At 69.6% G+C, this 223301-nt stretch carries 209 protein-coding genes and 1 tRNA gene (2 of these 210 running past the window's edge); 107 read left to right on the top strand and 103 right to left on the bottom strand.

Annotated elements, in window-relative coordinates; genetic code table 11:
• Positions 1–537 carry the start of an ATP-binding protein gene (locus JUB11_RS01280; RefSeq protein ID WP_207455464.1) on the bottom strand. It extends 1017 nt beyond the left edge of the window, so only the first 537 of its 1554 coding nucleotides appear in the window; its start codon is at positions 535–537; its stop codon lies off the left edge, out of view.
• 244 nt (positions 538–781) lie between these two features.
• Between JUB11_RS01280 and JUB11_RS01275 the strand changes: the two genes are divergently transcribed.
• The gene (locus JUB11_RS01275) at positions 782–2608 is read left to right on the top strand and encodes a GGDEF domain-containing protein (protein WP_247886759.1); all 1827 of its coding nucleotides are present in this window, start codon (positions 782–784) and stop codon (positions 2606–2608) included.
• 7 nt (positions 2609–2615) lie between these two features.
• Here JUB11_RS01275 and JUB11_RS01270 read toward each other — a convergent pair whose 3' ends face one another.
• The 5 genes from JUB11_RS01270 to JUB11_RS01250 all read right to left on the bottom strand — a co-directional run bounded on the left by JUB11_RS01270 (position 2616) and on the right by JUB11_RS01250 (position 8074).
• On the bottom strand, positions 2616–3395 hold the full coding sequence (locus JUB11_RS01270; protein WP_247886758.1) for an ABC transporter ATP-binding protein: 780 nt from the start codon (positions 3393–3395) through the stop codon (positions 2616–2618).
• A complete protein-coding gene (locus tag JUB11_RS01265) occupies positions 3392–4264 on the bottom strand; it encodes an ABC transporter ATP-binding protein (RefSeq protein ID WP_207455460.1) in 873 nt (290 codons plus the stop codon). Before JUB11_RS01265 ends, JUB11_RS01270 begins: the two co-directional genes overlap by 4 nt.
• Positions 4261–5175, bottom strand: coding sequence for a nickel transporter permease (nikC, locus tag JUB11_RS01260; protein ID WP_207455458.1), 915 nt, complete (start codon positions 5173–5175; stop codon positions 4261–4263). The genes JUB11_RS01265 and nikC overlap by 4 nt, the downstream gene beginning before the upstream one ends.
• Entirely contained in the window at positions 5172–6185 is a 1014-nt protein-coding gene (locus JUB11_RS01255) for an ABC transporter permease (RefSeq protein WP_207455457.1), read from the bottom strand. Before JUB11_RS01255 ends, nikC begins: the two co-directional genes overlap by 4 nt.
• Positions 6186–6469: 284 nt before the next feature.
• The gene (locus JUB11_RS01250; RefSeq protein ID WP_207455456.1) at positions 6470–8074 is read right to left on the bottom strand and encodes an ABC transporter substrate-binding protein; all 1605 of its coding nucleotides are present in this window, start codon (positions 8072–8074) and stop codon (positions 6470–6472) included.
• Between the two features lie 221 nt (positions 8075–8295).
• Here JUB11_RS01250 and JUB11_RS01245 point away from each other — a divergent pair, with 221 nt between their 5' ends.
• The 3 genes from JUB11_RS01245 to JUB11_RS01235 all read left to right on the top strand — a co-directional run bounded on the left by JUB11_RS01245 (position 8296) and on the right by JUB11_RS01235 (position 10821).
• The gene (locus JUB11_RS01245; protein ID WP_207455455.1) at positions 8296–8517 is read left to right on the top strand and encodes a hypothetical protein; all 222 of its coding nucleotides are present in this window, start codon (positions 8296–8298) and stop codon (positions 8515–8517) included.
• 140 nt (positions 8518–8657) lie between these two features.
• Positions 8658–9548, top strand: a complete 891-nt coding sequence (locus JUB11_RS01240) for an EamA family transporter (protein WP_207455454.1) — start codon at positions 8658–8660, stop codon at positions 9546–9548.
• A 97-nt stretch (positions 9549–9645) separates the two neighbouring features.
• A complete protein-coding gene (locus tag JUB11_RS01235) occupies positions 9646–10821 on the top strand; it encodes a Fic family protein (protein ID WP_207455452.1) in 1176 nt (391 codons plus the stop codon).
• Between the two features lie 26 nt (positions 10822–10847).
• On the opposite strand, the gene JUB11_RS01230 is transcribed toward JUB11_RS01235, so the two are convergent.
• The 4 genes from JUB11_RS01230 to JUB11_RS01215 form a co-directional block, all read right to left on the bottom strand.
• The gene (locus JUB11_RS01230; RefSeq protein WP_207455449.1) at positions 10848–12464 is read right to left on the bottom strand and encodes a diguanylate cyclase; all 1617 of its coding nucleotides are present in this window, start codon (positions 12462–12464) and stop codon (positions 10848–10850) included.
• A 14-nt stretch (positions 12465–12478) separates the two neighbouring features.
• Positions 12479–14173, bottom strand: coding sequence for a HAMP domain-containing sensor histidine kinase (locus JUB11_RS01225; RefSeq protein ID WP_207455447.1), 1695 nt, complete (start codon positions 14171–14173; stop codon positions 12479–12481).
• Positions 14174–14392: 219 nt separating this feature from the next.
• Positions 14393–15112, bottom strand: a complete 720-nt coding sequence (locus JUB11_RS01220) for a metallophosphoesterase (RefSeq protein WP_207455445.1) — start codon at positions 15110–15112, stop codon at positions 14393–14395.
• Positions 15113–15148: 36 nt separating this feature from the next.
• Positions 15149–15940, bottom strand: coding sequence for a nucleotidyltransferase family protein (locus tag JUB11_RS01215; RefSeq protein ID WP_207455443.1), 792 nt, complete (start codon positions 15938–15940; stop codon positions 15149–15151).
• Between the two features lie 273 nt (positions 15941–16213).
• Between JUB11_RS01215 and JUB11_RS01210 the strand changes: the two genes are divergently transcribed.
• The 3 genes from JUB11_RS01210 to JUB11_RS01200 all read left to right on the top strand — a co-directional run bounded on the left by JUB11_RS01210 (position 16214) and on the right by JUB11_RS01200 (position 17956).
• On the top strand, positions 16214–16801 hold the full coding sequence (locus tag JUB11_RS01210; RefSeq protein ID WP_207455441.1) for a hypothetical protein: 588 nt from the start codon (positions 16214–16216) through the stop codon (positions 16799–16801).
• Entirely contained in the window at positions 16801–17013 is a 213-nt protein-coding gene (locus JUB11_RS01205; protein WP_207455439.1) for a hypothetical protein, read from the top strand. The genes JUB11_RS01210 and JUB11_RS01205 overlap by 1 nt, the downstream gene beginning before the upstream one ends.
• Positions 17014–17188: 175 nt before the next feature.
• Positions 17189–17956: a cold-shock protein gene (locus JUB11_RS01200; RefSeq protein ID WP_207455438.1), complete on the top strand. Its 768-nt coding sequence runs from the start codon at positions 17189–17191 to the stop codon at positions 17954–17956.
• Positions 17957–18064: 108 nt separating this feature from the next.
• Here JUB11_RS01200 and JUB11_RS01195 read toward each other — a convergent pair whose 3' ends face one another.
• The gene (locus tag JUB11_RS01195) at positions 18065–18235 is read right to left on the bottom strand and encodes a hypothetical protein (protein ID WP_207455437.1); all 171 of its coding nucleotides are present in this window, start codon (positions 18233–18235) and stop codon (positions 18065–18067) included.
• 96 nt (positions 18236–18331) lie between these two features.
• Here JUB11_RS01195 and JUB11_RS01190 point away from each other — a divergent pair, with 96 nt between their 5' ends.
• From JUB11_RS01190 to JUB11_RS01180, 3 genes are read left to right on the top strand one after another with little or no spacing between them, the layout of a single operon-like run.
• A complete protein-coding gene (locus JUB11_RS01190) occupies positions 18332–18925 on the top strand; it encodes an ATP-binding protein (protein ID WP_207455436.1) in 594 nt (197 codons plus the stop codon).
• A 41-nt stretch (positions 18926–18966) separates the two neighbouring features.
• Positions 18967–19542, top strand: coding sequence for a DUF4398 domain-containing protein (locus JUB11_RS01185; protein WP_247886757.1), 576 nt, complete (start codon positions 18967–18969; stop codon positions 19540–19542).
• Positions 19539–20309, top strand: a complete 771-nt coding sequence (locus JUB11_RS01180) for an OmpA family protein (RefSeq protein ID WP_207455435.1) — start codon at positions 19539–19541, stop codon at positions 20307–20309. Before JUB11_RS01185 ends, JUB11_RS01180 begins: the two co-directional genes overlap by 4 nt.
• Positions 20310–20384: 75 nt before the next feature.
• Here JUB11_RS01180 and JUB11_RS01175 read toward each other — a convergent pair whose 3' ends face one another.
• The 4 genes from JUB11_RS01175 to JUB11_RS01160 form a co-directional block, all read right to left on the bottom strand.
• Positions 20385–22199, bottom strand: a complete 1815-nt coding sequence (locus tag JUB11_RS01175; protein ID WP_207455434.1) for an ABC transporter ATP-binding protein — start codon at positions 22197–22199, stop codon at positions 20385–20387.
• 372 nt (positions 22200–22571) lie between these two features.
• Positions 22572–24314, bottom strand: coding sequence for a phospholipase D-like domain-containing protein (locus JUB11_RS01170; protein WP_207455433.1), 1743 nt, complete (start codon positions 24312–24314; stop codon positions 22572–22574).
• Positions 24315–24398: 84 nt separating this feature from the next.
• Positions 24399–25103 carry a gamma-glutamyl-gamma-aminobutyrate hydrolase family protein gene (locus tag JUB11_RS01165; protein ID WP_207455432.1) on the bottom strand — a complete coding sequence of 235 codons (705 nt, stop codon included), beginning with the start codon at positions 25101–25103 and terminating at the stop codon, positions 24399–24401.
• A 4-nt stretch (positions 25104–25107) separates the two neighbouring features.
• A complete protein-coding gene (locus JUB11_RS01160) occupies positions 25108–26115 on the bottom strand; it encodes an amidoligase family protein (protein ID WP_207455430.1) in 1008 nt (335 codons plus the stop codon).
• A 320-nt stretch (positions 26116–26435) separates the two neighbouring features.
• Between JUB11_RS01160 and JUB11_RS01155 the strand changes: the two genes are divergently transcribed.
• On the top strand, positions 26436–29153 hold the full coding sequence (locus tag JUB11_RS01155) for an ATP-binding protein (RefSeq protein ID WP_207455429.1): 2718 nt from the start codon (positions 26436–26438) through the stop codon (positions 29151–29153).
• A 136-nt stretch (positions 29154–29289) separates the two neighbouring features.
• Here JUB11_RS01155 and JUB11_RS01150 read toward each other — a convergent pair whose 3' ends face one another.
• Positions 29290–29490, bottom strand: a complete 201-nt coding sequence (locus JUB11_RS01150) for a hypothetical protein (protein WP_207455427.1) — start codon at positions 29488–29490, stop codon at positions 29290–29292.
• A 304-nt stretch (positions 29491–29794) separates the two neighbouring features.
• On the opposite strand from JUB11_RS01150, the gene JUB11_RS01145 reads away from it, so the two are divergent.
• Positions 29795–30016, top strand: a complete 222-nt coding sequence (locus tag JUB11_RS01145) for a YMGG-like glycine zipper-containing protein (protein WP_207455425.1) — start codon at positions 29795–29797, stop codon at positions 30014–30016.
• Here JUB11_RS01145 and JUB11_RS01140 read toward each other — a convergent pair.
• The 9 genes from JUB11_RS01140 to JUB11_RS01100 form a co-directional block, all read right to left on the bottom strand.
• Positions 30010–30882, bottom strand: coding sequence for a hypothetical protein (locus JUB11_RS01140; protein WP_207455423.1), 873 nt, complete (start codon positions 30880–30882; stop codon positions 30010–30012). The two genes, JUB11_RS01145 and JUB11_RS01140, sit on opposite strands and share 7 nt — an antisense overlap.
• 8 nt (positions 30883–30890) lie before the next feature.
• Positions 30891–31976 (bottom strand): Do family serine endopeptidase, encoded by a 1086-nt coding sequence (locus JUB11_RS01135; protein ID WP_207455421.1) that lies wholly within the window; start codon positions 31974–31976, stop codon positions 30891–30893.
• Between the two features lie 125 nt (positions 31977–32101).
• Positions 32102–32863 (bottom strand): hypothetical protein, encoded by a 762-nt coding sequence (locus JUB11_RS01130; RefSeq protein WP_207455420.1) that lies wholly within the window; start codon positions 32861–32863, stop codon positions 32102–32104.
• 109 nt (positions 32864–32972) lie between these two features.
• Entirely contained in the window at positions 32973–34100 is a 1128-nt protein-coding gene (locus tag JUB11_RS01125) for a HAMP domain-containing sensor histidine kinase (RefSeq protein ID WP_207455419.1), read from the bottom strand.
• Between the two features lie 169 nt (positions 34101–34269).
• On the bottom strand, positions 34270–35655 hold the full coding sequence (locus JUB11_RS01120; protein ID WP_207455418.1) for a heme biosynthesis HemY N-terminal domain-containing protein: 1386 nt from the start codon (positions 35653–35655) through the stop codon (positions 34270–34272).
• Positions 35652–37418: a mitofilin family membrane protein gene (locus JUB11_RS01115; protein WP_207455417.1), complete on the bottom strand. Its 1767-nt coding sequence runs from the start codon at positions 37416–37418 to the stop codon at positions 35652–35654. The genes JUB11_RS01120 and JUB11_RS01115 overlap by 4 nt, the downstream gene beginning before the upstream one ends.
• Before the next feature lie 72 nt (positions 37419–37490).
• Positions 37491–38234 (bottom strand): uroporphyrinogen-III synthase, encoded by a 744-nt coding sequence (locus JUB11_RS01110; protein WP_207455416.1) that lies wholly within the window; start codon positions 38232–38234, stop codon positions 37491–37493.
• Between the two features lie 14 nt (positions 38235–38248).
• Positions 38249–39175 (bottom strand): hydroxymethylbilane synthase, encoded by a 927-nt coding sequence (gene hemC, locus JUB11_RS01105; RefSeq protein WP_207455415.1) that lies wholly within the window; start codon positions 39173–39175, stop codon positions 38249–38251.
• Positions 39176–39249: 74 nt separating this feature from the next.
• Positions 39250–40083 carry a class I SAM-dependent methyltransferase gene (locus JUB11_RS01100; protein ID WP_207455414.1) on the bottom strand — a complete coding sequence of 278 codons (834 nt, stop codon included), beginning with the start codon at positions 40081–40083 and terminating at the stop codon, positions 39250–39252.
• Between the two features lie 47 nt (positions 40084–40130).
• Here JUB11_RS01100 and tsaD point away from each other — a divergent pair, with 47 nt between their 5' ends.
• The 4 genes from tsaD (at position 40131) to JUB11_RS01080 (ending at position 43054) form a co-directional block, all read left to right on the top strand.
• Complete coding sequence (gene tsaD, locus JUB11_RS01095; protein WP_207455412.1) at positions 40131–41204, top strand: tRNA (adenosine(37)-N6)-threonylcarbamoyltransferase complex transferase subunit TsaD; 1074 nt, start codon at positions 40131–40133, stop codon at positions 41202–41204.
• Between the two features lie 42 nt (positions 41205–41246).
• Entirely contained in the window at positions 41247–42266 is a 1020-nt protein-coding gene (locus JUB11_RS01090) for an NAD(P)H-dependent glycerol-3-phosphate dehydrogenase (RefSeq protein ID WP_207455411.1), read from the top strand.
• Between the two features lie 69 nt (positions 42267–42335).
• A complete protein-coding gene (locus JUB11_RS01085; RefSeq protein ID WP_207455410.1) occupies positions 42336–42620 on the top strand; it encodes a YciI family protein in 285 nt (94 codons plus the stop codon).
• A gap of 20 nt (positions 42621–42640) precedes the next feature.
• Entirely contained in the window at positions 42641–43054 is a 414-nt protein-coding gene (locus JUB11_RS01080; protein WP_207455409.1) for an EVE domain-containing protein, read from the top strand.
• A gap of 185 nt (positions 43055–43239) precedes the next feature.
• Here the strand turns inward: JUB11_RS01080 and moaA are convergent, their stop codons facing one another.
• On the bottom strand, positions 43240–44274 hold the full coding sequence (gene moaA / locus JUB11_RS01075) for a GTP 3',8-cyclase MoaA (RefSeq protein ID WP_207455408.1): 1035 nt from the start codon (positions 44272–44274) through the stop codon (positions 43240–43242).
• A gap of 84 nt (positions 44275–44358) precedes the next feature.
• Complete coding sequence (locus tag JUB11_RS01070) at positions 44359–46422, bottom strand: 4Fe-4S dicluster domain-containing protein (protein WP_207455407.1); 2064 nt, start codon at positions 46420–46422, stop codon at positions 44359–44361.
• 245 nt (positions 46423–46667) lie between these two features.
• On the opposite strand from JUB11_RS01070, the gene JUB11_RS01065 reads away from it, so the two are divergent.
• From JUB11_RS01065 to JUB11_RS01055, 3 genes are read left to right on the top strand one after another with little or no spacing between them, the layout of a single operon-like run.
• A complete protein-coding gene (locus tag JUB11_RS01065) occupies positions 46668–47549 on the top strand; it encodes a formate dehydrogenase accessory sulfurtransferase FdhD (protein ID WP_207455406.1) in 882 nt (293 codons plus the stop codon).
• The gene (mobA, locus tag JUB11_RS01060; RefSeq protein ID WP_207455404.1) at positions 47542–48174 is read left to right on the top strand and encodes a molybdenum cofactor guanylyltransferase MobA; all 633 of its coding nucleotides are present in this window, start codon (positions 47542–47544) and stop codon (positions 48172–48174) included. Before JUB11_RS01065 ends, mobA begins: the two co-directional genes overlap by 8 nt.
• An 11-nt stretch (positions 48175–48185) precedes the next feature.
• Positions 48186–48881, top strand: a complete 696-nt coding sequence (locus JUB11_RS01055) for a class II aldolase/adducin family protein (protein WP_207455401.1) — start codon at positions 48186–48188, stop codon at positions 48879–48881.
• Positions 48882–49093: 212 nt separating this feature from the next.
• On the opposite strand, the gene JUB11_RS32570 is transcribed toward JUB11_RS01055, so the two are convergent.
• The 8 genes from JUB11_RS32570 to JUB11_RS01015 form a co-directional block, all read right to left on the bottom strand.
• Positions 49094–51076 (bottom strand): HAMP domain-containing sensor histidine kinase, encoded by a 1983-nt coding sequence (locus JUB11_RS32570; RefSeq protein WP_207455399.1) that lies wholly within the window; start codon positions 51074–51076, stop codon positions 49094–49096.
• Positions 51077–51396: 320 nt separating this feature from the next.
• Positions 51397–51873, bottom strand: coding sequence for a F0F1 ATP synthase subunit B (locus tag JUB11_RS01045; protein WP_207455398.1), 477 nt, complete (start codon positions 51871–51873; stop codon positions 51397–51399).
• A complete protein-coding gene (locus tag JUB11_RS01040; protein ID WP_207455397.1) occupies positions 51873–52526 on the bottom strand; it encodes an ATPase in 654 nt (217 codons plus the stop codon). Before JUB11_RS01040 ends, JUB11_RS01045 begins: the two co-directional genes overlap by 1 nt.
• 89 nt (positions 52527–52615) lie before the next feature.
• A complete protein-coding gene (locus JUB11_RS01035) occupies positions 52616–52843 on the bottom strand; it encodes an ATP synthase subunit C family protein (protein WP_138061735.1) in 228 nt (75 codons plus the stop codon).
• An 81-nt stretch (positions 52844–52924) separates the two neighbouring features.
• The gene (locus tag JUB11_RS01030) at positions 52925–53668 is read right to left on the bottom strand and encodes a F0F1 ATP synthase subunit A (protein WP_207455396.1); all 744 of its coding nucleotides are present in this window, start codon (positions 53666–53668) and stop codon (positions 52925–52927) included.
• 12 nt (positions 53669–53680) lie between these two features.
• Positions 53681–54046 (bottom strand): AtpZ/AtpI family protein, encoded by a 366-nt coding sequence (locus tag JUB11_RS01025; protein ID WP_207455395.1) that lies wholly within the window; start codon positions 54044–54046, stop codon positions 53681–53683.
• Positions 54047–54228: 182 nt separating this feature from the next.
• Positions 54229–54855, bottom strand: coding sequence for an SCO family protein (locus tag JUB11_RS01020; RefSeq protein WP_207455394.1), 627 nt, complete (start codon positions 54853–54855; stop codon positions 54229–54231).
• A gap of 146 nt (positions 54856–55001) precedes the next feature.
• The gene (locus JUB11_RS01015; protein WP_207455393.1) at positions 55002–55751 is read right to left on the bottom strand and encodes a PhoH family protein; all 750 of its coding nucleotides are present in this window, start codon (positions 55749–55751) and stop codon (positions 55002–55004) included.
• 691 nt (positions 55752–56442) lie between these two features.
• Between JUB11_RS01015 and minC the strand changes: the two genes are divergently transcribed.
• From minC to JUB11_RS00975, 8 genes are all read left to right on the top strand, one after another.
• Positions 56443–57201, top strand: coding sequence for a septum site-determining protein MinC (gene minC / locus JUB11_RS01010; RefSeq protein WP_348771331.1), 759 nt, complete (start codon positions 56443–56445; stop codon positions 57199–57201).
• A 100-nt stretch (positions 57202–57301) separates the two neighbouring features.
• Positions 57302–58117, top strand: a complete 816-nt coding sequence (minD, locus tag JUB11_RS01005) for a septum site-determining protein MinD (protein WP_207455391.1) — start codon at positions 57302–57304, stop codon at positions 58115–58117.
• Positions 58114–58458: a cell division topological specificity factor MinE gene (gene minE, locus JUB11_RS01000; RefSeq protein ID WP_207455390.1), complete on the top strand. Its 345-nt coding sequence runs from the start codon at positions 58114–58116 to the stop codon at positions 58456–58458. Before minD ends, minE begins: the two co-directional genes overlap by 4 nt.
• Before the next feature lie 220 nt (positions 58459–58678).
• Positions 58679–60061: a CRTAC1 family protein gene (locus tag JUB11_RS00995; RefSeq protein ID WP_207455389.1), complete on the top strand. Its 1383-nt coding sequence runs from the start codon at positions 58679–58681 to the stop codon at positions 60059–60061.
• 530 nt (positions 60062–60591) lie between these two features.
• The gene (locus JUB11_RS00990; RefSeq protein ID WP_207455388.1) at positions 60592–61626 is read left to right on the top strand and encodes a methyl-accepting chemotaxis protein; all 1035 of its coding nucleotides are present in this window, start codon (positions 60592–60594) and stop codon (positions 61624–61626) included.
• 91 nt (positions 61627–61717) lie between these two features.
• A complete protein-coding gene (dgcA, locus tag JUB11_RS00985) occupies positions 61718–62707 on the top strand; it encodes an N-acetyl-D-Glu racemase DgcA (protein ID WP_207455387.1) in 990 nt (329 codons plus the stop codon).
• Entirely contained in the window at positions 62704–63942 is a 1239-nt protein-coding gene (locus tag JUB11_RS00980; RefSeq protein WP_207455385.1) for an aminotransferase class V-fold PLP-dependent enzyme, read from the top strand. Before dgcA ends, JUB11_RS00980 begins: the two co-directional genes overlap by 4 nt.
• 14 nt (positions 63943–63956) lie before the next feature.
• Complete coding sequence (locus tag JUB11_RS00975) at positions 63957–64757, top strand: cyclic nucleotide-binding domain-containing protein (RefSeq protein WP_348771330.1); 801 nt, start codon at positions 63957–63959, stop codon at positions 64755–64757.
• Here JUB11_RS00975 and JUB11_RS00970 read toward each other — a convergent pair.
• Positions 64754–65110, bottom strand: coding sequence for a 4a-hydroxytetrahydrobiopterin dehydratase (locus JUB11_RS00970; RefSeq protein ID WP_207455384.1), 357 nt, complete (start codon positions 65108–65110; stop codon positions 64754–64756). The two genes, JUB11_RS00975 and JUB11_RS00970, sit on opposite strands and share 4 nt — an antisense overlap.
• A 209-nt stretch (positions 65111–65319) precedes the next feature.
• Here JUB11_RS00970 and JUB11_RS00965 point away from each other — a divergent pair, with 209 nt between their 5' ends.
• On the top strand, positions 65320–65925 hold the full coding sequence (locus tag JUB11_RS00965; protein ID WP_207455383.1) for a uracil-DNA glycosylase: 606 nt from the start codon (positions 65320–65322) through the stop codon (positions 65923–65925).
• Between the two features lie 9 nt (positions 65926–65934).
• Here the strand turns inward: JUB11_RS00965 and JUB11_RS00960 are convergent, their stop codons facing one another.
• The 3 genes from JUB11_RS00960 to JUB11_RS00950 all read right to left on the bottom strand — a co-directional run bounded on the left by JUB11_RS00960 (position 65935) and on the right by JUB11_RS00950 (position 69645).
• Complete coding sequence (locus JUB11_RS00960) at positions 65935–66930, bottom strand: glucokinase (protein ID WP_207455382.1); 996 nt, start codon at positions 66928–66930, stop codon at positions 65935–65937.
• The gene (gene otsA / locus JUB11_RS00955) at positions 66927–68321 is read right to left on the bottom strand and encodes an alpha,alpha-trehalose-phosphate synthase (UDP-forming) (protein ID WP_207455381.1); all 1395 of its coding nucleotides are present in this window, start codon (positions 68319–68321) and stop codon (positions 66927–66929) included. Before otsA ends, JUB11_RS00960 begins: the two co-directional genes overlap by 4 nt.
• Before the next feature lie 442 nt (positions 68322–68763).
• Positions 68764–69645: an N-formylglutamate amidohydrolase gene (locus tag JUB11_RS00950; RefSeq protein WP_207455380.1), complete on the bottom strand. Its 882-nt coding sequence runs from the start codon at positions 69643–69645 to the stop codon at positions 68764–68766.
• Between the two features lie 175 nt (positions 69646–69820).
• On the opposite strand from JUB11_RS00950, the gene JUB11_RS00945 reads away from it, so the two are divergent.
• The 5 genes from JUB11_RS00945 to JUB11_RS00925 all read left to right on the top strand — a co-directional run bounded on the left by JUB11_RS00945 (position 69821) and on the right by JUB11_RS00925 (position 74657).
• Positions 69821–69895 (top strand) — tRNA-Val (locus tag JUB11_RS00945).
• A gap of 418 nt (positions 69896–70313) precedes the next feature.
• The gene (locus tag JUB11_RS00940; protein ID WP_207455379.1) at positions 70314–71795 is read left to right on the top strand and encodes a SulP family inorganic anion transporter; all 1482 of its coding nucleotides are present in this window, start codon (positions 70314–70316) and stop codon (positions 71793–71795) included.
• A 14-nt stretch (positions 71796–71809) separates the two neighbouring features.
• Positions 71810–72670 (top strand): universal stress protein, encoded by an 861-nt coding sequence (locus tag JUB11_RS00935; RefSeq protein WP_207455377.1) that lies wholly within the window; start codon positions 71810–71812, stop codon positions 72668–72670.
• Between the two features lie 175 nt (positions 72671–72845).
• Positions 72846–73199: a hypothetical protein gene (locus JUB11_RS00930; protein WP_207455374.1), complete on the top strand. Its 354-nt coding sequence runs from the start codon at positions 72846–72848 to the stop codon at positions 73197–73199.
• 291 nt (positions 73200–73490) lie between these two features.
• Positions 73491–74657 (top strand): glutathionylspermidine synthase family protein, encoded by a 1167-nt coding sequence (locus JUB11_RS00925; RefSeq protein ID WP_207455373.1) that lies wholly within the window; start codon positions 73491–73493, stop codon positions 74655–74657.
• 320 nt (positions 74658–74977) lie between these two features.
• On the opposite strand, the gene phaR is transcribed toward JUB11_RS00925, so the two are convergent.
• On the bottom strand, positions 74978–75577 hold the full coding sequence (phaR, locus tag JUB11_RS00920) for a polyhydroxyalkanoate synthesis repressor PhaR (RefSeq protein ID WP_207455370.1): 600 nt from the start codon (positions 75575–75577) through the stop codon (positions 74978–74980).
• Positions 75578–75980: 403 nt separating this feature from the next.
• Between phaR and JUB11_RS00915 the strand changes: the two genes are divergently transcribed.
• The 3 genes from JUB11_RS00915 to phbB all read left to right on the top strand — a co-directional run bounded on the left by JUB11_RS00915 (position 75981) and on the right by phbB (position 79336).
• Positions 75981–77213, top strand: coding sequence for an alpha/beta fold hydrolase (locus JUB11_RS00915; RefSeq protein ID WP_207455364.1), 1233 nt, complete (start codon positions 75981–75983; stop codon positions 77211–77213).
• A 109-nt stretch (positions 77214–77322) separates the two neighbouring features.
• Positions 77323–78498, top strand: coding sequence for an acetyl-CoA C-acetyltransferase (locus JUB11_RS00910; RefSeq protein ID WP_207455361.1), 1176 nt, complete (start codon positions 77323–77325; stop codon positions 78496–78498).
• Positions 78499–78613: 115 nt separating this feature from the next.
• Positions 78614–79336: an acetoacetyl-CoA reductase gene (gene phbB / locus JUB11_RS00905; RefSeq protein ID WP_207455358.1), complete on the top strand. Its 723-nt coding sequence runs from the start codon at positions 78614–78616 to the stop codon at positions 79334–79336.
• A gap of 76 nt (positions 79337–79412) precedes the next feature.
• Here phbB and JUB11_RS00900 read toward each other — a convergent pair whose 3' ends face one another.
• Together JUB11_RS00900 and JUB11_RS00895 are read right to left on the bottom strand one after the other, a co-directional pair.
• Complete coding sequence (locus tag JUB11_RS00900) at positions 79413–79826, bottom strand: hypothetical protein (protein ID WP_207455354.1); 414 nt, start codon at positions 79824–79826, stop codon at positions 79413–79415.
• 23 nt (positions 79827–79849) lie between these two features.
• Positions 79850–81106 carry an MFS transporter gene (locus tag JUB11_RS00895; RefSeq protein ID WP_207455352.1) on the bottom strand — a complete coding sequence of 419 codons (1257 nt, stop codon included), beginning with the start codon at positions 81104–81106 and terminating at the stop codon, positions 79850–79852.
• Between the two features lie 178 nt (positions 81107–81284).
• On the opposite strand from JUB11_RS00895, the gene JUB11_RS00890 reads away from it, so the two are divergent.
• Positions 81285–81752 (top strand): NUDIX hydrolase, encoded by a 468-nt coding sequence (locus JUB11_RS00890; RefSeq protein ID WP_207455350.1) that lies wholly within the window; start codon positions 81285–81287, stop codon positions 81750–81752.
• On the opposite strand, the gene JUB11_RS00885 is transcribed toward JUB11_RS00890, so the two are convergent.
• From JUB11_RS00885 to dapD, 4 genes are all read right to left on the bottom strand, one after another.
• On the bottom strand, positions 81715–82617 hold the full coding sequence (locus tag JUB11_RS00885; RefSeq protein WP_247886756.1) for an EAL domain-containing protein: 903 nt from the start codon (positions 82615–82617) through the stop codon (positions 81715–81717). The two genes, JUB11_RS00890 and JUB11_RS00885, sit on opposite strands and share 38 nt — an antisense overlap.
• 145 nt (positions 82618–82762) lie before the next feature.
• Positions 82763–83329: a hypothetical protein gene (locus JUB11_RS00880; protein ID WP_207455347.1), complete on the bottom strand. Its 567-nt coding sequence runs from the start codon at positions 83327–83329 to the stop codon at positions 82763–82765.
• 30 nt (positions 83330–83359) lie between these two features.
• Entirely contained in the window at positions 83360–84511 is a 1152-nt protein-coding gene (dapE, locus tag JUB11_RS00875) for a succinyl-diaminopimelate desuccinylase (RefSeq protein WP_207455345.1), read from the bottom strand.
• A 4-nt stretch (positions 84512–84515) separates the two neighbouring features.
• Positions 84516–85358: a 2,3,4,5-tetrahydropyridine-2,6-dicarboxylate N-succinyltransferase gene (dapD, locus tag JUB11_RS00870; protein WP_207455343.1), complete on the bottom strand. Its 843-nt coding sequence runs from the start codon at positions 85356–85358 to the stop codon at positions 84516–84518.
• Positions 85359–86379: 1021 nt separating this feature from the next.
• Here dapD and JUB11_RS00865 point away from each other — a divergent pair.
• Complete coding sequence (locus JUB11_RS00865; protein WP_207455341.1) at positions 86380–88860, top strand: S8 family serine peptidase; 2481 nt, start codon at positions 86380–86382, stop codon at positions 88858–88860.
• Positions 88861–89100: 240 nt separating this feature from the next.
• Here JUB11_RS00865 and JUB11_RS00860 read toward each other — a convergent pair whose 3' ends face one another.
• A complete protein-coding gene (locus tag JUB11_RS00860) occupies positions 89101–89793 on the bottom strand; it encodes a pyrimidine 5'-nucleotidase (RefSeq protein WP_247886755.1) in 693 nt (230 codons plus the stop codon).
• Positions 89794–89994: 201 nt separating this feature from the next.
• Here JUB11_RS00860 and JUB11_RS00855 point away from each other — a divergent pair, with 201 nt between their 5' ends.
• The 3 genes from JUB11_RS00855 to JUB11_RS00845 are packed head-to-tail and all read left to right on the top strand — an operon-like array spanning position 89995 to position 93735.
• Positions 89995–91746 carry a diguanylate cyclase gene (locus JUB11_RS00855; protein WP_348771329.1) on the top strand — a complete coding sequence of 584 codons (1752 nt, stop codon included), beginning with the start codon at positions 89995–89997 and terminating at the stop codon, positions 91744–91746.
• Positions 91743–93041, top strand: coding sequence for a DUF2336 domain-containing protein (locus tag JUB11_RS00850; protein ID WP_207455334.1), 1299 nt, complete (start codon positions 91743–91745; stop codon positions 93039–93041). Before JUB11_RS00855 ends, JUB11_RS00850 begins: the two co-directional genes overlap by 4 nt.
• A gap of 25 nt (positions 93042–93066) precedes the next feature.
• Positions 93067–93735, top strand: coding sequence for a hypothetical protein (locus tag JUB11_RS00845; protein ID WP_207455333.1), 669 nt, complete (start codon positions 93067–93069; stop codon positions 93733–93735).
• Positions 93736–93772: 37 nt separating this feature from the next.
• Here JUB11_RS00845 and JUB11_RS00840 read toward each other — a convergent pair whose 3' ends face one another.
• Positions 93773–95134, bottom strand: a complete 1362-nt coding sequence (locus JUB11_RS00840) for a pentapeptide repeat-containing protein (protein WP_207455332.1) — start codon at positions 95132–95134, stop codon at positions 93773–93775.
• A gap of 379 nt (positions 95135–95513) precedes the next feature.
• Between JUB11_RS00840 and ffh the strand changes: the two genes are divergently transcribed.
• The 6 genes from ffh (at position 95514) to leuC (ending at position 101336) form a co-directional block, all read left to right on the top strand.
• Positions 95514–96899: a signal recognition particle protein gene (gene ffh / locus JUB11_RS00835; protein WP_207455331.1), complete on the top strand. Its 1386-nt coding sequence runs from the start codon at positions 95514–95516 to the stop codon at positions 96897–96899.
• 124 nt (positions 96900–97023) lie between these two features.
• Positions 97024–97392, top strand: coding sequence for a 30S ribosomal protein S16 (rpsP, locus tag JUB11_RS00830; RefSeq protein ID WP_207455330.1), 369 nt, complete (start codon positions 97024–97026; stop codon positions 97390–97392).
• Positions 97393–97440: 48 nt separating this feature from the next.
• Positions 97441–97998 carry a ribosome maturation factor RimM gene (gene rimM, locus JUB11_RS00825; protein ID WP_207455329.1) on the top strand — a complete coding sequence of 186 codons (558 nt, stop codon included), beginning with the start codon at positions 97441–97443 and terminating at the stop codon, positions 97996–97998.
• A complete protein-coding gene (trmD, locus tag JUB11_RS00820) occupies positions 97995–98798 on the top strand; it encodes a tRNA (guanosine(37)-N1)-methyltransferase TrmD (RefSeq protein WP_207455327.1) in 804 nt (267 codons plus the stop codon). The genes rimM and trmD overlap by 4 nt, the downstream gene beginning before the upstream one ends.
• A gap of 41 nt (positions 98799–98839) precedes the next feature.
• Positions 98840–99244 carry a 50S ribosomal protein L19 gene (gene rplS, locus JUB11_RS00815; RefSeq protein WP_207455317.1) on the top strand — a complete coding sequence of 135 codons (405 nt, stop codon included), beginning with the start codon at positions 98840–98842 and terminating at the stop codon, positions 99242–99244.
• Positions 99245–99929: 685 nt separating this feature from the next.
• Entirely contained in the window at positions 99930–101336 is a 1407-nt protein-coding gene (leuC, locus tag JUB11_RS00810; protein WP_207455311.1) for a 3-isopropylmalate dehydratase large subunit, read from the top strand.
• 80 nt (positions 101337–101416) lie between these two features.
• Here leuC and truA read toward each other — a convergent pair whose 3' ends face one another.
• The 4 genes from truA to rmuC all read right to left on the bottom strand — a co-directional run bounded on the left by truA (position 101417) and on the right by rmuC (position 105342).
• Positions 101417–102154: a tRNA pseudouridine(38-40) synthase TruA gene (truA, locus tag JUB11_RS00805; RefSeq protein WP_207455308.1), complete on the bottom strand. Its 738-nt coding sequence runs from the start codon at positions 102152–102154 to the stop codon at positions 101417–101419.
• A 2-nt stretch (positions 102155–102156) separates the two neighbouring features.
• Positions 102157–103107: a methionyl-tRNA formyltransferase gene (fmt, locus tag JUB11_RS00800; protein ID WP_207455307.1), complete on the bottom strand. Its 951-nt coding sequence runs from the start codon at positions 103105–103107 to the stop codon at positions 102157–102159.
• Between the two features lie 14 nt (positions 103108–103121).
• Positions 103122–103640, bottom strand: coding sequence for a peptide deformylase (gene def, locus JUB11_RS00795; protein ID WP_207455301.1), 519 nt, complete (start codon positions 103638–103640; stop codon positions 103122–103124).
• Between the two features lie 277 nt (positions 103641–103917).
• The gene (gene rmuC / locus JUB11_RS00790; protein WP_247886754.1) at positions 103918–105342 is read right to left on the bottom strand and encodes a DNA recombination protein RmuC; all 1425 of its coding nucleotides are present in this window, start codon (positions 105340–105342) and stop codon (positions 103918–103920) included.
• Between the two features lie 176 nt (positions 105343–105518).
• Here rmuC and JUB11_RS00785 point away from each other — a divergent pair, with 176 nt between their 5' ends.
• Entirely contained in the window at positions 105519–106091 is a 573-nt protein-coding gene (locus tag JUB11_RS00785; protein WP_207455297.1) for an NUDIX hydrolase, read from the top strand.
• A gap of 29 nt (positions 106092–106120) precedes the next feature.
• On the opposite strand, the gene JUB11_RS00780 is transcribed toward JUB11_RS00785, so the two are convergent.
• Positions 106121–107293: a ChaN family lipoprotein gene (locus JUB11_RS00780; RefSeq protein WP_207455296.1), complete on the bottom strand. Its 1173-nt coding sequence runs from the start codon at positions 107291–107293 to the stop codon at positions 106121–106123.
• A gap of 196 nt (positions 107294–107489) precedes the next feature.
• Here JUB11_RS00780 and JUB11_RS00775 point away from each other — a divergent pair, with 196 nt between their 5' ends.
• The 4 genes from JUB11_RS00775 (at position 107490) to JUB11_RS00760 (ending at position 112896) form a co-directional block, all read left to right on the top strand.
• On the top strand, positions 107490–108227 hold the full coding sequence (locus JUB11_RS00775) for an SDR family oxidoreductase (RefSeq protein WP_207455295.1): 738 nt from the start codon (positions 107490–107492) through the stop codon (positions 108225–108227).
• A gap of 240 nt (positions 108228–108467) precedes the next feature.
• Complete coding sequence (locus tag JUB11_RS00770; protein ID WP_207455294.1) at positions 108468–108908, top strand: MarR family transcriptional regulator; 441 nt, start codon at positions 108468–108470, stop codon at positions 108906–108908.
• 455 nt (positions 108909–109363) lie between these two features.
• Positions 109364–110713, top strand: coding sequence for a globin-coupled sensor protein (locus tag JUB11_RS00765; RefSeq protein ID WP_207455293.1), 1350 nt, complete (start codon positions 109364–109366; stop codon positions 110711–110713).
• 485 nt (positions 110714–111198) lie between these two features.
• The gene (locus tag JUB11_RS00760; protein WP_207455292.1) at positions 111199–112896 is read left to right on the top strand and encodes a methyl-accepting chemotaxis protein; all 1698 of its coding nucleotides are present in this window, start codon (positions 111199–111201) and stop codon (positions 112894–112896) included.
• Between the two features lie 115 nt (positions 112897–113011).
• Here the strand turns inward: JUB11_RS00760 and JUB11_RS00755 are convergent, their stop codons facing one another.
• Both JUB11_RS00755 and JUB11_RS00750 read right to left on the bottom strand, forming a co-directional pair.
• Positions 113012–113788 carry an Hpt domain-containing protein gene (locus JUB11_RS00755; protein ID WP_207455291.1) on the bottom strand — a complete coding sequence of 259 codons (777 nt, stop codon included), beginning with the start codon at positions 113786–113788 and terminating at the stop codon, positions 113012–113014.
• A 111-nt stretch (positions 113789–113899) separates the two neighbouring features.
• Complete coding sequence (locus JUB11_RS00750; protein WP_207455534.1) at positions 113900–114451, bottom strand: hypothetical protein; 552 nt, start codon at positions 114449–114451, stop codon at positions 113900–113902.
• A 202-nt stretch (positions 114452–114653) separates the two neighbouring features.
• On the opposite strand from JUB11_RS00750, the gene JUB11_RS00745 reads away from it, so the two are divergent.
• The gene (locus tag JUB11_RS00745) at positions 114654–115121 is read left to right on the top strand and encodes a hypothetical protein (RefSeq protein ID WP_207455290.1); all 468 of its coding nucleotides are present in this window, start codon (positions 114654–114656) and stop codon (positions 115119–115121) included.
• Positions 115122–115146: 25 nt separating this feature from the next.
• Here the strand turns inward: JUB11_RS00745 and hemA are convergent, their stop codons facing one another.
• The gene (gene hemA, locus JUB11_RS00740; protein ID WP_207455288.1) at positions 115147–116361 is read right to left on the bottom strand and encodes a 5-aminolevulinate synthase; all 1215 of its coding nucleotides are present in this window, start codon (positions 116359–116361) and stop codon (positions 115147–115149) included.
• A 231-nt stretch (positions 116362–116592) separates the two neighbouring features.
• Positions 116593–117987 carry an aspartate aminotransferase family protein gene (locus JUB11_RS00735; protein ID WP_207455287.1) on the bottom strand — a complete coding sequence of 465 codons (1395 nt, stop codon included), beginning with the start codon at positions 117985–117987 and terminating at the stop codon, positions 116593–116595.
• A 265-nt stretch (positions 117988–118252) separates the two neighbouring features.
• Here JUB11_RS00735 and JUB11_RS00730 point away from each other — a divergent pair, with 265 nt between their 5' ends.
• From JUB11_RS00730 to JUB11_RS00695, 8 genes are all read left to right on the top strand, one after another.
• The gene (locus JUB11_RS00730) at positions 118253–118888 is read left to right on the top strand and encodes a glutathione S-transferase N-terminal domain-containing protein (protein WP_207455286.1); all 636 of its coding nucleotides are present in this window, start codon (positions 118253–118255) and stop codon (positions 118886–118888) included.
• 508 nt (positions 118889–119396) lie between these two features.
• Positions 119397–119891: a hypothetical protein gene (locus JUB11_RS00725; RefSeq protein ID WP_207455285.1), complete on the top strand. Its 495-nt coding sequence runs from the start codon at positions 119397–119399 to the stop codon at positions 119889–119891.
• A gap of 196 nt (positions 119892–120087) precedes the next feature.
• Positions 120088–120831 carry an SDR family oxidoreductase gene (locus JUB11_RS00720; RefSeq protein WP_207455284.1) on the top strand — a complete coding sequence of 248 codons (744 nt, stop codon included), beginning with the start codon at positions 120088–120090 and terminating at the stop codon, positions 120829–120831.
• A complete protein-coding gene (locus tag JUB11_RS00715; RefSeq protein ID WP_348771328.1) occupies positions 120828–121922 on the top strand; it encodes an Ldh family oxidoreductase in 1095 nt (364 codons plus the stop codon). Before JUB11_RS00720 ends, JUB11_RS00715 begins: the two co-directional genes overlap by 4 nt.
• A gap of 234 nt (positions 121923–122156) precedes the next feature.
• Complete coding sequence (locus JUB11_RS00710) at positions 122157–123149, top strand: C4-dicarboxylate TRAP transporter substrate-binding protein (RefSeq protein WP_207455283.1); 993 nt, start codon at positions 122157–122159, stop codon at positions 123147–123149.
• 43 nt (positions 123150–123192) lie between these two features.
• A complete protein-coding gene (locus tag JUB11_RS00705) occupies positions 123193–123696 on the top strand; it encodes a TRAP transporter small permease (protein WP_207455281.1) in 504 nt (167 codons plus the stop codon).
• Entirely contained in the window at positions 123696–124982 is a 1287-nt protein-coding gene (locus JUB11_RS00700; protein ID WP_207455530.1) for a TRAP transporter large permease subunit, read from the top strand. Before JUB11_RS00705 ends, JUB11_RS00700 begins: the two co-directional genes overlap by 1 nt.
• Positions 124983–125083: 101 nt before the next feature.
• Positions 125084–126121, top strand: coding sequence for a GntR family transcriptional regulator (locus JUB11_RS00695; protein WP_207455278.1), 1038 nt, complete (start codon positions 125084–125086; stop codon positions 126119–126121).
• Between the two features lie 22 nt (positions 126122–126143).
• On the opposite strand, the gene JUB11_RS00690 is transcribed toward JUB11_RS00695, so the two are convergent.
• The gene (locus tag JUB11_RS00690; protein WP_207455275.1) at positions 126144–127037 is read right to left on the bottom strand and encodes a DMT family transporter; all 894 of its coding nucleotides are present in this window, start codon (positions 127035–127037) and stop codon (positions 126144–126146) included.
• Between the two features lie 125 nt (positions 127038–127162).
• Here JUB11_RS00690 and JUB11_RS00685 point away from each other — a divergent pair, with 125 nt between their 5' ends.
• Positions 127163–128092 (top strand): LysR family transcriptional regulator, encoded by a 930-nt coding sequence (locus JUB11_RS00685; RefSeq protein WP_207455273.1) that lies wholly within the window; start codon positions 127163–127165, stop codon positions 128090–128092.
• A 6-nt stretch (positions 128093–128098) separates the two neighbouring features.
• Here JUB11_RS00685 and JUB11_RS00680 read toward each other — a convergent pair whose 3' ends face one another.
• Positions 128099–128536: an NfeD family protein gene (locus JUB11_RS00680; RefSeq protein ID WP_207455271.1), complete on the bottom strand. Its 438-nt coding sequence runs from the start codon at positions 128534–128536 to the stop codon at positions 128099–128101.
• Positions 128537–128540: 4 nt separating this feature from the next.
• Entirely contained in the window at positions 128541–129482 is a 942-nt protein-coding gene (locus tag JUB11_RS00675; protein ID WP_207455269.1) for an SPFH domain-containing protein, read from the bottom strand.
• A gap of 189 nt (positions 129483–129671) precedes the next feature.
• Here JUB11_RS00675 and JUB11_RS00670 point away from each other — a divergent pair, with 189 nt between their 5' ends.
• From JUB11_RS00670 to JUB11_RS00660, 3 genes are read left to right on the top strand one after another with little or no spacing between them, the layout of a single operon-like run.
• Positions 129672–130409, top strand: coding sequence for an AzlC family ABC transporter permease (locus JUB11_RS00670; RefSeq protein ID WP_207455266.1), 738 nt, complete (start codon positions 129672–129674; stop codon positions 130407–130409).
• Positions 130406–130729, top strand: a complete 324-nt coding sequence (locus tag JUB11_RS00665; protein WP_207455264.1) for an AzlD domain-containing protein — start codon at positions 130406–130408, stop codon at positions 130727–130729. The genes JUB11_RS00670 and JUB11_RS00665 overlap by 4 nt, the downstream gene beginning before the upstream one ends.
• A gap of 55 nt (positions 130730–130784) precedes the next feature.
• Positions 130785–131363: a LysE family transporter gene (locus tag JUB11_RS00660; RefSeq protein ID WP_207455262.1), complete on the top strand. Its 579-nt coding sequence runs from the start codon at positions 130785–130787 to the stop codon at positions 131361–131363.
• Between the two features lie 28 nt (positions 131364–131391).
• Here the strand turns inward: JUB11_RS00660 and JUB11_RS00655 are convergent, their stop codons facing one another.
• The 6 genes from JUB11_RS00655 to JUB11_RS00630 all read right to left on the bottom strand — a co-directional run bounded on the left by JUB11_RS00655 (position 131392) and on the right by JUB11_RS00630 (position 137162).
• Complete coding sequence (locus JUB11_RS00655; RefSeq protein WP_247886753.1) at positions 131392–132129, bottom strand: SOS response-associated peptidase; 738 nt, start codon at positions 132127–132129, stop codon at positions 131392–131394.
• A 29-nt stretch (positions 132130–132158) separates the two neighbouring features.
• Positions 132159–132650 (bottom strand): helix-turn-helix transcriptional regulator, encoded by a 492-nt coding sequence (locus tag JUB11_RS00650; RefSeq protein WP_207455260.1) that lies wholly within the window; start codon positions 132648–132650, stop codon positions 132159–132161.
• A 181-nt stretch (positions 132651–132831) separates the two neighbouring features.
• Positions 132832–133026, bottom strand: a complete 195-nt coding sequence (locus JUB11_RS00645) for a hypothetical protein (protein ID WP_207455258.1) — start codon at positions 133024–133026, stop codon at positions 132832–132834.
• Between the two features lie 627 nt (positions 133027–133653).
• Entirely contained in the window at positions 133654–134544 is an 891-nt protein-coding gene (locus tag JUB11_RS00640; RefSeq protein WP_207455257.1) for a LysR family transcriptional regulator, read from the bottom strand.
• A 310-nt stretch (positions 134545–134854) separates the two neighbouring features.
• Positions 134855–136354, bottom strand: a complete 1500-nt coding sequence (locus JUB11_RS00635; RefSeq protein WP_207455256.1) for a DHA2 family efflux MFS transporter permease subunit — start codon at positions 136352–136354, stop codon at positions 134855–134857.
• A gap of 115 nt (positions 136355–136469) precedes the next feature.
• The gene (locus tag JUB11_RS00630; RefSeq protein WP_207455255.1) at positions 136470–137162 is read right to left on the bottom strand and encodes a GntR family transcriptional regulator; all 693 of its coding nucleotides are present in this window, start codon (positions 137160–137162) and stop codon (positions 136470–136472) included.
• A gap of 84 nt (positions 137163–137246) precedes the next feature.
• On the opposite strand from JUB11_RS00630, the gene JUB11_RS00625 reads away from it, so the two are divergent.
• Positions 137247–138467, top strand: a complete 1221-nt coding sequence (locus JUB11_RS00625; protein WP_207455254.1) for a benzoate/H(+) symporter BenE family transporter — start codon at positions 137247–137249, stop codon at positions 138465–138467.
• 7 nt (positions 138468–138474) lie between these two features.
• Here JUB11_RS00625 and JUB11_RS00620 read toward each other — a convergent pair whose 3' ends face one another.
• On the bottom strand, positions 138475–139254 hold the full coding sequence (locus JUB11_RS00620; RefSeq protein ID WP_207455253.1) for an enoyl-CoA hydratase-related protein: 780 nt from the start codon (positions 139252–139254) through the stop codon (positions 138475–138477).
• Between the two features lie 141 nt (positions 139255–139395).
• Here JUB11_RS00620 and JUB11_RS00615 point away from each other — a divergent pair, with 141 nt between their 5' ends.
• Genes JUB11_RS00615 through JUB11_RS00605 form a run of 3 tightly spaced genes read left to right on the top strand, consistent with a single transcriptional unit; the run spans position 139396 to position 142961 of the window.
• A complete protein-coding gene (locus tag JUB11_RS00615; RefSeq protein ID WP_207455250.1) occupies positions 139396–141084 on the top strand; it encodes a peptide ABC transporter substrate-binding protein in 1689 nt (562 codons plus the stop codon).
• Between the two features lie 24 nt (positions 141085–141108).
• Complete coding sequence (locus JUB11_RS00610) at positions 141109–142074, top strand: ABC transporter permease (RefSeq protein ID WP_207455248.1); 966 nt, start codon at positions 141109–141111, stop codon at positions 142072–142074.
• Positions 142071–142961 (top strand): ABC transporter permease, encoded by an 891-nt coding sequence (locus JUB11_RS00605; RefSeq protein ID WP_247886752.1) that lies wholly within the window; start codon positions 142071–142073, stop codon positions 142959–142961. Before JUB11_RS00610 ends, JUB11_RS00605 begins: the two co-directional genes overlap by 4 nt.
• Positions 142962–142964: 3 nt before the next feature.
• On the opposite strand, the gene JUB11_RS00600 is transcribed toward JUB11_RS00605, so the two are convergent.
• The 5 genes from JUB11_RS00600 to JUB11_RS00580 all read right to left on the bottom strand — a co-directional run bounded on the left by JUB11_RS00600 (position 142965) and on the right by JUB11_RS00580 (position 146214).
• On the bottom strand, positions 142965–143258 hold the full coding sequence (locus JUB11_RS00600; protein ID WP_207455246.1) for a hypothetical protein: 294 nt from the start codon (positions 143256–143258) through the stop codon (positions 142965–142967).
• Positions 143259–143305: 47 nt separating this feature from the next.
• Entirely contained in the window at positions 143306–143791 is a 486-nt protein-coding gene (locus JUB11_RS00595; RefSeq protein WP_247886751.1) for a protease complex subunit PrcB family protein, read from the bottom strand.
• 4 nt (positions 143792–143795) lie between these two features.
• Positions 143796–144974, bottom strand: a complete 1179-nt coding sequence (locus tag JUB11_RS00590) for a M20 aminoacylase family protein (RefSeq protein WP_207455244.1) — start codon at positions 144972–144974, stop codon at positions 143796–143798.
• 43 nt (positions 144975–145017) lie between these two features.
• Positions 145018–145635, bottom strand: a complete 618-nt coding sequence (locus JUB11_RS00585; RefSeq protein WP_207455243.1) for a glutathione S-transferase N-terminal domain-containing protein — start codon at positions 145633–145635, stop codon at positions 145018–145020.
• 147 nt (positions 145636–145782) lie between these two features.
• Positions 145783–146214: a DUF4112 domain-containing protein gene (locus JUB11_RS00580; protein ID WP_207455242.1), complete on the bottom strand. Its 432-nt coding sequence runs from the start codon at positions 146212–146214 to the stop codon at positions 145783–145785.
• Between the two features lie 721 nt (positions 146215–146935).
• On the opposite strand from JUB11_RS00580, the gene JUB11_RS00575 reads away from it, so the two are divergent.
• Positions 146936–148009: a TIM44-like domain-containing protein gene (locus JUB11_RS00575; protein WP_207455241.1), complete on the top strand. Its 1074-nt coding sequence runs from the start codon at positions 146936–146938 to the stop codon at positions 148007–148009.
• 123 nt (positions 148010–148132) lie between these two features.
• On the top strand, positions 148133–149710 hold the full coding sequence (locus JUB11_RS00570) for a malonyl-CoA synthase (protein ID WP_207455240.1): 1578 nt from the start codon (positions 148133–148135) through the stop codon (positions 149708–149710).
• 128 nt (positions 149711–149838) lie between these two features.
• On the opposite strand, the gene JUB11_RS00565 is transcribed toward JUB11_RS00570, so the two are convergent.
• Complete coding sequence (locus JUB11_RS00565) at positions 149839–150009, bottom strand: hypothetical protein (protein ID WP_207455239.1); 171 nt, start codon at positions 150007–150009, stop codon at positions 149839–149841.
• A gap of 278 nt (positions 150010–150287) precedes the next feature.
• Between JUB11_RS00565 and JUB11_RS00560 the strand changes: the two genes are divergently transcribed.
• From JUB11_RS00560 to JUB11_RS00530, 7 genes are all read left to right on the top strand, one after another.
• Positions 150288–150980, top strand: coding sequence for a tRNA-uridine aminocarboxypropyltransferase (locus JUB11_RS00560; RefSeq protein ID WP_207455238.1), 693 nt, complete (start codon positions 150288–150290; stop codon positions 150978–150980).
• A gap of 157 nt (positions 150981–151137) precedes the next feature.
• Positions 151138–151383 carry a hypothetical protein gene (locus tag JUB11_RS00555; RefSeq protein WP_207455236.1) on the top strand — a complete coding sequence of 82 codons (246 nt, stop codon included), beginning with the start codon at positions 151138–151140 and terminating at the stop codon, positions 151381–151383.
• Positions 151384–151544: 161 nt separating this feature from the next.
• Positions 151545–152123, top strand: coding sequence for a protein-tyrosine-phosphatase (locus JUB11_RS00550; RefSeq protein ID WP_207455235.1), 579 nt, complete (start codon positions 151545–151547; stop codon positions 152121–152123).
• A gap of 231 nt (positions 152124–152354) precedes the next feature.
• Positions 152355–154256 carry a TonB-dependent receptor gene (locus tag JUB11_RS00545; protein WP_207455234.1) on the top strand — a complete coding sequence of 634 codons (1902 nt, stop codon included), beginning with the start codon at positions 152355–152357 and terminating at the stop codon, positions 154254–154256.
• Between the two features lie 98 nt (positions 154257–154354).
• A complete protein-coding gene (locus JUB11_RS00540) occupies positions 154355–154873 on the top strand; it encodes a YfiR family protein (RefSeq protein ID WP_207455233.1) in 519 nt (172 codons plus the stop codon).
• 85 nt (positions 154874–154958) lie between these two features.
• Entirely contained in the window at positions 154959–156782 is a 1824-nt protein-coding gene (locus JUB11_RS00535) for an ATP-binding protein (protein ID WP_207455232.1), read from the top strand.
• Between the two features lie 816 nt (positions 156783–157598).
• Complete coding sequence (locus JUB11_RS00530; RefSeq protein WP_207455231.1) at positions 157599–160625, top strand: transglycosylase domain-containing protein; 3027 nt, start codon at positions 157599–157601, stop codon at positions 160623–160625.
• Between the two features lie 116 nt (positions 160626–160741).
• On the opposite strand, the gene JUB11_RS00525 is transcribed toward JUB11_RS00530, so the two are convergent.
• Positions 160742–160999, bottom strand: a complete 258-nt coding sequence (locus JUB11_RS00525; protein ID WP_207455230.1) for a hypothetical protein — start codon at positions 160997–160999, stop codon at positions 160742–160744.
• 232 nt (positions 161000–161231) lie between these two features.
• Here JUB11_RS00525 and JUB11_RS00520 point away from each other — a divergent pair, with 232 nt between their 5' ends.
• Both JUB11_RS00520 and lpdA read left to right on the top strand, forming a co-directional pair.
• Positions 161232–162386 (top strand): sialidase family protein, encoded by a 1155-nt coding sequence (locus JUB11_RS00520; RefSeq protein ID WP_207455228.1) that lies wholly within the window; start codon positions 161232–161234, stop codon positions 162384–162386.
• A gap of 151 nt (positions 162387–162537) precedes the next feature.
• On the top strand, positions 162538–163938 hold the full coding sequence (gene lpdA, locus JUB11_RS00515) for a dihydrolipoyl dehydrogenase (protein ID WP_207455226.1): 1401 nt from the start codon (positions 162538–162540) through the stop codon (positions 163936–163938).
• A gap of 86 nt (positions 163939–164024) precedes the next feature.
• Here the strand turns inward: lpdA and JUB11_RS00510 are convergent, their stop codons facing one another.
• A complete protein-coding gene (locus JUB11_RS00510; RefSeq protein WP_207455224.1) occupies positions 164025–164876 on the bottom strand; it encodes a branched-chain amino acid aminotransferase in 852 nt (283 codons plus the stop codon).
• Between the two features lie 154 nt (positions 164877–165030).
• Between JUB11_RS00510 and JUB11_RS00505 the strand changes: the two genes are divergently transcribed.
• Complete coding sequence (locus JUB11_RS00505; RefSeq protein WP_207455223.1) at positions 165031–165204, top strand: hypothetical protein; 174 nt, start codon at positions 165031–165033, stop codon at positions 165202–165204.
• 68 nt (positions 165205–165272) lie between these two features.
• Here JUB11_RS00505 and JUB11_RS00500 read toward each other — a convergent pair whose 3' ends face one another.
• The 5 genes from JUB11_RS00500 to JUB11_RS00480 all read right to left on the bottom strand — a co-directional run bounded on the left by JUB11_RS00500 (position 165273) and on the right by JUB11_RS00480 (position 169176).
• Positions 165273–166052: a succinate dehydrogenase iron-sulfur subunit gene (locus JUB11_RS00500; RefSeq protein WP_207455221.1), complete on the bottom strand. Its 780-nt coding sequence runs from the start codon at positions 166050–166052 to the stop codon at positions 165273–165275.
• Positions 166053–166082: 30 nt separating this feature from the next.
• Positions 166083–167870: a succinate dehydrogenase flavoprotein subunit gene (sdhA, locus tag JUB11_RS00495; RefSeq protein ID WP_207455219.1), complete on the bottom strand. Its 1788-nt coding sequence runs from the start codon at positions 167868–167870 to the stop codon at positions 166083–166085.
• Positions 167871–167875: 5 nt separating this feature from the next.
• On the bottom strand, positions 167876–168280 hold the full coding sequence (sdhD, locus tag JUB11_RS00490; protein ID WP_207455214.1) for a succinate dehydrogenase, hydrophobic membrane anchor protein: 405 nt from the start codon (positions 168278–168280) through the stop codon (positions 167876–167878).
• A gap of 12 nt (positions 168281–168292) precedes the next feature.
• On the bottom strand, positions 168293–168682 hold the full coding sequence (gene sdhC / locus JUB11_RS00485; protein WP_207455212.1) for a succinate dehydrogenase, cytochrome b556 subunit: 390 nt from the start codon (positions 168680–168682) through the stop codon (positions 168293–168295).
• 230 nt (positions 168683–168912) lie between these two features.
• Complete coding sequence (locus JUB11_RS00480; RefSeq protein ID WP_207455210.1) at positions 168913–169176, bottom strand: hypothetical protein; 264 nt, start codon at positions 169174–169176, stop codon at positions 168913–168915.
• A 156-nt stretch (positions 169177–169332) separates the two neighbouring features.
• Between JUB11_RS00480 and JUB11_RS00475 the strand changes: the two genes are divergently transcribed.
• Positions 169333–170352 (top strand): aspartate-semialdehyde dehydrogenase, encoded by a 1020-nt coding sequence (locus tag JUB11_RS00475; RefSeq protein ID WP_207455207.1) that lies wholly within the window; start codon positions 169333–169335, stop codon positions 170350–170352.
• Positions 170353–170760: 408 nt separating this feature from the next.
• On the opposite strand, the gene JUB11_RS00470 is transcribed toward JUB11_RS00475, so the two are convergent.
• Both JUB11_RS00470 and JUB11_RS00465 read right to left on the bottom strand, forming a co-directional pair.
• Positions 170761–171645: an NAD(P)-dependent oxidoreductase gene (locus JUB11_RS00470; protein ID WP_247886748.1), complete on the bottom strand. Its 885-nt coding sequence runs from the start codon at positions 171643–171645 to the stop codon at positions 170761–170763.
• A 5-nt stretch (positions 171646–171650) separates the two neighbouring features.
• On the bottom strand, positions 171651–172055 hold the full coding sequence (locus JUB11_RS00465) for a tellurite resistance TerB family protein (RefSeq protein ID WP_207455204.1): 405 nt from the start codon (positions 172053–172055) through the stop codon (positions 171651–171653).
• Positions 172056–172192: 137 nt separating this feature from the next.
• Between JUB11_RS00465 and JUB11_RS00460 the strand changes: the two genes are divergently transcribed.
• The gene (locus JUB11_RS00460) at positions 172193–173140 is read left to right on the top strand and encodes an AEC family transporter (RefSeq protein WP_207455202.1); all 948 of its coding nucleotides are present in this window, start codon (positions 172193–172195) and stop codon (positions 173138–173140) included.
• Positions 173141–173248: 108 nt separating this feature from the next.
• Positions 173249–175549 (top strand): ATP-binding protein, encoded by a 2301-nt coding sequence (locus JUB11_RS32565; protein WP_247886747.1) that lies wholly within the window; start codon positions 173249–173251, stop codon positions 175547–175549.
• Between the two features lie 86 nt (positions 175550–175635).
• Here the strand turns inward: JUB11_RS32565 and JUB11_RS00450 are convergent, their stop codons facing one another.
• Positions 175636–177321: a cache domain-containing protein gene (locus JUB11_RS00450; RefSeq protein WP_207455199.1), complete on the bottom strand. Its 1686-nt coding sequence runs from the start codon at positions 177319–177321 to the stop codon at positions 175636–175638.
• 328 nt (positions 177322–177649) lie between these two features.
• Complete coding sequence (locus JUB11_RS00445) at positions 177650–180415, bottom strand: ATP-dependent DNA helicase (RefSeq protein WP_207455198.1); 2766 nt, start codon at positions 180413–180415, stop codon at positions 177650–177652.
• Between the two features lie 106 nt (positions 180416–180521).
• Here JUB11_RS00445 and mtgA point away from each other — a divergent pair, with 106 nt between their 5' ends.
• From mtgA to JUB11_RS00430, 3 genes are all read left to right on the top strand, one after another.
• Positions 180522–181208, top strand: a complete 687-nt coding sequence (mtgA, locus tag JUB11_RS00440; protein WP_207455197.1) for a monofunctional biosynthetic peptidoglycan transglycosylase — start codon at positions 180522–180524, stop codon at positions 181206–181208.
• A 106-nt stretch (positions 181209–181314) separates the two neighbouring features.
• Positions 181315–181614 carry a DUF2892 domain-containing protein gene (locus JUB11_RS00435; RefSeq protein WP_207455196.1) on the top strand — a complete coding sequence of 100 codons (300 nt, stop codon included), beginning with the start codon at positions 181315–181317 and terminating at the stop codon, positions 181612–181614.
• 369 nt (positions 181615–181983) lie between these two features.
• Positions 181984–183552 carry a lysine--tRNA ligase gene (locus tag JUB11_RS00430; RefSeq protein ID WP_207455195.1) on the top strand — a complete coding sequence of 523 codons (1569 nt, stop codon included), beginning with the start codon at positions 181984–181986 and terminating at the stop codon, positions 183550–183552.
• A gap of 6 nt (positions 183553–183558) precedes the next feature.
• On the opposite strand, the gene gcvA is transcribed toward JUB11_RS00430, so the two are convergent.
• On the bottom strand, positions 183559–184455 hold the full coding sequence (gene gcvA, locus JUB11_RS00425; RefSeq protein ID WP_207455194.1) for a transcriptional regulator GcvA: 897 nt from the start codon (positions 184453–184455) through the stop codon (positions 183559–183561).
• Positions 184456–184569: 114 nt separating this feature from the next.
• On the opposite strand from gcvA, the gene JUB11_RS00420 reads away from it, so the two are divergent.
• A complete protein-coding gene (locus JUB11_RS00420; protein ID WP_207455192.1) occupies positions 184570–184788 on the top strand; it encodes a DUF1127 domain-containing protein in 219 nt (72 codons plus the stop codon).
• A gap of 12 nt (positions 184789–184800) precedes the next feature.
• Here JUB11_RS00420 and JUB11_RS00415 read toward each other — a convergent pair whose 3' ends face one another.
• Positions 184801–185055, bottom strand: a complete 255-nt coding sequence (locus tag JUB11_RS00415) for a helix-turn-helix transcriptional regulator (RefSeq protein ID WP_207455190.1) — start codon at positions 185053–185055, stop codon at positions 184801–184803.
• Positions 185056–185156: 101 nt separating this feature from the next.
• Here JUB11_RS00415 and ybaL point away from each other — a divergent pair, with 101 nt between their 5' ends.
• Positions 185157–186857, top strand: a complete 1701-nt coding sequence (gene ybaL, locus JUB11_RS00410; RefSeq protein WP_207455187.1) for a YbaL family putative K(+) efflux transporter — start codon at positions 185157–185159, stop codon at positions 186855–186857.
• Between the two features lie 206 nt (positions 186858–187063).
• Positions 187064–188152: an acyltransferase gene (locus tag JUB11_RS00405; RefSeq protein ID WP_207455185.1), complete on the top strand. Its 1089-nt coding sequence runs from the start codon at positions 187064–187066 to the stop codon at positions 188150–188152.
• Between the two features lie 64 nt (positions 188153–188216).
• On the opposite strand, the gene JUB11_RS00400 is transcribed toward JUB11_RS00405, so the two are convergent.
• From JUB11_RS00400 to fsa, 3 genes are read right to left on the bottom strand one after another with little or no spacing between them, the layout of a single operon-like run.
• Complete coding sequence (locus tag JUB11_RS00400) at positions 188217–189188, bottom strand: tyrosine recombinase XerC (RefSeq protein WP_207455183.1); 972 nt, start codon at positions 189186–189188, stop codon at positions 188217–188219.
• Positions 189185–189868, bottom strand: a complete 684-nt coding sequence (locus JUB11_RS00395) for a DUF484 family protein (RefSeq protein ID WP_247886746.1) — start codon at positions 189866–189868, stop codon at positions 189185–189187. Before JUB11_RS00395 ends, JUB11_RS00400 begins: the two co-directional genes overlap by 4 nt.
• 47 nt (positions 189869–189915) lie before the next feature.
• Positions 189916–190572 carry a fructose-6-phosphate aldolase gene (gene fsa / locus JUB11_RS00390; RefSeq protein WP_207455179.1) on the bottom strand — a complete coding sequence of 219 codons (657 nt, stop codon included), beginning with the start codon at positions 190570–190572 and terminating at the stop codon, positions 189916–189918.
• A 116-nt stretch (positions 190573–190688) separates the two neighbouring features.
• Here fsa and JUB11_RS00385 point away from each other — a divergent pair, with 116 nt between their 5' ends.
• The gene (locus tag JUB11_RS00385; protein WP_207455170.1) at positions 190689–192929 is read left to right on the top strand and encodes a primosomal protein N'; all 2241 of its coding nucleotides are present in this window, start codon (positions 190689–190691) and stop codon (positions 192927–192929) included.
• Positions 192930–193060: 131 nt separating this feature from the next.
• A complete protein-coding gene (locus JUB11_RS00380) occupies positions 193061–193234 on the top strand; it encodes a hypothetical protein (RefSeq protein ID WP_207455160.1) in 174 nt (57 codons plus the stop codon).
• A gap of 126 nt (positions 193235–193360) precedes the next feature.
• Here JUB11_RS00380 and JUB11_RS00375 read toward each other — a convergent pair whose 3' ends face one another.
• On the bottom strand, positions 193361–193684 hold the full coding sequence (locus JUB11_RS00375; RefSeq protein ID WP_207455155.1) for a hypothetical protein: 324 nt from the start codon (positions 193682–193684) through the stop codon (positions 193361–193363).
• A 398-nt stretch (positions 193685–194082) separates the two neighbouring features.
• On the opposite strand from JUB11_RS00375, the gene JUB11_RS00370 reads away from it, so the two are divergent.
• From JUB11_RS00370 to JUB11_RS00345, 6 genes are all read left to right on the top strand, one after another.
• Positions 194083–194652, top strand: a complete 570-nt coding sequence (locus JUB11_RS00370; protein ID WP_207455152.1) for a F0F1 ATP synthase subunit delta — start codon at positions 194083–194085, stop codon at positions 194650–194652.
• Entirely contained in the window at positions 194652–196181 is a 1530-nt protein-coding gene (atpA, locus tag JUB11_RS00365; RefSeq protein WP_207455151.1) for a F0F1 ATP synthase subunit alpha, read from the top strand. Before JUB11_RS00370 ends, atpA begins: the two co-directional genes overlap by 1 nt.
• Positions 196182–196251: 70 nt before the next feature.
• Complete coding sequence (locus JUB11_RS00360; RefSeq protein WP_207455149.1) at positions 196252–197136, top strand: F0F1 ATP synthase subunit gamma; 885 nt, start codon at positions 196252–196254, stop codon at positions 197134–197136.
• 75 nt (positions 197137–197211) lie between these two features.
• Positions 197212–198645, top strand: a complete 1434-nt coding sequence (atpD, locus tag JUB11_RS00355; protein WP_207455148.1) for a F0F1 ATP synthase subunit beta — start codon at positions 197212–197214, stop codon at positions 198643–198645.
• Positions 198646–198732: 87 nt separating this feature from the next.
• The gene (locus JUB11_RS00350; RefSeq protein ID WP_207455146.1) at positions 198733–199152 is read left to right on the top strand and encodes a F0F1 ATP synthase subunit epsilon; all 420 of its coding nucleotides are present in this window, start codon (positions 198733–198735) and stop codon (positions 199150–199152) included.
• A 179-nt stretch (positions 199153–199331) separates the two neighbouring features.
• Entirely contained in the window at positions 199332–200156 is an 825-nt protein-coding gene (locus tag JUB11_RS00345; protein WP_207455142.1) for a ferritin-like domain-containing protein, read from the top strand.
• A gap of 439 nt (positions 200157–200595) precedes the next feature.
• Here the strand turns inward: JUB11_RS00345 and JUB11_RS00340 are convergent, their stop codons facing one another.
• Positions 200596–201327, bottom strand: a complete 732-nt coding sequence (locus JUB11_RS00340; protein ID WP_207455138.1) for a response regulator transcription factor CtrA — start codon at positions 201325–201327, stop codon at positions 200596–200598.
• Positions 201328–201556: 229 nt separating this feature from the next.
• Here JUB11_RS00340 and fliI point away from each other — a divergent pair, with 229 nt between their 5' ends.
• Positions 201557–202891, top strand: a complete 1335-nt coding sequence (gene fliI, locus JUB11_RS00335; protein ID WP_207455134.1) for a flagellar protein export ATPase FliI — start codon at positions 201557–201559, stop codon at positions 202889–202891.
• Positions 202892–203320 (top strand): flagellar export protein FliJ, encoded by a 429-nt coding sequence (locus JUB11_RS00330; protein ID WP_207455132.1) that lies wholly within the window; start codon positions 202892–202894, stop codon positions 203318–203320. It abuts the gene before it with no gap.
• A 31-nt stretch (positions 203321–203351) separates the two neighbouring features.
• Here JUB11_RS00330 and JUB11_RS00325 read toward each other — a convergent pair whose 3' ends face one another.
• Positions 203352–204245 (bottom strand): LysR family transcriptional regulator, encoded by an 894-nt coding sequence (locus tag JUB11_RS00325; RefSeq protein WP_207455128.1) that lies wholly within the window; start codon positions 204243–204245, stop codon positions 203352–203354.
• A 104-nt stretch (positions 204246–204349) separates the two neighbouring features.
• Between JUB11_RS00325 and JUB11_RS00320 the strand changes: the two genes are divergently transcribed.
• Positions 204350–205582 carry a YbfB/YjiJ family MFS transporter gene (locus JUB11_RS00320; RefSeq protein WP_207455126.1) on the top strand — a complete coding sequence of 411 codons (1233 nt, stop codon included), beginning with the start codon at positions 204350–204352 and terminating at the stop codon, positions 205580–205582.
• Entirely contained in the window at positions 205579–206184 is a 606-nt protein-coding gene (locus JUB11_RS33100; RefSeq protein ID WP_207455124.1) for a glutathione S-transferase family protein, read from the top strand. Before JUB11_RS00320 ends, JUB11_RS33100 begins: the two co-directional genes overlap by 4 nt.
• A gap of 29 nt (positions 206185–206213) precedes the next feature.
• Here the strand turns inward: JUB11_RS33100 and JUB11_RS00310 are convergent, their stop codons facing one another.
• From JUB11_RS00310 to fliF, 10 genes are all read right to left on the bottom strand, one after another.
• Positions 206214–206570 (bottom strand): hypothetical protein, encoded by a 357-nt coding sequence (locus tag JUB11_RS00310; RefSeq protein ID WP_207455123.1) that lies wholly within the window; start codon positions 206568–206570, stop codon positions 206214–206216.
• Positions 206571–206699: 129 nt separating this feature from the next.
• Complete coding sequence (locus tag JUB11_RS00305) at positions 206700–208544, bottom strand: hypothetical protein (RefSeq protein WP_247886745.1); 1845 nt, start codon at positions 208542–208544, stop codon at positions 206700–206702.
• 6 nt (positions 208545–208550) lie between these two features.
• Positions 208551–209345 carry a MinD/ParA family protein gene (locus tag JUB11_RS00300; RefSeq protein WP_207455122.1) on the bottom strand — a complete coding sequence of 265 codons (795 nt, stop codon included), beginning with the start codon at positions 209343–209345 and terminating at the stop codon, positions 208551–208553.
• Positions 209342–210379: a GTPase gene (locus JUB11_RS00295; RefSeq protein WP_207455121.1), complete on the bottom strand. Its 1038-nt coding sequence runs from the start codon at positions 210377–210379 to the stop codon at positions 209342–209344. The genes JUB11_RS00300 and JUB11_RS00295 overlap by 4 nt, the downstream gene beginning before the upstream one ends.
• 55 nt (positions 210380–210434) lie before the next feature.
• Positions 210435–212600, bottom strand: coding sequence for a flagellar biosynthesis protein FlhA (flhA, locus tag JUB11_RS00290; RefSeq protein ID WP_207455120.1), 2166 nt, complete (start codon positions 212598–212600; stop codon positions 210435–210437).
• 51 nt (positions 212601–212651) lie between these two features.
• Complete coding sequence (locus JUB11_RS00285; protein ID WP_207455118.1) at positions 212652–214178, bottom strand: sigma-54 dependent transcriptional regulator; 1527 nt, start codon at positions 214176–214178, stop codon at positions 212652–212654.
• 3 nt (positions 214179–214181) lie between these two features.
• Entirely contained in the window at positions 214182–215072 is an 891-nt protein-coding gene (locus JUB11_RS00280; RefSeq protein ID WP_207455116.1) for a MotA/TolQ/ExbB proton channel family protein, read from the bottom strand.
• Positions 215069–215407 (bottom strand): flagellar motor switch protein FliN, encoded by a 339-nt coding sequence (fliN, locus tag JUB11_RS00275; protein WP_207455114.1) that lies wholly within the window; start codon positions 215405–215407, stop codon positions 215069–215071. The genes JUB11_RS00280 and fliN overlap by 4 nt, the downstream gene beginning before the upstream one ends.
• A 113-nt stretch (positions 215408–215520) precedes the next feature.
• Positions 215521–216279, bottom strand: a complete 759-nt coding sequence (locus JUB11_RS00270) for a FliH/SctL family protein (protein ID WP_207455112.1) — start codon at positions 216277–216279, stop codon at positions 215521–215523.
• A gap of 15 nt (positions 216280–216294) precedes the next feature.
• Positions 216295–217959, bottom strand: a complete 1665-nt coding sequence (fliF, locus tag JUB11_RS00265; protein WP_207455110.1) for a flagellar basal-body MS-ring/collar protein FliF — start codon at positions 217957–217959, stop codon at positions 216295–216297.
• Positions 217960–218532: 573 nt separating this feature from the next.
• Here fliF and JUB11_RS00260 point away from each other — a divergent pair.
• Positions 218533–219069, top strand: coding sequence for a helix-turn-helix domain-containing protein (locus JUB11_RS00260; protein WP_207455108.1), 537 nt, complete (start codon positions 218533–218535; stop codon positions 219067–219069).
• Positions 219070–219123: 54 nt separating this feature from the next.
• On the opposite strand, the gene JUB11_RS00255 is transcribed toward JUB11_RS00260, so the two are convergent.
• The gene (locus JUB11_RS00255; protein ID WP_207455107.1) at positions 219124–219729 is read right to left on the bottom strand and encodes a transcriptional regulator; all 606 of its coding nucleotides are present in this window, start codon (positions 219727–219729) and stop codon (positions 219124–219126) included.
• Between the two features lie 299 nt (positions 219730–220028).
• On the opposite strand from JUB11_RS00255, the gene JUB11_RS00250 reads away from it, so the two are divergent.
• The 4 genes from JUB11_RS00250 to JUB11_RS00235 all read left to right on the top strand — a co-directional run.
• Positions 220029–220466 carry a response regulator gene (locus tag JUB11_RS00250; RefSeq protein WP_247886744.1) on the top strand — a complete coding sequence of 146 codons (438 nt, stop codon included), beginning with the start codon at positions 220029–220031 and terminating at the stop codon, positions 220464–220466.
• A 148-nt stretch (positions 220467–220614) separates the two neighbouring features.
• A complete protein-coding gene (locus JUB11_RS00245) occupies positions 220615–221736 on the top strand; it encodes a cobalamin-dependent protein (protein ID WP_207455106.1) in 1122 nt (373 codons plus the stop codon).
• 9 nt (positions 221737–221745) lie between these two features.
• On the top strand, positions 221746–223014 hold the full coding sequence (locus JUB11_RS00240; protein WP_207455105.1) for a HAMP domain-containing sensor histidine kinase: 1269 nt from the start codon (positions 221746–221748) through the stop codon (positions 223012–223014).
• Positions 223015–223136: 122 nt separating this feature from the next.
• Positions 223137–223301: the 5' portion of a transporter substrate-binding domain-containing protein gene (locus JUB11_RS00235; protein ID WP_207455104.1), read on the top strand. It continues 864 nt past the right edge of the window; the window shows 165 of its 1029 coding nt (coding positions 1–165); the start codon lies at positions 223137–223139; the stop codon falls past the right edge of the window.

Here is a 223301-nt window from a genome sequence, read left to right as displayed (position 1 = left end):
GACGCCGGCCAGCCCGCGCTTGCGGCCACGGCACATCAGGTTGGTCATGGCGCCGAGCGAGGCCTTGCGCGCCTCGTCCGACACCTCGCCGGCGGCTGACGGCGCGAAGAGCTGCGCCTCGTCCACCACCACCAGCATCGGGTACCAGTAGTCGCGGTCGGCGTCGAACAGCCCGCCCAGGAAGGCGGCGGCGTGGCGCATCTGCATCTCCATGTCCAGCCCTTCCAGGTTCAGGACGACGGAGACGCGGTGCTGGCGCACGCGGGCGGCCACGCTCTGAAGCGCGGCCTCCGTGTGCTCGGCGGCGTCCACCACGACATGGCCGAAGGCCTCGGCCAGCGTGACGAAGTCGCCTTCGGGATCGATGACGGCCTGCTGCACCCATTTGGCGCTCTGCTCGATCAGCCGGCGCAGCAGGTGCGACTTGCCCGAGCCGGAATTGCCCTGCACCAGCAGGCGGGTCGCCAGCAGCTCCTCCAGGTCGAGCGTCGCCGGGCTTCCCGGCCCGGTCGCTCCCATGTCGATGGCAACCCTCATTCCTACTCCCTCAAGGCTCCGGACCAACGCTCCGGAATCGAAGCTCCGCAAGGCGGCCCCTCCTATAGCGCAAAAGCCGGGGCGCGGACGAGAAACGCTTTGGGGACAGCCGGAAGAGGGACATGGGATTCCGGTCCCGCAGCTGTCATGAAAGCGAAAAACAAATTTGTTATAAGTTTGGAAGAAAGTCGCGTCATGCGGTGCCGGACCGTGTCGCGCCTCCTGTCCAAGCACGGGTATGGCCATGATGAACGGACTGTTGATGCGGGCCCTGGACCCCGACGAGGAGGGCGAGGACGCCGCGCCCGGCGGGCGCCGTCCCGTGCTTCCCGCGCGCTGGCGGCACATGCTGGAGCTGCTGGAATACGCCTTCCAGCCGGTGGTGCAGATGCGCACCGGCCGCTGCCACGGGGTGGAGGCGCTGCTGCGCGGCTTCGACCGCATGTCGCTGCTCGGCATACCCTACCAGAACCCGCACGAGTTCCTGGACGGGGCCTTCGCGGAGGGCGTCCTGCCGGCGGTGGAGGCGGCGCTCCACGACAAGGCGGTGGAGGCCTACCGCGCGCTGGAGGGCTGGCGGGGCGGCAAGCTGTTCCTGAACATCGACGCCCGGCTGGTCGGCCAGCCCGGCTCGGACGCTCTGCTCGCCGGGCTGCACCGGGACGGGCTCGGCATCAACCTGGAGATCTCCGAGCGCAGCGACCTGACGGCGGACGGGGTGGAGCAGGCCATCGAGCGTTACCGCGCGGCGGGGCTGGGCGTGGCGCTGGACGATTTCGGAGTCGGCTACGCGGGCCTGCGCCTGCTGTACGAGGCCAAGCCCGACTATGTGAAGATCGACCGCTTCTTCATCGCCGGCATCGACCGCGACATGCGCAAGCGGGCCATCGCCCATTCGCTGGTCGGCTACGCCCACACGCTCGGCATCCTCATCATCGCCGAGGGGATCGAGACGGAGAAGGAATTCTACACCTGCCGCGACCTCGGCTGCGACTTCGCGCAAGGCTACCTGATCTGCAAGCCCCGGCTGGACTTCACCGAGCTGCCCGGGCGTTTTTCGGTGGTGGAGGACCTGAACCACCGGGACCGCCGCCAGAAGACCGAGGCGCACCGCCTGTCCGAGGTGATCGAACGCCTGCCGCCGCTGCCCGTGGACTCGCGCAAGACGGAGCTGCTGGACTATTTCCGCGACGACGACAGCCCGCCCGTCGCCCCGGTGGTGGACGGCCACCGCCGCCCGCTGGGGCTGATCCGCGAGCGCGACCTGAAGCGCTTCGTCTATTCCCGTTTCGGCAGCGAGCTGCTGCGCAACCGGGGCATCGGCGACACGCTCAAGCACCTCGTCTACAAGGGGCCGGTCTGCGACATTTCCACCCCGCTCGACCGGGTGATCGAGGCCTTTTCGGCGGAAGAGGCGGCCGACGGGATCATCATCATCGAGGGCGGGGAGTATGCGGGCTTCCTCAGCTCGGCGGCGCTGGTCCGGCTGGTGCACGAGCGCAACCTCGCCATGGCCGCCGACCAGAACCCGCTGACCCGTCTGCCCGGCAACGCCGCCATCGTCCGCCACATCGAACAGGCCCTCCAGGACCGGTCCTGTTCGCACCTGCTGGTCTATCTGGACTTCGACAACTTCAAGCCCTTCAACGACCATTTCGGCTTCCGCCAGGGCGACCGCGCCATCCTGATGTTCGCCGAGCGGCTGAAGGCCTGGGCCGCCGTCGGAAAGGGTTTCGCCGGCCACATCGGCGGCGACGACTTCTTCCTGGGCGTCAGCGACGGCGACGAGGCCGAGGTGCTGGGGCGCGTGGCCGAACTGCTGGCGCTGTTCCGCTCCGACGCCGAAAGCCTTTACGATCCGAAGATGCGGGAGGAGGGCGGTTTCCTCGCTAAGGACCGCTACGGCAACACGCGCCGTTTCCCCCTGCTGTCGGTCAGCGGCGTCGCCGTGTCCATCGCCCCCGGCGCGCACGGGCTGACGCCGGACGTCATCAACGCCGCCATCGCCGGCTGCAAATGCGACGCCAAGACCAGCCCGACCAAGCTCTGCGTGGTGCGGCCGGGGGAGTAGCGCGGCGCTACGCGAAGTCCCGGAAGGCCTCCGCCGCCGCCCGGTCGTAGCCCCGGCTGGCGCGCAGGAGCTGGCGCGTGTAGTCCTCCCGCGCCTCGCCGCGCCGAAGGGCCTCGGCGTCCAGCTCCTCGACCAGCCGGCCGCGGTTCATCACCGCCAGCCGGCCGCACATGTGGGCGACGACGGCGAGGTTGTGGCTGACCAGCACATAGGTCAGGCCGCGCTCCGCCCGCAGGCGGGTCAGCAGGTTCAGGATCTCCGCCTGCACCGACACGTCGAGCGCCGAGGTCGGCTCGTCCAGCAGCAGGATATTCGGCTCCAGGATCAGCGCGCGGGCGATGGCGACGCGCTGGCGCTGCCCGCCGGAGAGCTGGTGCGGGTAGCGGTAGCGGAACTGCGATCCCAGCCCCACTTCGGCCAGCGCCCGTTCGATGCGGGCGTCGGCATCGCCCATCCGGTGGATGGCGACCGGCTCGGCCAGGATGCGGTCGATGGTGTGGCGCGGGTGGAGCGACCCATAGGGATCCTGGAAGACCATCTGGCAGCTCTTGAAGAAGCCCTTGTCGCGCCGCCGCCCCTGCGCCCGGCCCTCCACCCGCAGCTCGCCCGTCCAGTCCGGGTTGAGGCCGGCGAGCGCGCGCAGCACGGTGGACTTGCCGGAGCCGGACTCGCCGACCAGCCCGAAGCTCTCGCCGGCCTCCACGCGGAAACTCACCCCTTGCACGGCGGCGACCTCGCCGAAGCTCACCCGCAGGTCCCGCACCTCGATCATGGGGTCTCCCGTCATCGGCCATCCTCCAGCCAGCGCGGGTCGCGGGCAAGGACGGGCAGTTCGGCGCGCCGCTCCTCCAGCCGGGGCAGGCTGTCGAGCAGGCCGCGCGTGTAGGGGTGGGTGGCCTTGTGGAGGTCGGCGGCGCGGCAGCTCTCCACCACGCGGCCGGCATACATGATCAGCACCCGGTCGCAGAAGGAGGCGACGAGATTCAGGTCGTGGCTGATGAAGACCAGCCCCATGCCCTGCCGGCCGCACAGCTCGTCCAGGATCACCAGAACCTGCATCTGGACCGTGACGTCGAGCGCGGAGGTCGGCTCGTCGGCGATCAGCAGGGCGGGGCCGGGGATCAGCATCATGGCGATCATGATGCGCTGGCCCATCCCGCCCGACACCTCGTGCGGGTAGAGGCCGTAGACGCGCTCCGGGTCGCGGATGCGCACGGCCTCCAGCATCTCCAGCGCGCGGCGCCGCGCCTCGCCCGACCCGGCCCGGTGGTGGACGCGGTAGGCCTCGGCGATCTGGCGGCCGACGGTCATCACCGGGTTGAGCGAGAATTTCGGGTCCTGCATGACCATGGATATGCGCCGCCCGCGGATCGCGCGCAGGCGCGTCTCGGGCAGGGCCGTCAGCTCCTCCCCCTCGAACTCCATGCGGTCGGCGGTGACCGTGCCGGGGCTGGGCACCAGCCGCAGGATGGAGCGGCCGGTGAGCGACTTGCCGGAGCCGGACTCGCCGACGATGCCCAGCTTCTCCCGCCCCATGGCGAAGGACACGCCGCGCACCGCCTCGAACGGCCCCGTCGGGGTTGGGAAGGCGACGCGCAGGTTCTCGACGCGCAGCAGGGGGCTTTGGTCGGAAGGGGTCATCGACTTGGGCGTCATCGGCTTTTCGGGTCCAGCACGTCGCGCAGGCCGTCGCCCAGCAGGTTGAAGCCCAGGCTGACGATGAAGATGGCGATGCCGGGCATGGTCGCGACCCACCATTGGTCCAGCACATACTGCCGCCCGGCGGCGATCATCGCACCCCATTCCGGCAGGGGCGGCTGCGCGCCGAGCCCGAGGAAGCCGAGGCCGGCGGCGGTCAGGATGATGCCCGCCATGTCCAGCGTCACCCGCACGATCAGGGAGGAAGAGCAGAGTGGCACCACATGCCCCAGGATGATGCGCGCGCTGGACGCCCCTTGCAGCCGTGCCGCCTGGATGAAGTCGCTGTGCCGGATGGTCAGTGTCTCGGCCCGCGCGATGCGGGCGTAGGCCGGCCAGCTGGTGATGGCGATGGCGATGATGGCGCTCTCGATCCCCGGCCCGAGCGCCGACACGAAGGCGAGCGCCAGGATCAGCTTCGGGAAGGCGAGCGCTATGTCGGTGATCCGCATCAGCGCCGCGTCCACCCAGCCGCCGAAATAGCCGGACACCGTCCCGATCGCCAGCCCGGCGATGGGTGCGGTGACGGTCACCAGCGCCACGATGTACAGCGTCAGGCGCGAGCCGTGCAGGATGCGCGACAGGATGTCCCGCCCGAAGGCGTCGGTGCCCAGCCAGTGCGCCGCCCCCGGTGGGATCAGCCGGCGGCCGAGATCCTGCTGGTAGGGGTCATAGGGGGCGAGCCAGGGCGCCAACGCCGCCATCAGCACCAGCCCCAGCACGATGGCGAGTCCCAGCATGGCGAGGCCGTTGCGGGTGAAGCCTTGCCAGCCCCGGTAGAGGCGGCCGAGCCGCGCCTGGGCACGGGAGCGCGGGGTGTCGGCGGTGAGCCAGCCCGCCAGGGAGCCGCCGTTGGGGTTGGCGCTCATTTCGCCCTCGGGTCCAGGATGCGGTAGAGCAGGTCGGACAGCAGGTTCAGCCCGATGAAGACCCCGCCCACCACCAGCGTGCCGCCCAGCACCGCGTTCATGTCAGCGCTCAGCAGGGAGCTGGTGATGTAGAGCCCCAGCCCCGGCCAGGCGAAGACGGTTTCCGTCAGCACCGACCCCTCCAGCAGCGTGGCGTAGGACAGGGCCACCACCGTGGTCAGCGGCACGGCGATGTTGCCCAGCGCGTGGCGCCAGACCACGCGCGCCTCCGACAGCCCCTTCACGCGGGCGGTGGTGATGTATTCCTGGCGGAGCTGGTCCAGCATGAAGCTGCGGGTCATGCGCGCGATGTAGGCGACGCTGTAATAGCCGAGGATCGCCGCTGGCAGCATCAGGTGATGGAGCGCGTTCCAGAAGATCTCCGTCTCGCCGGCCAGCAGCGCGTCCACCGTCACCACGCCCGTCACCGGCTCGACCAGCCCCTCGTAGAAGACGTCGAGCCGCCCCGGCCCCGGCGCCAGGTCCAGCCGGGCGTAGAAGACCAGCAGCCCGACCAGCCCCAGCCAGAAGACCGGCACGGAATGGCCGATCAGCCCCAGGACGCGGATCAGATGGTCCGGCCAGCGCCCCTGGTGGACGGCCGCCATCACCCCCGCCGGGATGCCCAGGGCCACGCCGAGGATCACCGCCGCCGTCGCCAGCTCCAGCGTCGCCGGGAAGACGCGCAGTATGTCCTCCAGCACCGGGCGGGAGGTCAGCACCGACTGGCCCAGGTCGCCACGCAGCACGTCGCCGACATAGACGGCGAACTGCCACCAGAGCGGCTGGTCCAGACCCATCTCGATCCGCACGCGCTCATACACGTCCGGCATCGCCCGGTCGCCCAGCACCGCCAGCACGGGGTCGATCGGCACCACCCGCCCGATCAGGAAGGTGACCAGCAGCAGTCCCAGCACCGTCAGTGCGACGGAGACGAGCAGGCCGATGGCGCGGAGGAGGAGTCTTCGCAAGGCAAACTCTGGCAAAAGGAAAGGAATAACCCTCGCCCCGGTAACTACGGCATCCGAACACGCTGTTCTGCTGCAACTTAATGAAAGATGACCATTTTTCCGTCATCCCCGCGGACGCGGGGATCCAGAAGTTCCGCAGGGGGCTTCTGGGGAGTTCTGGACCCCCGCTTTCGCGGGGGTGACGGAAAAGTGGGTGTTTTTCCTTTAGCTGCTGCTTCGCGACATGGTCGAGCGCTATACACCCTCAGGGGAAAGGGACAAGAAATACTCTGCGTCTCGCCGCCCTAATCCTTCTTCGCCTTCCAATAGTAGTTCGTGTCGAAGTTCGGACCCCAGATCAGGCCGGTCACGTCGCTGCGCCGGGCGATCACCTCGGTCTGCTGGAACATGACGACGTAGGGCGAGGTCTCCATGACCTCGCGCTGGAGGTCGGCGTAGAGGGCCGCGCGCTTTTCGGCGTCGCGCTCCATCACGGCGGCCGCGGTCTTCTTCGTCAGGTCCGGGATGTCCCAGGCGTTGCGCCAGGCGAGCGACTTGACCTTGCCCTCGTCGGAATTGTCGGGGTTGGAGGCGAAGGCGTCGGCGTTGGTGTGCGGATCCTGGTAGTCGGCGCCCCAGCGGTAGAGCAGCAATTCGTGGTTGCGGGCGCGGTACTTGGTCAGCACCTGCTTGCCGTCGCCGGGCACCAGCTCGATCCGCACGCCGCCGGCCGCGGCGCTGCCCTGAATGGCCTGGGCCATGTCCAGGCTCGGGGAGGTGTTCTGCACGTCCAGCCGGATGGTGAAGCCGTTCGGGTAGCCGGCCTTGGTCAGCAGCTCCTTGGCCTTCTGCGGGTCGTAGGCATAGGGCGTGTCGCCCAGAGCACCCAGGAATCCGATGGGCAGGAAGGCCTGATGCGTGGTGCCGAGGCCGTTCATGATGGTCTTGCGCATCCCGTCGTAATCGACGAGGTGCTTCATCGCCTGCCGCACCTCGGGCTTGGACAGGATTTCGTTCTTCTGGTTCAGGCCGAAATACCAGACCGTGCCCTTGGGCGCCTCCTCGATCCGGATGGAGTCGCTGGAGCGCAGGGGCTCGAACTGCTCGGGCTTCAGGTTGCGGGCCACGTCCACGTCGCCCTTTTCCAGCAGCAGCCGCTGGGTCGCCGGTTCGGGGATGTGGCGGATCAGGACGCGCTTCATCGCCGGGGCGCCCTGCCAGTATTTCGGGTTGGCGTCGAGCATCAGCAGCTCGGCCGCCTTCCACTGGCGCAGGCTGAAGGGGCCGGAGCCGGCGGAGTTGGTCTTCAGCCAGTTGTAGCCGAGGTCGCCGTTGGCCTCCTTGCTCTTCACCAGCTTGGAATCGAGGACGGAGGCGACGCCGGCGGTCAGGCAGTAATAGACGAAGGTCGGCGCGTAGGCCTTGTCCGTCTCCATCACCAGCGTGCGCGGGTCGGTGGCCCGGATCTTCTGGTCCACGTTCTCCGCCGTCAGGCCGAACTGGCCGAGGATGAAGGCGGGCGACTTGTTCAGCTTCACCACGCGCTGGAGCGACCAGGCCGCGTCCTCTGCGGTCAGCGGGTTGCCGGAATGGAAGGTGATGCCGTCGCGGATCTTGAAGGTGAAGGTCTTGCCGTCGTCCGATACCGACCAGCTCTCCGCCACGGCGGGCAGCAGGCGCGACACGTCCTTGGGGTCGAAGGCGATCAGCCGGTCGTAGATCTGGGAGCTGTATTCGGCGCCGGAGAACTCGAAGATCTCCGCCGGGTCGAGGCTGATGATGTCGTCGAACTGCCAGGCCATCACCAGCGTGTCCTTCGGCGTGGCGGCGAGCGCCGGCAGCGGGCCGGCGGCAAGGGCGGTGCCGAGCGCGATGACGGCGGCACCCAGAAGGCGGCGGGGGGTGAGCATCGGGCCGTGTCTCCCTGAAGATCCCGGTGTCCGGCGATTCCGGCACGGGCGGATTCCCGTTTGGAATCATGGCGCTGGGAAAGGTCTGGACGAATGATCCGGCCCGGCCTTCCGGTCTGTCAAGCGGCCCCAGGTCGTAGGCGCGCGGCAACGACGCGCCGCGCGGCCTGTTTCCATGAGGACGGCGTCGATCAGGACACCACCAGAACAAGGAGCCGAGCATGGAAACGGACAAGGAAAACGAGCAGGCCCATGTGCCGAAGCCTCCGACCCGTGAGGAGGTCGAGGAGATCAGCCGCGCCCAGGCCATGATCACCGACGACTGGACCGGCGACAGCGGCGTGTCCCAGGGCGGGTCCGGCGCCGCCGGGGGACGCGGCCCCGACCAGGCGTCGGAGTCGGCTTCGGACGGCTCCGATTCGGGCGGGGACTCAGGGGAATAGGCGGCGGCATCCCGGGGCGGGCGCCTGTCCGCCCGTTCCATTCCCCTCCGATGGCGTGACCGGGAGCACGGCGGGGTGGCGCGCGGCATCCGTGTCGCGTAGGGTGCGCGCCCGCTCAATTGTTGTGCAGTCCCGCCATCATGCTCGCCAGTCTCGCCGCGCTCGGTGCCGCCCTTTGCTGGGCGATCGGGGGCTTCATCGCCGTTGGCCCGGTCCGCGCCATCGGCGCGCTGGCCTTCAACCGGCTGCGCATGTGCATCGTGGCGGTCGGGCTGGTGCTGGCGGCGACGCTGCTCGGCGGCTGGGCGACGATGGACGTCCATGCGGCGGCGCTGCTGGCCCTGTCGGCGGCCGTCGGCATTGTGCTGGGCGACACGGCGCTCTTCCTGGCGCTGGGCCGGCTCGGCCCCCGCCGCAACACGGTGGTCTATTCGACCAACGCGCCGCTGACGGCGCTGCTCGGCTGGTTCGTGCTGGGGGAGGGGCTGGGGACCTGGACCGCGGCGGGCATCGCGCTGGTCACGGCAGGCGTGATGCTGGCGGTCTTCTTCCGCGCCTCCGCCGCCCCCACCCACGACTGGGAGACGGTGCGCGGCAAGCTCGCCGTCGGGGTGGCGATCTGCCTCGCCGCGGCGCTCTGCCAGGCGGTCGGCTCGATCATCGCCAAGCCGGTGATGGCCTCGGGCGTCGATCCGGTCGCGGCCTCGGCCGTGCGTGTCGGCACGGCGGCCCTGATGATGGTCGCGATGGGGCTTCTGCCCGGCCAGACCCTGATCCCCAGCGCGGCCCTTCAGCCCCGCGTGCTGCTGCCCATCGTGATCAACGGCTTTCTCGGGCTCGGGCTCGGCACGACGCTGCTTCTCCTCGGCCTCGCCTACGGCAAGGCCGGCGTGGTCGCCACCCTGTCGGCGACAAGCCCGATCCTCGTCCTGCCCCTGCAATGGGCGCTGACCCGCAAGCCCCCGGGCGCCGGCGCCTGGGCCGGCGCCGCCGTGGCCGTGCTGGGCGTGGCGCTGATCGTGAACCGGTAGGCGATCGTGAACCGTTAGGCAGGGCAGGGGCGGAAACTTGCATGGAGTCGGGCGCTATTATAGCTTTCCGGAGAAAACTTTAATAAGCCCGGATCCCATGCAAGCTTTCGGCACCTATGAGGCGTTCGAGGCGGAGGGCGGGCGTATCCTGTCCTGCTACCGGCCACCGGTGCCCGCCATGCCCGTCATCGACGAGGTGTGGGAGGTGCTGGAGAGGGCTCGCCACGCCGTCGAATCCCTGGATCGTGCCTTGATGGGCTTCCCGGTTTCCGGCGTGGTGGGAAAGCTGTTCGCGCGGCTCGACGCCGTCCACTCCTCCGGTGCCGAGGGTGCGACGACCACCTTCACGGACCTTCTGGAGTTCCAGACGTCCCTGCAGCGCGCACGCGATCCGGAGGATGCGCAGGCCGTCGCCGGGAGTGCCGATGCCTTCGACGAGCTTCAGGGAAAGATGCCCGATCCCCGCGAGGCGGTTCTTTCGATCCACCGCCGTCTTTTCGAGGCCGTCCGGGACCCCTATGCGGCCGCCCAGGCCGGGCAGTGGAAAACCCACGTGAACGCGACCCTGGATGCGGAGACGGCAACCGGCTTTTTTTATTACACGGCACCGGCGACTCTCCAGGACAGCCTGGCCGAGTGGAAGGACTTCACGATGGCGGAGGGCGGCCCGGAACTCGTGCGTCAGGCGCTGTCGCATTGGATGTTCGAACACATCCACCCCGTGGGCGACGGCAACGGCCGCGTGGGACGCCTGCTCGTGCCATTGGTGGTCCATGCCAAAGGCGCGACCACAACGGCCTGCTGCTTCCTGGGCGAGGCGGTCCACGGCAACAAGGAAATCTACATCGAGGCGCTGAAACGGGCGCGCCGCACGGGGGACATCGCCGCCTGGGCGAGGGTCTTCCTCTCGCTGGTGGAACAGACGGCGGCCAGGAACCTGATGCGTCTGGAGAGGCTGGGCCAGCTTCATGACCGCTGGCGGCAGGCGACCAAGAGCTTGCGCGGCCACAGCGCCGTCCATGACCTCGTTCCCTGGGTGCTCACGAAACCCGCCTTCACCGTTCGCGACGCACTGGCCGGCTTGGGCAAAGGCACCTACACTAGCCTCAACACCGCCGTCCGTTCCCTGGCGGAACTCGGCATCGTCGAGGCCGCCGGGGCTGCCGGGCGCGACCGGCTGTTCATCGCACCCGAGGTGATCGACCTGTTCGAATCGCCGGGACTGCGCCATGGTCCCACTGCCAGTTCGGGCATGAGACCGTCGCGCGGGTAAGGAAACGGTCCGAAATCCCCCCGGCTTCAAGCCGCGAAGGCGTCGTCCATGGCGACCACCTGGTTGCGGCCGGCGTGCTTGGCGACGTAGAGGCGGCGGTCGGCGCGGTTCATGAGCTGCTCCGGGCTGGTGCCGTCGGCGCCGAAGACGGCGATGCCGAAGCTGGCGGTCACGGTGACCGGCCCTTCGCCCGTCTGGACCGGCATGGTGGCCAGGGCGGCGCGGATCCGCTCGGCGATGGCGAGCGCGTCGTCACGGGACGCTTCCGGCAGCAAAATCACGAACTCCTCCCCACCGGTGCGCCCGATCAGGTCCGAGGGCCGGAGGATCGCCGAGGCGCGCTTCACGAAGCACTTCAGCACGGTGTCGCCCGCGGCGTGGCCGTGGGCGTCGTTGATGTCCTTGAAATGGTCGAGGTCGATGGCGAGCACGGAGAAGGCGCGGCCCTGGCGCTGCGCGCGGGCCATTTCCCCCGCGGCGCGCTCCATGAGGCAGCGGCGGTTGCGGGCGCCGGTCAGCGGGTCGAGCGTGACCAGCCGCTCCAGCTCGCGGTTGGCGTGCTCCAGCTCGCGCGTCCGCTTGGCGACCAACTCTTCCATGCGGTCGTAGAGCATGACGTTCTCGAAGCCGATGGAGATCTTCGAGGCGAACAGCTCCAGGAGCTGGCGGTCCACGTTGGTCAGCGTCTCCGGCGAGCAGATCAGCACGGCCGTCCCCTCGCCGTCGCGGCTGGGGATGTAGAGCACGGTGTGGTGCTCGTCGAAATGGGTGGCCCGGCTTTCCAGGGCGCGGGAGACCAGCGCGCTGACAGCGGGGGACAGCGGCCCATCCCCGTCCCGGCCGCCGTCGGCGCCGAGGCAGCATTCGAAATCGCCGATGGCGGCCAGCACCCGCAGGGCGGCGCCCGCCTCGGTTCCTGTGTTGCGGGCGCAGAGGATGCCGTTGGGCGCGCAGCCCAGGAAGGCGCTGAGCTGGGTCAGCACGCCGGTCGCGAACTCCCGCATGGAATGCAGGGTCAGCAGCTCCGACGAGCTGTCGATGATGCGCTCCAGACCCTGGCGGTTGGCCTCCAGCGCGCGGATGTGCCCGTAGGAGCGCAGCGCCGTGACCACCGTGGTGAAGAGCTTCTGGGCGGTCAGCTCGGTCTTCGCCTTGTAGTCGTTGATGTCGTAGGAGACGATCACGTCCTCTTCCGGCGCCTGACCCGGCTGGCCGGTCCGCAGCACGATGCGGACGGCCTCGTTGCGCATGTCCTCCCGGATCTCCCGGGCGAACTTCAGGCCGGCGTCGTCCGTCTCCATCACGACGTCGAGCAGGATGACGGCGACGTCCGGGCGCATCGCCAGGATGCCGCGCGCCTCGGCGGCGGAATGGGCGCTGAGGATCTGCACGCCGCGCTCGCGGAAGCGCAGCTTGGACAGGACGAGCCGGGTCATGGCGTGAACCTCCGGCTCGTCGTCGACGACCAGGATGGTCCAGGGGCTCTCGTCGTAGCGCGCGCCCGACGGGCTGCCACGCCCGGCGCCGCCGCGCGCCGGGCCCGCCAGCTTCAGTGGCTTGCGTGCCGGTGCCGCCGGGGCGGCATTCGCGTTCGAGGCCAGGGCCGTTTCCATCGCATCGGCACTCCGTTCCAGGGAAACCATCGCCGCCTCCGTCCTTACTGTGCGGCCTGGACCAGGGCCGGCGCGGACTCCGCCGCCGTCCTCGGGCCGAGGCTCCTGGGGAAGCGCAGGGTGAAGGCGGCACCCCGGCCTTCCTCGCTCCTGAGCTGGATGGTCCCCTTCAACGAGGTGACGACCGCGTTGTAGACGACGTGCAGCCCGAGGCCCGAGCCGCCGGCGCTGCGCCGGGTCGTGAAGAAGGGCTCGAAGACGCGGGGCTGGTGCTCGGCGGGGATGCCCTTGCCGTCGTCGCTGTAGACCAGCTCGACCGTGCCCGGCTCGGGCTGGGTCACCGCGATGCGCAGGTTGCCCGTCGTCCCCTCCTCGTAGGCGTGGATGAGCGAGTTGGCGATCAGGTTGGTGACGCAGTGGGACAGCGCACCCGGCGTGCTGTCCACGATCAGCCCGGCCGGGCAATCGACGGTGATGGCGTGGGGCGTCCGGCGCAGGTTGGGGCGCAGGCTCAGCAGGATCTCGTCCAGATAGTCCTTCAGGTCGAAGACCCGGCGGTCGTTGGCGGTCTGGTCCACCGCGACGCGCTTGAAGCTCTGGATCAGGTCGGCGGCGCGTTGGCTGTTCACCAGCAGCAGGCGGGCGGCCTGCTGGGCACTGTCGAAATAGCCCTCCAGCTCGTCACCGCTGAGCTCGCCGTCGGCGTAGCGGGCCGACACCTTGCCGGTCTCCGCCTCCAGATGCGAGGCGGCCGTCAGGATGATGCCCACGGGCGTGTTGATCTCATGCGCTACGCCGGCCACCAGCCCGCCCAGCGCCGCCATCTTCTCCGCCTCGATCAGCGAGGCCTGCATGGTCCGGAGCTGCTCCAGCGACTCCTCCGCCGCCGTCTTGGCCGTGGCGAGATGCTCCATCATCTCCTCCTGGCTGTAGACGCCGCTGAAGGAGCGGGTGGTGTGGAAGGCGCGCACGACGCCGAAGCTCAGCAGAAAGAAGCCGCCCGCGAAGATCGCGTGGGCGATCCACCAGAGATGGTTCCAGGGCTTGGCGATGACGAAAGCGGCCGAGGACTGCACGAAGCAGGCGACCGCGAGGATGTAGAAGGTCATCAGCGGCGAGCGGATGCGCCGGGCCAGCATCATGGCGATGCCGGCGAGCCCGAGCCCCAGCGCGCCGTATTCCATGCTGAGCCGCACCGCCGGGTGGCTGGCGATGGGGGACATGGCGACCGCGAAGACCAGCACGTCCACGACCAGCAGCCCGGCGATCCAGGACAGCCAGGAGCGGCCGCGCTCCGCCTCGGCGTGGGCGGGCTTGCCATACTCGAGCAGGCCCCGGAACAGGAAGGCCGCCATGACCAGCCGCGAGGCCGGGCCGTACAGCAGGAACAGGAACATGTTGTGGTGCGACGCGCGCGTCAGGATTCCGTGCGGCGCGTAGACGATGGCGAAGCCGATGAAGGCCAGCGCCAGCCATTTCAGGAACGGCTCGCCCGAGCTGCCGTAGCAACGGAAGGTCACATAGGCGACGAAGCTCGACAGCAGGATCGAAAGCCCGATGGCGACCTCGTGGAAGCCGTGGTCGGCGAATTTAAGGCCCGGATCCTGGTAGAAATGCAGGTAGCCGATCACCGCCGCCGGCAGCAGAGCGAACAATCCGTAGAGCGACCATTCATAGATCCTGGTCAATCCGCGCACGCTGGAAGCCTGGGCGTCGCTGAAACCTGCCGCCTGTGCCATGTCTGTCCGCTCTCCGCCGTGCTCTGCTGATCGAGCTATGAGGTTTTACATATCTCCTTTCTGGTTGTAAACCTCAGGGGTTAATACTTTGTTGCAGAGCGGACACCTGGAGGCGTTCGGTTTCAGGGATGAAATGGAAGGCCGGCGGACACGCTTGCAGAGTGCCCGGCGGAGGAGCAGGCCCGGCGGAGAGAGCCGGTCCCGCCGGTGCGAGGGGCGTCAGATCTGGAGCAGGGCGTAGGGGCGGCCGGACTCCTTCTCGATGGTCTTGGCGACGTTGTAGACCGGGGTGCCGCGCGGCGTCCGGCCCGCGTAGAAGCCGTGATGGGCGTGGCCGTGCACGACGGCCCGGACGTTGGGGAAGCGGTCGATGGTCTCCGCCAGGCGGGAGGAGCCGAGGAACGGGTAGATCTCCTTCGGCTCGCCTTCGATCGTCGCGGCGATGGGGGCGTAATGCAGCACGGCCAGGACCCGTTCGGCGTCAAGCTGGCGGAGCGCGCTCTCCAGATGCATGGCCTCGTTCACCGCCTCGTGGACGAACTGCTTGATGGCGGACTCGCCGAAGGCGTCCAGCATCATGTTCTCGAAGCCGCCGCCGAAGCCCTTCACCCCGGCGAAGCCGACGCCCTTGATCACCTGGGGCGTGCCGTCGAGGAAGCGGACGCCGGCCTGCTCCAGGATGCGCTGCATGTCCTCGGTGGGGCCGCATTCATGGTCGTGGTTGCCGAGCACGGCGACCACCGGCATGCCGATGCCGATCAGGTCCTGCGCCAGGATCTCGGCCTCCGCCGGCTTGCCGTGGTTGGTCAGATCCCCGGCCAGCACCAGCACGTCCGCGCGGTCGGCGATCTCCCGGAACAGCTCGCGGTAGGGGTTGACGGAGGTCTCCCCCACATGGATGTCGCCGATGGCGGCGACGGTCAGCGTCTCGTCAGCCATGTATCCTTCCTTCGATTGTCATGCCCGCGCCCGCCTTCAGCGGCTCCGCCCTTCCTCGCCCACCACGTCGGCGAAGCCCCATTCGGCCACGTCGATCAGGTAATCCTCGCGCGAGAACAGCCGGCCGCGGCAGATGCGGGTCTGCGGCAGCGGCAGCTTGGCGCGCTCCGACAGCCGATCCAGCAACTCCTGCATCAGCCATTCGGGAATGCAGTCGCGCTCGGTCGGGTAGATGAAGCGGAAGTTCAGGACCTGCATCAGCAGCACTTCCCAATACTGCTCCATGTGCGCGAGCAGGCGCTTCCAGTCGATGTGCTGGTGCTGCTTGAGGATCAGGTGCGCGACGTCCGGCCCGTCGTACTTGTGGCGCATCTGCACGAAGGACTTGGAGAAGACGATCTCCGTCGGCGGAATGAGCTGCACGTCGATGCCGCAGACGATGGCGTGGTGCGACTCCTCGAACCAGCGGTCGTTCACCGGGTTGATCGCCACGGCCGAGTTGAAGATCACGTCGAAGAAATGCGGCCCGTGCTTGACCTTGCCGATCCAGCGCTCGTCCTCGATCTCCGTCTCGAAGCCGCGGTCCTGGAAGAAGGTCAGCACCCGCAGGAAATCGCCGCCCCGGCAGAAGATGTCGATGTCCTTGGTCGGCCGGCAGATGCCCGTGTAGGCGCTGACGGCGTAGGTGCCGCCGAGCAGGAAGGGGATCTGCGACTCCTTCAGGAGCTTCAGCCCCTCGGTGTAGAAGGCTTCGGCCTCCGGTGTGACGGTGGCGTTGCCCTGGCTGTGCTCGTGTTCAGGCGAGGGCGCCTGGGGGGACGGCGTCATGCTGTTCATCGTCGGGTCCGTGCTCGCCTTTTCTGGGGGCGATCGCCGCCTTGTGCGCGCGATCGCTCGGTTCGCTTCGCCGCCTTAAACAGCCGGAAGGCGCGAAAAGGCATCCCCCTTGCGCAGCGTGGCCCCAAAAACGCCGCCGCCGAACCGGGGTCGACCGCCGCCCGGAGGGTGGCCGGCGGGAACCGCCGCCGCCGCCATCCGTTGAAACCAGGACAGGAAATCGCGCCGCCCGCGCGCGGTTCAACCGGGAGGAGGCTTCACGCGATGGCATCGAAGAGTTCTTGGGCCGGCAAGGGCGCTGGCCCGGCACTGGCGGCCGGGCTGGCGGTGCTTCTCGCCGCGGCCCCGGCCTCGGCGCAATCCTGCGCCGAACTGATCGAGCGGTTCGCCGCGAACCACGATCTCTCGGCCAGCCCTCCGCCGACCATGCCGCCCTCGGCGCTGGAAGGCGTGCCCGAGGGCACGGCCGGCTCCTCCGGTCCGGGCGGCCAGCCCTCCGCAGACGGCGGCTCGGGCGCCGTCACCTCCGAAAGCCTCGCCGATTCCGGCGGCGTGATCGCGCCCCCGGCCATGGCCGATGGTGCGGCCGCCGGTCCGGTGATCGAGCCGCCGGCCGCCGGCACCAGCAACATGCCCACGGCACCCGGCATCGGTGCCGACAGCGGCGCGACAGGCGGCGGGGGCGCCACCGGCGACGCCATGGCGAGTGCCGCCCAGACCGCGCAGGTGGATTCCCTCGTCACCGCCGCGCGCGAGGCCGCCCAGCGCGGCGACGAGGCGCAGTGCCTCGGCAACCTCGAACGCGCGCTGAACCTGTCGCGCCGGATGCCCGGTGGGGCGGGAGGCGGCTGATGGCGCCGGATATCACCTGGGAAAGCCCGCGCGGCATGAGCCCCTATCCGCCGGTCCCGCCGGTGGAGACGCCGACGATGCCGCCCGGAATGGACCCCGACATGGACCCGGAGGAGGTGCCGGGCGATCCGGCCCGTCCGCCCATCGAGGAGCCGCCGGCTCCCATCCCCGTCCCGCCGACCGAACGGCCACCCGTGCCGGACCGGCTGTAGGGGCCGGCGGCGCGTAACGCAGGCGCGAGCGAGGCGGTTGCAAAAAGGGATGGGATCCACGAAACCGGGCCGCTTTCATTGAAACATCTCTTGTCTTGGGTCCGGCAACGGGCGATTTCTGGGGCGGGCCCGCCGATGCGGGCGCCGCCTTTTTGTTCTGGAGTCCAGCGTTCCCATGAACCGTGACACGCCCCGTTCCCATGTTTACCGTCAGCCCAACGTCCTCGCCACCCAGGTCCAGGCGCGGGTGAAGTGGTTCGACACCAACCGAGGCTTCGGCTTCGTCCAGCCGGTGGACGGCTCGCCCGACGCCCTCATTCCCGGCTCCATCGTCGGCGCGGCGGGGCATGACAGCCTTCCGGACGGCGCCACCGTCGTCGTGGACATCATCGAGGGCCGCAAGGGCAACCAGGTCGGCACACTGCATTCGGTGGACACCTCCACCGCCGCCCCGCCGCGCCAGCGCGCGGAGCGCGGCTTCGGCGGGCGCGACGACCGGGGCCAGGGCGACCGTGGCGGCGAGCGCAATTACGCCGATCGCGGCGGTGACCGCGGGTTCGGGGACCGTGGCGGTTTCGGCGCGCGTGGCTTCGGGGATCGGGGCAATGACCGTGGCGGCGACCGTGGGTTCGGCGGCCGCGAGGACCGCGGCTATGGGGACCGTGGCAACGACCGTGGGGGTGATCGCGGCGGCTTCGGCGCGGCGCCGCGCCGTGGTGCCGATGCCGGTCCGACCAAGGAGATCGAGGGCACGGTGAAGTGGTTCAACGCCACCAAGGGCTTCGGCTTCATCGCGCCGGACGACGGCGGCCGCGACGTGTTCGTGCATGTCCGCGCCCTGGAGCGCTCCGGCCTGTCCGGCCTGGACGATGGCCAGCGGGTGCGCATGTCCGTCCGCCAGGGCGAGAAGGGAATGGAAGCCGTCTCGGTCTCCGGTCTCTGACGGCGGGACAGCCCTGAGGCCAAGCGAAAGCCCTTCTCCCCGGCGGGGGAGAAGGGCTTTTTTCATGAGCGGTTCCGCCCCGGGGAAAGCCCTTCCAAAAGAAAGACTTCAGTGGGCGGGCGGCAGGTCCCCGCTCTTCGACTCGTCGCTCTTGAGCCGTTCGGCGGCTTCGCGCAGCGACTGCTCGATGCCGTTCTGCGGCACCTGAATCCCGGAATTCGGGCCGGGGGCCGGCGTGTCGTTGCCCTCGGCCTTGTCCGGCGTGTTTCGTTCGTCCATGTCGTCCTCCTTGGCGTGTCCCGTTTGGGCCGTCTCACTGTGGGAAACAGCGCCGCCGGGGCATCGTCCCGCGGCGCCGGCCGGGGAGGTGCCCGGATGCCGACCGTTCATGTGCTGATCGGGCTGCCGGGCAGCGGCAAGACGCGCTGGCGCCGGCGTTTCGTCGCGGAACGCGGCGCCGCCCGCGCGGTGGCGCGCGACGACGTGCTGGAGGAGATGGCGGCGGCAAACGGCGTCGCCTACCACGAGGCGTGGCGCGCCTTCTCCAGGCCCGCCGACAAGGAGTTCCGCCGCCGCTTGGCCGAGGCCGTCGCGTTGGGCGTCCATCTCGTGGTGGACAACACCAACCTGACGGAGAAGGCGCGGCGCCGCATCCTCGGCCGCCTGCCGGAGGGGTGGGAGCGGGTGGGGATCGTCTTCGACACGCCGGACGAGGTTCTGGTGCGGCGCCTGCTGGCCCGCGCCGAGGCCGGGGAGAAGCGCGTGGCGCCATGGCTGGTGGCGCGGATGCGGCAGGACTGGGCGCCGCCGGCGCCGGGGTCCTTCGACCGGCTGCTCTTCGCCGGGCCGGGCGGAGGGTACGGCGAACCGCTGGGTGAGGCGGCCATGATCAAGCCCGGGGACGGTGTCGGCTGGGAACCATTCCGGCAGATGCCCGGTTGGGCAGGCAACCGGCCCTCTGGGCTGTAAACGAATGTCGTAACCCACCAACCAAAGGGAATCGTCCAGCCATGATGCCCCTTCGTCCCCTGGCCCCGGGACCGCGCACGCTCGCCCTCGCGGCGGTGTTCGGTCTCGCCGCCTGTGCCGGCACCCCGGCCCCGACCGCGCAGCTCGGCGCCTCCAGCGAGGCCGTGATGGCCGCCGAACGTGCCGGTGCCCTTCAGTACGCCCCCGTCGAGCTTCAGTCGGCGCGCGACAAGCTGGCCGCCGCGCAGGCCGCCGTGCGCGACGAGGAGAACGAGCGCGCACGGCGCCTCGCCGAGCAGGCCCAGGTCGAGGCCGAACTGGCCACCGTGCGCGCCCAGGCCGCGGTGACCCAGGAAGCCGCCTCCGCCGTGCGCCAGACCGGTCCGGCCAGCACGATGAGCGGTTCCAGCATGGCGCCCTCTTACGGCGGGACGGCGTCCTCCTACGGAAGCACGATGGGCAGCGGCTCGTCCGGCGGTTCGATGAGTGGCTCCATGGGCGGCTCGATGGGCGGCACCTCCGCCTCGCCTTACGCGGCGCCGATGCCTGTCCAGCCGGCCCCCGCCGGCTCCACGAGCTGGAACTCGAACCGTGGCTACCAGGGGGTGCAGCCATGAGGAAGCCGCTGTACCGCGGGGCCGTGGCGCTCGGCCTGCTGTCCGCCGCCCTGGCCGGCTGCGCCGGCCCGACCACCAGCACCGCGCTGACCCAGGCGCGCCAAGCCTACGCTGTCGCGGCGAGCGACCCGCAGGTCGCCGGCAACGCGCCGCTGGAGCTGCGCCGCGCCGAGGAAACCCTGCGCCGCGCCGAGGCGCTCCAGGCTGAGGAGGGCGCCACCGCCGAGGTGGACCATCTTGCGGCGCTGGCCGCCGGCCGGGTGCAGGTCGCCCGCGACACGGCCGAGCTGAAGGGCGCGCAGACCGTCGTCTCCAACGCCGACACCTACCGCCTCCAGGCGCGCAACGTCCAGCTGGAGCAGCAGCTCCGCGAGCTTCAGGCGCAGCGGACCGAGCGCGGCCTCGTCATGACGCTGGGCGACGTGCTCTTCGCCACCGGCCGGGCCGAGCTGTCGCCGGGCGCGCAGCAGCGCATCGACCGCCTCGCCCAGTTCATGCAGCAGAACCCGAACCGCACGATCCGGATCGAGGGCTACACCGACTCCACCGGCTCCTCGGCGACCAACCTCGCCCTGTCGGAGCGCCGCGCCCAGTCCGTGCGCGACGCACTGGTGCTGGCCGGGGTCCAGCCGAACCGCATCGTGACGCAGGGCTTCGGCTCGGCCCAGCCCGTGGCCTCCAACTCGACCGACGCGGGCCGCCAGCAGAACCGCCGCGTGGAGATCGTCATCTCCGAGCCGGGGACGGTGGCGGAAAACCGTTACTGAGCCTGACGGGCGTAAAGGCGAAAAAGGGTGGCGGCGCGCCTCGGCGCTCCGCCACCCTTTTTCATTGTCCGGGGGTCACTCCGCCGCCGTGACGGCGCCCCCATGCAGGCCGTGATGGGCACCGTGGTAGTTGCTCCACATCGCGCGGAACAGGGGCTGGCGGGCCAGAAGCTCGTCCATGCCGCCGCTGTCCACCACACGCCCGCGTTCCATCAGCACCACGAGGTCGAAGTGCCGCAGCAGGTGCAGGCGGTGGATGGCGGAGACCACGCAGGCTTCCCCGAACTCGGCGAGCAGCGCGTCGTAGATGCGCAGTTCCGTCGCCGGATCGACGCTGCTGGTTGGCTCGTCCAGCATGACGAGGCCGGAATCGCGGGAGGCGAGGATGCCGCGCGCCAGCGCCAGCCTCTGGCGCTGCCCGCCCGACAGGTTCACGCCGCCCTCCGCGATGGGGGTGTCGAGCCCGGAGGGCAGCGTCTCCAGCACCGGGCCGAGCTGGGCGAGGCGGCAGGCGCGCACCAGCTCCCCGTCGGGGTAGGCGATGCCCATGGTGATGTTCTGCCGCACGCTGCTGTCGAAGATCTGCGGCTCCTGCGGGACCAGCGTCGCGGCCGAGCCGAGGTCGGCCAGCTCCGGCATGGCGACTCCGTCCACGGCGATCCGCACCCGGTCGGCCGCGTAGAGCCCGGCCAGCACGCGCAGCAGCGTGCTCTTGCCCGACCCGCTCTCGCCGATCAGGGCGACGCGCTGGCCGCGCCGCAGGGTCAGCGAGACGCCGTCCAGCGAGGGGATCTTGCGCCGGTCGCCGCCGGCCGCGGCGTGGTGGAAGGACAGATCCTCGACCCGGATCTCCCGCCAGTCCGCCGGGACGGCGGCCCCGGCCCCGGCGCGGGGTGCGGCATCCAGGATGGCGTCGGCCTCCCCGACGTCGGCCTGGAAGCGGACCAGCTCCTGCCAGTGCGTCGCCATGGAGGTGACGACCGTGCCGATCTGCTGCGAATACTGGTGCACCATGACGGCGGTGCCGAGCGGCACCAGCCCGCCCTCGCGCCAGGCGAGCCAGGCGTAGAGCACCACCAGCCCGCAACGCAGCGCGTTGTTCAGCAGGTCGATGGCGCACCATTTCGCCTCGTTCACCACGATGTGGCAGCGCAGGGGCTCGAACAGATGGTCGAGCCGTTCGCCCAGCACACGCCGGGTCGCCGCTTGGAGGCGCAGGGTCAGCACGGTCGAGACGTTGCCGACGCAGTCCGACAGGACCGAGACGTAGCGGCGGTGCCGGCCGTGCTCCTCGCGCAGGAGCCGGACCATGGTCCGGTCGAAATGCACCAGGAGGAAGGCCACCAGCGTGTAGCCGGCCAGAGCCGCTCCGCCCGTGCCCGCCGAGATGAAGAACAGTGCCGCGATGGGACCGACGAGGTTGATCAGGTTCTGAAGATAGATGAACTGGTTCTGCGAGAAGCCGAACAGCGCGTCCGTCGCCTTGTTGATGCGCTGAACCGTGCCGCCGGAATGGTTGCGGTCATGCCAGGCGAGCGGCAGCGTCATCAGCCGCGCGTAGAGCGCGTCGGCGAAGCGCCCGCGCACGGCCAGTGCGGTGAAGCGCTCCATCACCCGCCCCGGCCCGTGCAGCACCCAGGCCGCGAGTGCCGCCGCCATCATGGCGGCGACGTACCAGCCGGCCGTCGGGAGGTCCTGCGCGGCGCTGTCCTGCAACGCGTTCACCGCCTCTCCGAAGAAGTAGGGGATGGCGAGCCGCAGCGCCTGCGCCACGAACAGCATGGACAGGAACAGCAGCACCAGCGGGCGGCAGCCCGCCGTGTGGGTCCAGAAGGTGCCGTACAGCCGCGTGATCCCGGCGGCGAGGCCGCGGGTGGTGAGGGTTTCCATGAGGATGCCGGTTGCCGTTCAGGTGAGACGGCGCAGGCTAGGCTTTCATGGTTAACCGCAATTTACCAAAAGCCAGGTGAGGCCTGTGTCAATTCGCGGCGTTCCGCTGGCGGGGCGAACGGAGCATTTGTCGCCTCCTTGGAGCTTGCTTGCAGATACCTCACAACCGGGCATTGCCTGAGCAAGCGACCACTTAACCGTCACCCCCGCGAAAGCGCATAAGCGCTAACTTTCACGCCTGACCGACTGAAGCAAGCTTCCCGACCACCCTTCCCCCGTCATCCCCGCGGACGCGGGGATGACGGAAAAGTTCCGTCTCTTCAGGGGCTTACCGCTGTGCGGAACCTATGCAAGCCATAGCCCCTCGGGAGATCACTCCCCGGCGCCCACCCGCGTGCCGGCCCGTGCCCGCACGCGCACGCGCGGCTTGGACTCCCCGTCGCCGGTGTCCACAGCATCCGCCCGCACGGAGCGGCGCGGCTTGCGCGGCGGGACGGGGGCGGCGAGCAGGCGGGCCAGCATGAAGGCGCCCGCGACGATGCCCGTGGTCAGCAGGGCCGCACCCGCCGCGCGGACCAGCGAGGGGTCCGGCTTTCGGTCGAGCTGGACGCGCTTCCAGACCGCCCAGGCCTCCTCCGGCCGGTCGGGGTCGGCGATGCGCAGGGCGGCGAAGGCCTGCTCGGTGAGGCTCGGGTCCGCTTCCGGCAGCGGGGCGAGGCGGCGGCCGCTCGGCTTTGCCAGCCGGTCGAGGGCGGCGACGAGGCTGCCCTCCTCGGCGATGGCCCGCGCCAGCGCCTCCGGCTCCACTCCCATATGCTCGGCCAGCAGCCGGTCGCGGAAGGCGGGGATGGCGGCGCGCGCCCTCTCGTCGCCGGCATCCGCTTCCAGCCCCAGGTCGCACTCCGTGTCGTAGCCCATGGAGCGGTTGTTCAGGTTGGAGGAGCCGATGCGCAGGAACCAGTCGTCCACCACCATGACCTTGGAATGGACGATGACGCTCGCCCCCTCCTCGGTCAGGGGCGTCAGGGTGCGCAGCCGGCCATGATGGTTGCAGTCCTGGAGCTGGCGCAGCACCACCGCGCGCGGCGTGTCCATGGCCATGCGGTCGAACCAGCTCGGGCTTTCCTGGGACAGCACGACGACCACCTCCGGCCCGTCCGGCTCGGCGAGCCGGCGGGCCAGCGCCTCGGCGATGCGGGCCGAGGCGAAATACTGGTTCTCGACGTAGATGACCTTCCGGGCCGCCTCGATGGCCGCGAAGTAGAGCGCCTCGCTCTCGCGCACCGGCTGGTCGAGCGGGTCGGCGGCATCGGGCTTGCCCGGCAGGGTCCGGGCGATGCCGACGCGCACCCCCGCGCCGGGTGCGTGCAGGTCGGGGACCGCCTCCTCCGGCCAGGGATCGGCGCCTGGGGGGGCGGGGGGCAGGATTTCTCCCGTGGCGCGCAGCCAGCGGTCGCGCGCGAGATCGCCGACGGCGCGGGCGGCCGGGCCGTCCACCGCCATCATCACGTCGTGACGCGGCGCGTAGGGGTCGCCGGTCGGCCAGCGGCGGCGCGGATCGTGGTCGCGGTGTTCCGGCGTGTCCCAGCGGTCGCCGGCGAGGTCGATGCCGCCGCAGAAGGCCAGGGCGTCGTCCACCACGACGAGCTTCTGGTGCTGGGCGGCGCCGATCGGCAGCTCGTCGTCGAGCCGCAGGGCGAGGCGCGGGCCGGTCTCCCGGTCCAGCCTCTCGAAGGGGCCGTGCGGATGCTCCAGCATGATGGGGAAGGGCATGTTCCAGCGCAGCGCGTGGATGCGCAAGGCCGGCCTTTCCGCCGTCAGCCGCGCCAGCATCTGGCCCAGCGTCTCGGGATCGTCCGGGGTCAGCCGCATGCGCGGGTCGATGTCCCAGCCGACGATCAGGACGGAGTGGCGCGCGCGATGCAGGGCGCCGCGCACCGCACGGAAGAAGGCGTCCCCGTCCACCAGGAAGGCGATGCGCTGCGCCCGCTCGACCCGCCAGCAGGTGTCGCCCGGCCGCAGCAGCGGCCCCTCGGCGGAGGCGGAGTCCGGGGCGGCCCTTAAGTCGCCCTCCGGCGTTGCTTCTTCCGGCTTCGGCGCGTGCAGTTCGCTCATGGGAGGCGTGTCTCCGTCCGCCGGACGAAAGCGCGGCGGTTCACCTCCGAAGAACCCCATGGGCGCTTGCATGTTCCCCATCCCTTACGCGGCAACCAGGGCGGGATGGCCGGCCGAGGCGTCCACCAGCGTGCGGAACAGCCCCTGCTGGCGCTCGTCGGCCACGAGATACTCGGGGTGCCACTGGACCCCGATCAGGAAGGGGTGGTTCGCCGACTCGATGCCCTGGACGACGCCGGACCGCTCGCGCGCGACGGTGCGCAGCCCGTCGCCGAGCCGGTTCACCGACTGGTGGTGCAGGGCGTTCACCCGGCACTCGCCGATGCCGAGGATGCCGTAGAGGCGGCTGTCCGGCTCGATGCGGATGCGCTTGCGCGGCAGCACCGTGCGCATGCGCTGGGCCTCCTCGTAGACCTCGTGGATGTCCATGTGCAGCGTGCCGCCTCGGTGGACGTTGATCATCTGCGAGCCGCGGCAGATGCCGAGCACCGGCAGGCGGCGTTTCTCCGCGCAGTCCAGCGCGTTCAGCTCCAGCCGGTCGCGCTGCGGGTCGATGCGGATGTGCGGGCGGGCGGCCTCGCCGTAGAGCGAGGCGTCGATGTCGTCGCCGCCGCCGACCACCAACCCGTCCAGCTCGTCGATGGGGTAGGGGCTGTCGGCGGTGATGCGCACGGCGCGGGCGCCGGCGCGCCAGAGCGCCAGCCGGTTGGCCCACCAGGCGACGCGGCTGCCGTGGACCGAGGCCGTGACGCCGACCAGCGGCCGGGCGGAGGTCAGGACCGAGGCCACCGGATCAGCCCGCCCGCCGGAGCTGTGCCAGCTCCCGGCCGGCCTCGTCCGCCCAGCCGTCGAGGCCGCGCCGCGCCGCGAGGTCACGGTAGGCGGCGCCCAGCCGGTCCAGCCGCTCGCGGTCGGCGGCCAGCTCCTCCACCATGACCCAGCGGTTCCAGTCCTCGGCGAGCGACCAGCCGGGATCGCCGAGCCGCGCGTTGGGCAGCCGGTAATGGAAGGTCGGGCGCGGCCTCACATGCGGATCCTTGACCTTGGCGAACAAGATCTCCCGGTCGATGTGCGCGAAAAGCGGGAACAGGTCCAGCTCCCGGTTGCGCGACGGGTTGGCCTCCAGATAGTCGGCGATCAGCGTCCGGCGGTCGGGCCGGTAGGCCGGATCGACCACCTTGGCCGCGTATTCCACCGGGAAGGCGGCGATGAAGCCCGACAGCCGGCGCGTCGGATCGACGCGGATCTCGTTGCGCAGCCAGGGTGCCAGCACCAGGAAGGATTTCAGGTGGTCCAGCAGGTAATCGGCATCGAAGCTCGCCACCTCCGGGTTGAAATGGAGGCCGAAGGCGAAGAGCGGGCTGGCGTCGGTCCCCTCGGCGCCACGCGCGCGCAGGCCGGCGATCAGCGGCTCCAGCTCGGCCAGCTGCCCGATGGGCACGGGCGGGGCGGCGATCTCGAAGGGCATGACCAAGCTGCCGATGCTGCCCAGCAGGGGGCGCAGGCTGTCGCGGAGCTGGTCCAGCCGGCCGGGCAGGACGGATTCGCCGTTCGCGTCCACTTCCTTCTTGTCCGGGTGGGCCGCGCGCATGTCCAGCTCCACCGCGAAGTCGCCGAGGCGGGTCCCGCGCACGGCGCAGCGGTGCGGGTCCTCGACCTCAACCGTGCCCCCATACAGCTCGCGCACCAGCGCCGCCGTTGTCGGCGCGTCCAGGTTCGCGAATTCCAGCTCGACGCCGACGCGGCGCGGCGCGCCGTCGGGGTTGGTGAGGCGGGGGGGCGTGCGGAAGGGCATGGTCATGGTGCCTCATCAACAAGGAGGAGAGCGGCCTGTTCCCGCCGCCTTTCCCTTCGCCGGCTTGAGGCCGGCGGTTTTTGATTGATCGTTCAGTGGAAAGATAAAATTATCCGCAAAGATAAGGTGGAGCTTCATGGCAATTGCCACAGAGTTTATCTTTCGTGGTGAAGGCCACGCTTCGGCCTAACTCTTCCGCGCCGAGCGAGTTGGTCACAGAATTAACCGTGAATTAACCATGGCGGACTTAGTAATCGGGGCGGCGGCGCCGTGGGCTCGCGTGGGTCCCGCCGGTACGTCGCCTCTCACGAGGCTTTTGCACGCCCATGACCCTCCCGGCCCGCCTCTTCCTTCTTGTTCTGATCGCCGTCCTCCCGGCCGTCGGCATCCAGGCCTACGGCGTCTTCCAGATCCGCGCCGAGCGCGAGCGCGCGCTGGAAGCGCAGGCGACTCGCCTGCTCGGCTTCGTGGAGGCGGAGGAGGCGCATCTGGTCGAGGAGGCGCGGCTGACCCTGGCGGGCCTGGCCGAGGCGGCGCCCCTGCGCGACGGTGACGGCGCGGCCTGCCAGGCTTATCTGGAACGGCTCGCCCGCCGCTCCCCCTCGCACCGGACGGTGCTGGCCGCCGGCCGGGACGGCCAGGTGCTGTGCAGCGCCGACCCGGACCTCGCGGGCGGCTCGGTCGCCGGCTACGGCTATGTCCGGCGCGCGCTCGACGAGGGGGACTTCGTCGTCGGGGAATGGACGCCGCCGGGCCGGTCCGCCGCCGAGGACAAGGACGGCCCCGCCTTCCTGCCCTTCGCCACGCCCTTCGCCGGCGCCGACGGCGAAACCGCGGGCGTCGTCGCCATGGCCCTGCCGCTGCCCTCCCTGTCCGGCCGCTTCTCCGCGGGCGAACTGCCCCCCGGCGCCAGCTTGACCGTCGCCGACCGCAAGGGAACCGTGCTGGCCGCCTTTCCGCAGGGCAGGTTCAACCGGGGCGACCGCCTTCCCGAATCCCTGCTCCAGCTTCTCGCCAGCCGCGTCGGCGGGATCGTCCATCTGAAGGACCGGCAGGGGCGGGAGCATGTGGTCGCCTGGTCGCCCCCGACCGAGGGCGTGCGCGACCTGTTCGTGAGCGTGTCCATCGACCGCGCCCTGGCGATGCAGGGCATCGAGCGGGCCGCCCGCATCGAGCTGGCCCTGGCCGTCGCCGGCTTCCTGGTCGCGGTGCTCGCCGCCTGGTTCGGCGGAACGCTGTTCCTGCGCCGGCCGGTCGAGGCGCTGGCGCGGGCCGCCCAAGACTGGACCGCCGGCCGGTCCGCCGCGCGCGCCGACCTGCGCGCCGCCAGCCCCGAACTTGTCCAGCTCGGCCGCGCCTTCGACGCCATGGCCGAGGCGCTGGAGGCTCGCGAGCGCAGCCTGAGCGTCACGACGGAGCGGTTCCAGACGGCGCTGCGCAACTCGCGCGTCGTGGTCTTCAACCAGGACCGCGAGCTGCGCTACAGCTGGATCCACGGCCCGGTGCTGGGCTACACGGTCGCCGAGGTCATCGGCCGGACCGACCGCGAGCTGTTCGAGCGGGCCGAGGACGCCGAGCGCGTCGAGGACATCAAGCGTGGCGTGCTGGAGACCGGTCAGGGCGCGCGGGAGGAGATCGCCCTCCACCATGGCAGCGAGACCCTCTTCTTCGACCTGACGGTCGATCCCCTGCGCGACCCCCGCGGCACCATCGTCGGCGTGACCTGCGCCGCCGTGGACGTGACCGACCGCAAGCGCGCCGAGGCCGAACTGCAAGGGGCGCGCGAGGAGGCCGAACGGGCCGCCAGCGCCAAGTCGAAGTTCCTCGCCGTGGCGAGCCACGACCTTCGCCAGCCGGTCCAGTCGCTCTATCTCTTCGCCGCCGCCCTGGCCGAGCGGATCCAGGGGCATCCCGCCCAGCCCATGCTCGACCGCATGCGCCAGTCGCTCGACGCGCTGAAGGGGCTGCTGGACGGGCTGCTCGACATGTCGCGGCTCGAATCCGGCAAGATGGAGGTCAACCTCGCCGACATCCGGGTGAACCAGGTGCTCGGCCGCCTCGTCGCCGAGTATGAGCCGCGCGCCCGCCAGAAGGGACTGTCCCTGCGGGCGATCCCGACGAGGGCCTGGGTGCGCAGCGACCCGGTGCTGCTGGAGCGCATCCTGCGCAACTTCATCGAAAACGCGCTGCGCTACACCCGGGAGGGCCGCATCCTCATCGGCTGCCGCCACCGGGCCGGCACGGTGCGGGTCGAGGTCTGCGACAGCGGCGTCGGCATCCCGCCGGACCGCATGGACGAGATCTTCGAGGAGTTCACCCAGATCGGCGAGCGCGGCGGGGAGCGCGGCCTGGGGCTGGGCCTCGCCATCGTCAAGCGGCTGTCGCAGCTTCTCGGCCACCGCATCGCCGTGCGCTCGCGGGTCGGCAGCGGCTCGGCCTTCACGCTGGAGCTGCCGCGCGTCGGCTCCGCCCGGCATGCGGCGCCCCGGCCGGCCGGCGGCGCCTCGGTCACCGCGCTGGCGGAGGCGGTGAAGGCGGCCGGCGGACCGCGGGGCATCGCTCCGGCGGCCACGGGTGTCGCCGCCGCCCTGGGCGCGGTGAGGGCGGTGCCGAAACCCGCCCCAGCCCGCGTCGCGCTTCCCGCGCCGACGGCGGAACCGGCCGCCTCCGGCTCCAAGGGGCTGGTGCTGGTGATCGACGACGAGGCGATCATTCTGCTCGGCCTCAAGACCATGCTGGAAGGCTGGGGGTTCGACGTACTCACCGCCCGCTCGGGCGAGCAGGCGCTGGAGCGGCTGCGCGCCGACGGCCGGCGGCCGCAGCTTCTGCTGGCCGACTACCAGCTCCAGCAGGGCCGCACCGGGCCGGAGGCTCTGAACGGTGTCCAGCAGCTGATCGGCAACAACGTCCCCGGCATCATCCTGACCGGCGACACCGCGCCCGAGCGTCTGCGCGAGGCCGAGGACAACGGCTACCGCCTTCTCCTCAAGCCGGTCTCGCCCAACGACCTGCGCAAGGCCATGCGCGTCGCCGGCGCTGCGTGAGGGGCGGTATTCCCCTCTCCCCTCCGGGGACAGGGAGGGGAGAGGGAGAAAACGGCTGTCAAAGCTTGCGCCGTGCGCTTTCCCAGCGCGACGGATCAGCATTCTTCTCTTGAGCACCCAACGCGGCGGAACCCCCTCACCGCCGCCCCAGCAGCCTCCGCCACAGCGGGCGCCGGCGGGCTTCGTCGTCCTTGCTGGCGATCCATTGGTCGGCCAGTTCGCGCACCTGCCAATCGCCGAGGTAGCGCTCGCAGTCAATGGCGACGTAAAGCCGCACCTTGTCGAGACCGAGCCGCTCGAAATACTCCAGCGTTCTTTGGCGCGTCGTGTTGTCCATCGTCCGCTTGCCGGTCATGCCGGCCCCGCCGTTTGGGAAGCGGAGTGCCGGATCGTGTGCGATTGATTCTGTATAGGGTTCGATTGTCGGAAGGCGCAACAACTCTTTCGTGCGTTCCTCGGGGTGCCGGGGGTCGGATGAACAGGCGAACTCCATCGATTGGGCTATGCCGAAAACACGAGCTGTCATCCCGGCATGTCTCGGAATCATCACAAACGCACCTCGGCTCAACCGGCGATCATGCGCGCGGTGGCGGCCAACGAGCCGGCGCCCTAACGATAAGAACCTGATCGCGGGTAATTCCATGCTGAAGACGATGAGCGCGGCCCTGTTCGGGGCCGTTCTTCTGGCCGGCTGCTCCAACATGAGCCACACCGAACAGCGGACGCTGAGCGGCGGGGCCATCGGGGCGGCCGGCGGCGCGACTCTGGGCGCGCTGACCGGCGGCAGCGCTGTCACGGGCGGGCTGATCGGCGGTGCCGCCGGTGCCGCCGTCGGCGCCCTGACCAGCGACCGGCGCTACTGAGCGCCGTTCGCTCCGCCATCCCCGTCTTCCTCGTCCTCCAGATCGTCCAGCGACAGGGTGCGGACTTCGAGGCGGGGATCGGGGGCGGGCGGCGCCTCCGGAGGCAGGGCGGGGCGGGCGGGCGGCTGCGGCATGGCCGGGGGCTGTGGCCGACGGACCGGCTGCGATGACGCCGGATCCGCCGTCATTCCCGCCGAAATCCCCGCGGCCGCTCCATTCCTGGGCACCGGAGGCGGCGGGCGGTCCACCGTCCGCCGGGGCGTCCGCAAGGGCTTGTTGACCGTCCCCTTCGGCCCGACGCTCGGTGCGTCGCCGAAATCCGGCAGCGGGGGAATGCGGTTCATCACCACCCGCATCAGGTCGGCGATACGGTCGGCGTCGTCGCGCAGCTTCTGCCCGCGCTCGCCGTCGTAGAGCGGGTCGTCCAGGAATTTCCGGATCTCGATCAGGCCGCGCAGCTCCAGCCCGCAGATCTCGTGCGTGCCGATGGGCAGCGCCTTCACGCGCGCGAAGCCCGTGAAGAACAGGGCGCTCGCCTCCACGAACAGCACCACCATGCGCGCGTGCATGCGCTCCAGCGCGGTGGTCAGGGTGGCGGTCATCTCCCCCATCTCCGCCGGCGCCGCGTCCAGCCGTTCCTGGGTCACGGCGGCGAGCGCGAAGAAGTCGCGGACCTGCTTGGTGAAGGCGCGGTAACGGGTCAGCCCGCCGACCGAGACCCGCTCGCGCGCCGCCGTGGCCAGTTCGCTCGCCTGCTTCAGCATGGCGTCCAGCCGGATGAGCAGCTTGGCGATCTCGCGCTGGCGCTGGGCGGCGCTCGGCTGCGGCGCGGCGGGAGCCGGCCGGCGGGGAGGAGGAGAGGCCAATTCGGGTCCTAGCTCGCCGTGCGGATGTTCAGCGTGCGCTCCCGGCCATCACGCAGCACGGTGAGCTGGGCAGGGGTGCCGACGCGCATCAGCCCGATGCGGTTGCGCAGGTCGGTGCCGCTGCGGACCGGGCGGCCGTCCACGGCGACCACCACGTCGCCGCTGCGCATGCCGGCGCGGTCGGCCGGCGAGCCCGGCTCCACCTTGGCGATCACGGCCCCTTCGATGTCCAGCAGGTTCATGCTTTCCGCGAGGTCGGGCGTGAGATCCTGGATGGCGACGCCGAGCCGGCCGCGCCGCACCTCGCCATACTCCAATAGCTGGTCCACCACCGCGCGCACGATGGTGACCGGCACCGCGAAGCCGATGCCCGCCGAGGCACCGGCCGGGCTGATGATGGCGGTGTTGATGCCGATGAGCTGACCGTTGAAGGCGACGAGCGCGCCGCCCGAGTTGCCGGGGTTGATGGAGGCGTCGGTCTGGATGTAGTCCTCGTAGCCTTCCGGCTTCAGCCCGCCGCGCCCGAGCGCCGAGACGATGCCCGAGGTCACCGTCTGGCCCAGCCCGAACGGGTTGCCGATGGCGACCACGAAGTCGCCGACCTGGAGCGCGTCCGAATCGCCCATGGGCAGGGCCGTCAGCCGGTCCGCCTGGATCTGCAGCAGCGCGATGTCGGTCGCGGGATCGCGCCCGACCAGCTTCGCGCGGATCTGGCGGCGGTCCTTCAGCGTGACCATGATCTCCCGCGCGTTCTCCACCACATGGTTGTTGGTGACGACGTAGCCGCGACGCGCGTCGATGATCACGCCCGACCCGGCGCTGACCTGCGGCCGCGCGCGCTGTTCGGGGACGTTGAAGAAGCGGCGGAAGAAGGGATCCCGCAGCAGCGGGTTGTCGGCCTGCGGCGCCTGGGACAGCACCGCGATGTTGACCACGGCCGGCGTCACCTGGTTCAGCAGCGGCGCGATGGTCGTCGCACCGGCTGCGGGAAGGGCCGCCTGCGCCGGGATCGTCGTGGGCGCCATCGCCACGCCGCCCGCAACCACGGCCGCCATCAGGACCCGCAGGCCCGCCGTTCCCACCCACTTCGTCATTCGCTGCCTCTCACCGGTTCCGCCGTGCCGCACGGGCAGGCGTCGGAGATTTGGGTAAAAACCGCAACTCCTTCAAGCCGCCCGCGCCGTTCCGGCAGGGGCGATGATACGCGATTCCCGCGCCCTCACCAGCGGCGAAGAAGACGTGCCAGGGCGATGCCGGCCAACGCCAGGCCGGCGGCCAGAGTGGCGGCGGCGGCCGGCCAGATCCCGCCCGGCGCCTCCGGCGCCTCGACCGAGACGGTCCAGCCGCCCGCCACCGGACGCCGGGCGGCGAGGGCCGCCATCGCCGGTGATCCCTCGCCCGGCCCTGCCCCGGCGAGCCTCAGCCCCTCCTCGTCGGTGAGGACGGCGCTCCAGCCCTCCGGCCGGGGAAGACGGGGCCAGTCCTCCAGCTCGATGATGGCGCCGACCACGGCCTCCACCATGCCGTCGCGCCGCAGGGGAAGCGCCACCGCGACCGACGCGGCGCCTTCCGCGCCCAGCCGGCCCGAAACGGTGATGCGCCCCTCCAGGATGGCCGCGCGCACGGCGGCGGCGTAGGGCGGCGGTGCCGTGGGAACGCCGTCGCTGCCGGCCGTCACGCGCCCGTAGGCGGTGGCCAGGAAGACCGCGCGCCAGCCCGGACGCCCGTCGCGCAAGCGGCGCGCCACTTCTTGAAAGCGCCCCGGATCGGCGGGAAAGCCGGTGAGGAGCACCGCCGTCTCCAGCGCCGCCCCGACCTCGGCGATGTCCCGCTCGACGCTCCGCGCCAGCGCGTCCGCCGCGTCCCCGAGGCGGCGTTCCCCGGCCTCCCTCAGGGCGGAGGAGGCGAGGAGGCCCAGCAGCAGCGCCATGGCCGGCAGGGGCGCCAGGACGGCGAGCACGAGGGCGGGGCGCCCAGACATCCGGCGGCGGAGGGCCTGCCAGCGGGGCGCCGGTTTCGGCGGCCCCGGAAGTGGAACGGGAAGCCGGGCCGGAATGGACGGCGGGGGCTGTTCCATGCGGCGGCGCCGGTCAGGGCTCGGCCGCCGGGGGGAATCGGACGGTCGCGGTCGTTCCCGTGCCGGACCGGCTCTCCAGCCTGATGCTGCCGCCATGCAGCTCGACCAGGGCGCGGGTGATGGTCAGGCCGAGGCCGGGACCCTCATGCGTGCGGGTGGCGCTCATGTCCGCCTGCTGGAAGGGCTCGAACACGCGCTCCAGCGCCTCTTCCGGGATGCCGATGCCGGTGTCGGCGACGGTCAGCACCACGGCACCGGAGCGGTCCAGCGCGGCTCCCACCCGCGCGCTGCCGCCGGGCGGCGTGAACTTCACGGCGTTGGAGACCAGGTTCAGCAGGATCTTCATCACCGCGACCCGGTCGGCCAGCAGCCCGACCGGCAGGGGGCCGGTCTCGTCGATCAGCGTCACCTCGCCCTTGGCGGCGCGGTCGCGGACCATCTGCAGGCAGGAGCGGACCACCGCCCCGATGTCGATGCTCTCCCGCGTCAGGGTCATCTCGCCCGCCTCGATGCGGGCCATGTCGAGCACGTCGTTGATGATGCCCAGCAGCAGATTGCCGCTTTCGTGCATGTCGGCGGCGAACTCCGCGTATTTCGCCTCCCCCAGCGGGCCGAGGAGCTGATGCCGGAGGATCTCGGAGAAGCCGATGATGGCGTTGAGCGGCGTGCGCAGCTCGTGGCTCATGTTGGCGAGGAAGGTGCTCTTGGCCTGCACCGCGTGTTCGGCGCGGGCCTTGGCCTCCAGCAGGGCGCGCTCGGCGCTCCGGCGGTCGGTAATGTCGCGCAGGGTCGCGGTGCGGAAGAGGGTGGCGCCGACACGGGTCTCCGTCACCGACAGCTCGGCCGGAAAGCGCGTGCCGTCGCGGCGCAGGGCCTCGACCTCCAGCCGGCGTCCCAGCCGGTCCCCCTGGTCGAGCCGTGCGCCGTCGGCGAGGATCAACCCTTCCGGGCGCCGCCCCAGCACCTCTTCGCGGCGCCAGCCCAGCGTGCGTTCGGCCGCAGGGTTGAATTCCACCAGCCGCCCGTCCGCGTCCACCGTCAGGATGCCGTCGAGCGCGCCGGCCACGACCGCCGCCGCCAGCGCCGGATCGCCGCCCGCCCCACCCGTGCCGGCGGCTGCATGTTCAACGCTGTCGTCCATCGCCTCCGCCCGTTCCGGCCCCGGTCGCCCCTTGCGGGTGAATGGCCCTGTAGGCATCCCCCTTCTACGAGGGGGAGTCTTGCGAAACCCTTTATACACAAATGAAGAAGGCCCCTTCCACGGGCTGTGGAAGGGGCCTCTGCCATGCTTCGCTGTCCGGTCCGGTGGGCTATCCCGCCGGTGATGGCGAGGCGGCCGGCGTGCCGGGAGACAGGTCGGGCAGGCCGCCCAGGACCCTCGGCTGCTCCGGCAGCGTCAGGGCGACCGCCGGGGCCGGCGCCTTCCAGGTCAGGCTGTCGAAGCTGCCGCAATGGGGGCAGAGCCCGCTCCAGACATGGGTGGCGGCGCCGCAGGCCGTGCAGGTCCAGGCCGGGTCGGGCTCGGCCGAAGCGGCCTTGGCGATCCAGGCTGTGGCGGCCTCGTCGTTCTTGTGCTCGCTGCGCTCCAGCTCGGCCAGGAGCTGGTAGGCGCGGCGGGAGGGCCGAAGCTCCAGCGCCTTGTTCAGGTGCGCCCGCGCCTCGCCCCAGAGCTGCGCGTCCAGCGACGCGCGGGCGAGAGCCAGATGCCCCTCGACATGGTTCGGCGCCACGTTCAGCAGCCGCTCGAACCGCTTCACGCGGGTCAGCGGCGCCTCGCCGGGCACGAGGTCCCGGTAGACGTCGGACAGGTCCGGGTGCGGGGTCTCGCGCCAGGCGCGCTCCAGCGCCTTGGTCGCCGGCTTGGTACGGCCGGCGGCGATGAGCAGCCGGGCGACCCGGACCGCGGCCGGCACGAAGCCGGGCACGAGGTCGTGCGCCGCCTGGGCGTGGGACAGGGCCGAATCGGCGCGCCCGCGCCGTTCCGCCTCGAAGCTGCGCTCCAGCAGCAGGGCGGCGCGGTGGTGGCGTCCCTCGGCGGCCGGGATGGCTTTGGCGTGCATGGCCTGCTGAAGCGTGCCCTCCGCCGCGGCCCAGTCGCCCGACCGGGCCTCCAGGTCATAGAGCGTGGAGAGCAGCCAGGGCGTGTTGGGCTGGATCGCCTGCGCCCGGCGGGCGAGCTGGAGCGCCTCCACCCGGTCGCCCGAGCGGATCGCCTGGGTGAGCAGGCCGCGCAGCCCGAGGAAGGCCGTGTCCGGCCGGTCGAGCATGGCCGTGAAATACTGCTTGGCCGCCTGGTCGTCGCCCTGGAGCTGGGCGGCCTGGGCCGACAGCAGCATGGTGAGCGGCGGCTCGTTCAGCAGGCCGTCGGCGCGCCGGGCCATCTTGCGGGCGGTGGAGGGGTCGCCGGCGGCGACCGCCACCATGCCCTGGGTCAGCGCCTTGTAGCCGCGCTCGCGCCGGCGGGTGCGGCTGTAGCGGCGCACCCGGGTCGGGGCGCCGCGGACGGCGCGGTAGAGCCGGTAGAGCAGGGCGGCGACGCCGAGCGCCACCAGGCCGATGATGACGGCCATGGTGAAGCTCGTCTCGACGACATAGCCCTGCCAGTTGACGCTGACCGAGCCCGGATGCTCGACCAGCCAGATCGCGGCCGCGACGATGATCGCGACCTTGATCAGGAACCAAATGGCGCGGCTCATTGCGCGGCTCCGTTTCCGCTGGTGGCGCCGGCCGCGTTGCCCATCAGGGCGATGGCGCGGCTGGAGAGCTGCCGGGTCGCCTGGTTGGCGGCAAGCCGCGCCTTGGCGTCCTCGAGCCAGGGGGCCGCCGCCGCCGCCGCCGGACCCTGGAGGCCGGACAGCTCCTGCACGGCGCCGGGGATGTCGCCCTTCTGGATCGCGGCTTCCGCGCGGGCGACGATGGCGCCCGTGCTGGTGCCGACCACCCCGCCGCCTTCCTGGCGGACGGTCACGAGGGTTGCCAGCGTGCCCTTGACCTGGTCGAGCCAGTCGCGCGGATCGCCCTTGTCGTCGGCGCGGACGATCTCGGCGGCCAGCGGCTCGAAGCGTTCGGCCAGCTGCGGCTCGGTCGGGATGCCCTTGGCGGCGTAGGGCGCCAGCGTGTCGAGCGGCTGGGTGATCTGCGGGTCGCCGATGCCGAGCGAGCGCACGGCCTGGAGGTCCGACTGGAAGGGCTGGCCGGCGGCCAGCGTGTTGCGGAGCTGGCCGGCCGCCAGCACCATCGCCTGGGCCGCGGCGGCGGAGTTGCTGCGCTCCTCCACCGTCTTGTTCACGGAGGCGAGCTGCTCCTTGAGCGTCCCGACCTCCTGCTGGAGGCCCTGGGCGGCGCTGGCGTTCTGGCCGACCTGGGAGAGCTGCTGCTCCAGCCCGGACAGGCGCTGGGTCAGCTCGGCGACCCGCTGCTGCTGTTCGCTCTGCTGGCTGCCGCGCTGCTCCAGCCCGTCGAGGCGGCTGGTGAGCTGCGCCAGGCTCTGCTCGAGCGGGGCGATATCCACCGGCGGCGGGGCCGGCTGGGCCGGGGCGGCGGCCGTGTCGCCGCTGCCCACCGAGGCGAGGCGCTGCTCCAGCGCATCGATCCGGCCGGTCAGGGCCTGGGTGTCCACCGCCGGGACCGTGGAAGCGGCGTCGCCGCCCGCGGCCGGAGCCGGGACCGGGCGCTGCTCGAGCTGGGCGATGCGCTCGTTGAGCTGGCGGATCTGGTCGGCGACGGCCGGGTCGGTCTGGGCAGGCGCCGGCTGAGCCGTGGCGGTCTGCGTCTGGCCGGCGTGCGGCCAGCCGGGCACGCGCGGTCCCCACCAGGGCTCCGACAGGGCGGCGCCGCCGACGATCAGCGCCAGCAGGGACACGGCCGTCGCGAAGCCGGAGCCGGAACGGCGCGGCTCGGGCCGGTGCTTCGCGACGGAGGCGGGCGGGTCGTAGCTGCGGGCGGCGGTGGTGCCGGCGGTGGCCGCCGTGCTTTCCGCCGTGCTCTCGCCGGTGCCGATCATGTCCGCGCCGGAGCCGGCCGGGCCGCCGGTGGCACCCGTGATGGTGTCGGCGGATCCGGACTCGGGCGTCGCGACCACGTCCGCCGGGGAGATGACCGTGTTGCCCATGATCGTGTCGCTGCCGGGCGTGTCGCCGAACAGCGTGTCGGCGCCCTGCTCGTCGGCGGGGGTCGCGGCGGTCAGGTCGGCGTCGTCCAGCAGCAGCTTGTGCCGGGTGGCGGCGGTCCGCAGGTCGGCGTGGCGCGCGACCGGGATGGCCCCGCGCTTCTTCCAGCCCTGCACGGTGGTGACGGGAATGTCCAGCTTGGACGCCATCGGGCGGATGCCGCCGAAGCGTTCGATGATGCGCTCGACGGCGGCGTGGCCGGAAGCGTTGCTGCCGGAATTGGGCGTCTGGTCCGACGGTGTCTGGCCGTTGGGGGTCGACTCGTTGTCGGGGCCTTGGCGAGAGGTCATTGGTGTGCCTTCTTGGTCGCTGTTTTTCTTGAACGCCGTGAACGCGCCTTCGGCCCTCCCGCCCGGCCGCGGCTAGGGCGCCGCCAGCAGGTCGAGCAGGCCGTCCTGGTCCGGCCGCGACGCGGCCCGTACGCTCCTCCACGGCACCACTCCCAAGGCGCCGTACGCACGTGCAGCATCCGCGACCGCGGGACTGAGGCAGAGGGCGTCCACCGTACGACAACAGCCGGCCAGCTCCGCCTCCCCCAACAGCGTAACAAAGGAACGTGCGGTACGGGGAGAGAAAAACAGTGCGGCCTCCACCGAACCCGTACGCAGTACCTCGGAGGTTAACGCGCTGAGGCGTGTCGCGGCCACGGCCTCGTACAGGGTTTCCCGCCTCACGGAAAATCCGGCCTGCCCCAGAAGGCCGGCGAGGTCCCCCGCCACCTTGCTGCCGGCCACGTGCAGCAGACCGCCGGCAGCGGGGGCACAGCGCCGCCGGACCAGATCGGCCAGCGCGTACACGTCGCCCGACGCGCTCTCCACACGCTCGAAGCCGATGGCGCGGGCGGCGGCGGCGGTGGAATCACCCACGGCATAGGCCGGGCGGTCGCGTCGATCCGTACGTTTCGCATAGGCGCGCACGCCGTTGGCGCTGGTGAAGAGCAGGGCCTGGACCCCGGTCAGGTCCGGTTCCGGTCCGTCGAGCCAGACCATTTCCAGCATTGGCTCCAGCGCCACCTCGTAGCCGCGGGACCGCAACTTTTCGGCGAGCGGGGCCGCGTCCTCCGCCGGGCGGGTCACCAGGATCCGCGGGCGCCGCTCGCTTTCCATGGGCGCCGCGGGCCTCAGGCCTGGAAGAAGTTCGGGGGCAGGACGGACTTGATCTCCGATCCCGCCTCGGCGCCGAGAAGGGCCGCGTCGGCGATCGGACCCTCCCGCTCGGCGTGGAAGACCTGCCGGCCGTCGTGCGACAGCACCTTGGCGCGCAACGACAGGCGGTCGCCCGACAGCGTCGCCATCGCCGCGATCGGCGTCCGGCAGGAGCCGTCGAGCACCGCCAGCAGCGCCCGTTCCGCCGCCACGCGCGAGGCCGTCTCCGCGCAGTGCAGCGGGGCCAGCAGGGCGCGGGTGGCGGCGTCGTCCGTGCGGATCTCGATCCCGATGGCGCCCTGGGCGACGGCGGGCAGCATCTCCTCGGGCTCGAAGACCTGGGTGATGCGCTCGGTCAGGCCGAGCCGGCGCAGGCCGGCCAGCGCCAGAAGCGTGGCGTCCACCTCCCCGGCGTCGAGCTTGGCGAGGCGGGTCTGCACGTTGCCGCGGAAGGGCACGACCGTCAGGTCGGGGCGGCGCTCCAGGATCTGCGCCTGACGGCGCAGGCCGGCGGTGCCGATGACCGAGCCGGCGGGCAGATCGTCCAGCCGCTTGCCCTCGCGGCTGAAGAAGGCATCGCGCGGATCCTCGCGCGGGAGGAGGGTGGAGATCTCCAGCCCCTCCGGCAGCCAGGTCGGCACGTCCTTCATGGAATGGACGGCGAGGTCGGCGCGGCCGTCGAACAGCGCCTCCTCCAGCTCCTTGGTGAAGAGGCCCTTGCCGCCGGCCTCGGCCAGGGTGCGGTCCTGGATGCGGTCGCCGGTCGTCTTCAGCACCACGATCTCGATGGCGCCGGGCTCGGCCAGATGGGGATGGGCGGCGATCAGCCGGCCGCGGGTCTCGTGGGCCTGCGCCAGCGCCAGGGGGCTGCCGCGCGTGCCGATGCGGAGCGGGTGTGTCATGGGGCGAAGTTTCTAGGCCATCCGCGCCGCCGGGGCAACGCCGCGCGCGTCTTTCGCCGCATTCATGACCTGGATCACTTCTTTATGGCCGTGGCCACGATCCGCCGGCTGTCCACCGTCCAGGGAGCCCCTTCGAAGTCGCCGGCGACGCTTTCCACGGCGAGGCCCGCCGCTTCGATCATCAATTCCAGCTCGTAGCGGAAGATCATGCGCCAGTGATAGGAAAACTCGCTCATTTCGATCCGGCCGTCCGGCAGCAGCTCCTCGTACCAGCCGTGGATGCGCTGGCGCTGCCGCTCGTCGAGGCGGGAGCAGCGGGAGCGCCGGACATACTGGTTGCCGGTGCGCGGGTTGCGGCGGGGTGTGGAAGGGGCGGCCGAGGCGTCCTCGTCCATCGGCAGGGTCAGCGGGTTCATGACGTCCAGCGCCAGCCGCCCGCCCGGCGCCAGATGCGCTGCGGCCGAGGCCAGCGTCGACCGTTGCGCCTGGAAATCGGGGATCAGCATCAGCACGTTGAAGGGGACGGCGGCGAGCCGGAAGTCCCGCGCCGGCAGGTCCAGCGAGGCCGCGTCCGCGCGCACCGCATGGACACGGGCGCGCACCGCCTCCGGCTCGGCCGCGAGCTTGGCACGGAGCTGGGCGAGCATGGCGTCGGACACGTCCACCGCCCAGACCTCGTGCCCGGCGCGGGCGAGCGGGATGGTCAGGCGCCCCGTGCCGCAGCCGATCTCCAGCACCGGCCCGCCGTCTGCCGCCGCCCGTTCCTTGTAGAAAGCAACATCGCCCAGTATGCCGAGCCGGGCGAGTGCCGCCACGTCGCCGGCGTCCGGCTCGCCGATCTCCAGCGACGGGTAGTCGCCGTCGTAATAGAGGATGCTGGCGTCGTGATCGGGAACGTCCTTGTTCATGGCGGAAACCCTATACCGGAAGGCCCGAGACGGCTAGTTTGGCGGCCATGATAGTCCTTGGAATCGAGACGAGCTGCGACGAGACGGCGGCGGCCGTGGTCACGGACGGGCGGGAGATCCGCGCGAACGTCGTGCTGTCGCAGCTGGACGACCACACCCCCTATGGCGGGGTGGTCCCGGAAATCGCCGCGCGCGCCCATCTGGAGCATCTGGACGGGCTGGTCCGCCGCGCGATGGAGGAGGCCGGCGTCGGCTTCGGCGATCTGGACGCGGTGGCCGCGACCGGCGGGCCGGGGCTGATCGGCGGGGTCATCGTCGGCGTCATGACCGCCAAGGCGATCTCCGCCGCGCGCGGGCTGCCCTTCGTCGCCGTGAACCATCTGGAAGGCCACGCCCTCACCGCCCGGCTGACCGATGACGTTCCCTTCCCCTACCTGCTGCTGCTGGTCTCCGGCGGCCACTGCCAGCTCCTCGTGGTCGAAGGCGTGGGCCGGTACCGCCGGCTCGGCACCACCATCGACGACGCGGTGGGGGAGGCCTTCGACAAGACGGCCAAGCTGCTCGGCCTCGGCTACCCCGGAGGGCCGCTTGTGGAGAAGGCGGCCGGCCGCGCCACGGACCCCGGCCGCTTCGAGCTGCCGCGCCCGATGATCGGCCGTCCGGGCTGCGACTTCTCCTTCTCCGGGCTGAAGACCGCCGTCCGCCGCCATGTGGAGGAGCTGCCGCGGCCCCTGTCGGAGGCGGACCAGGCCGACCTCGCCGCCGCCTTCCAGAGAACGGTGGCCGAGGTGATGGCCGACCGCTGCGCCCGCGCCATCCGCCTGTTCAAGGAGGCGCACCCCGGGGGTGGCGCCCTCGTCGTGGCGGGCGGCGTGGCGGCGAACAAGACCTTGCGCGCGCGCCTGTCGGACCTGGCCGCCGCCGAGGCCATGCCCTTCGTGGCGCCGCCGCTGAACCTCTGCACCGACAACGCGGCGATGATCGCCTGGGCGGGGCTGGAACGCCTGCGCCTGGGCGAGACCGATTCGCTGAACTTCGCCCCGCGTCCCCGCTGGCCGCTCGACCCCTCCGCCGCCCCGGCCATTGGCCGGAAGGGCGTGGGGTCGGGCGTGAAGGCCTAGCGGGGCGGCGTGATGAGGCAGGGTGGCGCAACGAGGATGTCCATGGATCAGAACCGCTCCACAACCTATCAGCGGATCGGCGTCGTCGGCGGCGGCGCCTGGGGCACGGCGCTGGCGCTGGCGGCCCTGCGCGCCGGGCGCGAGACGACGCTCTGGGCGCGGGAGCCCGCGGTGGTCGAGGCCATCCGCGGAACCCGCGAGAACCGCGACTACCTTCCCGGCGTGACCCTGCCGGAGGCGCTTCGCGCGACCGGCGATCTGGCGGAGGCGGCGGATTGCGACGCGCTGCTGCTGGTGACGCCGGCCCAGCACCTGCGCTTCGCCTGCGGCAACCTCGCGCCCTATCTGCCACCCGAAACACCGGTGGTGATCTGCGCCAAGGGGATCGAGCTGGACACCCACGCGCTGATGAGCGAGGCGGCGGCCTCGGCCCTGCCGTCCGGCACGCCGGTGGCCATCCTCTCCGGCCCGACCTTCGCGGCGGAGGTGGCGCGCGGCCTGCCGACGGCGGTCACGCTGGCGGCGCGCGACGCGTCCGTCGGTGGCGCCCTGGTGGAGGCGCTGGGCAGCCGCACCTTCCGCCCCTACCTGTCCGACGACGTCGTGGGCGCGCAGGTCGGGGGTGCGGTCAAGAACGTGCTGGCCATCGCCTGCGGCGTGGTGGAGGGGCGGAAACTCGGCGACAACGCGCGCGCCGCCCTCATCACGCGCGGGCTGGCTGAGATCAGCCGGCTGGCTCTGGCGCTCGGCGGACGGCCGGAGACGCTGATGGGGCTGTCCGGCCTCGGCGACCTGACCCTGACCTGCTCCAGCCTGCAATCGCGCAACATGTCGCTGGGCGTGGCGCTGGGGCATGGGCGGACGCTGGCGGAGATCCAGGCTGGCCGGCGCTCGGTGGCGGAGGGCGTCTACACGGCGTCGGCCGTGGTCGGGCTCGCCCGCAGGCTCGGGGTGGACATGCCGCTCTGCGGGGCGGTGGACGCCATCCTCAACCGGGGCGCCGGGCTGGACGAGACCATCGACGGGCTGCTGGCCCGCCCCTTCCGGGAGGAGGGCTACTGAGCCGCCTTCCGCGACCGGCCGGCTTGCGCTAGGCTCCGCGCCTCGAAGCCCCGAGGTTGAGGAGACGTCATGCTCTACATGTTCCACTGCACCGACAAGCCCGGCTCGGCCGAGGTGCGCGCCGGCAACCGCCCGACCCACCTGGCCTATCTGGAGTCGCTCGGCGACCGTCTCGTCGCCGCCGGCCCGCTGCTGACCGAGGACGGGCAGGGCATGGTCGGCAGCCTGCTGATCGTGGAGTGCGCCGACGGCGCCGCGGCGCAGGAGATCGCCGCGAACGACCCCTACGCCAAGGCCGGCCTGTTCGAAACGGTCGAGATCCGGCCCTGGCGCCGCGTCTTCCCCAAGGCCTGACCGAAGGGAACCGCAGGACCATGGCCCGTTGGCTCGTGAAGTCGGAGCCCTTCAAATATTCGTGGGAGCGCATGGTCGCCGACGGCACCACCCATTGGGACGGCGTGCGCAACCACCAGGCATCCAACAACCTGAAGGCCATGAAGATCGGCGACCGCGCCTTCTTCTACCACTCGAACGAGGGGCTGGAGATCGTCGGGGTCGTCGAGATCGCGCGCGAATACTACCCTGACCCCAGCGACGAGGCCGGCCGCTTCGGCATGGTGGACGTGAGGGCCGTCGCCCCGGTGAAGACGCCCGTCACGCTGAAGCAGATCAAGGCCGACCCGCTGCTCCAGACCATGGCGCTCGTCCGCCAGTCCCGCCTGTCCGTCTGCCCCGTCACCGACGAGGAATGGGCGCACATCTGCGCGCTGGCGGGCGTGGAGGCGTGACACGGTACGGCTTGTTCGCAGGCCGGTGCTATCGCGCTCAAACGCGCTGCAACCACTTAGCCGTCACCCCCGCGAAAGCGGGGGTCCAGCGCCTTTGCTCAGCGTTCGCTCCGCAGCGTTCTGGATCCCCGCTTTCGCGGGGATGACGGAAAAACCCTGTTGGTGCCGAAACTTACCGCGGAAAATCACCCCCCCGTCACGCTCATGTGGCGGGGGACGGCGGGGCCGGAGTTCCGGCGGTCGATGATGAAGTCGTGCCCCTTGGGCTTGCGGGTGATGGCCTCGCGCACCGCCTGGACCAGCAGCTCGTCGTCATCGCTCATGCGCATGGGCGCGCGCAGGTCGGCGGCGTCCTCCTGGCCCAGGCACATGTAGAGGGTGCCGGTGCAGGTCAGGCGGACGCGGTTGCAGCTTTCGCAGAAATTGTGCGTCAGCGGCGTGATGAAGCCGATGCGGTGGCCGGTCTCCCGGACGCGGACATAGCGGGCGGGGCCGCCGGTGCGGTAGTCGATCTCGTCCAGCGTCCAGCGCTTGCGCAGCTCGGCGCGGACCAGCGACAGGGGCAGATACTGGTCGAGCCGGGCGCTGTCGCCGATCTCGCCCATCGGCATGACCTCGATGAAGGTGAGGTCGAAGCCCTTCTCCCCGCACCATTCCACCATCCGGTGGAACTCGTCGTCGTTGACGCCCTTCAGCGCCACGGCGTTGATCTTGACCTGAAGCCCGGCCTCCCGCGCGGCGTCGAGCCCGGCCAGCACCTTGGGCAGGCTGCCCCAGCGGGTGATCGCCTGGAACTTGTGCGGGTCCAGCGTGTCCATCGACACGTTGATCCGGCGCACGCCCGACTCGGACAGGAGCCCGGCGTATTTGGTCAGCATGGTGCCGTTGGTGGTCAGCGTCAGCTCGTCGAGAGCGCCCGACTTGACGTGACGGCCGAGCGACCCGATCAGCTCCCCGATGCCCTTGCGGACCAGCGGCTCGCCGCCGGTCAGCCGCAGCTTGCGGGTGCCGAGCCGGACGAAGGCCGTGCAGACCCGGTCCAGCTCCTCCAAGGTCAGCACCTCCGCCTTGGGCAGGAAGGTCATGTCCTCCGCCATGCAGTAGACGCAGCGGAGGTCGCAGCGGTCCGTGACCGACACGCGCAGATAGTTCACCGTGCGGCCGAACGGATCGACCAGCGGCGCCAGCGCGCCGGATTCGGTCGTCGATGCGGCGGTCATAGGCTTGCTCTCCCCAGCGGCCCGCCCGGCATGGCTCCGGGCCCATCGACCGCAGTATATAGGAAGGCCGGACCGGTTTGCCCCTCAATCGTCTCCATTTTCCATTTCCGGCTGGAGCCGCGCCCTCATTTCCCGCTCGCGCAGGAAGTCTTCGGTGGTGCGGGTCAGTGGCCGCACGCCGCCGGTCAGCGGGTTGTCCCCCTTGGCGAACTGGTCGCGGACGCGGCAGTCGTCGCACATGCGCAAGCGGTTGATCGCCTCCGGTGTGGCGAACATGGAATGCTTGCCGGCCAGCGCCGTCTCGATCTTGCGGATGGAGGCCTGGGTGGCGAAGGCCTTGCCGCAGGCGGTGCAGCAGAAGGGTTCCTCCTCCTTGATGGTGCGGGCGCCACGCGCGCTGTCACGGAAGTCGATCTCCGGCACCAGGGAGATGACGCGCTCCGGGCAAGTGTTCTTGCAGATGCCGCACTGCACGCAGGCGTCCTGCGCGAAGGAGAGCATCGGCTTGTCCGGATTGTCCTGGAGCGCGCCGGTCGGGCAGGCGCCGACGCAGGCCAGGCACAGCGTGCAGCCCTCGACATTCACCTCGACCCGGCCGAAGGGCGCGCCGGCGGCGAGTGGCAACACCTCCAGCGGGGCGGGGGCGGCCTTCTGCAGATGGCGCAGGGCCAGCAGCGTGACGGTCCGCTTGTTCCCCATCGGCAGGAACAGGCCGGGCAGCGGACCCGTCAGGAGCGGCAGGCCCCACAGCTCCGCCTCGACCGCGTCGGGGTCGGCGGCGTCGATGATCGACACGCGGCCCGAGCCGTAGCCGAGCCCGGCCAGCGCCGTCTCCGCCAGCCCGATCTGCCCGGCGAGGCCGGCCGTCTCGCCCGCGTTGCCCGGCCCGGTCAGGACCCGGACCTGCGTCGCCCCATAGGCCAGCGCCGTGGCGAAGACGTCGAAGCCGATCTGGGTGACCTCGTTCACCGCGAAGGGCAGCACGCGGGCGGGCAGCCCGCGGCCGAAGCGCGCCATCAGCGCGACCAGATCATCGCCGTGCCGCGAATCATGGACCAGCAGCACGGGCTCCGTCCCGCCGGCCTTGGCGTAGGTGGAGAGCAGCGTGCGCAGCCGCTCATAGACGGTGCGGGCCGGCGGCAGGGCGTAGCTGCTGGCGCCCGTCGGGCAGACGGACGCGCAGGAGCCGCAGCCCGCGCAGACATGCGGGTCGATGGCGACATGGTCGCGGTCCGGCGTGATGGCGCCGGTCGGGCAGACCTCAAGGCAGCGGGTGCAGCCGGTCTTGCGGTTGCGCGAATGGGCGCAGAGATCGGCCTTGTAGTCGATGTAGCGCGGCTTCTCGAACTCGCCGACGAGGTCCGCCGCCTCGAACAGCGCCTTGGCGACGGCGGCCGGGCTGTCGGGGTCCGGCCGCAGGTAGCCGTCGCGCTTGCCGTGCGCGGGGAAGAGCGGCGTGCCGCCCGTGAGGTCGAGAATGATGTCGCAGCGCGACTGCGCTCCCATGCGCGGCGCTTCGAAGGCGAGTGCCGTGCGGGAGGCGGGCAGGGCGGGGGCGTAGTCGTCCACGACGATGTCGAAGTTGCCGAGCCATCCCTGGGCGGAGCGCAGCCGCCCCCGGAAGACGGGAACCTCCATGACGCGCGGCGGCAGGATGTCCTTCGGGTCCTTCAGCAGGACCGTCACGTCGAGCCGGGACGACAGGGTGCGCGCGGCCTCGATGGCGCGCTCGTCCGTGCCGTAGACGAGGCACACGCCCTCCGACTTCATCAGCACGGTGCCGGACGGCGGCACGTCCAGCGCCGCCTCCGCCAGCAGGGCGGCGATCTTCGGCCCGGCGAGTGGCGCCTCCTCAGACCAGCCCGCGCGCTCACGGATGTTGGTGAAGGCAAGGTCGCTTTCCCGGTCGGTGCCCTCGACCGCCTCGGCGGCCAGCTCGGTGAAGAGCGGCGCTTCCTGCGTGCAGGCGACCAGCAGCGGCTCGCCCGCCGCAAGGCTCGCCTCGAACCGGTCCAGCTGGGCGCGGCAGAGCTGGTGGTGCACCCTCAGGCCACCATCCCGCCCACCATCCGTGTCCAGCGCGGCGCCATCCAGGGGCATGCTGTGGGCACAGTCGCAGACGAGCACCGTGCGGCCATTGATCTTCATCGGCACATCCCTTCCCGCGGGCTTTCTCAACCAAAGCCCTTCTTAACCAAAGCTGCGCAGCCCGTTGAAATATCGGGGTTCCGGCCGTCCGTTCGACCGGCTCTTTCGGAGGGGAAGCGGGTGAATGGTGGTGGCGGCCCCACTTTCGTGGCTGCGAAGCGCCGATGACCGACCCAAATGGAAAAAGCCGGGGGAGGGGGCGGCTCCCTCTTGTTCGTGCCGCGGAAGGTCATCACTCTGTGCCCATGGACCAGACGGAATTCATCATCAGGCCGGATCCGGCCAATCCCAGGCTGACCGAGCGCGTGTCGGGCCTGGACCAGGACGGGCGCGCGGTCGAGGCGTCGGTGACGGTGGAGCGCCCGCTGACGCTGTACCTGAACGGGCAGGAGATCGTCACCATGATGACGATCGCCGACTATCCGGAGTATCTGGCGGTCGGCTATCTGCTGAACCAGAACATGCTGAAGCCGGACGACCACATCACAGGCATCGACTTCGACGAGGAGACGGACACCGTCGTCGTCCGCACCGAGCGCAAGACCAACTACGAGGAAAAGCTCAAGAAGAAGACGCTGACCTCTGGCTGCGCCCAGGGGACGGCCTTCGGCGACGTGATGGAGAGCTTCGAATCGATCCGGCTGGCGGAGACGGCGCGGCTCCACACCTCCTGGATCTACGCCCTGTCGAAGAAGATCAACCTGACCCCGAGCCTCTACCTGGAGGCCGGCGCCATCCACGGCTGCGTGCTGTGCCGGGAGGACCGGCCGCTGGTCTACATGGAGGATGTCGGCCGCCACAACGCGGTGGACAAGATCGCCGGATACATGCACCTGAACGAGGTGACACCGGACGACAAGATCTTCTACACGACCGGCCGTCTGACCAGCGAGATGGTGATCAAGTCGGTGCAGATGCGGCTGCCCATCGTGATCTCCCGCTCCGGCTTCACCGCCTGGGGGGTGAGCCTCGCGCGGCAGGCGAACCTGACGCTGGTCGGGCGCGCCAAGGGCAAGCGCTTCCTGGCGCTGGCCGGAACGGACCGGCTCGTCTACGACGCCGATCTTTCCGCCACGGCGGAAGAGGGCACGGAGCATCAGCGGAAGGGCAGCCGGGACGATGACTGACGTGGGGCAGGGCAGGATCGCCGGGGTGCTGCTGGCGGGCGGGCTGTCGCGGCGCATGGGTGGCGGCGACAAGAGCCTGCGGACGCTCGGCGGGCGCACGATCCTGGAGCGCATCGTCGCCGTGGCCCGGCCGCAGGTGGACGCGCTGGTTCTGAACGCCAACGGCGACCCGGCGCGTTTCGCCGGCTTCGGCCTGCCCGTCGCGGCGGATGTGGTGGAGGGCTACGCAGGCCCGCTCGCCGGCGTGCTGACCGGGCTGGAATGGGCGAAGGCGAATGTTCCGGATGCGGAATGGGTGGCGAGCTTCGCCACCGACGCGCCCTTCCTTCCCGGCGATCTCGTCGCCCGCATGCGGGCCGTGGCGAAGGCGGAAGGGGCGGATCTGGTCTGCGCGCGATCCGGCGGGCGCGACCATCCGGTGTTCGGGCTGTGGCCGGTCCGGCTCGCCGATGATCTCCGCCGGGCCATGGAGGAGGGGGTGCGCAAGGTCGATGTCTGGACCGCGCGGCATCGGCTGGCCTTCGTCGATTTCGGAACCGATCCGATCGACCCCTTCTTCAACACCAACCGCCCCGAGGACCTGGAGGAGGCCGAGCGGCTGCTCGCCGCTCACAAGCCGGGCTGAGACGAGGACCGATGACCGAACCCACCCATCCCGAGCTGCGCCAGGCGGTCATCGACACCTGCCTCGGCATGAACCGGACGCACCTGAACCAGGGCATGTCCGGCAATCTGTCGATCCGGACCGGCAACGGTTTCCTGATCACGCCGACCAGCCTTCCCTATGACGAGATGCGGCCGGAGGACATCGTGGAGATGGGCTTCGACGGCACCTATCTTGGCAGCCGCCAGCCTTCCTCCGAATGGCGCTTCCACCGCGACATCCTCGCCGCCCGCCCGGACGTGGAGGTGGTGCTGCACGCCCACCCGACCTTCGCGACGGCGCTGGCGGTCCATGGGCGCGGCATCCCGAGCTTCCACTACATGATCGCGCTGGCCGGTGGCGATTCGATCCGCTGCGCGCCCTACGCGACCTTCGGCACTCAGGCCTTGTCCGACCACGCGGTCGCGGCCCTGGAAGGCCGGCTTGCCTGCCTGCTCGCCAACCACGGCATGATCGTGCTGGGCACGTCTCCCAAGGGCACGCTGGCCCTGGCGGTGGAGGTGGAGACGCTCGCCCGGCAGTACATCTTCTCCCTCCAGCTCGGCGAGCCGAACCTGCTGTCCCCGGAGGAGGTCGCGCGGGCGGGCGAGAAGATGCGGGCGATGAAATACGGGCAGGTGCCGGACGATGGCGGCGAAAACGACGTGGCACGCCCGCGCGGGGCGTGAGGGATTCATACAGGAACGAACATTTGCGTTGTGGTAAGTGTTCGTAACGCAAGCCTCTGCCGTCATTCCCGCGAAAGCGGGAATCCAGAACTCAGCACGAAGTGCTGTTTTGGTGAACTCTGGATCCCCGCTTTCGCGGGGATGACGTGTAAGTTGTTGTTTTCTTGACCAGTTCTGATTGGGGGCGTGCAAACCCTGCCCGCCTCAAAAGCTCACCCCGCGATCTGCGCCACCGGGCGGGGCGGCGTGACGGTCAGGACGCGGCGGGCGCTGTCCTTCGTGGAGGTGGTCTCCTCGCCGGAGCGGAGCAGGCGGTCCACCTCGGCGCTGTCGTAGCGGACGGGGATGGTCAGGGTGACGCGGGTGCCGGCGCCGGTGTCGCTCGATACCTCAACGAGGCCGCCGAGCATGGCGGTGAAATGGCCGACCAGCGTCAGGCCGAGGCCGGCGCCGCGCGAACGCCCGCCGTTGCCGCCGTCCCCGTCCGCCGCGGCGCCGCGCACGAAGGGCTGGAAGAGCTGGCGCGTCTGGCCCGGCGGGAAGCCGGGGCCGGTGTCGGCCACGGTGAAGCGCATCTGGGCCAGCCCGTCGCGCTCGACCCGCTCGGCCGACAGGGTGACCTCGCCCTCGCGGGTGTATTTGCAGGCGTTGTCCAGCAGGTTGAGCAGCGCCTGGCGGACCTTCGTGAAGTCGGTGTTCATCAGTCCCAGCCCGGCCGGGGCCTTGACCGACAGGCTGTTGCCGTGCAGGTCGGCCTGGGGCAGGGCGCGCTCCCGCACCTCGACCAGCAGCCGGTTCACGTCGAAGTCCTGGAGGCAGACGTCCATGCCGCCCGCCTCGATCCGCGCGTAGTCCAGCATGGAATCGACCATCGTGACGAGCTGTTCGCCCGTCCACTGGATCATCTCCGCGTCGTTGGCCAGCTCGCCGGCGCCCATCCGGTGCAGCTCGCTCATCAGCGTCTGGCTGGAATGGATGATCCGGTTGAGCGGGGCATGCAGCTCCTGCCCCATGTTGACGAGGAAGTCGGACTTGGCCTGGTCGGAGACCTCCAGCCGCTTCTTCTCGGCGCGCAGCCGGTCGTGCAGCTCCTGCGCCTCCTGGCGCAGCCGGTCCGTCTCCTGGTTGCTGTCCCGCAGGCCGGCGAGGGCATGGGCGAGGCCGGCGATCTCGTCCGTCCCGGCGACGGCCGGCAGATCCACCGCCGTCCGCCCCTGGGACAGCAGGGTGATGGCCCGGGTCATGGCCTTCACCGGGCGGGCGACGCTGCGGTGGAGCAGCCAGACGGCCAGCAGTCCGGTCAGCAGGACCAGCCCGCCGACCCACAGGGCGAGCGTGCCGTAGCCCGCGGTGCCGGCGTCCAGGCCCCGGCGCAGCGATCCGGCCAGCGCCTGGGTGCGGCGGCGGATCTCGGCAGCCTTCGCGGAGACGGCGTCGGCGCCGGTGGAGAGCGCGTCGCCGCGCTGGACCTCCTCCTCGACCACCAGCTCCTCGACGCGGTCGAGCACGCCCACCGCCTCGTTCAGCATGGCGGCCACCTCGTCGATGAGCTGGCGCGTGCCCGGCACCCACAGATAGCGGTTCATCTCCGCCAGCCGGTTGCGCGCGGCGTCGAGTTCGACGCGCATGCGCTCCGAATCGGCGGGATCGCGCGCTTCCACGTAGCGGATCAGGTGGTCGCGCATCAGCAGGACGGAAATGGTGGCGTCGCCGGCGAGTGCGGCCGAATCGACGCCGCCCGCGTCCTTGAGCTTGGCGAGCCGGTCGCGGATGCTTGCGACCAGCGGCTCGACCACCGCTCCGGTCAGGCGCGTGCGTTCGCTGCGCAGGGCGACGATGCGCTCGAAGGCGGCCCAATACTCCTTCAGCGCCGCGCCCGCTGCCTCGGCCGAGGCCTGGTCGGCGGGGGCGGTGACGAGAGCGGCCAGACCGGCCAGCCGCTGTTCCAGAGTGGCGCGGCGCTCGGCGGTCTCCTCCAGGCTGCCCTGGTCGCCCGCGTCCATGTAGTCGCGCACGGCGACTTCCAGGTCGCGCAGGGCGATGTCCACGTCGGCGGCGGCGTGGGAGGCGTCCGCCACGGCGGAGAAGGCGCCGACCTCGCGGTCGATGGCCGAGAGGGAGAACAGCCCGGCGAGGGCCAGGACGAGGACCAGGGCGAAGGCGATGCCGAAGCCGAGTGCCGCCCGTCCCGCCACCGGGAGATCACGGAGATGGCCGAACGCCCCGCGTCGCGCGGACGCCGGGTTCCCGGAAGACTGCTGCCCGGAAGCGGGCAAAACGCCGTGCGGCTCCACACCAACTCCCGTGCGCGCTGTCGGTTGCGAGGTCGATTGCCCGTCGAACATCCGGCGGAATCGCTACAGACCGGTTAAGACCGGAATAATGTCACGGGATGACCCCGGAACCTTTTCCAATCGGAGTGGAGTTTAGCTTGCGTCCGGGTCCGGACAAAAGAAAAACCCCGGCGCAAGCGCCGGGGTTTTCTTGGAACCATCGCCGCCGAGGCGGGGGCTGCTCAGTGCAGGTGCTTGGGCAGCTGCGCGATCGACTGCTCGATCAGCTGGCCGGCCTGGCGGGCGGGGATGCCGGCCTCCAGGATGCGGCGGCTGGCGGCGATCGCCACGTCGACCGTGAGGTTGCGGACCTCGGCGACCGCCGCGGCTTCCGCCTGGGCGATGCGGTCCAGCGCCTGCGCCTCGCGGCGCTTCAGCGCGGCCTCGAGGTCACGGCCGGCCTGCTGACGCAGGCGCTCGGCATCCTCGCGGGCGCCGGCGAGCAGGGTCTCGGTTTCCTTGGCGGCGTCGCGCTGGCGGCGCTGGTAGGAGGCGAGGGTGGCCTGCGCGTCCTCGCGGAGGCGCTGGGCCTCGTCGAGTTCCTGGCGGATGCGCGCGGCGCGGCCGTCCAGCGTCGTCGCGATCAGCGAGGACACTTTGCGGAAGGCCAGCACGACGAAGATGACGAAGGATACGAAGACCCAAAATTCTGCGGTCATCACCGACGCTCCTCGATGACGGCAGCGACGGCGGCCTCGACCTTGCCGGCATCGGCGTCGACGCCGGCGAGCTTGGAGGCGATGTCCTGCGCGATGTCGGTGGCCGCCGCGCGGACGTTGGCGAGCGCCTCGTCCTTGGCGGTGGCGATGCGGGCTTCGGCCTGGCGCAGGCGCTCGGCGAGGTCCGCGGAAAGCTGCGACTGCCGGGCCTGGTTGTTGGCCTCGATCTCGGCGGCGACCTGGGCGACCAGCGCCTGGGCCTGCGAGCGGGCATCGGCGACCGACTTGTCGACGGACGCCATCACGGCCTCGGCCTCGTCGCGGAGTGCCGCGGCCTTGGCGAGATCGCGGGAGATGCGTTCCTGGCGTTCCTCGAGCACCTCGGCCACGCGCGGAAGCGCCTTCTTGGACATGAGGTAGTAGAGGACCGCGAAAGTCAGGGCGAGCCAGAAGATCTGGGTCGGGAAGCTGGCGGGATTGAGCTGCGGCAGACCGCCGGCATGCTCACCGCCGTGATCGGCGGCGTGTTCCGCCGTCGCCGCAAGGACGGTGCCGGCGAACGCGGTCAGCGTGGCGAGGGTCGAGCCCGCGACACCCGACCAGCGGGCCAGCCGTGCACCCGTCATTGGGTTCGGGGCCAACAGGTTCGGCATGGATCGTTTCCCCTTAGGCAAAGGAGCGGCGCCGAAACCCGAAAGTCCGGCGCCGCGTTCTTGAGCGTTCTTTTTGGTTCGCTCAGGCCTTAGGCGAACAGGATCAGGAAGGCGATCAGCAGGGCGAACAGCGCGACGGCTTCCGTCAGCGCGAAGCCCAGAATGCCGATCGGGAAGACCTTCGGCTGGACCGCCGGGTTGCGGGCAACCGAGGCGATCAGGGTGGAGAAGATGTTGCCGATGCCCATGCCGACGCCGGCGAGGGCGAAGGTGACGGCCAGACCGGCGCCGACAAACTTTGCGGCTTCAGCGTCCATGATACTCTTCCTCTTTGAACGTTAACTTGGTGGTTAACTTGGGTGAAGGGATGGGTGAAGGCTCGTCCGGCGGCGCGCTGCTTAGTGCAGTTCCAGCGCGTCGCGGATGTACAGGCAGGTCAGGATCGTGAAGACGTAAGCTTGCAGGAACGCGACCAGAAACTCGAAGCCGGTCAGGGCGACGTTCAGCAGCACCGGAACCAGGCCCGGCAGGATGCCGATGCCGCCCAGGCCGCCGATCATCAGGACCGTGAAGCCGGCGAAGACCTTCAGCATCGTATGGCCCGCCATCATGTTGGCGAACAGTCGGATGGAAAGGCTGACCGGACGCATGACGTAGGAGATCACCTCGATCGGGATCAGGATCGGGGCCAGCCAGAGCGGCGCGCCATGCGGCAGGAAGAAGGAGAAGAAGTGCATGCCGTGCTTGATCAGCGCCAGCACGGTCACGAACACGAACACCGTCAGAGCCAGCGTGAAGGTCACGATGATGTGGCTCGTGAAGGTGAAGGTGTAGGGGATCATGCCGATCATGTTGCCGAACAGCACGAACATGAAGATCGAGAAGACGAACGGAAAGTACGGGCGGGCGTCGTGTCCGGCGTTGTCGCGGACCAGGTTCGCCACGAACTCGTAGAACATCTCCGCCGCCGACTGCAGGCGGCCGGGGACGAGGGCGCGGCCCTTCATGCCGTTCACCAGCAGGAAGTAGATCGCCGCGACCACGATGACCATGAAGAGGGCCGAGTTCGTGAAGGACAGGTCGTACCCGCCGATCACGATCTGCAGGATCGGGTTGATCTGGAACTGGTGCAGCGGATCCAAGGTCGTCCTCGCTCAGTGTGCGTCGCCGTTGGGGCGCTCGTTGTCTTCCTCACGGGTCCGGCCGTAGCCGGGGGCGATGCCGAGCCCGTTGACGGCCCGGTACACGTTCAGTACTCCGGCCGCGGAGCCCAGCAGGAACATGACGATCAGTCCCCAAGGCGCCGTGCCGAGCCAGCGGTCGAGCAGGAGCCCGCCGCCGACGCCGACGATCATGGCCGCGACAAGCTCGGACCCGATGCGGAAGGCGATGGCCATGGGCCGCTGCGGGACCCGGTGGTATTTCCCGGATTCTCCGTCACGGCTTTCCTGACCTTCTCGCGCCTTCTTCAACCGGGCGTCAAGCTCTTCCAGCGAATGCCGGGGACCCTCGTCGCTCATCTCGCTTCAAATCCCCCCGGATCGGCTCGCAGCCACGCGAAAGCGGCGAGACCATACGGACAGGGGTCAATACTGTCAAGTCGCAAAGCCCCAGCTCCAAGTGCTTGAAAACGTTATAAAACCCGGCAAAAGCGCGGCTTTTCGGCATAGGACCGCGGCCGCCGTCCCGGCCGCGGCCCCGCTCAGCCGGCCAGCCGCGCGCGCAGATCCGCCGCCAGCTCGTCGCCCGTGGTGCCCGCCGGGAAGATGCGGATGAAGGCGCCGTCCGGTCCCATGAGATAGAGGAAACCCGAGTGATCCATCAGATATTCCTCGGTTTTTCCGCCCTCGGCCGGGCGTTTGGCGGCGTAGACGCGGTAGGCCTTCGTGACGGCCGCGACCTGTTCCGGCGTGCCCGTCAGCCCGACCATCCGCGGGTGGAAGAGGGCGACATACTCGGCCAAGTGCGACACCGTGTCGCGCTCCGGATCGATGGTGATCATGAGCGGCTGGACACGGTCGCCGAGGGGGCCGAGAACCTCCATGGCGCGGGCCATCGAGCCCAGCTCCGTCGGGCAGACGTCCGGGCAGTAGCTGTAGCCGAAATAGATGAGGCGGTACTGGCCCTGGTAGTCCTGGTCGGTGACCGTCTTGCCGGTGTGGTCGGTCAGCGTGAAGGGTCCGCCGATCGACACCGCGGTCTGGGTTTCCTGCGTCCGGGCGGTCCGGCTCGGCTGGGGTTCGTTCTGGACCTGCCACCAGGCGATGCCGGCGGCGATCACGAGGCCGATGGCCATGGCCACGGCGATGCGGAGGATTCTGGCTTTCATGCCGCCTGGAATGGGGCTGGCCGCGGCGGAGGTCAAGAGGCTGCCGTCCTCGCGGCGTGCCCAGCGGCGGCAAAAGCGCTGCGGCAAAAGGAAGCCCCTCTCCCGGCGGGAGAGGGGCGTGGCTCGCGCGGTGTTTGGCGAGAGGGTTACAGGACGGTCAGCATGCTGGCGACCAGCGGGTGGCGGACGATGTCCCGCTCGGTCAGACGGACCACGGCGATGCCCTCCACCGCCTCCAGCCGGCGGCCGATGTCGGCGAGGCCCGACAGGTTGTCGAGCAGGTCCGTCTGGTCCGGGTCGCCGGTGAGCACCATGGTGGAGTGCCAGCCGAGCCGGGTCAGCAGCATCTTGATCTGCGCGTAGGTGCAGTTCTGCGCCTCGTCGATCACCACGAAGGCGTTGTTGAGCGTGCGGCCACGCATGAAGCCGACCGGCGCGATCTCGATCGTGCCCTCGGCCATCAGAGAGCGCAGCCGCTTGGCCCCCAGCCGGTCGCTCAGCGCGTCGTAGAGCGGGCGCAGGAAGGGCGCCATCTTCTCGTGCATGTCGCCCGGCAGGTAGCCGATGCTCTCGCCCGCCTCGATGGCCGGGCGGGACAGCACGATGCGGTCGACCTTGCCCTGCTCCAGGGCCTCAACGGCGGAGGAGATCGCCAGGTAGGTCTTGCCCGTGCCCGCCGGACCCAGCGCCATGACCACGTTGTGGGTCCGGATCGCCTCCATCAGCACCTGCTGGTTGGGGTTCTGCGGCTTGACCTTGCGGAGATAGCTCTGGTCGCGGTGATCGTCCGCCGTCCCGGGGATCCCCATGGGATCCCATCCGCCCATCGGGAACAGGGGCTGCACCTTCGACTCCGAAACCGTGGCTAGGCCGCCTTTGCTTTGGCGTTTGGCCATGTCGCTCTCCTCACGGATGGGGTTTGGGCGGATTCCAGGCACAAAAAAACCTCCCGCAAGGGAGGTCCGATCTGTCGCTTCGTGACAGCCGTGCCGGAATGAGGCTTGCCGGTGCGAGGCGCGCGTTCCGGTGTCCGAGCCCCAACGGGGCGTGCACCCGTGGGGGCGCGTCGGCCGGTCGTGTCGCGTTTGACGAAGACAGGTGCAAGCGTACCTCTTCGCAGGTTGTGAACCTCGCAGGACGAACCTTACTCCCCTAAACGCGCCGCGTCCGTCGAAATTGCGGGCGTCTCCAAAGATTCACGCGGAATGTCGCGGCGCCGCCGCAGGTGGCAACGCGGACGCGCCGGCCGTGACAAGGGGCGGCATCCGTTCGGCCGAACCCGGCCGGGTGCTCGAAACCTTTTGCCGGAACCTTAAACTTTCGGTAATTTGTCTTCTGGGGAATCGGGCCGTTCGTAAGATCGTTCCTTACAAAGGGATGATGCCGCCATGCCAAACCGGCGGGCTCGTCCGTAACGAACATCCTATGACCTGCGCTTATTCTCTCCGGGAGTGTGTGAAGCACTTGAATGCGACGGGCCGGCACCGCTAGAACCCGCATGGACGAGTCGTCCGCGCGGGACCGTGCGGAACGGCGCGGACATCGACCGAACATGCGGCCGGATCATGCGGCGGGAACAAACGTAAGGTGGCAGCTTTGAGCAGCGCCGGTCAGGCGGTCGAACGGGACGTGCCGTTCCAGTTGCGGGGCAACTCCTTCACCATGATGGTGCTGAAGGTGAGCGACCCCACGTCTCCGGATTTCTTCCCGCAGCTGAACGTCAAGGTGCGCCAGGCGCCGAACTTCTTCCGCAACGCGCCGGTGGTCGTCGACTTCGACGAGCTGCCGGAGGATGCGGGCTTCGACGTCGCGGCCTTCCTCCAGCAGGTGCGGGCGCACCATCTCCTGCCCATGGGCTTCCAGGGCGGGCCTCGCCCGGTGCAGGAGGCGGCGCTCGCCGCCGGGCTGACGCCGATGCCGGCCGGCCGCGCGGCGAAGCTGGAGCAGGCCAAGGGCCCCGACCCGCGCGCCGCGGGCTCCGCCCCGGCCATCGCCGTGCCCCCGCCGGAACCGGTGCTCCGGCCGGCGCTGCTGGTGACGGAACCGGTGCGCTCGGGCCAGCAGATCTACGCGGAGAAGACCGACCTCGTCATCACCGCCTCGGTGTCGCCGGGGGCGGAGGTGCTGGCCGACGGCAACATCCACATCTACGGCGCGCTGCGCGGCCGCGCGCTTGCCGGCGTGTCGGGCGAGACCGGCGCCCGCATCTTCTGCCAGAGCCTCGACGCCGAGGTGGTGTCCGTCGCCGGGCTCTACCGGGTCAGCGAGGACATCGGCGAGGACATCCGCAAGAAGCCCGTGCAGATCTTCCTGCGCGACGGCTTCCTGCATATGGCTCCGCTGTAGGGGCTCCGCCGCGGGACGCCGCGGGACTTCAAGGAATTCGGCCGGCAACGGCATGGTCACCCGTCTGGGCGGCAAATATCAGGAACGTGGGAGAGGCTCGTTGGGCAAGATCATCGTCATGACCTCCGGCAAGGGCGGCGTCGGGAAGACCACGTCCTCCGCCGCTTTCGCGACCGGCCTCGCGCTGCGCGGCTTCAAGACGGTCGTCATCGACTTCGACGTGGGCCTGCGCAACCTCGACCTGGTCATGGGCTGCGAGCGCCGCGTCGTGTTCGACTTCGTCAACGTCATCAACGGCGAGGCGAAGCTGAACCAGGCGCTGATCAAGGACAAGCGCATCGAGAACCTCTACATCCTGCCGACCTCGCAGACGCGCGACAAGGACGCCCTCACCAAGGAGGGCGTCGAGCGCATCCTGAACGAGCTGGCGCAGGAGTTCGATTACATCCTCTGCGACAGCCCGGCGGGCATCGAGCGCGGCGCGCTGATGTCGCTCTACTTCGCCGACCACGCCATCATCGTCACCAACCCCGAGGTGTCGTCGGTGCGCGACAGCGACCGCATCCTCGGCGTGCTGAACTCCCGCTCCCGCCGGGCCGAACAGGGTCTGGAGCCGGTCACCCAGCAGCTGCTGCTGACCCGCTACGACCCGGACCGCGTCGAGCGCGGCGAAATGCTGAAGGTGGACGACGTGCTGGAGATCCTGGCGATCCCGCTGCTCGGCGTGATCCCGGAAAGCCAGGCGGTGCTGCGCGCGTCCAACGTCGGCATGCCGGTGATCCTGGACGAGGCGTCGAACGCCGGCCAGGCCTACACCGACGCCGTCGCCCGCTTCCTGGGCGAGGACGTCGAGCACCGCTTCATGTCCCCCCAGAAGAAGGGCCTGTTCAGCCGGCTCCTGGGGAGGAGCGCATGAGCATCTTCAACTTCTTCCGCCCCGCGCCCCGCGCCACGGCGGTCCAGGCCAAGGAACGTCTGCAGATCGTCATGGCGCACGAGCGCGCCGGCCGCAGCGGTCCCGACTATCTTCCGATGCTTCAGCAGGAACTGCTGTCGGTGATCGCGAAGTATGTGGACATCGACCAGAACAAGGTCGAGGTGAAGCTGGACCGCGGCGGCGACTTCTCGACGCTGGAGGTCAACATCGAGCTGCCGAGCCGGGAAAACGGCAAGGCCGGCGCCAAGCCGGGCGACGCGGACGACGATCTGCCGGCCTCCAAGGCGCTCACCAACGGCGGCATCAAGAAGCGCGGCTGACGACCACCGGCCCGCCGGGGCGAAGGCACCGCCCCGGCCGCCGCCCGTCGCGGCGGTGAGCCGCCGGTTTTTTCTTCCATCATCCGCCCCACACGTTCCGGCACCGGAACGTCGCCCGTCCTCTCCGTCCGTCCGGGTTTACGACCGGGCCGGGACGGGGTATCAACGGATGGAGGCCGCCCGACGGGGGCCTGTCCTGGTGAGGGAGGAGACGGAGCGCATGTTCCTCGACTGCTCGCGGCTGATCGCCGGCAACCGGCCACGCCTGTCCAACGGCATCGCGGTGGCGGACCTGGACGGAGACGGCGTGTTCGAGCTGGTGGTGGCGGGCTTCGCCACCAACAACCTCGTCCTGAAATGGCGGGATGGCGCGCTGGTGGACATCGCCGGGCCGGAATTGGCCGATCCCACCGGCCATGCGGTCGGCATCGCCGCGGCGGACATCGACGGCGACGGGCGCGAAGAACTCTACATCCTCAATTCCGACGTCGCGAGCGGTCCCAAGGAGATGGGCGACCGGCTCTTCGCGGGCTTCGGCGCCCACTGGATCGACCTGCTGGCGCAGGCGCAGAACGCCGGCGCCGTCAACCGGATCGCCGGCCATTCGGTGGCCGTCCTGGACCGCATGGGCGAGGGGCGCTACGGCTTCGTCGTGGCGACCGACGGCGCTCCCCTCCGGCTGCTGGAGCTGAACCGCAAGGGACGGCTGGTGGACATGGCGGAGGAGGCGGAACTCGACCTCATGGCGGCCGGCCGCGGCCTGCTCTGCCTGCCGCTCCTGTCGGAGCGCATGGATCTGTTCGTCTGCGTCGAGGAGGGACCGAACGCGCTGTTCCGCAACCTCGGCGACGGCACCTTCGAGGATGTCGCGGAGGAGCGGGGGATCGCTGATTCCCGCTTCGACGGGCGCGCCGCCGTCGCGCTGGACGCGGATGGCCGCTTCGACCTGCTGGTCGCGCACCGGGACGGGCCGCAGCGCCTCTACACCCAGCGGACCAGCGGCGCCTTCGAGGACATCGCCGGGCCGGACCTGTCCATGCCGGCCCGCGTCGCCACCGTCATCGCCGCCGATTTCGACAATGACGGCCACGAGGAGCTGTTCTTCAACATCGAGGGCGGGCCGAACCGGCTGTTCGGCTGGCGCAACGACGAGTGGCAGGAAATCGACATCGGCGATGCGCTGGAGCCCAAGGCTTCGGGCACCGGCGCCGCCGTGGCGGACATCGATTGCGATGGCCGGCTGGAGCTGGTCATCGGCCATGGTGGCGCCCATGGTGGCGGTGCCCCCGGCACGGGCGCGCCCTTGTCCCTCTACCGCCCGCTGCCAAACGACAATGGCTGGATCCGCGTGCTTCCCCTGACCCGCTTCGGCGCCCCGGCGCGCGGCGCGGTCGTCACCTGCACGGCGGGCGGGCGGACGCAGCGCCGCGTGGTCTGCGCCGGTTCCGGCTATCTCTGCCAGATGGAGCCCGTCGCCCATTTCGGTCTCGGCCCCGTGCACGAGGTCGAACGGCTGGAGGTCCGCTGGCCCGACGGGATGAGCGCGGTGATCGACCGGCCGCCGGCCGGGCGGGTCGTGACGGTGCCCTATCCGCCCGAATGACAGGCGTGAAACGGCACAACTGGAAATAGGACATAGCCGGCCCGGCGGTGGGCTGGTCCCTAAGTTGCATAGACGCCGACCCAAGGGATGAGGGGTACCTTTCCACCCCGTGGAAAGGCCCGCCTAGCCGGTTCGTTCTTTGATGGTTCTCGGTCGGGAGCAGGCCGGCAAGGCGGATGCTCAGAAAATGGGCGGTGGCAGTGTCGCAAATCGACCCGTCTCGAAGCGATGAAACAAACTTTACGAATTCTTTAAAATTATCATGCGCGCGCCCTGGATCCGCTCATGGCCGAATCGGCGTCCGAGCGGTCGAACGGCAAGGAAATGAGCAGACGGGAGCCAGTCTGCTTCGAAAACCAACATTTCCGAAAATTTAATGTAATTTTTCGCATTCCGCCGACACGCAGGGTTGAGCGCGAAATGGCGGGAATCCACGTCTTCCCTACGGCCGTAACCCATCCGGGGCGTTTGGCACGCCTTTTGATTACAAAAGCGTAAACATTGGTTTCATGGGTACGGGGGTACGCGAGATGAGCATGGCGAGCAACGACCTGTTCGAGCTGTCCCGTGGCGTCCTGGACGTCGCGTCCAAGAAGGTGTCCCTGATCGAGGACATCACCCGCCGCACGAAGATGCTGGCGATGAACGCGCTGATCGAGGCCGCCCGCGCGGGCGACGCCGGCCGCGGCTTCGCCGTGGTGGCGAACGAGGTGTCGGAGATCTCCACCCAGGTCAACAGCATCACCAAGGAGCTGCGGTCGGAGATCGTGTCGCGCGTGGACCATCTGACCACGACCGGCCGGTCGATGGTGCAGGAGATGTACGGCAAGCGCCTCGCGGACCTGTCCCTCAACATGATCGAAATCATCGACCGCAACCTCTATGAGCGGTCCTGCGACGTGCGCTGGTGGGCGACGGACAGCGCGGTGGTCGATTGCGCCGCCGACCCCACTCCGGAGCGCCGCGCCCACGCCTCCTCCCGGCTGGGCGTGATCCTCGAATCCTATACGGTCTATCTCGACCTCTGGATCGCGAACGCCAGAGGTGAGGTGATCGCGACCGGGCGCCCCGACCGCTACCGCGGCGCCGTCGGCAGCTCGGTCGCCAACGAACCCTGGTTCCGCCAGGCGCTCGCCACCCGCAGCGGTGGCGAGTTCACGGTCGGCGACGTCGCCCGCAACGCGAACCTCGACGACCGGGTGGTCGGCACCTACGCCACGGCCATCCGCCGCGACGGCACCGCCGACGGCGAGCCCATCGGCGTGCTGGGCATCTTCTTCGACTGGGAGCCCCAGGCCGCCGCCGTGGTGCAGGGCGTCCGGCTGGAGGCCGGCGAGCGCGAGCGCACCCGCTGCCTGCTGCTCGACGCGCGCCACCGCGTCATCGCCTCCTCCGACGAGCGTGGCATCCTGACCGAAAGCTTCCCCCTGCGCACCGGCGGGCAGGCCATGGGCCACTACACGGATGGCGACGGGCGGATCGTCGGCTTCTCCCTGACGCCGGGCTACGAGACCTACAAGGGCATGGGCTGGTACGGCGTGATCGTCCAGGACCCGCCGAAGTAGCCGGACCCGGTTCCGGCCTCCTTCAAGGCTCTGGTCATCGCGGCGGGTTGGATTACACTGCCCGCCCGCCCGCGATGCCGGAGTCTTCCCCATGCCGTCCCAACGCCGCCTGTCCGTGCGCCGCGAGGTCTTCCCGATCCGCGGCGCCTTCCGCATTTCCCGAGGCTCCAAGACCGCCGCCGAGGTGGTGGTGGCCGAAGTGGAAGAGGGCGGGCTTCTCGGGCGCGGCGAATGCGTGCCCTACGCCCGCTACGGCGAGACCGTTCCCGCCGTGATCGAGGCGCTGGAATCCATGGCCGGCGCGGTCGCGGGCGGGCTGGACCGCGAGGCCTTGCGCGCCCGCATGGCGCCGGGTGCCGCGCGCAACGCGCTGGACTGCGCGCTCTGGGACCTGGAGGCCAAGCGCGCCGGCCGGCCGGCCTGGAAACTGGCCGGTCTGGAGCGGGCGCCCCGGCCGCTGGTCACCTGCTACACGCTGAGCGTGGACGAGCCCGCCGCGATGGCCGAGGCCGCCCGCGCCACGCCGCACCCGCTGCTGAAGATGAAGCTGACGGGGGAGGGCGACCTGGAGCGCGTGCGCGCCGTGCGCGGGGCGGCCCCGACCGCCCGGCTGGTGGTGGACGCCAACGAGGCCTGGACCCTGGAGCAGCTTCAGCGCTTCGCCCCGGCCTTCGCCGAACTGGGCGTCGAGATGATCGAGCAGCCCCTGCCCGCCGGCCGGGACGAGGAGTTGCGGGGATACCGAAGCCCCGTGCCGCTGGGGGCGGACGAATCCTGCCACGGGATCGACTCGGTGGAGCGGCTGAAGGGTCTTTACGCCGTCCTCAACGTCAAGCTCGACAAGACCGGCGGCCTGACCGAGGCGCTGCTGATGAAGCGGGCGGCCGAAGCGGCGGGCTTCGACCTCATGGTCGGCTGCATGGTGGCCAGCTCGCTCGCCATGGCGCCCGCCGTTCTGCTGGCCCAGGGCGCGCGCTTCGCCGACCTTGACGGTCCCCTGTTGCTTGCCGAGGATCGCGATCCGGCCCTGCGCTACGACGGCGCGCTGGTCCACCCTCCCGCTCCCGAACTCTGGGGATGACGCCCGTGCCGACCGCTTCCGCCATCGACCTGGAGCTTGCCCGCGCCGACACGCCGGGCACCCGGTACGTCGCCCATTTCAACAACGCCGGTGCCGCGCTGCCGCCCCGGCCGGTGATGGAGGCGGTGGCCGAGCATCTCGAGCTGGAGGCGCGGATCGGTGGCTACGAGGCGCACGACCAGAACGCCGCCAAGCTTGAGGGCTGCTACGATTCGGTCGCCCGGCTGCTGAACTGCGGGCGGGACGAGGTGGCGCTGGTCGAGAGCGCGACCGTCGCCTGGGATGCCGCCTTCGGCGCCTTGGCCTTCGGAAGCGGGGCCTTCGGAAGCGGGGCCTTCGGAAGCGGGGCCTTCCGCGAGGGCGACCGCATCCTGACCTCGGTGTCGGAATACGCCGCGAACGTCATTCCCTTCCTCCAGACCGCGCGGCGTAGCGGGGTCACGGTCGAACTCATCCCCAACGACGAGCATGGCCAGACATCCGCGGAGGCGCTGGAGGCGATGATCGACGAGCGGGTCAAGCTCATCGCCGTCACCTGGATCCCGACCAACGGCGGGCTGGTCAACCCGGCAGCCGCCATCGGCCGGGTCGCGCGCCGGCACGGCATTCCCTATCTGCTCGACGCCTGCCAGGCGGTCGGCCAGATGCCTGTGGACGTGGAGGAGCTGGGCTGCGACTTCCTGTCGGCGACGGGGCGCAAGTTCCTGCGCGGGCCGCGCGGTACCGGCTTCCTCTATGTGCGGCGTAGCCTCCTCGACCGGATCGAGCCGGCGCTGCTCGACATGCACGGCGCCACCCTGGTCGCCGCCGACCGCTACGAGATGCGCCCGGACGCCCGCCGCTTCGAGTACTGGGAAAGCAACGTCGCAGCACGGATCGGGCTGGGCGTCGCCGTGGACTACGCTCTGGGCTGGGGCCTCGGCACCATCCGCGACCGCGCCTTCGGCCTCGCCGCCACCTTGCGCCGGGAACTGTCCGCCATCCCCGGTGTGACGGTCCGCGACCTCGGCGCCGATCCCTGCGCCATCGTCACCTTCACGGCGGAGGGCCGGAACCCGGCCGACGTCAAGGAGGCCTTGCGCGGGCAGGGGATCAACGTCTCCGTCTCCGCCGCCCCCTCGACCCGCTTCGACATGGACGCGCGCGGCCTGACCCATCTCCTGCGCGCCTCGCCCCACTACTACAACAGCGAGGAGGAGGCCGGGCGGCTGGTCGAGGCGGTCCGGTCCCTGTAGGGGCAGAGGAACGCGTGAGCGAGGCCATGGAAAAGGGGACGGGCATGGCGCTCCGGCGCATCCCGGCCGGCACGGAGCTGATCCGCCAGGGCGATTTCGGTTTCCAGGCCTGGATGGTGGAGGCGGGGGAGCTGGAGGTCTCGCTGGAGGGGCCGGACGGCGCGCGCGTGCTGGGCGTCGCCGGGCCGGGCGCGATCCTCGGCGAAATGGCGCTGCTCGACAACGGCCCGCGCAGCGCCACCGTGCGCGCGCTGACCGAGGTGACGGCCATCGAGGTGTCCCGCGCGACCTTCCGCGCGATGGTGGCCAAATGCCCGCCGCTGACCCGTTACCTGCTGGAAAGCCTGATCGCCGCGATCCGCCGCACCTACGGGCTGGACACGCCGGAACGCGCGGACGGCGCGGAGCCGGTCCGCACCGTCTGCCCCGCCGACCGGGTGGCGTACCGGCGGCTGTTCAACCACGGCCACGTCTTCTTCCGCAGGCATGACGAAGGCACGGCCGCCTACCTGATCCAGTCGGGCCGGGTCCGCATCGAGGAGGTGGAGGGCGGCGACGCGATCCTCGGCCCCGGCCGCGTCTTCGGGGAGCTGGCCCTGATCACCGACCGTCCGCGGCTGGCGACCGCCGTGGCGCTGGAGGGCACCGTCTGCGAGCTCATCCGAAAGGACGATTTCGCCCGGGCGCTGGCCGCCATGCCCACCATCCTGCGGCACCTGACGCGGGTCTATGTGGAGCGGCTCGCGGGGCGGCCGGCCCGGCTCGCGCCGCGAGCCGGCGGACCTCGCGCCGGCGGACCGCGTCTGGGTGCCTAGGCCCGGCGCGCGGTCGGCGAGATGTCGCCCATCGAGGCGGAGGCCGGGATGTAGGGCTCGTCGGCCATCCCGTTGACCTTGGCCGCCATGATGAAGTCGTTCTCGTGCAAGCCTCCGATGGCCTCGCTGCGGAAGCTCACCGTGCAGGCGGTTCCGGTGCGCCGGATGGTGCCCTTGTGCCCCTCGTTCCGGAACAAAGCCTCCAGCCGGGCGATGAAGTTCTCCACCATGCCGTCGTCCGGGAAGGAGAAGCTGCGCTCCACCCGGTCCGGATCCTCCCTCAGGCCCCAGCCCGGCAGCTGCACCAGGTAGCGGCTCGCCATCTCGCGGTCCAGCGGCGGAATGCTCGCCATGGTCCATATCCTCCGTTGCCAATCGGTGTGATGTCTCGGCTTCCTCAACAGGCGGCGGCGGGAAATGGCTCAGGCCCCGCGCCGGCTTGAGCCCTGCCATTGAGCCCTGCCATTGAGCTCAAGCGCGGGCTTGGCTATAGGGAGGGCCAAGAGAACCTTGCGGCGGCCCGGCTGTTGTCGGGTTGCCGATCCCCACCGGAAGCGCCGCCATGACCGAGACCGCCGCCGACCTGCCCTTCGCCGACTACAACGTGCCCGCCGATCCCCCCGCCGGCCCGCGCATGGCCATCATCGGCGAGGCGCCGGGTGCGGAGGAGGCGAAGCAGGGGCGCCCCTTCGTCGGGCGCAGCGGCAAGCTGCTGGACGAAAATCTCGCGGCGGCGGGGGTGGAGCGGGCGCGCTGCTTCATCGGCAACGTCTTCCGCTACCAGCCGCCGGGCAACAAGGTCGGGCATTTCTTCGCTTCCCGCACCCGCGCGAGGAAGGAGGGGCGCGCCATCGACGAGCGCTGGGGGGCCTTCGGCACCTCGGACTGGGTGCTGGCGGAATTCTCCGGAGAGATCGACTCGCTCCGGAACGCGCTTCGGGAATTTGCCCCGCGCGTCATCGTCGCGCTGGGGCGCACGCCGACCTGGGCGCTGACGGGGCAGAACGGCATCATGCAGCTGCGCGGGCAGGTCCTGCCCTGCCGGCTGCTGGACGGGGTGGAGGTCGTGCCGACCTTCCACCCCAGCTACATCCTGCGCGGCCAGCTCACCGAGCAGCCGACCTTCCTGGCCGACCTGAAGCTCGCCGCCTCCCGGCTGGCCGGCTGAGCCGGCGTCTCAGCGTTCCGCCGCCTCGGCGAGGCCCAGGAAGGCCGGCAGCTCGTGGGTGACGACGTAGGTCGGGATGGGGGCGAGGAAGCCGCGCATCCGGCCCTTCTCCATGAAGCGCTCGCGGAAGCGCGAGCCTGTGAACAGATCGCCCAGCTTCGGCACGATGCCGCCGGCGATGTAGACGCCGCCGCGCGCCCCCAGCGAGAGCGCGAGGTTGCCGGCCACCGTGCCCAGCATGGCGCAGAACATCTCCACCGCCTCGCGCGCCTGCGCGTCGGTGCCCGCCGCACCGGACTCCGCCACCTCGGCGGGGGCGAGCGGCCGGGCCTTGATGCCGTCGAGCGCGCAGAGTGCCGTGTAGAGGTTCACGAGGCCGGGGCCGGACAGCACGCGCTCGGCCGAGACATGCTCGAACCGGCCGCGCAGATGGGCCAGCACGGCGCTTTCCCGGTCGTCGATCGGGGCCATGGTGACGTGGCCGCCCTCGCCGGACAGGGCGGTCCAGCCGTTGGGGCCGGGCACGAGGCCCGAGACGCCGAGCCCGCTGCCGGGTCCGAGCACCCCGACGACGCCCGCCCCGTCGGGCGTGCCCTCGCCGACCTGGCGGAGGTCGCCGGGGGCCAGCCGCGGCACGCTCATCGCCACCGCCGTGAAGTCGTTGACGACGGCCAGCCGCTCCAGCCCCAGCCTTTGCCGCACCTCCTCCGTCGAGAAGGACCAGACGAGGTTGGTGAGCGCGATGCGGTCGCCGGTCACCGGGCCGGCGACGGCGAAGGCGCCGCGCCTGGGCCGGGCGGCCGAGGGTGCCAAGGCGAGATAGGCCCGGGCCGCTTCCTCCAGCGAGGGGAAGTCGGCGCAGGGCAGGATGCGCGAGTCGCGCACCCCCCGGCCGTCGATCAGCCCGAAGCGGGCGTTCGTGCCGCCGATGTCGGCGACGAGCGTGACGGGCGACGCGTCGTCCCGGTCGGTGGAGCCGGGGTCGGTCAGGCCTGTGTCGGTCATCTGTAGGGCGCTCGGGTCAGGGCATCGACGTAGGTTTCTCGCCACCAGCCGATATCATGACGGCGCAGGGTCTGCATCATCGAAGCGTGCCGCTCCCGCCGTTCCTCGACCGGCATGGTCAGCGCGCGCTGCAGCGCGTCGGCGACGCTCTCCGTGTCGAAGGGGTTGACGATCAGCGCTTCCCCCATCTCGCGCGCCGCACCCGCGAAGCAGGACAGCACGAGGACGCCCGGATCGTCGGGGTTCTGGCAGGCCACGAACTCCTTCGCGACGAGGTTCATGCCATCGCGCAGGGGGGTGACCAGCCCGACGTTCGCGACACGGTAGAAGCCGGCCAGGACGCGCCGCCCGAAGCTCTTGTTCAGGTAGCGGATCGGCACCCAGTCGAACTCGGCGAAGCGGCCGTTGATGCGGCCGGACAGCTCCGACAGCTCGCGCCGGATGGCGATGTATTCGGGCACGTCCTCCCGGCTCGGCGGCGCCACCTGGAGGAAGGAGACGCGGTTGCAGTGCTCCGGGTAGTTGGCGAGCAGATGCTCGAAGGATTCGAAGCGCTGCGGCAGCCCCTTGGAATAATCCAGCCGGTCCACCCCGATGATCAGCCGCCGGCCGACCAGGCTTTCCTTCAGCCGCTCGGTGTGGCGCGAGCGGGAGGCCGTCTCGGCGAGGCTTTCCAGGTTGGCGGTGTCGATGCTGATGGGGAAGGCCCTGGCGACCAGCGTGCGGCCGAAGGCGCGGACCAGCATGCCGCCGTCCGGCGCCTCCGAGACCTCGCCGTCCGTATAGTCGCGGATGTAGTCGGTGAAGCAGCGCAGGTCGACCTCCGTGTGGAAGCCGACGAGGTCGTAGGCGCACAGGCTGCGGATCAGGTCCTGGTGGTTGGGCAGCACGATCAGCACTTCCGGCGTCGGCAGCGGCGTGTGCAGGAAGAAGCCCATGCGCTGCTCGCAGCCGCGCTCGCGGAGCTGCGCGCCGAAGGGGATCAGGTGGTAGTCGTGGACCCACACCATGTCGTCGGGCTTCAGCAGCGGCGCCAGCCGGTCGGCGAAATAGCGGTTGACGCGCTGGTAGCCCTCCAGCGTGCGGCGGCTGACCGAGATCAGCCCGAGCCGGTAGTGGAAGAGCGGCCAGAGAGTCTGGTTGGCGAAGCCGTTGTAATATTCCTCGAAGTCGCGCCGCCCGAGATCGACGGTCGCGTAGGTGAGGCGCCCGACGTCGGTGCGCTTGGGCTCGGACTGGGACTCGCCCTCGACCACGGTGCCGCTCCAGCCGAACCAGATGCCGCCGGTCTTCTTCAGCGCCGCCAGGACGGCGACGGCCAGTCCTCCGGCCGCCTGCTTTCCTTCATCGATGGGGGCAACGCGGTTGGAAACGACGACCAGTCTGCTCACTGTGCGGGACCTCCAGTTTTCAGGGGCCGGGCGGCACCGTCCGGAGCCGGCCTTCTGCCCGCACGAAACGACCGGTGGCGGGCATTGTTCCTCCTAATGTAGGTGCTCCACACGGTGATGCCACCCGCCAAGCTTCCGCCGGTCCGGCCTTACCGGATGGGGTGCCCGGCCCCGGCACAAGGCGAAGGCGGCGCCGGATCTTATGACTTTGGCCGCGCCGGACGCGGGAATCGTCTTACGCGCTTTTGCAAATCTTGATGGACGGCGCGCACACCCCAGATCTTGGAATGCGACGGTGAGCGCGCCTCTTTCGCGAACGCCGCCGCAGCGCTTCTTGGGCGTTTCCTCCCCAACCTGAAAGGCCGTGGCTCGCCACGGCCTTTTTCTTTCCCGTTTCTTTGCCCGTTTTATCGGGAGGCCTCGCGCCGGCTTCGGCCGTGCTTCAGCCCCTGCGCAGGGCGGCGGGCGACAGGTGGTTCAGCGACCGGATCAGCTCGCCCATGTGGCGGGCCAGGACTGGAAGGAAGGGCAGCCGCTCCAGCGTCGCCTCGTTCATGTAGAGGTCGCGGCTGATCTCGATCTGCAGGGCGTGGACGCCCTGGCGCGGCTGGCCGTAATGGCGCGTGGTGTAGCCGCCGGCGTAGGGCGCGTTGCGGCCGACCGCGTAGCCGAGGTCGCGCAGCACGGTCTCGGCCGTGTCGATCAGGGCGGGCGCGCAGGCGGTGCCGTAGCAGTCGCCCAGCACGATGTCGGCGCGGCGCGGGTCGTTGCGGCCCAGCCCCGAGGAGGGCATGGAGTGGCAGTCCAGCAGGATCGCGTAGCCGAAATCCTCGCGCGTCCGGTCGATCAGCCCGCGCAGGGCGGCGTGGTAGGGGGTGTAGTAGCGCTCGATCCGCTCCACCGCCTCGGCGAAGCGCAGCTTGCCGCGGTAGATCTCTTCCCCGTTGGCGACGATGCGCGCGATGGTGCCGAGCCCCGCGGCGACGCGCGGCGAGCGGGTGTTGACGTAGGCGGGCAGCTTGTCCGCGAACATCTCCGGGTCGAGTTCGTAGGCCTCGCGGTTGACATCCATGAAGGCGCGCGGGAACAGCGCGCGGATCAGCGGCGCGCCGAGCAGCGGGCCGGCGGCGAAGATCTCGTCGACGAAGCAGTCCTCGGACTTGCGCAGGGCGCGGCCGGCGAGCTGGGAGGAGGCCGTGAACTCGGGCGAATACCGGTCTCCGCTGTGCGGCGAGGCCAGCACCAGCGGGGTCGATTGGGTCTCCGGGGCCAGGATCTCGAACGGTGGCTCCGACCCGGCTATGGCTTCGACATGCGCATCCATGACTTCAGTGATTTAGTGGACCCCGGGCCGCCTGTCACGGCCTATGGCGGACCGGCCTTGTAACAACCGCGCAGGCCCCGCTCATGCTCCCGAAAAATAGTGAAAGATGAGGCTTGCACGGAGCGTGCGGCGGTGGTAAACCCCCGCCCACGCCGACGGACAAGGTCGGCCGGATGGGCGCGTAGCTCAGCGGGAGAGCACTACGTTGACATCGTAGGGGTCACAGGTTCAATCCCTGTCGCGCCCACCATCCTTCAAGGCCCCAAGGGTAGTCCCCTTGGGGCCTTGTCCATTTTGATGTCCTTTTCCGGGCCGGTTTTCCGGCTTCCCAGGCTTGCCTCCCCAGCCATCCCGGTCTATAGAGCGCAGGGTTGCTGCTGTGCAGCACGCCTTCCGCGCGGGTCCGAACCCGCGCACCACAGAGAGCCGAACCAGTCCAATGTGACTCTGATCCGCCAGCCCTGACCCCGTTTCCGCCACCTGCCGTCCTATCCGGGAACGGCACGTCGTGGTTTGCCGGGTGCGTCGGGTGCGCTGGCGTTTGATCGTCGCGTTCGCTTTCCGCCGGATCCGGTCCGGCTTCCTTCATCAAACCGCTTTTGCAAGATGCCCCCGCCCGGAGTCTCGCTCGGACTTGGGCCGTGGGGCTATTCCGGAGAATTCCGCTCATGGATTTGAGCCGTCTGCGCGCCGAATGGTTCGGCAACATCCGCAACGACCTGCTGTCCGGGCTGGTCGTAGCGCTCGCCCTCATCCCGGAGGCGATCGCCTTTTCGATCATCGCCGGGGTGGACCCGAAGGTCGGGCTCTATGCCTCCTTCTCCATCGCCGTGATCACCGCCATCGCCGGCGGCCGGCCCGCCATGATCTCGGCGGCGACGGCGGCGATGGCGGTGGTCCTGGTCACGCTGGTGCGCGACCACGGGCTCCAGTACCTGTTCGCGACGACCGTGGTGACCGGCATCTTCCAGATCGCCGCGGGCTTCCTGCGGCTGGGGGCGCTGATGCGCTTCGTGTCGCGGTCGGTGATGACGGGCTTCGTCAACGCGCTCGCCATCCTCATCTTCATGGCCCAGCTGCCCGAACTGATCGGCGTGCCGCCGCTGACCTACGCGATGGTCGCGGGCGGGCTGGCGATCATCTACCTGCTGCCGCGCGTCACCACGGCCGTGCCCTCGCCGCTGGTCTGCATCGTCGTGCTGACGGCGCTCTCGCTCGCCTTCGGGCTGGACCTGCGCACGGTCGGCGACATGGGCGAGCTGCCCTCGACCCTGCCGGTCTTCCTGATCCCGGACGTGCCGCTGAACTTCGAGACCCTGAGCATCGTGCTGCCCTACGCGTTGACGCTGGCGCTGGTGGGTCTGCTGGAATCGCTGATGACCGCCTCCATCGTGGACGGGCTGACCGACACCGGCAGCGACAAGAACCGCGAATGCGTGGGGCAGGGGCTCGCCAACGTCGCCACGGGCTTCCTCGGCGGCATGGCCGGCTGCGCGATGATCGGCCAGTCGGTCATCAACGTGAAGTCGGGCGGGCGCGGGCGCCTCTCCACCTTCTGCGCGGGCGTCTTCCTGCTGTTCCTGATCGTCGTGCTCGGCGACTGGGTCAGCCGCATCCCCATGGCGGCGCTGGTCGCGGTGATGATCATGGTGTCCATCGGCACCTTCAGCTGGTCGTCGCTGACGGCGCTGGCGACCCACCCGAAACGCTCCTCGGCGGTCATGCTGGCGACGGTCATCGTCGTGGTCTTCACCCACAACCTGGCCCAGGGCGTGCTGGTCGGCGTGCTGCTGTCCGGCATCTTCTTCGCCTCCAAGGTGGCGCAGCTCTTCCGGGTCAGCTCGACCCTCTCGGCGGAGGGTCGGGAGCGCACCTATGTGGTGGAGGGGCAGCTCTTCTTCGCCTCGGCGAGCGAGTTCGCCGCGTCCTTCGACCACCGGGAGGCGTTGGAGCGGGTGCGCATCGACGTCAGCCGCGCCCATATCTGGGACCTGTCGGGCATCGGCGCGCTTGACGACGCCGTGCTGAAGTTCCGCCGGGAAGGCGCCGAGGTGGAGGTCGTCGGGCTCAACGAGGCGAGCGCCACGCTGGTGGACCGGCTCGCCATCCATGACAAGCCCGGCGCCGTGGACCGGCTGATGAGCCATTGAGGGAGGGAATGGACATGACGAAGATCCTGGCCTGCGTGGACGGCTCGCCCTACACGCCGAGCGTCTGCGACCACGCCGCCTGGGCGGCGGCGCGGACCGGCGACCCGGTCGAGCTTCTGCACGCCATCGGGCGGCGGGACATCCCCAGCGTGCCGCACGGGCTCGACCTCAGCGGCAGTCTCGACGCTGGGGAGACGGAGCGGCTGATGGCCGAGTTGGCGGAGATGGACGCCCGGCGCGCCAAGCTGATGCAGGGGCGCGGACGCGCCGTGCTGGAGGACGCGCGGGCGCGGGTCCAGGCGGCCGGCGTCGCGCAGGCCGAGGTGCGGCTGCGCAACGGCGACCTGCTGGACGCGCTGGCCGAGGCCGAAGGCGATGCGCGGCTCACCGTCATCGGCAAGCGCGGCTCGGCCGCGGATTTCGCCCAGTCGCATCTGGGATCGAACCTTGAGCGCGTGGTGCGCGCCAGCCGCAAGCCGGTGCTGGTCGCCTCGCGCGACTTCAAGCCGGTCGAACGCTTCCTGATCGCCTTCGATGGCAGTGCGAGCGCCACCCGCGCCGTGGAGGCCGTCGCCGGGGGGACGCTGCTGCGCGGGCTGGACTGCCGCCTCCTGACGGTCGGCGCCAACCCGGCGGAAGCGAACCCGGCGCTGGACGGTGCGGCGGCTCGGCTGCGCGAGGCCGGCTACCGGGTGCAGGTGGACATCCTGCCGGGCGAGCCGGAAGAGGTGATCCCCGATCACGCGGCGCGCAACGGGGTGGATCTGCTGGTGATGGGCGCCTACGGCCATTCGCGCATCCGCCAGCTCATCGTCGGCAGCACCACCACCGCCATGGTCCGCGCCTGCCGCATCCCGGTGCTCATGGTCCGTTGAGGCCGTTCCCATCCCCTTGGGGCCGCCCTTCGGAGCCGGGGCGGCGCCCTTCGGGCGGTTCCCCTTGCCTCGCGGGCTAACCCTTCCGCACGGATAGCCCCACGCCACCGAACGGGGGATCATCATGGCGTAAGGGGTAGCGTCCCGCTCAAGAATCGAACACGGGGGGATTAGGATGACGAAACCGGCTGAATCCGAACTGAGGCAGCTCATCCTCTCGCTCCATGACGAGGCAACCCTGACCGCCAGGGCCAAGGGCATGACCGGGGCCGTCGCCGAGCTCGTGGCGCTCCAGGAGACGGCGAGCCTCGCCTCCGGGCCGGCCCGGCGGACGATGTCGGAGGAGGAGGTGATGCGCCTCGTGCTCCAGGCCCGGCGCCTCGGCCTCGCCCGTCAGGACAGGACGGCAGCCACCCCGGCGGAGCGGGCCGCCCGGCGCCCCGCGAGGGCGCCGCTGACGGCCCAGCCACGGCGTCTGCCGGCGCTCGCCGCCGCCGCGGGCGTGCAGGGGGCCGCAAGGCTGGCCTGACCTTCGCGCGTCCTGGCCCCAGGAAATCACGGGCGGCGGCCCGCAACGCACTTGTTTTCGCGCGCCGCCGCCGCAATCATCCGGCCCTTGCCGTACGCCGCCCCGCGCCCGCGAAAGCGCGCGCCGGCGTCGTCGGGCGGAGCGGTGCTTCGCCGAAAGCCCACGGGAGAGGATGATTGCCCGGACTGCCCTTCCTGGATTCGCCGTTCAGGCGTTTCCCCTTCGCCCGCCTGCCGGACCGCGCTCCGGCACGGCCCTTTTCCGGTTGATGGCCGAAGCGGGGAGCCGTCCATGCGCAGGGTGACGATGAAGCCGCGGGCCGACTGGCGCCCGGGCCTGAGGAAATATCCGTTCGGCGTGCGCGCCATGTCCGCCGGCCAGGGCTGGCGGGAGGATGTCCGTTATGAGTTCTCCGCCCATCAGATCGACCTGATCGAGAGCGTCGCCGACGAGCTGCACGCCATGCTGCGCGACACGGTGCGCGCGGTGGCGGAGGACAAGCTCTTCGCGCGGCTCGGCATCCGCGGCGACGCGGCGCGCCTGCTGGAGGCGTCCTGGGCCGATTACTGGGCCGGCGGGCGGCTGAACGAGCATGCGGGCGGGCTCGTCGGGCGCCTGAATCTGGCCTATGACGGGCGGGATTCGATCAAGCTGCTGGGCTGCAACTACGACACGCCGGAAGGGCTGTTCGCCGCCGCCATCGTGCAGCGCAACTGGCGCGAGGCGCTGGCCGCCGACGCCGACCAGTTCAACGGGCTGCACGAGGGGCTGGTGGAGCGCTGGGAGGAGCTGGCGCGCGGCATGCCCAGCCGCGCCCGCATCCATCTGTCCTGCGCCACCCCCGATCCGGTGCGCGAGGGCGAGCTGGTCTATCTCTCCGCCACGGCGGCGGAGGCGGGCATCGCCACCCACCTGCTGCCCTTGCAGAGCATCGGCTGGGAGGGGCGCCGCTTCCTCGACGACGAGGGCGCGCCGATCTCCTGGCTCGGCAAGATCTATCCCTGGGAGGCGCTGGCCGAGGAGACTTTCCTGCACCGCCTGCGCGCCGGCGGGATGAGCGTCCTGTCGCCGCTCTGGTGCTGGCTGCTGTCGAACCACGGGCTTCTGGCCCTGCTGTGGGAACGCTACCCGGAGCACCCCAACCTGTGCCGCGCGGCCTCCGACGAGGATGGGCTGGGTGCCTGCGAATCGGTGACCGTCCGCAGCTTCCTCGGGCTGGACAGCCCGGCACAGCGCATGACCGAGCAGGGCCGCACCCTGTCGGACAGCGGCGACGCCGACTGGCCCGGCGGCACGCTCTGGATGGAAACCCCGCAGGGCTTCTGCGACGAGGGCGCCCACGCCGTGCTCCAGGCTTGGATCATCGGCGACAAGTGCCTGGGCATGTCGGTGCGCGAATCCGAAGACCCCCGCGTCGGCCCGGAAGCCGCCACCGTGCCGCATCTTTTCAGGGCGTAGGGGGAGGTCCAAGTCTAGGGACAGGTGCCTTGCCTTACGGGGCAAGGAAATCCTGCAGTTTGCGTGCTGAGAGCTGCAAGGAGGAAAGTCACCTGACCGTCATCCCCGCGAAAGCGGGGATCCAGTACTTCCCATAGTGGACCCGTTGGAAGCTCTGGATCCTCGCGTCCGCGGGGATGACGGTGAAAGGGTGGTCGGAAGCTTGCCTCCGTCAGTTGGCCGTGAACGTAAGCGCCTCTGCGCGTTCGCGGGGATGACGGAGTGAATGTTGTCGTTGGTCGACCTGTAGCATCAGACCCGGCGGAAACAGCCCCCGATGCTCACTCGGTCTCGGTCTTGACCGGCTTGGTGATGCTGGAGATCTGGCGCTGCAGGTCCTCGACCTTGCGCTGCAGCTCGTCGAGCGTTGGGTCGGCCGCGCCGGAGGTGGCGGTCGGCTGGCCGTTCTCGTCCTTTTCGTTGAAGGGCGTGAACATCCGCATGGTGCGCTCGAACAGCGCCATGTTCTGCTTGCCGACCTCCTCTAGCCGGCCGAAGGGGAACATGCCGCCCATCGTGCCCTGGAGATAGGTGCGCATCTGCTCCTGGTTGCGGGAGAAGGCGTGCATGGATTGTTCCAGGTACTTCGGCACCATCCACTGCATGTTGTCGCCGTAGAATCCGATCAGCTGGCGCAGGAAGCTGATGGGCAGCAGGTTCTGGCCCTTGCTCTCCTCCTCCACGATGATCTGCGTCAGAACCGAGCGGGTGATGTCCTCCCCCGACTTGGCGTCGTACACCACGAAGTCCAGTCCGTCCTTCACCATCTGGCAGAGGTGGTCGAGCGTGACGTAGCTGCTCGTGGCCGTGTTGTAGAGCCGACGGTTCGCGTACTTCTTGATGGTGATGGGAGCGGACTTCTGGTCTTCCTGGTCGGCCATCGAGGATTCTTTCAAGAAGGATGGTACAGCGGATTGTTCCGGATATAGTACTACTCGAACGCGAGCGACCTGTCCAGCCTTCCGCTGCACCGCACTCATTGCGCTGCGGTTCCGTCACGCTTTCAGGGCTTTTCACGGCCATCTGGTCAAGGCGCCGGACCCCGACCTATAGTGAGCGCCATGGCCGACCCCAGCGACTCCGACCCTCCCTCCGCGGACGAACTCGCCCGCCGCTTCCTCGACCTCTGGCAGGAGCAGCTGACCGCCGCCGCCACGGACCCGGCCGCCGCCGAGGGGATGGCGCGCTTCCTCCGCCTGATGGGGGAAGGGGCCTTCACGCCGCCGCACGGGGCGTTTATGGCCACGGGTGCGGCGGGGGGCGAACCGCAGGGGGGTGTGTCCGATGAGCGCAGCACGGATGGGGCCGCGCCCGCTTCCCCTGCACCTGTGGGCGGCGACGATGGCCTTGCCGGGCTCCATCGCCGCGTTGCCGCTCTGGAAGAACGGCTTGCTGCCCTGGAGTCCCCATCTCCGCGAGCGCGGCCAGACGCTGCGGAACCAGGCGCTCGGGGCCGACGCCGACGCCCTCCGCCGGGCGCTTGACCGCGAGGTCCGCGCCCGGCTCGATCTCTTCCTGACGGGGATGGAGCGCTACCGCCGCCACCCCTACCGCCGCGCGCTGCCCGACCCGCCGGAGGTCTGGACGGAGGGGGCCGCCCGCCTGCTCGACTATGGCCCGTCCGGCCCGGCGGGGGAGCGGGGGGCGGGCGCGCGGACGGTGCTCTTCGTGCCGTCGCTGGTGAACCGCCACTACATCCTCGACCTCTCGGCGGAGCGCAGCCTGATGCGCTGGCTGGCCGCCCGCGACGTCCGGCCGCTGCTGCTGGACTGGGGCACGCCCGGCCCGGCGGAGCGGCGCTTCACCCTGACCGATCTCGTCGCCGGCCGGCTGGAGCGCGCACTGGCCGCAGCGGTGGAGCGGGCCGGTGGGCCGGTGGCGGTGGCCGGCTACTGCATGGGCGGGCTGCTCACGACGGCGCTGGCCCAGCGCCGGCCGGACCAGGTCGCGGCGCTCGTTCTCATGGCGACGCCCTGGGACTTCCATACGGGGGATGGCGAGGCGGCACGCCGTGCTGCGGCGGCCTTCGCGCCCTTCCGGCCCCTGCTGGAAGGCTGGGGCGAGATGCCGGCCGACGCCATCCAGGCCCTTTTCACAGGACTTGATCCGCTCCTGGCCCTGCGGAAGTTCAGCCGCTTCGCCCGGCTCCCGCCGGACGGCGCCGAGGCGCGCGCCTTCGTGGCGTTGGAGGACTGGCTGAACGACGGCGTCCCGCTGGCCGCCGCCGTGGCGCGCGAAGCGCTGGAGGGATGGTACGGCGGCAACGGTCCGGCGCGGGGCCGCTGGCTGGTCGCGGGCGCGCCGGTGGAGCCCCGGCGCCTCGCGCTGCCCACGCTGGCCCTCATCCCCGAGCAGGACCGGATCGTGCCGCCGGCCTCCGCCCTGGCGCTGGCGCGGGCGATCCCCGGAGCGCGGACGCTCCACCCGCCCCTCGGGCATATCGGGATGGTGGTGAGCACAAGGGCAGAGGAAGAGGTCTGGCAGCCCCTATACGAATGGCTTAGCTCGGCGGACTAGTTCTCGTCCGACGGGTGCCTTGCGCGCCCAAAAGCATGCGCTTAAGGTGTAAAGGAAGAGTGTCGCATCCATCGAAATCATAATAAATCCGTCATTGAGGAGCGCTCTTATGACTGAGGTCGTCATCGCCGGTGCGGCTCGCACCCCCATCGGCTCCTTCAACGGGGCGCTCAGCTCCGTCACCGCCCACCATCTGGGCGAACTCGCCATCCGCGAGGCTCTGAGCCGCGCCAAGACGGACGCGGCCGAGGTGACGGAAGTCATTCTGGGTCAGGTTCTGACGGCCGGGCAGGGGCAGAATCCCGCCCGCCAGGCGGCGGTCAACGCCGGCATCCCCTTCGACCGGACGGCCTTCGGCATCAACCAGCTCTGCGGATCCGGCCTGCGCGCGGTGGCGCTCGGCCATCAGGCGATCCGCGAAGGCGATGCCGAGGTGATGGTGGTCGGCGGCCAGGAGAGCATGAGCCTCGCCCCCCACGTCATGCACCTGCGCGGCGGCGTGAAGATGGGGCAGGCGGAGATGCTCGACTCCATGCTCCGCGACGGGCTGATGGACGCCTTCCACGGCTACCACATGGGCACCACGGCCGAGAACATAGCCCAGAAATGGCAGTTCACCCGCGAGGAGCAGGACGCCTTCGCCGCCGGGTCCCAGCAGAAGGCCGAGGCCGCCCAGAAGGCCGGCCGCTTCAAGGACGAGATCGTCCCGGTCACCATCAAGGGCCGCAAGGGCGACACCGTGGTGGACGCCGATGAGTATCCCAAGCACGGCACCACGGCGGAACTGCTGGCGAAGCTGCGCCCGGCCTTCTCCAAGGAAGGCACGGTGACCGCCGGCAACGCGTCGGGCATCAACGACGGCGCCGCCGCCCTGGTGCTGATGTCGGCCGACAACGCCGCCAAGCGCGGCGTCACCCCGCTGGCCCGCATCGTGTCCTGGGCGACGGCCGGCGTCGATCCGGCGGTCATGGGCACCGGCCCCATCCCGGCCTCGCGCCTCGCGCTGAAGAAGGCCGGCTGGTCCGTCGAGGACCTCGACCTGATCGAGGCGAACGAGGCCTTCGCCGCCCAGGCGCTGTCGGTGAACAAGGACATGGGCTGGGATCCGGCCAAGGTGAACGTCAACGGCGGCGCCATCGCGCTCGGCCACCCGATCGGCGCCTCGGGCGCGCGGGTGCTGACGACGCTGCTGTACGAGATGCAGAGGCGCGACGCGAAGAAGGGTCTCGCCACCCTGTGCATCGGCGGCGGCATGGGCATTGCCCTCTGCGTCGAGCGGGGCTGACAAGGGTTCGGGCCGTTTCCTTCCGGGGAAACGGCCTTTTTTACGGCGAACGGCCGCAACGGGGCGGGCAAGCCCCGGTTCTTAGAACAATCGGTTCGGCAGGGAGACAAGAAGAATGGCACGAGTTGCACTGGTCACCGGAGGAACGCGCGGCATCGGCGAGGCGATCTCGGTCGCGCTGAAGAACGCCGGCTACACGGTCGCGGCGAATTACGGCGGCAACGACGAGAAGGCCCGCGAGTTCTCGGAGCGCACGGGCATCGCCGCCTACAAGTTCGACGTCTCCGACTTCGAGGCGGTGAAGGAGGGCTGCGCCCGCATCGCGGCCGAACTGGGGCCGATCGACGTGCTCGTCAACAACGCGGGCATCACCCGCGACGGCGTCATCCACCGCATGTCGCACCAGCAGTGGAAGGAGGTCATCGACACCAACCTGACCTCCTGCTTCAACCTCAGCCGCAACGTGATCGAGGGCATGCGCGAGCGCGGCTTCGGCCGCATCGTCAACATCGGCTCGATCAACGGCCAGGCCGGCCAGTACGGCCAGGTCAACTACGCCGCCGCCAAGTCCGGCATCCACGGCTTCACCAAGGCGCTCGCCCAGGAGGGTGCCGCCAAGGGCATCACCGTGAACGCCATCGCGCCGGGCTACATCGACACGGACATGGTGCGCGCCGTTCCGGCCAACGTGCTGGAGAAGATCGTCGCGCGCGTCCCCGTCGGCCGCCTCGGCAAGGCAGAGGAGATCGCCCGCGGCGTGCTGTTCCTGGTCGCCGACGACGCCGGCTTCATCACCGGCGCCACCCTGTCGATCAACGGCGGCCAGCACATGTACTGACCGGGCGCAAGCGCCTCACGGCAAGGGCTCCTTCCCGGCGGGGAAGGAGCCCTTTTTCATGGCGTGGCGGAAGCGTTCAGATGTTCGGGCGGAAGCGCGCGGGGCGGTCGTCGTCCAGCGACACCACCGCGCAGCCGCCCAGCGCGGGGCCGAGCGGCATCTCGCCGTAGGCGGCCAGCGCGCCCTGTTCCTGGAGGCGGCCGACGAAGCCGGGCTCGTCCCCCTTGGCGACCCAGGCGAAGGAGATCCAGCTCTTGCGGACCGGCTGGCCGCCGGCGCGCAGCACGGCGGCGAAGACCTCCCCGTCGGGGGTGCCCGGCGGGAAGACGGCGAGTACCGTGCCCCCGGCCTCCCGCTCCAGCGCGGCCTCGTTCAGCGTCCAGCCCATCAGCCCCAGCCACAGGGCGAGCACCGCCCCGCCCAGCGCCAGGGCGAAGCCGTGCCCGGGGCTGGGTGCGGGGGCGGATGGGTGGGCTGGGGCGTCGGTCATGACGGAACTCCCGTGCGGGCGGCTCAGGCCTTCGCCTCGCCGGCGGCGAGCGCCGGGGCCGGCTTCTCCTCGATTGGCCAGTGCACGGCGGCCGAGGCCAGGGCGAGCACGACGCTGGCCCACCAGACGATGTCGTAATTGCCCGTGCGCTCGTACAGGTAGCCGCCGAGATAGACGCCGAGGAAGCCGCCGACTTGGTGGCTGAAGAAGGCGAAGCCGTAGAGCATGCCGAGATAGCGCGTGCCGAACATCAGCGCCACGAGGCCGGAGGTCGGCGGCACGGTGGACAGCCACAGCAGCCCCATGGCCGCCGAATAGAGCAGCACCGTCACCGGCGTGATCGGCAGCGTGATGAACAGGATGGTGGCGACGCCCCGGAAGAAATAGTTGGCGCAGAGCAGGTAGCGCTTGCTGACCCGGTTGCCCAGCACGCCCGCCGTGTAGGAGCCCACGACGTTGAACAGCCCGATCAGCGCCAGCGCCCATGCGGCGAGGCCCGGCGAGATGCCGGCCGCCGTCAGGTAGGGCGGCAGGTGCACGGTGACGAAGGCGAGCTGGAAGCCGCAGACGAAGAAGCCCGTGACCAGAAGCACGTAGCTGCGGTGCCGGAAGGCTTGGCGGACCGCGGCGGCGAAACCGATGTCGGCGCCAGTGACCACCCCGCCGCCCTTGAGCCCGCCCGTCCCGGCGAATGAGGCCGCCAGCAGCGGGATCAGAAGCAGCGTGGCGCCCAGCAGCATCAGCGCCGTCTGCCAGCCATAGGCGGCGATGAAGCCCTGGCTCAGCGGCGCGAAGAGGAACTGGCCCATCGACCCGGCGGCGGTCGCGATGCCCATCGACCAGGAGCGCTTCTCCGGCGGGACGATGCGGCTGAAGCCGGCGATGACGATGCCGAAGGATGCCGCCGACAGGCCGAGCCCGATCAGCACGCCGCCGGTCAGATACAGCATGCCCGGCGTGGCGGACAACGGCATCAGGACGAGGCCGAGCGCGTAGAGCAGCCCGCCGCCGGCCAGCACGCGGGCCGGGCCGTAACGGTCGGCCAGCGCGCCCGCGATCGGGCCGCCCGCACCCCACAGGATGTTCTGGATGGCCACGGCCAGCGCGAAGACGTCGCGGCCCCAGCCGTTCTCCGCCGACAGCGGCCCGATGAAGAAGCCCATGCTGGAGCGCGGCCCGAAACCGAGCAGCGCGATCAGGCAGCCGCAGGCGATCACGAAGCCGGTCGTCCGCCAGGCCGCCGCCGGCTTGTTCCCGCCGGTCTGGAGTGTGCTGCTCATGCTCGTTCCTTCCCCCGAGGATATCGCGAAACGATACGTCCGGCGGAGGATCGGAAAGAAGCGGAAATGCCGAAGAATAGGAAAGGGAATGGGACCCATGCTCGCGGAGCATGCCGCGCTGGCGCGCGGCGCGACCCTTGGGTTAGCGTCCGGGCGAACGGCCATTCGAGGGAACGCCATGACCGAGACCACGCCCATCGTCACGGACCGCGCCGCGCGCGAGTATCCCGACCGCCCCTGGGTCGGGGTGGGCGTCATCATCTGGCGCGGCGACCGCGTCCTGCTGATCCGCCGCGGCCGTCCGCCGCGGATGGGGCACTGGAGCCTGCCGGGCGGCGCGCAGTCCGTGGGGGAGACGGTGTTCGAGACGGCGGTGCGCGAGGCGCTGGAGGAGACCGGCCTCCAGGTCGTTCCGACCGAGGTGGTCACCGTCGTCGACTCCATCACGCCCGACGAGACGGGCCGGGTCCACTACCACTACACCATCGTCGAGGTGGCGGCCGAATGCCCGGAGGGGGAGGCGGTCTGCGCCGACGACGCGCTGGAGGCGGTCTGGGCGACGGTCGAGGAGGTGGGCGAGCTGACGGAATGGGACCAGACGCAGCGCGTCATCCGCCTGTCGGCGGAACGCCGCCAGGCGCGCTGATGGACGCGCCGCCCGGCGCGTTGCCAAGTGCGCTGAAGGTCCGAGAGAGGAAGCCGGGGACCTCTTCGGGCGGCAGCGCCGGAGACAGCAGGTAGCCCTGGATGCGGTCGCAACGGTAGGCGCGCAGGAAGCTCCGCTGCTCGGGCGTCTCCACCCCTTCGGCGATCACCTGGAGCCCCAGCGCGTGGGCCAGCCCGATGACCGCCTGCACGATGGCGGCGGCGTCGCGGTTCTCCACCATGTCCTTGACGAAGATCTTGTCGATCTTCAGCGCCTCCAAGGGCACCCGGCGCAGCAGCGCCAGCGAGGAATAGCCCGTCCCGAAATCGTCCAGCACCAGCCGCACGCCGGCCCCGCGGAGCTGGGTCAGCGTCTCGCGCGCCTCGGCGCTGTGGTCGTAGGCGGCGGTCTCCGTCAGTTCCAGCTTCAGCCGGTCGGCGGGCAGGCCGGTCTCGGCCAGCACCCCCAGCACCGTGCGGGCGAAGCCGGGAACGTCGAGCTGGCGGGGCGAGAGGTTGACGGCGACGGGCACGTCGGCGGTGCCGTCGCGCATCCAGCCGGCCGCCGTCTCGCAGGCGCGGCGCAGTGCCCATTCGCCGAGCACGTGGATCGCCGCGTTCGACTCGGCCATGGGTATGAAGACGTCCGGCGGGATGACGGTGCCGTCCGACAGGCGCCAGCGCGCCAGCGCCTCGAACCCGGCCAGCCGGCCGGTTTCCGTGTCCGCCTGGGGCTGGTAGGCCAGCCTCAGCTCGTCGCGGGTGATGGCTTCCCGCACCCGGTCGGCGAAGGACCGGGTAAGCGTCTCGGCGTCCATCGCCGCGAACGGGTTCCCGCCATCCCTTGCCGTGCTGCCCGCCGCCATGCCGAACCCTTTCGCAATGCACCGGGGATAAACAAGCGGGGCGGCGATTCGGTAACCGGCATTCCGGGATAAAAGGTGTTTTTTCGGGATTACGCGAAATTCGGCGCGAATGCGCGGAGTTTCATCCGGGGCCGCAAGGGTACCGTCAGAGAAGCCCGTCGGCGTAGCCGCTGATCGTCGCCGACAGGAACAGGTCCACCATCACGAAGCCGGCCGCCTGGAGGCCGCTGACCTCCAGCGCGGTGCGCATCACGAACCATTGGTAGGTCAGCATCGCCATCATGACGCCGAACACCAGCCCCTCCGCCAGCCCCTCCGGCAGCAGGCCCGTGGCCGACAGCACCACGACGGGCAGGTATACCGCCATCTGCACGACCGACGACCAGTTGTAGGCGCAGATGAAGCCGGGATAGCGCGGTGACCGGTCGATCAGCCCGGTCAGCAGGTGCATCAGCACCGGGAAGGCCGTCCAGCTCACCACATAGGCGATGCCTTCGACCACCACGATGTTGAGGAATGGCGTGTTCCCCACGGCCGGCCACAGGCGGATCGCCAGCATCAGCGCGTAGGCCGGCAGCACGATGACCGCCGCGTAGAAGGAGCGCAGAGCCCCCTCCGGCGTCCGGTCCATGCTGTCCAGCCCCCCCGGGTCGAAGAGCGCCAGACGGTAGGCGCCGAACACCGAACGAACCACGTCCCGGGCGGTCAGCATGAAGGGGTCACCGGAAGGAAAGGGCGGGCATCAGGCGATCCTGCCGAAGGCATCGCGCAGGATCGCCGCGTAAATGTCGGTCAGCCGGCGCAGGTCGTCCAGCGCCACATGCTCGTCCACCTTGTGCATGGTCTGGCCGACGAGGCCCAGCTCCACCACCGGGCAGAAATCCTTGATGAAGCGCGCGTCCGAGGTGCCGCCGGTGGTGGAATATTCGGGCCGCCGGCCGGTGACCTCCTCGACCGCGTCGGCCACCAGTTCGGTCAGCGGGCCGGGCGGGGTCACGAAGCTGTCGCCGGACAGGTGCATGCGCAGGTCGTAGGAGCCGCCAACCGCGTCGAACTTCGCGCGCAGCCACGCCTCCAGCCCCGCCGCCGTGTGGGCGTCGTTGAAGCGGATGTTGAAGGTGGCCTTGCCCTGCGCCGGGATCACGTTGGTGGCCCCGTTGCCGACGTCGATGGTCGTCAGCGCCAGGGTGGAGGGCTGGAAATGCTCCGTGCCCCCGTCCAGCGGCTCTTCGGTGATGGCGGCCAGCATGCGCACCAGCCGGGGCAGGGGGTTGTCGGCCAGATGCGGGTAGGCGACGTGGCCCTGCGCGCCGTGCACGGTCAGATGACCGGTCAGGCTGCCGCGGCGGCCGATCTTGATCATGTCGCCGAGCGCCTTCGGGTTGGTCGGCTCCCCCACGACGCAGGCGTCGAGCGTCTCGCCGCGCTCCTTCAGCCAGGCCAGCACCTTGCGGGTGCCGTTGATCGCGACCCCTTCCTCGTCCCCGGTGATGAGGAAGCTGATGGAGCCGGCGGGCCGGCCATGCTCCTCCAGCTGGCGGGACACGGCGGCGGCGAAGGCCGCGACGGCGCCCTTCATGTCCACCGTGCCCCGGCCGTAGAGCCGGCCGCCCGCGACGATCCCGCCGAAGGGCTCCACCGACCAGCTCCGCGGATCGCCGGGCGGGACCACGTCGGTGTGGCCGGCGAAGCAGAGGTTCGGGCCTGAGTCGCCCAGCCGCGCGTAGAGGTTCTCCACCGGCTCCGTGCCCGGCTCCTCGAAGCGCAGGCGGTGGCAGGCGAAGCCCATCCCCGTGAGGACGGCCTCCAGCCGCCCGAGCGCGCCGGCGTCGGCCGGCGTCACGCTCGGGCAGCGGATGAGGTCCTGGGCGAGCGCGACGGGGTCGATCGCCATGGCCTCAGTCGCGCAGCAGTTCGTTGATGGAGGTCTTGGAGCGGGTCTTCTCGTCCACGCGCTTGATGATCACGCAGCAGTAGAGGCTCGGCCCCGGCGTGCCGTCCGGCAGCGGCTTGCCCGGCAGGCTGCCCGGCACCACGACCGAATAGGCGGGGATGCGGCCGATGAAGACCTCGCCGGTGTGGCGGTCGATGATCTTGGTCGAGGCGCCGATGTAGCAGCCCATCGACACGACCGAGCCCTGCTCGACGATCACGCCCTCGACGATCTCCGAACGGGCGCCGATGAAGCAGTCGTCCTCGATGATGACCGGGTTGGCCTGGAGCGGCTCCAGCACGCCGCCGATGCCGACGCCGCCCGACAGGTGGACGTTCTTGCCGATCTGCGCGCAGGAGCCGACGGTGACCCAGGTGTCCACCATCGTGTTGCGGTCCACATAGGCGCCGACATTCACGAAGCTCGGCATCAGCACGACGCTCGGCGCGATGAAGGCGGTGCGGCGCACGACGGCGCCCGGCACGGCGCGGAAGCCGGCGGCCTGGAAGCGGGCGTCGTCCCAGCCCTCGAACTTCGGCGCCACTTTGTCGTACCAGCTGCTGCTGCCGGGGCCGCCGGGGATCGTCTCGTTCGGGTAGAGGCGGAAGGACAGCAGGACGGCCTTCTTCAGCCACTGGTTCACGACCCAGCCCTCGGGACCCTTCTCGGCGACGCGGAACTCGCCGGCGTCGAGGCCGGCCAGCGCCTGCTCCACCGCGTCGCGCGCGGCGCCGGTGGTCTGGGCGTTGAGCGTATCGCGGGTCTCCCACGCGGCGTTGATGGCGGATTCGAGGCTGGCGTGGCTCATGGCTATACCCGTTCGGCTGGCAACACGGACGAAATGCGAGGCCGGAAGATGGGACGGCCCGCCGTGGCTTGTCAACGCCGCTCGTTCGGGCATGGGGACGCAAGTGCATGATAATGTTTCTTAACCATCGGAGGATGTCCCGTTGTTCGTAGATGCTCTTGTCAACATGTATGTAATCCAACTGCGTGGGGAAAAGGCGCGCAGGATAGCAGGAAAGGTCAAGAAAGCTCGTGCCTGTCTTCCCTCATAATTCTCTCTTTTTTAGAAGTAAGGATGATTGGAAGCCATTTTTTGAATTGGCGCTTTGGCGCGAGTGTGGTGCGAAGCGGCCGCCGTATTTGGGAGTGTCTTCTGAATATTAGCGGGGCCGAGCGGGCAAAGGCTGTATGAGGTGAGGTAAAGGGAGGTGGTGTTCTGTTGCGTCGAACGCATATACTTGTATGGTAAGATGCGGCTTAATATAGTGCAGCTTTTTGTTTGTAAAATTCAGTTGACCTTCTGCCGCCCAAGCGTTTCCATATATCAGGAAAGCTGGTGGTATTGGAAATAACAGGGTGCCTGATGGGGCGTAAAGAATTAGAGAAAATTCCATAAATTGTGCGATGTCAGTAAATGCTGACTTCGTTTAGATGACGCGAGTGGTCCTGATTATCTTTATAATAGAAAAGAAAGTCGTCTCCGTAAATGCTGCATTGAGATAAATCGTTAGAATTATATAGATTAAATAAGTATGAAGATTGTTAAAAGACGCCCTTTGAGTAGTACCGACGTTGCGCTATTTTAATATATATCTCTGCCGATGCGAGTGTTATTGATATATTAATACAATAAGGAAACTAAAAGTGTAACAATATGATTCGGCACCCGATCGCTTTATCCATACAGTTGGAGTCATAGGGCTAGTGCAACTTATCTTCTGGACACCTCCGTCGACCGAAATGCCTCGGCATCAGGCGGAAACTTGGAAAGATTTTTGCGAATCTGAAAAAGCCGTTCAACAAAAAGTGGAGGGACGATCCCGATGGCCGGACGCAAGAAGAGCAGTTCAAAAAGCCCGCGCGTTGCCGTAAAACCTGTTTCACCGACGGACAAAACCGGCAATGACCGAGACGACGTCGGCTCCGCCTCTCGGCCGGAATTTTCCATTGTGCCATGGAGTGTCGGTAATGATGCGCCGACGGCGATCGGAACCCGCGCAGCGAAAACAATTGTCTACATTCACGGAATTGGAAACAAGCCGCCGGAATCCGTTCTGAAGTGCCAATGGGACACTGCGCTGTTCGGACATCCCATGGGTGACAGGACACGCCTCGCCTACTGGGTGAACCGCAGTTACTACCCGACACCCGAAGACGCGACCTGCGGCACGCCGGATCACACGCGCGTAGATGACGACGAAATCTCCACACATGCAATCATGGCCTTAGCGCGCGGTGAAAGGGGCGATGAAGAAACGGCGATTGCGAGAGAGATTGAGGCGCTTGCCGAAGATGAGGCGGCCCACAAAAGAACGTTGGAGTCAATCGCGGACCAAATGCTCAACGGCGGTAACGTGCCGGTGCAAGGGCAGATTAGGACGAGAGTTCTTCCCTTTGAATGGTTGCGCCGGTTCATTGCTCCCAAACTTACCCGAGCCTTCCTGCGCGATGTGCATGATTTCCTGTATGTCGATGACCGCAAAGCGGCCATGGCGCAAAGCTTGGTTGATCGATTGGCGACTGGCGGAGGTCCGTTCGTGGTCGTGGCCCATAGCCAGGGCTCGCTGATCGCATACGAGGTCTTGCGCCGGCTCGATCCTCGCCAGTTTCCAGTCGAACTTTTCGTAACCATTGGATCGCCGCTTGGCATCGCTGAGGTTCAGGACCGTCTGCGGGATTGGAATGACGGCAAACTCGAATTCCCGGCGTGCGTACGGCGGTGGGTTAATGTCGCTGACAGATCTGACATCGTAGCCATCGACCCAAAACTTGATGGCGAATTTGACGGCGGTACCGTAGAGGATCTGATACTTCCCAATCCGGATAGCCCGGAACATCCTCATTCCGGCACCGGATATTTACGGATTAATGAAGTCCGCGCCGCCGTCCGTCATGCCACCGGCAGTGCCTTCGGGCAAATGGTCGCTCCTTTCGTGATCGCGAGTGATTTGGTCGAGCGGCTTGAAAATAGCCAGCGGCAGGACCGCCATCCCGTGCTCATTCAATTGGCGGGCACGGTCCCGTCCAGAGAGCCTGAGGCAGTCGACCTCGAAGTCGCCGGGGACAGAATTGTAGAAAATATCTATGATATGCTCAAGCATCAGAGCGTTGATAAAGATGAAGCAGAAGTCGACCGAATGCGCCGTTACGTTTCGGCGAAGCTCACGCGCCTCGAGGTGGAAAGCTTACGCTCCTCTTTTCGGGACCTAAAGATAGGGGGCATCTGGCGCAACTCTCAGAAACGGGCTTTGATCGCTGAGTCGACCCACACCGTTCAAGCCCGGCCCGCGAATATGGGATACGGTGCTGACGGGCGTGGAATAACATGGGCTGTGCTTGATACCGGAATCCGGGCGGATCACCCGCACTTCCAAGCCGCTGAGAACATAATTGCACAGTATGATTGCACAACTCCAGGTGATCCCGTGCGCTTAAACCCAGGTGACTCCCGTTTCGATGCTCTCGACGGTAATGGTCATGGAACCCACGTGGCTGGCATTATTGCCGGAAGTCTAGACGTCAATGATCCGCGCGAGGGCCGTCTCACCTACGCCGGAATGGCTCCGCAATGCCGGTTGCTGGGGTTCAAAGTTCTGGATGATGATGGTAACGGCCAGGACGCATGGATCATCAAAGCGCTTGATACCATTTCTTCTTTGAATGAACGCTCCGGGGGAATGGCCGTCCATGGAGTGAACCTAAGCCTGGGAGGGAATTTCGACCCTTCTGTTTTCGGAACGGGACACACACCGCTCTGTCAAGAATTACGCCGCCTTTGGGGGCAGGGAGTTTTGGTATGTGTGGCCGCCGGAAATGAGGGTTTCGCTTTTCTGCGTGGGCAGAATGGCATTATTCAGGCGAACATGGACATTTCCATAGGAGATCCGGCCAATCTGGAAGAGGCGATCGCCATCGGATCGGTTCACAAATCCAATCCCCATACCTATGGAATTTCCTACTTTTCCTCGCGCGGTCCGACTGCCGATGGTCGCCGTAAGCCTGACGTCGTTGCGCCCGGTGAACGGATTATTTCCGCGCGACATGATTGGTTTCTTCCTGGCGGCCTAGATCCTCAAAACCCTCCCGACCGTGACGCGCTCTACATCGAAATGAGTGGGACCAGCATGGCGACGCCGCATGTCTCCGGCATCATTGCGGCATTCTTGAGCCGCCGACGAGAATTCATTGGCTACCCGGACCGGGTGAAACGCATTTTATTGGATGGCTGCACCGATCTTCGGCGCGATCCGTACATGCAAGGCGCAGGTTTGCCGAATTTGATCAAAATGCTCGCGCTGAACTGATTGGCAGGAGAATAAGGGGAGCAAAATGCTCCCCTTAAACGACGAAGATGGGGGCCAACGCAAAAGCCCCCTTGTGTTGCCTGAAAGGGGGCCTGTACCAGCGATTCAGCTGCATGTCAGAGCGCCTGCCGTTGAGCGGGCGCGGGATAGGATTGGTCCTCACAGCACGTCAACATTAGAACAAAGCCGCTTACGATTTTGGAGTCGTAACCGCGCAACGCCGCTCCGGGCTGCTTTCTGTCAAGTCATGCCCCTTGTCAGCCCGTCCAGCCAGGCGACGAGGTCGTCCACCTCGTAGTCGATGTGGCTGCCGGTGCCCACACCACCCCGGTCCGGGCGCGCCCAGTCCGCCTCCGTCTTCACCCAGACGGTCTTCATGCCCAGCGCGTGGGCCGGGGCGAGGTTGCGGGCGATGTCCTCCACCATGACGGCGCGGCTGGGGTCGATTGCCTCCTGGGCCACCAGCATGTCGTAGGGGCGCGGGTCGGGCTTGGGGATGTAGCCGGCCTCGACGATGCCGAACACCGCGTCGAATCGCCCGGCGATGCCGAGCCGGGCGGTGACGTTGGCGGCGTGCTGCACGGAGCCGTTGGTGTAGATGATCTTGCGGCCCGGCAGCCGGTCCAGCGCCGCGGCAAGGACGGGGGAGGGGGCGACCGGCGTCACGTCGATGTCGTGCACATAGTCGAGGAACGGCACCGGATCGACGTCATGCTCGACCATCAGGCCGCGCAGGGTCGTGCCGTGCTCCCGGAAGAAGCGCTTCTGCATGGCGCGCGCTTCCTCGTAGGGGATGCCGAAATGGCCGGCGATGAACTCCCCGATGCGCCGGTCCACCTGGGCGAACAGGTTGCAGGAGGCGGGGTAGAGCGTGTTGTCGAGATCGAAGATCCAGACGTCGATGTCGCCGGGCGAGGGATGCGGTAGGGTCATGACCTGACAATGGTGCAGCGGCCCCGGCCCGGCAAGCCGCATTCGCCGCCGTCGCGCACCGGCGCGGATGGCCTTTTCGCCACACCGCCCGCGTCGGCGGCGGCCGGTGCGCGTTGGGCTTCTCTGGCGGATTGAAAAGATCGACGCAAAACTATAGTATTTTAGTTGTATCCGTCCGGATACGCAGCGACTGGTTTTGCCGTGGTCCCATCCTCCTCCTCTCCCGGGTCTTCCGCCGACGCGTCCGCAACGGCGGAGCTGCCGGACATAACCGCCGCCTATCCGGGGCCGGCGCTGCGTCTGGCCGCCGACGGCACGCTGGCCGGCGCCAACGCCGCCGCGGAGGAGCTGATCCAGGGCGACGCGGGCCTCATCGGGGAACTGCGGGGCTGGATCCTGTCGTCCAGCGTGGTCCCCGGGCTGCGTTCGGTCCCAGTCGAGGCGGCGCGCGGCCCGATGGTGGTCGAATGGGCGGCGGTGCCGCTGGCCGGGGGCGGCGCCCTGCTGCTGGGCCGCGACGCCACGCTGGAGCGCCAGCTTCGCCAGACGCTCACCGAGTCGCGCCAGCGCTACAAGGACTTGGTCGAGGTCTCCAGCGACTTCGCCTGGGAAACCGGGCCGGACGGCCGGTTCGTCTTCGTGACGCCCAAGGGCGCGCTGGGCTTCGGACCGGAGGCGCTGATCGGGCGTGACCCGCGCGACCTCGCCATCGACGAATGGGGCGACCTGCCGCTGCCCTTCGACACGCGCCGCCCGATCGACCAGGCGGAGCTGTGGCTGAAGCGCCGCGACGGGCAGCCGGCCTGCGTCGTGGCCTCGGCCCTGCCGCTGTTCGGCCCGGACGGCGCCTGGGCCGGGGCGCGCGGCGTGTGCCGCGACGTGACCGAGCCGGCGCTGCGCGCGGCCGAACTGTCCCGCGTGCGCAACCGGGAAAAGCTGCTCGCCCACATCGTCCACACCCTGCGCGACCGGGTGGACGCGGCGGAGGCGCTGCGGGTCGCCGCGGCGGAGACGATGCGGGCGCTCGGCGCCGACGGCTGCCGGATCTATCTCGCTGGCGGGCCGGACGGCGCCCTGCGGACGGCCGCCGAATTCGGGGTGGACACCCCGCCCGCGCTGACGGACGGCGGGCTGGAGCCGACGCTGGACGCCATCGCCGCGGCCGGGGAGCCGCTGTCCACCATGCTCGACCGCACGCGGCTGCTCGGCGCGCGGACCGAATACCGCCAGGCGGTGAACGGCGCCGTGCTGGTCTGGCGCGGCGACGACGCCGATCCCTGGAACGAGGAGGATCGCGACCTGATCTCCGGCGTGGCCGCCCATATCGGCATCGCTCAGGCGCATCTCGCCTACCAGGAACGGCTGCGGCGCCTGTCGGAGCGCGACGGGCTGACCGGCCTGTTCAACCGCCGCACCTTCTTCGAGCGGCTGGAGGAGGCGCTCGCCCGGCCTGAGACCGGCGCCTCGGCGCTGCTCTACGTGGACCTCGACAACTTCAAGGCGGTCAACGACCTGCACGGCCACCAGCAGGGCGACACGGTGCTGAAGGCCATCGGCAACCTCCTGACCACCGGAACCCGGCCGGGCGACCTGCCGGGGCGGCTCGGTGGCGACGAATTCGTGCTGTGGCTCGGCCGCACGGACGAGCAGCGCGCGGCGACGGTCGCCGAGCGGCTGCTGTCCGGCATCCGGCGCCTGCACCACCTGTCCGCCAGCCCGGACAAGCCGCTCGGCCTCTCCATCGGCATTGCCGTGCACCATCCCGGCCGCGGCGAGACGGCGCAGGAACTGACGGACCGCGCCGACGTCGCCATGTACGCCGCCAAGGGGCGCGGCAAGGGCAGCTACGCCATGGCGGCTCCCATCGGGGAGAGAGCGGCCGGACGCGGCGGCGCGGACCAAGCGGCCGTTGTGGCGGCCTTCGGGGCGGCCGAGGCGGAGCCGGCGCCATGACGCAGCGTTCCGAGGCGCTCGACCCCACCGATTACGAGGCCGCCAAGCGGATGGTGCAGAGCGCCGACCCGGCGGTCCGCCGCCGCGTCGCCGAGCATCCCGAGACCCGGCCGGAGCTGCTCTACTACCTCGCCGCCGACGCCGCCGCCGAGGTGCGCCGGGCCATCGCCACCAACACCGGCACGCCGCGCCAGGCCGACCTGCTGCTCGTCAAGGACCGGGAGCTGTCGGTGCGCGGCGCCGTCGCGCGGAAGATCGCCAAGCTTCTGCCCGACCTGACGGCCGACCAGGCCTCGCAGATCGAGCGCATGACGCTGGAATGCCTGGACACGCTGGCCCGCGACCAGGCCACGGAGATCCGCTGCATCCTGGCCGAGGCGCTGAAGGACCTGCCCGGCGCGCCGCACGCCCTGATCAACGGGCTCGCCCGCGACGTGGAGCTGTCGGTCTGCGCCCCGGTGCTGGAGCATTCGCCGATCCTCACCGAGGAGGATCTGCTCGATATCATCATGATGGGGCCGGTCGCGGGCACCATGTCGGCCATCGCGCGCCGGCGGACGGTGTCGCCGGCCCTCGCCGACGCCATCGCGCGCGCCGACGATGAGGCGGCGGTGACGGCGCTGCTCGGCAACCCGTCCGCCCAGATCCGCGAGGAGACGCTTGACCGCATCCTCGACCAGGCGCCCCGTCACGAGCCCTGGCACGCCCCGTTGGTGCGCCGCCCGCGGCTGCCGGCGCGCGCGATGGCGCGGCTGGCGAGCTTCGTCGCCGACAACCTGCTGAAGGTCCTCCAGGAGCGGCCGGACCTCGACCCGTCGGCGGCTCGCGCGCTCGCCGACGCCGTCCGCGAGCGGGTCGGCAAGCGCGGCACCGACGGGCGGGGGCGCCCGGTCCTGGACATCGGCGAGGACGAGCCGGCCGGGCGGGAGGAGCCCGCGGAGCGCCCCGCCGACCGCGCCCGCCGCCTGAACAAGGAAGGCAAGCTGACGGAGAAGCTGGTGGAGGGGGCGCTCGACGAGGGCGACCGCGCCTTCGTGCTGGCGGCGCTGGCCGAGCTGTCGACCGTTCCCCTGCCCATCGTCGACCGCATCATCGGCACCCACGCGGCGCGCGCCGTGACCGCGCTGGTGTGGCGGGCGGGGCTGTCCATGCGCTTCGCCCGGCAGGTGCAATTGCGCGTCGCCCAAATTCCGCCGAAAACGGCGCTTAATGCTCGTGATGGCGTCGCCTACCCGATGTCCGACGACGAGATGCGCTGGCAGCTCGAATTCTTCGGGATCGAGGGGAAGGACTGACGCCGCCCCTCACGCGGAATGGTCCATGCGCTCCCTCTCCCGTTCGCTGTTTCTCAGCCTTTCCCTGGCGCTTGCCGCCGTCCCGGCCCTGGCGCCGCTGACGGCCTCGCCCGCGCTCGCGGCCCCCGAGGCGCCGAGCCCGGAGGAGCGGCAGGTGACCGCCACCTTCGAGACGGCGCGCAAGGCGCTGGCGGCCAAGCGCGGCAGCGCCGTGGTGCCGCTGCTGTCCGAGGCCTCGGTCGCAAAGCTGGAGAAGGTCCAGGCCGCCGCCCGCAACCCCGCCACGCGGATCGACGGCCTCGACCCCGGCGAGAAGTTCGCGGTCATGGGTCTGCGCCGCTACGTGTCCCCGGCCGAGCTGCGGCGCATGACGCTCGGCGACCTCGCCGACCATGCGATGAAGAACGGCTGGCTCGGCCCGAACGCTATCGCGCGCAGCGCGCTGGGACCCGTGCGGGTGCGTGGCGACCGCGCCTCGGCCATCCTGCTGGTGGACAACCGGCCGGCCATGGTCCCGGCCGACTTCGTGCGCGAGGGCGGCGTCTGGCGCATCGACCTGACCAACGTCTTCAGCTACGGCGGCCAGATGCTCCAGGGCTTCGCCGCCATGTCCGGAAAGACCGAGGAGGCCTTCATCACCGGCCTTCTGGAACGGCTGCCGGGCAAGCCGGCGATGGCGCCAACGGGAAAGTGATGGCCGGAAAGTGAGAGGATGAGGAGACGGCGCCGGCTCAGCCCGGCGTCAGCTCCAGCCCGATGGCGGTCGCACCGTTGGCGTTCTCCAGGATCGTGCTGTCGAGGATCGCCCCGGTGAAGTCGGTGCCGGTCAGGTCGGCCTCGCGCAGGTTGGCGCCGGTCAGGTCGGCCCCGCTCAGGTCGGCGCCGGACAGATTCACCTTGGCGAGGTCGGCGCCGCGCAGGATGGCCTTGCCGAGCCGCGCGCGCTGAAGGTTGGCGCGCCAGACATGGCCGCTCATCGTCTGGATGTGGACGGGGCTCAGCAGCGCGCCGGTCAGATCGGCGCCGGTCAGCGTCGCCCGCTCGAAATTGATGCCGCGCAGGTCGGCCTTGGTGAAGTTCACGTCGCGCAGGTCGGCCAGCGACATGTCGGCGATGGCCAGCGTCGATCCGGCGAGGCTGGCCCCGCGCAGCGCGATGCAATGCAGGATCGCGGCGGAGAGATTGATGCCCTCCAGCGCCCGGCCCGACAGGTCCACGGTCGAGAGGTCGGCGCGCTGCCCCTCCTTGCCGCCGCTGTCGATCCATTTCAGGTGCTCGACCAGCAGGTCCCGCAAATCCTCGTCGGGGTTCGCCATGGTCTTGGCCATGACGGCGCCGGCGAGGTTGCCCGACGCGACCTGGGCCGCGTCGAGGATGGCGCCGATCAGGTTGGCGCCGGCGAAGTTCGCCCGCGCGATGGTGGCGCCGGCCAGCAGCGCGCCCGACAGTTTGGTGCCGGACATGTTGGCCTCCGACAGGTCGGCCCCCGTCAGGTCGGCGCCGGTCAGGTTGGAGTTGGTCAGGTTGGCCCGCATGAATTTGGCGCCGCGCAGGATCGAATCCGTCAGGTCCGTCTGCATGACGAAGGCGCTGGCGAGCTTGGCGCGGGACAGGTCCACGCCGCGCGCCGTCGCGGCCGTCAGCTCGGAGGTCAGGACCGAATCGTCGAACTGGTGCTGGCTGATCTCGCCGCCGGGGGAATAGTGCAGCAGCGTGCCGTCGCGCAGGTCGGCCTCGCTCATCACCGCGTCGTTCAGCACGGCGCCGCGCAGGCAGGCGCCGCGCAGGTCGGCGCGCCGCAGGTCGGCCCCCTCCAGGTTCGCCAGCCGCAGGTCGGCCGCGTAGAGGATGGCGTTGGCGAGCGACGTCCCGGTCAGCCGCGCGCTGAACAGCTTGGCCCCCGACAGGTCGGCTTCGGCGAGGTCCATGCCCGAGAGGTCCAGGTGCGACAGGTCGCGCAGCTTCAGGTTCGCGCGCGCGCCTCCCGGCAGGCTCTTGCGGAAGGCCTCATGCCGGGCGAGCACGAGGTTGAGCTGGCTCTGCGTCAACTTGGTGCGCGGCGAGTTGGAACCGAAGCCTTGCGCGGACGACATGCCGGTGCCCTTTGTTGATGAGCCTACCATGATGCAGCAAAGCCACGTGTGAAGCCATGGGTCAAGCCACGGCCGCTTGTATCGCGCGTTGCGGGTTCGCATTCCTGCGTCCTTTGCGCAACACTCCCCTGCGTGCGGTTGACCGGCGTTTCGCCAACGGCGCGAAACGGCCGGAAATCCAGGGCAGGCTGCGGCCGCGATGAAAGCGGCTGTTGACTCCGGGGTATGTCCTCCGTATGGTCCGCCGACCTGCATCAGTCGAGCCGATCGATCAGGGCCCCCGGTTGGACCGGGGCCTCTCCGCCAGTCCGCGAGTGTCGCGCACTGGCTCGATCGTGCTTGGGCCGCTGCCGGAACAGGATTTGAAGGACCGCAACCCATGTTCGAAGGCCTGACCGGACGTCTCGGCGACATCTTCGACAAGCTGCGCCGCCGCGGCGCGCTGAGCGAGGAGGATGTCTCCGCCGCCCTGCGCGAAGTGCGCGTGGCCCTGCTCGAAGCCGACGTCGCCCTGCCCGTGGTCAAGCAGTTCGTGGCCCAGGTGAAGGAGCGCGCGGTCGGGCAGGAGGTGCTGCGCTCCATCACGCCGGGCCAGCAGGTCATCAAGATCGTCCACGACTGCCTCGTGGAGATGCTGGGCGAGGGCGAGGAGATCAACCTCCGCGCCGCCGCCCCCGTGCCGGTCCTGATGGTCGGCCTCCAGGGTTCGGGCAAGACCACCAGCACCGCCAAGATCGCGCTCCGCCTCAAGACCAAGGACCGCAAGAAGGTCCTGATGGCCTCGCTGGACGTGCGCCGCCCGGCGGCGCAGGAACAGCTCAAGGTGCTGGGCGAGCAGACCGGCGTGGACACGCTGCCCATCGTCCCCGGTCAGGACCCGGTCGTCATCGCCCGGCGCGCCATGGAGGCGGGACGTCTCGGCGGCTACGACGTCGTCATGCTCGACACCGCCGGCCGGCTCTCCATCGACGAGGAGCTGATGGCCGAGGTCGCCGCCGTGCGCGACGCGACCCGCCCGGCGGAGACGCTGCTGGTCGCCGACGCCATGACCGGCCAGGACGCGGTGACGGTCGCCACCAACTTCAACGACAAGGTCGGCATCACCGGCATCATGCTGACCCGCGTCGACGGCGACGCGCGCGGCGGTGCGGCCCTGTCGATGCGCCAGATCACCGGCAAGCCCATCAAGCTGCTGGGCATGGGCGAGAAGATCGACGCGCTGGAGCCCTTCCACCCCGACCGCATCGCCGGCCGCATCCTCGGCATGGGCGACGTGGTCAGCCTGGTCGAGAAGGCCGTCGAGAACATCGACAAGGACGAGGCCGAGAAGCTCGCCCGCAAGATCGAGCAGGGCAAGGGCTTCGACCTCGACGACATGGCCTCCCAGTTCCGGCAGATCCGCAAGATGGGCGGCATGTCCGGCCTGATGGGCATGCTGCCGGGCATCGGCAAGATCAAGGAACAGCTCAAGGGCGCCAACGTCGACGAGAGCATCCTGAAACGCCAGGAAGCGATCATCTCCTCCATGACCAAGGAGGAGCGCAAGCGCCCCGAGCTGATCAAGGCCTCGCGCCGCAAGCGCATCGCCGCCGGCTCCGGCACCACGGTGCAGGACGTCAACAAGCTGCTGAAGCAGTTCGAGGACATGCGCGGCATGATGAAGCAGGTGCAGAAGCTCGGGAAGAAGGGGCTGATGCGCCAGGGCCTCGGCGGCCTGCTGCCGCCGGGCCTGAAGGGCTTCCCCGGCCTCAAGGGACCGCGCTGATGCGGCGGTCCCACGGCGGTTTCGACAGTTTCACCGGGAGGGCGCCCGCACCGGGCCCCGCCCGCCACACCACCGCGTGAAAGCGCGCACAGTTTCAACACCACCTAGGAAAGCAGTTCGTCCCATGGCTCTGAAGATCCGTCTGGCTCGCGGCGGCGCGAAGAAGCGCCCGTTCTACTCGATCGTCGTCGCCGACTCGCGCAGCCCGCGCGATGGCCGCTTCATCGAGAAGATCGGCACCTACAACCCGATGCTGCCGCGCGAGCATGAGCAGCGCATCGTGCTCGACACCGAGCGCGCCAAGCACTGGCTGTCCGTCGGCGGCGTCCCGACCGACCGCGTCGTGCTGTTCTTCGCGAACGCCGGCCTCATGGAGAAGCCGGCCATCCGCGAGACCCCGAAGAAGTCCGCTCCGAAGGCCAAGGCGCAGGAGCGCCTGAAGGCCGAGGAAGCCGCCCGCGCCAAGGCCGCCGAGGCCGGCGCCGAGGGCTGAGCCTGACGGGGCGGTTCGCCCGCCCCGGATGGCCGCGAGCATCCAGCCATGAATGCCAAAGTCTGCGTGGGCCAGTTCGTGGGATCGCACGGCGTCCGGGGCCTCGCGAAGCTGAAGAGCTTCACCGAGGATCCGGCGGCGGTCGCCTCCTACGGCCCGCTGTCCGACGAAACCGGGGCGCGGGCCTTCCGCCTGACGCTCCAGGGCAAGGCCAAGGACCTGTTCCTGGTCCGGGTGGAGGGCATCTCCACCCGTGAGCAGGCGCAGGCGCTGGCCGGGCTTCTGCTCTACGTCGACCGCTCCGCCCTGCCGGAGACGGAGGACGAGGAGGAGTTCTACCACGCGGACCTGATCGGGCTGCGCGCGGAACTCGCCGACGGCACCCTCTACGGCACGATCAAGGCGGTCCACGATTTCGGGGCCGGCGACGTGCTGGAGGTCCGCACGGAGCAGGGGCCGCTGGAGATGCTTCCCTTCACCCGCGCCTGCGTGCCGGTGGTGGAGGTGGGGAAAGGCCGCGTCGTGGTCGATCTCCCCGCCGTCATCGAGGCGCGCGAGGGCGAGGAGGACGGGGAGGATGATTCCGCGGAAGGGGAGCGGCCGTGAATCACGGTGCCGCCGGTCCGCTCGCCTGGACGGTCAAGGTCCTGACGCTGTTCCCGGAGATGTTTCCGGGTCCGCTTGGTCAAAGCCTCGCGGGGAAGGCGTTGGAAAATGGAGTCTGGGCACTGGAATCAGTGGACATTCGGGAGTTTGCGCGCGATAAACACCGCTCCGTTGACGACTCCCCCTTCGGTGGCGGGGCCGGCATGGTGATGCGGCCCGACGTGCTGGACGCGGCCCTGACCGCGACGGCCGGGCTTCCGGGCACACCGGGGCGCGGCCGGGCGATCTACCTGTCGCCGCGCGGCCGGGTGCTGGACCAGGCGCTGGTCAAGGAGCTGGCGGAGACCCCCGTGGTCACGTTGCTCTGCGGCCGGTACGAAGGGGTCGATGAACGGGTGCTGGAAGCGCACGGACTCGAGGAGGTCAGCCTCGGGGATTTCGTGCTGTCCGGCGGCGAGCCCGCCGCGCTCTGCCTGATCGACGCCGTGGTGCGCTTGCTCCCCGGCGTCATGGGCAACGTGGAGACGGCGGGCGAAGAGAGTTTCGAACGGGGATTGCTCGAATATCCCCACTACACGCGGCCCGCCGTCTGGAACGATGGGCTGGGTGTGGAGCGAAAGGTGCCGGACGTCCTGATGTCCGGCCACCACGAGAAGGTTCGTGCCTGGCGGCTCGCCCAGGCGGAGCGGATCACACGGGCCCGCCGGCCCGACCTGTGGTCCGCTTACGAGGCGGGCAGGACGGCCGAGGGTCGCGTAGTTGAGAAAAGGGGCCGCCGGCGCGGCCCGGAACCGGAGTGACGGTCCGCCGCGAGGCGCACCGAAGAAAAGGGGTTAGTGTCATGAACCTGTTGCAGACGCTCGAGCAGGAGCAGATCGAGAAGGCCCTCGGTGGCAAGACGATTCCCGAATTCTCGCCGGGCGACACCGTCCGCGTGAACGTGAAGGTCGTCGAAGGCACGCGCGAGCGCGTCCAGGCCTATGAGGGCGTCGTCATCGCCCGCCGCAACGCCGGCGTGAACAGCTCGTTCACGGTCCGCAAGATCAGCTACGGCGAGGGCGTCGAGCGCCTCTTCCCGCTCTACTCGCCGAAGCTCGAGTCGATCGAGCTGGTGCGCAAGGGCGCCGTCCGCCGCGCCAAGCTGTACTACCTGCGCGACCTGCGCGGCAAGTCGGCCCGCATCGCCGAGCGCACCACCGGCCGCGGCATCAAGCCGCGCCCGTCGAAGGCGGCCGCCGCGGAGTAATCTCCGGCCCCTTTTCGGTTGCGAAGCTTCGAAGGCCCGCCCGGCATGTCCGGGTGGGCTTTCGGCGTTCTGGGGCCAAGCTTGGACACGGTGGAAGCCCTTGGTCAGGCAGTGCTTCTCAGGCAGTGCTTCTCAGGCAGTGCTTCTCAGGCAGTGCTTGTAGGGAGAACATTGCCTTATCCGTCATCCCCGCGGACGCGCTCAGGCGCTAACTTTTGCAGATCGGCCCGTTTTGCCGAAGCCTGCAACCTCCCTCCACCGTCATTCCCGCGTAAGCGGGAATCCAGTCCTTCCCGTAGCGAACCCTTTGGAAACTCTGGATCCCCGCGTCCGCGGGGATGACGGTGGAGGGGTGGTCGGAGGCTTGCTTCAGTCAGTCAGCCGTGAAAGTTAGCGCCCATGCGCTTTCGCGGGGATGACGGAAAATGGTGGATTTTCAGGGACTTGCCATTTCTCGGCCTGTATGGGTACGGGCTCTGGATTTGGGTACGCCCTGCTGGGCAAGAGCCACCGCCGAACGGAAGCTTAGCTCATAATGTTGCGCATGAGAGGCTTGCTGCGGAACAGGCTTAGCCAAGCTTGTCCCGCGCGCGACACAACGCTATTGTGCGGCCCCTGAACCGCACCCCTTTTTGGTAAGGGCGGCACGCCAACGGCATAGGTCGCCTGCGAGAGAGAAGTCGAGATGTCCAAGCCGCGCACTCTGTTCGACAAGATCTGGGACAGCCACGTCGTCCACCGCCAGGAGGACGGCACCTGCATTCTCTACATCGACCGGCACCTCGTGCATGAGGTGACCAGCCCGCAGGCCTTCGAAGGGCTTCGCATGGCCGGCCGCCAGGTGCGCCGCCCCGAACAGACGCTCGCCGTGCCGGACCACAACGTGCCCACGACCGACCGCTCGCAGGGCATCGCCGACGAGGAGAGCCGCGTCCAGGTCGAGACGCTGGACCGGAACGCGCGTGACTTCGGCGTCCGCTACTTCGCGATGGACGACGTCCGCCAGGGCATCGTGCACATCGTCGGTCCGGAGCAGGGCTTCACGCTGCCCGGCACCACCATCGTCTGCGGCGACAGCCACACCTCCACCCACGGCGCCTTCGGCGCGCTGGCCTTCGGCATCGGCACGTCCGAGGTCGAGCATGTGCTGGCGACCCAGACGCTGATCCAGAAGCCGGCCAAGAACATGCTGGTGCGCGTGGACGGGCCGCTGCCGGCCGGCTGCACCGCCAAGGACATCGTGCTGGCGATCATCGGCAAGATCGGCACGGCCGGCGGCACCGGCTACGTCATCGAATACGCCGGCGAGGCGATCCGCGGCCTGTCCATGGAAGGCCGCATGACCGTCTGCAACATGTCGATCGAGGGCGGCGCCCGCGCCGGCCTGATCGCGCCGGACGAGACCACCTTCGAGTATGTGAAGGGCCGCGCGCTGGCGCCCAAGGCCGGCGCCTGGGAGCAGGCCGTCGCCTACTGGAAGACGCTGCCGTCGGACGAGGGCGCCTTCTACGACAAGACCGTCGTGCTGAACGCCGCCGACATCGTCCCGCAGGTCACCTGGGGCACCAGCCCGGAGGACGTGCTGCCGGTCACCGCCAACGTGCCGAACCCGGCCGAGGTCGCCGATCCCGGCAAGCGCGCCGCCGTCGAGCGCGCGCTCGCCTACATGGGCTTGGAGGCGGGCCAGCCGCTGAACACCGTGTCCGTCGACACCGTCTTCATCGGCTCCTGCACCAACGGCCGCATCGAGGATCTGCGCGCCGCCGCGACCATCGCCAAGGGGCGCAAGGTCGCCGACGGCGTGCGGGCGCTGGTCGTCCCCGGCTCGGGCCTCGTCAAGGAGCAGGCGGAGCAGGAAGGGCTGGACGCGATCTTCCGCGAGGCCGGCTTCGAATGGCGCGAGCCGGGCTGCTCCATGTGCCTGGCGATGAACGCCGACCGGCTGGAGCCGGGCGAGCGCTGCGCCTCCACCTCGAACCGCAACTTCGAGGGGCGCCAGGGCCGCGGCGGCCGCACCCACCTGCTCAGCCCGGCCATGGCCGCGGCGGCGGCGGTGACCGGCCACCTGACCGACGTGCGCGAACTGCAGTGATCAAAGGCGAGGGGGCCGGAAGGCCCCCTCGTTCGTTTTGGGTCCGTTGTGGGATTAAGTTTTTCCGCGCGAGTGCGCGATCAGTAGCGCGCGCCGACGAAGTATAGCCCGTCCGGCGGGCAGGTCGGGCCGCCTTTGGCGCGGTCGCGGGCTTCCAGCGCGGCGCGGACGTCCTCTGCCGTCCATTTGCCGTTGCCGACGAATTCCAGCGTGCCGACCATGTTGCGCACCTGGTGATGCAGGAAGGAACGGGCGGCGGCGTGGATGTGGATCTCCTCACCCACGCGTTCCACGTCCAGCCGGTCCAGCGTCTTGACCGGGGAGTTCGCCTGGCAGAGCGAGGCGCGGAAGCTGGAGAAGTCGTGGCGACCGACCAGCACCTGCGCCGCCTCATGCATCCGCCCGGCGTCCAGCCGGCGCGGCACGTGCCAGACCCGGCCCAGATCCAGGGCGGGCGGGGCGCGGCGGTCGAGGATGCGGAAGAGATAGGAGCGGCCGAGGCAGCTCATGCGCGCGTGGAAGTCCCCGGCAGCCGGCTCGGCCAGCAGCACCGATATGGGGTTCGGGCGCAGGTGGAAGTTCAGCGCGTCGCGCAGCTTGTCGCCGGTGAAGGGTTTTTCCAGGTCGAAGTGGCAGACCTGCCCGAGAGCGTGGACGCCCGCGTCCGTGCGGCCGGAGGTGTGAACGCGCACGGGCGACCCCGACAGCCGCTCGATCGCCTCTTCCATCGCCTGCTGCACGGAGGGCGCGTTGTCCTGCCGCTGCCAGCCGGCGAAGGGCCGGCCGTCATACTCGATCGTCAGTTTCCAGCGCTGCATGGTCAGGCAGCGCCGTCGAGCCTGGAGCCCGGCGGCAGGTCGAAGCCGCGCAGGAAGGCGGCCCCGTCCACCGGCCCCTTGCCCGGCCGCTGCACGCTGGTGAGCCGCACCGCACCCCCGGCGCAGGCGATGGTCAGCCGGTCGTCCAGCACCGTGCCGGGCGCGGCGGTGCGGGCATCCGGCGCAAGCTCCGCCTTCAGCACCTTGATGCGTTCGGTGCCCTCGGCTTTCGGCGCGTCGAACCAGCAGCCCGGCCAGGGCGTCAGCGCGCGCACCTGCCGCTCGACGTAGGATGCCGGCTGGGTCCAGTCGAGCCGCCCGTCCTCGCGCGTCAGCTTGGCGGCGTAGGTGACGCCCTCCTCGGGCTGCGGCTCCGCCGTCAGCCGCCCGGCGGCGATCCCGTCCAGCGCCTCCACGATCATGCGCGCACCCAGCGCCGCCAGCTCGTCATGCAGGGACGAAGCGGTCGTGGCAGGGGTAATCGGCACCGCTTCCTTCAGCAGCATGGCCCCGGTGTCGAGCCCGACGTCCATCTGCATGATGGTGATGCCGGTCTCATCATCGCCCGCCAGGATGGCGCGCTGGATGGGTGCGGCGCCGCGCCAGCGCGGCAGCAGGGAGCCGTGCACGTTCAGGCAGCCCAGCCGCGGGGCGTCCAGCACCGGCTGCGGCAGGATCAGCCCATAGGCGGCGACCACCGCGGCGTCGGCCTTCAGTTCGGCGAACTCGGCCTGGGCCTCCGCGTTGCGCAGGGACTTCGGCGTGCGCACGGGGATGCCGCGCTCCTCGGCGAAGCGGTGGACGGGCGACTTCTGCACCTGCTGGCCGCGCCCGGCGGGGCGCGGCGGCTGGCTGTAGACGCAGACGACCTCGTGCCCGGCCTCGACCAGAGCGTTCAGGCTGGGCACCGCGAAGTCGGGCGTGCCCATGAAGATCAGGCGAAGCGGGCTCATGATATGACTGCGCGTCAGGCCGAGGTCTTCTGGCGCTGCTGCTTCTGCAGCTTGCGCATGATCATGCCGCGCTTCAGCGTGGACAGGTGATCGACGAAGAGCACGCCGTCGAGATGGTCTATCTCGTGCTGGAGGCAGGTCGCCAGCATGCCGTCGGCCTCGATCTCGCGCGGCTGGTTCTTCTCGTCCAGGTACCGGACGCGCACGGCCTTGGGGCGCACCACCTCGGCGTAGAGTTCGGGGATGGACAGGCAGCCCTCCTCGCAGGGCGCGCGATCCTCCGACGCCCAGACGATCTCCGGGTTGGCGAGCCGGATCGGGTTCGGCTTCTCGTCCTTTTCGTGCACGTCCACGACGATGACCCGCTCCGACAGGCCGATCTGCGGGGCCGCCAGCCCGATGCCGTTGGCGGCGTACATGGTGTCCACCATGTCGTCCATCAGCTTGGCGATGCGCGCATCGACCTTCTCGACGGGCTTCGCCTTCGTCTTCAGAACGGGATGCGGCGCAATGAGGATGTCCAGGACGGCCATGGGTGCTCGAAGGGTGAATGTGGGGAATCGAGGGTCCAAAATATGGAGCGCCGGGCGGCAGGTCAAGGAAGGGGGTGACAAGCCATAAAGCCTGTATGGCTATTTTATAGAAAACAACAGCTTAGCCGTCATTCCCGCGAAAGCGGGAATCCAGTCCCTCCCAAAGCGAACCCGTTGGAAACCCTAGATCCCCGCGTCCGCGGGGATGACAAAAAAGTGTCGTATTCTCAATAGGTTGCTGTGAAACAGCATGCGCCGTTCCGACAGCACGCTAACCTCACGACACCCCGGCCCGCGCGCGCAGCTCCGGGGCCTGGATCTGGCGGGGGGCCTGGTCGAGCGGTTCCAGCAGGGGAATGTCCAGCCCCTCCGGCCCGATGTCGAGGTCGCGGAAGCGGCGGGCGCTGACCAGGACGCGGGATTCCAGGCTGCCGACGGCGCCGTTGTAGCAGCTCACCGCCTTTTCCAACTGGCCGCCCAGCCGCTCCATGTGGCCGCCGAGGTCGCAGAGCCGCTTGTAGAGTTCGGACCCGAGGCCGCTGATCTCGCGGGCGTTGTCGGCCAGCCGCTCCTGCCGCCAGCCGTAGGCGACCGCGCGCAACAGGGCGATGAGGGTGGTGGGGGTGGCGAGGATCACGCGGTGGTCGATGCCGGCCTCGATCAGGGTCGGGTCCTGCTCCAGCGCGGCGGAGAAGAAGTTCTCGCCGGGCAGGAACAGCACGACGAACTCCGGCGTGTCCTCGAACTGGTCCCAATAGGCCTTGGCGCCGAGCTGGCGCATGTGCTCGCGCACATGGCGGGCGTGGCGGGCCAGCCCGTCCTGGCGGACCGTCTCCTCCGCCCCCTGGATGCCGTCGAGATAGCCGTCCAGCGGCGTCTTGGCGTCCACCACGATGGTCTTGCCGCCGGGCAGCTTCACGGTCAGGTCGGGGCGGAGCCGGCCGCCGGCGGCCTCCACGCTGGTCTGTTCATAGAAGTCGCAATGGTCGAGCATGCCGGCCATCTCGCAGACCCGGCGCAGCTGGATCTCGCCCCAGCGGCCGCGCGCCGCCGGGGTGCGCAGGGCGCGCACGAGGTTGCCGGTTTCGGTGCGCAGCTCCGTCTGCGTCTGGAGGAGGGAGAGCACCTGCTGCTTCAGCCCCTCGTAGGCGCCGGCGCGGCTGCGCTCCATCTCCTGGATCTGGCCGTCCATCTTCTCCAGCGACTGGCGCACCGGGGCGACGATCTCCGAGATGGCCGCCTGCCGCTTGTCGAGATCGCCCTTCGCCTGCTCCTGGAAGCTCGACAGGGTTTCCTTGGCGAGGTCGAGGAAGCTCTGGTTGTTGTGGCGCAGGGCTTCCGCCGACAGGGCCTTGAAGCTGTCCGCCAGCAGGGTCTGCGCCTGCTCCAGCACGGCCAGCTTCTCCGCCGTGGCGGCGCGCTCCTTGTGGAGGGTGGCGGTCAGCTCCGCCCCGCGCTCGCGCAGGTTCGACAGCTCGCCCTGCATGCGGGCGATCTGGTGGTCGCGCTCCTCGATGCCGTCGCGCAGCTCGTACTCGATGCGCTCGGCGACGTCGAGCCGGGCGGCGAGGTCGGCGCGGATCGCCGTCGCCTCGTCCTCCCGCCGCGCCGCGAGGCCGCGCAGGACCAGCGCCGCCAGCAGCGCGCCGACCAGCGCGCCCACCGCTAGCGACAGGCCGTCGAACGCGAACTGCATGCTCATGCCAGCCATAGCCGTGCTTGTGCTCCTGTGTGTCGGAGGGGGAGTCTACAGGAACGGACGGCGAGAACGAAAGGCGAATAGGAACGGGCCGGGAACGGAACCGGCGGGCGCAGATGCTCCGTCCTATCCACTTTCCGCGCTTGCCCGCAACGGTCCTCTGCGCCATACCCAAGGGCATGTCCGACGATTTGCCCCAGCACGGACCGCGCGTCCTGACCGTTCCGCCCGGCGAGGACCGCGAGCGGCTGACCTGCCCGGACTGCGGCTACATCGCCTACCGGAACCCGCTGATCGTCGTCGGCTCGGTCGCGAGCTGGGCCGGGCCAGACGGGGAGGAGCGCATCCTGCTGTGCCGCCGCGCCATCGAGCCGCGCCTGGGCTTCTGGACCCTTCCCGCCGGCTACATGGAGGAGCGGGAGAGCAGCATGGAGGGTGCGGCCCGCGAGGCCTGGGAGGAGGCGCGGGCGCGCATCGAAATCGACTCGCTGCTGGCCGTCTACGACATCCCGCGGATCAGTCAGGTTCAGCTCATCTACCGCGCGCGCCTTCTGTCGCCCGACGTGGCGCCCGGCCCGGAGAGCGAGGAGGTGGCGCTCTTCCGCTGGGAGGAGATCCCCTGGGAGGAGCTGGCCTTCCCGACCGTGCGATGGGCCTTGCGCGAGCACCGGGACCGCCGGGGGCGCAGCGACTACGCCCCCGCCGTCAACCCCACCCCGGACCGGCTGGCCCTGTGGGACCGGATGCTGTGACCGGTCTCCCCTGAACCATTCGGCAGCCCTCACCGTGCCGGGAATTTCGCGACCAGTTCGCGGCTGTCCTGGTCGCGCAGGACGGTCAGCGGCAGCCAGGTGCCGGGCGCCTGGCGGTCCAGCACCTCCGTCAGGTCGGTTGCTTGGCGCAGAGGCGTGCCGGCGGCGGCGGTGACGAGGTCGCCGGGGGCGAGCCCGGCGGCGGCGCCGATGCCGTCCTGCTGGACCGACTGGACGCGCAAACCGCCTTCCTCCATCTCCACGACGATGCCGAGGCGGGGGCCCGAGGGGCTGGTCCCGCCGAACTGCTCCACCCCGAACACGGCGTCGGCCACCCGCCCGTTCAGCTCGTCGCAGGGCCGGTCCTCATCCCAGGGCAGCAGCGCCAGGGAGTCGGGCACGCCCAGCGCCGCCAGTTGATGCGGCACGCCGTGGCGGTTCTCCACATGGCCCATGCCGAGGATGGCGACGACGGTGCGCCCCGTCTCCCGATGGGTGGCGGCGATTCGCTCGGCCATGGCGCGGTCCCAGACGCTCTGCGCCTCGACGAAACGGCGGAAGCGCTCCTCGCTGGTGTCGCTGCCGTGCTGGGCCATGATGGTGGAGAGCCGGTCCAGATAGTCCCGTGGCGGTGGGGCGGGGTCGCCGACCCCCTCCCGCTCGGCGGCGGGGATGGCGGACCATCCCTCCTTCCCGGTGCGCGCCACCAGCGAGCGTTCGACGTTCAGCGCCACCAGCGGCAGCCGGTTCATACGGGCGAAATGGAGGATCGGCAGGTAGAGCTGCGGGTCGAAACCCCAGAGCCTGGCCCAGTCGCTCTCCTTCAGGAACCGCGATTCGTCCGTGACCCCCGCGCTCCAGCGGTCGAGCGCCGGCTGGACGCGGCGGGGCAGCATCTCCAGCCCGACGGCGAGCTTCGGGTTCAGCGCGTGGATGGCCGCCAGCGTGTGAAGCTGCCAGCGGTGGTGTTCGGGGCTGTCATGCTGTTCGCCCAGAAGAACGGCCGGGGCCGAGGCCGCACGCCGGAGCAGGGCGCCGCCATCGACCGGCTTGCCGTCGGCGTCGGCCCAGAGGCCCGGCGCGACGCAGGATGCCTCCTGCGCGTCCGGCTCGTTCCCGGCGGGCGCGTGCGTGCTCGCCAGCCCCGGACCGGCCGAGGCGCAGCCCGCGAGAAGCAGAAGGGCGAGCAGTCTCGGCAGCATCGGCATCCCTCCCATCGGCATCCTCCCAAGTGAACCCGGCCCTCTTGCGGAGCCCTTTCCCGGAACGGCTCCCTCCGGCGGCCCGGAACGGAGCGGTGGGTTCCAGAAGGTTGGGCGCGCCGAGGCGTTGGTCAACGGGGCGCTTCAACCGGTACGCGCTGGCGCGGACGGCGCCGGCGCGCTAGCATGCGCCATCATGCCGCATCGCAAGACCGTCATCCTGACCGGCGCCAGCCGGGGCATCGGACACGCCACCGTCCAGCGCTTCAGCGCGGAAGGCTGGCGGGTCATCTCCTGCTCGCGGGAGGACGTGCCGGCCCATTGCCGGCGCGACCCCAACTGGACGCACCACATCCCGGCCGACCTCTCCGACCCGGCCAGCCGCGCCAATTTCGTCGAGGAGGCCCTGCGCGCGCTTGAGGGCGAGCCCCTACACGGGCTGGTCAACAACGCGGGCATCTCGCCCAAGACCCCGATCAAGGAGCGGCTCGGCTGCCTGAACGGCGACATCGCCGGCTGGTACCGGGTGTTCGAGCTGAACTTCTTCGCGCCGCTGGTGCTGTCGCGCGGGCTGGCCGCACCGCTCGCCAGGGGGAAGGGGGCCATCGTCAACGTCACCTCCATCGCCGGCCACGCCGTCCACCCCTTCGCCGGTTCCGCCTACTCCACCAGCAAGGCGGCCCTGTCGGGCCTGACCCGCGAGATGGCGGTGGAGTTCGCGGAGATCGGCGTGCGCGTCAACGCCGTGGCGCCCGGCGAGATCGAGACCGCCATGACCGGTCCGGAATACGACGTGCTCATCCCCCGCATCCCCATGAAGCGCATGGGCACGCCGGAGGATGTGGCGGCGGTCGTCTATTACCTCTGCGGCCCGGACTCGCAATACGTCAACGGAACCGAGATCTTCATCACCGGCGGCCAGCACCTGTTCTGAGCGTCCGACGTCGGCGGGGCGCCGCCGGCCCGGCGGAACGACTCCGCAAACTTCAGGTTGATGAGCATGGGTTCGCGTCCGCACGGGTGAGACCAGGGTGCGGTGCGGAGACCATGTCGCGCGTGACGGGAAAACTGCGGTGGCGCGGGCGCTCCGGTCGTGCGATAACGGCATGGACCATTATGTCGCGTGCGATTCAGTGCAGCCGGTCATGGCCGGCGGGGTGGAGGGACTTCAGACATGGCCGACGATTCCCTGAGACTCGATGAGTTTCTGTGTTTCGCCATCCACTCGACGGCGCACGCCATCAACCGCGCCACCAAACCGATGCTGGACCAGATGGGGCTGACCTACCCGCAGTATCTCGTCATGGTCGTGCTGTGGGGCAAGGACGACCAGACGGTGGGCGGCATCGGCGAGAAGCTGTTCCTGGAATCCAGCACGCTGACGCCCCTGCTGAAGCGGCTGGAGGCCGCCGGCTACGTCCAGCGCTCCCGCGATCCCAGCGACGAACGGCAGGTGCGGGTACGGCTGACCGACAAAGGCCGGGAACTCCACTGCCGGGCGGGCTGCATTCCCGACTGGTTCCGCGAGGCCTTCGACGGTGACATGGACGAGGCGCGCGAACTCAAGAGCCGCATCGTGCAACTGCGCGAGCGGGTGCTGCGCCATCCGGAGTGAGGCTCCGGTCCGGCGGGAAGCCTCCCGGCGCGGGTTGTTGAGGCACGGGCTTCAGAATGGACAGGCCGCGATGTGTCGCGGCCTTTTTTCTTGCGGGCCTTTCTTGCCCGCCGGTTCGGCGCCGGCAGGTTCATGCCCGCGTATGAAGAGGCAAAACATGGAGCGGAAAGACGCTTCACCGCAGAAATGCAATGACTTGATCATTCAGCGATGCGCTCCTTCTAATTGGGCGCAAAACCGCTTCGTGCCACCAACCTCAAGTTACGGGCGTTTTGTTCTATCCATTTCGAAATAATTCGTGAAGTAAGGCAACAAAAACGTCATACCGCCCGGAATAATAATCATTTCTTTTCGCAAAAATTTGATCCAAATCATTGGCACCCCCGTAAAGGGGGGTAAGCTGCCGGCGTTGCCTGCCGCGCGCTTTGGCAACAGGCTTATTTCGGGGGAATTCCATGGTGGACCGGTCCGCTGCCGACATGACGAACAAGCGCCTTTCCGTGTTCCAGGTGAGCGAGGCCGATCTCCAGCTGCTGGCGCGGCACAGGGACTTTGCCGAGAAGCGGCTGCCCGCTCTCATCGAATCCTGGCATGAGCGCTTTTCCGATTGGCCGGAGATCCAGGCGACGCTGCGCATCCCCTCGGTGCACGCCGTCCGCGTCCGGCATTGGGTTCTCGCCGCGTCGGGCAAGCTGGACGATGCCTTCCTGGAGTCCGCGAACCGGCTCGCCAGGGCTTTCTACGAGCATGGGGTTCCGGCCTACGCCGTGTCGATCTGCCACTCCATCGTCATGAGGGGTGTGATCGAGGAACTTCAGCTCGACGCTCCCGCACGGGGCCTGTTCGGGCGCCGCGAGGCGGAGGAAAAGGCGGCGCTGCGCCGGGCGCTCAGCAAGGTGGTGTGGCTCGACCTGGAGCTGCTGCTGGAGACCTACGCGACGGCCGAAGCCGAGAGCAAGCGCAAGATCGCGCACCGGATTGCCGAGGATCTGGAAGGCAGCATCAAGTCCGTCATCCAGAACACGGCCTCGGCCACCAGCCAGATGCAGGGCAACGCCCAGCGCATGACGCAGATCGCGGAGACCACCAGCCGCCAGTCGGAGGAGGTGAGCGGCGCCGCCGCGCAGGCCTCCATGAACGTGCAGACCGTGGCCGCCGCAGCCGAGCAGCTCACCGCCTCCATTTCCGAGATCGCGCGCAACGTCAGCCAATCCTCGCAGATCGCCAGCTCAGCCGTTGTCGAGGCGGAGCGGACCAACGCGACGGTCAGCGGGCTCGTCGAGGCGGCCAAGCGCATCGACGAGGTCGTCAGCCTGATCCACAACATCGCCAGCCAGACGAACCTGCTGGCGCTGAACGCAACCATCGAGGCGGCGCGCGCGGGCGAGGCCGGCAAGGGCTTCGCCGTCGTCGCCAGCGAGGTGAAGAACCTCGCGAACCAGACCGCCAAGGCGACCGAGGAGATCTCCAGCCAGATCGCCGCCATGCAGCAGGCCGCGCGCGACTCCGCCCAGGCGATCGGCAGCGTCGGCAACACCATCACCCGGATCAACGCCATCGTCACCAACGTCGCCGCAGCCGTCGAGGAACAGGCCGCCTCGACGGAGGAGATCGCACGCAACGTCCAGGAAGCGGCGACGGGAACCGAGCGCGTCAACCGCACCATCGGCGACGTCACCCAGGGCGCCACGGAGACCGGGGCCATCGCCGAGGAGGTCCTGCAGGCCGCCGACCTGCTGCGCAAGGACGCCGACACTCTGAGCGGCGAGGTCGATGCCTTCCTCACGCGCATCCGCGCCGCCTGACGCACTGCCAGTTAAGACCGGGTTCGGAAAATTCCGACCTCCGAACCTGGTACAGGGCCGCGACTGCGGCCCCGCGCCCCGCCCCCCGCGCCACGGGGCGCGGAAGTCCTGACCACAGGTCGGGACGTCATGAAAATCGTATAGGACCGTGAGGAAGGGGGGAGCCGAAGGGCTCCCCTTTTTCATTTCGCCGTGCGTCGGTTCGGCTCCAGAACGCGCGCACTATGCGGTGCAGGCGGTCGTTCGAAGATTGCCGCGATGCCGACGGTTCCTTGCCCTCGTCTGTCGTACGACGAGAAAAACTTTGAGGGTGAGGTGGAGGGGTGTGAGGTTTCCCTTCCACCATGAAAAGAAAAAGTCGGTATTTGATACAAATCAAGGGCGATCAGGGTGCGGGTGTCATGCTAGGGTTATATGAAACAAGGCGTAGCTCTGCTCATGGCATATGCCGTGTCGGCGGAGCGCCGCAACCATGGAGGGCGCCCTTGATCCGCTGGTTCGTCAATCAACGCCTGCTCACGAAGATCCTGTTTCCGGTCGCCCTCCTGGCCGCCGTCGTCGGCGTGATCGCCTGGACGGCCGTGACGCGGGTCTCCGCCCTTGACGATGTGACGCGCGAAGCCGTCAGCATGGTCGCCGAACGCCGGGCGCAGATGCTGGACGTCGGCCGCCAACTCAACGCCGCGACGGTCGCGGAGAAGAACGTCATCCTCGAGACCCGCGACAGCGAGATGCGGGCCTACGCCGACCAGTTCCGCGAAGCGCGGACCTCGGCGGAGGCGATCATCGCAACGCTCGGGGCGACCGCGAACACGGACCAGCGCCGGGAGACGGCGCGCACCCTTCAGACGCTGCTCGGCGCCTACTTCGCCGCGGCGGACAAGGTCATCGCGGTCGGCTTGCAGAACCGGCTCGAGGAAGCCTTCAGGATCAGCGCCGAAGAGGCCGGTCCCGCCCGCCGCAAGGCCGTGGAGTTCATCGAGCAGCGCGTCGATGCGAACCGGAAGAACATGGCGGAGATGGTCGAGCGCACCGGGGCGATGGCGGTCGACACCAGGGATGCCGTGCTGATCACCTCCGTCACGGGCCTCCTGCTCGGGCTGGGGCTGACGCTGCTGATCGTCGTCCGGCTCATCGCCCGGCCGCTGACGGGCATCACGGCCGCGATGGGGCAACTCGCCCAGGGCGACCTCGACACCGCCGTCCAGGGCTGCGACCGCAAGGACGAGGTCGGTTCGCTCGCCCGCTCGCTCCAGGTCTTCAAGGACAACGGGATCGAGATGCAGCGCCTCCAGCATGAGCAGGAGGAGCAGAAAGCGCGGGCCGAAGCGCAGCGCAAGGCCGAACTGGCGCAGCTCGCGGCGAACTTCGAGCACAGCGTCCAAGGGATCGTGCAAACGGTGGCCGCATCCGCGACGCAGATGCAGGGTGCGGCGACGTCGCTGTCCTCTTCCGCCGCCCAGGCGAGCAGCCAGGCGACCGCCGTCGCCGCCGCGTCGGAGCAGTCCTCGGCCAACGTGCAGACGGTCGCCGCCGCGACCGAGGAGCTGGCCGCCTCCATCCTGGAGATCGGCCGTCAGGTCTCCACCCAGACCCGCATCAGCGGCGAGGCCGTGCGGGAGGCCGAACGGACGCAGAGCAGCATGCAGGGCCTCGTCGATGCCGCCTATCAGATCGGTGAGGTGGTCGGGCTGATCAACTCCATCGCCGGCCAGACGAACCTGCTGGCGCTGAACGCCACCATCGAGGCGGCGCGCGCCGGCGAGGCCGGCAAGGGCTTCGCCGTCGTCGCCAGCGAGGTCAAGGCGCTGGCCAATCAGACCGCGAAGGCGACCGAGGAGATCCAGTCCAAGGTGAAGGAGATCCAGGGGGCGACCGGCGGCGTGCAGGGAGCGATCGCGAACATCGGCCGGACGATCGGCGAGCTGAACGAGATCGCGACGGGCATCGCCGCGGCCATCGAGGAGCAGAACGCCGCGACCGGCGAGATCTCCGGCAACGTCGCCCAGGCGGCGCGCGGGGCGGAGGAGGTCAACCTCAACATCACCGGCGTGACCCAGGCCGCGACCGAGACCGGCTCCGCCGCCACCCAGGTGCTGGGCACCGCCAACAGCCTCGCCGAGGAGGCCGAGCGGCTGAAGGCCGAGGTCGGCAACTTCCTCGCCACCGTCCGCGCCGCCTGACCGGCAGGGCAGGGCCGGAAACGAAGAGGGGGAGCCGCGAGGCTCCCCCTTTTTCATGGCGATGGCGTCGTGGCGACGTTGTCGTTGCAAGGTCCGCCGTGACGGAAGCGGCGCCTCAGCCGAGATTGTGCTTGGCGACCACGGCCGCGAAATCCTCGCCGAAATGCTCGCCGGTGCGGATGACGGACACGCCCGGCGGGATTTCCTTCAGGGCGGGGTTGTCGAGGTTCAGCGAGGTCAGCAGCGCCATCGGCACGTCGCGGGTGACGCTCATGGCACGCAGGCCGCGGATGAGGTCGAGACCCGACAGCCCGTCCATCACCATCGAGGCGATCACCATGTCCGGTGGCACCCGGACGGCGAGGCTGATCGACTCGATCGGGTCGCCGACCGTCACGGTGCGGTAGCCGCAGGCCGCCATCTCCGTGCCGAGCTTGCGGGCGACCACCTTGGACGGCGTGACCAGCATGATTTCGACGTTGCGGATCTCGACGTCCGTCACCTCGAACTGGTAGCGGACGGGCAGGGCGCGGATGATCTGGTTGGTTTCGGCGAGCTGCGGCTGCTCCGCCCGGTCGACCAGCTGGGCGATGCGATCGAGGAAGATGTGCAGGTCGGCCAGCTTGCGGTCGTCGAGCCGGGGAACGCCGGCGAGATAGTCCTCCAGCCGGTGCGCCACGAGGCTGACGGCCGGGAAGCCGAAGGACGTGCCCATGCCCTTGAGGTTGTGCGTCTCGAGCCGGAGCAGGCCGAGGACCTCCGCGTCGGCGCGCAGGCCCTTCTCGGCGTCGCTCACCGCCCGGTTCATCGTCTCCAGTCGGTCTCGCGCGTCATCGACGAACTCGATGCGGAGTTGCGCTTCCAAATCGTCGGGCGAGGCGAGCACGGTCATGGGCGGATCCGGGTTGGCGCTTTCGGGAGGGATGTACTCCCAAGGCTACCCACAACCTGTTAAGAAATCTTTCCGGAGGCGGCGGTCATTCCCTTGTTTGACGCCGTGTCCTCAGATCCGCGCCAGCAGGCTGTTGAACCAGGCGAGCCGCTGCTCGGCCTGGGCGATGTCATGCTCCAGCCATTCGGTGAAATGACCTTCGGCCTCCGCCTTGGCCTCGGTGCGCTTCAGGTCGCCGAGCCGGGCCAGCTCCGTCTCGTGCAGCGAGGCCAGATGGTCGATCTGGTCCTTCTGCGCCTCGGTGTCGAGAAGATGCAGAAAGCGCAGCTTCAAGCCGATCACGAGCTTGTTCAGACCGTCGGCCGAGGGCGCGCGCACGTTGGCGCGCATCAGCGTGTCGAACTCCGTCCGACCGGGCGGGGTGGCGTGGAGCAGGGCGTTGTCTTCCATGCCCGTGCCGTCCAGCGCCTCGATCAGCCCCTCATAGCGCAGCATCTCCAGCGAGGTGCCCATGAGGTCGAGCGACGGGCCGGCGATGCGGTCGAGGAAATGGCGGACCGAGGAGGCCAGGTCGGCGTAGCGCTGCGGCCCGTTCTGGATCAGCGTCCCCAGAACGGCGAGGCGGACGGCCTCCTTCGGCATCAGCGAATTGTCGCGGTACATGGTGGACTCCCTTCCGGCGCCGCCCGCCTGGCGGCGGGGCATGACGATTCCGTCCGCTGAAGGTAAGGCGTCGGGGCGCCTTAGTCCAGATGGCTGAAAGGCACGGATGGATGGGGCCGGCGGCGGAAGCGGGAACGCGGGCGGGCGGGGGCTGTTGTTTCGGGGGAGACGTCATCTCGACAAGAATCGAAGGGAGACCACCGTGACCAAGCTTGCCGCGATCGCCGCCGTCATGGCGCTGGGCCTCGCGCCGGCCGCGCTGGCCCAGAGCCAGGGCCAGCTGGAGGCCCAGCAGGCCCCCGTGCAGCGGACCGCGCCGGAGGACACCCATGGGACGGGCATGGACGGCTACCGGGGAGCGGAAAAGGGTGTGGGCGAACAGCATGGCGGGCCGTCCGGCGACCGGCTGGCGTCGCCCGCCGACCCGAACTACACCCCGCCGCCGGGCCAGGGCAACCGCATGGGGTCCTCGGACAACGGCACCGCCTCCACCAACGCCAAGACGCAAGAGTCGCTGAACGAGGACCGCGAGCGTCCGCAGACGGCGGAGGAGCCGTCGAACGACCCCGGCGAGAACGACCGGCTGTACCGCGTCGATCCGGGCGACCGCACCCAGATCAAGCCGGCCGACGACGCGTCCGCCAACCCGAAGCCGGACTCGTCCAAGTAAGAAGGGGCCAAGTGCGGCGGGAGGTTCAGGCCGCCAGCCGCAGGTCCAGCCGGCTCCAGACGTCGAGGAGCGCGTCCACGAGGCGCGCCATCTCGGCGTCGCCGTGCAGCGGGGTCGGCGTGAAGCGCAGCCGCTCCGTGCCGCGCGGCACGGTCGGGTAGTTGATGGGCTGCACGTAGATGCCGTGGCGCTCCATCAGCTCGTCCGTGGCCTGTTTGCAGCGGCGCGGGTCGCCGACCATCACCGGCACGATGTGGCTGACCGACGGCATGACCGGCAGCCCCGCCTCGCCCAGCATGCGCTTCAGCGTCGCGGCGCGCTCCTGATGGCGCTCGCGCTCCGCCTGGCTGTTGCGCAGGTGGCGGACGCTGGCCAGCGCGCCGGCGGCGAGCACCGGCGACAGCGAGGTCGAGAAGATGAAGCCGGCCGCGAAGCTGCGGATGCAGTCGATCAGCGCGTTCGAGCCGGTGATGTAGCCGCCCTGCACGCCGAAGGCCTTGCCCAGCGTCCCCTCGATGATCGTCAGCCGGTCCGCCGCGCCGTCACGCTCGGAAACGCCGCCGCCCTGGGCGCCGTACATGCCGACCGCGTGGACCTCGTCGATGTAGGTCAGCGCGCCGTGCTTCTCCGCGACGTCGCAGATGTCGTGGATGGGCGCGATGTCCCCGTCCATCGAATAGACGCTCTCGAAGGCCACGACCTTGGGCCGGTCCGGCGAGATCTGCGACAGCAGCTCGTCCAGATGCTTGGGGTCGTTGTGGCGGAAGATGTGCTTCTCGGCGCCGCTGTTGCGGATGCCCGTGATCATGGAATTGTGGTTCAGCGCGTCCGACAGGATGACGCAGCCCGGCAGGATCTTGCCCAGCGTGGTCAGCGTCGCGTCGTTGGACACGTAGCCGGACGTGAAGAGGAGCGCCCCCTCCTTGCCGTGCAGCTCGGCCAGTTCGCGCTCCAGCAGCACATGGTAGTTGTTGGTGCCGGAGATGTTGCGCGTGCCGCCGGCCCCGGCCCCGACCTCGTCCAGCGCCCGGTGCATCGCCGAGAGCACCGCCTCGTGCTGGCCCATGCCGAGATAGTCGTTGGAGCACCAGACGGTCACCTCGCGTTCGGCGCCAGTGCAGTCGCGGCAGACGGCCTTCGGAAAACTTCCCGCCCGGCGTTCCAGGTTGGCGAACACCCGGTATCGGCCCTCGTTCTTGAGGGCGGCGATCTGGGTGCGGAAGAAGTTCTCGTAATCCATGGCTCTGTCCGTTCGCGATGCTGCGCGGGTGCTTCCGGCCCGCGGAAGGGCCGTGCGGCGCGTCCTGTCCTTCGGCTTTACCGATGCCGGCCAAGGGGCCTACGGCCTTTCGGCCGATGGCTCGCCGGCCTTCGGAAGATGGCATGATCGCATGTGGGTTTCCACCCGGCATTGATCGAAATCAGGGGTGCGGCCGGACCGCTTTTCTCATCCGGCCGCACCCGCGGGAGCTTACGGCTTCAGCACGGGAAGGGCGGCGTCCAGCGCGCGGCCGAGCCGGTCGAACATGTCCTCCACGTCGCTCTCCGTCGCGATCAGCGGCGGGCAGAGCGCCACCGCGTCGCCCATGGCGCGGGCGATCAACCCGTTCTCCTGGCACAGGGAATTGACCACGGCGCCGGCCCGGCCGGGCGGATCGAAGGGCGTCTTGCCGGCCTTGTCGGCGACGATCTCGACCGCACCCACGAGGCCGATGCCGCGCGCCTCCCCGACCAGCGGATGGGCCCCCAGCGCCTTGAGCCGGCGCTGGAAGACCGGCGCCACGGAGCCGACGTGGGACACTATGTCGCGCTCCTCGTAGATCTTCAGCGTCTCAAGCGCCACCGCCGCCGCCACGGGGTGGGCGGAGTAGGTGTAGCCGTGGCCGAAGGTGCCGATCTTGCGGCTCTCGTCCAGGCAGGCCTGGTAGATCTTCTCATTGACCATCACGGCGGAGATCGGCAGGTAGCCGGCCGACAGCTGCTTGGCGCAGGTCAGGATGTCCGGCTGCATGTCCATGGTCTGGGAGCCCCAGAAGCGGCCGGTGCGCCCGAAGCCGCAGATGACCTCGTCGGCGATCAGCAGCACGTCGTACTTCTTCAGCACCGCCTGGACCTTCGCCATGTAGGTCGCCGGCGGCACGATGACGCCGCCGGCCCCCATGACCGGCTCCGCGAACATGGCGGCCACCGTGTCCGGCCCCTCGGCCAGGATGGTGGCTTCCAGGTTGGCGGCGAGGCGGGTGGCGAAATCCTCTTCGCTCTCGCCCGGCTCGGCGAAGCGGTAATGGTGCGGGCAGTCCACATGCATGATGCGCGCGATCGGCAGGTCGAAGTCGCGGTGGTTGTTCGGCAGCCCGGTGAGGCTGGCCGAGGCGACGGTGACGCCGTGATAGGCCTTGATCCGGGAGAGGATCTTCTTCTTCTCGGGGCGGCCGAGCGCGTTGTTGTAGTACCAGATCAGCTTGACGGCGGTGTCGTTCGCCTCCGAACCGGAATTGGCGAAGAACACCTTCGACATCGGCACCGGCGCCAGCCTGATCAGCGCCTCGGCGAGGTCGATGCCAGGCTCGTGCGACTTGTGGGTGAAGGTGTGATATGTGGCCAGCTTGCGCATCTGCCGCGCCGCCGCCTCGACCAGCCGCTCCTCGCCCCAGCCGAGCGAGGCGCACCACAGGCTGGCCATGCCCTCGATGTATTCCTTGCCGGCGTCGTCGTAGACGCGGATGCCCTGGCCCCGGTCGATGATCATCGGCCCCTGCGTCTCGTGCAGGTCGAGATTCGTGTAGGGGTGCAGGAAATAGGCCTTGTCGCGGCTCGCCGCGGAGTTGCCGGCCGCGGTGGCCGTCAGATCGTTCACGCCAGTCATGATTGTTTCGCCCCGTTCTGTTCCAGCCGGCTTCGCCGCGTGACTTGTTCTCGTCGAACGGACTTCTTCGGGCGGCCGTCATCAACCATAACCCCGCCGGCTTCGCCCGACAAAGCTTCGCCGGGAGCATTGCGGCTATGCGCCGTGGCGTCCGGGCCACTTGGGCCGGCGCCCGCAAGGCCGCTCTGGACGGGGTGCCGCCGCCGGGCTATCCGGTGGGGAGGGGCGTCGGGAGGACGGCCCCGAACCAGGGAGGAGGCCGGCCTTGTACACGCTCTACGCCATGCCCAGCAGCGCCGCCATGGCGCCCCACATCCTGCTGCGCGAGATCGGCGCGCCCTTCGAACTGAGGATGCTCGACCGGCAACGCGGCGAGCACAAGGAGCCCGGCTATCTGGCGCTGAACCCGAACGGGCGCGTGCCAACGCTGCTGGACGGCGACCTGGTTCTGTACGAGGCGGCGGCGATCTGCCTGCATCTCGCCGACCGGCATCCGGACGCCGGGCTGGCGCCGGCGCCCGGCACGCCCGAGCGGGCAGACCTCTACAAGTGGCTGGTTCATCTGACGAACACCGTACAAGCCGACATGCTGCTGTACTTCTACCCGCAGCGCTACGTGTCGGGTGCCGAGGCGGAGGCCGCCTTCAAGGCCGGGGCGGAGGCGCGCATCGCCGCGCATTTCGACCGGCTGGACCAGGAACTCGCCGGGAAGGACTATCTGGTGGGAGGCCGCTACGGCGTGGCCGACGCCTTCCTTTTCATGCTGGCGCGCTGGACCCGCTTCATGGCCCGGCCGGCCCGCGGCCGGGTCAATTTCGGCCCTTACCTCGCCCGCATCCTGGAGCGCCCGGCCGTGCGGGAGAGCTTCGCCGCCGAGGGGCTGAGCGATCCCTACTACTGATCGGTTGCGGGGGTTTGTCGAACGGGGTGTGCCGGGGCGTTTCGCACCGGCATGACCGGCATGACCGGCAAAGCCGCCAATCGCGCCATGCGCAAACAGATAAACAGCCCGCCTTCCTGGGGAAGGGGCTGCATATCCGTGCGGGCCGTTTTCTTGTTTCTTTGTCGCTGCTGTTGCGCAGCACGTCCTTGTTGGACGTTTCCTCCCTAGCCTTGGGCCGCTGAAGACAAGCTAACGCCGTCCGGCTTTTGATGCAAGGGCAAATTGCTGGAGTCCCAAACAAATTTTCTGTCCCGCTTCCGTTTGGCGGCCGTTCCGTTCATGAGCGGGAGCGCACGAGCCCGACAGGGAGATGAATGGGCTGTAAGGCGGGCGTAACGTGGATGTCAGGATTCAAACATAATCAGTGAAACGAACTGTTAAAGATTGCGTCCTATCCTGCTTCCTGGAACGGGGATGGCCGCGTCGGCGGGCGTCGCCCACGCAACACCGCCGGAGGGGATGCGCGATGGAAAGCTTCTCGATGTCCGTCAAGGAATGGGGCCTTCACACCGTCCTGCACAGGGATCTATCGGTCGCCGAGGCGGGCCGGCTGTCCGCCCTGCTGGAGGACGCCGCGGGCGGCTTCATCGCGTCGGGGCGCCGGTGCAACCTTATCGTCGATCTCCGGGGGACGGAGGCCGGTCATGTCCACTCCCCGCATGTTGCGGCACTCTTCGCCGTCCTGAAGCGGGCGGAAGGCGCCCGCTGCTCGCTGATCGTCCATGGGCTGCCGCAGAGCGCCGCGCTGGAACGCGCCGCGCTGGACCGGGGCCTGTCCGCAGGGTTGCGGGTCTTCGCGGGCGACGGCCGTGACCGGGCGGCGGTCGCCGCCGCCTACAAATGGGCTCTGGACGGCACCGAGCCCTGCCGGCCTGCCAAGGGCGAGATCCTGCCCTTCATCGCAGCCGCCACGGTGCGCCGCGCGGCGCTCCCGGTGCAAGGGCTGCGCCGGGCCTCCTGACCTCCCGGCCCTTCGGCTTCCGAACAAAAATTCTGAACACAAACCATGAGCCCGGCGGTGAGCACCGCCGGGTTCGTGGCTTTTGTGCCCCGAAGTTCCGAATGGCGAAGTCTGGGGCCGGATTCCCGTTGCCGCAAAAACCGACAATGTGTAGTGTATACATTGAACATCGATTGAGGCGGCGGAAGGGCGGATCATGGCGGGCAGGCTTGCGGGAAAGCGCGCCTTCGTCACCGGGGCGGGGCAGGGCATTGGGCGGGCCATCGCGCTGGCCTTCGCGGCGGAGGGCGCGTCGGTCGTCGCCGCGAGCCGCACCCTGTCCAAGATGGAGGATCTGCCCGGACTCGATCCGGCGATCACGCCCGTGGCGCTGGACGTCACCGACGGCCCGGCGGTGGCCCGCGCCGTCGCGGCGGCCGGGGCGCTCGACATCCTCGTCAACGGCGCCGGCTGGGTCCAGAACGGGACCATCCTGGACTGCTCGCCGGAGGATTGGGCACGCAGCCTCGACCAGAACGTCACCTCGATGTACCACACCATCCGGGCGGCGCTGCCGGGCATGCTGGAGCGGCGGAGCGGGGCGATCGTCAACGTCGCCTCGGTCGCCTCCAGCCTGACGGGCGTGCCGAACCGCGCCGCCTACGGAACCGCCAAGGCGGCGGTGATCGGGCTGACCAAGGCGGTGGCCCGCGACTTCATCGGGTCGGGCGTCCGCTGCAACGCGCTCTGCCCGGGCACGACCCATTCGCCCTCGCTGGAGGACCGCATCCAGGCGAGCCCCGATCCCGAGGCGATGCGCGCCCAGTTCATCGCGCGCCAGCCGATGGGGCGGCTCGGCACGGTGGAGGAGATGGCCGCCGCGGCCGTCTTCCTGTCCGGCGCCGAATCGGGTTTCATGACGGGACACACACTCGTTATCGACGGAGGCCAGACGCTGTGACCGGAACCGAAAAGCCGCAATCCTCCCCACCCAACGTGCTGCGTTACGACGCCGCCGCACTCGACTCCTTCTGCCGTGCGGTGTTCCTGGCGGCAGGGGCGGACCAGGCGACGGCGGACGCCGCGACTCGCGCGATGATGCACGGCTCCAGCCTGGGGGTGGACAGCCACGGCGTGCGGCTGCTGATGCATTACGTGACGGTGATGACGCAAGGGCGGGTCAACCCGCGCCCGAACCTGCGCTTCGTCACGGAGTTCGGCGCCGTCGCCACGCTGGACGCCGACGACGCGCACGGGGCACTCGGCGCCTACCGGGCGCAGGAGAAGGCGGTCGAGCTGGCGGGGACCTTCGGCATCGGCGCGGTCGCCGTGCGCAACAACTCGCATTTCGGACCGGCGGGCGCCTACGCGCTGGCCGCAGCGGAAGCCGGCTGCATCGGCATGGCCTTCTGCAATTCCGACAGCTTCATGCGGCTGCATGACGGGGCCGAGCGCTTCCACGGCACCAACCCCATCGCCGTCGGCGTGCCCGTGGAGGGCGAGCGTCCCTGGCTGTTCGACATGGCGACCAGCGCCGTGCCCTACAACCGCGTGCAGCTCTACCGCAGCCTCGGCCGGACCCTGCCGGCGGGCGTGGCGTCGGACGAGAACGGCGTGGACACGACCGACCCCGAGAAGGCGGAAATGCTGGCCCCGCTCGGCGGCGAGATCGGCTTCAAGGGCGCCGGACTCGCCGGCATGGTGGAGATCCTGAGCGCCGTTCTGACCGGCATGAAGCTGAGCTTCGACATCCTGCCGATGCCCGGCCCGGACATGAGCACCCCGCGCGGCATGGGCGCCTTCGTCATGGCGATCCGGCCGGAGGCCTTCCTGACCAAGGCGGAGTTCCAGGGCGGCATGGCCCGCTACCTGGAGCGGCTGCGCGGCTCGCGCACCCTGCCGGGCAAGACCGTCATGGCCCCCGGCGACCGCGAATGGGCGGAAGCCGACCACCGCCGGCAACAGGGCATCCCCATCGACCCGACGACGGTGGAGGCCTTCGCCCAGCTCGGGCAGCGCTACGGCCTTCAGGTCCCCAGCCCGAAGGGCTGAGGGCCGGTTGCAAGAAGACCTCAGGCGCGGAGCAACCGCGCCGGACATGCAAGGAAGCCCGCACCTTTCCCCGCCCGGTCCGCCGGAGGGGGAGAGGCCGGCCTTCAGGGAGGAAGCATGACCACACGGCGCCTCGACACGGCCATGGCCGGCCGGTGACCGGCGGTTCCTCCGACCGCATCGACCCCACAACGCGAGTTCTTGAAAACGCGAGTTCTTGAAAAGGAGCGGATCATGGCACGGTTCGGCAACACTCTCCTCTCCGTCTGCGCGGCGCTCGGCCTGCTGGCCGCTGCCGGCGGGGCGGCCCAGGCGCAGGAGAAGTTCACCCTGCGCTTCAACCACGTGCTCGCCCCGAACGAGCCCTTCCACAAGGGCTTCGTCAACTGGGCCAAGCGCGTCGAGGAGCGCACCAAGGGCGGCCTTCGCATCGACGTCTTCCACAGCGCCCAACTGGGCGTGGAGGAGGACATCATCGAGCAGATGCGCCAGGGCGCCAACGTCGGCCAGAACACGGACGCGGCGCGGCTCGGCACCTACGTCCCCGGCCTCGCCGTCGTGAACGGCCCCTATTTCGTCGAGACGCTCGATGAGGTCGGCAAGCTGGCCCAGGCCCCGACCATGGTGAAGTGGCAGGAGGAGCTGGCGGAGAAGCACGGGCTGAAGGTCGTCTGCTTCAACTGGGTCCAGGGCGCCCGGCATTTCTTCACGAACAAGCCGATCAAGACCCCGCAGGACCTCAGCGGGATGCGCGTCCGCACGCCGCCGGCCCCGATCTGGCAGGAATCCATCCGCGCGCTCGGCGCCTCGCCGGTGGCGATGCCCTTCGGCGACATGTATCCCGCCCTCCAGCAGCAGGCCATCGACGGGGTCGAGCTGGTCTACAACAACATTCCCGGCGGCCGCTTCTACGAAGTGCTGCAATACGCCAACGAGACCAAGCACATCACCCTGATCAACTTCGAGGTGATCAGCGCCGCCTTCTTCAACAAGCTGCCCAAGGACTACCAGACGGCGCTGGTCGAGGAATGCACGAAGGCCGGCGAGGAAACCTCCCGCAACATCCAGGAGCTGGAGGCCAAGACCAAGGAGCAGATCACCTCGCGCGGCATGACCATCGTCAAGGACGTGGACCTCGCCGCCTTCCGCACGGCGGGCGAGCAGGCCTACAAGAAGCTGAACCTCAGCGACGCCAAGGCCGCCGTCTACAAGGAAATCGGCAAGTAAACACCCGCCGGGACCGGGGAGAGAACCGCGAAGGGAGCGCGAAATGACGAGCTTCTATCGATATCTGTGCAAGGCGGAGGCCGTCGTCGCGGGCCTCTTCCTGGTCCTGATGGTCGTGCTGATATTCTGCGGCGGCGTCGCCCGCCTGATGCATTACCCGATCAATTGGGCGAACGACGTCGCCACCTGCCTGTTCGCCTGGGCCTGCTTCCTGTGCGCCGACATCGCCTGGCGGCGCGACAGCCTGATGTCCATCGACCTGCTGACCGCCCGCGCCTCGCCGGGGGTGCGCCGCGCGGTCGCGACGCTCAACCACGCGATCATCGCGCTGTTCCTGGTCTTCCTGATCGTCGCCGGGGTCTGGCTGTCCTGGACCAGCCGGGCGCGCAGCTTCCAGGGCATCCCGGAGATCAGCTACAGCTGGGTGACCATGAGCCTGCCGGTGGGTGCGGCCCTGCTGCTGATCACCTGCATCGGCAAGATGCGGCGGGAGTTCCAGGGTGGGGCGGGGCTGCACGAGGGCGGCTTGAAGACGGAGAACGCGTGATGCTGCTGGTTGCCATCGGATTCGCCGTCTTCGTCCTGATGGGCATGCCCGTGGCCTTCGCCATCGGTATCTCCGGCGCGCTGTTCTTCCTGCAGAACCCGGACCTGCCCTTCACCATCCCGGTGCAGGTCACGATCTCGCAGACGCAGAACTTCGCGCTGCTGGCCATCCCGCTCTTCATCATCGCCGGCAACTTCATGAACAAGTCCGGCATCACCGAACAGCTGCTCAACCTCGCCTCGGTCATCACCGGGCGCTGGAAGGGCGGGCTGGCCCAGGTGTCCATCGCGCTGTCGGCGCTGATGGGCGGCGTGTCGGGATCGGCCATCGCCGACGCGGCGATGCAGGCGCGCATGCTCGGCGACGGCATGATGAAGCGCGGCATGACCAAGGGCTTCGCGGCGGGCATCATCGCCTTCGGGTCGGTGCTGACGCCGGTCATCCCGCCGGGCATCGGCATGATCCTCTACGGCACCATCGGCCAGGTCTCCATCGGCCGGCTCTTCGCGGCGGGATTCGTGCCGGCCCTGCTGCTGTGGGTGGCACTCGGCGTCACCGTCTCGATCACCGCCCGCATGCGCGGCTACGAGCCGGAGCGGCGCACCCGCCTGCCGGCCCGCGAGATCGCCGGCGCCTTCCGGGGTGGCATCTGGGCGCTGCTCTTCCCGGTCTTCCTGTTGCTCGGCCTGCGCATGGGCGTCTTCACCCCGTCGGAGATCGGCGCCTTCGCGGTGGTCTACGCCGTGCTCATCGGGCTGCTGGTCTATCGTAAGCTGCGCAGGGCGAGCTTCATCGAGGCGCTGGAGGGCAGCCTGGCCGATGTGGGTGCCGTGATGTTCCTGATCGCCCTGTCGGCGATCTTCAGCTACGGCATCGTTCTGGAGCGCGTGCCCGAGCTGATCGCCGAGGGCATCACAGGCGTCACCGAGAACCTGAACGGCGTCATCGCGCTGATCGTGCTGTTCGTGCTGATCGCCGGCTTCGTCGTGGACGGGACGGTGCTGGTCATCATGCTGACGCCGATCTTCCTGCCGGTGGTGCTGAACCTGGGCGGCGACCCCGTGCATTTCGGGATCATCTTCATCATCGCCGCGACCATCGGCAACTTCACCCCGCCGGTCGGGGCGGCCATGTACGCGGTCTGCTCGGTCCTGAAATGCCCCCTGGGCGAGTACACGCGGGAGTCCGTACCCTTCTTCATCGCGGTTTCCGTGGTGACGCTCCTCCTCATCCTGGCGCCGCAGGTCGTCCTCTACGTGCCGAACCTGCTGTTCAACCGCTTCTGAGGCATCATACCGGGGCATGGAATTTTCCACCCAAAGCTGATGCGGCGGGGCGGGGCTTGGACTAGACTTTCCCTCCGGCACCCTCAACAGCGCGGACGGGGATGGAAGGCGAAGCGTCGAAAAGCCAGGCTCCGGGACCGGCGGCGGGGCGCAGCCCCCGCCTGCACGAGCAGGTCGCGTCGGAGATCGAGCGGCGCGTCGCCGCCGGCCATCTCGAAGCGGGCGCTCCCCTGTTCGAGGTGACGCTGGCCGAGGAGTTCGGCGTCAGCCGCGCGCCCGTCCGCGCGGCGCTCCAGAGGCTGGAGCGGGCGGGCCTCGTCCGCCGGTCGGAGAACCGCCGCAGCTACGTCGTCGCGGACGGCGCGCCGGTGCCGGGCCTGTTGCCGAACGCGGCTCCGGACGCGGCACCGGCCGGGCAGAGGCTGACGGCGGCGGCGAGCTGGGCCGGCATCTACCAGGACGTCTCCCGCCAGGCGACCGTGCGCGCCGCCTTCGGGCGCTGGCGGATCGTCGAGACCGAACTCGCCCTCCATTACGGGGTCAGCCGCACCGTCGCGCGCGAGGTGCTGGCGCGGCTGGAGCATGTCGGCATCATCCGCAAGGACAGCCGTTCGCGCTGGTACCTCCCGGCCCTGACGCGCGACCGCGCCGGCGAGCTGTACGAGATGCGCCGCATCCTGGAGCCGGTGGCCCTGCGCAAGGCGGCACGCCATGTTCCGCGCGCGCTTTTGGCGGCGATGCGCGCCGAGCTGGAGGCGGCGCGCGAGCGGCCGGACCAGGTGCCGCCGCGGGAACTCGACCGGCTGGAGCAGCGGATGCACGTGGAGCTGCTGTCCCACGGCGACAACGCGACTCTGCTGGAGACGCTGCAGCATTACCACGCGCTGCTCATCACCAACTCCGTTCTCTACGAGGCAACCAGCGCCGCCTTCCAGTCCGATCCTTTCATCGAGGAGCATCTGGACATCGTCCGCGCGCTGGAGGCCGGCCGGTCCGAGGAGGCCGCCGAACGGCTGGAGGAGCATCTGCGCGTCTCGCTGGGCCGCGCGCTGGGCCGCATCGACCGCCTGGTGCGCAACGGCGCGCTGGAGCCCTTGCGCTACCTGACGCCGGCGGCGGACGCCGCCGCGAAGGACTGACGCCCGGCAGGGCGGCCATGCTTCAGGGCCGGTCCGGCGCCTTCGTCACGGCGATCCAGATCCCGAGGACGACGGCAAGCAGGCCGGCGAACAGCTGGAGGCTCACCGGCTCGCCCAGGATCGCCGAACCCAGGAGCGACGCGGTGACCGGGTTGACGGTCACGGAGACCGCGACGCGCGTCGGAGTGGTCCGTTTCAGGGCGAAGGCCCACAGGAAGAAGATCAGCGCTCCCCCGACCGCCCCGAGATAGAGCGTCGCCGACCACTGGGCGCCGTCGAACGCCGCGAGCGCGGAAAAGGAGCCCCGAAAGGCGGCGATGCCCACCAGCGCGGCCGTGCCCGAGACCATCGCCAGGGCCGTGAAGCGCAACGGCCCGCTTCGCGTGATGAAGGGCCTCGACCCGATGTTGTAGAGCGCCATGCAAAGCGCCGCCCCGACCATCAGCATATCTCCCCGCCAAGCCCCGGCGGGTGCCGCCGCCAAGCCGTCCGGCTCCCCGGATGCCAGCGCGAAGGCCACCCCCGCCGTGGCGATCACGACTCCCGCCGATTTCCGTGCCGTCAGCGGCTCCGCGCCAAGGACCGCCGCGACCGTCATGGTGAGCAGCGGCAGCGTCGAGAGGGCAAGCGCACCCCGCGCCGCCGTCGTGAAGGCGAGCGACGCGTTGAACAGGACAGGGAAGAGGGCGAAGAACAGGAGCCCCAGCCCGGCGACCCCGGCCCAGTCCCCACGGCCCGGCCAGCGCTCCCGGCTCCAGAGCGCGAGCGGGAGCAGGAGGAGGAAGCCCAGCCCGAAGCGGAGCGCCGCGAGGGTCAGGGGATCAGTCGCCTTCACGACATAGCGGGTCGCGACGACGGCGGTTCCCCCGAGCGCGCTTGAGAGTACCGCCGCCAGCACCCCGGTCAGCTCGCCCATGCCATCTCTCCCGCGCCGCCCGCCGGGCGGTCCCAACGGATGATCATGCCCCGGGCTCCTTTCGTTTTGACGCGGTGGGGAGCGTAGGGGATGGTGGGCCGTGAACGAAATCGATGGTGCGCGTCATGGCAATCGACCACGTCAATCTCGCCCGGATCGACCTGAACCTGCTGGTCGCCTTCGACGCCCTCGTCACGGAAGGGCACGTCACGCGCGCGGCGCGGAAGGTCGGGGTTGGCCAGCCGGCCATGAGTCACAGCCTGAGGCGCCTGCGCCAGCTCTTCGCCGACGACCTCCTGGTCCGCTCCGGCACGGAGATGCGGCCGACGCCGCGCGCCCTGCAATTGAGCGCCAGCGTCCGGGCGATCCTGGCGGAGCTGCAATCCTCGGTGATCGCGGCCACCCGGTTCGACGCGGCCCAATCGGACCGGCTGTTCACCATCGGCATCTCGCCGAGCCTGGAGATCGCCCTCGCGCCGAAGCTGCTCGCGCTGGTGCGGGCGGAAGCGCCGGGGGTGCGGTTCAGCGTGCGGACGGAAGCGCCCGACTCCATGCTGCGGGCGCTGGACGAGGGACGGATGGATGTGGCGGTCGGAAGCTTCAGCGACGGGGCGGCGCATCACAAGCGACGCGCGCTGGCCCCGGCGGATGGGTATCTCTGCCTGTTCGACGCGGCGCGGACGGGCTTGAGCGCGCCGGTCGGCCGGGACGACTTCCTCCGGCTGCCGCACATCACCGTCCAGTCCACCGACGGTGCGTCGCAGGCGCTGGACCGCGCCCTGGCGGAGCAGGGCATCCGCCGGCAGGTGCTGTTCCAGACGCCGCACGTGCTCGCCGTGCCCTACCTGCTGCGCGAGACCGAGGCCATCGCGCTGCTCTGCCGGCGGACGGCGCTGCTCTGCGCCGCGACCTTCGGCCTTCAGACCAGCCCGATCCCATTCGACCTTCCGCTACAGCCGGTGGGGATGGTCTGGCACGCGTCCCACGACCGCGAACCCGGGAATCAGTGGCTCCGCGACCGGCTGTCCGCCGCCGCCCGCGCCGCCGACCCCTGATGGGAATTACTCTTCCGCCGTGACGGCCTCGACCGTCAGGACCATGCCCTTGTGGCCGGTGATGCGCACCGGCGTGCCGGCCGGGCGGTCCGGCCCTTCGACCTGCCACAGCGTGTCGCCGACGAAGAGCCGCCCGCGCCCGTTGTGGATCGGCTCGCCGAGCGTCGCGCGGCGGCCGACGAGCTGGCCCGCGCGGTCGTTGATTCCCGTCGGGTCGGCCCCCGGCGGGTTCCGCCGCGCGCGGGCGATGGCGAAGCCGATCGCGGCGGCCGAGAGCAGGGTGAAGAGCGCCAGTTCCTGGAACAGCGGCCAGCCGCCGGACAGGTAGGCCGCAAGCCCGGTGACCAGGGCCGCACCCCCGAACCAGACCAGGAACAGGCCGGGCACCACCAGTTCGAGCGCGACGAGGCCGGCGCCGAGGGCGGCCCAGAGCAGCGGGGACATGGGCTCAGCCCTCCGCCGGGCCGGGGGAGGACCAGGGGCCGGGCCTCGGCGCCGCGGGGGCGGGGGGAACGGCGGGCGTGGCGCCGCGGACGATCTCGCCCAGCCCGGCGAGCGCCCCGGCGACGCCGGCCATCTCCACGGGCAGCACCATGGTCTTCTGGTTGGGCGAGTCGGCGAAGGCCTTCAGCGCCTCCATGTATTTCTGGCCGAGGAAGTAGCCGAGCGCCTGGCTCGATCCCTGGGCCACCGCCTCCGACACGAGGCGCGTCGCCTTGGCCTCCGCCTCGGCCAGACGCTCGCGCGCCTCCGCCTCCAGCTTGGCGGCCTCCAGCTTGCCCTGGGCGATGCGGATCTGGCTTTCCTTGTCGGCGTCCGCCTCCAGGATCTGGGCGCGGCGGTCGCGCTCGGCCTTGAGCTGCCGGCCCATGGCCTGGACGATGTCCGCGGGCGGGGTGATGTCGCGCAGCTCGATGCGGGTGACGCGCACGCCCCAGGAGGCCGTCGCCTCGTCCACCGCGCGCAGCAGGGCGGCGTTGATCGTCTCGCGCTGGCTCAGCAGCTCGTCCAGGTCCATCGATCCCATGACCGTGCGGAGCGTGGTCATGGAGAGCGTCTGGATCGCGCGCTGAAGGTCGTTGACCTCGTAGGTCGCCTTCTTCGGGTCCATCACCTGGAAGAAGAGCACGCCATCGGCGGTGACGGCGGCGTTGTCCTTGGTGATCACGCTCTGGGACGGTACGTCCACCACCGTCTCCCGCATGTCCATGCGGGCTCGCACGGAGCTGATGAGCGGCACGATGACGTTGAAGCCCGGCATCAGCGTTTCCTGGTAGCGGCCCAGCCGCTCCACGATGAAGGTTGATCCCTGGGGGACGATGCGCACGCTGGTCAGAACGACGAGCACGACCAGGGCCAGCGCGACGGCCACGAGTATGACGAGGTCCATGGGGGCTCCACTGTGTCGGGCTGCTGCGTCGGGGCGGGGGCGGCCTCGGCCCTCCCGTTTCGATGGTGCGCAGGAAACCGGCGATCCTCAAGCGCGACGATGCGAGGAGGGCGGGAGCAAGCCTCTTGGCGGGGAGCATCCCCCGGCGCTAAGGTCGCGCGCCTTGGGAGGGGCGCAGGAGAGGGAACGATGGACAGCCCGCATTCGGGACCGACGAAGGGTGCCAGCCTCGCGGCCGGCGCCCGCGACACGCTGCCGATGCTGGTGGGGGCCGCCCCCTTCGGCGTCATCTTCGGCACGCTGGTGGCGGCAAGCCCGCTCGCTGCCTGGCAGGGGCAGATGATGTCGCTGACCGTCTATGCCGGGTCCAGCCAGTTCATCGCACTGGGGCTGGTCGCCGGCCATGCGGGTCTGGCGGTGATCTGGCTGACCACCTTCATCGTGAACCTGCGGCACATGCTCTACGGTGCCGCGCTTTTGCCGCACGTGGCGCATCTGCCGGCGCGCTGGCGCTGGCTGCTGGGCTTCCTGATGACCGACGAGACCTTCGCGGTGATGAGCGGCCATTACGCACGCCATCCCCGCGCGCCGATGGGGCATTGGTATTTCCTGGGCTCGGCACTCGCCATGTACGGCAACTGGCAGCTCTGGACGCTGGTGGGGCTGCTGTTCGGGGCGGCCTTCCCCCAGCTTCAGTCGCTGGGGCTGGACTTCGCGATGGTCGCGACCTTCATCGCCATCGTCGTCCCGCAGCTCGCCAATCTGCCGCGCTTCGCCGCGGCGCTGGCGGCGGGCACGACCGCCTTCCTGGGGCAGGACCTGCCCTACAAGCTGGGGCTGATGGCGGCGGTCATCGCGGGCGTGGCCGTGGGGCTCGCCCTGTCGCGCTGGCGCGCGGGCGGCCTCACCCGGGAGCGCACGGCATGACTTACACGATCATGATTCTGGGCATGGCGGCGGTGACGGTCTTCATCAAGGCCTCGCTCTTCGTCGCCGGAGACCGCGTCTCCTTCCCGCCACTTTTGAAGGAGGCGCTGGGCTTCGTCCCGGTGACCGTGCTGACCGCGATCATCATGCCCATGATCCTGTCGCCCCGGGGGCAGGGGCTGGAGCTGTCGGTGGACAACCCGCAGCTCGCCGGCGCCATCGCCGCCATCCTCGTCTGCGCCCTCACGGGCCGCCAGCTGCTGACCATCGTCGCGGCGCTGGCGGTCTTCTTCGGCTGGCAGATGGGGGTGATGGGGTAGGGTGGCTTGACGCTGATCAAGGCGGAGGCCGGATCCTTCGCCTAAGCCTGTCCCCATGATCGAGACGCTCTTCTTCTTGCCGGCCATCGCCGCGATCCTCGCGACGCCGGGGCCGACCAACACGCTGCTCGCGGCCTCGGGCCTGCGGGCGGGCGTCCGCGCGTCGCTGCCGCTGGTGCCGGCGGAGCTGTGCGGCTATCTGCTGGCCATCGCCGGCTGGGGCCTGTTCCTGGAGCCGCTGTCGGCCGGGCTGCCCTGGCTGAAGCCCGCCCTGAAGCTGGCCTGCGCGGCCTATCTGCTGAACGTCGCCCGTGGGCTGTGGCGGCAGGCGGGGGAACCGGCGCCCGGCGCGCTCGGGCCGTGGCGGGTCTTCGCCGCGACGTTGCTGAACCCGAAGGCGCTCCTCTTCGCGGTGGCGGTCTTCCCGCCCGCCGCCTTCCGGGAGGGGGCCGCCTTCGCCCAGGCCGTGGGGCTGTTCGCGGCGACCCTCCTGCCCATCGCCCTGGCCTGGATCGCCTTCGGCTCCCTTCTGTCGGGGCCGCGCAGCCCGATCCAGCCGCGCACCGTGCAGCGTGGGGCGGCGCTGGTCCTGGTCGCCTTCTCGGCCTCGCTGGGAACGGCCGCGCTCGGCTGAAGGGGGACGGGGAGCGGTAGGAAAGGGCTCAGGCCGGGTTGATCGCCGGCCCGCTCTGGATGGCGTCGATCAGGTCGGGGCGGTCGTTGCGCACGTTCCCGACATCCTTGCCCACCGGCCACACGCGCATGTGCGCCGCCGGGTAGGGGGCCAGCATGTCCTGGAGTTCGGCGGGCCCGGCCTCCTCCTCGCCCAGCCAGGCGCCCCAGCGGTCGGGCGGCAGGATCACCGGCATGCGCTCGTGGATGTGGCTGGTCGCCTCGTTCGCCGTGGTGGTGACGATGGTGAAGCTGTGCAGCCAGTCCCCTGTCGCCGGATCCTTCCAGCCCTCCCACAGCCCGGCGAAGGCGTCCACGCCGTTGCTGTCGGTTCCGATGGCGTAGGGGATCTTGGCCGTGCCGTCCTTGCGCCATTCATAATAGGCGTCGAAGGGGACGAGGCAGCGCCGCTTGCGCAACGCGTTCCGGAAAGCCGGCTTTTCGGACAGGGATTCCGCGCGCGCGTTGATCATCTTGGCGCCGATGCCCGCGTCCTTCGCCCAGACCGGCACCAGCCCCCAGCGCAGGAGCCCGAGCACCCGGTCCCCGCTGTCGGGGTGGCGCCGGACAACGGGCAGGCTCTGCGTCGGGGCCGCGTTGTAGCGCGCCCCAAACTCCGGCGCGGGCCCCTTGGCCCCCGTCCGTTCCAGGATCGTGCTTGCGTTGGTGTGTATGGCAAAGCGTCCGCACATGCCCAGGAGCATGGGGAGTGCCAGAGCCGGCGTCAATCTTTGCCGCCGTCACTCCTTGGCGGACGTCAATCCCGGCGGGCGGCGAGCGCGTCGCCGATCGTCTTGAACATCTCGAACAGGCGCTGGCGTGCGGCGGGATCGTCGATCCGCGAGAAGGCCTTCATCAGCTCCAGCGTCTCGCGCCGGTTCATCACGTCCATTTCCGATTCGGCGGCGGGCGCCGCGTCCGCGTCCGGCGCGCCGGACGGCAATCCCGCCGGCGCAAGGCCGGCCCGCGCCCGGAGATCGTCGGGCAGGTCGTCGAAGAAGAAGGACACCGGCACATGCAGGGCGCGGCTGAACTGCCAGAGCTTCGAGGAGGAAACCCGGTTCGATCCCTTCTCGTACTTCTGGATCTGCTGGAAGGTGAGCCCGACCGCCTCGGCGAGCCGCGTCTGGTTCATGCCCAGCAGCGTGCGGCGCAGCCTGATCCGCGCGCCGACATGCACATCGACCGCGTCCGGTCCGCCCTCATCCTCCTCGGGCGCCGCGTTGTTCTTCCGCCTGCCTCGTGCCATCCACCCCATCCCGTCAAGACGCCCCGGCCATCCGCCGGCGCAGCCGCGCATGCATATGCATGGCGGAAAAGACAGGGGTTTGGCAATGGGCTTTGCGCGGAAGTGGTGGGTGGAGTTGTGTCCAGGGAGCCGAACCGCGGTCCAATCCGCCGCGGGGCGGCGACGGCTGGACCGGGCGTTCTCATTTCCCCCGCGTGCGCCGGGACAGGGCGAAGTCCAGCATGGCGCCCAGCACCAGCATCACGACCGGAATCGCGATGGCCGGTGCGATCTCCGCACGGGTCAGGCCTTCGCCGAACAGGGCGGTCGCGATCAACCGCAGGACGCTCATGCCGGCCCCGGTCAGGAACCCCAGCTTCGCGAATTTCCACATCATGTCCTGCCTCTGTTCTTTGTTCTGTGCGCCGGCATGCGCCTTTCGAAGCATGGCCGAAACGACGGAACTGGTCACTTGAACATTGGTCGGCTGGAAGCTGCTGGTTCCGGAAGAACGGGGTCGGCAGCGGGACGGCATGGCATTTACGACAGGCGCTCAAAGCGCTCAGCAGCCCAAAGAAGCGCTTGCGTGGCGGCAGGAGGGAATGCTGCTTCCGATAAGTGCATCTGGGCACAGCAGGTGGATAAGAACTCAGCACGAGGATGCGTGCCGTTGTACTCACCGCCAAAAAAAACGCCGGCTAACCCATTGGGCTGCCGGCGAGTTGAACAGGGAGGCTTCACGTCTGGGAGACGCTGGGTCCTACGACCCAATCCCGGGAGCGATTCCGGGATGAAACTGCTGAGTGCTGCGTCGCAGCAGCCAACGGCCAAAATTTGATCATTTGGCGCGACTTAATCCACTCACAATTCCATGCAGCTACCATGCAAGGCGCGCATGGCTTTCAAGGCCTTGAAAAACAAGGGTTTGGCAGAAATGGTTCGGGGGTGCGACGATCTGGCCGGTTGCCTGCGCTTTGACCGGCCGGGGCGTGTTGCTGCCCCGGCCGGGCGGCCATCCGAAGCGTCAGAAGGGGGTCTCGGCGACCTTGCGGACGAGGAAGTCGCGGAAGACCGCAATGCGCTTGGAATGGCGCAGCTCCTCGGCATAGACGAAATAGGCGTCGACCTTCGGGCCGCTCAGCTCGGGCAGGACGCGGACCAGCTCCTTGCTGTCGCCGACCAGGAAGTCGGGCAGGGAGCCGACGCCCAGCCCCGTCTCCACGGCGCGGTAGATCGCGTACATGTTGTTCACCTGGAGCACCGGCTTGCGCGCGCTGCCCGAGGATTCCAGCAGCTCGGTGATCCAGTTCACGTTGCTGATCGGCGCGCGGGCATCCGGCGGGTAGCTGATGAGGTCGTGCGAATCCAGCTCGGCCACGGCCTTTGGGGTGCCGCGCTTCTTCAGGTAGCTCTGGTGGGCGTAGAGGTGGAAGCGGATCGTCATCAGGTGCCGCTGGATCAGGTCCGGCTGGCGCGGGGTGTTCATGCGGATGGCGATGTCCGCCTCGCGCATGGCGAGGTCCAGCTCGTTGTCGTCGAACAGCAGCGTCAGCTGGATGTCCGGGTAGATCGACATGAACTCGCTGATGCGCGGCGTCAGCCAGGTCGAGCCGAAGGCGATGGTGGTGGTGACCCGCAGGGGGCCCTTGGCGTGCTCGCGGCTTTCCGTCAGCATCGCCTCGGTCATGGAGAGCTTGGCGAAGACGTCGCGGGCGGTCCGGTGCAGCAGTTCGCCCTGTTCGGTCAGGATCAGCCCGCGCGCGTGCCGGTGGAACAGCGGCACGCCGAGGCTCTCCTCCAGCGCGCTGATCTGCCGGCTGACCGCCGATTGGCTGAGGTTCAGCGTCTCACCGGCGTGGGTGAAACTTCCGGCCTCGGCCACGGCATGGAAGACGCGAAGCTTGTCCCAGTCCATTCTTCCTGTCCCGCACGCGGCGCTCCCGGGGAGGACCGCGCGCTCATCGGTCATTATTTGGTCGGCGCATGGCCGCTATGCATGTTTATAACGGGCAGACGGGAAGAACGCACGCGCAACCGAAGCCGTTGGCACGAAAAATAGGCAACATTGATCAGATATTTTGGCTAAGCCGGCCTTTTGGACCGTTTCGCACCCGTTTCACCGGCTTTGCACAAGCGTCCGGCGGCGTGGAAACGGGGCTTGGGAGCGGTGCAGCATATAAGGCGCTGCGACTCCGCCGTGGCTGCGCGAGGCCGCTACCGGGGCGTCAGTCCGCCGCGTCCATCATCTCGGGCGGGGGGACTGCGGTCTGCCGCTTGCGGCGGCTGCGGTGGCCGCTGACCTCGTCGCCGGCGCCGGGCGGCAGGCCGCGGTAGAACAGGACCGACAGCCAGGACAGCACCCCCAGGATCAGGAAGGCGGGCACGAAGTCGGCCGCCGACAGCTGGGCCGACCCGATCGCCGCCCGGCCGCTCCAGACATGGGTCAGGTGCAGCATGACAGCGCCGGCCGCCACGCCGAGGCTGAGCGAGAGCTGCTGCATCACGCTCGCCAGCGCGTTGGCGCCGCTCATGCGCGGCTGCGGCACCTCGGCGTAGGCCAGCGTGTTGATGCCCGTGAATTGCAGGGACCGCAGGAAACCCGCCAGCAGCAGCACCCCGATGATGAGCAGGTGCGGCGTGTCCGGCCGCAGCAGGGCGTGGCCCATCAGGACCAAGCCACTGAGCAGCCCGTTCACGATCAGCACGCGGCGGAAGCCGAAACGGCGCAGCACCGGCCCCGCCGCCACCTTCATGAGGATGGCGCCCGCCGCCCCGGCGAAGGTGAGGCTGCCCGCCTCGAAGGCCGTGAAGCCGAACCCCAGCTGGAGCAGCAGCGGCACCAACAGCGAGGAGGCACCGATGCCGATGCGGAACAGAGTCCCACTGGTGACCGACGCCCGGTAGGTCTGGAAGCGCAGCAGCGACAGGTCGAGCAGCGGCCTCGGGTGGCGGCGCGCGTGCCGTACATAGAGCAGTGCGGCCAGCAGGGCGGTCGCCAGCACCGCCGCCACGGCCCAGCCCGGCAGGACGCCATGCCCCAGATTCTCCACCCCGAACAGGGTGGCGGCCAGCGCCAGCGCTGCCAGAAGGAAGCCGCGCCCGTCGAAGGGCGTGCGCTCCTCCACCCGGACATTAGGAATCAGCCGCAGGACCAGGACCAGCCCGATCAGCCCGATGGGGACGTTGATGTAGAAGATCCAGCGCCAGGAGGCATAGGTCGCGATGAAGCCGCCGACCACCGGCCCCACCGCCGGGCCGATCAAGGCCGGCACCGCCATGCGGCTGATCGCGGCCACCAGCTGGTCCCTCGGCACCGAGCGCAGCAGGATCAGCCGCCCGACCGGCACCATCATGGCGCCGCCGATGCCCTGCACGATGCGCGCGCCCACCAGCTGCAACAGGCTTTGCGACAGGCCGCAGAGCACCGACCCGGCCAGGAACACGACGATGGCCGAGGCGAAGACCGTGCGCGCGCCGAACCGGTCGGCGACCCAGCCGCTGGCCGGCAGGAACACCGCCAATGCCAGCAGGTAGGAGGTCATCGCCATGCTGAGCCGCAGCGGGTCCTCGCCCATGGACTGGGCGATCTGCGGCAGCACGGTGGCGATCACCGTGGAATCGAGCGCCTCCATGAACAGGGCGACGGCGACGATCAGCGGGATGGTGCGCGACGAGCGGTCCTGGGCCAGGCGTTCTGGGGGTAAGCGTTCCGGGGGCGCGGCCATGAAGACGGAAATCCGAAGGCTTAAGGGAATGCGTCACCACAAACTATGGGGCGTGGACGCGAGCTGGAAACCGTCGGGATCACGGCCCAGCCATGCGCCGGCCCGTCACCCGCCTTCAGTCCTGCGCCGTGGTCTCGCGCTCGCGCAGGAAGGCGGTGAGGCGCGTCTCGGCGTACAGCACATGTTCGGTCAGCAGCTGGCAGGCCTGCTCCAGCTCGCCGGCCCGGCAGGCGCCGAGCAGGGCGTAATGCTCGTCCTGGCTCTGCGGGTGGTAACCCAGCGCCGTGAACTGGAAGCGGAGGTAGCGGTCGGCCGCCGCCAGATGCTGCTCCACCAGCGTCAGCAGCCGGGGGCGGCCCGCCCGCGCGTAGAGCGTCATGTGCAGGCGCCGGTTCAGCTCACCCATACGGCCGAAATCCTTTTCCGCGTCCATCTCCGCGATCAGTTCGGCGGCGCGGTCGAAATCGGCCTTTTCCAGATGCGGCAGCGACAGGCGCAGGGCCTGCGGCTCGATGGCGGCACGGATGGCGCTGATGTCGGCGGCGTCTTCCGCCGAGATCTCCGCCACCACAGCCCCGCGGTGCGGGTGGAACTCCACTAGGGCCGTCGCCTCCAGCTGGCGCAGCGCCTCGCGCACGGGCATGCGGCTGACGCCGAAGGCGGCGGCCAGCTCCTCCTGCCGCAGCGGCGCGCCCGCGGCCAGCACCCCGTCCAGGATCGCCGCCCGCAGGGTCGCCTCCACGAACTCCGTCGCCGTGCGGAAACGCGGCCGCGTCGTTTCGACCAGGCGGGTCAGGTCGGTGGTCATGTGCGAAGCCTCTTGCGCGGATATTGGATCCAATCTAACAAGGATGCCGACAGGGCTCAATCACGAAGACGGCGGGACCACGCCATGACGACATCAGCGCCTTCCACGCCGGACAGCCCGGCTACCGGCTTCTCGCCGAGCGCCTTCGCCGCGGGGCTGCTCGCGGCCTTGGTCGGTTACGCCAGCTCCGTGGCGCTGGTGGTGCAGGGCATCGCCGGGGCGGGTGCAAACCGGGAGCAGATCACCTCCGGCCTCGTGGCGATCGGCATCGCGCTGGGCCTGTCGGCGATCCTGCTGAGCTGGCGCAGCCGCCTGCCGATCAGCATCGCCTGGACCACGCCGGGCGTGGCGCTGCTCGCCACCACGGGGCCGATCGAGGGTGGCTTCCCGGCTGCGGTCGGGGCCTTCATCGTGACCGGCCTGCTGATCATGCTGGCGGGTTTCTGGACGCCGCTCGGCCGCTGGGTCGCCGCGATCCCGAAGCCGCTCGCCAGCGCCATGCTGGCGGGCATCCTGCTGAAGCTGTGCCTGGCGCCCTTCGTCGCGGTCACCAAGGTGCCGGAAACGGCGCTTCTGGTGCTGGCGACCTGGGTGGTGGTGGGGCGCTTCGCGCGGCTCTACGCCGTGCCGGCGGCAGTCCTCGTGGCGCTCGGCGCCATGATGCTCGACGCGCCGGGGCAGGCGCTGCCCGCCGACCTCTGGCCGCGCCTGACCTTCGTGGCGCCGGTCTTCACGCTGGAAACGGTGATCGGCCTGTCGGTGCCGCTCTTCATCGTCACCATGGCCTCGCAGAACATCCCCGGCCTGACGGTGCTGGCGAGCTACGGCTTTCATCCGCGGGTCGGCCCGCCCTTCCTGGTGACCGGGGCGGCCTCGTCCATCGCCGCGCTCTTCGGCTCCCCGGCGGTCAACTTCGCGGCCATCACGGCGGCGATCTGCGCCGGGCCGGACGCCGATCCCAACCCGGCGCGCCGCTGGCAGGCGGCGGCGATGTGCGGGGTCGGCCATCTGCTCCTCACCGGGCTGGCGGCGGTCACCGCCACCGTGGTCACCCAGTCCCCGCCGATCCTGATCGAGGCGGTGGCCGGCCTCGCCCTGATCGGCGCCTTCGGCTCGGCCATGCTCGGCGCCGTCCAGTCGGAGGAGTACCGCACGCCCGCCGTGATGACGCTGCTGGTCACGGCGTCGGGCCTGTCGCTGTTCGGCATCGGCTCCGCCTTCTGGGGGCTGCTGCTGGGGGGCGGCATGTACCTGCTGCACCGCCCGCGCCCGTCGCCGCAGCCCGCCGCGGAGGCGGCGGAGTAGGCAAAGCCTACCGGCCCCGGAACACGGGCCTGCGCTTTTCCAGGAAGGCCCGGTAGCCCTCGCGGAAATCCTCCGTGCCGAAGCAGCGGTAGCAGTCCGCGATCTCCGCCTCGGTGAGCGGGGCGGGGTCGGCGAGGCGGCGGACGTAGCGCTTGTGCAGCCGGGCGGCGAGCGGCGCCCCGGCGGCGACGCGCTCCACCGTCGCCCCTACCTCGGCCTCGAAGTCGGCCTCGGCGACGATGCGGTGGACCAGCCGCTTGTCCTTCGCCTCCGGCGCGCCGAAGATCCGGCCCTCCAGCAGGATCTCCAGCGCCGCCGGGCCGCCCGCGACCTCCGCCACCAGCGCCAGCTCCGTCGGCCCCATCGACACGCCGAGCCGGCTGACCGGAACCCCGAAGCGGCTGTCCGCCGTGCAGACCCGCAGGTCGCAGGCCAGCGCGACCGCCAGCCCGATCCCGCAGCAGGCCCCCTGGATCGCCGCCAGGGTCGGCTGGGGCAGGGTGCGAAGCAGGGCCAGCCCCTCGTCCATCAGCTCGCCATAGGCCCGGCCCTGTTCGGGGCTGTTGCGCTCCGCCTCGAATTCCGCGATGTCGGCGCCGGGGCTGAAGGCCTTGCCTCCGTCCCCGCGCAGCACCACCACGCGCACGCCGTCGTCCTCGGCGAGGCCGCGCAGGGCGCCGATCAGCCCGTGCCACATCGGCTTGTCGAAGGCGTTCAGCCGGCCGGGGTTGCTGAGATGCAGGGTGGCCGCCGCCCCCTCGCGCGTCGTCGTCACGCTTCCGGCCATCGCGCACGGCTCCTCTTCCGTGGTTTCCACCAAGGATGCACCGCGCCCGCGCCGCCCGGTCAAGCGGTTCCGGGCTGGACCGGAGCCATGGCGGCCCCCATAGTTTGACAGGCTCATGACCGAAGGGGAGGCGATGCCTTGATGCGACTCCGACTGGCCGCGCTTGCGGCGCCCGTGCTGGCGCTGTCCGTCCTGACGCAGTCTGGCCTCACCGCCGGCCCGGCGCTCGCCGCGAAGGACGAGCTGGTCATCGGGATCAACCAGTTCCCCTCGAACTGGCATCCGTCGATCGAGGCCATGATGGCCAAGAGCTACATTCTGGGCATGGCGCGCCGGCCGCTGACCGCCTACGACGCGGACTGGAAGCTCACCTGCCTGCTCTGCACGGAGCTTCCGTCGGTCGAGAAGGGCACCGCCGCCTACGAGACGCGGCCCGACGGCTCCAAGGGCGTCCGGGCCACCTACACGATCAACCCCAAGGCGGCCTGGGGCGACGGCCGGCCGGTGACCACCCGGGATGTGCTCTTCACCTGGGAGGTGGGGAAGCACCCGCAGAACGGCTATTCCAACACCGACCTCTACAGCCGCGACATCGTCGCCATCGAGGTGCGGGACGAGCGCACCTTCACGGTCCACCGCGACAAGCCGGTCTGCGACTATCAGTCGCTGAACGACTTCGCCCTGCTGCCCGAACACATCGAGCGGCCGGTCTTCGAGGCCGACCCCGCCGCCTACCGCACCCGCTCCGCCTACGAGACGAACACGACCAACCCCGGCCTCTACGCCGGCCCCTACCGGATCGCGAGCGTCGAGTCCGGCAGCCATGTGGTGCTGGAGCCGAACCCCGGCTGGTGGGGGCCGCCGCCGCCCTTCAGGCGCGTGGTCGTGCGGGCGGTGGAGAACACGGCGGCGCTGGAGGCGAACCTGCTCGCCGGCCAGCTCGACATGATCCCCGGCGAGGCGGGGTTGCCGCTCGACCAGGTTCTGGCCTTCGAGAAGCGCAACGCCGCGCGCTACGCCATCACCTACAAGCCCGGCCTGTTCTTCGAGCACATCGACCTGAACTTCGACAACCCGGTCCTGGCCGACCTGCGGGTGCGCAAGGCCCTGCTGCACGCCATCGACCGGGAGACGATCAACAAGCAGCTCTTCGGCGGGCGCCAGCCGGTTGCCCACAACGAGATCAACCCGCTCGACCGCGTCCATGTGCCGGGCTACCCGACCTACGGCTACGACCCGGCGGCGGCGGCGAAGCTGCTGGACGAGGCCGGCTGGAACCAGATGCGCGGCGGCATCCGCCACAACGCCCGGGGCGAGCGGCTGACGCTGGAGATCATGACCACCGCCGGCAACCGCTCGCGCGAGCTGGTCCAGCAGGTGCTCCAGTCGCAGTGGCGCCAAGCCGGGATCGAGGCCCGCATCGTCAACGAACCGCCCCGCGTCCTGTTCGGCCAGACCCTGCGGGAGCGCCGCTTCAAGGGCATGGCGCTCTTCGCCTGGATCAGCGCGCCGGAGAACATCCCGCGCACCATCCTGCATTCCGGCATGATCCCGACGGCGGAGAACGGCTGGGCCGGCCAGAACTTCCCCGGCTACCGCAACCCGGCGATGGACCGCGTGATCGAGGATCTGGAGCATGTCTGCGAGCCGGACGCCAACCGCGCGCTCTGGGCCGAGCTTCAGCGCATCTACGCGGAGGACCTGCCGAACCTGCCGCTCTTCTTCCGGGCGGAGGGCTACATCCTGCCGCCCTGGCTGGAGGGGGTGGTGCCGACCGGCCACCAGGACCCCTCGACGCTGTGGATCGAGAACTGGAAGGCAAAACAGTGACGAAGGGGGACGGGCGCTAGCCGCATGACCCGCTTCCTCGCCTCCCGCCTGTTGCAGGCGCTCGCCGTGCTGGCGCTGATGAGCTTCGCCATCACGCTGCTGATGGGGCTGATGCCGGGCGACCCGGTGGACCTGATGCTGGCCGGCAACCCGCGCGCCACACCGGAGGACGCCGCCCGGCTGCGGGCGCTGCACGGGCTCGACCAGCCCTTGCTGACGCGCTACGCGAACTGGCTGGTGGCGGCGCTCGGCGGCGACCTCGGCCATTCGCGGCTCTTCTCGCAGCCGGTGATGGAGGTGCTGCTGCCCCGGCTGGGCAACACGCTGCTGCTGCTGGGGCTGACGCTGGTCCTGTCCGTCGCCATTGCGCTGCCGCTCGGCGTATACGCCGCCCGGCACCCGCGCTCCGCCGCCGACGGGGCGATCAACCTGCTCTGCTTCGCCGGCATCTCGGTGCCGCCCTTCTGGCTGGCGCTGCTGCTGATCCTGCTCTTCGCGGTGCAGCTGCAATGGCTGCCGGCCTCCGGCCTCGGGCCGGTGGGGGAGGAGGGGTGGCTCGCCCGGCTGCCGCATCTGGTGCTGCCGGTGCTGACCCTGACGCTGGCGAGCGTGGGCGGCTACACCCGCTACGTCCGCGCCGCCATGCTGGGCGAGCTGCGGCAGGACTACATCCGCACGGCCCGCGCCAAGGGGCTGCCGGAACGGAGCGTGGTCTGGCGCCATGGGCTGCGCAACGCGCTGATCCCCATCGTGACGGTCGTCGCGCTGGAGTTCGGCTCGCTCTTCTCCGGCGCGCTGGTGATCGAGACGATGTTCGCCTGGCCCGGCATGGGCAAGCTGATCTACGACAGCATCATGGGCAACGACCTGAACGTGGCGCTGGTGGCGCTGCTGCTCGCCACCCTTACCACGCTTGCCGGGAACTTGGCCGCCGACGTCGCTTACGCGGCACTCGATCCCCGCATCACCTTCCGGGACGGCGGGTCTTGAGCGGCGGTTTCCTCCGCCGTTTTCTCCGGAGCCCGCTGGCGGTCCTCAGCGCCCTCCTGCTGCTGGCGCTCGCCATGGCTTCGCTCGCCGCTCCCCTGGTGGAGGCGGCGCTGGGGGTGGACCGGACGGCCATCAGCCTGCTCGACCGCTTCGCCCCGCCCTCGGCGGAGCACCCGCTCGGCACGGACGAGCTGGGGCGCGACGTGCTGGTGCGGCTGCTCTACGGCGGGCGGGTGTCGCTCTTCGTCGGGCTGGCCGCGGCGCTGGCCTCCGCCCTGGTCGGCACGGCGGTCGGGCTGCTGGCCGGCTACCATGGCGGGCGGCTCGACGCGCTGCTGATGCGGCTGACCGACGGGCTGATCGCGCTGCCGCTGCTGCCGCTGCTGATCGTGCTCGCCGCCATCGACCCGGCGCGGCTCGGCATCCCGCCGGAGGTCGCCGGGGCGGAGAACGCCAGCCTGCTGCGCATCGTGCTGCTGGTTTCGCTGTTCGGCTGGACCACCGTGGCCCGGCTGGTGCGCGGCGCCACCCTGTCCGCCCGCCGGCGCGACTACGCGCTGGCCGCCGTGGCGCTGGGGGCGAGCGGCCGGCGCATCATGCTGTCCCACATCCTGCCCAACGTCGCCGCCCCGGCCGTGGTGGCGACCACCCTGACGGTCGGCAACGTGATCCTGCTGGAATCGGTGCTGAGCTTCCTCGGCCTCGGCATCCAGCCCCCGCTGCCCTCCTGGGGCAACATGCTGACCGGCGCGCAGGACCTCGTCTCCACCGCGCCGATGCTGGCGGTCTGGCCGGGCCTGCTGATCTTCCTCACCGTGATCGCCGTCAACCTGCTCGGCGACGGCCTCCAGGACGCGCTGGACCCGCGCGCGGTGGTGCGGCGGTAGGGTTCAGCCGGCTTCCTGCGAGAGGTTTCCGTAGCGTTCCTTCAGCTCGTCCGGCAAGGCGTCGCCTTCGACGGGCGGTCCGTTCGGAACCCTGGCAAGGATCGCGGCCATCGTCTTGCCGGTAGCACCCGCGGCCTTCCGTGCCTTGAATTCCTCGACATCGCTGTGGGTGCTCAGGCGCTGCCGTGCCGCCGCGAGCATCCACTGTTCCGGGGTCAATCCACTGCGCTCGGCCTGAAGCACCACCTCGTCGAAGACGGCGGCTGGAAGGGGTACATGAATGATGCATTCGCTCATGGCTTGGCCACTTTCAAAAAGTCCTCAGGCCTCTTGGCCCGCTGGCCTCACTCCACCCGCTTGAACACCGCGCGCCCGTCCATCGTGGGCAGCAGGCGGATGGCGTAGGGGCTGGTCTGCATCTGGGCGACGGCCTGGGCGGGGCCGGGGACCTGTTCGTGGTAGCCGATCACGAGGTCCTCGCCCTTCCTCACGGCGCTGTCGATGGCGACGCTGAAGCCGGCGGTGTCGCGGGTGCCCAGGAAGAGGGCGGCGGCCATGCGGCCGGCGGGCAGGGGGTGGGGGGCCGGTTCGCCGACGCGGGCCCACAGCTCCTCCCACTCCTCCGGCGTGCGGGCGAGGAGCTGGGCGCGCTCGACCGCCTTGCTGGTGGCGCCCTGCCAGGACTCGCCGTCCGCCGGCAGCAGGTTGCCCGAGACGGGCTGCCCGTCCCCGCTGGTCTGGCAGGCGCCGAGCGCGAGGGCGGCGCCCAGCAGGAGCGTGGGCAGGAGGGCGGGCGTGCGGCGCGGCATGGTCATGGGGGGCGTGGTCATGAGGTCAGGCGCTCCGGGGCAGGAGGGTCTCAACCAGCGTCGCCCAGAAGCTGGCGCCGGTGGGGAGGATGTCGTCGTTGAAGTCGTAGTTGGGGTTGTGCAGGCGGCAGGCCGGCCCGCGCTCGCCCCCGTGGCCGAGCCAGACGTAGCAACCCGGCCGCTGCCGCAGCATGTAGCCGAAATCCTCCGCCGCCATGCTCGGGGCCGGGTCCCAGACGACCCGGTCCTGCCCCACCACCTTGGCCGCCACCTCGGCGGCGCGTTCGGCCTCGGCCGCCGTGTTGACGGTGGACGGGTAGCCGCGCCGGTACTGCAGCGTCGCCTTGGCGCCGAAGGCCTCGGCGACGCTGGTCACCAGCCGCTCGAACTGGGCGGGGATGCGCTCGCGCGCCTCGTCGGTGAAGGTCCGTACGGTGCCGTGCAGGCGGGCATGGTCGGGGATGACGTTGTAGGTCGTGCCGGCCTCGATCCAGGTGATGGACAGCACCGCGCTGTCCGCCGGGTCGGTGCTGCGGCTCACCAGGCTCTGCGCCGCGGTGACGATGTGCGAGGCGACCAGGACCGGGTCCACGGTCCGGTGCGGCATGGCGGCATGGCCGCCCTGGCCGTCGACGAAGACGGTGAACTGGTCGGCGGCGGCCATCACCGGGCCGGGATGGACGGCGATGCTGTTGGCCGGCAGCTCCGGCCAGTTGTGCATGCCGTAGACCTGCTCGCAGTCGAACCGCTCGAACAGCCCCTCCTGGATCATCCGCTCGCCGCCGCCGCGCCCTTCCTCGGCCGGCTGGAAGATGAAATGGACCGTGCCGTCGAAGTTGCGCGTCTCCGCCAGGTAGCGGGCGGCACCCAGCAGCATGGCCGTGTGGCCGTCATGGCCGCAGGCGTGCATCTTGCCGGGATTCTGCGAGGCGTATTCGAAGCTGTTCGCCTCCGGCATCGGCAGGGCGTCCATGTCGGCGCGCAGGCCGATGGCGCGCTTGCCCTGGCCCTGGCCGCGCAGGGTGCCGACGACGCCGGTGCCGGCGATGCCGCGATGCACCTCCACCCCGAACTCGGCCAGCCTGGCGGCGACCAGTTCGGAGGTGCGGTGCTCCTCGAACCCCAGTTCCGGATGGGCGTGGATGTCGCGCCGCCACGCGGTCATGTCGGCGTGGAACTCGGCGATTCGGTTCAGGACGGGCATGGTGGGATCGGCGCTTTCGCTTGCTGGCTCTTGGTGGGCGGCGTTATTCGGGCACGGCCATGCCGCGCTTGACCGCCGGCCGTTCGGCAATGACGTCGTGCCAGCGTTTCAGGTTCGGGTAGCGCTCGAACATCTCCATGTCGGCCGCGGCGGAGGCGGCGACGAAGGGGAAGCAGGCGATGTCGGCGATGGAATAATCCTCGGCGAGATATTCGGAGCCGGCCAGCCGCGCCTCCATGGCGTCGTAGCAGCGCGCCAGCTCACTCTTGAAGTAGTCGATGGCGTAGGGGATCTTTTCCGGCGCGCGCACGCCGAACCGGAACAGGTTCGCCGCGGCGGGCGCGAGGTCGCTGATGCCCAGCATCAGCCAGTTCATCGCCTCCCCCTTCGCCTCGGCCGTTTCGGGCAGCAGGCGCCGCGTGCGCTCCGCGAAATGGATCAGGATGGGGCCGGAGCCGAACAGCCGCCGCTTGCGGCCGCCGGGCAGGTCCTCGATCAGGGCCGGGATCTTGCCGATCGGGCTGACGGCGAGATAGTCGGGCTGCCGGTGCTCGCCGGCGAGCACGTCGATCTTCCGCACCTTGTAGGACAGGCCCAGCTCCTCGAGCAGGATCGAGACCTTGTGCCCGTTGGGGGACGCCCAGCTGTAGAGGGTGATCATACCATTGGTCCTTGCCGCGTTCACGCCAGCGGTTGTAACGCCACTGTCGCCGATTTGCGCGCGGAAGGCCAGTAGGCGGCGCACAAGATTGTGCGGCGCGAAATCATGATGTGCGGGCGGCGGGAGCCGCCGCCCCTTCGAGCCCGGTCAGACGCTCCGGGCCTGGGCCAGCCGCTCCTCCAGATGCTCGTGCAGCAGGTCGAGGTTCCGGCGGTTCGCCTTGAAGCCGACGTCGAAGAGCGTGCCGATCACGGGGATGGAGCCGACCGCCCAGTCGATCCCGACGTTGGCCGCCATGCGGGCCAGGATCCATTTCGGCAGGCCGAAGCGCGCGGCCTCCATGACGATGTAGGCGGAGACCAGCGCGGTCGCCGTGTCGCCGATCCCGGGGACGATGCTGGCGATGCCGTCCAGCCCGACGGGGATGTTCGTGCCGGGAACGCGCCAGCGCGAATCCATCCAGCGCGTGAGATGGCGCAGCCGTTCCAGCCGCGCGATGTCGATGTCGATGCCGGAGGAGGCGGGCCTTGCGTCCCGGTAGGCGGAGGCTGGCGCGCGGCGGGTGCGGGTGGTGGTCATGGTGGTGTCCCCCTGCGTATGGCCCCTGCGACTCGGCGTCCGTGCCGGCCCGTCCGTGCCGGCCATGTGCTGATAACCACGCTGGCGGGTTCCGGGTTCCGCGCGGGAACCTCCGCTTTCCATCAGGCGGTGGCTCGTCCGAAGGAGGGGCCGCCATCTCCCGTAAGGAGGAGGCTCAAGGGCTGGGCGCATAGGGCTGCGTCTGGAAGGCCTTATGCCAAATTCTCCTCTGGTAAAAGCGATGCCGACTGTTAGATAAGGGCCGCCGCCGCCAAGAGTGGCGGCGTTTTCTATTTCACGGAACTGCAACAAAGATGAATGGAAGCGGCAGGGCCATGAGCGGCAAGGTCATGAAGAGCCTCCACTGCGTTTGCTGTGGACGGCCGTTTGCCCGCACCTCCCCGCGGGGGCCGGCCCCGCTCTATTGTTCGCGCGATTGCCGCCGCCAGATGGACGTACGCCGCCGCGCCTGGTCGGACGAGGATCTGTTCGCGCGCCCGGCCCTGGCCGAACCGGCGGGAAGCTCTCTTCCCTTCTGATCCTTATCCGCCTGATCCCTGCCGGGGCGCCGAAGCCCTTCGTCCCGGAGTGTCTTGCCTGCGGCAAGATGCGCCCCCGGCCCCATCGGCGTGCAATTGTTGGCAAGGCCCTCTAAAATCCTCGTCCGGCCGACCCCATATGGTTGGACAACGAGATCAGGGACTCAAGAGCGCAGCAGATCATGACGATGAAAACGCCATCCGACCGCAACGCGACGACCGTTTCGAGCCGCCGCCCGGCGCGCGCGCTCGCCATCCTGGCCGTCGCTCTCACCTTCACGGTGGGCACCATCGACACGGCCGACGCCCGCGCCGGCCGCAGCGGCTCCGCCGGCAGCCGGGGCGACCGCACCTATCAGGCGCCGCCCTCGACGAACACCGCGCCTTCCACCGCGGCACCCATGGAGCGTTCGGCCGCCCCGGCGCCCCGGCCCGGCATGGCGAGCCCGGCGGCTCCGGCCCGTGGCGGCTTCTTCGGCGGCGGCTTCATGGGCGGCCTGATGGGTGGCCTGATCGGCGCCGGCATCCTCGGCATGCTGCTCGGCGGCGGTTTCCTGTCCGGCCTCGGCAGCTTCGCCGGCATTCTCGGCTTCCTGCTCCAGGTGCTGCTGATCGTGTTCCTGGTCCGCATGGCCGTGCGCTTCTTCCGCAACCGCGCCGGCGCTTCGGCGGGCGGGATGAACCGCACCGGCATGAACGCAGGTGGAATGAACGGGGGCGGCATGAACCGCGGCGGTCCGGCCTATGCCGGCGCCGGCGCCATGCACCGTAACGCCATGGGCGGTGCCCAGCAGGGCACGGGCTACGGTTCGGGCCGCGGCCCGGCCGGTGCCGCCCGCCCGGTCGACGCCCTGGGCATCCGCCCCGAGGACTACCAGGCCTTCGAGTCGATCCTCGGCACGGTGCAGACCGCCTACGCGGCCGAGGACCTGAACACGCTCCGCAGCGCCGCCACGCCGGAGATGGTGTCCTACTTCTCCGAGGAGATCGCGGACAACCAGCGCCGCGGGGTCGCCAACCGGATCTCGGACGTCCGCCTGCTCCAGGGTGACCTCGCCGAGTCCTGGCGCGAGGGGAACGCGGAATACGCGACCGTCGCCATGCGCTTCTCGCTGATCGACGTGACGGTGGAGCGTGCGACCGGCCGTCCGGTCGAGGGCAACGCCGATACCCCGACCGAGGCGACCGAGGTCTGGACCTTCGTCCGTCCGCGCGGCGGCCGCTGGCAGCTCTCGGCTATCCAGCAGACCCGCTGATCGTCCTTTTCACGGGCCGGGACATGGAAGGGGCGCCCCACGGGGCGCCCCTTTCGCATTTCCGGACGAGGCACTAAGCTTCCCGCACCGGAAAAACCAAGAAAATCGGGAGAGGAAGCGCTCATGAGTTCCGCCGCCAGTTCCGCCGCCAGTTCCGCCGCCGGTTCAGCCGCCAATTCAGCCGATGCCAACCTGTACGAGTTGTTCCGCTCGCGATTCCCGGCGGACCGGAGCCGTCCCTTCATCATGACGGACGGGGGGCCGGGCCTCAGCTACGGCGGGCTGGAGGAGATGGTCGGGCGCATGGCGCGGCTTCTGAGCGGTCTCGGCCTCGCCAAGGGCGACCGGGTGGCCGTGCAGGTGGAGAAATCGCCGGAAACCATCGTCCTGTATCTCGCGGTGGTGCGGGCCGGCGGCGTCTATCTTCCGCTCAACCCCGCCTACACGCGGGCGGAGGTCGAGTATTTCCTGACCGACGCGGAGCCGCGCGTCTTCGTCTGCAAGCCGGAGACGGAGGAGGCGCTGCGCCCGGCCGCGGAGGCGGCGGGGGTGGCCCATCTCCTGACGCTCGGCACGGCGGGGGAGGGCAGCCTGATGGAGCGTGCCCACGGCCTGGACCCGGATGCGGCCACCGTGCCCGCCGGGCCGGACGATCTCGCGGCGATCCTCTACACCTCCGGCACGACCGGCCGGTCCAAGGGCGCGATGATGAGCCATCGCAACCTCGCCTCCAACGCGCTGACGCTGCACCGAGCCTGGGGCTTCGGTCCGGACGACGTGCTGCTGCACGCGCTGCCGGTCTTCCACACCCACGGTCTGTTCGTGGCGACCAACGTCACGCTGCTGAACGGCACGGGCATGATCTTCCTGCCGAAGTTCGACGCCGACCAGGTGATGCGGCTGCTGCCGCGCGCGACCGTGATGATGGGGGTGCCGACCTTCTACACGCGGCTGCTCCAGCACCCCGGCCTGACGCGCGCGGCGACGGCCCACATGCGGCTCTTCATCTCCGGCTCGGCCCCGCTGCTGGCGGACACGCACCGGGAGTTCGCCGGCCGCACGAGCCACGCCATCCTGGAGCGCTACGGCATGACGGAAACCGGCATGCTGACCTCCAACCCGCTCGACGGAGAGCGCATTCCCGGCACGGTCGGCTTCCCCCTGCCGGAGGTGCGGCTGCGCGTGGTGGACGGGGATGGGCGGGACCTCGGCCGGGAGGGTATCGGCTCGATCGAGGTGGCCGGCCCCAACGTCTTCTCCGGCTACTGGCGCATGCCCGAGAAGACGAAGCAGGAGATCCGGCCCGACGGCTTCTTCATCACCGGCGACGTCGGCAAGATCGACGGGCGCGGCTACGTCCACATCGTCGGGCGGGCCAAGGACCTGATCATCTCCGGCGGATTCAACGTCTATCCGAAGGAGGTGGAGACGGTGATCGACGCGCTGGAGGGCGTGGTGGAGTCGGCCGTCGTCGGCCTGCCGCACCCGGACTTCGGCGAGGCGGTCAGCGCCGTCGTGCTGCGCAAGGCCGGTGCCGCCGGACCGGACGAGGCCGCCGTGATCGCCGCCTGCAAGGAGCAGCTCGCCAATTTCAAGGTGCCCAAGCGCGTCTTCTTCCAGGACGAGCTGCCGCGCAACGCCATGGGCAAGGTGCAGAAGAACCTGCTGCGCGACCGCTACGGCGCGACCTTCGGCGGATAGAACCGGGGGCATGAAAAAAGCAGCACCGCCGGGATACCGCCTGTGCCGCCGTCCCGGCAAGCCGGGGCGGGTCGGTCGATGACCGGACGCCCGTGAGGCGTCCGGTCAATCGGATGCCTGGAAGCGTATCAGTAGTTGGTGGCCCAATCGGGTTCGATGCGGGGGGCGCCGGCCTCGTCCTCGGGGTCGGCGTAGGGGATGGGAGCTTCCGCGTAAAGGGGAAGCTGCCGGGCGAACTCCGCCTCGGCGTTGGCCCGTTGTTGCTCCAGCAAGCGAGCGGCCAAATGTGCGATCAGCATGGCGGGCCTCCTGTTCAGCGTCGGAGGACCAGAGGAGCGGCCGGTTGGCCACGCTCGGCCCATCCGTCAGATTAGCTGGGCATTGCAGTGCAAAATCCAAGCCCAGCCGAACGGAATCATGCGGCGAAAAAGATTACCGCTCTGTTACTTTTCCCGGACATGCCTCCGGAAATCAGGATCCGGCCCGGAATCCGGGCGTCCGGCGGCTTCCGGTTCCCTTTCACGGCCGCTCGGCCCATAGTCGCGCCGACCGGACATTCCCCGCTTTCGAGAGCATCATGAACGCCGAAACCTGTCCCACCTGCCTAAAGCCTGCGCATTTGTGCATTTGCGAGGCGGTGGAGCCGATCGACAACCGGGTCTTCCTTCTGATCCTCCAGCACCCGCAGGAAAAGCGCGAGGCGCTGGGCACGGCGCAGATCGCCCATCTTCAGTTCCGGAACTCGGCGCTGAAGGTGGGGCTGAGCTGGTCGAACCTGAAACGCATCCTCGGGCGCGAGGTCGATTACAAGCGGTGGGGCGTGCTCTATCTCGGCCCGGTGAAGGAAGGCGACAGCGCGCCCAAGCCGGAGGTCGCCGTGGTGGACAAGGCCGGAAACCCCCTCAAGGGCGGCGGCGAGCGGCTGGCGGAGCTGGAGGGGCTGATCGTGCTGGACGGCACCTGGAGCCAGGCCAAGACGCTGTGGTGGCGCAATCCGTGGCTCCTGAAGTGCCAGCGCCTGGTGCTGAACCCGCAGTTCCGTTCGCTCTATGGCGAGGCGCGGCGCGAGCCGCGGAAGGACAGCGTCTCGACCCTGGAATCGGCCGCCTTCGCCCTGTCCCGCCTGGAGGGGCGGCCGGCGATGTTCGACCAGGCGCTGAAGCCCTTCTCCTTGCTCCTGAAGAAGGTCCGCGCCCCCCGGCCGCGCCGTCCCGCGCCGGGCGCCTCGGGAAGCGTGGAGGCCGAAGCCGCCGCCCCGACGGAGGAATGAGCGGGCAGGACGGCGTGACAAGTGCGTGCTGCATACGGGAATAATACACTCTCCCGTTGAGCGGAAGACTCGGCTCGGGTACCCTCTTCTTTCGTCTTAACACGAAAGTCGCTGCGCGCATGGTCCGGCGCCGGCGGTTGCCGAGGAGTTCGCCCGCATGTTCCCGTTCCAATGGCCGACGGCTGCCCAGTTCGCCATTTCCGCCTTCCTGCTGATCACGGCGGTGTTGGAAATGTTCGATACCGCGTTCGAGGAGCTGCTGGGCTTCGAGATGGGCACCGCGCATGGGCTGGTGGTTTACGCGCTGTCGAAGATCCTCAAGGAAGGCATCGAGATCCGCGAGCGCTACATGGAAGCCCGCGAGAAGCTCGCCGGCGCGCAAGGCGGGGAGAAGGCGGCCTGACGGGTTCTTCTCCCACGCCGGCGGGCACATCCGCCGGTTCCGGCCGTTGAACCGGCATCGCCGGGGCGGCTTGACGGGCTCCGGGCCGTCCGGCCCAAATGGCTCCCCCGGCCGGCGTTCGACGGAACGCCGCCTTCCGGCGCATGAGGAGAAGAGAGATCATGAACCGCGATCTCGTGGATTTCGACCTGACCGTCTGCGGCATCGAGGAACTGCCGGCCCACTGCAAGGCCGGCGTGACCCATGTCCTGTCCATCCTGGACCCCGAGCGCGAGGATCTTACCGCCTTCGGCGCCTATGGCGAGCATGAGCGGCTGGAACTGCGCTTCCACGACATCGTCGATCCCCTCCGCGGGCAGATCCCGCCCTCCCGCGCGGACGTGGAGCGCATCCTCGCCTTCGGCCGCGATCTGCTGGCCGAACCCGGCGGCTGCGGCCATCTTCTGGTCCATTGCCACGCCGGCGTGTCCCGCTCCACGGCGGCGATGACGATGATCCTCGCCCAGGCCCAGCCGGACCGCCCGGCCGCCGACGCCATGGCGGAGGTCGCGCGCATCCGCTCCAAGGCCTGGCCCAACCTGCGCATGATCGAGTTCGCCGACGAGCTGCTCGGCCGCAACGGCGCGCTGGTCGCCGCCGTGAAGGACCGCCACCGCGCCTACGCCAAGGAACGCCCGCAGATCGTGCAGTTCATGATCGACAACGGCCGCATCCGCGAGGTCGAGGATCTGATCGACTGACGCCGCCCCCGCCGCCCCCGCCGCCCCGGCCCCTCGGCCGCGGCCGGAGGTTTCGAGTGCATCCTATTACCCGCTGAAAGTACTAACCCAGCCGCCTGCCCTTACGCCTAAGGAGTGCCGCGTCCTGCAGTGGTATACAGGGGCGTTCAGTTCATCCGGCGGCTTCCTTCAGGACAATCGATGGCGGGTCAGGGCGGGCGCGGGAAGCGCCGTCGTTTCATGGGCGGTCGCGTGGCGCGGACCCTTTCGGCGTCCTGCACGGCGTTGCTGGTCGGCGCCGTCGTGGTCCAGGCGCGGCCCGTCGACGTGCAGGCGCAGACCCTCGAACAGCTGTCGACCCTGTCGCTGGAGGAGCTGGCCAACATCGAGGTCACTTCGATCTCCAAGCGGCCGGAACCCTTGAGCCAGGCGGCGGCCGCCGTCTTCGTCATCACCGCCGAGGACATCCGGCGCACCGGCGCCACCAGTCTGCCGGAAGCGCTGCGCCTTGCCCCCAACCTGGAGGTGGCGCGGCTCAATGCCTACAACTACTCGGTCACGGCGCGCGGCTTCAATTCGCAGGAATCCGCCAACAAGCTGCTGGTCCTCGTGGACGGGCGCAGCGTCTATTCCCCCTTCGCCGCGACCGTGTTCTGGGAATCCGTGGACGTCCCGCTCGCCGACGTGGAGCGGATCGAGGTGATCAGCGGGCCGGGCGGCACCTTGTGGGGCGCCAACGCGGTCAACGGCGTGATCAACGTCATCACCCGGCACAGCCGAGACACCCAGGGCTTCCTGGTCGATGCCCATGCCGGCAACCGCGACAGCGGCGGGACGGTCCGTTATGGCGGCCGTTTCGGGGAGACGGGGAGCTACCGCCTCTACGCCAGCGGTTTCGACCGCCCGAACACGGAACCGCTCCGCTCCTCCGACCGGTCGAAGGACGCCTTCCGCGGCAGCCAGGCGGGCTTCCGCATCGATGGCGCCAGCGAGGGCGGGCGGGACAGCTACACGCTCCAGGGCGATACCTACCGCAACCTGACCGCCTTCCTGGACATGACGCTGGAGGGCGGGAACCTGCTCGGCCGCTGGACGCGCCAGCTCGGCGACGGGTCGTCCGTCTCGCTCCAGGCCTACTACGACCGCAAGGACCGCGAATACCTCCTCGCCGACGACGAACTCACGACCTGGGACATCCAGGCCCAGCACAACTTCAAGCTCGGTGACCGGCACCAGATCGTCTGGGGCGGGGAATACCGGCTCTGGCATTCCGACTTCACGACGCCGGGCCTTTTCGCCTACGCCGATCCGTCGGAGACGCTGTCCGTCGCCAACCTCTTCGTCCAGGACGAGTTCGCGCTGCGCCCCGACCTGAAGCTGACGGTCGGCCTCAAGGCGGAGCGCAACAGCTACACCGGCTTCGAATTCCTGCCCAACGCGCGGCTCGCCTGGCAGCTCGACGACAGCACGCTTCTCTGGGGTGCGGTCTCGCGCGCTGTCCGCACACCCTCCCGCGTGGACCGGGAGCTGAGCGCGCCGGGCATCCTGGTCGAGGCCTCCGACTTCCGGTCGGAGGAGCTGACCGCCTTCGAGATCGGCTACCGCGGCCAGCCGACGGCGCGGACGACCCTGTCCGTCTCGGCCTTCTACAACATCTACGATCATCTGCGGACGACCGGGCGCGCTGGCGGCACGGCCCTGCCGCTGCGTTTCCGCAACGATCTCCAGGGCGAGACCTGGGGGGTGGAGAGCTGGGGAAGCCTCCGCGTCAACGACTGGTGGACGCTCAAGGCCGGCGGCAACTGGCTGCGAAAGAACCTGGAGCTTGAATCGGGCGCGATCGATGCGTCGAACCTCCAGGCGGCCGGCGATGATCCCGAGTACCAGGCGCAGCTCCGGTCGGAGATGATGCTGGCGCCGGGCGTGTGGCTCGACTTCATGCTGCGCCGGGTCGGCCATGTGACCCCTTCGGACGTGCCGGCCTACACGGAGCTGGACGCCCACATCGGCTGGCAGGTCACCCCGGCGCTCGAATTCTCGCTGCACGGCCAGAACCTGCTGGACCAGCGCCATCTTGAGACGATCAATCCCTCGACCAGTTCGGAGCGCTACATCGGACGTTCGGTCTACGGGCGCCTGCGCGCGGTGTTCTAGGGATGGCATCCGGGGGGCGGCACGGTTTTCTTCGGCGGCTGCTGCGGTGGGGGAGGCTTCCTGCGCTGATTGGCCATGCGCTGATCGGGCCTGCGTTGGTGGGAACGGCGCTGCTGTCCGCCCCGCCGGCCGGGGCGGCCCAGGACACGGCGCTCGAAGACGCCGTCAAGGCGACCTATCTCTACAAGCTCCCGCCCTTCATCGAGTGGCCGCCGTCGGCCCATGCCGGACCGTCCAGCCCCTTCAACCTCTGCATCCTGGGGAACGACCCCTTCGGCGGGGCCCTCGACCGGGCGGTGGCCGGGCAGAGCGTCGGCGGCCACGGCATCGCGGTGCTGCGGCTGCGCGGCGCCGATGCGGGCCGCGGCTGCCATGTCCTGTACCTGCATGAGGTCGCGGCCCCGGCGGCGGCCGAGGCGCTGGCGCAGCTGCGTGGCCGGCCGGTGCTGACGGTGACGGACGCGGCGACGGAGCCGCGCGCGAAGGGCATGATAAACTTCGTGCTCCGCGAGGGCCGCGTCCGTTTCGAGATCGACGACCGCGCCGCCGCCGAAAGCGGGCTTTCCATCAGTTCGAAGCTGTTGAGCCTGGCGGTTTCCGTCCGGCATCGGGGCTAGGAGGTCCGGCGTGGCTCAATCGGTTCAGAGAGCGGAAGCCCGGCTTCCAGCCGGTCCCTCCCCCGAAGACTCCTCTCCCGGAGGCTTGGCCCCGGAGACCCGGCTGCCGGCCGCCGACGCTCCGGTGGTCCGTTTGCCGAGGCTCTGGAGGCTGGTTCCCGCCATGGCGCTGACGGCCGCCATCGCCCTGCTGCTCGCCGGCGTGGGCATCGCCGTCTACAACGAGCGGGCCTACACGCTCCAGAAGACCGACGAGGCGGGCGCGCAGGCGGCGATCCTCGCCGCCACCGTGACGGCGGCCCTGGCCTTCAACGACCGGATCGCCGCCCAGGAATATGTGGACGCGCTCCAGGCCAACCGGGAAATCCGGTCCGCCGCCGTCTATGACGCCAAGGGCGTGCTGTTCGTGAGCTACGCCCGCGGCAACGCCGATGCGGGCTTTCCGGCCGTGGACACCGCCTCGCTGTCCGATGGGCGGACGGAGGACGGCTTCGTGACCGTGTCGCGGCCGGTGACCCAGGGCAACGTCGAACTCGGCTCCGTGCGCCTGCGCGTCGTGCTGGAACCCTTCGTCCGCCGGCTGGAGCGTTACGGCGGGATCGCGCTGCTGGTGACGATGGCCTCGCTGCTGGTCGTCGTGCTGGGCGCCGCCCATGCCGCCCTGTCCAGGGCGAACGCCGAGCTGAGGGGCCGGACCGACGCGCTGGCGGAAGCCTACGCGCGGCTCCAGGCGGAGACGGCCGAGCGCGAACGGGCGGAGGAAGCCCTGCGCCAGAGCCAGAAGATGGAGGCGGTGGGCCAGCTGACCGGCGGCGTCGCGCACGACTTCAACAACCTGCTCCAGGCCGTCGGGGGCAGCCTGGAGCTTCTGGAGCGGCGGCTCGCCGCCGGCCGCCACGACATCGACCAGTATGTTAAGGCGGCGCGCTCGGCGGTGAACCGGGCCGCCGGCCTGACCCAGCGGCTGCTCGCCTTCTCGCGGCGTCAGCCGCTGAGTCCGACCTGCGTCGATCTCAACGCGCTGGTTTCCGGCATGCACGAGCTGGTCCGCCGCTCCGTCGGCGAATCGGTGCGGGTGGATCTGGTCCCGGGGAACGGGCTGTGGCGGGTCTGGGCGGACGCCAACCAGATCGAGAACGCGCTGCTGAACCTGGCGATCAACGCGCGCGACGCCATGCCCGACGGCGGCCGCATCATCGTCGAGACCGACAACATCGAGCTGGACGCCGGCCACGCGGCACTCGTGCCGGGGCTGGAGCCCGGCTCTTACGTCATGCTGTCCGTCTCCGACACCGGGACGGGCATGCCGCCCGACGTGCAGGAGCGCGCTTTCGAGCCCTTCTTCACGACCAAGCCCATCGGCCAGGGCACCGGGCTGGGCTTGAGCCAGCTCTACGGCTTCGCCCGCCAGTCCGGCGGCCATGCCCGCATCGACAGCATGCCCGGCCAGGGCACGACCGTGACGCTCTACCTGCCGCGCCACAACGGAGCCGACGCCGAGGACGCCGCGCAGGAGACCATGACGGCGGCGCCGTTGCGTGGACAGGGCACGGTTCTGGTGGTGGAGGACGAGGCGCTCGTTCGCATGCTCCTGGTGGCGACGCTGGAGGAGCAGGATTACACCGTGATCGAGGCGGAGGAGGGGGAGGGCGCGCTCGCCATCCTGCGCTCCGACACGCGGATCGATCTGCTGGCGACGGACGTCGGCATGCCCGGCATGAACGGCCGCCAGCTCGCCGAGATGGCGCGGCAGATCCGGCCCGGGCTGAAGGTGCTCTTCCTGACGGGCTACGCCCACAACACCGGCCTGGGCGACGGCCCTCTCGACCCTGACACGCAGCTGCTGAGCAAGCCGGTCTCCATGGGTGCCTTCCTGGCGAAGGTGCAGGAGATGACCCACGCGGGGTAGGGGCGGGGCAGGTAGAGCCTTCGGTTGCGCGCTGTCCGAGTGAAGCCTGGATTCCTGCGTTCGCGCATGGGCGCTGAGTTTCACGGCTAACTGACTGAAGCAACCTTCCGAACACCCTTTCACCGTCATCCCCGCGGACGCGGGGAGCCAGGGTTTCCAACGGTTCCGCTATGGGAGGAACTGGATTCCCGCTCTCACGCAAACTTCGTTTGCTCTGACGCGGCAAGCGAATGCCAGAGGCATTCGCCGAGAGCGTTTCGCGGGAATGACGCTGAGGGAGGTTGCAGGCTTCGGATAACCGGGCCGATGTGCAAAAGTTAGCGCCCATGCGCTTTCGCCGGGACGACGGCGGAAGGGTGCTCGGACGCTTGCGTCAGCCGGTCAGCGTTTACGTTGCCGCCCTTGCGCGAAGCCCCATCCCGCCGCATCTCCCTCCGCAATCCGCGACTTTCACCGTTCACGCCAACTCCGCCTGCCAAGACGCCAAGCGCAACCTTAGCCGTTCGATGCGCGCGAATCGGTGCCCGGCGGCGCAAAGTCCGGGCGCTGTGACAATGACATCGGCTTTTCCGAAAATTCATTGCAAATGCAAAAAACGCCTTGGCCTTGCCTTGTCTTCCCCGGCCCAAGTCGAAGCCGTGCCCGCCGCGCCACACTACCTCCATTTTTAGGGCTAGGACTTTTTTGTGGAGGTTTTTGGTGCTCGAAAGGGGAATTCCTATACCGTCTGTTAACCATCCGAACCCTAGCCTCCGGTCTATGACCCGGCGAATTTCCGCCGGCGGTTAGATAGCGCGTGACGCGGCTGGAGCCAGGATGAAGCGGTTTTGGCGGGTTTCTGTTTCGGTCGTTGTCCTGTCGGCGACGCTCGGCGGCGCCTGGCTCGTCGCGTCGGAGGAAATGCGCACCTCGCGCCTGCAGGCGCGGCTGCTCTCCACCGTCGCGAAGGAGATGAGCTTCGAGCTGCGCGAGGGCCCGAACCCGGAAGCCCGCTACCCGACCCAGGGTCCCTACAACGAGCGCTTCGGCTACAGCGGCCTGCCGGGCTATCTCGGCGCGCTCACCAGCGACATGTACACGATCGAGATGCAGGCGAAGGCGTCGCCGCGGCTCGATTCCTTCATGGCGAACGGTGGCTTCCCGATCTACAAGGAAAAGACGCAGGCCGGGCTGACGCTGCTCGACCGCAGCGGCGAGACGATGTTCCAGGCGCGCTACCCGGAGCGGGTGTTCGCCCGTTTCGAGGACGTGCCGCCGCTGGTCCGCGACACGCTCCTGTTCATCGAGAACCGCGAGCTGCTGAACCAGGACGAGCCGCGCCGCAACCCGGCCGTGGAGTGGGACCGCTTCGCCGGCGCGCTGCTGACCCTGCCGGTGCAGTACATCCGGCCGGGCACGCGTTCGCCCGGCGGCTCCACGCTGGCCACCCAGATCGAGAAGTACCGCCATTCCCCGGACGGCCAGACCATCGGGGCGACGGAGAAGCTGCGCCAGATGGCCTCGGCCAGCGTGCGCGCCTACCTCGACGGCGAGGACACGAGCGAGCACCGCAAGCGCATCCTGGTGGACTACCTGAACTCCACCCCTCTGACCGCGCGCCCCGGCTTCGGCGAGGTCAACGGGCTGGGCGACGGGCTGTGGGCCTGGTACGGCACGGAACTCTCCGCCGCGGAAAAGCTGCTGTCTCAGCCGGTCGCCGACGAGAAGGCGATGCGGGCCAAGGCGACCGTCTACAAGCAGGTGCTCTGCTTGCTGCTGGCCCAGCGCCGCCCCTCCTACTACCTGATCCAGGACCGCGCCGCGCTGGAGCGTCTGGCCGACAGCCACCTGCGCGTCCTGGCCTCGGCGGGCGTGATCGACGGGACGCTGCGCGACGCCGCGCTGAAGGTCACGCTGACCTACCGCGACACGCCGCCCGCGGCCCAGACCGCCTCCTTCGTCGAGCAGAAGGCGCCCAACGCCATCCGCGCGAAGCTCCTGTCCATGATGGGCGTGTCGAGCCTCTACCAGCTCGACCGCGTGGACATGACCGCCGAATCGACGCTCGACGCGCCGACCCAGGCCCGCGTGGTCGAGGTGCTGGGGAAGCTCGGCGACCCGGCCTTCGCGCAGCAGATGGGGCTGACCGGCGACCGGCTGATCGACACCAAGTCCACGGACATGTCGAAGATCATCTATTCGGTCACGCTGTACGAGCGCGGGGCCGACGCCAACTACCTGCGCATTCAGGCCGACAACCTGGACCAGCCGCTGGACATCAACGAGGGAGCCAAGCTCGACCTCGGCTCGACCGCGAAGCTGCGGACGCTGACGACCTATCTGGAGATCATCGCCGAGTTGCACGCCCGCTACGCCCATCTGCCCAAGGATTTCCTGGCGGACGTGGAGGCGGAGGCGTCGGACAACCTGACGCGCTGGGTCGCGGGCTGGCTGATGGCGGGCGGCGACCGGTCGCTGACCGCGATGCTCGACGCCGCCATGGAGCGCCGCTACTCGGCCAGCCCGGCCGAGGCCTTCTTCACCGGCGGCGGGCTGCACAGCTTCGTGAACTTCAACAACAAGGACAACGGCAGCATCCTGACGGTGACGGAATCGCTGCGCAGCTCCGTCAACCTGCCCTTCATCCGCATGATGCGCGACATCGTGCAGTTCTACATGTCCGAGGGCGGCGACGACACCGGCGACATCCTGCAGAATCCCGACCATCCCGCGCGCCAGGCCTATCTCGCCCGCTTCGCCGACAAGGAAGGCAGCGAGTTCCTGAACCGCTTCTACACCCTCTACGCCAAGCGCAGCCCGGACGAGGCGCTGACCCTGCTCGCCAGCCGGTCGCGGCCGGCGGCGCACCGCATGGCGGTGATCTTCCGCACCGTCCGGCCCAAGGCCGGGGTGGAGGAGTTCGCCAAGTTCATGCGTGCCCGGCTGCCCGACGCCAAGCTGGACGACAAGACCGTCTCCGGCCTCTACGCGAAATACGGCCCCGGCAGCTTCCCGCTGAACGACCTGGGCTATCTGGCGCGCATCCACCCGCTGGAGCTGTGGCTGGTCGCCTATCTCCAGGAGAACCCCGGCGCCAAGCGCCGCGAGGTGCTGGACGCCAGCGTCGGGGAGCGCCAGGAAAGCTACAAGTGGCTGTTCAAGAAGGGCCTGTCCGCGCAGAACACCCGCATCCGCATCGGGCTGGAGGAAGAGGCCTTCCAGCGCGTGACGGAGGCATGGCGCCGGCTGGGCTACCCGTTCGAGCGGCTGGTGCCCTCCTTCGCCACGGCCATCGGCAGCTCCGCCGACCGGCCGGCGGCGCTGGCCGAGCTGATGGGCATCATCCTCAACGACGGCATCCGCCAGCCGACCGTGCGCGTGAAGAAGCTGCACTTCGCCGCCGGCACGCCCTACGAGGCGGTCGTCGGGCTGGGGCCGCTGAAGGGCGAGCGCGTGCTGCGGCCGGAGATCTGCGCCACCCTGCGCAAGGCGCTGATGGACGTCGCCCAGAACGGCACCGCCAAGCGCGTCTGGGGCTCCTTCAAGGACGCCTCGGGCGAGATCATTCCGATCGGCGGCAAGACCGGCACCGGCGACCACCGTCTCGACCGCTACGGCGCCGGCGGGCGGCTGATCGAATCGCGGGCGGTGAACCGGACGGCCACCTTCGCCTTCTACATCGGCGACCGCTTCTTCGGCACCATGACCGCTTTCGTGCAGGGGCCGGAGGCCGACCACTACCGCTTCACCAGCGCGCTGCCGGCCCAGCTCCTGAAGAGCATCGCCCCGGCCCTCCAGCCGCTGATCAACCCGGCGGAAACCCGCACCGCCGACAACACCACGAAGCCGCAGACGGGGCTCTGAGAAGCGACCTCCCGACCCTCCTTCGAGGAGGGCCGGGAGCCGCATGGTCCAGGAACGCGAAAAGCCCGCCCCGGCGATCCGGGGCGGGCTTTTCTTCTTCGGGCGAGGCCCGAGGCTTATTCGCAGAAGACGTAGGGCGCGGCGGCGACTGCGGTGGGCGCGAAGGGGACGACCGCGCCGGCGAGCAGCAGTTCGACCTCGCTGCCGGCGATGTTGGCGGGGAGCTGCGGCCGGATCGCGCGCAGGGCATCCACCGCCCGGTCGAAGGCGTCGTCATGGTCCGCGCAGCCGATCCCGTCCTCGTAGGCGCGCAGGACGGAGGCGATCTCCTCCGGCGACAGATCGTCCACGCGCAGGGTGGTGTCGGACAACATCGGTGTGGCTTTCGGAAGGGGAAGAAATGATGCCCCCATCATCTGCGCTCTTGGTAAAGAAATTCTTACCCCTATGGCACGGCTGCTTTGCCGGAAAGGTCTCAAGCGGCGAGGGTGAAGAACAGATCAAATACAGCCGGTTCGGCGCCGCCCTGGTCCGGCGCGCGCGGGACTGTGGCCCGGAAGGCCCGCGCCGGGGTAGGCTCAGGCAGGCCCGGCTTTGGAGCAAGGAATGACCAGCCGCTTTTCCGTGTCGCACGGGACCGTCTACCGCGACCCGTTCTTCTACGCCTCCTTTCCCTCCATCGCGGCCCTGCCGGACGGGGCGGCGCTGGTCGCCTTCCGCCGCGCCCGCGACCACCGCTGGCTTCGCGGCGAGGAGTACCGGCGCACGGAAACCGGGCTGAAGCATGTCGATCACCTGGACTCCCGTTCGCAGATCGTCCTCCTGCGGCTGGACAGGGAGGGCAGGGCGGCCGGCGATCCCCTGACGCTGCCGCCCGACCCGCAGGCCGCCGACCAGGATCCCAGCCTCCTGGTGCTGCGCGACGGGCGCGTGCTGCTGACCGGCTTCTGCTGGTACCCGCTGCCCGCCAAGGAGGGCGAGGCCCTGCGCGCGCTGGGTGCTGCCGTCGTGGGCAGCCCGCAGCAGACCGGCGACATCTACCTGTTCTGGGGCGCCTACGCGCGCTGGAGCGACGATGGCGGGCGGAGCTGGTCGCCGCACCGCTTCCTGCCGCCGCTGCCCGGCCATGGGGACGTGGTGCCCGGCATGCGCCGGATGCTGGGCGGGGCCTTGCGCGGGCGCGCGGTGGAACTGCCGGACGGGACCATCCTCCAGGCCACCTACACCTTCCACCCCGGCAACGGCCGCTACGCGAGCCATCTCTACGCCTCCGCCGACCGGGGCGAGAGCTGGGAGTACCGGTCGCTGATCGCCATCGACGGGGAGAAGATGGCGGGTTTCTGCGAGAGCGCGCTGGCGCTGGCGGCCGACGGCCGGCTGATCGCCTTCCACCGCACCACCGGGCTGGACGACCGGCTGGCGACCTCCGTCTCGCGCGACGGGGGCCACAGCTGGGAGCCCTGGCGGGTCCAGCCGGTGATCGGCCACCCCTTTGATGCCTGCCCGCTGCCCGACGGGCGGCTGCTGGTGGTCGGCGGCTACCGGCACGAACCCTTCGGCGTGCGGGCGCGCCTCTGGGACCCGGCGCGCGGGGAGATCGGCGACGCGCCGGAGATTATCCTGCGCGACGACGCGGCCTCGGCCGACGTGGGCTATCCCTGGGCGGCGGCCCTGCCGGACGGGCGGGTCATGGCCGTCTACTACATGTGCGATGCCGACGGCGTCCGCCACGTCGCGGGGACCGTGCTGACGCTCGGATAGTGCCATGACCGGCGGGCAACCCGGCCCGTCCCGCGGCGGCGAAGGGAAGCGTTGCCAGCCGCGCCCAAGGTGGGCATAAATCGCCGCGTGCTATCCCCGCTGGACGGGACGGCTTTTGGCAACGACAAGAATGGCGGAAGGAAAGCCTCTCATGGCTGAAAGCACTTACGACGTCGTCGTCATCGGCGGCGGCCCCGGTGGGTATGTCTGCGCGATCCGGGCGGCACAGCTCGGCTTCAAGGTGGCCTGCGTCGAGAAGCGCAGCGCGCTCGGCGGCACCTGCCTGAACGTGGGCTGCATCCCGTCCAAGGCCCTTCTCACCGCGTCCGAGAAGTTCGAGGAGGCCAAGCACGGCCTCGCCAAGTTCGGCGTGAAGGTCGGCGGCGTCGAACTCGATCTGCCGGGCATGCTCGCCCACAAGGACAAGGTGGTCAAGGAGAACACCGGCGGCATCGAGTTCCTGTTCAAGAAGAACAAGATCGCCTGGCTAAAGGGCGCCGGCCGCATCACGGCACCCGGCACCGTCGAGGTCGAGGGCGTCGGCACGGTCACCGCCTCCAAGGCCATCGTGATCGCCACCGGCTCCGAGGTCACGCCGCTGCCGGGGTTGGAGATCGACGAGCAGAAGATCGTCTCCTCCACCGGCGCGCTCGCCCTGCCGGAGGTGCCGAAGCGCCTCGTCGTCATCGGCGGCGGCGTCATCGGGCTGGAGATGGGTTCGGTCTGGGGCCGCCTCGGCGCGCAGGTCACGGTGGTCGAGTATCTCGACCGCGTGCTGCCGACCATGGACGGCGAGGTCTCCAAGACCATGCAGCGCATCCTCGGCAAGCAGGGCATGAGCTTCAAGCTCGGCGCCAAGGTCACCGGCGCCAAGGTTACCAACACCGGCGTGACCCTGTCGCTGGAGCCGGCCGCCGGCGGCAGCGCCGAGGAGATCGAGGCCGACGTGGTGCTGGTTGCCATCGGCCGCCGCGCCCACACCCAGGGTCTGGGTCTGGACAGCGTCGGGGTGGAGACGGACAACCGCGGCCGCGTGAAGATCGACGGCCACTTCCGCACCAACGTGCCGGGCATCTACGCCATCGGCGACGTGGTCGAGGGTCCGATGCTGGCCCACAAGGCCGAAGAGGAGGGCGTGGCGCTCGCCGAGCTGCTGGCGGGCCAGGCGGGCCACGTCAACCACGACCTCGTCCCCGGCGTCGTTTACACCTGGCCGGAAGTGGCTGCCATCGGCAAGTCCGAGGAGGAGCTGAAGGCCGCCGGCATCGAGTACAAGGCCGGCAAATTCCCCTTCACCGCCAACGGCCGCGCCCGCGCCATCGCTACCACCGACGGCTTCGTGAAGATCCTGGCCGACGCCCGCACCGACAAGGTGCTCGGCGTCCACATGGTCGGCCCGAACGTGTCGGAGATGATCGCGGAGATCGGCATCGCGATGGAGTACAGCGCGTCCGCCGAGGACATCGCCCGCACCTGCCACGCGCACCCGACCCTGGCCGAGGTCACCAAGGAGGCGGCACTCGCCGTCGCCGGCCGCCCGCTGCACATGTAAGCGGGTTTCGCCCGAAGGCACGAAAAAGGCGCCGTCCCCTCGGGGGCGGCGCCTTTTCCTTTTCAGGGGCTTTCCCGCAGCACCGCTCAGGAACGGTGCGCGTAGGCCCAGTACAGCTCGCGCGCGCGCTGGAAGAGTGGGCCGGGCTGGAGGTCGCGGTCCTCCACGCGGGTCACCGGCACGACCTTGGCGTAGTTGCCGGTGGAGAAGACCTCGTCCGCCGCCGTCACGTCGGCGACCGTCACCGTGCGCTCCTCCACCGTGACGCCCGCCTCGCGCAGCAGCTTGATGACGCGCTGGCGGGTGATGCCGTTCAGGAAGGTGCCGTTGGGGACGGGGGTGGCGACCGCGCCGTCCTTGGCGATGAAGAGGTTGGAGGTCGCGAACTCCGCCACGTTGCCGGTCGGGTCCAGCATGATGGCGTTGTCGAAGCCGCGCGTCCGCGCCTCGCGCAGGGCGGCGCCGGCGTTCGGGTAGTGGCTGGCGGCCTTGGCGCTGGTCAGCGCCATGCTCGGCGCCGGGCGCTGGCGGCTGGACAGGCAGGCGGTGAAGCCGGCGGTGCCGGGCATCGGCGACTCATAGACCGACAGCACGAAGCGCGTGGTGGCGGGGTCGGGAGCGACGAAGCCCTCTTCCGCGTAGAACATCGGGCGGATGTAGAGGGCGGCGTCCTTGGGGAACTTGGCGATGGCCTCGCGGCACAGCGCCTCGATTTCCTTGGCGGTCAGGGTCGCCTCCAGCCCCATGGCGGCGGCCGAGCGGACCACGCGCTCGCAATGCTGGTCGAGGTCGGGGGCCACGCCCTCGAAGGCGCGGGCGCCGTCGAAGACGGTCGAGGCGAGCCAGAAGGTGTGGCTCATCGGGCCGACGATGGCGGGGTTGCCTTCGACCCATTCGCCGTTGACGTAGTTGACCGCGCGGGCCGCCGTGCTTGCCATGAACTCTGTTCCCTGTGTCTGTGTGCTTGGTTCGAATGTTCTAAGGGGATGCGGAAGAGGATACCCCCATATCGCCGGGCTTCAAGCCGCGCGAACGGGCCGTCTGGTTGGTTGAGACAGCATGAGTCCGAACCAGACGAGGAGCCTTCCGCCCATGGACCCGATGCTCAACGCCTCGCCCTTTCCCGGTCCCAACGAGGACGCGCCGATCCCGATGCCGAGCACCGACAACCCGGACCTGCCGAACCCCGGCGTGCCGGGCCGCGAGGCGCCGCTCGGCCCCGGCACCGACCTTCCGCCGATGACGCCGACCGATCCGGATTTCTGATCCCCGAAAAGCAAGAAGGGGTCCCGGACGGGACCCCTTCCTTATGCGTCAGCCCGTGAGGGCGAGGGTCAGCGGCGCACCACCATCAGCTTCTTGATCTCGGCGATGGCCTTCGCCGGGTTCAGACCCTTCGGGCAGGTCTTGGTGCAGTTCATGATGGTGTGGCAGCGGTAGAGGCGGAACGGGTCCTCGAGCATGTCGAGGCGCTCGCCTGTCATCTCGTCGCGGCTGTCGACGATCCAGCGGTAGGCCTGGAGCAGGACGGCCGGGCCGAGATAGCGGTCGCCGTTCCACCAGTAGCTGGGGCAGGAGGTCGAGCAGCAGAAGCACAGGATGCACTCGTAGAGGCCGTCCAGCTTGGCGCGGTCCTCCGGCGACTGCAGCCGCTCGCGGTCGGGCGGGGCCGGCGACTGCGACTGCAGCCAGGGCTTCACCGAGGCGAGCTGCGCGTAGATGTGCGTCAGGTCGGGGACGAGGTCCTTCACCACCGGCATGTGCGGCAGCGGGTAGATCTTCACGTCGCCGGCGACCTCCTCGATGGCCTTCAGGCAGGCCAGCGTGTTGGTGCCGTCGATGTTCATCGCGCAGGACCCGCAGATGCCCTCGCGGCAGCTGCGCCGGAAGGTCAGCGTCGGGTCGACGTTGTTCTTGATGTAGATGATCGCGTCCAGGACCATCGGGCCGAACTTGTCGAGATCGACCGTGTAGCTGTCGATGCGCGGGTTCTGGCCGTCCTCGGGGTTCCAGCGGTAGATCTTGAAGGTCTTGGCCCGCTTGGCGCCGTTGGCGGCGTTGATGGTCTTGCCGACGCCGATCTTCGAATTGGCGGGCAGGGCGAATTCAGCCATGACTTCGTTATCCTTGGCGTTGACGCGGGCTTAGTAGACGCGGGCCTTGGGCGGGAACACCTCGACCTCGTCGGTCAGGGTGTAGAGGTGGACCGGGCGGTAGCCGATGCGGGTCTCGCCCGTCTCGGACACCCAGGTCACCGTGTGCTTCATCCAGTTCTCGTCGTCGCGGTTCGGGAAGTCCTCGCGCGCGTGGGCGCCGCGGCTTTCCGGACGGTTGCGGGCCGAGTGCATGGTGGCGACCGCCTGGTAGAGCAGGTTGTCCAGCTCGATGGCCTCGACCAGGTCGGAGTTCCAGACCAGCGACCGGTCGGCGATGCTGACCTCGCCCTTCTTCGCGAAGGTGTCGGAGATGAGCTTGGAGCCCTCCTCCAGAACCTCGCCGGTGCGGAAGACCGCGCAGTTGTTCTGCATGGTCCGCTGCATCTCCAGCCGCAGGTCGCCGGAACGGATCGAGCCGTTGGCGTTGCGGATGCGGTCGAAGCGCTCCAGGGCGAAGTCGGCGCTGTCGGCCCGCAGCGGGCGGTGCGACTTGCCGGCCGGCACCAGCTCGGCGGCGCGGATGGCGGCCGAGCGGCCGAACACCACGAGGTCGAGCAGCGAGTTGGAGCCCAGCCGGTTGGCGCCATGCACCGACACGCAGGCGGCCTCGCCGATGGCCATCAGGCCGGGCACGACCTGGTCCGGATTCTCGGCGGTCGGCTGGACCACCTCGCAGCGGAAGTTGGTCGGGATGCCGCCCATGTTGTAGTGGACGGTCGGCAGGACCGGGATCGGCTCCTTCGTCACGTCCACGCCGGCGAAGATCTTCGCCGTCTCGGCGATGCCCGGCAGCCGCTGGTGGATGATGTCCGCCGGCAGATGCTCCAGGTGCAGGTGGATGTGGTCCTTGTCCGGACCGACGCCGCGCCCCTCGCGGATCTCGATGGTCATGGAACGGCTGACCACGTCGCGCGAGGCGAGGTCCTTGGCCGACGGCGCGTAGCGCTCCATGAAGCGCTCGCCGTTGGAGTTGGTGAGGTAGCCGCCCTCGCCGCGCACACCCTCGGTGATGAGGCAGCCGGAGCCGTAGATGCCCGTCGGGTGGAACTGCACGAACTCCATGTCCTGCAGCGGCAGGCCGGCGCGCAGCACCATGGCGTTGCCGTCGCCGGTGCAGGTGTGGGCGGACGTGCAGGAGAAGTAGGCGCGCCCATAGCCGCCCGTCGCCAGCACCACCAGATGGGCACGGAAGCGGTGGATCGTGCCGTCGGCGAGGTTCCAGGCGATGACGCCGCGGCACTCGCCGTCTTCCATGATCAGGTCGAGCGCGAAATACTCGACGTAGAACTCCGCCTCATGCTTCAGCGACTGCTGGTAGAGGGTGTGGAGGATGGCGTGGCCGGTGCGGTCGGCGGCGGCGCAGGTGCGGTAGGCCTGCTGCTTGCCGAAATGCGCGGTCATGCCGCCAAAGGCGCGCTGGTAGATCTTGCCCTCGGGGGTGCGCGAGAAGGGCACGCCGTAATGCTCCAGCTCGATGATCGCCGGGATGGCCTCGCGGCACATGTACTCGATGGCGTCCTGGTCGCCCAGCCAGTCCGACCCCTTGACGGTGTCGTACATGTGGAAGCGCCAGTCGTCCTCGCTCATGTTGCCGAGTGCCGCCGAGATGCCGCCCTGCGCGGCCACCGTGTGGCTGCGGGTCGGGAACACCTTGGTGATGCAGGCGGTCTTCAGGCCCTTTTCGGCCATGCCGAAGGTGGCGCGCAGACCCGCGCCGCCGGCGCCGACGACGACGACGTCGTAGGTGTGGTCGATGATGTTGTACGCGGTCGCCATGGACGTCAGGCTCCGAAGGAAATCTTGAGGACGGCGAAGATGCAGGCCGCCGCCAGCGCGAAGCAGATGAACTTGACGGCGATGATCGCGGCCATCTTCTGCCACTCGACGTGGAGATAGTCCTCGAACACCACCTGCATGCCCGACTGGGCGTGGTGGAAGGTCATCGCGACCGTCAGGATCATCATGATCGCCGAGAAGGGCGAGCGCATCCAGGCCACGAACTCGTCATAGCCGGCGCCAAGATGCGCGATCACGGCCAGGACGAACCAGATCGTCAGCGGGATCAGGGCGATGGAGATCAGCCGCTGGTGCCACCAGTGCTCCGTGCCGTACTTGGCCGAGCCGAGGCCCCGGGCCTCGGCCAGCGGGGAGCGCAGGTTCTGCTTGTTTTGCGGAGTGTTGGCCATGTTCCCGAATCCTCACCAGACGATCAGGCCGACGATCCAGACCAGGAGCGTCAGGCCGATGGAGGAGGCGCCTACCATATAGGCACCCCGTTCGGCGTTGGGGAGGTCCAATCCGAGACCGGCATCCCACACCAGATGGCGGATGCCATTGGCCAGGTGGTAGAAGAGCGCGAAGGTCCAGCCGAACAGGATCAGCATGCCGAAGAAGGACCCGATGAAGCCCTGCGCGGTGGCGTAGGCTTCCGGCCCGCTCGCCGCGGCGACGAGCCACCAGGTCAGCAGCAGCGTGCCGACGGTCAGCGCGATGCCCGTGGCACGGTGAAGGATCGACGTCAGCATCGTGTACTGCCATCGATAGACTTGCAGATGCGGGGAAAGCGGACGGCCGCTGCCGTTTGCCATTGCTTCGTCCTCTGTCCGGTGCCGGCCGCAGCGTCGAGAGCTATGCTGCACCGGCGAAAAAATTGTCGGTTTGGCGGTTCACTTACGCTTCTCGGAAGGCCAAGTCAACGACGGGTCGGCTTGGCCGTGGCCGTTTCGGTGCATAGCGGGAACCCGCTGAAAACACAGCGTGATCGGCCGAAACTGGTAATACCGGATCCGGCCGGGCGGGCCTCCGCGGGCGCCCCCAGTTACTTGTCGAACCGGCGCACGTTTTCAACCATCATCGAGTACATCTGGGTGATCAATTCGGCGGGCCGCAGCCGGCCGAAGGGAATGTTCTCCTTGGCCCATTCCACCAGGCCGGGCGGCGGCTTCACCGGCGCCACCTCGTAGCCCGCCTTCCTGAGAGCGGCCATGACGGCCCTGGCCTGCTTGGCGTAATCCTCGTTGAAGAAGGACTTGTCTGAGTCCTTGATCGCCTTGGCGATGATGTCCTCGAGAGGGGGCTGCATGCCGGCTCGCGCGTGCGGGTTCTGGGAAAGGGACGGGGGAGAGGCGCTGGAATGCGCGAAAGTCAACCTGTCACAGTGCCGCGCGTGTTGCAATTCCGGAGCAAACCGCCTAGGTGCAGCGCTTTGGAATTCCCACGAACATAAGGATCGGCCGAGATGGGTTACAAAGTTGCGGTCATCGGCGCCACCGGCAACGTCGGCCGGGAGATCCTGACCACCCTGGCGGAACGGAACTTCCCGGCGGACGAGGTCGTGGCACTGGCGTCGGAGCGGTCGATCGGCCAGGAGGTCTCCTACGGCGAGGACGACGTGCTGACGGTCCAGGACCTCGCCAAGTTCGACTTCAAGGGCGTGGACATCGCGCTCTCCTCGCCGGGCGCCAAGGTCTCGGCCATCCACACCCCGCGCGCGGCCGCCGCCGGCTGCGTGGTGATCGACAACACCTCGCAGTTCCGCATGGACCCCGACGTGCCGCTGGTCGTGCCGGAGGTGAACGCGGAAGCGCTCGCCGGCTACGCCAAGCGCAACATCGTCGCCAACCCGAACTGCTCGACCATCCAGATGGTGGTGGCGCTGAAGCCGCTGCACGACGCCTTCAAGATCCGGCGCGTCGTCGTCTCCACCTACCAGTCGGTGTCCGGCGGCGGCAAGGAGGCGATGGACGAGCTGTTCACCCAGACCCGCGCCATCTACGTCAACGACCCCATCGAGAAGTCCGTCTTCACCAAGCAGATCGCCTTCAACGTCATCCCGCACATCGACACGTTCATGGATGACGGCTACACGAAGGAAGAGTGGAAGATGAACGTGGAGACGCGCAAGATCCTCGATCCGCGCATCAAGGTCACGGCGACCGCCGTCCGCGTGCCCGTCTTCATCGGCCACGCCGAGGCCATCCACATCGAGTGCGAGAACCCGGTCAGCGCCGACGAGGCCCGCGAGGTGCTGCGCCGCGCCCCCGGCGTCACCGTGATCGACCACCGCGCGCCCGAGGGCTACGTGTCCCCGGTGGAATGCGCCGGCGACGACCCCGTCTTCATCAGCCGCATCCGCGAGGACGCCACCGTCGAGAACGGCATCGCCTTCTGGTGCGTCGCCGACAACCTCCGCAAGGGCGCCGCGCTCAACGCCGTGCAGATCGCCGAGATGCTGGTGCGGGATTACCTGAAGAAGTAAGGCCCGCTCATTACCGGCAGGGAGTCGGTTTCTCTCTGCCGCGTCTTCGCCGTCATCCCCGCGGAAGCGCGTGGACGCTAACTGTTGTACATCGGCCCGTTTTGCCGAAGCCTGCAATCTCCCTCCTCGTCATTCCCGCGAAAGCGGGAATCCAGTCCTTCCCGTAGCGAACCCTTTGGAAACTCTGGATCCCCGCGTCCGCGGGGATGACGGTGGAAGGTGGTCGGAACCTTGCTTTGGTCGATCAACCCTCAAAGTTAGCGCCTATGCGCGGAAGCGGGGATCCAGAACTTCACAAAACGAACTCTATGGAAAAGCCCTGGACCCCCGCTTTCGCGGGGGTGACGGAGACGTGCTGGCTTTTTGGGAGAGGTGGCGAGGTCCAGGTTGAATGTGGAGTCGCCGGCCTCAATCCTTGAAATACAGCCGGTACAGCGCCGAATGGTCGAGCCCGCCGTCGCCCTGTTCGATCAGCCTTTCGAACAGCTCCCGGTTCTTGTTCAGCGACGGCAGCTCGATGCCCGACTGGGCGGCCAGCTCCTGGGCCTGCTTCAGGTCCTTCACCTGGGTGACGACGCGGCCGCCCGGCGTGAAGCTGCCGGTGACCATGCGCTCGCCGTGCAGCTCCAGGATGCGGGATTCGGCGAAGCCGCCGCGGATGGCGTCGCGCACCTTGGCGGGATCGACACCGGCCGCGCGGGACAGGGCCAGCGCTTCGGAGACCGCGCCGATGGTCAGGGCCACGATCAGCTGGTTGGCCGCCTTGGCGACCTGGCCGGCGCCGAGCTCGCCGACATGGGTGATGCGCTGTCCCATGGCCTGGAACAGCGGCAGGGCGCGGGCGAAGGCCTCCTCCGTGCCGCCGGCCATGATGGTCATGGTTCCGGCCACGGCGGCGACCTGGCCCCCGGAGACCGGCGCGTCCACCCATTCCGAACCCCTGGCGCGGACCTCGCCGCCGAGCCGCCGCGTGTCCGCGACCGCCGTCGTGCCCATGTCGATGACCAGCGAGCCGGGGCGCAACGCCGGGAGCAGGGCGGCCGTCACGGCTTCCACCGCGACCGTGTCGCTCAGCATCAGGACGATGGTGTCGGCGCGCTGGGCGACCTCGGCCGGGCCGGCGGCCGGGCTCATGCCCTCGGCGGCCAGCTCCTCCACCGGGCCGGGGCTGCGGCTGGAGACGACCGGCAGGGCGCCGGCCTTCTGGAGGTTGCGGGCCATCGGCTTGCCCATGAGGCCGAGGCCGATGAAGCCGACGGTGCGGCCGGAGAGGTCGGGGCGTACGGGATCCAAGATGGTCAGAGCCTCATGTGGCGGGCGCGGGCGCCCCGTTCGATGGCGGCGGCGGAAAGCCGGTCGATGCCGAGCTTGTGGCGGATGATCTCCAGCATGCGGATCTCCTCCTGCGAGGCCGACTTGTCCGCCGCGGCGATGTCGCAGGCGACGGCGTAGGCGGTCTCGTACAGCCGCTGGGGCAGGGCGTCCCGGACGATCTGGAGAACGGAGTCGAGCCCGTCGGAATCGGCCAGGATGCGGGTGCATTCCCGCGCCACCTCGACCAGCCGGGTGGAGTCGAAATCGCGGAAGATCGGCAGGTAACGCACGTTCTCGCCGATGGTCTCCAGCTCCAGGTCGGTCATGTCGGCGTCCGACGCCGAGACCAGGACCATGACGTAGATGAGCGCGCTGTGGTGGTTGATCATCGGAACTCCAAGAGGCCTGCGGCAATAGGCCCCGCGCAATCTTGCCCCGCGCCGCCGGCCCGTCAAGGGTGCCATGCGCGAAAGGGGAAGGGGGTCTGCTCGACAGCCGCGCCGCGCGGCGGATAAGGTCGGCACCCATGTCAGCCGTTCTCAACGTGGCACTCCCCGTTTTCGCCATCATCCTGGCGGGCATCCTCTCGGGCCGGACCGGGATCCTGGGCGCCGCCTCGTCGGAGGCGCTGAACAAGTTCGTCTATTGGGTGGCGCTGCCGCCGGTTCTGTTCCTCGGCACCGCGCGCCGGTCGCTGGCGGAGATCCTGAACGTTCCCTTCATCGGCGCCTTCCTGGGCGCCATGCTGGCGACCTACGCGCTGGGCGCCCTGATCGGCTGGCTTCTGCACCGGGAACGCTCGCAGGTCCTCTGCATGCAGGGGCTGACGGCCTGCTTCTCCAACACCGGCTACATGGGCATCCCGCTGTTCCTGGCGGCCTTCGGCGCCGACCATCTGGCCCCGGCCATCCTCGCCACGGTGATCATGAGTTCCGTCATGATGGCCATCGCCGTGGTCTGGATGGAGTTCGCCAACAGCCGGGGCAACGGGGCCGGCCGGGCGCTCGCCGACGTCGGGCTCGCCCTGGTCCGCAACCCGCTGATCATCGCGACGGCGCTCGGGCTGCTCTGGTCGGTGCTGCTGACCGGCGTGCCGGTGCCGCGCCCGGTGGCCACATATTGCGAGCTGATGGGGGCGGCGTCGGGTCCTTGCGCGCTCTTCGCCATCGGGCTGTTCCTGGCCACGCGGCAGATCCGCGCGCCGGCCGGGGAGATCGCCTGGATCACCGCGCTGAAGCTGCTGGTCCAGCCGGCCCTAACCTGGGCTCTGATCGCGACGCTCTTCCCCATGGATCCCTTCTGGACCGCCGGCGCACTTATTCTGGCGGCGCTGCCGACCGGCGGCCTGACCTTCGTCGTCGCCCAGCAGTACCAGACCTACGTCGAGCGCACCTCGGCCGCCATCCTGGTCTCCACCGTGCTGAGCATGGTGACGCTGTCGGGCCTGCTGGCGCTCTACGCGCCCGCCGGTTGAGCCGGGTCCGCTGACCAAAGGCTGGCTTGCGGCGCCTTGCGCTTTATCCTAGCTCTGGTTGTGCCGGCCGCCGGCCCGGCCCTCCGCGGGAAGCTCGACAGGAAGCGCATGTTCTCCCAGCCGAATGGCGTGTCAGGCATGGGCCTCATACCGGCCCGTCTCAGGCCGGGAACCATCCGCGGCTGGCTTCTGCTGCTGACGGCGAGCGCGCTGGTCCCGGCGCTGCTCCTCACGGTGTTCCTGCTCGCCGACGTCCACCGCTCCGCCCGTGCTCAGGCCGAACAGCAGCTTCTCGCGACGTCGCGCGCCCTGGCGCTGGTCGTGGACCGGCAGCTCGGCCAGTACGAGGCGCTGCTGCGCGCGCTGGCCACCTCGCCGCATCTCGCCAGCGGCGACCTCCAGGCCTTCCACGGACAGGCCGGCATGGCCGTGCCCGAGGGCACCTGGGCCCTGCTGCTCGACCGCGACGCCCGGCAGTTGCTGAACACGCGCGCGGCCTGGGGCGTGCCCCTGCCGCAGGCGACCGCGCCCGAAAGCGCCTGGAAGGAGCTGGAGGCCGGGCGGACGCACACCTGCAACCTCTTCGCCGCCTCGATCACGGGCGAACCGGTGCTCTGCGTCGAGGTGCCCGTCACGATCGGCGGGGAGAACCGCTACGACCTCCGGCTGACCTTCACGCCCTCCACGCTCAGCCGCATCCTGGTTGAGCAGCGCCTGCCCGAAGGCTGGTTCGGCACCATCCTGGACCGCTCCAGCACGGTCGTGGCGCGCAACCGCGACAACGCCGCCTTCGTCGGCCGGAAGGCCACGCCGGACCTGCAGGCCTCCCTCGCCCGCCAGAGCGAGGGCGTGCAGGAAAGCATGTCGCTCAACGGCACGGCGACGCTGGTCGGCTTCAGCCGGGCTCCGGGCTATGGCTGGTCCTTCGTCGTCGCCGCACCTCGCGAGGAGCTGTTCGCCGCACCCCGCCGCTCGCTGTGGGCAGGGCTCGGCGCCAGCGGCGTGTTGCTGGGGCTGGGCGCCGCCGTTTCGCTGCTGGTGGCGCGCCGCATCCAACGCCCCATCCGCGCTCTCGCCGGTGCGGCCGTCCGCATGGGGCGGGGCGAGACGGGCGGCGTCCCGGCCACGGGAGTGGCCGAACTGGACACGCTCGGCCGGGTGCTGGCCCGTTCCACCGCCGACCTGCGCGTCCGCGAACGGCAGCTCACCGAACTGAACGCGGAGCTGGAGGAGCGCGTCCGCGACGCCACCGCCCGCCACGAGCAGGCCGTGGAGAAGCTGCACGAGGCCCGCAAGATGGAGGCGATCGGTCAGCTCACCGGCGGGGTGGCGCATGACTTCAACAACCTGCTCCAGGCCGTCGGCGGCTGCCTGACCATGATCGGGCGGCGCACGGACGAGCCGAAGGTGAAGCCGCTGCTCGACGCGGGGCAGCAGGCGGTGGACCGGGGCGCGAAGCTGGTCCAGCAGCTCATGGCCTTCGCGCGGCGCGACAGCCTGCGGCCGGAGCCCATCGACATCCGGGAACGCGTGCTCGGCACGTCCGGCCTGCTGGAGCGCGCCTTGCGGGCGGACATCCGGGTGGAGACCCGCTTCGGCCCCGGCCTGTGGCCGGTGGAGCTGGACCCGACGCAGTTCGAGCTGGCGCTGATCAACATGGCGGTGAACGCGCGCGACGCCATGCCGGACGGCGGCGGGCTGACGGTCGAGGCCGAAAACGTGACGCTGGAGCCCGGCGACCCGTCCGGGCTGGAGGGCCAGTTCGTCCGGCTGTCCGTGTCGGACACCGGCACCGGCATGCCGGCGGAGGTCCGCGCCAGGGCCTTCGACCCCTTCTTCACCACCAAGGAAGTCGGCAAGGGCAGCGGCCTCGGCCTCGCCCAGGTCTACGGCCTCGCCCGTCAGGCGGGTGGTGCTGCCCTAATCGAGAGCGAGGAAGGGCAGGGCACCACCATCACCCTCCTCCTGCGCCGCTCCGCCGTGCTTCCCAGGGCAGCCGAGCCGGCGGTTCCGCCGGACGCGGCGGGAGCGAGTGGGCGGAGCGGGCGCGTGCTGCTGGTGGAGGACGACCCGCTGGTCGCGTCGGCCATCGCCGCGATCATGGAGGAGCTGGGCTACGACGTCGCCCGCGCAGGCACCGCCGACGAGGCGTTGCCGATGCTGACCGCCGGGACACGCATCGACCTCCTCTTCTCCGACGTCGTCATGCCGGGCCGGCTCAGCGGCGTGGACCTCGCCCGCGAGGCCCTGCGCCTGCGGCCGGACATGCCGGTGGTGCTCAGCACCGGCTACAGCGACAAGATCGCCAGCGCCGAGGGCGTGCGCGTGCTGCCGAAGCCCTACCGCGTGGAGGAGCTGATCCGCGTGCTGGACCTCGCCATGGCCGAGGCGCGGCGGGAGATGGCGTGAACCTGAAAACACGGGCCTGAAATGACATCGGGGCAGGCGGACATCCACCGAACGTCCGCCAGACCCGATCGTGCGGCAATCCGCGGTCAGGCCGCCCGGACGTTGGACAGGAAGTTGCCGACCTCGACCTGGAGGCGCTGGACCTCGCGGGACATCAGGCCGGCGGCGTCCAGCACGCCGGAGGCGACGTTCCCGGTCTCGATCACGGCGCGCTGGGCGGCCGTGACGTTGCCGGCGACCTGCCGCGTGCCCTCGGCGGCCTGCTGGATGTTGCCGGCGATCTCGCGCGTCGCGGCACCCTGCTCGACGACCGCCGCCGACACCGCCGAGGTGACCTCGTCGATCCGCGTCACGCTGTCGCCGATGCCCTGGATGGCCGATACGGCGGCTCCGGTCATGGACTGGATCTCCGCGACGGTGGCCTGGATCTCCTCCGTGGCCTTGGCGGTCTGGGTCGCCAGCGTCTTGACCTCGCTTGCCACGACGGCGAAGCCCTTGCCGACTTCACCTGCGCGGGCCGCCTCGATGGTGGCGTTCAGCGCCAGCAGGTTGGTCTGGCCGGCGATGCCGCTGATCATCGCCACGACGTCGCCGACGCGCTTGACCGACTCCGCGAGCGCCTCGATGGCGGCGTTGGCGCGCTCCGACCGGGAGACGGCGTCCGACGCGATCTGCGAGGACTGCGCGATCTGGCGGGAGATCTCGTGAATGGAAGCCGACAGCTCCTCCGTGGCCGAGGCGACCGTGCCGACGTTGGCGCTGGTCTGCTCGGCGGCGGCGCTGGCGGCGGTCGTCTCTCCGCTGGCGGTCGAGGCGGCGGCCGTCATGCTGTCGGCGGACACCCGCATCTGCGCCGCGGACGACGCCATGGCGTCGACCATCGCCTTGACCGAGGCCTCGAACCCATCGGCGAGCGTGCGCATCTCCGCCCGCCGCTCCTCGGCGGCCTGCTCCTTCAGCCGCTCCTGCTCGGTGCCGAGCCGCGCGGCCTCGGCCGACCGCTCCTTCAGGACGGCGACCGCCTGCGCCATGGTGCCGATCTCGTCGCGCCGCTCCAGGCCCGGAACGGTCACGGACAGGTCGCCGTCGGCCAGCCGGTGCGTCGCCCGGCCGAGGTCCAGGATCGGGCGGGTGATGCGGCGGCCGAGCCAGAGGGCGGCGGCGAAGCTCAGCAGCGCCAGCACGGCGATGACGCCCGCGGCGCGCAGCGCGTTTTCGCGTGTGGCCGCCTCGACATCATCGAGATACACGCCGGACCCGACCACCCATTTCCAGCCGGGGGTGAGCTTCGAGTAGGTCGCCTTGCGCAGCGGCGGCGTGTCCGGCTTCTTCGGCCAGAGATAATAGGTGAAGGCGCCACCCCCCTGGGCCGCCTGGATCATCTCGCGGCTGAAGAAGGTGCCGTTGGCGTCCTTGTTGTCGATCGACTTCGAGCCTTCGCGGTCCTTGAACAGGCCGTTGACGATGATGACGCCGTCGAGTCCGCGCGCGATGACGTATTCGTTCCCGTCGTAGCGGATGGCACGGAGCGCCTGCTTCGCCGCGTCCTGCGCAGCCTCCAGCGGCATCTCGCCGCGTGCCGCCCGGCCCTCGAAGGATTCCACGATCTTCACCGCGGATTCCGTGACGACCCTGGCCCGCGCCTGATGCTCGGACAAGGTGATGTCGCCGATCATGCGGATCGACAGGAAACCCGCCAGGACCAGCGCGATCGAGGCGACGGCCGGCAGAAGGAGTATGCGGCCGTTGATGCTGTGGAAGGCTGCTTTCATGTTCCGTCCCTTGTTCTTGTAGACGCTTCGCTCCCGCTCACCTCTTCGAGGTAAGCCTATTGGGCGGAACAGGGACTGAACGAGTCATTAACGTGCGCAGAATATGCTAATATACTAATTATAATTCTTTGGATGCTTGGTCAAAGAAAAGTCGTTGCGCATCCGAAAATGCCTGCACTTGTGCTGGTTGTAATCCGCTGACATTGAGTTGCTTGGCCGATCCATGAGAACGGCAGGTCATTTGCGGATTTTCAACCGCGATGCTTTTGGATTTCCGTTTCCCGAAGGGTGCCAATGCAGGCATGCGCAATGCCGGTTTGTGCCCGCCTCACCAGCCCCGCAGGAACTCCCCCGTCGTCTCAACCGCCTCCTTCAGCCCGACGCGCTTGACCTCGACGCCTTCCGGGAAGGCGCCGAACAGGCGGCTCGGCATCATGGGGTCGAGCAGGACGAAGACGCCCGTGTCGTCGGCGCGGCGGACCAGCCGGCCGAAGGCCTGCTTCAGGCGCAGGCGCGCGATCATGTCCTCGTAGCGGCGGCGGCCGAAGGCGTCGCGGCGGGCGCGGTGGAGGATGTCGGGGCGGGGCCAGGGCACGCGGTCGAAGACGATCAGGCGCAAGGACCGGCCCGGCACGTCCACCCCGTCGCGCACCGCGTCGGTGCCGAGCAGGCAAGCGTGCTCCGTGCCCCGGAAGATGTCGATGAGGGTGGAGACGTCCAGCGGATCGACATGCTGGGCGTGCAGCGGCAGGCCGGCGGCGTCCAGGGGATCGACGATGCGGTCGTAGACGCCGCGCAGCCGGCTGATCGCGGTGAAGAGGCCGAGCCCGCCGCCCCCCGCCGCCATGAACAGCTCCCGGTAGGCCGCCGACACCTGGCCCAGGTCGTCCTTGCGCACGTCGTTCACCACCATGACGCGCGTGCGGTTGGCGTAGTCGAAGGGGGAGGGCACCTGGGCGCGGACCGCCGGGCGGGGCAGGTGGGAGGCGCCGCAGCGGTCCTCCGCCGCCTGCCAGTCCTGGGCGGTGTCGCCGGTGCCGTCGGTGAGCGTGGCCGAGGTGACGACGATGCCGTGCGCCGGGCCGGCCAGCGCCTCGGCGAAGGGCACGGTCGGGTCGATCCAGTGACGGTAGAGCCCGACGTCGAGGATGCGCCCCTCCACCCGCTCCACCGCGAACCAGTCCACGAACTGCGCCGGCGTCTCGGCGGGCAGGGCGCGCAGCATGGCGCGCCAGCCCTCCACCGTCATGGTGCCACGCCGGTGCAGGCTGCGCGACAGGGCGTCGATGCGGCGGCGCTGGTCGGAATCCAGCTCCGCCGCCTCGTCCTCCAGCCGCTGGGCGAGCCGTTTCGACAGCGCCTCGATCGGCTCCGACAGCCGGGTCAGCGCCCGTTCCAGCTCCTCCGCCGCCTCCAGCAGCCCGTCCACCGGGTAGGCCTTGTCGGCCTCCAGGCTGTAGGGGCCGCCGGTTCCCTGGGTGCGGGTGTAGACTTGCTGGCGGGCGCCGAGCAGGAAGCGTTCGAGAGGGCCGTTCGGGTTGTCGGCGGCGAGCCGCGCCGCCCAGCCGTCGCCGGCCAGCACCCGCGCGCCCATCAGCACGGCGTCGAGCAGGGCTTCCGCCTCCTGGTCGCCGGCCACGAGATCCTCCAGCCGGCGCTTCAGCCCGCGCGCCCGGCCGCGCCCGCTCTCCTCGGCACCCAGCAGCCAGCGGCGCAGCTCCTGCGTCTCGCGGCCGGTGAGATGGCCGGCGAAGGCGCCGTCGGCCGCGTCGAAGACATGGTGCCCCTCGTCGAAGACGTAGCGCGTCGGCAGGGTCGGCTCCTCACCGCCGCCCAGCGCCGCCTGCACCATCACCAGCGCGTGGTTGGCGATGACCACGTCGGCCTTGCGGGCGCGCCGGATGCCGCGCTCGATGAAGCAGCGGCTGTAATGGTCGCAGGCCGAATAGATGCACTCGCCGCGCCGGTCGGCCAGCGCCAGCGTCGTCCCGCGCCCCAGCAGGTCCACCAGCCAGCCCGGGAAGTCGCCTCCGGTCAGGTCGCCCTCGCGCGTCGCCGCGGCCCAGCGCGCCATCAGCCCGACGGGCACCGCCAGGTGCGGCTGCATCGGCATGGCGCGGATCGCGTCCTCCAGGTTCAGGACGCAGAGATAGTTCTCCCGCCCCTTGCGCAGCACGACCTTGCGCGCCTTGGTCGCCGGGTCGGGGTAGAGCCGGTCCAGCTCCGCGTCGATCTGGTGCTGGAGGTTCCGGGTGTAGGTGGAGATCCAGACCGTGCCGCCGTTCTTCTCCGCCCAGACGGTGGAGGGGGCGAGGTAGCCCAGCGTCTTGCCGACGCCCGTTCCGGCCTCCGCCAGCACGACGTTCGGCGCGTCGGCCTGCGCCTTGGGCGCGAAGGCGGCGGTGACGGCGCTGGCGTAGTCGGCCTGCTGCGGGCGCGGCTCCGCGACCTTGCCGGGCACCGAGGCCGACAGCATCTCGGCCAGCCGGCGGCGCGCCTCCATCGGCTCCACCGGATGGTGGGCGGGCGGCGGCTCAGGCGGCTCGTTCTCCCATTCCTTCAGCTTTGTCCAGACGCGCAGGCCCGCGCGCGCGCCGCCACTGTCCGGCCCATCCGGCTTGCCGAGTGCCGCCAGCACGGCGGGCGCCCAGGGCCAGCCGGCGCGCCCCATCTCCCAGGCGAAGGCGACGGGGTCGGACTTCTCCTCCCGCCCCGGCGCGCCCAGCGTGCCGAGCAGCCGCCGCACCGCCCGCTGCAGCACCAGCGCGTCGGCCTCCAGCCCGTCGGGGATGGGCAGGTCCAGCGCCTCCGCCAGCCCGCGCGGGGTGGGCACGCAGAAGGTGGCCGGCAGCACGAAGGCGAACAGCTCCAGCACGTCGAAGGCCGGGAAGGGGTCGAGCCCCAGCCGGCGCGCCAGCGCGCGGGCGTGGCAGACCAGCGGCGGCTGGCGGCGGACCAGCAGCTTCGCCTGGGCCGGGGTCAGCTCGTTCACCTCGCCGTCCGGGCTCAAGGCCACGATCCGGCGCGCGCCGGCCGCGAGGGCGAGCGCGTCGTCGAGCGCGAAGGGCCGGTCGGGTGCGGAAGTCAGGTCCATGTCCGCAGTATAGTGGGGCAGGGTGCCGCAATGCGAGCACGCCCTGTTGACCTCGCGCCCCATCCGCCCGAAGGTGGCCTCCCCTGATCGGATGGAGAGGCACGGGATGCGGGTTTCCGGGCGGCGGCTGATGCGGATCGCGGCGCTGGCCGTGCTGGCGCTGGTGGCGGTCAGCGTCGGGGCGGCTGTTCTGTACCGTTTCCTGCCGGTGCCGGTGACGCCCTTCATGCTGGTCCGCGCCGTCGGTGGGTCGGGCATCGACAAGGACTGGGTGCCGCTGACGGAGATCTCGCCCCAGCTCGTCCGCGCCGTGATCGCCTCGGAGGACGCGAAGTTCTGCGACCATCTCGGCTTCGACTGGGCCGCCATCGAGGGCGCCTTCGCCGCCATCGAGGATGGCGGACGGCTGCGCGGCGGCAGCACCATCAGCCAGCAGACCGCCAAGAACGTCTTCCTCTGGCAGGACCGCACCTGGATCCGCAAGGGAGCGGAGGCCTATTTCACCCTGCTGATCGAGACCCTCTGGTCCAAGCGCCGGATCATGGAGGTCTATCTCAACGTCATCGAATGGGACGACGGCGTCTACGGCGCGGAGGCGGCGGCCCGCCACCATTTCGGCAAGTCCGCCGCCACCCTGAGCCGTCGGGAAGCCGCGCTGCTTGCTGTCGTGCTGCCGAGCCCCCGCAACTGGTCGGCCGGCAAGCCCGGCCCCTACGTGTCCCGCCGCGCGGGGGTCATCGAACGGCGCATGGGGGTGGTGGAGAGCGACCGGCTGGACGATTGCGCGGGGTAGGTCCGCGCCAAGGGCGCGAGGGTGGGGCTGGAACCCCGGCAGGGGCTAAGCCGTTGGTTGGATTGAGCAGCGCGCGGCCCGCGCGCCAACCGATGGGATCAGGATCATGAACACCGAAACGATCGTCCGCGAAGGCTATGACCGTCTGTTCGGCGGCGAGAAGAACATGGGCATGGGCGAGCGCATCGTCTCCACCGGGCTGGGGCTCGCCATCGCGGCCGGCGGCCTGCGGCGCGGCGGCGACCTGCCGGGTGCCATCATGGGGCTGTTCGGCGCGGCCATGGTCGCCCGCGGCATGAGCGGCCACTGCCCGGTCAAGGCGACGCTGGAAGGCGGCCACCACCAGATCGCCGGCAGCACCGGCAGCCAGACCGAGGCGCTGAGCCGGGAGCCTTCCTACTCCTGAGCCCTTTGGAGTTTTTGCCGCCCGAGGCTGGTATTTTTGCCGTTCCACGCCACGACGTGAAAACGGCGCCCGGCCCGGCAATAAGTGACTGAACAATAACCACTTTCCGTCATCCCCGCGAAAGCGGGGATCCAGGGCTACGTGTGAACTGCAGACACAGCCTGGATCCCCGCCTTCGCGGGGATGACGGTTAAGTTCTTGGAGTGTTTGGGAAGTCCTGCTCCGGACAATGTGGGCGCCGCGACAGGTCGCCCACCCGGCCACCCGGCGGAAAGCGCCTGTTTTTCCGCTTGCCCGCAGTTGACGCCATGTGTTCCGCGCCCTAGGGTCCCTTCCTTTTCAAGGCCTATGGCAAAGGGACTTATCACCATGACCGGCGAGCGGGATTTGGCGTTGCAGGCGAAGGCGTGGCCGTTCGAGGAGGCGCGCAAACTGGTCGCGCGCTTCTCGAAAGCCCCGCCGGCCAAAGGCTACGTCCTGTTCGAGACGGGCTACGGCCCGTCGGGCCTGCCGCACCTCGGCACCTTCGGCGAGGTGGCGCGCACCACCATGGTTCGCCAGGCCTTCCAGGCGATGAGTGACCTGCCGACGAAGCTCTTCTGCTTCTCGGACGACATGGACGGGCTTCGCAAGGTTCCCGACAACATCCCCAACCAGGAGATGGTGAAGGAGAACCTCGGCAAGCCGCTGACCCAGGTGCCGGACCCCTTCGGCACGCATGAGAGCTTCGGCGCCCACAACAACGCGCGGCTGCGCGCCTTCCTCGACGGCTTCGGCTTCGAGTACGAGTTCCAGTCCTCGACCGAATGGTACAAGTCCGGCCGCTTCGACGAGGCGCTGCTCGGCGTGCTGCGCCACTACGACGAGATCATGGCGGTGATGCTGCCGACGCTCGGCGAGGAGCGGCAGCAGACCTACAGCCCCTTCCTGCCGGTGTCGCCCGCCACGGGCCGTGTCCTGCAGGTACCGATCCTGGAGCGCAACCTGGACGCCGGCACCATCGTCTTCGAGGACGAGGACGGGAAGAAGGTCGAGGTCCCCGTGACCGGCGGCCATGTCAAGCTGCAGTGGAAGCCCGACTGGGGCATGCGCTGGTACGCGCTGGGCGTCGATTACGAGATGTACGGCAAGGACCTGATCCCCTCGGCCGACCTTGCCGGCAAGATCGCGCGCATCCTCGGCGGCCCGCCGCCGGAGGGCTTCAACTACGAGCTCTTCCTGGACGACAAGGGCCAGAAGATCTCAAAGTCGAAGGGCAACGGCCTGACGATGGAGGAGTGGCTCGCCTACGCGCCGCCCGAAAGCTTGGCGCTCTACATGTTCCAGAAGCCGAAGGCGGCAAAGCGGCTTTATTTCGACGTCATCCCGCGCGCGGTGGACGAGTATCTGGCCTTCGTCGGCAAGTTCCCGCAGGAGGAGCCGGCCAAGAGGTTGGAGAACCCGGCTTGGCACATCCACAACGGCAAGCCGCCGGCGGTGCGCTCCGACGTGTCCTTCAACCTTCTGCTGAACCTGGCGGGTGCGGCGAACGCCGAGACCAAGGACGTGATGTGGGGCTTCATCAGCCGCTACGCGCCCGAGGCCACGCCGGAGAACAGCCCCTTCCTGGACAAGCTGGCGGGATACGCCGTCCGCTATTACCAGGACCAGGTGAAGCCGACCAAGCAGTTCCGCGCCCCCACCGACGCCGAGCGCGCCGCGCTGGAGGACCTGCTGACGCGGCTGGACGCCATTCCCGCCGGCGCCACCGCCGAGGCCATCCAGAACGAGGTGTTCGAGGTCGGCAAGGCGCACGGCTTCACCGAGCTGCGCGCCTGGTTCCTGGCGCTCTACGAGGTGCTGCTGGGCCAGAGCACCGGCCCGCGCATGGGCTCCTTCATCCAGCTCTACGGGATCGAGGAGACCAAGGGGTTGATCCGCGAGAAGCTGGCGGCCTAAGCGCCGTCAGGACAGCACCGGCTGGTCGTTGCGGCCCTCCGCGATCAGCCAGTCGCGGAAGGCCGCGATCTTCGGGCGGTCGGCCATCGCTTCCGGGCAGACCGCGTAGATGCCGAAATCGGCGGGGATGCTGAGCGCGAAGGGGCGGATCAGCGTCCCCGCCGCCAGCTCCTCCTCGATCAGCGAGGCGCGCGCCATGGCGACGCCCTGGCCGGCGATGGCGCATTGGATCGCCAGCCCGATGTCGGTCAGCCGCAGCCCCGCGCTGGGCGCTAGGCCCGTCAGCCCGGCCCCGGCCAGCCAGGCGTCCCAGTAGTGGTGCATCTCGTCGTTCAGCAAGGCGTGGTGCCGCAGATCCTCCGGCGTCTCCAGCGGCGGGCGCAGCGCCGGGCTGCACACCGGAAACACCTGATCGTCCAGAAAGCGGACCGCGTGCAGCCCGTCCCAGGTGCCGAGGCCGTGGCGGACCGCGAGGTCGATGTCCGTCTCCCGCGTGAAGTCCACATAAAGCGGGTTCGCGCTGATGCGCAGCTCGATCCCCGGATGCAGCGCGCGGAAGCGCCCGATGCGCGGCATCAGCCAGCGCCCGGCGAAATAGGGCGAGACGCTGACCGTGAGCGTGCCTGAGGCCTCATGCTCCCGCACGCGTTCGACCCCGACCGCCAGCCGGTCGAAGGCATCGCGCACCGCCGGCAGCAGAAGCTGCCCCGCCTCCGTCAAAAGAAGCCCCTGCGGCACGCGCCGGAACAGGGCAACGCCCATCTGCTCCTCCAGCGCGCGGATCTGGTGGCTGACCGCGCTCTGGGTGACGTTCAGCTCCTCCGCCGCGCGGGTGAAGCTCAGCTGCCGCGCCGCCGCCTCGAAGGCGCGCAGGCCGTGGAGCGAGGGCAGGCGCCGGGCCATGATGGTTCATCCGCATGAGTTCAACTCATGCAGGCTAGAGAAAGCCTCGTTTGCGGACAAGGGGGAAGGGGCGCAGTTTCCGGCCTGCACGATCCCTTCCGAAAGGCCCGTCCCATGAACGCGTTCGATCGCTCAGCACAAGGCCGGAACATTCTTCCCGCATATCCGGCGGCATCGCTCCCGGGCCGTTTCCTGGCCCTGCTGGGCCGCTGGATCGAGCGCGGGCGGCAGCGCCGCGCATTGGAGGCGCTCGACGACAGCCAGTTGCGCGACATCGGCCTGACCCCGCTGGAGGCGCGGCAGGAAGCGGAAAAGCCCTTCTGGCGCGAGTGACGGCGGGGCGGGTCAGCCCTCGCCCGCCTCCCTGAACAGCACCCCCGGCCCGCCCTGGTCGGCGGACAGGAACGTCACGCCGGCCGCGAGGAAGGCCTGCACGAGCAGGGTCTCCGTGCTCCGGTGCAGCGCGTGGCGGCCTTTTTCGAAGTCGCGGACGGTTCCACGGGACACGGCGGCCCGTTCCGCCAGCTCCTCCTGCGTCCAGTCGAGGAAGCCTCGGGCCGCCCGGCATTGGCCCGGGCTGATCGTTGCGCTGTGCGGCATTCTGGTCGGAAATCCTGACAGCTTCCGTTGAAAATGACCAATTTGACCAACATATGGGAGGTGCAAAGAACATTTCAAACCGCGAAGGGAGGCCCGCCTCTATGCCCCATCACACGTCACTGATCGCCACCATGGTCGCCGGCCTCGTGCTGGCCTTCGCGCTGGGCGCCCTGGCCAACCGGATCAAGCTGTCGCCCCTGGTCGGCTATCTGCTGGCGGGCGTGGTGATCGGGCCCTTCACGCCGGGCTATGTGGCCGACCTGCACCTGGCCCCGCAGCTCGCGGAAATCGGGGTGATCCTGCTGATGTTCGGGGTCGGGCTGCATTTCTCGCTGGATGACCTGATGAAGGTGCGCGCCATCGCGGTGCCGGGCGCGCTGGTGCAGATCGGCTTCGCGACTCTGCTCGGCTGGGGACTGGCCCATGCGATGGGCTGGGACCTGGGGGCCGGGCTGGTCTTCGGGCTGGCGCTGTCGGTGGCGAGCACGGTGGTGCTGCTGCGCGCGCTGGAACAGCTCGACCTCTTCAAGACCGAGCGCGGACGCATCGCCATCGGCTGGCTGATCGTCGAGGACCTCGCGATGGTGCTGGCGCTCGTCCTGCTCCCGCCGGTGGCACAGATGCTGAACGGGAACGGCGGCCAGGAGGGCGGGCCGGGCGGGGAGCTGTGGCTGTCGCTGGCCGTGACGCTGGGCAAGGTCGCGCTGTTCGTCGCGCTGATGCTGATCGGCGGCCGCCGGATCGTGCCCTGGATGCTCGCCCGCATCGCGCGGACCGGCTCGCGCGAGCTGTTCACGCTCGGCGTGCTGGCGATCGCGCTCGGCATCGCCTACGGCTCGGCGGTGCTGTTCAGCGTGTCCTTCGCGCTCGGCGCCTTCTTCGCCGGCATGGTGCTGAGCGAATCCGACCTCAGCCACCGCGCGGCGGAGGAGCTGCTGCCCCTCAAGGACGCCTTCGCCGTGCTGTTCTTCGTTTCGGTCGGCATGCTGTTCGATCCGGGCGTGCTGGTGCGCGAGCCGCTGGCCGTGGCGGCGGTCTTCGCCATCATCGTCTTCGGCAAGTCGGTCGCCGCCTTCGCGCTGGTCAAGGCCTTCCGCTACCCGACGAGCACCGCGCTGATGGTCGCGGTCAGCCTCGCCCAGATCGGGGAATTCTCCTTCATCCTGGCCGGGCTCGGCGTCGGGCTGAACGTCCTGCCGGAGGAGGGGCAGGCGCTGGTGCTGGCCGGCGCGCTGCTGTCCATCACCGCCAACCCCTTCCTCTTCGCCTTCCTGAACCGCCTCCACGCGAAGGAGGAGAAGGCTCCGGCCCCGGCCGTGGCGATGGACGAGGAGGGGGGCGGCCCCGCTTACGACTTCGCGGGCCATGTCGTTCTGGTCGGCCACGGGCGCGTCGGCCGGCAGGTGCTGGAGACGGTCGCGCACAGCGGGCTGCCGCTGGTCGTGATCGACCTTCAGCGCGAGCGGGCCAAGGCCCTGCGCGCCGCCGGCCGCAACGTGGTCTACGGCAACGCCGCCGTCCCTGGCGTGCTGGAGCAGGCCGCCATCGACCGGGCGAGCCTGATGCTGGTCGCCGTTCCCGACGGGCTGGAGGCCGGCCGCATCGTCGAGCGCGCGCTTCAACTGAACCCGGAGCTGCGCATCGCCGTGCGGGCGCACAGCGACGAGGTCGTGGCCCATCTGGAAAAGCTCGGCGCCACCGCCGTTTTCATGGCCGAGCGCGAGGTCGCCAGCCGCATGATCGAATACGCCCACGACGAGGCGCGCCCCTTCACGCCCCTGCCGGGCGCCCAGCCGGCGTAGGGCGGGGCCGGCGGCCCCCGCCGCCGGGTTATGTCCCGGGTGGTATGAGGCTGGGCCGAAGGATAGACCCTTCCTCCGAAGTAGCGGGTTGTGGCTCCGGGCGGCAATACCACTGCGCCGGCCGGAAAGCCGGTCGCTCAATTGTCCCCTAACGGATCGAAAGGGTAATCATCGGCCCATCGAACCATTTCGGGGGACAGGAGACGATGTCACAGGAGATACGATCGCTGACGGGATTGCGTGGCGTCGCGGCCATCACGCCGCTTTTGCTCCATTACGGACACAGCCAGCTCGACAGCGGCCCGGTCCATGACCTGTTCATCCGCGGTTCCCTCGGCGTCGATCTCTTCTTCATCCTCAGCGGCTTCGTCATGGCCGTGAGCTATTCGAAGTATTTCGGGGCCAACGCGTCGCTGGACCATTACCTGTCCTTCCTGTGGAAGCGGCTGGCCCGAGTCTACCCGCTCTATTTCATGATCACGGCGGGGGTCGTCCTGCTGGACATGAGGAAGGTGGGGCTGGAGGCCTATGTGGAGTTGCACGGGCTGGACATCCTCGCCAACCTGCTGCTCGTCCACAATTGGGGCATCGGGACGGAAAGCCTGCTGGAGCCGAGCTGGTCGATCAGCACGGAGTTCGCCGCCTACCTCCTGTTCCCGCTGCTGCTGGGGCTGTGCGTCTTCGGCGGCTGGCGGGCCACCGCCGCCATGCTGGCGCTCAGCGCCGCCGGGCTGGCCTTCGTCGCCTTCAGCGGCCTGGGCCGTCCCGCGACGCCGCTGGACGTCGTGACGGGGGACAGCGTGCTGCCGCTGCTGCGCTGCCTGTCGGGCTTCTGCATCGGGCTGATCTGCTACCGGCTCCACAAGCATCCGCTGGCGAAGGCCTGGCTGTCGGGCAGCCTCGTCACGGCGGCGGTGCTCTCCGGCCTCGCCCTGGCCTTCGCCGTCGAGGCGCACGATCTGGTCATCTACGCCTTCTATCCCGTCCTGATCATCAACGCCTGCCAGGGCAGCCGGCTGTGCGACCGGATCTTCGCCAACCGGCTCTCCTACCATCTGGGCGTGATCTCCTACTCCATGTACCTCGTCCATGTGCCGGTGCTGGGCAAGCTCCTGCCGCGTGTGGACGCGCTGCTGGGGGTGGAGAGCAAGGCGGTGAGCTTCGTCCTCTTCCTCGCCATCGTCTGGGCGCTATCCTGGCTGCTCTTCCACCTCGTCGAGAAGCCCGGCCGCGACTTCTTCCAGAAGCTGGGCAGCACCCCGCGCGGCACGAAGGCGAAGGCGGCGGCAGTCTGAGCGCGGACGGTTCGAGGGATGGATTCTGAAAGGGCGTCGGCCGCAGGCCGGCGCCCTTTCCCCCTCAGCTCTTGGCGCGCGGGTGGGCCGAGCGGTAGACGGCCATCAGCTGCTCGGTCTCCACGTCCGTGTAGCGTTGGGTGGTGGACAGCGAGGCGTGGCCCAGCAGGTCCTGGATCGCGCGCAGGTCGCCACCGCCGGCCAGCAGGTGGGTGGCGAAGCTGTGGCGCAGCGCGTGGGGTGTGGCGCTGTCCGGCAGGCCCATGAGGCGGCGGAGGTGCTGCATCTGGCGCTGGGCGATGGCCGGGTTCAGCGCGCCGCCGCGCACGCCGACGAACAGCGGCGCGTCCGGCCCGCCGTCATAGGGGCAGGCGTCGAGATAGTCCCGCACCGCTTCGGTCACGGCGGGCAGGAGTGGGACGATGCGCTCCTTGCTGCCCTTGCCGGTCACCCGCAGCGTGTCGCCGAGCGGCGCGTCCCGGCGGGCGAGCCCCAGCGCCTCCGAGATGCGCAGGCCGCAGCCGTAGAGCAGGGTGAAGAGCGCGCGGTCGCGCTTGCCGATCCAGGGCTCCTCCCGGTCCTTCTCCGCCTCTTCCAGCAGGCGCCCGGCGTCCAGCTCGGTCAGCGGGCGGGGCATGGGGCGCTTGGCCTTGGGCGTCGTCAGGGTGGCGATCACCGGATTGTGCATGCGCCCGCTGCGGTCCATCCAGCGGAACAGGTTGCGCACGGCGGCCAGCGCCCGCGCCCGGCTCGCCGCGATCAGCCCGTCGCCGGCGAGCTTCGCCAGCCAGGCGCGGAAGTCCGCCGCCTTGAGGTTGCCGAGGTCGTTCAGCGAGGGCGGGCGACCACCCGTGTATTCGGTGAGGAATTTCAGGAAGACGGCCACGTCGCCGACATAGGCGGTCAGCGTGTGGCGCGACATGTTGCGCTCGCTGTCCAGCCAGCGCCGCCAGGCGATCAGCGCGTCCTGCAGGTCGGCCTGCGCGGAGAAGCCAAGGACGGGTTCCGTGTCCGCCGGAGGCGGCGCTTCGGTCATGCCGGCAGTTCCAGCCAGCCGCGGATCACCCGCTCCACGACGCGGGCGAGGAAGCCCACCAGCTCGGTGCCCTGGCCGGTGTGGAAGGTGTCCGGCTCGCGGCTGCCGAAGGCGAGCAGCCCGTCGGGCGTCTCGCTGGAGACCTGGATGCGGATCAGCGCCTCGGACCGGACCAATCCCGCGCCGGGGCCGTAGATCTCCGGGTCGCCCTGCACGTTGGCGTTCAGCACCACGTCGGCGGTGCCGAGATACTGGTTCACCACCCCCTGGTCCACCACCCGCACGCCGCTGCTGTGGACGTGGGGGATGTCCTGCCCGTTGGATTCGACGACGAGGCAGGCGACGTCGAGGTCGAGCAGGACGGCGAGGTCCGTCGTGATGGTCTGGATCAGCTGCTCGAAGCTCTGCGCGTCCAGCAGGAACAGCACGGCCGCGTGGATACGGTTCTGGCTGTTCACGTTGGCTCGCGTGGTGCCGATCAGCTCGCGCTGCTGCTCCTTCAGCAGGCGCAGCTCGCCGCGCAGCCGCTCCACCATGAAGGCCTGGAGGTCCACCACCCCACGGCCGCGGTCGATCGACGGCGGCGTCAGGTGGTGGACCAGCTCCGGGTTTTGAACCAGGAAGTCGGGGTGGTCGCGCAGATAGGCGCGCACCTGTTCGGCGGTGGGTGCGTCGCCCATATGCTTGTGTCCCGGCTCTCGGCTCATGATCGGGTCCGGACCGTTGCTCAGAGGATCGACTGGCCGGTCTTCTGCCAGTCCGCGACGAATTGGGCGAGGCCCTTGTCGGTCAGCGGGTGGTTGAAGAGCGACTTCAGGACCGACGGCGGGGCGGTCACCACATGGGCGCCCAGCCGGGCCGATTCGACGATGTGCATCGGGTTGCGGATCGAGGCGACCAGCACCTCGGTCGTGAAATGCTCGTAGTTGCTGTAGATCTCCACGATCTCGGCGATCAGGCCCATGCCCTCCTGGCCGATGTCGTCCAGGCGGCCGACGAAGGGGGAGACGAAGCTGGCGCCCGCCTTGGCGGCGAGAATGGCCTGCGCCGCGGAGAAGCAGAGCGTGACGTTGACCATCGTGCCTTCGGAGGAGATCGCCTTGCAGACCTTGAGGCCGGCGGGCGTCAGCGGCACCTTGACCGTGACGTTCTTGGCGATCTTGGCAAGCTTCCTGCCTTCGGCCAGCATGGTCTCGAAGTCGGTGGAGGCCACCTCCGCGCTCACCGGGCCGTCCACGACGTCACAGATCTCGGCGACGAGGTCGAGGAAGCTGCGGCCGGACTTGGCAACCAGCGAGGGGTTGGTGGTAACACCGTCCAGGAGACCGCTGTCGGCCAGGTCGCGGATCTCGGCGATGTCGGCGGTGTCGACGAAGAACTTCATAACGAGGGTCCATGCTTGCTGGAGCTGAGGGAAACCGGCACACGCCGCCCGGAACGCGCGTCGAAACCCGCGTCCCGGCGCATCGCCCGGCCTTTCGGTCCGGGGCACTGTAGCCCATGACGGACCTGTTCGCCAGTTCCGGGCCGGCGCCGCGGGACGAGCCCGCCCCCACGGCCGGCGCGGACCGCCGCGTCGCCGTGCTGCTGCCCCTGCCGTTGCGGGAGGCTTACGACTACCGGGTCCCGGCGGGAATGGCCCTCGGACCCGGCGACTTCGTCGAGGTTCCGCTGGGGCCGCGCCGGGTCGTGGGCGTGGTGTGGGGCGAGGGCGCGGGGGTGGTCGAGTCCGGCCGCCTGAAGGCGGTGGTGCGCCGCTTCGACGTGCCGCCCATGCCCGAGGCGCAGCGCCGCTTCATCGAATGGGTCGCCGCCTACACCATGACGCCCAACGGCCATGTGCTGCGCATGGCGATGAGCGTTCCGGCGGCACTGGAGCCGCCCAAGCCGATGCTGGCCTATCTCCGCAAGGAGGGGGCCGAGCCGCCGCCCGGCTTCAAGATGACCGAGCCGCGCCGCCGCGTGCTGGCCCTGCTGGACGACGGCGGCCCGCCGCGCACGCCGGCCGAGCTGGCGGAGGAAGCCGGCTGCGGCGTCACGGTGGTGCGCGGCCTGGCCGAGGCCGGGCTGCTCGACCCGGTGATGCTGCAGCCCGCCGCCCCGCTGGCCCGGCCGGACTGGGAAAAGCCGGGGCCGGAGCTGTCGGCGACCCAGAAGTCCGCTGCCGACGACCTGCGGGAGCGGGTGGAGTCGGGCACCTACTCCTGTGCGCTGCTCGACGGTGTCACCGGCTCCGGCAAGACGGAGGTCTATTACGAGGCGATCTCCGCCTGTCTGAAAGCGGGTAAGCAGGCCGTCGTGCTGCTGCCGGAGATCGCGCTGTCCGCGCAGTGGCTGAGCCGCTTCGCCAAACGCTTCGGCGCGCCCCCGGCCGAATGGCATTCGGAACTGACCGGTGCGCAGCGCCGCGATACCTGGCGCGCCGTCGCCAACGGGGAGATCCCGGTGGTGGTGGGCGCCCGGTCCGCCCTGTTCCTGCCCTACAAGAGCCTGGGCCTGATCGTCGTCGACGAGGAGCACGACTCCGCCTACAAGCAGGAGGAGGGCGCCATCTACCACGCCCGCGACATGGCCGTGGCCCGCGCCCATGTCGGCGGCTTCCCCATCGTGCTGGTCTCCGCCACCCCGTCGCTGGAGACCAAGGTCAACGCCGACAGCAACCGCTACGCCCGGATCGAGCTGCCGGGCCGTCACGGCGGCGCGCAGCTTCCCGACGTCGAGCTGATCGACCTGCGCCGGGACCGCCCGCCGGCCCGCCACTGGATCGCGCCCTCGCTGAAGCAGGCCATCGCCAGGACGCTGGCGGAGGGGGAGCAGGCGATGCTCTTCCTCAACCGGCGGGGCTACGCGCCGCTGACGCTCTGCCGCGCCTGCGGGCACCGGCTGCAATGCCCGAACTGCACGGCCTGGCTGGTCGAGCACCGGCTCGCCCGCAAGCTGCAATGCCACCACTGCGGCCTGTCCCAGCCGATCCCGCACCATTGCCCGGAATGCAACGAGGAGGGCTCGCTCGCCGCCTGCGGACCCGGGGTGGAGCGCATCGCCGAGGAGGTGGCCGAACTCTTTCCCGACGCCCGCGCCGCCATCATGGCGTCCGACACGCTGTTCGGCCCGCGCGCCATCCAGGAGATGGTGCGCCGCATCTCCGACCATGAGCTGGACCTCGTGATCGGCACCCAGGTCATGGCGAAGGGCCACCATTTCCCGATGCTGACGCTGGTGGGGGTGGTGGACGCCGACCTCGGGCTCGGCGGCGGCGACCTGCGCGCGGCCGAGCGGACCTACCAGCTCCTCCACCAGGTGGCGGGGCGCGCCGGCCGCGCGCAGCGTCCGGGGCGGGTGATGCTGCAGACCTACATGCCGGAACACCCGGTGATGCAGGCGCTGGCCCAGGGCGACCGCGACGGCTTCTACCAGCTGGAGGCGGAGATGCGGCTGGAGGCCGGCATGCCGCCCTTCGGCCGGCTGGCGGCGCTGATCGTGTCGGGGGAGGACGCCGTGGCGGTGGAGCGGGTCGCGATGGCGCTGGGACGGGCGGCACCCCGCAGCGACACGGTGCATGTGCTGGGGCCCGCCCCGGCGCCTCTGGCCCTGCTGCGCGGCCGGCACCGCCGACGCCTGCTGCTGAAGGCGCCGCGCGCCACCCAGGTGCAGCCGCTGATCGCCTCCTGGCTGGAGCAGGTGGAGGTGCCGCCGTCGGTCCGCATCCAGGTGGACGTCGATCCCTACAGCTTCCTGTAGCGGCGGCCCACGGGAGCGCCCACCCCTGGGCCAGGGGCGCTCTGACGCGCCGCAGCAATTTCTGTTGCGGCGCGCCCCGGCCGGGGTTACGACAGTGGCCTTGTCCCAAATCGCAACCCGCCGAGGCACGCATGTCCGCACGCATTCAGACGGCGCTGACGATCGTTCCCGTGACCTTCGTCCTGCTACTGATCGCCGTGGCGGCGGGATCGCCGAAAAGCCACGCCTCGGCCGGCGCGCAGCACGACACCCTTCCGGCTCAGGCCGTTTCGGGTTTCGGCGCGAAGCAGACCGCCGCGCGCTGACGATGAGCACGGCCCTTTGCGGGCTCTCCGCGAGCCACTTGCGGGGTCCATGCGCGATGCACATCTATATATTATAGGCCGCTCGTCATAGGCCCCGTCCCAGGGCCTGCGCGTCGGCCCATGGGGTCAGACGGCCGTGGCGGCGCGTGCGGCGCGCGACCGGGGGCGCCAGATCGCCAGGCATTCCGCGGCCGTCGTGCCGGCGCCGATGCCGTACCAGCCGGAGCGGTCGTTGAAACTCAGGCTGTAGCGGCCGCGCGCGTCGCGCTCGAAGCGGAAGACCGGGCGGTCGACGCCGGGCAGCAGGACGAGCAGCCGGTCGTAGTCGCGTCCGGACTCCCGCGTGATGCCGGCCCAATGACCGAGGCGGAGCTTGGCTTCCGCGACGTCGCCGAACTCGGTCAGGTCGTCCGGGGTGAAGCGGGCGCGGGAAAAGGCGACGACGGTCATGGCGGTTCGGGCGTTCGGAATTGGGGGCGGGATCGGCGGGCTCGCCGTCGCGGACGGCGCGGAGGCGTGAGGTCCAAGCCTGCGCCTCAATTCTTAAGCCGCTGTTAAGCGCGCGGCGAAGTCACAGCCCCGTCCCGCCGTGAAAGGGCGGTCCGGGCGGCGCGCCGGGCGCCGCAGGGAAGGGGTTCGCGGGGTTCCGACCGCAAGCGGAGCGCGACAATCTGCCTCACCGGCATAGGCATGAAGCGGATGCTCATATGGTCCAGACCCCGTTGCGTGGGGGCCATTCCTGTGATATTGACCGCTCGCTTTTCCGGCCAAAGGGTTCCGACGCTTCGGAATTTCGCCCTTTCGGCCATGAAAATTCACCGTCTACCGAACTCAATTCGAGGGATCAGGTGGCTTCTGAAGGTACAGGCGTTTCCGAACTCGCCAAGCGCTACTCGATAGCGCTGTTCGAGCTTGCGGACGAAAACAAGGCGCTGGATCAGGTCGCGAGCGATCTGACCACGTTGAAGCAGATCCTGGCTGAGAGCGCCGACCTCCGCCGCCTCGTCCGCAGCCCGGTCATCAGCCGTTCCGACCAGGGACGCGCCATGGACGCGGTGATGGACAGCGCCGGAATCTCCGACCTCACCAAGCGCTTCATCGGGCTGGTGGCGAAGAACCGGCGCCTGTTCTCGCTCGACGGGATGATCGACGGCTATCTGGCCGAGCTGGCCCGCCGTCGTGGCGAAGTGACCGCGCAGGTCACCTCGGCAGCGCCGCTCTCGGACGCCCAGCTCCAGTCGGTGACCGACGCGCTCCGCGCGTCTATCGGCTCCAAGGTGCTGGTGAACGCCACCGTCGATCCGGCACTGATCGGCGGCATGATCGTCAAGTACGGCTCGCGCATGGTGGACACCTCCGTGCGCACGAAGCTGGATAAGTTGCAACTCGCCATGAAGGCCTCAGGGGGGGCAGTCTGATGGATATCCGCGCCGCAGAAATCTCTGCGATCCTCAAGCAGCAGATCGCGAATTTCGGGACCGAGGCGGACGTCGCCGAAGTCGGCCAGGTGCTCTCGGTGGGTGACGGTGTCGCCCGCGTGCACGGCCTGGACAACGTTCGCGCCGGCGAGATGGTCGAGTTCCCCGGTGGCATCAAGGGCATGGCGCTGAACCTCGAGACCGACAACGTCGGCATCGTGATCTTCGGCAGCGACGCCTCCATCAAGGAAGGCGACACCGTCAAGCGCACCGGCACCATCGTGGACGTGCCGGTCGGCCGCGGCCTGCTGGGCCGCGTGGTCGACGGCCTCGGCAACCCGATCGACGGCAAGGGCCCGCTGGTCGACGTCGAGCGCAAGCGCGTCGAGGTCAAGGCTCCGGGCATCATCCCGCGCAAGTCGGTGCACGAGCCGATGCAGACGGGCATCAAGGCCGTCGACAGCCTGGTGCCGGTCGGCCGCGGCCAGCGCGAGCTGATCATCGGTGACCGCCAGACCGGCAAGACCGCCGTCGTCATCGACACCTTCCTGAACCAGAAGCCGATCAACCAGGGCGACGACGAGAGCAAGAAGCTCTACTGCATCTACGTCGCCGTCGGCCAGAAGCGCTCCACCGTCGCCCAGATCGTCAAGACCCTGGAAGACGCCGGCGCGATGGAATACTCGATCGTCGTCGCCGCCACCGCGTCCGACCCGGCCCCGCTGCAGTTCCTGGCGCCCTACACCGGCTGCACGATGGGCGAGTTCTTCCGCGACAACGGCATGCACGCCCTGATCGTGTACGACGATCTGTCCAAGCAGGCCGTCGCCTACCGCCAGATGTCGCTGCTGCTGCGCCGTCCGCCGGGCCGCGAAGCCTATCCGGGCGACGTGTTCTACCTCCACAGCCGCCTGCTGGAGCGCGCCGCCAAGATGGGCGACGCCCATGGCGCCGGTTCGCTCACCGCGCTGCCGGTCATCGAGACGCAGGCCGGCGACGTGTCGGCCTACATCCCGACGAACGTCATCTCGATCACCGACGGCCAGATCTTCCTGGAGACCGGCCTGTTCTACCGCGGCATCCGCCCGGCCATCAACGTCGGCCTGTCGGTGTCGCGCGTCGGCTCCGCCGCCCAGATCAAGGCGATGAAGCAGGTCGCCGGCACCATCAAGATGGAGCTGGCCCAGTACCGCGAGATGGCCGCCTTCGCGCAGTTCGCCTCGGACCTCGACGCCTCGACCCAGCGCCTGCTGGCCCGCGGCGCCCGTCTGACCGAGCTGCTGAAGCAGCCGCAGTTCCAGCCGCTGCCCGTCGAGGAGCAGGTCGTCTCGATCTTCGCCGGCGTGAAGGGTTACCTGGACAAGATCAAGACCGAGGACGTGAACCGCTTCGAGCGGGCTCTCCTCGACGCGATCCGCGGCAAGGGCGCCGACATCCTGTCGACGATCCGCACGGAGAAGCAGATCTCCCCGGCGACGGAGGAGCGCCTGCGCGCCTTCATCGACGACGTCTCCAAGAGCTTCGTCTGAGACCTGCTCGCCGGTCCGGGGCCATGAGCCCCGGGCCGGCGGTCACACAAGAGCGGAATGAAGGGTCGGCATGCCAAGCCTTAAGGACCTAAAAAACCGGATCGGCAGCGTCCAGTCGACGCGCAAGATCACTTCGGCGATGAAGATGGTCGCCGCCGCCAAGCTGCGCCGCGCGCAGGAGCAGGCCGAGGCGGGGCGTCCCTATGCCGAGCGCATGGGCCGCATGCTGGCCTCCCTCGCGGCCAACGTCCAGGACGGCGGCAGCGGTCCGAAGCTCATGACGGGCTCGGGCTCCGACCAGGTGCACCTGCTCGTCGTCGTCAGCTCCGACCGCGGCCTGTGCGGCGCCTTCAACGGCACCATCGTCCGCGAGGCGCGCCGCCAGATCCAGCGGCTCCAGGCCGAGGGCAAGACCGTCAAGGTCATGACCGTGGGCCGCAAGGGCCGCGACCAGCTCCGCCGCGACTTCGGTTCGCTGATCGTGGAGAGCTACGAGGATGTCGGCCGCCGCCGCCTGTCCTTCGCCGACGCCGACACGATCGCCCGCAAGCTGCTGGCGATGTTCGAGGCCGGCGAGTTCGACGTCTGCTCGGTGGTCTACAACCAGTTCAAGTCGGCGATCTCCCAGGTCGTGACGGTCCAGCAGCTCGTTCCATTCTCCATCCCCGAGGTCAAGGGCGAGACGGCGGAGGAGCTGGGCGCGCTCTACGAGTTCGAGCCGAACGAGGAGCAGATCCTCGCCGACCTGCTGCCGCGCAACCTGTCCATCCAGATCTACCGCGCGCTGCTGGAAAGCGCCGCCTCCGAGCAGGGCGCCCGGATGACGGCGATGGACAACGCCACGCGCAACGCCGGCGACATGATCAGCAAGCTGACGATCACCTACAACCGGACCCGTCAGGCCTACATCACCAAGGAGCTGATCGAGATCATCTCCGGTGCCGAGGCGATCTAAGCGCGGTCGGTAAACCAATCGCCGCCGTCAAGGCGGCTGCTTCGACAAAACCGAGTTCCGAGGGAGCTTTACTCCATGGCCACCATCCAGGCGACCAACGCCGTCGGCAAGATCACGCAGGTTACGGGCGCCGTCGTCGACGTCCAGTTCGACGGTGATCTGCCGGCCATTCTGAACGCGATCCACACCCAGAACGACGGCAAGACCCTCGTTCTCGAGGTCGCGCAGCACCTCGGCGAGAACACCGTTCGCGCCATCGCCATGGACAGCACCGACGGCCTCGTGCGCGGCCAGGAGGTGGTGGACACCGGCGCCCCGATCTCCGTGCCGGTCGGCCCGGCCACCCTCGGCCGCATCATCAACGTGATCGGCGAGCCGATCGACGAGCGCGGCGACGTCGGCGCCGACCGCACCCTGCCGATCCACCGCTCCGCTCCGGAGTTCGTCGAGCAGTCGACCGAATCCGAAGTGCTCGTCACGGGCATCAAGGTCATCGACCTGCTGGCTCCCTACGCCAAGGGCGGCAAGATCGGCCTGTTCGGCGGCGCTGGCGTTGGCAAGACCGTCACGATCATGGAGCTGATCAACAACGTCGCGAAGGCGCACGGCGGCGTGTCCGTCTTCGCCGGCGTGGGCGAGCGCACCCGCGAGGGCAACGACCTCTATCACGAGATGATGGAGTCGGGCGTCATCAAGACCGACGGCCCGGGCTCCAAGGTGGCCCTGGTGTACGGCCAGATGAACGAGCCGCCGGGCGCCCGCGCCCGCGTCGCCCTGACCGGCCTCACGCTGGCGGAGTATTTCCGCGACGAGGAAGGCCAGGACGTGCTGTTCTTCGTGGACAACATCTTCCGCTTCACGCAGGCGGGCTCCGAGGTGTCGGCGCTTCTCGGCCGCATCCCCTCGGCGGTGGGTTACCAGCCGACGCTGGCCACCGACATGGGTGCCCTGCAGGAGCGCATCACCTCCACGAAGAAGGGTTCGATCACCTCGGTGCAGGCCATTTACGTGCCCGCCGACGATCTGACCGACCCGGCTCCGGCCACCTCCTTCGCCCACCTGGACGCCACCACGGTGCTGTCGCGTTCGATCGCCGAAATGGCGATCTTCCCGGCGGTGGACCCGCTGGACTCGACCAGCCGCATCCTCGACCCGCGCGTCGTCGGTGAGGAGCACTACGGTGTCGCCCGCTCGGTGCAGCGCGTCCTGCAGACCTACAAGTCGCTCCAGGACATCATCGCGATCCTGGGCATGGACGAGCTGTCCGAAGAGGACAAGCTGGTCGTCGCCCGCGCCCGCAAGATCCAGCGCTTCCTGTCGCAGCCGTTCCACGTCGCCGAGGTGTTCACCGGCACCCCGGGCGTGCTCGTCCCGCTGGAAGAGACGATCCGCGGCTTCAAGGGCATCGTGAACGGCGACTACGACCACCTGCCGGAGGCCGCCTTCTACATGGTCGGCACCATCGACGAGGCCGTCGCCAAGGCCAAGAAGCTGGCCGAAGCCGCCTGATCCGGCGCTTCATCGACCGTCCACCAGTGAGGTTTCCCTCTCCCCTGAAAAGGGGAGAGGGTTCTTATGAGAGGCACCAGGAGCCCCATGGCCGATAAAGTTGAATTCGAGCTGGTCTCGCCGGAAAAGCTGATCACCTCGCAGCCCGTCGACATGGTCGTGGTGCCGGGCACGGAAGGCGACTTCGGCGTGCTCGCCGGTCACGCGCCGATGATTTCGACCGTCCGTCCGGGCATCATCGACGTGTACGAGGATGACCGCGTGGTCAACCGCGTCTTCGTCGCCGGCGGCTTCGCCGAGGTGACGGAGACCCGCTGCACCGTGTTGGCCGAGCAGGCCGTGCCGGTCGCGGACATCAACCGCGCCGAGGTCGAGCAGACCATCCAGTCCCTGAGCCAGGAGCTGGACGGTGCCGAGTCCGACACGGACCGCGCGGTGATCGAGGGCCGGCTCGAAGCCGCCCGCGCCATGCTCGAAGCGGCCGACGCGCCGCAGGCCGCCCACTGAGGCGTCCCGCCCGGGCGGGCTTCCCCGGCCGAAAGGCCGAGGCGCCTTCCGGGCATTGCCGTTGCATCGCGGCATGAAGATTGTAGAATGGTTCCAAGTGACGCGCGCCCTCCGGTAATGCCGACGGGGCGCGTCTTTGTTTCTGACGCTCGCATTATGAACAGGGGAGCTTGGGCGGAATGGCGCGGATGCACTGGCATTACGAGGAACTGCCCTGGGACCGGCTCGACCATTCCAAGGTCGATCCAGACCTCGTCCCGTTGATCAAGGCGGCAGCACTGGTGGAGTTCAACGCCGACGAATACACGGCGCACCTGTGCCGCGTCTTCCACGACGATCCGGAATTCAAGCAGGCGGCGCAGGACTGGGCGGTCGAGGAGGTCCAGCACGGCCGCGCGCTCGGCCGTTGGGCCGAGCTGGCCGATCCCTCCTTCAGGTTCGAGGAGGCGGTCCAGCGTTTCCGCGACGGCTACAAGATCCCCCTGCAAGAGGGCGTGTCGGCGCGCGGCTCGCGCACCGGCGAGATGATCGCCCGCTGCATGGTCGAGACGGGCACCAGCTCCTATTATGCCGCCATCGCGGACTCCACCGATGAGCCGGTGCTGAAGCTGATCTGCCGGAACATCGCCGCGGACGAGCTGCGCCACTTCAAGCTCTTCTACACCTACACCCGCAAGTATCTGGGCGTGGAGCAGCTCAACAAGTTCCAGCGGCTTAAGGTCGCCCTTTCGCGCATCGGCGAGTCGGAGGACGACGAGCTGGCCTACGCCTACTTCGCCGCCAACGCGCCGGCGGACGCCAGCTACGACCACAAGACCTACAACCAGGCCTACATGCGCCGCGCCTACGGGCGCTACCGGCCGCAGCATGTGAACCGCGCCTTGGCGATGATCTTCAAGGCCTGCGGCCTGAAGCCCTACACGGGCCTCTACAACATCGCCGCGCGCGGCGCTTGGTGGCTCGTGGACAGCCGCGCCAAGAAGCTGGCGAAGATCGCGGCGTAAGAGCGAGCCGCGCCGCTTCCCTGCGTTGCAAAAGAGAAAGGGCCGCGTCGCGAGACGCGGCCCTTTCTGCTGCCGGACGGTTAGGCGCGCGAACAGGCAACGCGCGCTCGCATCCGTTCGTATGAATCCCTATCGTGGGAGGCGCGGACGAGGTGGCGGGAGGGCCGCCACCTCCGCCGCACAAGGGAGGGTAGGAGGATGAAGGAAATCCTCTCTCTCCTGATCCTGGCTTTGGAAGTGCTCAAGCGCGTGCTTGATCTTCTGAAGTAAGGACCGGGCGGGGAGGGAGGGGATAGCAGCCCCTCTCTCCCTGCACCCAAGATAGGGCGCTTCCCGGTCCTCGTCAAATCCACCAAAAGGAAAAGGGGCGGGCCGGAAATCCGGCGCCGCCCCTTGTCGAGGACCGCGATCGAAGAGGTGCCTTGCCCTAAGGCTGCCGTCAGCCGGCCGCCTGCTGGGGAACGCGGGCCGTCGGGGAGGGCGGGGGAGCCTCCTCGTTGGGATCGCGCAGCACATAGCCGCGGCCCCAGACCGTCTCGATGTAGTTGTCGCCGTTCGTCGCGTTGGCGAGCTTCTTGCGGAGCTTGCAGACGAAGACGTCGATGATTTTCAGTTCCGGCTCGTCCATGCCGCCGTAGAGATGGTTCAGGAACATCTCCTTGGTCAGCGTCGTGCCCTTGCGCAGGGACAGCAGCTCCAGGATGCCGTATTCCTTGCCCGTCAGGTGCAGCGGCTGGGTGTCCACCTCCACCGTGCGGGTGTCGAGGTTCACGGTCAGGCGGCCGGTGCGGATGATGCTGTCGGAGTGGCCCTTGGAGCGCCGCACGATCGCCTGGATGCGGGCGATCAGCTCACGCTTGTCGAAGGGCTTCGTCAGGTAATCGTCGGCCCCGACGCCCAGGCCCCGGATCTTGTGGTCCAGTTCCGAAAGGCCGGAGAGGATCAGGATCGGCGTCGTCACGCGCGCCGCGCGGAACCGCCTCAGGACCTCGTAGCCGTCGATGTCCGGCAGCATCAGGTCGAGGATGATGATGTCGTAATCGTACAGCTTGCCGATCTCGAGGCCATCCTCACCGAGGTCGGTGGAGTCAACGATATAGCCTTCCGTCTGGAGCATAAGCTCGATGCTCTTCGCGACGGAGGAGTCGTCTTCGACCAGCAAAACCCTCATTGGCGGTATCCTGACCTGTTATGCTTGCTATGCGCTCTGGGTGGGTGTTTAGGCCTTATAGCATAGGTCCTTGCCTCTTTACAGAGGTTAACAGACGATTCAGCTTAACGCCAGCGGCATAGCAGTTCACCCAAACTTAACCATTCCAAACCAACATGGTGCAAGGGTCCGGCAAGACAACCGTTCCGGGCCGCCGATCGTCCCATCCACGTCCGCGAATGCCGCCACCATGCCCGCCGACGTCGCCCGTCTCCTCGAAGAGATCGACAGCCTTCCCGGTTACAGCCGCTTCGGCCGCGTGACCGCCGTCCTCGGACTTCTGGTCGAGGTGGGCGGCATCGAACGCGAACTGTCAGTCGGCGGACGCTGCGTCGTCGAGGCCCGCGACGGACGGCCGATCCCCTGCGAGGTGGTCGGGTTCCGGCAGGGGCGGGCGCTGCTGATGCCGCTCGGCTCGCTCGACGGCGTCGGGCTCGGCTGCCGCGCGCTGGTCGCGGCCGGTCAGCCGGCGGTCTTCCCCTGCGAGGCCTGGCTCGGCCGGGTGGTCAACGCGCTGGGCGAGCCGGTGGACGGCAAGGGGCCGCTGCCCAAGGGGCCACGCGGCGTGCCGATCCGCAACAACCCGCCCTCGGCCCATTCCCGCGCGCGGGTGGGCGAGAAGCTCGATCTCGGCATCCGGGCCATCAACGCCTTCCTCACCTGCTGCCGCGGCCAGCGCATGGGAATCTTCGCCGGATCCGGTGTCGGCAAGTCGTCGGTCATGTCGATGCTCGCGCGCTTTTCCGCCGCCGAAATCGCCGTGATCGGGCTGATCGGCGAACGCGGACGCGAATTGCAGGAGTTCATCACCGAGGATCTCGGCGAGGAGGGTCTCGCCCGCAGCATTGTGATCTGCGCGACCTCCGACGAGGCGCCGTTGATGCGCCGACAGGCCGCCTATCTCACCATGTCGGTCGCCGAGTATTTCCGGGACGAGGGGCGCGACGTGCTGTGCATGATGGACAGCATCACCCGCTTCGCCATGGCCCAGCGCGAAATCGGGCTTTCGGCCGGCGAGCCGCCGACCACCAAGGGCTATCCGCCGACGGTCTTCGCCGAGCTGCCCCGCCTTCTGGAGCGCGCCGGCCCCGGCCTCGTCGGTTCCGGCTCGATCACCGGCCTCTTCACCGTGCTGGTGGAGGGCGACGACCACAACGAGCCCATCGCCGACGCGGTGCGCGGCATCCTGGACGGGCATATCGTGCTGGAGCGCCAGATCGGCGAGCGCGGCCGCTACCCGGCCATCAACATCCTGCGCAGCGTGTCGCGCACCATGCCCGGCTGCAACTCGCCCATCGAGAACGAGCTGGTCGGCCATGCGCGCCGCCTCATGTCGGCTTACGACAACATGGCGGAGATGATCCGGCTGGGCGCCTACCGCGCCGGCACCGACCCGCAGGTGGACGAGGCGATCCATTATCACCCCGCGCTGGAAGCCTTCCTGCGCCAGGGCAAGCGCGAGGCGACCGACCTTCACACCAGCTACGCCAAGCTGGCCGAGGTCTTCGGGGTCCAGTGGGAATAAATGAGCAGCCTCAAGACCATCATCCGCCTGCACAAATGGCGTCTCGACGAGAAGCGGCGGGCACTCGCCGAACTCCAGAACCTCGCCGACCGGCTGAAGGCCGAGATCGAGAAGGTCAAGGCCGAGATGGCTGCCGAGCAGGCTACCGCCCGCGCCAACTTCGATGTCGCCTTCAGCTACGCGGGCTTCGCCCAGGCGGCCCTTGAGCGCGGGCGCAAGCTCGCGGAGTCCCTGGTCCAGGTCGAAGCCCAGGTCGCCGTCGCCACCGACGAAATGGCCCAGGCCTTCCAGGAGGTGAAGCGCTACGAGCTGGCCGAGGAAGAGCGGCAGAAGCGCGAGAACGAGAAGCGCCGGCAGAAGGACAACCTCCTGCTGGACGAGACGGCGCTCGTCGGCTTCCTGCGCCGCAAGGAAGAGAACGGCGGGTGACCCGCCCCGGCGGGGATGAGGGCGGGCCAGATCAGGCCGCAGCCCGCTCCTCCGCCCAGCCGATACGGGCGTAATCCGCGAAGCGGGCCAGGGCCGCCGTCACAAGGGCGTCGCGGCGGCGGACCAGGACGGTCGTCGCCATGTTCCAGGGCTCCGGCACCGGGTGAAGCGCCAGGGCATGGGCCAGCCGAGAGCCCTCCACCGCCGCCCGGGGCAGCAGCGCGACGCCGATGCCGGCCGCCACCCCGCCGATGATGCCCTCCAGCGTGCCGAATTCCTGGATGCGCGCATGCCGGGCGTCCAACGACGCCAAAAGGCCGGCCAGCCGTTCCCGATAGGAGCAGCCGCGCCGGAAGCTGAGGGCGGCAAGGCCGGGACGGGACAGCAACTCCGTCCAACCGGGGCCGGCGGCCGTGGCCATGATCATCTCCTCCGTTCCGACCGGTTCGGCCTGCAGGGCCGGGTCCTCGACCGGCCCGGCAACCAGGGCGGCGTCCAGGCCGAAACTCGCCACCGCCGCCAGCAGGCTTCCCGTCGAGCCGGTCTCCAGCGCCAGTTCCACCTGGGGGAAGTCCCGGTGATAGGCGGCCAGCACGGCGGGCAGGCGCACGGCGGCGGTCGTCTCCATGCTGCCGATGGCGAGCCGCCCCTGCACGAGGCCCGGATCCAGCAGGTCGCGCACCGCCGCGCGGGCGTCGGCCAGCGCCGAGGCGGTCCGCCGCGCGTGGGGCAGCAGGCTCTGCGCCGCCCTGGTGGGCTGGACGCCCCGCCCGTTCCGGTGGAACAGGGCCACCCCCAACTCCGCCTCCAGCGCGCGGATGCGGGCGGTCACGTTGGACTGGACGCAGTTCAGGCGCCGCGCGGCGGCGGTGACGCCGCCTTCCTCGACCACCGCGACGAAGAAGGCCAGGTCGGTGCTGTCCATGCGCCACCATCAAGGCTGTTGATCGCTGCCATCTGTACAATTCGTTTTTCCCGATGGCAACGACATGGCAGCCTGAGGTTCTGCTAACAGTTCGGGACCTCACGATGCCGACCAGAGGGATGAGGCCGCCGCAGGCCACGAGCACGGGTGCCGGGCAGGCCGTGGGCGGCTCCTGGGTCGCGCCCGCCCTGGCGGGTCTCGCGGCGACCCTTCTGGGATTGGGCATCGCGCGGTTCGCCTACACGCCCATGCTGCCGGCCCTCGTGGCCCAGGGATGGCTGGACGCCGACGGCGCAGCCTATCTGGGGGCCGCCAACCTGCTCGGCTATCTGCTGGGCGCCCTGGCGGCGGCCCCGCTGGCGCGGCGCTGGCCCATGGGTACGGTGCTGCGCCTCGCCATGCTGCTCACCGTGCTGTCGCTGATGGCCTGCGCCTGGAACGGCGGGCTTTTCTGGCTGACGCCCTGGCGCGTGCTGGCGGGGGCAACCGGGGCGGTCGTCATGGTCCTGGCCGGACCGGCGGTGCTGGCCGGCCTGCCCCCGGCGCTGAAGCCCCGCGCCACGGGGGTGGTGTTCTCCGGGATCGGGATCGGGGTGGTGCTGGCCGGCTTCGGCGTGCCCGGCCTGGCGCCCGCGGGGTTGGAGGCGGTCTGGCTGGCACTGGCCGGGCTGGCGCTGGGGCTGACCCTGTTCGCCTGGCGCCGCTGGCCGTCGGCACCGGTGCGGACCGCTGGGACGGGCGCGACGGGAAAAAGCGCTGCCGCGCCGGTGGTGAGATCCTTGCCCCTGCTGCTGTTCACGGTCGCCTATGCCGGCGACGGCATCGGCTATGTGCCCCACACCCTGTTCCTGTCGGACTATGTGGCCCGCGGGTTGGGTCTGGGGGTTGAGACCGGCGGCGCGGTCTGGGCGGCCTTCGGCGTCGGGGCCATGGCCGGCGCCCTGTTCGGCGGCTGGCTGGCCGGGCGGCTGGGCTTCGGCCCGGCCTTCGCCCTTGCGCTTGGGATCAAGGCCATGGCCGTGGCGCTGCCGCTGGTCAGCGCCGCCGTTCCCGCCCTCGTCCTGTCCGCCTTCCTGGTCGGGCTGCTGACGCCGGGCAGCGTCGCCCTGGCCTCGGGCGTGGCGGCGAGCCTCGTCGGCGCGGCGGGCCATGTGACCGCCTGGGGCCGGATGACGGCGGCCTTCGCGGCCACCCAGATGGCGGGCGGCTACGCCCTCTCCGCCCTGTTCGCGGCTTCCGGCAGCCACTGCCTCCTGTTCGCCATCGGGGCCGCCTGCCTCGCGGCGGGCACCGCCTCCGCCCTGATCGCCAATGTCATCATCCGGAGAAACTCATGAAGCTGTACGTCAACAAGACATCCCCGTACGCCCGCAAGCTTCTGGTGCTGCTGCGGGAGAAGGGGCAGGCGGGCTCGCGGGTGGAGGCGGTGCAGACCGACCCCTGGACCAGCCCCGGGGACCTCCTCGCCGCCAACCCGGCCTCCAAGGTGCCGGCCCTGGAAACGGACGAGGGCTGGTCGATGGGCGAGAGCTGGGCCATCGCCGAATATCTGGACGAAATCCTGCCGGGGCCGAGGCTGTTGCCCCCGGCGGGGCCGGCGCGCTGGCGGGAGCTGCGCCTCGCCGCCCTGGCGCAGGCCATGACCGACGCCGCCTTCAGCGCGGCCATCGAGGGCCGGCGGCCGGACGGGGAGCGTTCCCCTGGCTGGGTCGCCCGGCAGACCGCGGCGGTGGAGCGGACGGCGGCGGCCCTGGAGGCGCAGCTGGAGCTGCTGACGGCCGGATTCGGCCTCGGCGCGCTGTCGGTGGGGGTTGCCCTGGACTATGTGGCCTTCCGGCATCCGGGCGTTCCCTGGCGGGACGCCGCACCGGGGCTGGCGGCCTGGCACAGTGAGGTCGTCCGCCGCCCGTCCTTCCAGGCGACCGACCCTCGCGGCTGAGCCGTCAGGCTTCGCCCTATTTTGTTGGCCTACAGCGCCCGCATCCGCGCGAACAGGTGGGGGTTGTCCCAGTTGGGCTGGCGGTCCTCGACGGTGACCCGGTGGGGAAGGGGGGCCGTCCGCGCGACCGCCACCTCGGCCCAGCGGGGCACCAGTTCGTTGTTCAGGTCGTCCAGCACGGCGAGCGCCAGCGCCTCCGGCCCGCCGTCGAAGCCGGCGAGTGCTGCGAGATAGGCGGCGAAACCGTCCGCACGCGCGACCAGCCGGTCTGGCACGTAGCGGACGGTCAGCGCCGTACCGGGCATCGCCTCGCCGGAAAGTTCGACCAGATAGTCGTGCCGGGCGTCCGGGTTGGCGCCGGTGGTCAGCAGGTCGCGGTTCGGCATCCCGGTCCTCCCTCTCATACGATTTTCATGAAGTCCTGACCAGTGGTCGGGACTTCCGCGCCATGGGGCGCGGGGCCGCAGTCGCGGCCCCATACCGGGTTCGGAGGTCGGGATTTTCCGAACCCGGTATCAGGCCGTCACGGCCGGGCCGGACCGGCCGGCGCGGGTCAGCTTCACCCAGCAGCGCGCGCCGGACTGGAAGGACAGGCCGCCGCTGTAGCCGAGCGCGCGGAGGCTGTCGGCGAAGATCTGAATCAGCTCCAGCCGGAACTCCGGGGCGAGCGGCGTGCCGCTGCGCAGGATGAGGTCGAAATGGTTCGGCCGCACCAGCCCGTCGAGCTGGAGGGGACCGAGACGGCTCAGCTCCAGGTCGAGCAGGAAGCGGCTCCCCTTGGCCTCCTTCCGGCCCTTGCCCTCGCCCGTCTCCTCCTCCTGGATGGGGTGAAGGTGCAGGCGGACCGGGTTCAGCCCGCCGGTGTCGAACATGGGCAGCGTGAAGGGCGTCCAGTCGCCCGGCAGCGGTTCGCCCGCCTGCTGCCGTGCCGCCTGGAAATCACGGTCGAGCTGGGCGAGCAGCTCGCCCCGGCCGCTCCTCTCCAGCGCCGACGCGGCTTCCTCGCCGAGCCAGCCGCGTGCGTCGCCGCCGCGCATCGCCGACAGGAAGAAGGTCAGGGCGGCGGTGAGCTTGCGGTTGGGCTGCGGCAGGGTGGAGAGCAGGGATTGCGCCGCCCCTCGGTCGAGCCCGGCCAGGGTGGCGACGATCTGCTGCATGGCCGGCCAGTTCCGCTCGTTCAGCGGTCCGGGCAAGGCTGCCGGGGTTCCGGCGGCCGGTGCGTGCGCGGCGGCCTGGGCAGGATCGGCCAGGGCCGCCGTGACGCGGGCACCCTGCGGCAGGCTTGCCTGGACGTTCAGCACCAGCATGCCCTGGCGGGTCGCCAGCACGGGTTGGCCCTGCGGCGTGGCGCCGGCCACCGTTCCACGCAGGACCGGCCCGTCCGGCGTGTCCGCGGGGGGCTCGCCATGGTCGGCAGGCGGCGCCTCCGGCCCGGCGGTTCCTTGGCTGTCCGTCCCCTGGCCGGGCATGCCCGCCGGGCGGGCGGGCGTGACCGTGAGGATCTTCAGCGCGACGGTCGCCCCCTGCGGCAGGTCAGGCGCATCGGGAGATGCGCCGGCCTGCGGCGCAACGGCGGCATTCCCCCGCCCCGGCCTGTCCGCGCCCGGATGGGCGGAGTCGCCGCCAAGCTCCACGGGAACCCCGAAGGTGGCGCTTCCCGCCATGGCGGGCGCGGCGGCGCCCGGACGGGACGGCGTGCCCGCCATCCCGCTGCGGGCAGGTGGCCCGGCCGCCGCTCCGGAGGGAGCGGGGGCCGGGGAGCCGGGGAGCGCGCCGGCGGGCGGTCCGGAACGTGGAGATGCGGCGATCACCAGCGCGGGCACGACCGCGCCGGGCAGGAGGGGCGGCAGCGCCGAAGGGGCGGGTGCCGGGGCAGGGGGTAGGACGACCCCGGGCGTGCCGCCGGCGCCGGGGGCCGGCGCGCCCGCCTGCGGGGGAGAGCCGGCCGGCGTGAGCTGGAGGAGGAAGACCAGCGCGCGGGCGGGCGCAAGCTGGGCGGCGAGGGGCGACGCGCCGGGCGTCTGGCCTGGAAGCGTTTGGCCGGGGGCGAGCTGACCCGCCGTGCCGTGCGGCGCTGCCAGGAGGGCTGCCGGCGTGATCTGGAGCGTCACCGGCCGGTCGGCGGGGATAGGTGCGGTGCTCTTCAGCAGGATCTCGCCCGCGGCGGTGCGCACCTGCGTCAGCCCGTCCGGCGTCCGTCCGGTCACGGTGCCGGAGATGACGACCGGCCGCCCGGCCTCCTGCAGCTTCGGCGGCATCCGCTCGACGGTCGCCTCCGCCACCGGCGCCGCCTGGGCGACCGGCGCCACCGGGGCGACGGCGGGCACCGCCGCGACGGGCGGAGGAGCGGTGGCGCCCATCGGGCGTCAGGAGCCGCTGAGGAGCCGCTGCGCGATGGCCTGGACGTCCTGCGCGGCCTCGCTGGTCGGCGAGCGGGTCAGCAGCGGGGCCTGGCTGCGGATGGTGTCGCGCACCTTCATGTCGCGGCGGATGATCCCGGCCAGCCCCGGCTTGTATTTCAGGAAGTTCTGGCAGGCCTTCAGGATGGTGTTGTAGGTGCGCTCCCCGTCCTTCACGCTCTGCGCCATGTTGACGACGACCCGCAGGTCGGCCGCCGGGTTGGTGGCGTGGGTGAGCTTGATGAAGGCGTAGGCGTCGGTCAGCGAGGTCGGCTCGTCCGTCGTCACCACCAGCGTCACCCCGGCCGGGCCGGACAGGGTGCGCACCGTGCGGTCCACGCCGGCGCCCATGTCCATGATCACGCAGTCGTAGTTGCGCGCCAGCTCCAGCAGGTCGTTGCGCAGGCTGGACAGGCGCTGGCTCGGAAGCTGGGCCAGCGTGCCGGAGCCCGAACGGCCGGCGACGATGTCGAAGCCCGTCTCCTGGCAGCGCTGCGCCGCCTTGGCCAGCGTCACCTCGCCGTTCAGCACGGCGCCGAGATCGCTGCGCGGGGTGAAGCCGAGCTGGATGTCCACGTTGGCGAGCCCGAGGTCGCCGTCGAACAGCAGCGCGTTCTTGCCCATGCGGGTCAGCGCGTGCGCCAGCGTGATCGAAAACCACGTCTTGCCGACGCCGCCCTTGCCGCTGGCCACGGCGATGACGTTGGCGCCGCGCAGCGGGCGAACGTTCTTGAGTGCGGCCGGAAACACCGGTTCGGTCATGGAATGGTCCTCGACGAGGGAGAGCTGACGGATTTCTTCTTGGCGCGGGCCGGCGGGGCCGTCTCGCGTGGCGCCTTTTCTTCGGCGGGTATCATGAGCCGGGCGAGCGCCACGGGGTTCAGTGCGGTCAGCCCCTCCGCCACCTTGGCGGAGACGCTGATGTCGCAGAAGGACAGGCGCGCCCGGTGCGCGATGCACAGCAGGCTGCCGTAACGCCGCGCCATGTCGACGCGGGTGACGATCATCCGCCGGACGCCGACCGACCGGAAGGACTGGGCCATGTCGGTCGCCTCCAGGGCGTCGATGCCGGCGGGCAGGACCAGGACCGGCTCCGCCTCGCCGGCGGAGAGCAGGGCCTTGAGTTCGTCCATGTCGCCGTCGTCGAAGGGGTTGCGGCCGGCCGTGTCGACGATGACGAGGTCCGTGCCGTTGTTCACGGCGAAGGCGCCGGCCAGCGCGTCCGGATCCTCCACCGTCACCAGCTTGATGTTCATCAGCCGGGTGAAGGCGGAGAGCTGGGCCACGCCGCCGGCGCGCACCGTGTCGGTGGTGATGACTCCGACCGAGCGGTTCTTGAACATGGCACGCGCGGCCAGCTTCGCGGCCAGCAGCGTCTTGCCCGCGCCGGGCGGGCCGACCAGCATCAGCGGCCGGTCCATGCGGCGCCCGTCGGGCAGCGGGTTGAAGGTGTAGACGGAGTCGAGCGCCGCCCCCAGCGCCAGCCGCGGGTCGTCCGTGTCCAGCCCGGCGGCGGCGTCGATCAGCTGTTCGGCCAAGGCCGCCGGCACGCCGTGGCGGTGCAGCGCGTCGGCGACCACCTCCTCCACGTCGATTTCCGGCTCGTCCGGCTCGACCGGCTGGGTCATGCGGGCGTGGACGGCGGCGAGCGCGTCGTCCTCCACCGCGGCGGTCACACGGACTCCGCCGCCTTCCTCCTCGCGCGTGGCGACGATGATGGCGTCGTCGCCGAGGGCGGCGCGGACGTCGCGCATCGCCTCGGCCATGGTCCTGGCGTGGAAGGATTTCAGCCTCATCGGCCGGCCTCCCGCCTACCGGCCCGTTCCCGGATCATGTCCGTCGCATGCGCCATCAGATCTGTCCCAGGGTCTTGATCTTCGCCTTGGGGTGGATCTCGTTCTGCGACATCACCACGGTGGCCGGCCGGAAGCGCTCGACGATGGAGCGCACGAAGGGGCGGATCAGCGGGCTGGTCAGCAGAACGGGAGTTTCTCCCATCATGGCATGCCGTTCGAAGGTTTGGCGGACGGAGGTGATGAACTGTTGCAGCCTGCTGGGCGCCATCGTCAGCTGCCGGTCGTCGCCATCGCCCACCAGCGACTCCGCGAAGCTCTGCTCCCATTCCGGGGAGAGCGTCACCAACGGGATGAAGCCCATCTCGTTGATGTTCGCGTCGCAGATCTGCCGGGCAAGGCGCGACCGCACATGCTCGGTAATCTGGGTGATGCTGCGCGTTTGGCTTGCCGCTTCCGAGATACCCTCCAGGATGGTGGGAAGATCACGCACGGAGACGCGTTCCGCAAGCAGGTTCTGTAGGACCCTTTGAAGACCGCCGACCGTGATCTGGTTCGGCACCACGTCGGCGACGAGCTTCTGGTGGTCCTTGTCCAGCTCGTCGAGCAGCTTCTGCGCCTCGGTGAAGGACAGCAGCTCCGGCATGTTGTCCTTGATCAGCTCCGTCAGGTGGGTGGTCACGACGGTCGAGGGATCCACGACCGTGTAGCCCTTGAACAGCGCCTCCTCGCGGTAGCCCGGCTCGACCCAGATGGCCGGCAGCCCGAAGGTGGGCTCCACCGTCTGTTCGCCGGGCAGCGCCATGGCGTCGCCGCGGGGGTCCATGACCAGCAGCATGTTCGGCCGGATGTCGCCGCGCCCGGCCTCGATCTCCTTCACGCGGATGACGTAGCTGTTGGGCGGGAGCTGGAGGTTGTCCTGGATGCGCACGGCCGGCATGACGAAGCCGACCTCGCCGGCGATCTGCCGGCGCAGCCCCTTGATCTGGTCGGTCAGCCGGTGGCTGCCGGCCTGCGGCTGGTTGATCAGCGACAGGAGGCCGTAGCCCAGCTCCAACCGGATGAGGTCGATGGCGAGCGCCGTGGCGATCGGCTCGTCGGCGACCGGCGCCGGACCGCCGCCCGGTCCGGCCGCCCCGTCGGCGGCGGCGGCCGCGGCTTCCGCCTCCTCTACTTCCTGCTTGGCGCGCATCCGCGGCAGGTACCAGGCAGCCCCGCCCACGGCGGCGGCGATCGGCGCGAAGGTCAGCAGCGGCATGCCCGGCAGGAAGGCCAGCAGGCCGACGGCGGCGGCCGACAGGGCGAGCGCGCTGGAATGGCTGGAAAGCTGGCCGACCACCGCCTTGTCGGTGGAGCCGCCGGCACCCGCCTTCGACACCAGGAAGCCGGCGGAGATCGAGATCACCAGGGCCGGAACCTGCGAGACCAGGCCGTCGCCGATGGTCAGCTTGGTGAAGACGTCGAGCGCCTGCATCACCGGCATGTCGTAGCGCAGCACCGCGAGCGCCACGCCGCCGATGATGTTGATGAACATGATCATCAGGCCGGCGACCGCGTCGCCCTTCACGAACTTCGACGCACCGTCCATGGAACCGAAGAAGGCGCTTTCGTCCTCCAGCTCCTTGCGGCGCGCCCGCGCGGTGGACTCGTCGATCATGCCGGCCGACAGGTCGGCGTCGATGGCCATCTGCTTGCCGGGCATGGCGTCGAGCGTGAAGCGCGCCGCCACCTCGGCGATGCGGCCCGAACCGGCGGTGATGACCTTGAAGTTCACGATCGTCAGGATCGCGTAGACGATCACGCCGATGATGAAGTCGCCGCCCATGACGAAGCCGGCGAAGGCCTCGATGACCTGGCCGGCGGCTTCCGTCCCCTCATGCCCGTGCGTCAGGATCAGGCGCGTGGACGCCATGTTCAGCGACAGGCGCAGCAGCGTCGTGATCAGCAGGATCGTCGGGTAGGAGGACAGGTCGAGCGGCTTCTCGATGAACAGCACGACCATCAGGATCAGGACGGAAATCGTGATGTTGATGCCGAGCATCATGTCGAGCAGCAGCGGCGGCAGCGGCATGATCAGCCCGACGACGATCAGCATGATGCCGGCCGCCATCACGACGTCGCCCCGCTTCAGCGACGCCTTCGCGACGCCGAGCATGTCGGTCAGCGCCGACATGTTCCCGCCGCCGCGCTGTCCGTCCTGGCCTGTGTGCTCGGTGAGCGCCATCGTCCGTCTTTCCGCCGCCTCGTTCGCCGTTCCCGTCCCGCCTCAGCGGCCTCAGACCGCCGCCCGCTGGTCCTCGGAGCCCGGCGGCGGCACCGCCATGCCCTCGTCGCTGTACTGCTTGAGCTTGTTGCGCAGGGTGCGGATCGAGATGCCGAGGATGTTCGCGGCGTGCGTCCGGTTGCCCAGGCAGTGCGACAGCGTCTCGATGATCAGGTCGCGCTCCACGTCGGCGACCGTCCGCCCGACCAGCCCCTGCAGGTTCGCGCCGCCGCCCTGGGCCGCCGGTGCCGCGGGGGCGGCCGGGGCGAAGCCCGGGGGCGGGGCGTAGGCGCGCGCCGCCTGGGAGGCGCCGTGCCCCTGCCCGTAGGGCGAGAAGCCCGACGGGGCGGCGGGCACCGTGCCGCCCGGACCCGCGAAGGGCTGGGCGACGGGCGAGCCGGCGGGGATGGAGGACTGGGCCGAGCCTTCCGGCGCCAGCAGCTGGCTGGTCAGCATGATCGCGTCCGGCCCGATCACCTCGCCGCGCGCCAGCAGCACCGCCCGGTGCATCGTGTTTTCGAGCTCGCGCACGTTGCCGCGCCAATGGTGGTGGCGCAGCATGACCAGCGCGTCGGGCGACAGCGTCTTCTCCGGAAGGCCGTTGGCCTCGGAGTATTTCTTCACGAAATGGTCGGCGATCGCCGGGATGTCGGCCGGGCGTTCGCGCAGGGACGGGATGGCGACGCTGAAGACGTTGAGCCGGAAGTACAGATCCTCGCGGAAGTTGCCGGCGCGGACCTCGGCCTCCAGGTTGCGGTTGGAGGTGGCGAGGATGCGGACGTTGATCTTCGTCGGGTGGGAGGAGCCGATCCGGTCGATCTCCTTCTCCTGGATCGCGCGCAGCAGCTTCGCCTGAAGGCGCGGGTGCATCTCCGACAGCTCGTCGAGCAGCAGCGTGCCGTTGTTCGCCTCCTCGAACTTGCCGATCCGGCGGGCCACGGCGCCGGTGAAGGCGCCTTTCTCATGGCCGAACAGCTCGGATTCCAGCAGGTGCTCCGGGATGGCCGCGCAGTTCACCGCGACGAAGGACTCGTTCGCCCGCCGGCTCTTGCGGTGGATGAAGCGGGCCATCAGCTCCTTGCCGGTGCCGCTCTCGCCCGTGATCATCACCGACGCGTCGCTCGGCGCCACCTGCTCGGCGAGCCGCAAGGTCGCCAGCATGGTCGGGTCCTGGCAGACGATGGAGTGGCTTTCCTCGGCCACCGCCGCCAGCACGGCGGCGATCAGCTCCGCGTCGGGAGGAAGCGGCAGGTATTCCTTGGCACCGGCCCGGATGGCCTTCACCGCCGCCGCGGCGTCGGTCCCGATGCCGCAGGCCACCACGGGGATGGTGATGCGCTCGTTCTTGAGGCTTTCGATGAAGGTGGCGATGTCGAGCTTGACGTCGATCATCACGATGTCGGCGCCCGCCGCCGCGCGCAGGGCGTTCAGCGCGCCCTCGATGCTGTCGGTGTGGGACACCTTGGCGCCGCGCTGCATGGCGATCTTGCCGGCGGCGGTGATGTAGCCTTCCAACGTTCCAACGATCAGCAGACGCATCGCTCAAACTCCACTCCGGGACTCGTCCCGGTCGAAATACTGGATCCGCTTTTCGGGCGGCAGGACGGCGTTGAGAAGCATCTCGAGACGCCGTGGATTCTCCTGGCGGGCGATGGACACCGCGCCGATGGTGTAGAGGGTGCGCGTCAGCGCCTCCTCGCCCGCCGTCCGCTCCAGCTTCGCGGCGAGAGGGGCGAGCACGACGTTGCCGAGCACGGCACCGTAGAAGGTCGTCAGCAGCGCCAGCGCCATGGCCGGGCCGATGCTGGAGGGATCGTTCAGGCCGCCCAGCATCTGCACCAGCCCGACCAGCGTGCCGATCAGCCCCATGGTCGGGGCGACCTCGGACGCGCGGCGCAGCACGGCGGCGCTGCGCATGCGGTGGGCGCCCGAGGCCTCGACCTCGCCGGCCAGCATGCGCTCGATGTCGTCGGCCGGAAGGCCCTGGGTCACCAGCGCGACGCTGCGGTGCAGGAAGGGGTCGCCCTTCAGCCCGCCGGTCAGCTCGCGCAGGATCTCCGGGCCGGTGCGCTTGGCCGCCTCGGCCAGCAGCATGACCTGCCGGGCGATGCCGCGCGGGTCGCGGGTCTTCTGCACCAGAACGGCGCCCGCACCCGACCAGGCCGCGGCCACGTCGCCCAGCGAGAAGGAGGCCGTGGTCACGGCCAGCGTGCCGCCGAGCACGATCAGCAGCGAGGGCATGTCGAGGAAGGCGCCCGGGCTGCCGCCGGCCGCCATGGCGACCAGGATCACGCCGGCCGCGGCGGCCAGCCCGATCAGCGTCGCGGCGTCGAGCCCGCCGCGCGGGCGGACGGCACGCGGTGGGGCCGCGGCGCCGCCGTTGCGGCCGCGGGCCTTCCTGGTGTCGGGGGCGGTGTCGGGCGAGACGGTCATCCGCGTTCCGATTTGATGATTTCGGTCATCGTCACGCCGAGCCGGTCTTCCACGACCACCACCTCGCCGCGCGCGACCAGGCGGTTGTTGACGTAGATGTCGATGGCCTCGCCGACCTTGCGGTCCAGCTCGACCACCGCACCCCGGCCGAGCTTCAGCAGTTGGCTCACCTGCATGGTGGACTTGCCGAGCACCGCCGAGATCTGGACGGGGATGTCGTACACCGCCTCCAGGTCCTTGGCGGGGCCGAGGCCGGCGTCGTAGTCCATGTCACCGCCGCCACCGCCGCGGCCACCGTTTTCCAGCTCGTCGAGCGAGAAGCTGTCGTTGGACATCTAGATCTCCGAAAACCGTGTGCGCGCCAGATGGTGCGCCTGGGCATGGCCCGTGTTGGAATGGCCCGTGTTGGAATGGATCGTGTTGGACGTATCGGTGTTCATGCGGTCGGTCATGGCGCGGGCGCCTCCAGCAGGCGTCCGGCGATGCGTTCGACCTCGGCCAGCAGGCGCGCCGTGTCGCGCTCCATGCCGCCGTCGGCCCATTCGATGCGCGCGTCGCCCGGCTTGACGCCCGGATCGGGCACCACCATCAGCTTGGCCCCGAAGCCGCGCAGGCTGGAGATCTGCTCCAGATGCTCGCGCAGGGGCTCCGCCATGGCGTCGGCGACCCGCACCACGAGGCGCGGCTCGTCCACCAGGTCGGTCAGGCAGGCGCGCAACATCGCCTCGATCTCGCCCAGCCCGCCGCGCAGCGCCAGTTCCGGCATCAGCTTGCGCACGATGGCCAGCGCGATGTGGACCGGCTGGTCGCTGCGCAGGGCGTTGTCGGCCTCGCGCGCGGCGATCAGGGAGGCCACGCCGGCGCCGATCTGCTCCAGCGCCTTCGCGGTCCGGGCCTGGACGGTCGCCTCGATTTCGGCGCGCGCCTTCTCGTGCCCGTCCTTCTGGCCCTTCTGGAGCCCGTCCGTGAAGCCCTTCCCGTAGCCGTCGGAACGGCCGGAGGAGGCACCCTCCGCGAAGGCCTCGGCGCGGGCGGCGGCCAGCTCCTCCTCGCTGAAGGTCGGCGGGGGAGGGACGGCCGGCTCGGGTTCGGGGTCGGGCTCCGGTGCCGGCGGCGGCAGGTAGTCGTCCTCCTCCGGCGCCACGGCGCGCGTCGGCACGTCGATGTCGAAGGATTCGTTGAACAGGAATTTGCGGACCGAACTCATGGCGTGCCCATCCGATCAGGTTTCCTGGTAGAGCCAGTTGCGCAGGATGGAGACCGCCTCCTCCGGGTGCTTCTCGACGATCTCGCCCACCTTGCGCAGGGAGGAGGCGCGGACGCGGCCCTCGACCCGGTTGATGTCGATCATCTGCTCGAGATCCTCGTCGGCCTGGGCGGCCTCCAGCGCCAGATCCTGGGCCAGAGCCCCGGTCGGGGCGGCCAGCGCCGCCGGCATGCCGCTCTGGTCGGTGAGCAGCCGGTCCATGTCGTCCTCCTCCTGCTCCTCCGCCTTCTCGAAGGCGCGGGTGATGAGCGGGCGGATGACCAGCAGGATGATCAGGATGGCGACGATGCCCAGCACCAGCATCTCGGCGATGTGCATCAGATCCTCGCGCTGCATGCCGAGGATCAGCTCCGGCGGCGGCGGCAGGTCGTCCTCCGGCTGCCAGAAGCGCATGTTGATGACGTCGAGCGTGTCACCGCGCACGCCGTCGATGCCGACGGCCGAGCGGACCAGGGTGCGGATGCTCTCCAGCTCCTGGTCGGTTCGCGGCTGGTAGGCGCTCATCACGCCGTTCTGGCCGGGCGCGTAGGTGCCGTCCACCAGCACCGCCACGGACAGGCGGCGCACTTGGCCGGTCTCGCGGACATGGTTCTTGGTGGTGCGGCTGATCTCGTAGTTGACCGTCTCCTCGCTCCGGTTCGACTTGTTCAGCGACAGGGGCGAGGCGCTGTCCGAGGCCTGCGCGGTCGGCAGGTTCTGGTCGACGGTCACCGGCTGGAGCGGGTCGCGGTCGCTGCTCTCGGAATTCTCCGTGACGGTCTGGGTGGAGCGGACGACCTGGCTCTCGGGGTCGAAGATCTCCGACTGGGTCGAGATGCGGTCGAAGTCCAGGTCGGCCGACACCTCGGCGCGGACCTTGCCGTAGCCGACGGTGCGGCCGAGCAGGTCCTCGATGGTGCGGGCGAGGCGGCTCTCATAGGCGGTCTTCTTCTCCTCCGCCGAGGCCGCCAGCGCGTCCGCGCTGTCGTTGCCGGTGCCGCGGGCGAGCAGCTTGCCCTTGTCGTCGACGATGGAGATGCGGCTGGGGTCCAGGTTCGGCACGGAGGCGGCGATCAGATGCTGGATCGCCTGGATGTTCTCGCGGGAGAGCTGGGCACCCGGCTGGAGCTGGAGGAAGATGCTGGCGGTCGCCGGGTTCTGCTGGCGGGCGAACAGCTCGCGCTTGGGCAGCACGAGATGGACGCGCGCCTGCTTCACCCCGGCCAGGGTCTGCACCGTGCGCGCCATCTCGCCTTCGAGTGCGCGCAGGTGGTTGATGTTCTGCATGAAGCTGGTGGTGCCGAAGCCCTCGGACTTGTCGAACAGCTCGTAGCCGACCGAACCGCCGGACGGCAGGCCGGCGGCCGCCATCTGCATGCGCATCGGCCCGACCTGCTCGGACGGCACCGTGATCTTCGTCCCGCTGGCGTCCACCTGGAAGGGGACCCGCGCCTCCTCCAGCTTCTTGGAGATGGCGGCGGCCTCGGCCGGCTGGAGGTCGGCGTAGAGCAGCACCATGTCCGGCGTGGACAGCCGGGTCGCCAGGTAGATGAAGAACCCGATCAGCACGACACCGACCCCGCCGATCGCCGCGAGGCGGGCGGGCCCGAGATTGCGCAAGGTCTGGATCAGGTTGTTCACGCGACTGTCCCCGAACGGAATCCACCCCCGGCGCGGGCTGCGGATCCTGCCCTCCCGCCGGTCCGGAAAGACCGGTCCGATGGAGGTTTGCAAGTTCCGCGCCGAGGTCTGGCCATGGCGCTCATGCTGGGTCGTCTTGATGAAGAGAGGGTTAATTCTTTCGGTCGAACCATTCTTTGCCCGGCAAAAAATGCCTAGCGGTGCGCATCGGTCACGCCTCCGGCCTGTTGGAGAGGATGGCCCGCCATCGTCCCGGATGCCGTCCCGGAGGCCAATGCGCGGCCCCCTTCGGAGGGCTCGGCAATATAGGCGTATTAACCCGAAATATTGGATTGCCACCTGCTCCGGAAGCATGCGGCCTTTCAAAAAGACGCGCATCCAGCCCGTTAAAAACGGAAGCGCAGGTTGACATCACGGGCGCGAGGTCATAGCTGAGTTGCAATATCCCTCGCCGGAATGACCTTTTGGTCGCGGTGGGGGTGTTCGATGTTTCTTAAGGCGCGGCGCTGTGCTTCCGGGGTGAGGGCGCCGGGCCACCAGCGGAAAGGGGATGAGATGACTGCGGGGGGCGTTGTGAAAAAGCGTGGACGCGAGAAGAAGGAAGGCCTCAACGAGGTCGATGTGTTCGTCGGCCAGCGCCTGCGCGAACTGCGCATGCTCGCCGGCCTCAGCCAGAGCGACGTCGCGGCGGCGCTCGACCTGACCTTCCAGCAGCTCCAGAAGTACGAGCGCGGCTTCAACCGCGTGTCGGCGAGCCGGCTGTTCAAGCTGTCGCAGTTCTTCCGGGTGCCGGTCTCCGTCTTCTTCGAAGGGCTGGACGAACGGTCCAGCGCGCCGGAGGGGAGCGCGGCCGCCGGCCAGCCGCAGAGCGAGGAGAACGAGAACACGCTCCGCTCGCGCGAGGCGCTGATGCTGGCGCGCTACTTCCAGAACATCCGCGACCCGCAGATCCGCGGCGCCATCCGCGAACTGGCCGAGCGCTGCGCCCAGCAGTCGGACACGGCCCAGGTGGCCCCGGTGGCCGTGGACGAGGAGGGCGAAATTGCCCTTCCGCCCGCGCAGGGTGCGCGCCGCGGCCGCCGGCCGGGTCAGACGGCCGGCCAGGCCTGACGCCGGCCGGCGCTTTTCCGCGCCTTTCCCCGGCCGGCCTCCCGTTCCGGCCTCTCAGCCGAGGGAGGCCGGCCGCAACTCCCGGTAACGGGCGAGGAAAGCGGCCATGGCCTCCTCCGGGCCGAGCGGGAGGATGGGCTCCGCGGCCGGAGGTGGCAGGTCCTTCCAGTTGACGCGGTGCGGCGCGCAGAGATCGCGCAGCTCGGTCGCGAGCGACCGCTGGTCGGCAAGCTTCACCGCCTTCGGCTCCGGGTAACGGAACCCGAAACGCTTCGCGAGCGCCTGCTTGATGGGTGCTACGGCCTCGCGGATCGCCTCCCGGCCGATCCGCGCCTTCCAGGGGGTCGGCCAGTCGCCGGTGAAGGCCTCCTCGCTGTCGTGCATCAGCGCGTCGTATTCGAACCCCTCCGGCGCCAGATGGCTGGCCAGCACGCAATGCTGGGCGACGCTGAAGAAGGCCCGCGTGTTGCCGACGAAACGGCACTGGTAGGCCAGGGGGCGCGCGATGTCCTCGATGTCGAAGGGGGCGAAGTCCGGATTCGCCAGATCGACCGTCCGTCCCGAATAGGTGATCATGACGGCGGTCGGCTCGGGAAGGTCGAGCAGATCGAACTGGTCCGGGTGGGAGATGCGGGGCGACCCGCTGCGGCGGCGTGACATGCCCACCCTTTAGCAGATCGCCCCACCCGGGAACAGGCCGCCGCAAGCCGCTGCCGGGGCGGACAGGCGAGCCGCAGGAGACCCGAAAAAGGAAATATGGCCTTCGGAGTAACCCCAAGGAAGAGGCGGGAAAACAAGCGCTTGGCTTCGTCGAGCGACGGCACCGGTCCACAGGCACTTCGCGAATCGTCTGGACAATAAGGACACGAATGGCTTTTCTGATATCCAGAAGGCGCGCGAGGGTTGCAGACAGTCGTGAGGGACCGCCGCGCCGGGCGGGTGGCGACCGAACGGAGTGGATGATGACGCTCGACGAAAGACGGGCCGATCAGCTGGTGCCGGCCATCGAAGGGCTGGGCGTCCTGCTGGTCGAAGACGAAAGCTTCACGCGCAAGCTCATCGCGCGAATGCTCGGCGACCTGAAGGTCCGCGCCGTCTTCGAGGCTTCGGATGGGGTGATGGCGCTCGACCGGCTGGCCCGGAACGCCCCGGACATCGACGTGATCATCTGCGACCTGGAGATGCCGCGCATGGGCGGGCTGGACCTGCTGCATGCCCTGCGCACCGCGACCGGAAACGCGCACGCCGATTGCCCGGTGATCGTGCTGACCGCCCACAGCGAGGCCGACACCGTGAAGCGGGCCATCGCCTATGGCATCTCCGGCTATCTGGTGAAGCCCGTGTCCAAGCAGGATCTGGTGAAGCGGCTGACCTTCGCCATGCAGAAGATCCGCTGAAACCCATAGCGGGCTTTGTTGCGCGAAGGGCGCGGTTGGCGGAGAATGCCCCGACCGTTGGACCGGAGGCCGTGTGACGGACGCGACGGAGCTGGTGGGCCTTCATCGGCCCGCATTCGATCGGATCCCCGATCCGATCCCGAACCCGATGACCGAACAACGCGACGCGCTCGCCCGCGCGGCCGTGGAGCGGCTGTTCGCGTCCCGTCCGGACCTGACGGAGCGGTATGGCGAGGCGGGCCGCCGCAAGTGCGTCGAGGACACCGGCCACCACATCCTCTATCTCGCGGAGGCCGCCGCCACCGACAGCCCCGAGCTGTTCCGCGGCTATGTCGCCTGGGCGAAGATCCTTTTCACCGGGCTGAACCTTCCCGAAACGGACCTCGCCGACGGCCTCGCCGCGCTCGCCGAGGTGGTGGGCGAGCGGGTCGGCGGCGCCCTGGGTCAGCGTGCCCTGGCCTGCATCGCGGCGGCACTCCGCGACCTTCCCTCCATGCCGGCGGCGGTACCCAGCTTCCTGCGGCCGGAGGCGCCGTTCGGCGAGCTGGCGCAGGCCTATCTGAACGCGCTTCTGGCCGGTGACCGGCGCCGGGCCTCGGCCCTGGTGCTGGACCGGGTGGCGGCCGGCGCGCCGGTGCGCGACGTCTACCTGCATGTGTTCCAGCCCGTCCTGCGCGAGGTCGGGCGGCTCTGGCAGACCGGCGCCATCACGGTCGGGCACGAGCATTTCGCCACCGCCGCGACGCAGGCCATCATGGCGCAGCTCTACCCGCACGTCTTCCAGAGCCCGCGCCGGGGCCGCTCCATGGTCGCCACCTGCGTCAGCGGCGAGCTGCACGAGGTCGGCATCCGCATGGTCGCCGATTTCTTCGAGATGGCCGGCTGGGACAGCCATTATCTCGGCGCCAACACGCCGGCGCGCAGCATCCTCCAGGCGGTCGAGGAGCGGGATGCCCGCCTCCTCGCCGTATCGGCGACGATCACCGCCCATGTCGGGACGGTTACCGAACTGATCGGCGCGGTGCGGGCCGGCCTGCGCGGGCGGACCCTGCGCATCCTGGTCGGCGGCTATCCCTTCAACCTCGCGCCCGACCTCTGGCGCAAGGTCGGGGCGGACGGCTGCGCGGCCAGCGCCGCCGAGGCCGTGGCGCTGGCCGAGAGCTGGGAGGCCGGACCCGGCGCGGCGGACGGTCCCGGGGGCGGCCCCAGGAGCGGCTTCGGCAACGGCTTGCCCGCTGGCGCGCCGGCTTTCCTCCTGCGCACCCGCTAGGCCTGGCCGATGGATGGGCTGGTCCTGATCTGCGGCCAGGATGGCCGCCTGCTGGCGCACTGCGTGGCCGGGCGGGGCATCGCCGAGCTGAAGCTCCGCCAGGGCATGCCCTTTCCGGCGCTCTTCGCGTCCTTGGGGGGGCCGCCGTCCGGGACCGGCTGGAGCGGCCCGGACCCGGTGACGCGGGCGCTGGACATGCTCAGCGCGCTGCGCGGCGGGGGTGCCGTCCTGGACCGCCCGGTCGCGACGGCTCCGGACGGGCTGAGCACGCTCTACATCTCGGGCCGCCGCGAGGGTGGCGAACTGCTGCTGGCCGTGACGCGGGCGCCGGGAAGCCTTGGCCCCCTGGTGGAAACGCTCTCGGCGGAGCAGCCCGAACTGGCGGGGCGGCTGCGTCCGCTGGCCGACAGCCCCGGCCCTGGCCCGGCCCTCGGGACCGAGGCCCTGTTCGAGGAGATGAGCCGGCTCAACAACGATCTCGCGACCTCGCAACGCGCGCTGGCCGCCGCGAACCGGGACCTCGCGGTGAGCAACGAGCAGAAGAACCGGCTCATGGGCATGCTCGCGCATGACCTGCGCTCGCCGCTCCAGGCGGTCAGCGGCTTCGCCGCCCTTCTGGAAAGCCGGCTGTCCGGCCGGATGGACGAGGACGAGGCGGCCTGCCTGGAGCGCATCCGCGAATCCAGCCTCCTCATGCGCCACATGATCGAGGATGTCCTGTCCATGGCCGCGGTGGAGGCCGGGCGGCTGCGGCTCTTTCCCCGGCCGACCGACATTGCCGCGCTGGTCCGCCGCAACGTCGCGGCCAACCGCATCCTGGCGCAAGGCAAGGGCATGACCATCCTGCCGGAAATCGCCGAGGACCTGCCGGTCCTGCAGGCCGATCCGGCCAAGCTGGAGCAGGTGCTCAACAACCTGCTGTCCAACGCGGTCAAATTCTCGCCGCAGGGCTCGGCGATCCGCCTGTCCGTCCGGCGGGACGGAGCGGGGGAGGAGGCTCCGGTCCGCATCGACGTCGCCGACAGCGGTCGCGGCATGGCGGGGGAGGAACTTGACCTGCTGTTCCATCCCTTCACGCGCGCCGGAACGATCGGCACGGGGGGCGAGGCGACGGTCGGCCTCGGCCTTTACATCTGCCGCACCATCGTCGAGGGGCATGGCGGGCGGATCGAGCTGAACAGCAAGCCCGGACGGGGGACGGTCGTCACGGTCCTGCTGCCCGCCGGGCCGGCAGGCGACGCCTCACGCGACGGGCAAGGCGCCATTCTCGCACCGTAACGCGCATGTCAGTGCTGTAACCCGGGTAATGGATCGACAACCTTTGCGATGCCATACTGCACGCTTGTGTAGGTTGATGCGTGAGGCCCTGCTGCCGGGCCGGCGCTTGGATGGTACCGCCGATGTCGCTTTCCTCCAGATACAGACCCTGTTCCGGCCGGCTTGCGTGCCTTGCCGCGGCCTTCTTCCTTCCCCTCCTCCCGGCCACCGCCGGCGCGGCGGTTCTCGACGACGTCCGCGCGCGCGGGACGCTGACCTGCGGCGTCATGGCGCCGGGGACGGGGGTT

The sequence above is a fragment of the Azospirillum sp. SYSU D00513 genome (assembly GCF_017356015.1).
Classification (GTDB): Bacteria; Pseudomonadota; Alphaproteobacteria; order Azospirillales; family Azospirillaceae; genus Azospirillum.
Note: the sequence above shows the minus strand (reverse complement) of the source record. Positions and strands in the feature narration are given on the sequence as shown.

Bases quoted from the DNA above. Each gene is read 5' to 3' on its own strand.
- mtgA (WP_207455197.1), top strand. From the start codon at position 180,522: ATGCGGGTTTCCGGGCGGCGGCTGATGCGGATCGCGGCGCTGGCCGTG.
- JUB11_RS01090 (WP_207455411.1), top strand. From the start codon at position 41,247: ATGGATCAGAACCGCTCCACAACCTATCAGCGGATCGGCGTCGTCGGC.
- JUB11_RS00505 (WP_207455223.1), top strand. From the start codon at position 165,031: ATGGACCCGATGCTCAACGCCTCGCCCTTTCCCGGTCCCAACGAGGAC.
- hemC (WP_207455415.1), bottom strand. From the start codon at position 39,175: ATGACACACCCGCTCCGCATCGGCACGCGCGGCAGCCCCCTGGCGCTG.
- JUB11_RS01115 (WP_207455417.1), bottom strand. From the start codon at position 37,418: ATGACCTCTCGCCAAGGCCCCGACAACGAGTCGACCCCCAACGGCCAG.
- JUB11_RS01265 (WP_207455460.1), bottom strand. From the start codon at position 4,264: ATGACGCCCAAGTCGATGACCCCTTCCGACCAAAGCCCCCTGCTGCGC.
- JUB11_RS01180 (WP_207455435.1), top strand. From the start codon at position 19,539: ATGAGGAAGCCGCTGTACCGCGGGGCCGTGGCGCTCGGCCTGCTGTCC.
- JUB11_RS01270 (WP_247886758.1), bottom strand. From the start codon at position 3,395: ATGACGGGAGACCCCATGATCGAGGTGCGGGACCTGCGGGTGAGCTTC.
- JUB11_RS00780 (WP_207455296.1), bottom strand. From the start codon at position 107,293: ATGCTGCCGAGACTGCTCGCCCTTCTGCTTCTCGCGGGCTGCGCCTCG.
- JUB11_RS00970 (WP_207455384.1), bottom strand. From the start codon at position 65,110: ATGGCGAGCATTCCGCCGCTGGACCGCGAGATGGCGAGCCGCTACCTG.
- JUB11_RS01065 (WP_207455406.1), top strand. From the start codon at position 46,668: ATGGACCAGACGGAATTCATCATCAGGCCGGATCCGGCCAATCCCAGG.
- JUB11_RS00840 (WP_207455332.1), bottom strand. From the start codon at position 95,134: ATGTCGTCCGCGCAAGGCTTCGGTTCCAACTCGCCGCGCACCAAGTTG.
- JUB11_RS00775 (WP_207455295.1), top strand. From the start codon at position 107,490: ATGCCGCATCGCAAGACCGTCATCCTGACCGGCGCCAGCCGGGGCATC.
- JUB11_RS01170 (WP_207455433.1), bottom strand. From the start codon at position 24,314: ATGAGCGAACTGCACGCGCCGAAGCCGGAAGAAGCAACGCCGGAGGGC.
- JUB11_RS01200 (WP_207455438.1), top strand. From the start codon at position 17,189: ATGAACCGTGACACGCCCCGTTCCCATGTTTACCGTCAGCCCAACGTC.
- JUB11_RS00710 (WP_207455283.1), top strand. From the start codon at position 122,157: ATGGCACGGTTCGGCAACACTCTCCTCTCCGTCTGCGCGGCGCTCGGC.
- JUB11_RS00405 (WP_207455185.1), top strand. From the start codon at position 187,064: ATGTCACAGGAGATACGATCGCTGACGGGATTGCGTGGCGTCGCGGCC.
- JUB11_RS01235 (WP_207455452.1), top strand. From the start codon at position 9,646: ATGCAAGCTTTCGGCACCTATGAGGCGTTCGAGGCGGAGGGCGGGCGT.
- JUB11_RS32565 (WP_247886747.1), top strand. From the start codon at position 173,249: ATGTTCTCCCAGCCGAATGGCGTGTCAGGCATGGGCCTCATACCGGCC.
- dapD (WP_207455343.1), bottom strand. From the start codon at position 85,358: ATGAGCCACGCCAGCCTCGAATCCGCCATCAACGCCGCGTGGGAGACC.
- sdhA (WP_207455219.1), bottom strand. From the start codon at position 167,870: ATGGCGACCGCGTACAACATCATCGACCACACCTACGACGTCGTCGTC.
- JUB11_RS00345 (WP_207455142.1), top strand. From the start codon at position 199,332: ATGGCGCGGATGCACTGGCATTACGAGGAACTGCCCTGGGACCGGCTC.
- JUB11_RS01150 (WP_207455427.1), bottom strand. From the start codon at position 29,490: ATGGACAACACGACGCGCCAAAGAACGCTGGAGTATTTCGAGCGGCTC.
- rpsP (WP_207455330.1), top strand. From the start codon at position 97,024: ATGGCTCTGAAGATCCGTCTGGCTCGCGGCGGCGCGAAGAAGCGCCCG.
- tsaD (WP_207455412.1), top strand. From the start codon at position 40,131: ATGATAGTCCTTGGAATCGAGACGAGCTGCGACGAGACGGCGGCGGCC.
- atpD (WP_207455148.1), top strand. From the start codon at position 197,212: ATGGCCACCATCCAGGCGACCAACGCCGTCGGCAAGATCACGCAGGTT.
- JUB11_RS00845 (WP_207455333.1), top strand. From the start codon at position 93,067: ATGCGCTCCCTCTCCCGTTCGCTGTTTCTCAGCCTTTCCCTGGCGCTT.
- JUB11_RS00525 (WP_207455230.1), bottom strand. From the start codon at position 160,999: ATGTTGTCCGACACCACCCTGCGCGTGGACGATCTGTCGCCGGAGGAG.
- JUB11_RS00885 (WP_247886756.1), bottom strand. From the start codon at position 82,617: ATGGCGGCGGGCAGCACGGCAAGGGATGGCGGGAACCCGTTCGCGGCG.
- nikC (WP_207455458.1), bottom strand. From the start codon at position 5,175: ATGAGCGCCAACCCCAACGGCGGCTCCCTGGCGGGCTGGCTCACCGCC.
- lpdA (WP_207455226.1), top strand. From the start codon at position 162,538: ATGGCTGAAAGCACTTACGACGTCGTCGTCATCGGCGGCGGCCCCGGT.
- JUB11_RS01225 (WP_207455447.1), bottom strand. From the start codon at position 14,173: ATGGCACAGGCGGCAGGTTTCAGCGACGCCCAGGCTTCCAGCGTGCGC.
- JUB11_RS00735 (WP_207455287.1), bottom strand. From the start codon at position 117,987: ATGACTGGCGTGAACGATCTGACGGCCACCGCGGCCGGCAACTCCGCG.
- JUB11_RS00765 (WP_207455293.1), top strand. From the start codon at position 109,364: ATGGTGGACCGGTCCGCTGCCGACATGACGAACAAGCGCCTTTCCGTG.
- JUB11_RS00910 (WP_207455361.1), top strand. From the start codon at position 77,323: ATGACTGAGGTCGTCATCGCCGGTGCGGCTCGCACCCCCATCGGCTCC.
- mobA (WP_207455404.1), top strand. From the start codon at position 47,542: ATGACTGACGTGGGGCAGGGCAGGATCGCCGGGGTGCTGCTGGCGGGC.
- JUB11_RS00415 (WP_207455190.1), bottom strand. From the start codon at position 185,055: ATGCCGCACAGCGCAACGATCAGCCCGGGCCAATGCCGGGCGGCCCGA.
- JUB11_RS00915 (WP_207455364.1), top strand. From the start codon at position 75,981: ATGAGCGCAGCACGGATGGGGCCGCGCCCGCTTCCCCTGCACCTGTGG.
- JUB11_RS00460 (WP_207455202.1), top strand. From the start codon at position 172,193: ATGTCAGCCGTTCTCAACGTGGCACTCCCCGTTTTCGCCATCATCCTG.
- JUB11_RS00960 (WP_207455382.1), bottom strand. From the start codon at position 66,930: ATGACCGACACAGGCCTGACCGACCCCGGCTCCACCGACCGGGACGAC.
- JUB11_RS00630 (WP_207455255.1), bottom strand. From the start codon at position 137,162: ATGACCACCGACCTGACCCGCCTGGTCGAAACGACGCGGCCGCGTTTC.
- JUB11_RS00725 (WP_207455285.1), top strand. From the start codon at position 119,397: ATGGAAAGCTTCTCGATGTCCGTCAAGGAATGGGGCCTTCACACCGTC.
- JUB11_RS00995 (WP_207455389.1), top strand. From the start codon at position 58,679: ATGTTCCTCGACTGCTCGCGGCTGATCGCCGGCAACCGGCCACGCCTG.
- JUB11_RS00445 (WP_207455198.1), bottom strand. From the start codon at position 180,415: ATGGACCTGACTTCCGCACCCGACCGGCCCTTCGCGCTCGACGACGCG.
- JUB11_RS00675 (WP_207455269.1), bottom strand. From the start codon at position 129,482: ATGGACCTCGTCATACTCGTGGCCGTCGCGCTGGCCCTGGTCGTGCTC.
- JUB11_RS00590 (WP_207455244.1), bottom strand. From the start codon at position 144,974: ATGCCCGTCCTGAACCGAATCGCCGAGTTCCACGCCGACATGACCGCG.
- JUB11_RS00680 (WP_207455271.1), bottom strand. From the start codon at position 128,536: ATGTCCCCGCTGCTCTGGGCCGCCCTCGGCGCCGGCCTCGTCGCGCTC.
- JUB11_RS00400 (WP_207455183.1), bottom strand. From the start codon at position 189,188: ATGACCGAAGCGCCGCCTCCGGCGGACACGGAACCCGTCCTTGGCTTC.
- JUB11_RS00755 (WP_207455291.1), bottom strand. From the start codon at position 113,788: ATGACCGTGCTCGCCTCGCCCGACGATTTGGAAGCGCAACTCCGCATC.
- ybaL (WP_207455187.1), top strand. From the start codon at position 185,157: ATGCCCCATCACACGTCACTGATCGCCACCATGGTCGCCGGCCTCGTG.
- JUB11_RS00530 (WP_207455231.1), top strand. From the start codon at position 157,599: ATGAAGCGGTTTTGGCGGGTTTCTGTTTCGGTCGTTGTCCTGTCGGCG.
- phbB (WP_207455358.1), top strand. From the start codon at position 78,614: ATGGCACGAGTTGCACTGGTCACCGGAGGAACGCGCGGCATCGGCGAG.
- rmuC (WP_247886754.1), bottom strand. From the start codon at position 105,342: ATGAGCATGCAGTTCGCGTTCGACGGCCTGTCGCTAGCGGTGGGCGCG.
- ffh (WP_207455331.1), top strand. From the start codon at position 95,514: ATGTTCGAAGGCCTGACCGGACGTCTCGGCGACATCTTCGACAAGCTG.
- JUB11_RS00640 (WP_207455257.1), bottom strand. From the start codon at position 134,544: ATGGACTGGGACAAGCTTCGCGTCTTCCATGCCGTGGCCGAGGCCGGA.
- JUB11_RS00320 (WP_207455126.1), top strand. From the start codon at position 204,350: ATGCCGACCAGAGGGATGAGGCCGCCGCAGGCCACGAGCACGGGTGCC.
- JUB11_RS00300 (WP_207455122.1), bottom strand. From the start codon at position 209,345: ATGACCGAACCGGTGTTTCCGGCCGCACTCAAGAACGTTCGCCCGCTG.
- JUB11_RS00270 (WP_207455112.1), bottom strand. From the start codon at position 216,279: ATGAGTTCGGTCCGCAAATTCCTGTTCAACGAATCCTTCGACATCGAC.
- JUB11_RS00280 (WP_207455116.1), bottom strand. From the start codon at position 215,072: ATGACCGTCTCGCCCGACACCGCCCCCGACACCAGGAAGGCCCGCGGC.
- JUB11_RS00595 (WP_247886751.1), bottom strand. From the start codon at position 143,791: ATGACCACGCCCCCCATGACCATGCCGCGCCGCACGCCCGCCCTCCTG.
- JUB11_RS00650 (WP_207455260.1), bottom strand. From the start codon at position 132,650: ATGGCACGAGGCAGGCGGAAGAACAACGCGGCGCCCGAGGAGGATGAG.
- rimM (WP_207455329.1), top strand. From the start codon at position 97,441: ATGAATGCCAAAGTCTGCGTGGGCCAGTTCGTGGGATCGCACGGCGTC.
- JUB11_RS00570 (WP_207455240.1), top strand. From the start codon at position 148,133: ATGAGTTCCGCCGCCAGTTCCGCCGCCAGTTCCGCCGCCGGTTCAGCC.
- rplS (WP_207455317.1), top strand. From the start codon at position 98,840: ATGAACCTGTTGCAGACGCTCGAGCAGGAGCAGATCGAGAAGGCCCTC.
- JUB11_RS00625 (WP_207455254.1), top strand. From the start codon at position 137,247: ATGACGACATCAGCGCCTTCCACGCCGGACAGCCCGGCTACCGGCTTC.
- JUB11_RS00610 (WP_207455248.1), top strand. From the start codon at position 141,109: ATGACCCGCTTCCTCGCCTCCCGCCTGTTGCAGGCGCTCGCCGTGCTG.
- JUB11_RS00950 (WP_207455380.1), bottom strand. From the start codon at position 69,645: ATGGATGCGCATGTCGAAGCCATAGCCGGGTCGGAGCCACCGTTCGAG.
- JUB11_RS01080 (WP_207455409.1), top strand. From the start codon at position 42,641: ATGGCCCGTTGGCTCGTGAAGTCGGAGCCCTTCAAATATTCGTGGGAG.
- JUB11_RS00565 (WP_207455239.1), bottom strand. From the start codon at position 150,009: ATGCTGATCGCACATTTGGCCGCTCGCTTGCTGGAGCAACAACGGGCC.
- dgcA (WP_207455387.1), top strand. From the start codon at position 61,718: ATGCCGTCCCAACGCCGCCTGTCCGTGCGCCGCGAGGTCTTCCCGATC.
- JUB11_RS01155 (WP_207455429.1), top strand. From the start codon at position 26,436: ATGACCCTCCCGGCCCGCCTCTTCCTTCTTGTTCTGATCGCCGTCCTC.
- JUB11_RS00980 (WP_207455385.1), top strand. From the start codon at position 62,704: ATGACGCCCGTGCCGACCGCTTCCGCCATCGACCTGGAGCTTGCCCGC.
- JUB11_RS01070 (WP_207455407.1), bottom strand. From the start codon at position 46,422: ATGAAGATCAATGGCCGCACGGTGCTCGTCTGCGACTGTGCCCACAGC.
- JUB11_RS00240 (WP_207455105.1), top strand. From the start codon at position 221,746: ATGGATGGGCTGGTCCTGATCTGCGGCCAGGATGGCCGCCTGCTGGCG.
- gcvA (WP_207455194.1), bottom strand. From the start codon at position 184,455: ATGGCCCGGCGCCTGCCCTCGCTCCACGGCCTGCGCGCCTTCGAGGCG.
- JUB11_RS00850 (WP_207455334.1), top strand. From the start codon at position 91,743: ATGACGCAGCGTTCCGAGGCGCTCGACCCCACCGATTACGAGGCCGCC.
- JUB11_RS00895 (WP_207455352.1), bottom strand. From the start codon at position 81,106: ATGAGCAGCACACTCCAGACCGGCGGGAACAAGCCGGCGGCGGCCTGG.
- JUB11_RS00685 (WP_207455273.1), top strand. From the start codon at position 127,163: ATGGCAATCGACCACGTCAATCTCGCCCGGATCGACCTGAACCTGCTG.
- JUB11_RS00385 (WP_207455170.1), top strand. From the start codon at position 190,689: ATGACGGACCTGTTCGCCAGTTCCGGGCCGGCGCCGCGGGACGAGCCC.
- JUB11_RS01210 (WP_207455441.1), top strand. From the start codon at position 16,214: ATGGCATCGAAGAGTTCTTGGGCCGGCAAGGGCGCTGGCCCGGCACTG.
- def (WP_207455301.1), bottom strand. From the start codon at position 103,640: ATGGCCGTCCTGGACATCCTCATTGCGCCGCATCCCGTTCTGAAGACG.
- JUB11_RS00510 (WP_207455224.1), bottom strand. From the start codon at position 164,876: ATGGCAAGCACGGCGGCCCGCGCGGTCAACTACGTCAACGGCGAATGG.
- JUB11_RS00420 (WP_207455192.1), top strand. From the start codon at position 184,570: ATGAACGCGTTCGATCGCTCAGCACAAGGCCGGAACATTCTTCCCGCA.
- JUB11_RS00890 (WP_207455350.1), top strand. From the start codon at position 81,285: ATGACCGAGACCACGCCCATCGTCACGGACCGCGCCGCGCGCGAGTAT.
- JUB11_RS01245 (WP_207455455.1), top strand. From the start codon at position 8,296: ATGGAAACGGACAAGGAAAACGAGCAGGCCCATGTGCCGAAGCCTCCG.
- JUB11_RS01220 (WP_207455445.1), bottom strand. From the start codon at position 15,112: ATGGCTGACGAGACGCTGACCGTCGCCGCCATCGGCGACATCCATGTG.
- JUB11_RS00705 (WP_207455281.1), top strand. From the start codon at position 123,193: ATGACGAGCTTCTATCGATATCTGTGCAAGGCGGAGGCCGTCGTCGCG.
- JUB11_RS00350 (WP_207455146.1), top strand. From the start codon at position 198,733: ATGGCCGATAAAGTTGAATTCGAGCTGGTCTCGCCGGAAAAGCTGATC.
- JUB11_RS00310 (WP_207455123.1), bottom strand. From the start codon at position 206,570: ATGCCGAACCGCGACCTGCTGACCACCGGCGCCAACCCGGACGCCCGG.
- JUB11_RS00615 (WP_207455250.1), top strand. From the start codon at position 139,396: ATGCGACTCCGACTGGCCGCGCTTGCGGCGCCCGTGCTGGCGCTGTCC.
- JUB11_RS01130 (WP_207455420.1), bottom strand. From the start codon at position 32,863: ATGTCTGGGCGCCCCGCCCTCGTGCTCGCCGTCCTGGCGCCCCTGCCG.
- JUB11_RS00865 (WP_207455341.1), top strand. From the start codon at position 86,380: ATGGCCGGACGCAAGAAGAGCAGTTCAAAAAGCCCGCGCGTTGCCGTA.
- JUB11_RS01145 (WP_207455425.1), top strand. From the start codon at position 29,795: ATGCTGAAGACGATGAGCGCGGCCCTGTTCGGGGCCGTTCTTCTGGCC.
- JUB11_RS01025 (WP_207455395.1), bottom strand. From the start codon at position 54,046: ATGAGCGACGAGGGTCCCCGGCATTCGCTGGAAGAGCTTGACGCCCGG.
- JUB11_RS00660 (WP_207455262.1), top strand. From the start codon at position 130,785: ATGATCGAGACGCTCTTCTTCTTGCCGGCCATCGCCGCGATCCTCGCG.
- JUB11_RS00645 (WP_207455258.1), bottom strand. From the start codon at position 133,026: ATGATGTGGAAATTCGCGAAGCTGGGGTTCCTGACCGGGGCCGGCATG.
- JUB11_RS01045 (WP_207455398.1), bottom strand. From the start codon at position 51,873: ATGACCGCAGAATTTTGGGTCTTCGTATCCTTCGTCATCTTCGTCGTG.
- JUB11_RS01160 (WP_207455430.1), bottom strand. From the start codon at position 26,115: ATGACCATGCCCTTCCGCACGCCCCCCCGCCTCACCAACCCCGACGGC.
- JUB11_RS01195 (WP_207455437.1), bottom strand. From the start codon at position 18,235: ATGGACGAACGAAACACGCCGGACAAGGCCGAGGGCAACGACACGCCG.
- JUB11_RS00305 (WP_247886745.1), bottom strand. From the start codon at position 208,544: ATGGGCGCCACCGCTCCTCCGCCCGTCGCGGCGGTGCCCGCCGTCGCC.
- JUB11_RS00990 (WP_207455388.1), top strand. From the start codon at position 60,592: ATGAGCATGGCGAGCAACGACCTGTTCGAGCTGTCCCGTGGCGTCCTG.
- JUB11_RS00930 (WP_207455374.1), top strand. From the start codon at position 72,846: ATGACGAAACCGGCTGAATCCGAACTGAGGCAGCTCATCCTCTCGCTC.
- JUB11_RS00430 (WP_207455195.1), top strand. From the start codon at position 181,984: ATGACCGGCGAGCGGGATTTGGCGTTGCAGGCGAAGGCGTGGCCGTTC.
- JUB11_RS00770 (WP_207455294.1), top strand. From the start codon at position 108,468: ATGGCCGACGATTCCCTGAGACTCGATGAGTTTCTGTGTTTCGCCATC.
- JUB11_RS00435 (WP_207455196.1), top strand. From the start codon at position 181,315: ATGAACACCGAAACGATCGTCCGCGAAGGCTATGACCGTCTGTTCGGC.
- JUB11_RS00395 (WP_247886746.1), bottom strand. From the start codon at position 189,868: ATGGGCGACGCACCCACCGCCGAACAGGTGCGCGCCTATCTGCGCGAC.
- JUB11_RS00635 (WP_207455256.1), bottom strand. From the start codon at position 136,354: ATGGCCGCGCCCCCGGAACGCTTACCCCCAGAACGCCTGGCCCAGGAC.
- JUB11_RS00700 (WP_207455530.1), top strand. From the start codon at position 123,696: ATGCTGCTGGTTGCCATCGGATTCGCCGTCTTCGTCCTGATGGGCATG.
- JUB11_RS01035 (WP_138061735.1), bottom strand. From the start codon at position 52,843: ATGGACGCTGAAGCCGCAAAGTTTGTCGGCGCCGGTCTGGCCGTCACC.
- JUB11_RS01190 (WP_207455436.1), top strand. From the start codon at position 18,332: ATGCCGACCGTTCATGTGCTGATCGGGCTGCCGGGCAGCGGCAAGACG.
- JUB11_RS01185 (WP_247886757.1), top strand. From the start codon at position 18,967: ATGATGCCCCTTCGTCCCCTGGCCCCGGGACCGCGCACGCTCGCCCTC.
- leuC (WP_207455311.1), top strand. From the start codon at position 99,930: ATGTCCAAGCCGCGCACTCTGTTCGACAAGATCTGGGACAGCCACGTC.
- JUB11_RS00925 (WP_207455373.1), top strand. From the start codon at position 73,491: ATGCGCAGGGTGACGATGAAGCCGCGGGCCGACTGGCGCCCGGGCCTG.
- JUB11_RS01175 (WP_207455434.1), bottom strand. From the start codon at position 22,199: ATGGAAACCCTCACCACCCGCGGCCTCGCCGCCGGGATCACGCGGCTG.
- JUB11_RS00295 (WP_207455121.1), bottom strand. From the start codon at position 210,379: ATGAGGCTGAAATCCTTCCACGCCAGGACCATGGCCGAGGCGATGCGC.
- JUB11_RS00475 (WP_207455207.1), top strand. From the start codon at position 169,333: ATGGGTTACAAAGTTGCGGTCATCGGCGCCACCGGCAACGTCGGCCGG.
- JUB11_RS01240 (WP_207455454.1), top strand. From the start codon at position 8,658: ATGCTCGCCAGTCTCGCCGCGCTCGGTGCCGCCCTTTGCTGGGCGATC.
- JUB11_RS00600 (WP_207455246.1), bottom strand. From the start codon at position 143,258: ATGAGCGAATGCATCATTCATGTACCCCTTCCAGCCGCCGTCTTCGAC.
- JUB11_RS01250 (WP_207455456.1), bottom strand. From the start codon at position 8,074: ATGCTCACCCCCCGCCGCCTTCTGGGTGCCGCCGTCATCGCGCTCGGC.
- JUB11_RS00380 (WP_207455160.1), top strand. From the start codon at position 193,061: ATGTCCGCACGCATTCAGACGGCGCTGACGATCGTTCCCGTGACCTTC.
- JUB11_RS00560 (WP_207455238.1), top strand. From the start codon at position 150,288: ATGAACGCCGAAACCTGTCCCACCTGCCTAAAGCCTGCGCATTTGTGC.
- JUB11_RS00695 (WP_207455278.1), top strand. From the start codon at position 125,084: ATGGAAGGCGAAGCGTCGAAAAGCCAGGCTCCGGGACCGGCGGCGGGG.
- flhA (WP_207455120.1), bottom strand. From the start codon at position 212,600: ATGGCGCTCACCGAGCACACAGGCCAGGACGGACAGCGCGGCGGCGGG.
- sdhD (WP_207455214.1), bottom strand. From the start codon at position 168,280: ATGGCCAACACTCCGCAAAACAAGCAGAACCTGCGCTCCCCGCTGGCC.
- JUB11_RS01215 (WP_207455443.1), bottom strand. From the start codon at position 15,940: ATGACGCCGTCCCCCCAGGCGCCCTCGCCTGAACACGAGCACAGCCAG.
- JUB11_RS00620 (WP_207455253.1), bottom strand. From the start codon at position 139,254: ATGGCCGGAAGCGTGACGACGACGCGCGAGGGGGCGGCGGCCACCCTG.
- dapE (WP_207455345.1), bottom strand. From the start codon at position 84,511: ATGGCGATCGACCCCGTCGCGCTCGCCCAGGACCTCATCCGCTGCCCG.
- JUB11_RS00480 (WP_207455210.1), bottom strand. From the start codon at position 169,176: ATGCAGCCCCCTCTCGAGGACATCATCGCCAAGGCGATCAAGGACTCA.
- fmt (WP_207455307.1), bottom strand. From the start codon at position 103,107: ATGAGCCCGCTTCGCCTGATCTTCATGGGCACGCCCGACTTCGCGGTG.
- JUB11_RS01055 (WP_207455401.1), top strand. From the start codon at position 48,186: ATGACCGAACCCACCCATCCCGAGCTGCGCCAGGCGGTCATCGACACC.
- JUB11_RS00285 (WP_207455118.1), bottom strand. From the start codon at position 214,178: ATGCGTCTGCTGATCGTTGGAACGTTGGAAGGCTACATCACCGCCGCC.
- JUB11_RS01015 (WP_207455393.1), bottom strand. From the start codon at position 55,751: ATGGCCAAACGCCAAAGCAAAGGCGGCCTAGCCACGGTTTCGGAGTCG.
- fliN (WP_207455114.1), bottom strand. From the start codon at position 215,407: ATGTCCAACGACAGCTTCTCGCTCGACGAGCTGGAAAACGGTGGCCGC.
- JUB11_RS00250 (WP_247886744.1), top strand. From the start codon at position 220,029: ATGATGACGCTCGACGAAAGACGGGCCGATCAGCTGGTGCCGGCCATC.
- JUB11_RS01085 (WP_207455410.1), top strand. From the start codon at position 42,336: ATGCTCTACATGTTCCACTGCACCGACAAGCCCGGCTCGGCCGAGGTG.
- JUB11_RS01230 (WP_207455449.1), bottom strand. From the start codon at position 12,464: ATGGTTTCCCTGGAACGGAGTGCCGATGCGATGGAAACGGCCCTGGCC.
- fliI (WP_207455134.1), top strand. From the start codon at position 201,557: ATGCCCGCCGACGTCGCCCGTCTCCTCGAAGAGATCGACAGCCTTCCC.
- JUB11_RS00555 (WP_207455236.1), top strand. From the start codon at position 151,138: ATGTTCCCGTTCCAATGGCCGACGGCTGCCCAGTTCGCCATTTCCGCC.
- JUB11_RS00860 (WP_247886755.1), bottom strand. From the start codon at position 89,793: ATGACCCTACCGCATCCCTCGCCCGGCGACATCGACGTCTGGATCTTC.
- JUB11_RS00375 (WP_207455155.1), bottom strand. From the start codon at position 193,684: ATGACCGTCGTCGCCTTTTCCCGCGCCCGCTTCACCCCGGACGACCTG.
- JUB11_RS00340 (WP_207455138.1), bottom strand. From the start codon at position 201,327: ATGAGGGTTTTGCTGGTCGAAGACGACTCCTCCGTCGCGAAGAGCATC.
- JUB11_RS01020 (WP_207455394.1), bottom strand. From the start codon at position 54,855: ATGAAAGCCAGAATCCTCCGCATCGCCGTGGCCATGGCCATCGGCCTC.
- JUB11_RS00720 (WP_207455284.1), top strand. From the start codon at position 120,088: ATGGCGGGCAGGCTTGCGGGAAAGCGCGCCTTCGTCACCGGGGCGGGG.
- JUB11_RS00575 (WP_207455241.1), top strand. From the start codon at position 146,936: ATGACGATGAAAACGCCATCCGACCGCAACGCGACGACCGTTTCGAGC.
- JUB11_RS00330 (WP_207455132.1), top strand. From the start codon at position 202,892: ATGAGCAGCCTCAAGACCATCATCCGCCTGCACAAATGGCGTCTCGAC.
- JUB11_RS01110 (WP_207455416.1), bottom strand. From the start codon at position 38,234: ATGGAAAGCGAGCGGCGCCCGCGGATCCTGGTGACCCGCCCGGCGGAG.
- JUB11_RS01275 (WP_247886759.1), top strand. From the start codon at position 782: ATGATGAACGGACTGTTGATGCGGGCCCTGGACCCCGACGAGGAGGGC.
- JUB11_RS01205 (WP_207455439.1), top strand. From the start codon at position 16,801: ATGGCGCCGGATATCACCTGGGAAAGCCCGCGCGGCATGAGCCCCTAT.
- moaA (WP_207455408.1), bottom strand. From the start codon at position 44,274: ATGACCGCCGCATCGACGACCGAATCCGGCGCGCTGGCGCCGCTGGTC.
- JUB11_RS00360 (WP_207455149.1), top strand. From the start codon at position 196,252: ATGCCAAGCCTTAAGGACCTAAAAAACCGGATCGGCAGCGTCCAGTCG.
- JUB11_RS00665 (WP_207455264.1), top strand. From the start codon at position 130,406: ATGACTTACACGATCATGATTCTGGGCATGGCGGCGGTGACGGTCTTC.
- JUB11_RS00750 (WP_207455534.1), bottom strand. From the start codon at position 114,451: ATGTACCGCGACAATTCGCTGATGCCGAAGGAGGCCGTCCGCCTCGCC.
- minE (WP_207455390.1), top strand. From the start codon at position 58,114: ATGAGCATCTTCAACTTCTTCCGCCCCGCGCCCCGCGCCACGGCGGTC.
- JUB11_RS00255 (WP_207455107.1), bottom strand. From the start codon at position 219,729: ATGTCACGCCGCCGCAGCGGGTCGCCCCGCATCTCCCACCCGGACCAG.
- JUB11_RS01040 (WP_207455397.1), bottom strand. From the start codon at position 52,526: ATGCCGAACCTGTTGGCCCCGAACCCAATGACGGGTGCACGGCTGGCC.
- JUB11_RS33100 (WP_207455124.1), top strand. From the start codon at position 205,579: ATGAAGCTGTACGTCAACAAGACATCCCCGTACGCCCGCAAGCTTCTG.
- sdhC (WP_207455212.1), bottom strand. From the start codon at position 168,682: ATGGCAAACGGCAGCGGCCGTCCGCTTTCCCCGCATCTGCAAGTCTAT.
- JUB11_RS00940 (WP_207455379.1), top strand. From the start codon at position 70,314: ATGGATTTGAGCCGTCTGCGCGCCGAATGGTTCGGCAACATCCGCAAC.
- JUB11_RS01125 (WP_207455419.1), bottom strand. From the start codon at position 34,100: ATGGACGACAGCGTTGAACATGCAGCCGCCGGCACGGGTGGGGCGGGC.
- JUB11_RS00935 (WP_207455377.1), top strand. From the start codon at position 71,810: ATGACGAAGATCCTGGCCTGCGTGGACGGCTCGCCCTACACGCCGAGC.
- JUB11_RS00580 (WP_207455242.1), bottom strand. From the start codon at position 146,214: ATGACCACCACCCGCACCCGCCGCGCGCCAGCCTCCGCCTACCGGGAC.
- JUB11_RS00965 (WP_207455383.1), top strand. From the start codon at position 65,320: ATGACCGAGACCGCCGCCGACCTGCCCTTCGCCGACTACAACGTGCCC.
- JUB11_RS01135 (WP_207455421.1), bottom strand. From the start codon at position 31,976: ATGACGAAGTGGGTGGGAACGGCGGGCCTGCGGGTCCTGATGGCGGCC.
- JUB11_RS00880 (WP_207455347.1), bottom strand. From the start codon at position 83,329: ATGCTGACCGCCCGGGACGTGGTTCGTTCGGTGTTCGGCGCCTACCGT.
- phaR (WP_207455370.1), bottom strand. From the start codon at position 75,577: ATGGCCGACCAGGAAGACCAGAAGTCCGCTCCCATCACCATCAAGAAG.
- JUB11_RS00245 (WP_207455106.1), top strand. From the start codon at position 220,615: ATGACCGAACAACGCGACGCGCTCGCCCGCGCGGCCGTGGAGCGGCTG.
- atpA (WP_207455151.1), top strand. From the start codon at position 194,652: ATGGATATCCGCGCCGCAGAAATCTCTGCGATCCTCAAGCAGCAGATC.
- fsa (WP_207455179.1), bottom strand. From the start codon at position 190,572: ATGAAGTTCTTCGTCGACACCGCCGACATCGCCGAGATCCGCGACCTG.
- JUB11_RS00500 (WP_207455221.1), bottom strand. From the start codon at position 166,052: ATGGCTGAATTCGCCCTGCCCGCCAATTCGAAGATCGGCGTCGGCAAG.
- JUB11_RS00325 (WP_207455128.1), bottom strand. From the start codon at position 204,245: ATGGACAGCACCGACCTGGCCTTCTTCGTCGCGGTGGTCGAGGAAGGC.
- JUB11_RS00690 (WP_207455275.1), bottom strand. From the start codon at position 127,037: ATGGGCGAGCTGACCGGGGTGCTGGCGGCGGTACTCTCAAGCGCGCTC.
- JUB11_RS00465 (WP_207455204.1), bottom strand. From the start codon at position 172,055: ATGATCAACCACCACAGCGCGCTCATCTACGTCATGGTCCTGGTCTCG.
- JUB11_RS00550 (WP_207455235.1), top strand. From the start codon at position 151,545: ATGAACCGCGATCTCGTGGATTTCGACCTGACCGTCTGCGGCATCGAG.
- JUB11_RS00785 (WP_207455297.1), top strand. From the start codon at position 105,519: ATGTCCGACGATTTGCCCCAGCACGGACCGCGCGTCCTGACCGTTCCG.
- JUB11_RS00900 (WP_207455354.1), bottom strand. From the start codon at position 79,826: ATGACCGACGCCCCAGCCCACCCATCCGCCCCCGCACCCAGCCCCGGG.
- JUB11_RS00520 (WP_207455228.1), top strand. From the start codon at position 161,232: ATGACCAGCCGCTTTTCCGTGTCGCACGGGACCGTCTACCGCGACCCG.
- hemA (WP_207455288.1), bottom strand. From the start codon at position 116,361: ATGGATTACGAGAACTTCTTCCGCACCCAGATCGCCGCCCTCAAGAAC.
- JUB11_RS00670 (WP_207455266.1), top strand. From the start codon at position 129,672: ATGGACAGCCCGCATTCGGGACCGACGAAGGGTGCCAGCCTCGCGGCC.
- truA (WP_207455308.1), bottom strand. From the start codon at position 102,154: ATGCAGCGCTGGAAACTGACGATCGAGTATGACGGCCGGCCCTTCGCC.
- JUB11_RS01100 (WP_207455414.1), bottom strand. From the start codon at position 40,083: ATGAACAAGGACGTTCCCGATCACGACGCCAGCATCCTCTATTACGAC.
- JUB11_RS00585 (WP_207455243.1), bottom strand. From the start codon at position 145,635: ATGATCACCCTCTACAGCTGGGCGTCCCCCAACGGGCACAAGGTCTCG.
- JUB11_RS01120 (WP_207455418.1), bottom strand. From the start codon at position 35,655: ATGAGCCGCGCCATTTGGTTCCTGATCAAGGTCGCGATCATCGTCGCG.
- JUB11_RS00450 (WP_207455199.1), bottom strand. From the start codon at position 177,321: ATGAAAGCAGCCTTCCACAGCATCAACGGCCGCATACTCCTTCTGCCG.